Origin of the sequence: Curtobacterium sp. YC1, from assembly GCF_016267665.1 — a bacterium.
Classification (GTDB): domain Bacteria; phylum Actinomycetota; class Actinomycetes; order Actinomycetales; family Microbacteriaceae; genus Curtobacterium.
Map to the genome: position 1 here is coordinate 393229 of NZ_CP066341.1, position 228822 is coordinate 622050.

Sequence of the window (228822 nt, forward strand, 5' to 3'; positions counted from 1 at the left end):
TACGGCTCCCTCGGTGGGGTCATCGTCTTCCTGCTGTGGATCTGGATCACGAACAACGCGCTGCTCTTCGGCGCCGAGTTCGACGCCGAGCTCGAGCGCGGCCGCCAGTTGCAGGCCGGCATCAGGGCGGAGGAGGACATCCAGCTGCCCGAGCGCGACACCCGCCAGATCGAGAAGCAGGACGAGCAGCACGCCAAGGACGTCCTCGAGGGGATCAAGATCCGCGAGAGCGCCGGCCGCACGAAGGACTGACGGGGCCCTCCCGGGCGGGGGCGTTACGGTTCCGCCGTGCCGTCCTTCCTCGAGGGGCTCCCGTTCCGGTGGCTCGTCCTCGCGCTCTTCGCGATCGTGTTCTGCCGTGCACAGGCCACGTACTGGGTCGCACGGCTCGCGGTCACGGGCGCCTCGCGGTCGCGGTGGGGCGGGTGGCTGCGGTCGCCCGCCGTCCGCCGAGGCTCGGCGTTGCTCGAGCGCTGGGGACTCCCGGTCGTCACGGTGAGCTTCGTCGTGGTCGGCCTGCAGACGGTGATGAACGCCGCGGCGGGTCTGGCCCGGATCGCCTGGTGGCGGTACACGGTCGCCATGGTGCCGGGCTGCGTCGCGTGGGCGCTCCTGTACGCGACCGTCGGGCTAGCGGTGTTCTGGGCCGTGGTCGCGGCGCTGGCCGGGTCGCCGTGGGGCATCGCGGCGCTCGGGGGACTGGTGGTCACCGCCGCCGTCGCCCTGACGGTCGTCCACAGACGTCGCAACCGCTCAGGAGGCCCGGCCCGGCTTCCGTAGGCTGGCCCGCGTGACGACAGAACCGCTCCAGAACCGTCCGGTCGCCCTGGTGACCGGAGCCACCCGCGGCATCGGCCGCGCGATCGCCGCCGACCTCGGCCGCACCCACCACGTGCTCGTGGGCGGGCGCTCCGCCAGCGCCGTGGACGCCCTGGTCGCGGAGCTGCCGAGCGCGGCGCCCTTCGTCGGCGACCTCGGTGCGGGTGACCTCCCGCCGCTGCCGGAGCGGCTCGACGTGCTCGTGCACTCCGCCGGCGTCGAGCAGGGGACGACCGTCGCCGAGACCCCGCGCGCCGTGTGGGAGCAGGTCTTCGCGACGAACGTGTTCGCGGTCGCCGAGCTCACCCGGGTGGCGCTGCCGGCGCTCCGGGCCGCCCGGGGCATCGTCGTGCCGATCAACAGCGGCTCCGGCTTCCACTCCGGCCCCGGCGGTGGCGTGTACGCCGCGTCGAAGTTCGCGCTGCGGGCCTTCGCCGACGCCCTGCGTGAGGAGGAACGGGCGAACGGCGTCCGGGTGTCGAGCGTGCACCCGGGCCGCACCGACTCGGACATGCAGCGGCAGCTCGTGGCGAAGCTCGGGGAGTCCTACGACACCGACTACTACCTGGCGCCGGAGGACGTGGCCGCCGCGGTCCGCACCGTCGTCGACCTGCCGGAGCGCGGCACCGTCGAGTCGCTCGCGATCCGACCGACCCGACGGCGCTGAGGACCTCGCCGGCGCCGCGCTACCGCAGCTCGATCCGCTCGTCGAGGTCGAGCCGGTCCAGGAACGTCTCGTCGTGGCTGACCACGACGAGCGCTCCGCGGTAGGCGCGCAGGGCGTCGACGAGCTGGTCGACGCTCGTCAGGTCGAGGTCGTTCGTCGGTTCGTCGAGCACGAGCAGCTGCGGCGGCGGGTCGGCGAGCACCAGGGTCGCGAGCGCCACGCGGAACCGCTCCCCGCCGGACAGGTCGCCCGCCCGCCGGTCGACGGTGTCGCCACGCACCAGGAACCTCGCGAGTCGGTTCCGCACCTCGGCGACGGGGACGTGCGGGGCGTCCCGGCGCACGTTGTCGAGCACGGTCGCGGTGTCGTCGAGGGTGTCCTTCTGCTGCGGCAGGTACGCGATCCGGTCGACGTGCGCGACGGCGGTGGTGTCCGGCAGCGGGTGCGCACGGGCCGCGGGGTCGCCGACGAGCTGCTCGAGCAGGGTGGACTTCCCGACGCCGTTGTCCCCCGTGACCGCGATCCGCTCCGGCCCCTGCACGATCGTCCCGCGTCCGCGCAGGGTGATGGTGGCGATGCGGCGCGATGCCGGCACCTCGGGGTCGGGCAGGGCGACGTGGATCGACTCGTCGTCGCGCAGACGGAGCTCGGCCGCGCGCACGGTCGCGAGTGCCTGCTGCTCGGCAGAACCGTGCGCGACCCGGAGGCGTCCGGCGGTCTCCTGCGCTTTCTTCCGCTGTTCGTTGGCCAGGATCTTCGGCATCGACCGGCCGGCCTCGGCACCGGCCTTCGCGCGGCGGGCGATCTTCGTCTCCGCCTCGATGCGCTGCCGCTTCTCGGCACGGTGCCGCTGCTCGGCGACCCGCACCTCGCGTTCGACGGCGGCCTGCTGCACGGCCAGGTGGTCCTGGAACGCACTGAACGTGCCACCGAACACGGTCATCGAACCGGCGCGGAGCTCCACGGTCTCGTCGACGTGCTCGAGCAGCTCACGGTCGTGACTCACCACCACGAGCGTCCCGCGCCAGTCGTCGACGACGTCGAGGAGCAGCCCGCGGGCCCGTCGGTCCAGGTTGTTCGTCGGTTCGTCCAGGAACGCGATCGGCCGACCGCGCAGCCGGACCCCGGCGACGGCGACGAGCACGCCCTGCCCGCCGGACAGCGTCGACAGCGGCCGGTCGAGGTCGCTGCCGTCGAGTCCGACGCGTTCGAGCACCGCGGCGGCACGCTCCTCGAGGTCCCAGTCGTCACCGACCGCGTCGAGCTGCGCGGGGTCGGCGTCGCCGGCGAGGACGGCACGCAGCGCGGTGAGCGTGGGGCGGACGCCGAGCAGGTCCGCCACCGTGGCAGCCTGGCCCGGGGTCGACGGCGGCGACAGCCGCTGTGGCAGGTGGTCGACGGGACCCGACGTCGCGATGGTGCCCGACGTGGGGTGGAGCCGGCCGGTCGCGAGCCGGACCAGCGTGGACTTGCCGGCCCCGTTCCTCCCGACCAGGCCGGTGCGACCGCGCCCGAAGGCGGCGGACAGGTGGTCGAGCGCGACGGTGCCGTCGGGCCAGGCGAAGGTGACGTCGTGCAGGACGACGGACGGACTGGTGGGCATGGAGGTGTCTCCCCGGTGTCGGTGCTGGGCGCACGACACCGAGCCCACCCGAGCGGGCGAGGAGCGCCCGACGGGGCGCGCGATCACGGTGTCAGCGCATGGGCTGAGCGGTACCGGTGATCGACAGCAATCCGTCTGCTTCCGTCGGGGACCCCCGTGACCGCCATCCGAGCCGCCGGTCGGTCTCCCGCCCCGGGGGCCTCGCGATGACGACGAGGTGGCACCCACGGTAATCCCGCACGCACGCACCCGCAAGGGATGACAGGCTGGGGGCATGCCGGAGAACCTGTTGCCGACCCCGTCGTCGAACCCCGAGACCCTGCTGCCCGCCGAACCGGAGGTGACCGCCGCGCTCGCCGCGGACGCCCCCGTCGCCAGCGTGGTGGTGTCGCACCCGTCGTCGAGCCTGGCGTGGGCGCTGCTCGCCGACGAGGCGTGGGAGCGCGGCGCGAGCCTGGAGTCCTACGCGTACGCCCGCGTCGGGTACCACCGGGGGCTCGACGCCCTGCGCAAGGCGGGGTGGCGCGGTGCCGGTCCGGTGCCGTGGTCGCACGAGCCGAACCGCGGTGTGCTGCGCGCGCTGTTCGCCCTGCGCCGCGCGGCCGAGGCGATCGACGAGCCCGGCGAGCCGGAGCGCCTGACCGAGTTCCTGAACGCGAGCGACCCCGAGGCGCTGCGGGCCCTGGGCGCGTAGCGCGCGGGCGCCCGGGCGCAGCGCGCGCGGCGGAACCCGGCGCGCGCGCAGCGCGCCCTATCACGGTCGTCGCGCCCCGGAGAGACGGGGCGCGACGACCGCAGCGGGGCGCAGCACGCGGGGCCGGCCCGCGCCCCCGCGCCCCCGCCCCTACCCCAGCAGCACGCTCCACGAGAACGCCTGCGGCCACAGCTGGTGCTCCGGCAGCACGTCGAGCCCGCACGCGCGTGACCCGAGCCCGTGCTGCGCCGCGTCGAGGTACAGGTACAGGTGGTCCGACACCGGCAACTCGTACGGGTGCTCGGCCCGGTCGACCTGCTGCGCGGTCCACGGCGACAGGGTGAACCCGGCACGGTGCGCCCCGACGGTCGACACCGTGAACGGCCCGACCGACAGCGACCGCAGCGCAGGTCGGTGCCCGGTCTCCTGCGGCCGCGAGTACTCCACACCGAGCGACCGCACCGGCGCGGTGAACCGGCCCACCCGGGCGGCGTGCGACGAGTCGGCGTACGACTCGAGCGGCCCCGTGCCGAACCAGGTCGCCTCCGCATCGGCCAGCGACGCGGGCAGGTCGAACCGCACCCCGATCCGCGGCCAGGTCGCGTCCCACGCGCCGAACGGCACGGCGTCCGTCTGCAGCTGCAGCCCGTCGGTCGTCAGGGTCCAGCGGTGCGTGACCTCGAGGCCCCACCCGCTGTTCGCCGCCGCCACGCGCACGCGCTGCTCCAGGCCGGACGCGGTGCGGGTCACCGACACCAGCCGGTGCGTCAGGCGGTCCAGCCCCCGGTCGCGCCAGCGCGTCGCCGACGGGGGAGCGTCCGGGTCGCCGACCCCGTGCGTGAGCACCGGGTCCGCCGTCTCGTAGCCGCCCTGCGAGGCCAGTCGGTCGTTGTCGGTCGGCGCGCGCCAGAGTTCCAGGCGCGGCCCCGCGACCTCGTGGCCCTTCCAGGACACCAGGTCACCCCGCGCGCTGAAGGTCCCGTCACCGAGCTGGTCACCGTCCCAGGTCTGCCGGGAGGCCCGTGGTGCGTCCGCCGCGCGGCTCGCGACGAGCCGCTGGGTGCGTGCGACGACGTGGCCGGTGTCGGCCCACACGGTCGGGCCCGCCAGTTCCACGGTCAGGTCGAACCAGAGCTCGTCGCCGGGGGCGAGCTCCGACGTGGCCGCGTCGAGCACCTCGGCGGGCACCGGGACCGTCGCCGACTCACGTGCGGCGACGATGCCCGTGGACAGCCGCCCCGCGGACTCGACCACGCCGTTCCGCGACAGGGTCCAGCACAGCCGCAGGCCGGCGGTCGAGGCCGAGTGGTACCGGTTCTCGACCAGGATCGTGGTGTCGGACACCGCCAGGCGGATCGGTGCCACCACGGCCGCGAACTCGGCGAGCCCCGGCGTCGGGGTGTCGTCGGGCAGCACCAGGCCGTCCATCACGAAGTTGCCGTCGTGCACGACCTCGCCGAAGTCGCCGCCGTACGCGTAGTAGTCCTCGCCGGCGGGCGTCGTCGCCAGCAGGCCGTGGTCCCGCCACTCCCACACGAACCCGCCGTGCAGGCGCGGGTACCGGTCCACCAGGGCCTCGTACTCGGCGATCTGCCCGGGGCCGTTGCCCATCGCGTGCACGTACTCGCAGTGGATGAACGGCTTCGACCGCTGTCGTGCGGCCTCGGCGGGACCGCAGCCCAGCAGGGGCGTGGGCGTGCCGCCGCCGATCGACTCGGTCTCCTGCAGCGTCGGGTACATCCGGGAGTACACGTCGGTGTACTCGCCCGTGTAGTCGCCCTCGTAGTGCACGGGACGCTCCGGGTCGCGGTCGTGCACCCATTGCGACATCGCCGCCAGGTTCCGCCCGGTGCCGGACTCGTTGCCGAGCGACCACATCACGATCGACGCGTGGTTCTTGTCGCGCTCGACGGTCCGGGCCATGCGGTCGACGTAGGCCTCGGCCCACGCCGGGTCGTCGGAGGGGTTGCCGACCCAGCCGGTGAAGATGAACCCGTGCGTCTCGAGGTCGCACTCCAGGATCACCCAGAACCCGAGCTCGTCGGCCAGGTCGAGCACGCGGGGGTGCGGCGGGTAGTGCGAGGTGCGGATGGCGTTGACGTTGTTCCGCTTCATGAGCGCCATGTCGGCGCGCGCGTGTTCCTCGTCGAAGACCCGGCCGCGCACGGGGTGGGTCTCGTGCCGGTTCACGCCGTGGAACACCACGCGCTCACCGTTCACCAGGAACCGGTCGCCGACGATCGACACCGTGCGGAAGCCGAGCCGGAGCGAGACGGTCTCGCCCTCGGACGACAGGGTGGCGTCGTACAGCCGCGGCAGCTCGGCGCTCCACGGCTCGACCCCCTCGACCTCGATCGGCGCGACGTCCTCCGCCGAGGCCCAGGTCACGTCGACCCCCAGGTCGGGCACCGCGAACCGCACCGGGAACGCCGCGTCGAGCGTCGGGAACGTGATCGTGCCGGTGCCCGTCGCCGGGCGGCCCGACGCCGCGGTGCCCGCCGACGCAGCGGTGCCGAGGGTCGCGCGCCACCCGGCCCGCACGAACACATCGTCGATCGGCGCCGTCGGACGGGCGAGCAGGGTGACGTCGCGGAAGATCCCGGGCAGCCACCACTGGTCCTGGTCCTCCAGGTAGGACGCCGCCGACCACTGGTGCACCCGGACGAGCAGTTCGTTCGTCCCCGCGACGAGCAGCGAGGTGACGTCGAACTCGGTCGCCAGTCGCGACCCGGTCGACCAGCCCACGAGCTCGCCGTTCAGCCACACCCGGAAGTGCGACTCGACCCCGTCGAACCGCAGCAGCACGCGCCCCGCGGCGTCGAACGACGACGGCACCGAGAAGGTGCGGCGGTGGTCGCCGGTGGGGTTCTCCTCCGGCGGGTGCGGCGGATCGATCGGGAACGGGTACTGCAGGTTCGTGTAGCTCGGCGCACCGTGCCCGTGCAGCACCCAGTGCGACGGGACGGGGATGCTGCCCCACTCCGCCTCCGCCCCGGGGAGGGGGACGTCGGCGACCGGCGACCACCGGAAGTCCCACTCCCCGTTCAGCGACAGGGCCGGGGCGTCGGTGTGCAACCAGGCCCGCGGCGCGAGCCGCGTGTCGGAACCCGGGGTGGTGGAGGAGAGTGCGGCGATGGTCAACCCTTGACCGATCCTTCCGTGAGGCCCCCGCGCCAGAAGCGCTGCAGGACGATGATGGCGATGACGAGCGGGATGACCGAGACGAGCACCCCGCCGGTGGTGAGCTGGTAGAACTCCGGCAGCCGGTCCACCTGGGCACGCCAGTTGTTGAGTCCCAGTGTGATCGGGTACAGCTTCTGGTCTGCCAGCATGATGAGCGGCAGGAAGAAGTTGTTCCAGATGCCGACGACCTGGAACAGGAACACCGTGACAAGGGCCGGGGTCATCTGCCGCAGCACGATGGTGTGGAAGATCCGCAGCTCACCGGCACCGTCGATGCGCGCCTGTTCGAGCAGCGCGGTGTCGACGGAGGCCGAGGCGTAGACCCGGCAGAGGAACAGCCCGAACGGCGAGACGAGGCTCGGGATGAGCACGCTCCAGTACGTGTCGGTCAGCCCCAGCGTCGAGAACAGCAGGAACAGCGGCAGCGCGGTCGCGGTGCCCGGCACGAGCACGCCGCCGAGGATCGTCCCGAACACGAGCTGCCGACCGCGGAACTCGTACTTCGCCAGGGCGTACCCGCCGGCCGCGGCGAAGTAGGTGGCGAGCACCGCTCCGACCCCGGAGTACAGGACGCTGTTCGCGATCCAGCGGACGAAGATGCCGCCGTCGTACGAGAACACCTGCTGGATGTTGCTGAAGAGCGCGAACTCGCCGCCGAACCAGAAGCCGGGCGTCGAGAACAGCGCACCGGTGGTCTTCGTGGCGGCGATGACCACCCAGTACAGCGGCACGAGGAAGTACAGCGCGGCGATGACGAGGATCCCCGTCACGACGATCTGCGACCTGCCCGAGCGGTCGAGTTTGCGACGCTGGTGCGCGGTGATCGACGTGGTGTCGACGGGGACGGCGGTCTTCGCCGTGGCCGGCGCTTCGATGGCTTCGCTGGTCATGCGTCCGTCCCCTTCGTCCCGTTCTGCAGTCCGGTCCTGGCCGGGAGGCCCGGCTCGGCCGTGGTGGTGACCGTGCTGCCCGCCGCAGCGCGCGTCCGGAGCGCGTTGCGAGCCTCCAGACCGTCCCGCTTCGCGCGCTTGCGGCGCTCGCGTTCGTCCTTCGGCGGTCGGTTCGTCAACGCGAGGAACGCGAACGACAGGATGAACGCGGCCAGGGCGATGATGACGGCCTGCGCGCTCGCGACGCCGTACTCGTTGAACGCGAACGCGTTCGTGTAGGCGGCGTAGTTCGGCGTGTACTCGGTGTCGATGGCCGGGGCCACGGTCGACAGGATCTGCGGCTCCGCGAAGAGCTGCAGCGTGCCGATGATCGAGAACACGGTCGTCAGCACCAGGGCCGGGGCGATGAGCGGGATCTGGATGCGCCAGGCGACCTGGAACGCGTTGGCGCCGTCGACCTTCGCGGCCTCGTAGACCTCGCCGGGGATCGACTTCAGCTGCGCCACGATGATGAGCATGTTGTAGCCGGTGTAGGTCCAGGTGACGATGTTCGCGATCGACCACAGCACGCTGTTCGCACCGAGGAAGTCCGGCTGCAACCCGATCGACTGCAGGCCCGCGACGATCGGCGACAGCCCCGGCACGTACAGGAACGACCAGAGGATCGTCGCGATGACCCCGGGGACGCCGTAGGGCATGAAGTAGATCGCGCGGAAGAAGCCCGGCCACCGGGCGCTCGCCGACTCGAGCAGCAGCGCCAGGATCGTGCAGGCGATGATCATCACCGGGACCTGCACGATGCCGAAGAGCAGCATCCGCCCGATCGAGGCGACGAAGCCGCTGTCCTGCAGGGCGATGACGTAGTTGTCGAAGCCGGCGAACCGGCCGACCACGCCGTCCTCGCCGAACAGTCCCTCGCGGTCGACGGTCGTGAACGACTGGAACAGGGCGCTGATGATCGGGATGACGAACGTCAGCAGGAACAGTGCCAGGAACGGCGCGAGCAGGATCCACGGGGCGCGCTTCTGGGCGCTCGTGGCCTTCGTGCTCGTGCGGAAGGCGGGGGCGCCGGCGGCCGGTCGGCCGGCGGACTGCCTGGTGGTGGTCTGCTGGGTCATCGTGCCGTCCTGACGCTGAGGCCCTTGTCCTTGAAGGACTGGACGATCTCCCGCTGGGCGAGCTCCACGGCGTCGCTGAGCTTGAGGCCGGAGGTGAGCTTGCGGCGGAACTGGTTCTGCAGGCTCGTGAACGCCGACTGGGTCACGGGGGACCACGACCACTCGACGTTCTGCGCCTGCGCCGCGGGGACGAACACCTCTTCGTTGTAGTTCTGCCCGGAGAACCACTCGGACGGCTGCTGGCGGGCGGCGCCGATGTAGTCGACCGCCGGCGACCAGCCGATGCCGCAGTACTCGATCATCGCGTCGATGCCCTCCTTCGACGTGGTCATCCACGTGATGAACTCGAGCGCCTCCTTCGGGTGCTTCGCGTTCGCCAGCACGGCAGCGGTCGAACCGCCGATCGCGCTCGAACCGAACCCGTCGGCGCCCCACTTCTGCATCGGGGCGACCTTCCACTTGCCCTCGCCGCCCTGCACCGACTGGATCAGGGCGTCACCCCAGCTCGCGCTCGTGACGGCCGCGATCCTGCCGCTGGCCGCCGCGGCGTACCACCCGGGCGAGTACGCGCCGGCGCTCGTGTCGACCAACTTCTCGTCGATGACGCCGTCGAAGAAGTCGGCGACCATCATCGTCTTGTCATCGGTCATGTCGACGACCCACTGGTCGCCGTCGATCTTGAACCACCGCGCCCCCGCCTGCTGCGCGTACGCGGCGAAGGGCGACGCGTCGGCCACCGGGAACACCTCGAGGTAGTTCTGCTTGCCGGTGCCGCGGACCTTCTCGGCCAGGTCGCGCCACTCGTCCCACGTCGTCGGTGGTTCGCCGCCGGCCTGCTCCAGGATCGCCGTCTGGTAGTAGAAGCCCATCGGGCCGGTGTCCTGCGGGATGCCGTAGATGCCGTCGACGAACGACACCTGGGCCCACGCGGCCTCGTCGTACCTCGACTCGAAGTCCTTCGCGCCGTACCGGGCCAGGTCGACCAGGCCGTTCGCGAGCATGAACTCGGGGATCTGCCGGAGCTCGACCTGCCCGATGTCCGGGCCGCCGCCGGCCGCGAGCGCGGAGTACATCTTCTGGTAGCCGCCGCTGTTGCCGCCGGGGATCCAGTTCGCGGTGACCTGGATGTCCGGGTGCGTCTCGTTCCAGACGTCGCACACCTTCTGCAGGTCCTTCAACCAGGCCCAGTAGGTGAGCTGGACGGTCTCGCCCGAGGCCGCCGCGGGCACCAGGGCCGCCTTGTTGACGTTGGTCGAGCCCGGGACGGCGCAGCCGGCGAGGAGTCCCGCCGCCGCCGTGCCGAGGCCGAAGCCCAACAGGTGTCGTCTCGTGATGGGTCGTGGTCGTGGCGCCATTGCCGCACTCCGTTCGCCGTTGATCGGGGTTGCCCACACCCAACCACAGAACCGAACGACGGTGTGGTTTCGTGACCGTCTCGTTGCTGTGGGGTCGCCGGGAACCCTCCGCCTGGGTGTTCGCTGGCGACTGTGGACGGCCCCGGTCGGGCGGGTGGAGTGTGGTCGCACGTGAGAGCGCCGGGGCTCGTCGGCTCCGGCCCGTCCGAGAGGAGCTGCCATGACGTCGACCAACGCGACGAGCGAACTGCACCGGATCCTGGGGGAGCGACTGGAGGGCGGAGGCACCTGGGCCTGGGCCTACGGCGACGTCTCCGGCAACGTCGAGGACCCGCGACGGCAGGCGGCACTCCGACTGCGCGGGATCGAGGAGACCCTCCGTGCGCAGGGTGCGTCCGACGCGGTCGTCGACCTGGTCGCCGCCGAGTTCGAGCAGGAGCCGGGCGTCCCGTCGCCGGTCGCGCGCTACGTCCTGGTGCACGACGACGTCGTGGTGCTGAGCGAGGTCCTGCCCGGGCACCTGCACGGACCGGAGTCCGTGGGCGTCGGTGCCGTGCCGGACCTGGTGCCGCTCGTCGCCCACCGCCCGGTCGACCTGCCGTTCCTGGTCGTGCACGCCGGCAAGGAGGGCGGGGCGTTCCGCGCCTACCGACTGGGGCACGCCGCGGTCGCCGTCGAGCAGCAGGTCGAGGGGCGCAACGACACGTTGCACTACGCCAAGGCCGGCACCGGCTGGAAGCAGCCGCACTGGCAGCAGCACACCGAGGAGATCTGGAAGCAGAACCAGTCCGAGGTCGCGAGCGCCCTCGACGCAGCCGTCCGCGACCTGCGGCCCGGACTCGTGGTGGTGGCCGGCGACGTCACGGCCCGTGAGCTCCTGGTGAAGTCGCTGTCGAACGAGGCGAAGGCGCTCGTCTCGGTCTTCCCCGGCGACCCGCGGGCCGACACCGCGTCGAAGCAGGCGTTCGTGGAGCACGTCGAGACCGCGCTCGCCCGGGTCGTCGCGACGCATCGGCACGACCTCGAGGACCTGCTCCGCACGCACACCGGCCGCGGCGACAACCAGGTCGTGACCGGGATCGGGTCCGTGGTCGAGGCCCTGCAGCAGGCCCAGGGCGCGACGGTGGCGGTGGACGCGCAGGCGGTCGGGGACCGCACGCTGCTCGCCCTGGCGGGTGCGCCGTGGGTGGCGACCGCGCCCGAGCAGGCCGCGGGCACCCCGGTGATCGGTGCGGTGCCGGCGGTGTGCGCGCTCGTGCGGGCCGCGGTGCTGACCGACGCCGACCTCGTGCTCGTGAACGCGGCGTCCCTGCCCGGTGGCGCACCGGCCGCCGCCCTGCTCCGCTGGCCGGTCGGGCCGACCGTGCCCGCGTGACGCCCCGGACGCCGTCGCTGTGCTGACCCGGTGACGGACGGGAGGCCCGTGGCGACCCCGCCACGGGCCTCCCGTCCGTCGCTCCGCCGGCGCCGGTCAGTCGGACGAGCGGTCGACGCGGGGGACCAGGGGCAGTGCCAGCAGCGGCAGGACGGCGACGATGCCGAACGACCCCGCGAAGCCGACCGTCGTGACCAACGCACCGACACCGGGGCCGACGGCGCTCGCCGCGATGAACTGACCGGTGTTCTGCGCGCCGAGAGCCCGGCCGGACCAGTACGGCCCTGCCGCCTCGGCGACGGACGTGTAGGCCAGGCCGTTGTCGGCGACCGTGACGCTCGTCGCGATGACCAGGAACACGGCCCCGGCTGCCAGGTGCGTGACGTCGACGAGCGCGAGCAGCCCCATCACGGCGGCGGCACCGACCGCGACGACCCGCAGCGGCCCGACCCGCGACCCGACCCGGTCGCTCCAGACGCCCACGAGGATCCGGCCGACGGCCCCGACGAACTGCGAGGCGCCGACGAGCAACCCGGCCGCCGGAGTCGACCAGCCGAGGCCCACGAGCCAGACGAGGCCGTACGTCGACAGCGTGAACTGCGGCACCACGAGCAGGACCGACACGGCGTGCACCCGCCACAGGAAGCCGTCGGACCGGTAGGGGTTGGCCGGCACCGTCGCCACGGCGGCACGGGCCGGACGCGGAGGGTCCGTGATCCCGACCGCACAGCAGACGGCGAGCACCGCGCACAGGACGACCGGCAGCACCAGGGCGGCCCGGATGCTCGACGCCTCGGCGAGCTGCGGGACCGTGAGGGCGGCGAGCGTCACGCCGAGGGGCTGGGACATCTGCCGGATCCCCATCGCCAGGCCGCGCCGCTCCTTCGGGAACCAGCCGACCACGACCCGCCCGCTCGCCGCGTTGGTCGATGCACTCGTCATGCCCCCGGCCAGGAACGCGAGGCCGAGCAGGACCGGGTCGCCCGCCGCCGCCCACGCCCCGACGGCCGCGATCGTGGTGAGGGCGAGCCCACCGGCGATGACGACACGTTCGCCGATGCGGTCGGTGATCGCACCCCACGCGATGAGCGTCAGCACCATGCCGAAGGTGGGCGCGGCGGAGAGCAGGCCGGCCACGGGCAGCGGGGTCCCGTCCGCGTGCAGGGAGGGGATGAGCAGGGCTGGAGCGGTCACCACGAGCGTGCCCGCGGCCTGGGCACCGACGCCGAGGGCCAGCATCGTCCAGGCGCGCGGGCTGGTCGGAGTGGGAGGAGTGGTCGCGGTCATGCCATCGCTTCGCCCTGGAACGGATTGGTATACCAGGACGGTATACCATTCCCGCCCACTCGCCACTAGGCTTGTCCGCCGTGACCGACACGACCGACGCCGCGCCCGTGTCGCAGACGGCCCAGCTCTACGACAACCTGCGCGCAGCCATCCTGACCCTCGACATCGCGCCGGGGGAGCGCATCTCCGAGCGCGGACTCGAGGCCCGGTTCCACGCCTCACGCACCCCCGTCCGCGCCGCACTGTCGCGGCTCGAGCGCGAGGGGCTCATCCTTCACGAGGGGCGCTCGTGGACGGTCACGCCGATCGACCTCGACGAGATCGCCTCGCTCGCCGAGCTGCGCGGCATCCTCGAACCCGCCGCCGTCCGGCTCGCGGTCGAGCGCGCCGACGCCGAGCAGCTGGCCGAGGTCCGCGGGCACCTCGACGACCTCCGGCCCTCGCCGGACCAGCAGGCCGGCATCCGGATGGGGTCGACGTTCCACCTCGAGCTCGCTGCGCTCGGTGGCAACCGGTTCGTCACCGATGCGATCGCCGACGCCCTGACGCGGTTGGAGCGGACCCGCTGGATCGAGGTCCGGACCCCCGAGGCGCGCGACGCCGCATGGCAGGAGCACAGCGCGATCATCGACGCCGTCCGGGACGGTGACGCCGACCGCGCGGCGCAGCTCGTCTCGGCACACGTCGCCGGCACGAACGACCGCCTGCTCAGCTGGATCGCCCAGGAGCGTCGTCGCCTGCGCGGTGCGGGCATGACGATCGTCGGCGCGACCGAGCGCTGACGGGCCGTCCATGCCGTGGACGGGACCACTCGCGGTCGCACTCCGTCGGTGCGTGCCGGACGCGCGGGCGTGCGCCGCGCCTCCCGACCGCTCGTCGGTGCGGTGAGGGCCCGACGAGCCGCCGCTACGGCCGGTCGACCGGCTCCTGGGTCGGATCGACGTCGTCGAACGTCGTGCCCTCCGTGCGTTCGAGCAGTGCAGCACGCACCTCGGCCTCGTCGTGGCTCGCGCGGTTGGCGAGCTTGCTCCCGGAACGTGTCGACTGCGACATGTCGGTGTCCTTCCCTGCGTGTGTGGGCAACCAGAACGGTGCGGGCAGGCGGCCCGCTGGTGCGCTTCCTCACGGGACGTACTGAGGTCGCAACAGTGTCGCGCGGACGGTACGGTCCCGCAAGCACCCGCCGTTCCCCTGTGGAGAAACCGCGCTCCGGGTCGTGCCTAGGATGGTCCGGCCGCGCAGACGAGGCGCGGCTCCAGCGGACGGCGGACGGGAGGCACGGCTTGGCCGACCAGCGCACCGCACCGCCCACCGTCTACGACGTCGCGTCCGCCGCCGGTGTCTCCATCGCGACCGTCTCCCGCGTGCTCCGCACGCCGGACGCCGTCCGCGAGGGCACCCGGGACCGCGTCCAGGCGGCGATCCGGACCCTCGGCTACGTCCCCTCCGGCAACGCCCGCGGTCTCGCCGGCAAGCGGACGGGCGTCGTCGGGCTGCTGCTGCCCGGGTTCGACGTCGTGCCCGACGAGCGACCGGACCTGGTGACCGACGGCGGCGTGCGCGTGGTGGACGACCGCCGGCACGTCACCCAGCCGTTCTCGTCGAACCTGTACTTCGACGAGGTCCTGCGCGGCGCCGAGACCGAGGCCTGGCAGCGGGGCCTCGCGCTGATGGTCGCAGCCGGGCGCGGGTCGTCCCGTGACGTCATCGTCAACGACGTCGCCGGCCGGGTCGACGGTCTCGCCGTGCTGGCGCAGACCGTGCCGGACGACCTGCTCGACCACGTCGCCCGACGCATCCCGGTCGTGGTGCTCGCCGACGACCGGCGCTCGCACGGCTTCGACTCGGTGAGCGTCGACAACGCCGCCGGCATGCGCACGCTCGCGTCGCACGTGATCGGGCGCCTGGGGATCCGGTCGCTCGCGTACGTCGCCGGGCCGATCGACTCGCCGGACGACATGGAGCGGTCCGCCGGGTTCCGGGCCGCGTTGGCCGACCACGGCGTGCCGGCATCGGCGGTGCGGGTGGTGCACGGCGACTTCGGGCGGGCCCGGGCGCGGGAGCTCGCCGACCAGCTGCTCGCCGGGGACGTCCCGCGGGCCGTCGTGTGCTCGAACGACCAGTCGGCGCTCGGGGTGCTCGACGCGGCGGCGGCCCGGGGGCTGCGGGTGCCCGAGGACGTCGTCGTCACCGGGTTCGACGGCATCGACGCTGCGCGGTTCTCGTCACCGCCGCTGACCACGGTGCACCAGCCGATGGGTGCGCTCGGCCGTGCCGCCGTGCTGGCGATCGTGGACCGCCTGGAGCGCCGCGAGGGTCCGCCGCGTGCGGTGCGCCTGCCCGTCGAGGTGCTGCTGCGCGAGAGCTGCCCGCCGTCGCTGTAGCGGGCCGGGCCAGCGCGCCGCGCCCTCCCCGGCCGCTCGGGCCGCCCCGAGTCCCCGAGCGGTCCAGGACGTGCCGCCCCGGTACGGAACCACCCGTGTTGCGCGCCGCCATGTAAGCGCATACATTGAGCACGTACCGAATCGACATGGAGGTCGACCGAGCAATGACGCTTCCCCCACAGCGCACGCGCGGCACGCGCGACCCCGGGACCCGCGCTCCCGGACCGCGCACCGGCACCCGAGCCGGCACACGACGGCGTGGACGGCTCGTCGCCGCCATCGCCGGGCTCGCCGCGGTGGCCCTGGTCGCCACCGGCTGCAGCATCCAGGTCCGCTCCGAACCCGATCCCACGATCGGCAAGGACACGATGCTCATCAACGCGGACCGCGGCAACCCGCTGTTCGACCGCAACTTCAACCCGTACATCCCGAACGCCCGCACTGCGAGCAAGTGGATGTACGAGCCGCTCATCGAGATCAACCCGCTCGACGGCAAGGGCACCCCGTGGCTCGCGAGCTCGTGGGAGCTGCCCGACGCGCGGACGATCGACATGACGATCCGGAAGGGTGTCGAGTGGTCCGACGGCACGCCGTTCACCCCCGAGGACGTCCTCTTCACGTTCGACCTGCTCAAGAAGTTCCCGGCGATGGACGTCAAGGGCGCGTGGCAGCACATCGACCGCATCGAGCGGGACGGCGACCACCTGGTCTTCCACCTCAACGGCGAGGACGTCCCGAGCCTCAACATCATCGGCGCGACCTACATCCTCCCCGAGCACCACTACGGGAAGGTGAAGGACCCGGTCACCTGGCGCGACCCGGACCCGGTCGGCACCGGCCCGTTCGTGCTCGGCAACTACTCCGACCAGCAGTACTCGATGGACAAGAACCCGACGTACTGGCAGGCCGACAAGATCGCGATCAAGCACCTCGTGCTCCCCGCGACGAACACGCAGCTCGACACCGTCACGCGCGGCTACGACTGGGCGTACTCGTTCATCTCGGACGTCAAGGGCACGTGGGGGGCCGCGTCCGACACGAACCAGTGGTGGTTCCCCGCCGGCGGCGTGATCGGTCTCATCCCGAACCTGACGAAGGCGCCGTACAACGACGTCAACGTGCGCAAGGGCATCTCCTACGCGCTGGACCGCGATGGCATCGCCGAGACCGCCTCCGAGGGCAACCTCAGCGCCGCGGGCCAGACCGGCCTGATCCTGCCGAACCAGGAGCAGTACCTCGACCCATCGATCCCCGACGAGGGGATGATCACGCAGGACACCGACCGTGCCCTCGCCGAGTTCGCGAAGTCCGGCTACGAGCAGCAGGGCGGCAAGCTCGTCAAGGACGGCAAGCAGCTCGAGATCAACCTCATGACCGCGAACGGCTACTCGGACTGGCTCCGTGCCGCGCAGCAGGTGCAGCGTGACCTCGGGAAGATCGGCGTGAAGGTGCAGATCCAGGCGCCGCAGCCCGCCGGCTACCAGCAGAACATCAACAACGGCAAGTTCGACATGGCGATGGGCGGCATGGGGAACGGCGACGTCTTCCAGGCGTACAACTCCCTGTTGTCGAGCGACTTCTACCAGCCGGTCGGCAAGTCGACGGTGAACAACTTCGAGCGCTACAAGAACGCGGACACCCAGAAGCTCCTCGACGAGTACCGCGGTACGACCGACCGCGCCGAGCAGCAGCGGATCCTGGACCAGCTGCAGGCCATCGTGTACGACGACCTGCCCGTGATCGGCATGTACTACGGCGGGCTCTGGGGCCTGTTCAACACCGGCAAGTTCGTCGGCTGGCCGAGCGCCGAGGACCCGTACATGGCACCGCAGAACTACGACTCCGCACCGCTGCTCATCTTCACGAAGCTCCGGCTCCGCGACAGCGCCGCGGGCAAGGCGATCCTCGAGGAGCAGAAGACGCAGCAGAAGGAGGCAGGCAAGTGAAGTACATCCTCCAGAAACTCGTCCTCTTCGTCCTCACCCTCTGGGCCGCGGTCACGCTGAACTTCGTGCTCCCGCGCCTCATGCCGGGCAGCCCGTCCGACGCCGCGCTCGCGAAGCTCAGCCAGAACGGTCCGGTCACCGACGCCACGAAGAAGGCCATCGAGGCCCAGCTCGGCGTCCCCAGCGGCAACCTCTGGGACCAGTACGTCAGCTACCTGCACCAGGTCGTCACCCTCGACTTCGGCACGAGCTACACGTTCTACCCGCAGCCGGTCGGTGACCTGGTCGGCCGCGCACTGCCGTACACGCTCGTGCTCGTCGGCACGGTGACGGTCCTGGCGTTCGTCATCGGAACGCTGATCGGTGTCGCGGCGGCGTGGAAGCGCGGCACGTGGCTCGACTCGCTCCCGACCCTGTCCGGCAGCTTCATGTCGACGTTCCCGTACTTCTGGACGGCGCTCCTGCTGCTGTTCTTCCTCGGCTACGTCCTGCACTGGTTCCCGACCACCGGGGCGTCGTCCGCGACGAGCGTCCCGGGCTGGAACGGCACCTACATCGGCGACGTCCTGCGGCACGCGGTCCTGCCGGCCGTGACGATCCTCGTGACGAGCCTCGGAGGCTGGATCATCGGCATGCGCAACGCGATGATCAACACCCTCGGCGACGACTACGTCACCTTCGCCGAGGCCAACGGCCTCCGCGGTCGCACGGTCGCCGTCCGGTACGCCGCGCGCAACGCGATCCTGCCGAACCTGACCGGCTTCGGCCTGGCGCTCGGTGGCGTGGTCGGCGGCTCGGTGCTGGTCGAGCAGGTGTTCGGCTACCCGGGCATCGGCTACCTGCTCTTCAACGCCGTGATCGGGCAGGACTACCCGCTCATGCAGGCCCTCTTCCTGATGATCACCGTGTCGGTGCTCATCGCCAACTTCATCGTGGACGTCCTGTACGGCGTCCTGGACCCGAGGACGCGTCGATGACCAACAACATCACGAAGGCGGCGTGCTGCGCCCACATCAAGCACCCGGGGGCACGTCGATGACCAACAACATGACGAAGGCGGCGTGCTGCGCCCACACCGAGCACCCGGGGGCACACCGATGACCACGATCGCAGTACGTACCCAAGACGAAGCCCAAGCGCCCTCCAAGTGGCGCGCCGCCGCCCGCCAGTTCGGCGTCGTCTGGAGCAACACGAAGGCCCGCATCGGCCTGTGCATCCTCGGCTTCTTCGTCCTCGTGGCGATCGCCGCCCCGCTCCTCGCCCCCTACGGCGCCAGCCAGAACGGCTTCGAGCGCAACGCCGACGCCACCTGGGCGCACTGGATGGGCACCACCGCCGCCGGCGAGGACGTCCTCTCCCAGTTGATCTACGGCGCCCGGGTCTCCGTGCTCGTCGGTGCGGTCGCGGGCCTGCTCTCCACCCTCGTCGCCGTCGCGATCGGTCTGAGCTGGGGTTACATCCGCGGCTGGATCGCCGAGGTCATCGGGTTCATCGTCAACCTGTTCCTCGTCATCCCGGGTCTGCCCCTGATGATCGTCATCGCCGCCTACCTGCAGAACGGCGGCATCGCGGTGATCATCGCGGTCATCGTGGTGACCGGGTGGGCGTGGGGTGCTCGCGTGCTCCGCAGCCAGACCCAGTCGCTGCGCGGCCGGGACTTCGTCACCGCCGCCCAGTTCTCCGGGGACGGCGCGACCCGCATCGTCTTCCGCGAGATCCTGCCGAACATGACGAGCCTGATCGTCGGCAGCTTCTTCGGGGCAGCGACGAGCGCGATCCTCGCCGAGGCGGGGCTCGAGTTCCTGGGCCTCGGCGACTCGTCGATCGTCAGCTGGGGCACGATCCTGTACTGGGCGCAGAACTCGAACGCGCTCCTCACCGGCCAGTGGATCCTGCTGTTCGCCCCGGGCCTCTGCATCGCCCTGCTCGCGATGAGCCTCACCCTGATCAACTTCGGCGTCGACGCCGTGTCCAACCCGCGGCTGCGCGAGGGCGCGCGGCCCCGTAAGGAGAAGCGCGCATGAGCGGCTTGCCAGAAACGCACCCGGCAGACGGCCTGGAGGCGCCCACCGGCGCCGCCACGCGCCTCCCCTCCGACGCCACGCGCGCCACGCAGGACGTCCTGCTCGACGTCCGCGACCTGTCGGTCGTCTACGAGTCGGCCGGCCAGCAGGCCGTCCAGGCCGTCGACCACGTGTCGTTCCAGCTCGCGAAGGGCGAGTTCGTCGGCCTGGTCGGCGAGTCCGGTTCCGGCAAGTCGACGCTCGGCTACGCGCTGACCCGGCTGCAGAAGCCGCCGGCGCGCACGAACGGCGGCAGCATCGTGTTCAACGGACACGACATCCGCGACCTCGACGACGAAGCACTCCGCCAGCAGCGGCAGGGCGGCTTCGCCATGGTGCTGCAGTCCGGCATGAACGCGCTCAACCCGGTGCGCACCATCCGCAACCACTTCATCGACGTCTTCACGGCGCACGGCCACGTGCCGCGCGACCGCTGGGACGCCCGCATGCAGGAGCTCATCGGCAAGGTCAAGCTGCCGACGTCGATGCTCGCCCGCTTCCCCGGTGAGCTGTCCGGCGGCATGCGGCAGCGCGTCTCGATCGCGCTCGCCCTGTCGCTCGAGCCGCAGCTCATGGTGTTCGACGAGCCGACGACCGCGCTCGACGTGCTCGTGCAGCACGCCGTCATGGACACGATCATCGAGCTCCAGCGCTCCGAGGGCTTCACAGCGATCCTCATCAGCCACGACCTCGGCATCGTGCTCGAGGCCACCGAGCGCGTCCTCGTCATGCACGAGGGCCGCATCGTCGAGGACGGCGGCTCGAAGGACATCCTGCGCGACCCGCAGGACGAGTACACGCAGATGCTGCTCTCGCACTACGCCGACCCCCGTGCCGAGGTGGTGTCGCTGCCGGGCTTCCCGGACCGGTCGCTCCGTGACCCGTCGGCCACGCGGCAGGAGACCACCAGCTCGTTCAGCACCGTCGGCTCCCGCGAGCGCAGTGCCGCCCGGAACCCGATCGTCGTCGACCACATCGTCAAGACCTACCCGGCGCCCCGCCGCGGCGAGCAGCCGGTGCAGGCCGTGCGCGACGTGTCGTTCACCCTCGAGCCCGGGCAGTCGCTCGCCCTGGTCGGCCAGTCCGGTTCGGGCAAGTCCACCATCGCGAAGCTGCTCACCGGGGTCGAGAAGCCCACGACGGGCACGGTCCGGTTCGGTGACCTCGACGTCGCCCGGCTCGGCAAGCGCGGTCTGCGCGACCTGCGCTCCGAGGTGCAGATGGTGTTCCAGGACCCGTACTCGGCGCTCAACCCGCTGCACACGGTCGAGTACACGCTGTCCCGACCGATCGCGAACTACACCGGGCTGCGCGGCCGCGACGCCCGGCGCCGGGTGCTCGAGCTGCTCGAGACCGTCGGACTCACCCCGGTGGAGCAGTTCGCGCAGAAGCTCCCGCACCAGCTCTCCGGCGGGCAGCGGCAGCGCGTCGTCATCGCCCGGGCCCTGGCGAGCGACCCGCAGGTCATCATCGCCGACGAGCCGGTCTCGATGCTCGACGTCACGCTCCGCGCCGGTGTGCTCGCCCTGCTCGAGGACCTGCGCGAGCAGTGGGGCGTCTCGCTCCTCTACATCACGCACGACCTGCTGAGCGCGCGGCTCATCACCGACGACATCATGGTGCTGCACGACGGCGCGGTGGTGGAGCGGGGCCGGACCGCCGATGTCCTGCAGCACCCGCAGGACGACTACACGGTCGCCCTGCTGGACGCCGTGCCGAACCCGCGGCGGACACTGCTCGCATGACCACGTTGCTCGACTTCCCGTCCGTCCCGTCCTTCGGCCACCTGCCCACCCCGGACGGTGTCGACGTCGTCGGCATCGACCTAGCCGTCGGCCGACTCACCGCCTACCGCGTCGTGCCCGCGGGGGAGTCGAAGGGCACGGTCCTGATCGTCCCCGGGTACACCGGCTCGAAGGAGGACTGGCGCACCTTCATGCCCGTCCTCCGCGACGCCGGGTGGACCGCGGTGGCGATCAGCCGGCGCGGGCAGGCGGACTCGGCAGCGCCGACCTCGCCGTCGGACTACTCCCTCGACCAGGAGGCCGCCGACGTCGTCCGGGTCGCCGCCCTGCTCGACGACGGCGCCCCCGTGCACCTGATCGGCCACTCGCTCGGCGGCGTGATCGCCCGCGAGGCAGCCATCGCCTCGCCGGGGTCCTTCCGCGACGTCGTGCAGTTCTGCTCCGGCCCGTACGGCTGGCCGTACCGCAAGGTCGCCGAGCTGACGATCCTGCACGACACCGGCGGGAACCTCCGGCAGCTGTTCGACTCGACGAACCCGCTCTGGGCCTACCGCCCCGACGAGGAGCTCCCCGACGACGTCAGGATGGTCCGCGACCGCTTCGACGCCACGAGCCCGCTCAGCGTCGTCGCAGGCGGGCACATCCTCGAGGACCACACCGACTCGTCCGCCGAGCTCCGGGCCACCGGGCTCCCGGTCCTCGTCACGCACGGCGAGTGGGACGGCGCCTGGCCGATCCCGTGGCAGCGGCAGATGGCCGAGGACACCGGGGCGGCGTACGAGGTGATCCCGGCGAGCTACCACGGCCCCCAGGTCGAGAACCCCCTCGGCACGGTCGCCGTGTTCGACGCATTCCTCAGCCAGCACTGACCCGAACCCGCACGAAAGGCACCATCATCTCCACCCTGCAGTTCCCCGACGGCTTCCTCTGGGGTGCCGCCACCGCCGCCCACCAGATCGAGGGCAACAACGTCAACAGCAACTGGTGGGTGCACGAGCACGAGCCCGACACCACCATCGTCGAACCCTCGGGCGACGCGGCCGACAGCTACCACCGCTACCGCGACGACATCCGCATCGCCGCCGACCTCGGCCTGAACTCGTACCGGTTCAGCGTCGAGTGGGCCCGCATCGAGCCGGAGCGCGGGTTCGTCAGCCGTGCCGAGATCGACCACTACCGCCGCATGGTCGACGCCTGCCACGAGTTCGGCATCGAGCCGATCGTCACCCTCATGCACTTCACGGTGCCCCGCTGGTTCGAGCGCGACGGCTTCTGGCGCGCACCCGACGCCGCCGACCTGTTCGCCCGCTACACCGAGGCGGCACTGCCGATCGTGCAGGACGGCGTCCGCTACGTCTGCACGATCAACGAGCCGAACATCGCGGCGATGCTCGCCGGAGGCGAGGACGCCGCGAACCTGGTCGCCTACGGTCTGCCGAACCCCGACCTGGGTGTCGCCGACGCCCTGCTGGCCAGCCACCGGCGGTCGCGCGAGGTCCTGGGACAGGTGTCGGGCCTCCAGTCCGGGTGGACCGTCGCGACGCAGGCGTTCAAGTCCAACGGCGAGCCCGGGGCGGACGCGATGCTCCGCGAGTACGGGTACCCGCGCGACGACTGGTACCTCGAGCAGGCCGCCGGCGACGACTTCCTCGGCGTGCAGGCCTACACCCGCACGTTCATCGGGCCGGACGGCCCCCTGCCCGTCGCTGACGACGTCGAGACCACACTGACCGGTTGGGAGTTCTACCCCGAGGCCTCGGCCGACGGGCTCCGCAGCGCGTGGGAGCTCTCCGGCGGTGTCCCGCTGATGATCACCGAGAACGGCATCGCCACCGCTGACGACTCCCGTCGCATCGCCTACACGCAGGGTGCCCTCGAGGGGATCCACCGCTGCATCGAGGACGGCATCCAGGTGCTCGGCTACCAGCACTGGTCGCTCCTCGACAACTACGAGTGGGCCTCCGGGTTCCGCCCGACCTTCGGGCTCGTGGCGTGGGACCCGGAGACCTTCGAGCGCACGCCGAAGGACTCCGCCCGCTGGTACGGGCGGGTCGCGCAGGCGAACGCCCTCGAGCCGGTCGCCGTCTAGGACGGTCGACCCCGCAGACGCGCGGCGGACGGGAGGCCCTGCTCCCGTCCGTCGCGCCCCGTCACGTCCGCCTCGTGGTGCGTCTCGGGCCCGCCGCGGTCCGTCAGCGCACGGCCGTGCGGTGCGTGCGCGCTGCTCGCTGCGCCCTGCGCGGCTGAGGACGTGTCCGCAGGCTCAGCCGTCGGCGGCGAGCAGGTCGGCGACGGCGGTCTCGCGGAGCAACGCCGCTCGGTCCGCGGCCGTGGACCCCTCGTCGTCCTCGGCACCGCGCTCGACGTCGAGTCCGAGCACCGCGCGGACCGTGTCGACGTCGCCCGAGTCGACCGCCGCGATGAGCAGCGTGACGCCCCGCGACCCACGGACGCCGGTGTCCGCACCCGCGTCGGCGAGGGCACGGACGATCGCGGCGTGCCCACCCCACGCGGCACGGACGATCGGGGAGTTACCGTCGCCGTCCCGGGCCTCCAGGTCGGCACCCGCGGCGACCAGCACGTCGACCGCCCGTCGTGCGTCACGGTCGATCGCCAGCGTCAGCGGCGTGCGTCCCTCGGTGTCGGTGAGCTGGACCGACGCCCCGCGGCGCAGGAGTTCCTCGAGCATCTCGGGGCGGTCGAACCACGCGGCGGCGTGCAGCGGCGCGAAGCCCCACCGCTGGTCGACGTCGTCGACGTCGCTCGCGTCGTCGGCCAGGTGCAGACCACCCAGGTCGCCGTACGCCGCGGCCCGCACGACCTCGGTCGCGTACTCCACCCAGCCGTCCGGCACCGGACCGTGCCAGCCCCGCGCTGGACGCTCGCCAAGGCCTGCGTACACCGACTCGGCGACGCTCCGGATCGACACCCGCACGCCCCGGAACCGGATCGCGACCTCGCCGACGGGGGAGACGAGCAGGCGGAGCTCCCAGGCGTCGTGTTCGTTGACGTACTCGAGCTCGCCCCGGGCGACGTGCGCGTCACCGGCGAGCAGCGCCGCGGGGTCGATGCCCGGCGGGTCGATGACGGCGTCGCGCAGGCGGAGCGACACCCTGGCGTGGTTCCACCGGCGCCACAGGCCGTCCGGGGTGTCGAGGACCTCGTCGTTCCGGACCACGACGTCGGCGTGCACCACGACCGGGTCGGGCACACCGTGGCCGGGCAGGTCGACGGGGGTCGTCGCGTCGTCGTCGTCCGGGTCCGCGACGGCGTCCGCCGACTCCACGGTCCAGCCTTCGACCCGCGCGTCGGTCCACGTGACGGTCAGCAGCGCGGCGACGGTGGGCGGGGCGTCCTCGAGCAGTCGGCTCACGTGGTCGCGCTGGCCGTCGAAGTCCTCGAGGGAGACGTAGCCAACGGAGGGCCAGTTCACTCGACTCCATCGCACGGCACCGACACTAGTTCAGATGCGGGTGGGTGACGGGTCGGCCGCGGTGGGGCTCCGTCGCCGTCGAGCCCGTGTGCGGTCGACCGCTGTCCTCGACGAGGGGCCGAGGTGCTTCGCAGGCGACGAGCGGACACCGCGGTCCGGGAGCAACAGCCGCCTGGCAGCCCTGTTCATCGGTTGCTCGACGAAACGGTGGGCCAGCGGAGCCATCACGAGCATCGCGCCGACCGTGATCGTGACGACCACGAGCCACGGCGCCCAGGACGCGCCGACGGCGGCGAACACCGCGGGGACGGCCGGCGCCAGGAGTGGGTGGACGAGGTAGAGCGCGTAGGAGGAAGCGCCGCCGATCATCACCCAGCGAGGCACGAACCGGCCCACCCGGGCTTCCAGCCAGACCGCCGCCGTCAGGACCGTCGAGATGGCGAGCGGGACGGCAGCAGCCTCGACGTCCAACCGTCCGGCGCGTACGGATCCGAGAGTTCCCGTCAGGACCGCGACGGCACCGAGCAGGGCGATGGTCAAGACGGGGCGGCGTGCGCGCCAGCCGCGAGCGATGATCATCCCGGCGAGGAAGTAGAGCGTCACGTGGTCGGCGTAGAACCACCACGGCGACCCGGTTGCGGGCCGGAAGAGCGATGCTGACGCGGCGGCGATGAGGACCGGTGCGCAGAGCGCGAGCGGATCGACCCGCATCGCGAGCGCGAGCGTCATCAGGGCGTAGAAGGCCATCTCGAACATCAAGGTCCAGCCGACGCCCCACAGGGGGTGGATCGCGCCCGCCTCGTCGTGGCTGGGCAGGAACAGGTAGGACGCGACGACCGTCTGCGGGTCGAGCGCGGAGTTGACCACCAACGACCCTGCCAGCACCACCGCGATGATCTTGATCGTGGTCATCAGCCAGTAGAGCGGTACGACCCGCGCGATCCGTGCTCGGGCGAACCGGTGCCAGGACCCTGGGGCGCGACGGAGGTCGTCTCCGACGTGCACCATGACGAACCCGCTGATCGCGAAGAACAGCCACACGCCGTACCCGGCGATCCCGGCGAGTTGCGGAGCGCGTTCGTCGAAGCGCTCCGCGGTGTAGTAGCACGCGTGGGTGACGACGACGAGGGCGGCTGCGATGTAGCGGAGGGCCTGGACCAGGCGGAATGGACTTCGCTCGGTCTGCATGCCCCCAGTGTACATGTGAAATACAAACATGTTCTATGGCAACGTGCCGGTGAATACATAGCGTTTGATATACTGGTTGCATGACCTCTCAACCTGCTGCGCGCGAGATCGTCTACCTCGGGTGGACGGGCCACGGCAACTACGGAGACGAACTCCTCCTCGAGACCTGGCGTCTCGGCCTCGGGGTGGATGCCGTCTCTCCGATCACGCGACGAGCACGACTCGCCGATGTGCGGAGCACGTTCCGCGCGTACCGCACCGGACGTCGAACCGAACGGATGCTCCTCGTCGGAGGGGGGACCGTGCTCGGCTTCCGCAACTGGGCACGGCACGTGGCGGATGCCGCTCGTGTGTACCAGGCCGACGTGGTGGTTGCGCTCGGGGCGGGAGCGGCGGAGTCCACCGATGCCTTCGCTCTCGGGCTGCAGGCACAGGACTGGCGGCGCTGGGAGCGTCTTCGGTCGGTCCTGCTCGGGGTCCGCGGTCCGCTCAGCGCCGTTGCGTGCGAGCACGCATGGAGACATCCCCCTGTCGTCGGGGACCCCGCACTGTCGTACCCGGTCGTCGCTGGGATCGACCGTCGTCACGGTGCTCCTGGTTCGATCGGTGTGAGTGTCGGAGCCGACCCTGCCTCGCGGTTCGACCCGGCGCAGGTCGCCGCAGCTGTCCAGAGCGCTTCTGGAGCGGACGCCGAGATCGTGCTGTTCGCCCTGTCGCCGAACGACGTCGCCGCGTGCCGCGCACTGCAGGCTGAGCTCCGCAGGCCGTCGCGCATCCACCGGTTCGACGGTGATGTCCGCACGACGACCTCGGAGATCGCCCGATGCGGTCTCATGCTCTCGGAGCGACTCCACGGGGCCGTGACGGCGGTCGCCCTCGGTGTTCCGACCGTCCCACTCGCCTACGCATCCAAATGCGATGACTTCTGGCTCAGCATCACCGGGGACCGGCCCTCGGTCGCACCCGGCGCCACGGCCGAGCAGATCCTCGGTGCTGTGAGCCGCGCGCTCGACCCCGTGGAACGTTCCGCGGCCGAGGCCCAGGTCGGCGTGCTCCGGCAGCGCTTGACGCTCGGGATCCGCCGGATCGCGGACTGGCGCGAGGGCACCATCACCACCGATCAGCTGCGAGAGCCGCTCGCGGTCGGGACGGCCGAGCCCTCCGGGGCCCGCGGGGGTGCTGCCTGATGGAACCCCAGGACTACATCCGGATCCTGCGCAAGAACTGGCTCCTCATCACGGTGATGGCGCTCCTGGGCGTTCTCGGCGGTGGCGCGCTCGCGGCCGCGTCGACGCCCGCGTACACCGCTTCGACGCGTCTCTACGTCTCCGTCCGGGCGCAGGAGGGTGCCGCGAGCACGGATCTCAACCAGGGGACGAGCTTCGCGCGTCAGGCCATCTCGACGTACGTCGACGTCGTCAACAGTCCGCTCGTCCTCGAGCGCGCGGGGCGCGAGCTCGAGCCGCAGATGTCGGCCGCCGAACTCACGCCGCTCGTCAGCGCCTCGTCGCCGGCCAACACCGTGCTCCTCGAGGTCTCGGTGACGGACACGAGTGCACAACGCGCTGCCGACATCGCGAACGCGGTCGGGGAGTCCTTCGCCCGCGTCGTGGCCGAGGACCTCGAGAAGCCCAGTGGCGGACCGTCCCTCATCGTCGTGAAGACGATCGCGCCTGCATCCGTGCCGGGTGCGCCGAGCGCTCCGCGCGTGCCGCTGATGCTCGCAATCGGTCTCGCCGTCGGTCTGGCGATCGGCGTCGGTGTTGCCGTGATCCGGACCACGCTCGACACGAAGGTCAGGACTGCCGAGCAGATCGAGACGATCACACGGCGCCCCTACCTGGGAGGGATCTTCGCCGATCCCGACGCGCAGAAACGTCCCCTCGTCGTGCACGCCGATCCCCGGAGCCCCAGGTCGGAGGCCTTCCGTCGACTCAGGACGAACCTGCAGTTCGTTGGTCTCGGTGACGTCGGTCGCTCGTTCGTCGTGACCAGTTCCGGGCCGAGCGAGGGCAAGAGCTACGTCGCCGCGAACCTGGCCATCGCGCTGTCCGAGACCGGGGCGCGTGTCGCACTCGTGGACGCTGACCTGCGGCGTCCCCGTGTGGCGGACTACCTCGGGGTCGAGGGGAACGCCGGCCTCACCGACCTGCTCATCGGGCGGGCGGAGATCGCCGATGTCCTCCAGCCGTGGGGTACGAAGTCGCTCACGGTGCTCCCGTCGGGAAGCATCCCGCCGAACCCGGCCGAGATGCTCGGTTCCGACGCGATGCGCGCGATCGTCGAGCACCTCGAGCGCTCCTTCGACTACGTCATCATCGATGCGCCTCCGGTCCTCCTGGTCGCGGATGCAACCGTGCTCAGCGCGGTCGCCGGCGTGCTCTTCGTGGCGGCCGCCGGCAGGGTGCGCAAGACCGATCTCGCAGCAGCGCTCCGGGCACTCGAAGCGGTCAACGCCTCGACGCTCGGAGTGGTCGGTCAGATGCTGCCGATGCGCGGCGCCGGGGGCGGGTCCTACGGCAAGTACGCGTACTACAGCGACCACGAACCGGTCGTCGAACCAGCGGCCGAAGGGTCGAGCGGCCGGCACAACCGGATTCCGTGACGACCGCGTCGACGCGCTCCACTCTGCGAGGACGTCTGACGCCTTCTGCTCGCTCACCGCACGGTCCAGCGATCACTCGAACATCCTTGGAGATGCACATGTCCATCCTCGTCACCGGTGGTGCTGGGTACATCGGCTCCCACGTCGCGCGACTCCTCGAAGAACGAGGCGAGGCAGTCGTCGTAATCGACGACTTCTCGAGCGGTTTCCGGTCGCGGGTGAGTGGCCAGGTCGTGGAGCTGGATCTCGGGGCGGCGGATGCCACCGCTCGGCTCATCGACGTGATGCAGGAGCACGGAGTGTCCGCCGTCGTCCACCTCGCGGCCCTCAAGGACGTCGCAGAGTCGGTCGCTGAACCGGAGCGTTACTACCGCGTCAACGTCGGCGGACTCGGACACCTGCTCGAAGCGATGCGGTCGGCTGGGGTCCATCAGATCGTCTTCTCGTCGTCGGCTGCCGTGTACGGTGCTGTCCAGGACGTGGTGGTCACCGAGCGGACTCCCTGCTCCCCGATCAACCCGTACGGCCAGACGAAGCTGATCGGCGAGTGGATGCTCGGCGCTGCGGGCGACGCATGGGGGCTGCGGGCGATCTCGTTGCGCTACTTCAACGTCGCGGGCGCCGGTTGGGACGACCTCGCGGACACGGCTGCCACCAACCTCATCCCGATCGTGGTGGCCCGGACCCGTCGCGGCGAGCCCGCGGTCGTCTTCGGCGATCACCACGACACGCCTGACGGTACCTGCGTCCGCGACTACATCCACGTCGCGGACCTCGCACGAGCGCACCTCGCCGCAGTCGACACCCTCCGCTGCGACGATGGATTCGTCGGACCGGTCAACATCGGGACCGGCACGGGGGCCTCTGTCCGCGAGGTCGTGACCGAGGTGAGCGAAGCGCTCGGGGTGCCGACCAGGATCCGGATCGACGACGCTCGCGCTGGTGACCCTGCCGCTGTCGTCGCGGACCCGTCCGTCGCTGCTGAGCGACTCGGATGGCACGCTCGTCACGGGCTCGACGCGATCGTCCGGTCGGCACTCGGCGTCGTGCGAGCCTGACCAGCGGCGGACGACGCTCCTGCTCCGTCCGAGGTGGACGCTGATCGGCGTCACTCCTTCTGCGTCGTCGAGCTGTACCCCGCCGAGCAACCCCGACCGCGCGCCCCGGCTACGGGTGCCGTCGACCGTCGTCAGAGTCGCCGCGACACCGGTGCCCAGCGGAGCGCAGCATGGAGTGCCGGGAGCACGAGCCACGGTGCGGTCGCCGCGACCAGTCGTAGCGGGACCGCGACGTCCGACGGGACTGCGACGAGGATGGTCAGCGAACACGCGAGCGTGATGACACGCAGGGCCGTGAGCTCGGCATTGGACCGGCGGTAGCGCTGGAACGTCGAGAACACGGTGCTGGTCCAGAGCGCCGACGCCAGCAGGCACGCGACGACGCTGTACGGTGCGGCATCCGAGAGCACGGCGACGTGGACGGTGTCGGTGACGAGCGGTTCGACCGCCGTCGCCGTCCAGCCCCAGAGCAGTCCGGCCGTGACGGCGCTCGCCGCGATCACGACGGGGAACGTGAGCGACCGCAGCCGCACGCGGAACGTCCCGGCAACCGGGGTGGTGGCGGACCGTGGCCCACGCGACCGTTCGCCGAGCGCGCGGCTCCGCAGCGACCGGATGATGATCGGGGAGAGTCCTGTCTGGAGCATCTGGAGCGGTCCCGCGACGAGGGTGGCGCAGCTCCGGAACGCGCCGGCCGCGGCCAGTGACGTCGAGGCCCCCAGCACGATCACCACGGCGCTCATCGTCGTACCGAGCAGCACTCCGTCGATTGCGAGGAACGGGATGTCCCGGCGGTACTCGACGAGGAACGTCGCGACGCTCCAAGAACCCGTCGGACGCCCCAGCAGTGCGAGCGCAGCGGCGCCGACGCCGTACGCGACGAACATGGCCAGGGGGAGCGCGGCCGCCGCATCCACTCCGGGCAGCGTCCCGACGGCGCACAACCCGGCGAGGACCACCATGACCACGGCATCGACCGTGAGGACACGGCCGTAGCGGAGGCTCGACATCTCGACGGATCGCGTCGTGTCGTAGAGGGAGTACGCGACGAGCGCCGCGGCGAGTGAGAACCCGGACGCGGCGGTGCCGACACCGGCGCCGACGATCGCGATCGCGACGGAGGCCGGTCCGACCGCGACGACCGTGAGCAGTACTGCGGCGCGTCTTGCTGCTCGGGCTCGTTCCGGGTCGCCCGAGAGGTAGATGACCACGGGGAGGGCCCCGAAGCCACGAACGAACCCGGCCCCCACGAAGAAGACGGAGAGGAGGACCGCGAGACGGCCCCACCCCTCTGGGGAGAGGTAGGTGCTTCCGACAAGGGTGACGCCGATCTGGCCGAGGCTCAGCAATGCCTGTGCGGCGATGGGCAGCGCGAGCCGGCTGTACCGGTTCAACCGCACCCCTGGATTCAGCATGTCATGTGTTAGTATATCAGCACGAGGGGCGGTGGGTGTCCCCGAACTGAGAGGCTCGTCATGCAGACATTCCGCGACTACGAACGAACTGCCATCGCCGGCGTCCCGATCATCGCTGCGACCCGCGACGAGGCGATCGAGCAGATCATCACCGTTGCTCAGGGAGGTGGTGCCGGGGACGTCCACCTGGCGAACTCGTACGTCATCTCCCTCACGGCGCAGGACGAGGACTACCACCGCCTGATCGCCTCCGGGGCTGCCGTCTACCCGGACGGCAAGCCCCTCACCTGGGTCTCCCGAGTGCTTCCGGGTCGGAAGCTCTCGCAGGTCAGGGGTCCGTCGCTCTTCCCGGACACCATGGACCGCGGTCGGATCCGCGGCGTTCGTCACTTCCTGCTCGGCAACACCGACGAGGTGCTGCTCTCGCTCAAGGCGGAACTCGAGCGGCGGTACCCCGGCGTCTCCATCGTCGGTACACACCGCTCGTACTTCCGGCCGCTGACCGACGCTGAGCTCGCTGCTCAGGACGCCGACATCATCGCTGCCGACCCGGACATCGTCTGGGTCGGGCTCGGTACGCCGCTGCAGGACGTCGAGACGCGGCGGATCGCCGAGGACCTCGGCAAGGTCGCCATCGGCGTCGGCGTGGCGTTCGACTTCATCGCAGGCACGAAGCCGGTGGCCCCGGAGTGGATGACCCGGGTCGGACTGGAATGGGTCTTCCGGCTCGCGAGCGAACCACGCCGGCTCTGGAAGCGGTACCTCATCGGTAACGTCGTGTTCCTCCGAGCTGCCCTCCGGTCGCGTCGATGACCGGCGGACGCGTCGCCGTCGTCAGTCAGGTCCCTCCGCCCGTGCACGGCCAGACCGTGATGACGCGCCGCTTCCTTGACACGCTCGAGCGTCTCGGGCGACCGGTGCGACTCATCGACCGGCGGTTCAGCGCGACGGTCGCCGAGATCGGTGTGGCCTCGCCGCGCAAGATCGTCGCGGTCGTCGGACTGCTCGCCCGCGTCGTGTGGACGAGCATCTGGTTCCGTCCCGACACGGTGGTGGTGTTCGTGACCACCCGGAGCGGCTCGTTCCTGGTCGACTGGGCCGTCCTCGAGGTGCTCCGGCTCTTCCGGCGTCCCGTGGTCCTCTACGTGCATTCGGTGGGCTTCGAGGAGCTGCGCCGACGAGGGCGCGCGTGGGCCTGGTGTGTCGACCGGGTCCTCAGTGCGAGCGGAGGGATCGTCACCCTCGGCCCGTCCCTGCTCGCTGACCTGTCGACTCGCCCTGCGCTGTGCATCGCCAACACCCCGGGCCCCGTGCCTCCCGTGGAGGCGTCTGCCGAGCCGAGCAGTGTCCTGTTCCTGTCGAACCTCATCCCCGGCAAAGGCGCTGCGGACTTCGCGCGGATCGCGGGGGTGCTCCTCGGGCGCAGCGGGACCGAGCACTGGCAGTTCACGCTGGCCGGGTCGCCGGCGGATGCGACGGTCGTCGCTGCTGTCCAGCGCGAACTGGCGACCGCGGGCATCACGGGTCGAGTGGCGGTGGTGGGCGCGCTCGACGCGGCGGAGAAGTGGGCGGTGCTGGCAGGATCCACGTGCCTGGCCTTCACCTCCTCACTCGAGGAGGCTCAGCCGCTGACGATCGTCGAGGCCTTCGCGAGCGGTACGCCCGTGGTCGCGTACCGCGTGGGCGGCGTGCCGGACCTGGTCGAGCACGGCGTCAACGGACTCCTCGTCGATGCCGGAGACGAGGCCGCGTTCGCCGACGCCGTCGAGAGCTTGATCGAAGACCGAGCGCTCCGCGGACGCCTCTCCGTCGGCGCCACACGAACGTTCTCGGCACGTCTGTCCGAGCAGGCGTACACCGATGCCTGGCGGGACGTCCTCGACGAGTGCACGCGATGAGCGGACACTCCGTACCGGTCGCGCCGAGTCGTCGGAGGATCCGAGGACACCGCTGGCGAACGCCCGTCCTGCCCTGGCTCACCTGGGTGGCCGTGACGACGGCGATCGTCATCGACACGAGCGGTCGCATCGCGATCGGGCCGGCGAGCCTCTCGGCGCTCACGTCGCTCGCGATCACCGCTGTGATCATCGCGCTGGCTCCGCTCGTCGTCGGGGCAGGCCTCGCGGCGGTCCCGCTTCCCTTGCTCCTGTTCTGGGCGTTCGTCGTCGTCCGACTCGTCCTGTCCCCGAACCCCGACGGACTGCAGAACATGGCCGTCCTCACCATGTTCACCTTCGGTATCGCGTTCTCGGCGCGGTCGGCGACGATGGAGATCGCCGGCGCGACACTACGAGCCTTCGCTGGCGTGGGTGTCCTGATCGCTGTCGTGTTCGCCATCGGCACGCTCTCGGGTGCAGACGTCTACATGACGCGTGCTTTCGCTCTCACCGCTCTCGTCCTGCTGTCGGCCGCGGTGGCCCTGCCGCCGACCGATCTCATGTCCCGGACCGCTCCGTTCGTCATCGTCGGTGCCGTCGTCCTCAGCCTTTCGCGGACGGCCTCTGCGATCAGCATCCTCATGTTGGTGGGACTCGTCGTCCGGCTCCGCCGCGGGCACCGACTCGTGCTCGCCTGCGGCGCCGTGACCGGCGTCGCACTCATGACGGGGGTCCTCATGCTGTCGTTCGAGCCGTTGCGGAACCGCTTCCTCGTCGGTGACAACGCGGTCGAGGTCGGTGGTCTGGCGATCAACACGTCCGGCCGCTCGGCGCTCTGGGAAGCAGTCGGCGAGAGCGCGAAGCAGGCACCCTTCCTCGGACACGGTCCTGGATCGGCCGTGGTCTTCGTGACGGAGCGGTTCGGTGCGATCACGCAACCGCACAACGAGTACCTCCGAGTCCTGCACGACGAGGGGCTCGTCGGGATGGTCCTCTTCGCCCTGGGCTGCCTGCTCGTGCTCATCCGCATCGTCGAGCGCATCGCCCGGACCGACCAGCCCATCCACTGGGCGGCGCTCTTCGCGATGTCGGCCACGCTCGCCGCAGCGGCCACCGACAACGTCCTCGTCTACCCGTTCGTCCTGCTCCCCGCATCGGTGCTCATCGGCCTGTCGCTCGGTCTGCCGCGCGACCGCCACCCGAGGGTCTCGAGTGCACGCGCAGCCGAGCACCGGGCAGGAACGCGCGGACTCACCGGAGTGACGCGATGAGCTACCGTCCTGACGTCGCAGCAGTGATGAGCGCGCACAACGCCGTCGGCACGATCATCCCTGCGGTGCAGTCACTCCTCGATCAGACCGAGGTCTCCCTCGAGGTCGTGGTCTTCGACGACGGATCGACCGACGGGACCGATGTCGCGCTGCGATCCGTCGCCGATCCGAGGCTCCGGGTCATCCGTTCGCCGCAGAACCTGGGTCGATCGGTCGGACGCGACCGCGCCATCCGAGCCGCGACGGCCGACGTGGTCGCGATCGCGGACGCTGACGATGTCTCGCTGGCCGGCCGGCTCGCGGCTCACGTCCGGCAGTTGCGACGCAGCCCCGACGCCGTCGGGACCTTCGGCCGGCTCGTCGAGCGGCGCGGCTCGCGGTCGATCCTCTCGGATCGGTTCCCGAGCGCGACGGCGTCCGTCGACGCCATGTTCGCGCGGGGGCAGATGCCGGTCGCGCACCCAGCGTGCGCGTTCCGACGCGCCTGGTACTTCGGGACAGGCGGGTACGACCCGGACATCCGCTGGTGCGAGGACTACGACCTGTTCGCCCGCGGATGGTTCCCGGGCGCCTTCGTCCCTGACCCCACGCCCCTGGTGGCGTACGCGTCCCCCGGTGCCGTATGGCCTTGGCGCTACTGGTGGGAGAACGAGCGGCACCGGCGGGCCATCACCGCGCGTGTCCGTTCTGGCGCGACGTCCGACGCCAGGACGTCCTCCATCGCACCGTACCTCCGTGCTGCCAGCACCCCTCCTCGTCATGCGGCCGAGGTGCTCCGTTACGTGGCGATCTCAGCCCGCGACGCCGCCCGCGAGCGTCGACGAATCCAGCGATCCATCGAAGAAGAAAGCCGAAAGCGATGAACACCAACAAGACCGTCCTGATCACCGGCGGCGCCGGCTTCATCGGGTGTGCACTCTCCCAGGAGCTCGCGAGCTCGGCAGCCCGCTGGGTGGTCGTCGACTCGCTCCACCCGCAAGTGCATCCCGATCGAGTCCGACCGGAGGGTCTCCATGCATCAGCAGAGCTCGTGACGGGCGACATCACAGAGAGCGCGACCTGGGACGGGGTACTCGCGCATGTCCGCCCCGACATCGTGATCCACCTCGCCGCTGAGACAGGAACCGCGCAATCGCTCGACGAGGCCTCACGACACGCGGCGGTGAACGTCGTCGGAACGACGCGCATGCTCGACGCCTTCGGCCGACACGGCATCGTGCCCGATCGAATCCTCCTCAGCAGTAGTCGTGCCGTGTACGGCGAAGGGCGCTGGCTGTCGGCAGCAGGCGACGTCCGATATCCCGGCCAGCGCTCTCACGCGCAGCTCGAGCGCGCGGCGTGGGACTTCGAGGGACTGACGCCCGTCCCAGCGCGCGCTGCCGACAACGTCCCGGTCCCGACGAGCGTCTACGGATCGACCAAGTTGTCGCAGGAGCAGATCCTCGCGGCGTGGGTCGGCGCACGCGACACTGCTCTGACCATCCTGCGGCTGCAGAACGTCTACGGACCCGGTCAGTCGCTCACCAACAGCTACACCGGGATCGTCTCGTTGTTCTCGCAGCTCGCCCGTGCCGGTCAGAGCATCCCGATCTACGAGGACGGAGAGATCACGCGCGACTTCGTGTTCATCGACGACGTCGCCGCCGCCTTCGTCGCGACTCTCAGGACCGCTCGCTCGATCGGGACCGCAACGTTCGACGTCGGCTCCGGCGCCCCGTCCACGATCAACGAACTCGCCCGGGCGATCGCGCAGTACCATGCGGCCCCCGAGCCGCACATCACCGGAGCATTCCGCGACGGAGACGTCCGGTTCGCAGCATGCGATGTCGCGCCGACCTCGGCTGCGCTCAATTGGCAGCCGCGGTGGGGGCTGGACGCCGGGATCGCGCGTCTTCAGGAGTGGATCGATGCGCAGCTCGCTTCGCCGGCGGAGATGCTCGTGGCCGGTTGAGGTTCCTGCGCGGGAAGCCCCGGTCGCTCCGTTCGGAGCGGTCGGGGCTTCCCGCTGTCCGGAGCCTCGTAGGGCCGGTGCGCTGGCGCACAGCCGGAGCCCTCGCGAGCCGAGGCCGCTCCGGGCAGCATGACGGTGCCCCGGCTGCTCTGTCCGAGCGGCCGGGGCACCGAGTAGGGTCCGAGATCAGGTGAGCATGCGGCGCTACCCCGCAGTGACCTCGTTCTGCTCGCCCTTGTCGTCGACCGCGGGGGTGTTCCCCGCCTTGACCACGTTGCCGTTCGAGCCGGCGGGGATCGTCACCGAACCGATCGACTTCGCGTGCACCGAGTTGATGGCTCCTGCGATCGAAACGTGTTGAACCGCTCCGGTGACGGTCACGAGCGAGTTCGACGCGGTGATCTCGAGGTTCTCGCAATCGCCCTGGACGGTCAGCTCAGCACTGTCGTCGGTGACCTTCGCGGTGCCGTTCTTGCAGGTGACGTCCTTCTTCACCACGGGGGCTGCGGTCGACGTCGCCGACGGGCTGGAACTGGGCTTCGCATCGTCCGTCTTGGCCGCTGAGCAGCCTGCGAGCGTGGCGACGGCGAGAGCTGCTGCGGCGAGGGCGGTCGGCTTGATGAGCTGCATTGAGCAAGTCCTACCGTGAGTAGCTTGTGTTTAGAATATCACATGCAGTAAGTTAGCAAAAGGGCCCGGGCCGCTCTTGCGGCCCGGGCCCGGTGTCTCGCCTGAGGCGCTCAGCTCACGCTGAACGAGAACGGCGCGGTCGTGTCCGAACCGGGCAGCGTCTGCAGGACGGTGCCGGTGTAGCGGCCGGTCGGCAGCGTCACGGTCGACCTCAGCGACCAGGTACCGTCGTCGTTCACGGTCCCCGTCGCCAGGGTGGTGCCGCCGGAGCCCTTGATGGTCAGGGGCGCCTTCGGGGTGCCCTTCCCGGAGAAGACCGGCGTGCCGTCGGTCAGAGCCGCTCCGATGGCGGGACTCTCCAGGGTCACCGCGGTGAACACGATGCGGAACTGGAACGGAGCCGTGGTGATCCGACCGCCAGCATCCTGCCGGACGGTTCCCGAGTAGGAGCCCGCTCCGAGAGCGATCGTGGAGGTGAGGTCGAAGCCACCGTCGCTCCGCACCTTGCCGGAAGCGAGACGGGTGCCGGACGCCCCGGTGATGGTGATGTCGGCGTCCGCGGTCCCCTTGCCGGTGAAGACCGGCTTCGGGGTGCTGATCTGCGCACCCTGCGCAGGAGCGGTCAGGGAGACGGGGACCATGGGCGCGACGATGGTGAAGCGGAAGTCAGCCGTGGTGGTCTTGCCGTTGACGGTCTGCCATGCCTTGCCGGCGTAGCCGCCGCGTGCGAGGGCGACGTCGGAAGTGGCTTCCCAGTCGCCGTTGTCATCCACCTCTGCGGTCGCGAGGAGGGTGCCGTAGGTTCCCTTGACCTGTACGGTCGCGCCCGGCTGGCCCTTCCCCGTGAACACGGGCTTGGTGTCCTCGATCTCGGCACCGATCGCCGGGGTCTCCAGCGTCACCGGGGTGGTCGACTGTGCGACCGTGAAGCGGAAGTCCGCCGTGGTGGTCTTGCCGTTGACGGTCTGCCACGCCTTGCCGACGTAGTTGCCGTCCGCGAGGGTCACGTCGGACGTTGCTTCCCAGGTGCCGTCCCGCTGCACGATCGCGGTTGCGAGGACGGTCCCGAACGTGCCCTTGACCTGCACGGTCGCACCCACGGTGCCGCGGCCCGAGAAGACCGGCTTCGCCGTGTCGACGTTCGCGCCGATCGCAGGAGCAGTCAGCGTCACCGGGGTGGTCGACTGTGCGACCGTGAAGCGGAAGTCCGCCGTGGTGGTCTTGCCGTTGACGGTCTGCCACGCCTTGCCGACGTAGTTGCCGTCCGCGAGGGTCACGTCGGACGTTGCTTCCCAGGTGCCGTCCCGCTGCACGATCGCGGTTGCGAGGACGGTCCCGAACGTGCCCTTGACCTGCACGGTCGCACCCACGGTGCCGCGGCCCGAGAAGACCGGCTTCGCCGTGTCGACGTTCGCGCCGATCGCAGGAGCAGTCAGCGTCACCGGGACCATCGCCGCGACCACGAAGTTGATCGGAGCGGTGGACTTCTCGCCGACGAGGGGAGTCTGGGTCGCGGTCAGGGCGTAGCTGCCGTCAACCAGGTCGAAGCCCGCTGGGACGCTCCACGTGCCGTCCTTGACGGTGGTCGTTGCGACGACCCTGCCGGTCGAACCCTTGATCTCGATCGTTGCGCCCTCGTCGCCCGTGCCGGAGAAGACCGGCCGCTTCGTGTCGACCGTCGACCCATTGGCCGGGGTCGTCACGACGAGGTCAGCCGGGGACGGTGCCTCGGAGCGCTCAACGGTCGTCGCCGTGGTGCTCGTCGTGTTGAAGGAACCCTCGACAGCCGTGCCGACGAGGTTCGTGCGCATCGACGACGCGCCCTGTTCCGCGTCCGCCGGGGTCTCGACGTCGATGCTCCAGCGGAGCAGGGACGCGTCCGGCAGCGTCCAGGTGCTGCCGGACGGCTTGAACGTGTAGGTGTAGGTCTTGCCGTCCATCGACAGGTCACCATCGGTGAGGGTCGCGGAACGGTTCGCCCAGTCCTCGCCCGGGAGCTTGTAGGCGCCCTCGAGCGTGTTCTGTCCCTCGGCGAAGGTGGTGCCCTCGGGCGCGGTGAAGGTCACCTGCGCGTCCGGACGGGACACCTGACCCTTCGTCTCGAACTGTGCCTGCACCTTCGTGCGCTCACCACGCTCGAGCGTCACGGCGGGGCCGTCCTGGCCGATGATCGCGGCGTCGTTGATCGTCACGACGATGGGCTTGGTGTCGATGACCTCGTCGCCGATCTTCTGCTCGACCACCAGCGGGTTCTCGCCGTTCTCGAGGCCGCCGACCTCGAGGCTCCACGAGCCGTCCTCCGCGACCTCGGTGGACTCGTCGCCGATCGTGATCGTCGCGCCCGGGGTGGCGGTACCGCCGATGAGCGCGGTGCCAGCGGCGTGGTCCACGGACTCGACCTCGGCTGCCAGGTCACGCTGGGCGACCCCGAGGTTGGTGGTCGTCTTGCCCGTAGCGCGGAAGTCACCCTTCGAGCTGTCACCGGCGAACACGAAGCCCATCTGGCCGGAACCGGCAGCAGCGTCGTCGTTCGCGGTGACGTTGAGCATGTACCGGTACTGCTCCGGTGCACCGTGGTTCTCGGTCCACTTCGCGTCGAACGTGATCGTCTTGTCATTGTTCGACAGCCGGCCGTTGGTCAGCGGCATCGACGTGACGGGGCTCCACGTCGTTCCCCCCACCGGGCGCCAGCTCGTGTCGATGCGGGTCTGTCCGTCGAACGTGGTGCCCTCTGGCGCGGTCAGCGTGACGGTGCCGTCCCAGTTCGAACGCGCCTCGTTGTTCTGCACGACCATGGGGACCTGCTTCGACTCGCCGCGTGCGAGGTCGATCGGGCCCTGGTCGACGCCGACGACGGTGCCGCCCTCGACGATCGTTGCGCTTACGGTCTTGTTGTCCAGCTCGACGTTGTTGATTTTCTGGATCGCCTTGAGGTCATTGGCGCCGACTTTGAGGCCGGTGGCCGTGATCGACCACGTGCCGTCGGTGGTGCTTGCCTTGACGGACTGCGACCCGATCGACACGTCCGCGCCCTTGGTGGCGGTGCCGGACACGACTGCGGTCCTCGCGATGTTGTTCACCTTCGACACCGAGGCTGTCAATGCCGCGCGGTCTTGCGACGTCAACTCTGACAAAAGGTGCTTGACCTCGTACCCGGCGAATGGCTGCGCGATCTGCCATGTGCCGTTTTCGGTGATGATTAGCGCGGTGCCGTTGAGCGGCTCAACTGACGCCCACAGCCGGTTGTTGTGCCAGAAGAAGTCTTGCATGCCTGAGCCAGTGCAGGAACGCCAGGCGGGATTGAATGAATGAGACACGCCCGTCAAGCACAGGTCAGAGCCGTTCGGATTCAGGGCCCGGATCGGCCCAGTTGCACCGACGGTCGGGAACGAGAACTCTGTGCCAAAATCGCGCGACTCCTGCAAAGAAATATCGACACGAGTCCGCACTGCCCCGTCGACGAGAGCCGCTGCAGAGTAGAAGGTATTGCCCCAAGGGTCTTTGTCCCACTGGATGAATTTGCCGTAGAGGCGCGCCTCCTGCGTGCCGATAGCGGACGCGGCCGAGGCGGCGGTGGGACCGAAGGACAACCCCGAGATGATCGTGGCGGCGGCCAGTCCGGCCGCGCCCAAGGACTTGAAGGCCGTCGAGGCCCTCTTCTTGTGAGACATGTGCATCTTTCAGGACAAGCCGCGCGACGGCGACTGTGCGGGAGGGAAGCACGCGCGCGACGACTAGCATCGCGGCATGTGTATCCAGAATATCATGTGAAATACATAGAGCGACGCAAGGTCGCTCGCTGGGAGTTGAGTGGGATCGACGCAACTTCCGTCTTCCTGAGTTGACTCCGCGACGGTGCTGAGTAGAGTTGAGTCCATCGGACGCAAGTCCAAGGACTTACCCCTAGCAAGAGGAGCATCACCACATGGGACGTGCAGTAGGCATCGACCTCGGAACCACCAACTCGGTCGTCAGCGTGCTCGAGGGCGGTGAGCCCACCGTCATCGCGAACGCCGAGGGCATGCGCACCACGCCGTCGATCGTGGCGTTCACGAAGGACGGCGAGGTGCTCGTCGGCGAGACCGCCAAGCGCCAGGCCGTGACGAACGTCGACCGCACCATCGCGTCGGTCAAGCGTCACGTCGGCACCGACTGGACCACCGAGATCGACGGCAAGAAGTACACGCCGCAGGAGATCTCGGCCCGTACCCTCGGCAAGCTCAAGCGCGACGCCGAGCAGTACCTCGGCGAGGACGTCACCGACGCGGTCATCACCGTGCCGGCGTACTTCAACGACGCCGAGCGCCAGGCCACGAAGGACGCCGGTGAGATCGCCGGCCTCAACGTCCTGCGCATCATCAACGAGCCGACCGCGGCCGCGCTGGCCTACGGCCTCGACAAGGGCAAGGAAGACGAGCTCATCCTGGTCTTCGACCTCGGTGGCGGCACGTTCGACGTCTCCCTGCTCGAGGTGGGCAAGGACGACGACTTCTCGACGATCCAGGTCCGCGCAACCTCCGGCGACAACCGCCTCGGCGGCGACGACTGGGACCAGCGCATCGTCGACCACCTGGTCAAGAAGTTCAAGGACGAGCACGGCGTCGACCTGTCCACGGACAAGATCGCCAAGCAGCGCCTGAAGGAAGCGGCTGAGCAGGCCAAGAAGGAGCTCTCGTCGCAGATGTCGGCGAACATCCAGCTCCCGTACCTGACGCTCACCGCGGACGGCCCGCTCAACCTCGACGAGACCATCTCGCGCGCCCAGTTCGAGCAGATGACCTCGGACCTGCTCGACCGCACGAAGAAGCCCTTCAACGACGTCATCAAGGAAGCCGGTGTCTCGGTCAACGAGATCGCGCACGTGGTGCTCGTCGGTGGCTCGACCCGCATGCCCGCCGTGGCCGAGGTCGTCAAGTCGCTCACCGGCGGCAAGTCCCCGAACCAGGGCGTCAACCCGGACGAGGTCGTCGCCGTCGGTGCTGCGCTGCAGGCCGGCGTGCTGAAGGGCGAGCGCAAGGACGTCCTGCTCATCGACGTCACGCCGCTGTCGCTCGGCATCGAGACCAAGGGCGGCCTGATGACCAAGCTCATCGACCGCAACACCGCGATCCCGACCAAGCGGAGCGAGACCTTCACGACCGCCGACGACAACCAGCCGTCGGTCGCGATCCAGGTCTTCCAGGGTGAGCGTGAGTTCACCCGCGACAACAAGCCGCTCGGCACCTTCGAGCTCACCGGCATCGCGCCGGCTCCCCGTGGCGTGCCGCAGGTCGAGGTCACGTTCGACATCGACGCCAACGGCATCGTGCACGTGTCCGCGAAGGACAAGGGCACCGGCAAGGAGCAGTCGATGGTCATCTCCGGCGGCTCGTCGCTGCCCAAGGAGGACATCGAGCGCATGGTCCGCGAGGCCGAGGAGCACGCCGCCGAGGACAAGGCCCGTCGCGAGGCCAACGAGCGTCGCAACCAGGCCGAACAGCTCGTCTACTCGATCGAGAAGCTCATCAAGGAGAACGACGAGAAGCTCCCCGCGGACGTCAAGTCCGAGGTGCAGGCCGACGTCGACGCGCTCAAGTCCGCACTCGCGGGCGAGGACGACGACGCTGTGAAGACCGCGTTCGACAAGCTCAACGAGTCGCAGGGCAAGCTCGGCCAGGCCATCTACAGTCAGCAGGACGCGGGCGCCGCGGCCGGTGGCGAGCAGCCCACCGCTGACGGCCAGGCCCAGGCGGACGACGAGGACATCGTCGACGCCGAGGTCGTGGACGACGAGGACGACAAGGACAAGAAGTAACGATGACGGATCCCAAGGACAACGTGCCCGAGGAGGGCGAGCCCCAGGTCGAGGGCGACGCCACCAACGCGCAGGAGCCCGAGGACCTCATCGAGGCGGAGGGGCCCGACGTCGAAGTGCCGACGGACGGCCCCGCCGCCGGGGGCCCGGCTGCGGACGCGGCCAACGACCTCTCCCCGGAGGACGAAGCCCTGCTCGCCGACGCCGCCCGGGGCATCGCCGAGGACAAGCTGAGCACCGAGGACCGCGACCTGATCGCTGAGATGCGTGCGGACATGCTCCGTGCGCAGGCCGAGCTGGTGAACTTCCGGAAGCGCGTCGAGCGTGACCGCGAGGCCAACCGCGAGGTCGCCATCGCCGAGGTCGTCCGGGCACTGCTCCCGGCGCTCGACGACCTCACCCGTGCCGAGGCCCACGGTGACCTCGCCGAGGGGCCGATGCAGGTCATCGGCCAGAAGATCCGCGGGGGCTTCGAGAAGTTCAAGCTCGTGCAGATCGGCGAGAAGGGCGAGGCGTTCGACCCGAACGTGCACGAGGCGATCGTCCAGCTCCCCACCCCGGGTGCCACCGGACAGACCGTCGCGGACGTCGTCGAGCCGGGCTACAAGCTCGGCGAGCGCGTCCTCCGCGCGGCCAAGGTCGCGGTGGCGGTCCCGGCCTGAGCCGGGGCACCGTGGCGATGACAGAAGGAGGCAGGTGATCCATGGCCAGTCAGGATTGGTTCGACAAGGACTTCTACAAGGTCCTCGGCGTGTCCAAGGACGCCTCCGACGCCGAGCTGAAGAAGACCTACCGGAAGCTCGCACGGCAGTTCCACCCGGACTCCAACCCGGGTGACGCTGCCGCCGAGAGCCGCTTCAAGGAGATCAGCGAGGCGTACTCGGTGCTGTCCGACAAGGAGCAGCGCCAGGAGTACGACCAGGTCCGCGCCATGGGGTCGGGCGCCCGCTTCACCGCGGGTGGCCCGGGCCAGGGCGGCGGCTTCGAGGACGTCTTCGGCGGCATGTTCGGCCAGCAGGGCGGCGGACAGCGCGTCCGCTTCGGCCAGGGCGGCGCCGGTGGAGCCGGTGGGTTCGAGGACATCCTCGGCGGGATGTTCGGCGGCGGAGGTGCCTTCGGGCAGTCCTCCGGCGGGTACCGCGGCTTCGGCGGACCGACGAAGGGTCGCGACGTCACGGCGTCGACCACGCTCGACTTCGGCACCGCGATCGCCGGCGACACCGTCAAGCTGTCGCAGGGCAACGGTCGGCCGGTCAACGTCCGCATCCCCGCGGGGGTCGCAGACGGGCAGAAGATCCGGTTGCGTGGTCGAGGGGAGCCTTCTCCCGACGGCGGCGAGGCCGGTGACCTGGTGGTCCAGGTGTCGGTCCGCAAACACCCGGTGTTCGAGCGCGACGGGCTGAACCTGCGTGTGGACGTCCCGGTGACCTTCACCGAAGCGGCGCTCGGTGCGACGATCGAGGTGCCGACGCTCGGTGGCTCGCCCGTGAAGCTCAAGGTCGCTCCCGGCACGCCGTCGGGTCGCGTCCTGCGCGTCAAGGGCCGTGGCGTCACGACCAAGAACGGCACGGGTGACCTGCTCGCGACCGTCCAGGTCGCGGTGCCGTCCCACCTGTCGGACAAGCAGCGCGAGGCCGTCGAGGCGCTCGCGGCCGCTCTGCCCGACGAGAACCCTCGCGAGGACCTCCTCGCGAAGGCGCGTGACTAGCGTCACGCCAGCACAGCAGTAGACCCGTTTGGAGGAGCGGTGCGGCTCCGTCAGGAAGCCGCACCGTTCCTCCAGACTGGTTCCAGGACCCCGCGGACGACGGAAAGGAACGCGCCATGACCGACATGGACGAGAACTCGCCCGTCTTCGCGATCGCGGTGGCGGCGGAGCTCGCCGAGATGCACCCGCAGACGCTGCGCCAGTACGACCGGCTCGGCCTGGTCGTGCCGGGGCGGACCCGTGGAGGGTCCCGCCGCTACTCCATGCGCGACGTCGTGCAGCTGCGCGAGATCGCGCGGCTCGGCTCCGAGGGGGTGTCGCTGGAGGGGATCCGGCGCGTGCTCGACCTGGAGAACGAGAACAGGGCGCTGCGCGACCGGGTGCGCGAACTCGAGTCCGCGTTGGCGGACCAGCTCATCAACCGGCCGGGTGCGCGGGTGTTCGCTGCCACCGCGAGCGGTGCGGCCATCTCGCTCAAGGCGGGGTCGCGGCCGCAGCGGAACACGCAGATCGTCCTGTACCGCGGGCCGCGCTGACCGGGATCTGCGCGGGCATCGGTACGCTGACGCGGTGCCAGACTTCGCCGACCTCTTCCGCCGCCGCGACGACTCCGCCCCGGACCTCATCGCGATCGACGGCACCGACCGGTTCCTCATCGACGAGGCGCCGCACGTGCACGGCGACGCACTCCGGCAGCCCGGCGAGGTCGCGGTCGTCGACGATCGTCACGGTGTCCTGACCCTCGGACTCATCACCCAGCACGGGGCGAAGGACGTCCGGGTGGTGCAGGACTCCCTGGTGGGGCAGCGGGCACTCGAGGCGAACGCCGGCACGTTCGGCATCCGCGGGTTCCGGCACCCAGCATCGTTCGAGGACGCCTTCCGGGACGTCCGGCTCGTGGTGCTCCGCCTGTCGAAGTCGCACGACCGGCTGGACGAGATCGCCCGGGCCGTCGCGCGGTTCGCGGCGCCCGACGTCGTGCTGCTGTGCGGCGGGAACGTGAAGTACATGCACGTGTCGCAGAACGACGTGCTGCGGCGGTCGTTCGGCGAGGTCACCGCGTCACGGGGGCGCGGGAAGTCCCGCCTGCTCATCGCGCAGGACCCGCTGCGTGCGCAGGCGGACCGCGCGGCGACGACCGCGCCGTGGCCGCGGGCGGTGCACGTGGACGAGCTCGGCATGACGATCGTCGCGCACGGCGGCGTGTTCGCCGGGACCTCGCTCGACCAGGGCACGCGGGTGCTGCTCGAGGCGATGGACGACGCGGTCCCGACGGCGCGGACCGTCGTGGACCTGGGGTCCGGCAACGGCGTCGTCGCCGCTGCCGTGGCGCTCCGGCGTCCGAGCGTGCAGGTGATCGCGACCGACGTCTCGCGGATCGCGGTCGAGTCGACCCGGGCCACGGCCGACGCCAACGGCGTGGGCGACCGGGTGACGGTGGTGCGGGCCGACGCCGGCGACGAGCTCGCCTCCGGATCGGCCCAGCTGGTGCTCTGCAACCCGCCGTTCCACGCGGACACCACGGTGACCACCGACGCGGCCGAGGCGATGTTCCGGAACGCGGCCACGATCCTCCAGGCCGGCGGTGAACTGTGGTGCGTCTGGAACTCGCACCTGCGCTACCGGCCGGTGCTCGAGCGTCTGGTCGGGCCGACGCGGCAGGTGCTGCGGACGGAGAAGTTCACGGTCACGGCGTCGGTCGCCACCGGGCGGTGACCTCGAGCACGTGCGCGTCGTAGTGCACGGCGAGGGCGTGCACGGCCGCACTGGCGAGGTCGGGGTCGCCGATGTCGATCGCCTCGTCGAGCAGCGTGAGCACGTCGTCCACGGCCCACTGCCGGAGCGGTGGGGCCTCGTCGAACACGAACGCGAGCCGACTGATGGCCAGACGCATGTTGCCGGCGATCCAGGGGTTCGGAGTGTGCCGACTCAGGGTGCGGGACAGCTCGACCATGCCGACGGCGAAGGCGTAGTCGCGGGTCCGCGCGTACTGCCGCACCGTGGCGACGACCCGGTGCAGTTCGGTTCGACCGTCGGCGGAGAGCGTCGGGACGGCTGCCCGCGCGCACATCTCGGTGAGGGTGGTGGCGAGCTGCAGGGAGTCGATCCAGTGCTGCACGCCGGGGTCCGCGATCCGGACGGCGTCAGGGTCGTCCGGTGACCGGTCGACCAGCCCCATGAGCTCGAGTCGACGGAACGTCGGCGCCAGGGTGCGCGCCGACGTGCGGAGGCGTGCGGCGACGTCCGGCATCGGGTGGGTCCGTCCACGCTCGAGGGTGCCGTCGCGCACCATCGCGAGCAGGTCCCACCACAGCTCGTCCGGTTGCCACGCGGCCCAGGTCGGCACGTCGGCCGACGCCGACGTCACGGTGCGGAGGTCTGCGGGGGTGGAACCGAGGCTCGACGCGACGGCAGTCAGCTGCTCGTCCCACACCCGGGCGAGGACGTGGGCGGCGCGTTCTGCCGTCCGGGGCGACGGGTACCGCAGCGCCCGGTCGGACGCCGCGGCCCAGTCCTCGACCGCGGTGGTCCGGAACGGGACGGAGGGACTCGCGCCGAAGCGGACGCGTTCGAGGGCGCCGCGGGCCAGCCCGGTGAGCGCGGCGTTGGGGGAGCGGTCGATCCAGAACCGCAGCGACGCCCAGAACGCGGGGTCGAGATCGGGGGTGCGCAACGCGGCTGCTCGGCGCAGGGCACCGAACACGGCGTCGTGCGCAGCGGCGTCGGAGGGCGTCGGTGCCGCTGCCGACGCCGGTGTCGCTGCCGTCCGTGCGGATCGCAGCACACCCTCCATCAGACCGACGAGCAGGTGGCCGTTGTCGTTCCACGCCGGCACCGACAGCGTGCCGAAGCGGACGGTGCCGTCGGTGACGACCGTCACGAGTCCGACGTCGGTGAGTCGCTCGAGCACCGCGTGCAGCACCACCGGATCGAGCCCGAAGCGCCCGGAGAGCACGAGCTCGTCGTGGTCGACGTCCCGCTCGAGCGATCCGTCGCGGGCGGCGCCGAGGACGGTCCGGTAGGCGTCGTCGAACCTCTGCGCCCGGTCGGTCTCCGTGGACATCGCCACCCCCTCGTCGTGCAGCGTATCCGGCGCCGTCGCGACAGGCGCGACGCGACAGGAGCCGCCCGCGGTGCGGACGGCTCCTGTCGGGAAGGGGGCTGATCAGGCCGGGACGTAGTCGAACGTGTCGGGGTCCGGGCCGGTGCGGTGGCCCTTGTCGAGCGAGGTGATCGCCGTCACGTCGTCGTCGGAGAGCTCGAAGTCGAAGATCGCGAAGTTCTCCTCGACGCGGGCACGGGTGACCGACTTCGGGAACACGATGTCGCCACGCTGGATGTGCCAGCGGAGCACGACCTGCGCGGGGCTCTTGCCGACCGACGCCGCGATCCGGGTGATGGTCTCGTCGTCGAGCACGAGGCCCTGCGCGATCGGCGACCAGGCCTCGGTCGCGATGCCGAGCTCGCGGTTCACGGCGCGGAGCTCGTCCTGCACCAGGTACGGGTGCACCTCGATCTGGTTGACCGACGGCGGCACGTCGGTCTCGGCGCGCAGGCGGTGCAGGTGGTGCGCCTGGAAGTTCGAGACACCGATCGAGCGGGCGGTGCCGGCGTGGTACAGCTCCTCGAGGGCCTTCCAGGTCGGCACGAAGTCCGACACGGTGGGCAGCGGCCAGTGGATGAGGAACAGGTCGGTGTAGCCGCCGAGCAGGTCGGCCGACTTCTTGCCGTTCTCCAGCGCCGCCTCGGGGGCGTGGAAGCCGTTGTTGAGCTTCGAGGTGACGAAGATCTCGGAACGGTCGATGCCGGACTCGGCGATCGCCTCGCCGACCTCCTTCTCGTTGCCGTACATCTCAGCGGTGTCGATGTGGCGGTAGCCGACCTCGAGCGCGGCCAGGGTCGCGGCCTTCGTCTCGGAGGGGTCGATCTGGAAGACGCCGAAGCCGAGCTGCGGGATGGTCTTGCCGTCGTTCAGGGTGATGTTCGGAACGGTCATGACCCCATGCAACCAAACGGCGTGCAGCGGGCATTCCAGGAACGCCCAGGAGCCGTGGCCGGGCGTGTCAGTCGAGCGCGGCGCGGATGTACGCCTGCAGCGCCTGCCCGTACGCGACCGCGGGGTCCTCCGACGCGAAGCTCCGGTCGACCCCACCGATCGTCGCGGTGACGGTGTGCACGACGCGGTCGCCGAGCTGCACGCGGGTGAGCCCGACGAACGACCGCCCGAGCAGCTCCCGCAGCTGGTCCTCGCGCGGGAGCCAGAGCGACTCGTCGGCCGTGACCGAGTCGAGCGCCCACTCGGTCGTGCCGTTGAAGCCGAGGATCGTGCCCGTGGGGGAGTCGTGCCGCTCGACGGTCATCTCGGACACCGTGTAGACGTCGCCGTCGGCCTCGGGCTTGTCGATCACGAACCGGTCGCCGGTCTCGGGGTGCCAGCGCAGGCCGGCGTCGCGGAGTGCTCGGGCGAGTTCGACGGTGATCACGTCCCCACCCTGCCGCACGCCGCCGACCGTGTCACCACGGAGGGTGCTGATGGCATCGGCGTACTAGCATCGCTGAGCACCCTCCGCGCGAGCGCAACCCGTCCGCGCGCGCGACGCGACGACGCCCGGGCAACCGGTGCCGCGCCTCCAGGCCGACCGATCGGCCACGGGGCGGGCCGCCGGCCGGCGTCCCGACCGAGGTGGACGGACATCCCGTGCACCCAGAGAAGGACCCGCATGACCCTCGACCGTGAGGAACTCCGCGACGGCTGGACCGTGACCCTGGCCGGAGGGACCGGCGCGCCGGACGGTGTCGCGGGTCGCGCCATCCCGGCGTCCGTGCCGGGACAGGTGCACACCGACCTGGAGCGCGAGGGGCTGCTGCCCGACCCGACCTTCCACCTGAACGAGCAGGCGGCGGGGTGGGTCGGCCGCGCCGACTGGGCGTACCGACGCACGGTGGACGTCGATCCGCGCGGGCACGAGCGCGTCGACCTGGTGTGCGACGGCCTGGACACCGTGGCCGAGCTGAGCCTGGACGGGGTGGTCGTCGGCACCACCCGGAACATGCACCGGCGCTACCGGTTCGACGCACGGGTGCAGTCCGGAGCGTCCGGCCCGGGCTCGAAGGACCTGGAGATCCTGTTCGAGTCGCCGTACCGCGAGGCCGGACGGGTGGCGGCGAAGGCCGGCAGCATGCCCGGTCCGTACGACGAACCGTTCCCGTACGTGCGCAAGATGGCCGCGAACTTCGGCTGGGACTGGGGACTCACGGCCGTGACCAGCGGCCCGTGGCGTCCCGTCGCGATCGAGCGGTGGTCCACGGCGAGGCTGCGCGAGGTGCGCCCGCTGGTGGACGTCGAGGCGGGCGAGGGCGTGCTCGACACGCACATCACCGTCGAGCGCTCCGGCCCGTCACGCTTCGGCGAGAACACCGCCGACCTGGACCAGGACGGCGAGGACGACGACCTGGTGCTCGTCGTCACCGTCAGCGGCACGACGGAGGACGGCGGCGCCACCCGGCAGCGGTCGCGGGCACAGCTGACCCCCAAGGACGACGAGACGGTCGTGACGGTGCGCGTGCCGGACGCTCGACGCTGGTGGCCGCGTGGGTACGGCGACCAAGCCCAGTACGACGTGGTCGTCGAGCTGCAGACCGTCGACGGCGAGGTGCTGGACCGCGACACCTTCCGCACCGGTTTCCGCTCGACGCGCATCGACACCCAGGCAGACCGCGTCGGCCGCCCGTTCGGCATCCACGTCAACGGGACCCTGATCGACGTCCGTGGCGTGAACTGGATCCCGGACGACGTGATCGTCTCGCGCGTGGACCGGTCGCGGCTCGAGTCCCGGCTGCGGGCGGCGGCGTCGCTCGGCACGAACCTGGTGCGCGTGTGGGGCGGCGGCGTGTACGAGTCGCGCGACTTCTACGAGGTCTGCGACGAACTCGGGTTGCTCGTCTGGCAGGACTTCCCCTTCGCCTGCTCGGCCTACCCGGAGGTCGAACCGATCCGCAGCGAGGTCATCGCCGAGGCGCGCGACAACGTCGCCCGGCTCGCGCGGCACCCGTCCCTGGTGGTCTGGAACGGCAACAACGAGAACATCTGGCTGCACGACGCCGACGGCTGGGGGTCGTCCCTGGGTGACCGCGGCTGGGGCCTCGACTACTACCTCGACCTGCTGCCCACGATCGTCGACGCCGTCGATCCCTCGCGCTTCTACACCGTGGCCTCGCCGTGGTCCGGCGACGAGTCGCTCCCCGCGAACGACGTCGACCACGAGACCCACCACTCGTGGGACCCCTGGAACCGGCTGCCGGACACGGCGTACCGCGAGTCCGTGCCGCGGTTCGTGTCCGAGTTCGGCTGGCAGGCGCCGCCCGCGTGGCGGACGCTGCGCGAGGGCGTCGCCGACGACGTGCTGCGGGTCGACTCGCCCGGCGTCCTGCACCACCAGAAGGCCGCCGACGGCATGGCGAAGCTCGCCCGCGGGATCGAGCCGCGGTTCGGCACGGTCGACCCCGCCTCGTTCGACCGGTGGCACTACCTGACCCAGCTGCAGCAGGCCCGCGCCGTCGCGACGGGCGTCGAGCACTGGCGCACGCACTGGCCGCGGAACACCGGTGTCGTGATGTGGCAGCTCAACGACCTGTGGCCGGTGTCGTCGTGGTCGGCGATCGACTCGGCCGGGCGGCTGAAGCCGCTCGCGCACGAGCTGCGCCGCCTGTACGACGACGTACTGCTGACCATCCGTCCGGTGTCCGACGTCGCCGCGGACGTCACCGCAGCCGGCGCTCGGACTGGAGGCCCGGATCGCCCTGACCACGCGGCCGACGGCAGCGAGACGGCCGAGCTGGGCACGCTCGCGGACACGCTGTCGTTCGGGGTCTCGCCCGGCGCCTTCGGCGCCTCGCCGGTGGAGATCGCCGTGCGGTCGTCGCGCAGCGGTCAGGACAGCGTCGTGCGGGTGCGCCGCGTGACCACGGCGGGCGCGATCCTGGCCGAGGTGTCGCTGCCGGTCCGGTCCGAACGCGCCGGCGTGGTCGTCGTGGCGTTGCCGGAGTCGGTCGGCGTCGTCGACGACCCCACGAACGAGCTGATCGTCGCCGACATGGACTGGCACCGCGCCGTCTGGACGCCGGGGCCCGACCACTCGATGCGGTGGGCGCCGGCTCAGTACCGCACCACCTTCACGCCGTTCGACGGTGGTCTCGACCTGATCGTCGAGGCCGACTCGCTCGTGCGCGACCTGCTGGTGCAGCCGGACCGGGTGTCGCCGACGGGAGCGGTGGACCGTGGGTTCATGACGCTGCTGCCGGGCGAGCGGGTGGTGTTCCGGATCACCGGGGTCGCCGAGACGGACGTGCCGGCGTTGCGGTCGGAGCCGGTGCTGTGGAGTCTGGACCGCGTGCTCGCCCGTTGATGTCCAGAACATCACGGTGATATATTTGGTGGTGCGCCGCTCGCTGTCGTGACCCGAACGACTCCGGCGTCCGGACGACCCCTCGTCGATCCGGTCGACAGGAGGTCCCACGTTGTCGCTCGCGATCCGTCCACGAACCACGCCCACCCTCGGGGCGCAGCGCCCGGACGGACCCGCGCACGCTCGTCCTGGCCTCGCTCCCACGGTGGCGGCGCTCGACCTGGCCCTGCTGCTGGTCGCGTTCGCCGTGGCGCACGTCGTGCGCTTCCCCGGGGAACTGCCGTCGGTGCGTCCCCGGGTCGGCTGGATGGAGTTCGCCACCGCACCGGCGATCGTCCTGGTCTGGATGGTGCTGCTCGCGGCGTTCCGCACGCGTGACCCCCGCATCGTCGGCACCGGCGGGGACGAGTACCGCCGGCTCGTCACCGCGAGCCTCGTCGCGGTGGCCGGGGTGGCGGTCGTCGCCTACGTCGCGCAGATCGACCTGGCGCGCGGGTACGTCGCCATCGCGTTCCCGCTCGGCCTGGTGCTCCTGTCGCTCGGTCGCAAGGCGGTCCGCACCGCGCTGGCGCGCACCAGGGCCAGGGGTGGGCGCCTGCAGGACGTCCTGATCGTCGGGGACTCCGAGGACGTCCGGTACGTCGGCCGCCGCATCGCCGCCACGCCCAGCGCCGGCTACCGGGTCCACGCGGTGGTCACCGACTGCGAACCGATCGGCACCGTGGTGGACCTGGGGGCGGCGTCGGCGCCGGTGGTCGGCGGCATCGACGACGTGCTCGGCCGGGCGAGGGCCGAGGGGGTGTCGGCGGTCGTCGTCGCCGGCGCGGTCCGTGGCGGGCACGAGCGTCTGCGGCGGCTCGGATGGCAGCTCGAGGAGCACGGCGTCGAGCTCGTGGTCTCCTCGCCCCTGGCCGACGTCGCTGCCGGCCGCGTGCACGAGCGCCCCGTCGACGGCCTGCCGCTGATGCACGTCGAGACCCCGGACTACCGGCGCCGCACGGGCAAGCGCGCCCTGGACCTGGTCGGGGCGGCCCTCGGGCTGCTGGCACTCGCCCCGGTGCTGGCGGTCATCGCCCTGGTGATCCGGCTGGACGACGGCGGTCCCGTGTTCTTCCGACAGGTGCGGGTCGGCCGCGGGGGCGAGGAGTTCTCGATCGTCAAGTTCCGCACCATGTGCGTCGACGCCGAGGCGCGGGTGACCGCCCTGCGGGTGGCGAACGACGGGGCCGGTCCGCTCTTCAAGATGAAGGACGACCCCCGCGTCACCCGGGTCGGGGCGTTCCTGCGCCGGACCTCGCTCGACGAGCTCCCGCAACTGTGGAACGTGCTGACCGGGTCGATGAGCCTGGTCGGACCGCGTCCGGCGCTGCCGTGCGAGGTCGCCCTGTACGAGGACTTCGCCGACCGTCGCCTGTTGGTCACCCCCGGGATCACGGGCCTGTGGCAGGTGAGTGGTCGGTCCGACCTCGACTGGGCCGAGGGTGTGCGGCTCGACCTGCACTACGTCGAGAACTGGTCGTTCGTGCACGATCTGGTGATCCTCGCCCGGACGGTGCCGTCGGTCCTCCGGTCGCGCGGGGCCTACTGACGCGCTTGCCTGGGCGAACGGTGTCCGTTCCCGGGCCGACCTGGGCATCCGACGGCGGGGGAGTTACGATGGCTGCACACGGACTTCCGCCGCGTGGATCGATGACGACCCACACGAACGGCGACCAGTTCCAGATCAAGGAGTCATGATGCTCGGAAACCTCGGCGGCGTACACCTGCTGGTCATCCTCGGGATCGTCATCCTGCTGTTCGGCGCGACCAAGCTGCCGGCACTCGCCAAGGGCCTCGGCCAGTCGATCAACATCTTCAAGAAGGAGATGTCGGACGACGAGAAGAAGGCCAAGGCCGACGGCACGGCACCCACCGGTACCGTCAACAACACGGTCGCCGAGCCCGCCGCTCCCGTCGCACAGCCCGTGGTGAACCCCGGTCCCTCGGTGCAGCCGAACGCCGACTCCCGCAACTACTCCCAGAACTAGGACACCCAGCCCCGTCCTGTCGGCAGCCCCCGCGACCCCATCGGTCGCGGGGGCTTCGGCGCTCCCGGGTCGACCGAAGCCCCCGCGACCCCAGCGGTCGCGGGGGCTTCGGCGTTCCCGGGTCGACCGTCGGGCGGGGAGCGAGCGGGAGCGGCAGGATGAGCACCATGACCGCTCCTGCGCCGCACGCCGCCGCCCCGCTCCGCGACGACCGGCGGATCGTGCTCGTGGTCGCGATCCTGGCCTCGTTCGTGGTCGGGCTCGACGGGAGCGTCGTGAACGTGGCGCTCCCCGCGATCCGCGACGAGCTCGGCGGCGGGCTCGTCGTGCAGCAGTGGGTCGTCGACGCGTACCTGGTGACCCTCGGCTCGCTCATCCTGGTCGCGGGGTCGTTGTCCGACCTGTTCGGGCGCGTGCGGATCATCACGTGGGGGATGGTCGTGTTCGGGATCGCCTCGGTCGCGTGCGCGATCGCTCCGACCGGCGAGGTGCTCATCGTCGCCCGGGCACTGCAGGGCGTCGGCGGGGCACTGGTCACACCGAGTGCGCTCGCGCTCATCGTCGCGGCCTTCCGCGGGGCGGCGCAGGCCCGGGCCATCGGCACCTGGACGGCATGGTCGAGCGCCGCGATGATCCTGGGCCCGGTGGTCGGCGGGCTCGTGGTGGACGGCATCGGGTGGCGCTGGATCTTCGTGCTGACGGCCGTGCCGATCGCGGTCACGATCCCGCTGGCGCTGCGCATCACCGGAGACGTGCACCCGGCGACCCGGCCGCGTGTCGACGTGGTCGGCGCCGTGCTCGCCGTCGTCGGGGTCGGTGGTGTCGTGCTCGGGCTCATCGAGCAGGAACGGCTCGGCTGGGACGCGCCCGTGGTCGTCGGGGCACTCGTGCTCGGTGCCCTGGCGCTCGCGGCGTTCGTGCCGTGGGAGCTCCGGGTCACCAGGACGACCGGCGCTCCGCTGGTGCCGCTCGGGCTCTTCCGGGCGCGGAACTTCACGGTGGGCAACCTGGCGACCCTGTCGATCTACGGCGCGCTCGGCATGGTCTTCTTCGTGGTGACGCTGTTCCTGCAGGAGGTCTGGCGGTACCCGGCCTGGCTCGCGGGCCTCGCGACGCTGCCCCCGACGGTGATGCTCCTGGCGCTCTCGACCGCGGTGGGGTCCCTGGCCGGGAAGTGGGGGCCGCGGTGGTTCATGGCCGCCGGTCCCGCGATCGGTGCCGGTGGGGCGCTCCTCATGCTCCTCGCCGGGGAGGACCCCGCCGGGTACTGGTGGTCCGTGCTGCCCGGCCTGGTGCTCGTCGGCGCGGGCATCGCCCTGATGGTCACCCCGTTGACGAGCGCGGTGCTCGGGTCCGTGCCGCAGGCCGACGCGGGTGCCGGCTCCGCGGTGAACAACGCGATCGCCCGGATCGCCGGACTCGTCACGGTGGCGCTCGCGGGTGTGGTGCTCGGCGGCGGGGTGAGCGTCGACGGCCTGCACCGGGCGATGGTGGTGATGGCGCTGCTGCTGCTGGCCGGCGCCGTGGTCAGTGCGCTCGGGATCAGGAATGTCCCCGCGCCCACGTAAGTTGAGTGGAGTAGACTCAAGTACGAGACCACCGCAACGAAAGGACGGAACGCATGGCGAACCTCCAGGGTGCCGCTGACTCGCAGGAGCGGCAGAAGACCGCCCTCGAGCAGTTCGGTGTCGACCTCACCGCGATCGCCCGCAGCGGCAAGCTCGACCCGGTGATCGGACGCGACGCCGAGATCCGGCGCGTCTCCCAGGTGCTGACGCGCCGCACCAAGAACAACCCCGTGCTCATCGGCGAGCCCGGCGTCGGCAAGACCGCCGTCGTCGAGGGGCTCGCGCAGCGCATCGTCGCCGGCGACGTCGCCGACTCCCTGAAGGACAAGCGGCTCGTGTCGCTCGACATCTCCGCCCTCATCGCCGGCGCGAAGTACCGCGGCGAGTTCGAGGAGCGGCTCAAGTCCGTGCTCAAGGAGATCAACGACTCCGACGGCCAGGTCATCACGTTCATCGACGAGCTGCACACCCTGATGGGTGCCGGCGGCGGCGAGGGGTCCGTCGCGGCGTCGAACATGCTCAAGCCCATGCTCGCGCGTGGTGAGCTCCGGCTCATCGGCGCGACCACCCTCGACGAGTACCGCGAGTACATCGAGAAGGACGCCGCGCTCGAGCGCCGCTTCCAGCAGGTCTACGTCGGCGAACCGAGCGTCGAGGACGCCGTGGCGATCCTGCGCGGGCTCAAGGAGCGCTACGAGGCGCACCACAAGGTGACGATCAACGACTCCGCGCTCGTCGCCGCCGCGAGCCTGTCGAACCGGTACATCTCTGGGCGACAGCTGCCCGACAAGGCCATCGACCTCATCGACGAGGCCGCGAGTCGACTCCGCATGGAGATCGACTCGAGCCCCGTCGAGATCGACGAGCTGAAGCGCAACGTCGACCGCCTGCGCGTCGAGGAGTTCGCGCTGAAGCAGGAGAAGGACGACGCCTCGAAGGCCCGCCTCGAGACCCTGCGGAACGAGCTGCACACCCGCGAGGAGCGGCTGGCCGAGCTCGAGCAGCGCTGGCAGACCGAGCGCGCCAGCCTGAACCGCATCGGTGAGCTCAAGCAGCAGCTGGACGACCTGAACATGCGGTCGCAGCGTGCCCAGCGCGAGGCCGACTACGAGCTCGTGTCCCGCCTGGAGTACGGCGAGAAGCCCCGCATCGAGGCCGAGCTCGCCGCCGCCGAGCGGGCCGGGAGCACCGACCGCATGGTGAACGACAGCGTCACCGACGAGGACATCGCCGCCGTCATCGCACAGTGGACGGGCATCCCGCTCGGTCGCCTGCTGCAGGGCGAGACCGAGAAGCTCCTGCACCTGGAGAGCGAGCTCGGCCGTCGGATCATCGGGCAGCGCACCGCCGTGTCCACCGTGTCCGAGGCCGTACGGCGCACCCGTGCGGGCATCTCCGACCCGGACCGCCCGACGGGGTCGTTCCTGTTCCTCGGGCCCACCGGTGTCGGCAAGACCGAGCTCGCCAAGGCGCTCGCCGAGTTCCTGTTCGACGACGAGAAGGCCCTCGTCCGCATCGACATGAGCGAGTACGGCGAGAAGCACTCGGTGTCGCGGCTCATCGGTGCCCCGCCCGGGTACGTCGGGTACGAGTCCGGCGGGCAGCTGACCGAGGCCGTCCGTCGACGCCCGTACTCGGTGATCCTGCTCGACGAGATCGAGAAGGCCCACCCCGAGGTGTTCGACGTGCTGCTGCAGGTGCTCGACGACGGCCGACTGACCGACGGGCAGGGCCGCACGGTCGACTTCCGGAACACGATCCTGGTGCTGACGTCGAACCTCGGTTCGCAGTTCATGACGGACATGACGCTGACCGACGTGCAGCGGGAGGAGTCCGTCCGCGAGCTCGTGCAGCAGGCGTTCCGGCCGGAGTTCATCAACCGGCTCGACGACATCGTGGTGTTCCATGCCCTGACCGCCGAGGACCTCGGGCAGATCGTGTCGCTCGACGTCGACCGCCTCGCCCGTCGCCTGACCGACCGCCGGCTCGAGCTCGCGGTCACCCCGCAGGCCCGTGGCTGGCTCGCGGAGCGCGGCTACGACCCGGTGTACGGCGCACGGCCGCTGCGGCGCCTGATGCAGCGACAGATCGACGACCAGCTGGCGCGCGCCATCCTGTCCGGCGACGTCCGTGACGGCGACACCGTCCGGGTCGACGTCGCCGCGGACGGCGACGGCCTGACGGTCGAGCCGTTCGAGCTCGCCGAGATCGTCGAGGAGTAACGCAGCAGACGCTGCGGACGGACGGGAGGCCCGTCACCGGTTCCTGGGATCGGTGACGGGCCGTTCCGTCTAGCGTCCACGACATGCCTGAGATCCGCGCGATCCGCCGCCTCACCGACGCCGTCGAGCACGCGAGCGTCCTCGACAAGGCCGTCGACGTCGACCGTGCCGTCGTGAACGCCCTCGCCAAGCCGAAGGCCCTGCGGCAGCTGCTGCACGGCGTGCCGTTCGGCCACCCGATCCACCCGCTCATGGTGCAGGTCCCGCTCGGCGCCTGGATCTCGGCGGCTGTCCTGGACCTGCTCGGCGGGAAGGGCAACGCGAAGGCCGCGAAGACCCTGGTCGGCGTCGGCGTGGTGTCCGCGGGCAGTGCCTCGGTCGCCGGCTACGTCGACTGGTCCGAGCTGAACCGCGAGCAGCTGCGCACAGGATGGGTGCACCAGGCCGTGAACTGGGTGGGGCTGTCGCTGTACGGGCTGTCCTGGCTGCAGCGCAAGCGGGGAAACCACGGAGCGGGCAAGGTGCTCGGCTTCGCGGGACTCGCGGTCGTCAGCGTCGGCGGGTACCTGGGCGGACACCTGTCGTACCGGCAGCGCGCGGGCGTGAGCGACCACGGCGAGGTGCCGTTCGACGCGTGAGCCGCACGCGCAACACCGGAGAAACCCTCCGACCGTCATGGTCGGAGCATGGACCTCGTGAGCATCCACGCCCTGCCGCTCCTGACCGTCCCGCTGCCGACGGCCGCCACCTTCGTGGTCCGGGTGGACGAGCGGACCGGCGCCGTCGCCGTGCTCCCAGTTCCCTCGTAGGAACATCACCTGCAATACATCAGTGCGTGTACTCGTGGTGGATGATGAGCAAGCCCTCGCCGACCTCGTCGCGACGGGGTTGACCCGGCAGGGCATGGCGGTCGACGTCGCCCACCGCGGCGACCAGGCCGACGAGCTCCTGGCGGTGAACGACTACGACGTCGTCGTGCTCGACCGGGACCTGCCGGGCATGCACGGCGACGAGGTCGCGCGGCGGCTGGCGGCCCGGGAGAGCCTGACCCGGATCCTCATGCTCACCGCGGCGACGACGCTGACCGACCGGGTGAACGGCCTGGAACTCGGTGCCGACGACTACCTGACGAAGCCGTTCGAGTACCCGGAGCTCGTCGCGCGGGTCCGGGCGCTCGGCCGCCGGAGCGTCGCACCCGTTGCACCGGTGCTCGAACGTGCCGGCCTGCTCCTCGACACGAACCGGCGGATGGCGACGCGTGACGGTCGCCCGCTCGACCTCACCGCGAAGGAGCTCGGCGTGCTCGAGACCCTGCTGCGCGCGGACGGCCGGATCGTCTCGGCCGAGGAACTGCTCGAGAAGGTCTGGGACATGAACGTCGACCCGTTCACCGCCGCCGTCCGGGTGACGATGTCGAAGCTCCGGCGGAAGCTCGGCCACCCCGACCCGATCCGGACGGTGCCGGGGCAGGGGTACGCCCTGTGACGCGGACGCTCACCATCCGCGTCCGGACGGCCTTCGCCTTCGCCGTGGCCTCGATGGTGCTCACCACCGCCGTGCTGGTGTTCGTCAACCTGGCGTCCCAGCAGTCGTTCGCTCGGACGCTGCCCGTGCTCGGTCGGGACGGCGGGCCGGCGACCCGGATCCCGTCCGCCGTCCCGATCACCCCCGAGCGGATCGGTGCGTCGCAGACGACCCTCCGCGTCGTCACCGAGGCGAACGCGCTGCAGTGGCAGTGGTCGGCGGTGGGGGTCGTCGTCGCGGGGATGCTCGCGGGTGGTGTCGGGTGGTTCGTCAGCCGGCGGATGCTCCGCCCGATCGACCGGATCACCGCCACCGCGACCCGGATCACCGCGTCGAACCTGCACGAGCGGATCGCCCTGGTCGGGCCCGACGACGAACTCCGGCGGCTGTCCCGCACCGTGGACGACCTGCTCGACCGGCTCGAGACGGCGTTCGAGAGCCAGCGGCGGTTCGTGGCGCAGGCCTCGCACGAGCTCCGGACCCCGCTCGCGGTGCAGCGGGCCGCCGTGCAGATCGGGTTGCACGACGACGTCGGCGCCGATGACGTCCGGGCCGTCCGCGACGAACTCCTCGAGCAGAACCGGCGGACCGAGCACCTGGTCGAGTCGCTGCTCGTGCTCGCCGAGGCCGACCGCGGGCTCGACGGCACGACGCAGGTGGTCCACGTGGACGACGTGACCGCCGAGGTGGTCGCGGGGGCGGCCCGGAACGCGGCCGACGTCGGGGTCGCGCTGACCCGGGAGGCCCGCACCGGGCCTCCCGGCCTGGTCGTCGACGGCGAGCCGACGCTGCTGCGGCAGCTCCTCGGCAACCTGGTCGGCAACGCCGTCGAGTACAACGAGCCCGGCGGGTTCGTCCGGGTGACGACGTCGTCGGACGGGATCGTCGTCGAGAACTCCGGGCTCGCGGTGCCGGCGGACGAGGCACCCCGCCTGGTCGAGCCGTTCCGGCGGTGCTCGTCAGCGCGGCAGGGTGGGCGGCACAGCGGTCTCGGACTGTCGATCGTGGCGTCGGTCGTGCAGGCGCACGGGTGGTCGTTGTCCGTCGACGCGCGACCGACCGGCGGACTCGTCGTCCGCGTCGGTGTTTCGCCGGTGCAACCCCGAGGAGACGCCGGGCGAAACAGCTGATCCGGTGTCCTGGTGGCATGAACACGACAACCACCACGAAGACCCGCCGGACCCACTCCCTCCTCGCCGCCGCAGCAGTCGCCGTCGTCCTGCTGCCCGGACTGCTCGCCGGGTGCTCGAGCGCGGAGGACACCGGGTCCGCCGGCGCCACCTCGGGTCACACCGCTGGGTCGGCCGGCAAGGGCGCGACGTTCGCCGAGTGCATGCGCGGCAAGGGGTACGACATCGAGGACCCCTCGAGCGGCGGCCAGACGACGCAGTTCGGTGCGCCGGACGGCGTCGACCCGGAGCAGTACCAGGCCGACCTCAAGGAGTGCATCGGGGACGGCGGGGGTGCCGGGGACGGGAAGATGGCGAAGCCGATGGAGGGTGCGGCCGAGCAGCAGCGGCAGGCAGCGGCGTGCATCCGCGAGGGCGGGTTCTCCGACTACCCCGACGACGAGGCGGGCAGGCAGGCGTACCAGCCGGACGACCGGGCTGCCTTCGACGAGGTCGCGCGCGCGTGCGACGAGGAGGCCTTCGGGTCCGAGACGACGGGGATCGGCGAGTGAGCCGCCCCGGTCGCCGACGACTGCTCGTCGTCGGTGTCTGCCTGGTCGCCGTCGTCGGCGTCGGGCTCGGCACGTGGGCGGCCGTCGCCCCCGGGGAGCCGTCGTCGGCGTCGGCGGCCTCGGACGACGCCTCCTCGGGACCCACCGCGACCGTCACGAAGGGCGACCTGACCGACTCGAAGGTGTTCGCCGGGACCCTCGGCTACGGCGTCCCGACGGGCGTGCCCGCAGCGGCCGCCGGCACGATCACGTGGTTGCCCCGCCCCGGCGACGTCATCGAGCGGGACGAGGACCTGTACGCGCTCGACGAGCGCGGTGTGCGGTCGATGTACGGCACGGTACCGCTGTGGCGCGATCTGTCCCGCGGGGTGCACGGCACCGACGTGCGGCAGCTCAACGAGAACCTGGCGGCCCTGGGGTACGACGTGTCCGTCGACGAGGAGTTCGGGCCGCGGACCCAGGCCGCGGTGCGGCAGTGGCAGGAGGACCGGGACCACGAGGTCACCGGGGTCCTGACTGCGGCCGACGTCGCGTTCGTCGACGGGGCCGTGCGCGTCGCGTCGGTGGACGGCGAGCTCGGTCGGTCGACCGGCGCCGCGGGCGCGGAGGCAGCGGGCACCGGCGGCGGCGACGTGCTGCAGGTCACGAGCACGGAGCGCATCGTCTCGGCGACCGTGTCGCAGCGCGACGCCGAGCGGCTGGCGGTCGGCACCCGGGTGGACGTCCGGGTGAACGGCACGGGGGCCCCGATGCGCGGCGAGGTCGCCGACGTCCAGCCCGAGACCGACGAGGACGGCGGGACCAAGGTCGTCGTCTCGGTGTCCTTCGACGCCGGCGACCGCAAGTTGCCGGCCGCGGCCTCTGCCCAGGTCGACGCGGAGGGCACCACCGAACGGGGCGTGCTCTCCGCGCCGGTCTCGGCCCTCGTCGCGGGTTCCGGCGGCCACTACGCCGTCGACGTGGTCCGCCGGGACGGCACGACCGAGCGCGTGCCCGTCGAGCCGGGGTTCACCGCCGGCGGCCGCGTGGCGATCACCGGCGACGTCGCCGCGGGCGACCGGGTGGTGGTGCCCGGATGACCGGCACCACCGCGCCTGACCGCGAGGTCGTCCTGTCGCTCGCGGACGTCGTGAAGACCTACGGCGACGTCGGCGCGCTCCGCGGCGTCTCGCTCGAGGTCACGGCCGGGGAACTCGTCGCCGTCGTCGGGCCGTCCGGGTCCGGGAAGTCGACCATGCTCAACATCGTCGGGACGCTCGACCGGCCGACCTCCGGCACCGTGACGATCGCCGGTAACGACGTCGCCACGATGTCCGACGACGCCTTGTCGCGTCTGCGGGCCGACCACATCGGCTTCGTGTTCCAGCACTTCCACCTGCAGCCCGGGGCGACCGCCGCCGAGAACGTCGCCGACGGGCTGCTCTACGCGGGGGTCCCGCGCCGCGACCGGCACCGGCGCGCGGTCGAGGCGCTCGGCCGGGTCGGGCTCGGGCACCGGGCCGACCACCGCCCGCACCAGCTGTCCGGCGGTGAGAAGCAGCGGGTCGCGATCGCCCGGGCCGTCGTCGGCGAGCCCACGATCCTGTTGGCGGACGAGCCGACCGGGGCGCTCGACACCGCCTCGGGCACGGCGGTCCTCGGACTGCTGCGCGAGCTCAACGACGGCGGCACCACCGTGCTCGTCATCACGCACGACCTCGAGCTCGCGGCATCGCTGCCCCGCCGGGTCCGGATGCGGGACGGTCTCGTCTCGCAGGACGACACCGCGGGCGGGGCCGCCGCGCTCGCCGCCGTGATCCGGGGCGACCGGTGAGCGCCCGGGGCACCGTCAGCCCGACGGACCTGCTCCGACTCGGGGTGTTCGGCCTGCGGACCCGGCCGGCACGCGTCGTGCTGTCGGCCCTCGGCATCGCCATCGGCATCGCGGCGATGATCGCGGTCGTCGGGATCTCGTCGTCGAGCAAGGCGGAGGTCGACCAGGTCCTCGACGCCCTCGGCACGAACGTGCTCACCGTCACCGAGGCCCAGGGGTTCGGCGAGACGCCGCCGCTGCCGGACACCGCGCTCGAGTCGGTGCACCGGCAGGACGACGTCGAGTCCGCCGCCGCGGTCGGCACGGTGCCGGGCGCCGGGGTCTACCGCAACGGGTTCGTCCCGGCGCCGGAGACGAAGGGCATCGCCGTGCTCGCGGCCTGGGGTGACGTGCCGGCGGTGCTCGGCGGCGAGCTCGCCTCCGGGCGGTGGATCGACGACGCCCGGACCGCGGCGCCGCAGGTCGTGCTCGGGGACGCGGCCGCCGCCGCGCTCGGCATCGACCGCGTCCGTGCCGACACCCGGGTGTGGATCGGCGGACAGTGGGTGCAGGTGGTCGGGGTCCTCCGGCCGCTCGCGCTCGCCGCGGAACTCGACAACAGCGTGTTCGTGCCGCGTGCGCTCGCCGGACAGCTCGGGTTCGACGGGGCGCCGACCGCCGTCTACACGCGGGTCGACCCGGAGCGGGTGGAAGCGGCCCGTGACGTCCTCGCGGCCGCGGTCCGACCGGGTGCGCCGCAGGACGTCGGGGTCACCCGCCCGTCGGACGCGCTCGCCGCGAAGGACGCCACCGACGACTCGTTCACCGGGCTGCTCGTCGGCATCGGCGGCGTCGCGCTGCTCGTCGGCGGGATCGGTGTGGCGAACACGATGGTCATCACGGTGCTCGAACGCCGGGCCGAGGTCGGGGTCCGACGGGCGCTCGGAGCCCGGCGGCGCTCCATCCGCGACCAGTTCCTGGTCGAGTCGCTGCTGCTGTCGTTGCTGGGCGGCGCAGCCGGGGTCGTGATCGGGGTGGGGGTCACGATCGCGTTCGCCCTGGCGCAGGGGTGGCCCGTGGCCCTGCCCGTGTGGGCGGTCGCCGGCGGGCTCGGCGCCACGGTGGTGATCGGCGGGGTGTCGGGGCTCTACCCGGCGGCGCGCGCGGCGCGCATCCCGCCGACATCCGCCCTGGCGGCCGTCTGAGACGTGACGGCCTGGAGGCCCGGTGCCGGTCCGCGGGACCGGAGCCGGGCCTCCTGTCCGTCGCGTTCGAGCCGTGCTCGCGAAGCGCGGATCATGCCTGGTCATGACCACCTCGTCAAGCGTCTGCGTCGATCTGTTCGACATCCGTGACGCCCCGGAAACACGCGGATCGAAAGCGGTCACAGGGACCGATCCAACGGTTGACAACGTGCTCCCGAAGGTCTTCTATTGCGAATACGCAACGTCCTTTCATAAAGGTCGGACCAAGGGAGTCATCGTGACACGTACGCGTTTCGCCGCACTCGGTGCGCTCGCCCTCGCCGGCGCGCTCGCCCTCACCGGGTGCTCCGCCGGGAGCAACGCCGCTTCCGACGGTGGCACGAAGTCCATCGGCACCCCCGATGGCACGGGCAAGACCATCACCGTCTGGATGATGAACGGCGACCTGAGCGAGAAGGTGCTCGACGCCGCCGCCGAGCAGTTCACCGAGGACACCGGGGCGAAGGTGAAGGTGCAGACCCAGCAGTGGGACGGCATCACCACCAAGCTGACCACCGCACTGGCGCAGGACGACGCCCCCGACGTCGTCGACCTCGGCAACACGCAGGTGCCGGTCTACGCGGCGGCCGGCGGGCTGACCGACCTGACGCCGTACCGCGACGAGCTCAAGGACGGCCAGACCTGGCTGACCGGGCTCGAGGGTCCGGCCACCGTCGACGGCAAGCTCTACGGCGCCCCGCTGTTCGCCGGCAACCGCGCCGTCATCTACGACAAGCAGGTCTGGGAGGACGCCGGGGTCACCGACGTGCCGACCACGTACGAGGAGCTCACCGCCGCCCTCGACAAGGTCAAGGCAGCGAACACGGCGAGCGACTTCTCGGCCTTCTACATGCCCGGGCAGTACTGGTACGGCGGGTTGCAGTGGGTCTGGGACGCCGGCGGCGAGATCGCGACGGACGACGGCGGCGAGTGGACCGGCACGCTCGACTCGGACGAGGCCGTCGAGGGGCTGACGGCGTGGAAGGACTTCCAGAACACGTACTCCGCGAAGTCGACCCAGGACATCAACACCGACAAGCCCTCGCAGAGCGACGTCTTCGCACAGGGGAACACCTCGGCGTTCCTCGGGTCCGCCTGGGAGATCGGTTCGATCACCACGGCGAAGCCGGAGCTCGCCGACCGCATCGGCACGTTCCCGATGCCGTCGTCCACGGCGGGGAAGACGCAGCCGGTGTTCCTCGGCGGCTCTGACCTGGGGATCCCGGCCAAGGCGAAGAACCAGGAGCTCGCGCTGTACTACCTGAAGATCCTGACCTCGAAGGAGTTCCAGCAGGACCAGGTGTTCGGGGTCGACGGCTGGGAGCCGAACTCCACCGAGCTGCTCGACGCGGTCGCCGGCGACGTCGACGAGCTGCACAAGCCGTACTTCGAGGCGGCCGGCACGAGCCGACCGACCCCGGCCACGCCGGGCTGGGCCACCATCGAGGGTGACGCTTCGTTCCAGTCGATGTTCGCCGACGTCGCCACCGGCCGGAAGTCGCCGGAGCAGGCCGCCGAGGGCTTCTCGAAGCACCTCACGACCGCGCTGAACGCGCAGCCGTAGGCGATGACGTCCACTGCGGAGCCGGTGACCGACGCGGAGCAGTCCGCGCCGGTCACCGGCGGGCGGGCCCGCGGCGGTCCGGTTCAGGGGCCGTCGCGAGGTCGGGGTGTCGAGGGCGGGAACGGTCCGCGGCGCCGGTCGCCGGTCGGGTCGCGGGCGCCGCTCGTCCTGCTCGCCCCGGCGGCACTGCTCCTGCTCGCCCTCGTCGTCTACCCGCTCGTCCGGCTCGTCGTCATCTCGTTCCAGGACTACGGACTCCGGGCGATCTTCACCGGGCAGGCCGGGTTCGCGGGGTTCGCGAACTACACCGGTGTGCTCACCGACGCGAGTTTCTGGCCGGTCATCCTGCGCACCGTGCTGGTGACGGGAGCCATGGTCCTCGGGACGATCGTGATCGGCATGGGTGTCGCGCAGCTGCTCACCCGGCTCGGCGTGGTCATGCGCACGGTGGTCAGTGTCGTGCTCGTCCTGGCGTGGGCGATGCCGAACGTGGCGTCGAGCCTGGTGTGGCAGTGGCTCTTCCAGCCCTTCTACGGGGTGCTCAACTGGGTCATCACGCAGCTGCGCGTCTTCGGGGACCACACCCAGGACAACTGGGCGTCGCACCCGGGGCAGGCCTACACGATCGTCCTGACGCTCGTGATCTGGCAGGCCGTGCCCTTCGTGGCGCTCACCCTCTACGCGGCCCAGTCGCAGATCGCCCCGGAGTACTACGAGGCCGGCGCCCTCGACGGGGCCACGACGTGGACGATGTACCGCGCGATCACCCTGCCCGCGCTCGCCCCGACGCTGCTGCTCGTGTCGATCCTGTCGGTGATCTGGGACTTCAACGTCTTCAACCAGATCTGGCTGCTCACCCGCGGCGGCCCGGAGGAGGCGACGCTGACCCTCGGCATCTGGACCTTCGTGCAGTCCTTCGTGTCGAACGCCTACGGCCAGGGCGCGGCGATCGCGGTCATCTCGACGGTGATCCTCGGCGTGCTCACCAGCTACTACATCCGCCGGCTCGTCCGCAGCGGGGAGGAGGACCTGTGACGACCACGACGTCCCTCGGTGTGACGGGCGCCACCGCGTCGGAGACGCAGCCCGACGTGGCGGGGGCGACCCGCGCCTCCCGGCCGGTCCGCCAGCGCAGGCGCCGGCCGCGCGTGCTGGCGAACGCCATCGCCGTGGTGTTCTGCCTGGTGTGGGTGTTCCCGATCTACTGGATGGTGAACACCGCGTTCAAGCCGGCCGACGAGGTCACCACCCTCACCCCGATCTGGTTCCCCGTCCGGCCGACGCTCGACAACTTCACCCGGGCGCTGACACAGGACGGGTTCCTGGTGTACCTGCGGAACTCGGCGATCGTCGTGCTGGCGGCGGTGCTGCTGTCGATCGTCGTCGGGTTCCTGGCGTCGGCGGCGCTGTCACGCTTCCGGTTCCGCGGTCGTCGGGTGATCCTGGTGGCCATCCTGTTCGTGCAGATGATCCCGTCCGGGGCGTTGCTCATCCCGCTGTTCCTGTCGTTCCAGACGCTCGGGCTGCTGAACAGCTACGTCGGGCTGATCCTGGCCTACGTCGCGAGCGTGCTGCCGTTCTCGATCTGGGTGATGCGGGGGTTCTTCGTCGCGGTGCCCACCGAGATCGAGGAGGCCGCGAAGGTGGACGGGGCCGGCACGTTCCGGATCCTGCGGAGCGTGCTGTTCCCGCTGGTGATGCCCGGCGTGATCGCGACGAGCGTGTTCGCGTTCATCGCCGCGTGGAACGACTACTTGATCGCGTACGTGATGCTCAAGGACCAGGGGATGTACACGCTGCCGGTGTGGCTCGCCGGGTTCTCGACGGACAAGGGCACCGACTTCGGGGGGCTCATGGCTGCGAGCGTGTTGTTCTCGGTGCCGGTGGTCGTGTTCTTCCTCATCGTGCAGCGGCGGCTCGTCACGGGGATGACCGCGGGGGCCGTGAAGGGGTAGCACGTCGCGTCCTCGCGCCACTGACGGTGACGTCGCACTTCGGCCCGGTTCCCTGTGTGGGTTCCGGGCCGAACTGCGATCTCACCCACATTGGACGTTGCGTTTGTGTGGGGTTCGGGCCTACAGTTTCCAAAACCCACGGGAACGAAGGAGTTCGGACATGTACGCAACCGAGCGGCACGACGCCATCGCCGCGGCGCTGCAGACCGCCGGCCGCGTCTCGGTGGCCGACCTCGCCGAGCACTTCGACGTCACCACCGAGACGGTGCGCCGCGACCTGGACCTGCTCGAATCGGCCGGGGTCCTGCGCCGCGTGCACGGGGGAGCGGTCCCCGTCGGGCGCTCGAGCGTCATCGAACTGACCGTCGCCGAACGCGAGGGGCAGCACGGCTCCGCCAAGTCCGCCATCGCCCGGGCCGCCATGCGCCTGGTCCCGCCGACCTTCACGGGCTCGATCGCCCTCGACGCCGGCACGACGTGCGCGGCCGTCGCCACCGAACTCGCCCGCTGGGAGCCGTCCACCCCCGGCGCGACGATCACCGTCGTCACCAACTCGGTGCCGATCGCCGCGACCCTGCAGCACAGCGAGCACGTCGAGCTGCACCTGCTCGGCGGACGGGTCCGCGGGGTCACGAGCGCCGCGGTCGGCACGGCCACCGTCGAGCAGATCGGCGCCCTCCGGCCCGACATCGCGTTCGTCGGCACGAACGGCCTGTCCGCGGGCTTCGGCCTGAGCACCCCCGACGAGTACGAGGCCGCCGTCAAGGGTGCGTACGTCCTCGCCGCCCGTCGGGCCGTGGTGCTCGCCGACGCCGCCAAGCACGGGATCGAGGCCCTCATGCGGTTCGCGCGGCTGGACGAGATCGACACGCTCGTCACCGACGAGCAGCCGCCGGCCGACCTCGCCGGTGCGCTCACCGACGCCGACGTCGAGGTGGTCGTCGCGTGAACGAGCAGCGCAGCAGCACCCGCATCGTCACGGTGACGCCGAACCCGTCCCTCGACCGCACCATCGAGCTCGCGGGCGAGCTGCAGCGCGGCGCCGTCCAGCGCGCGACGCGGTCGACGGCGGAGCCCGGCGGCAAGGGCGTCAACGTCTCCCGCGTGGTCGTCGCGAGCGGGGGCGACACCGTGGCCGTCCTGCCCGGTGACGAGCTCGACCCGGTCCTGCTCGGCCTGGCCACGCGCGGCATCCCGACAGCTGCGCTGCCGATCGGCGCCCCGCTCCGCTCGAACGTCACCGTGACCGAGCCGACCGGCACCACCACGAAGCTCAACGAGCCCGGCCCCTCGCTCGCCGGTCGGCTCGACGACCTCGCCGCACTGGTCGCCGACACCGCGGGCGCGACCGCCACCGGTCCCGCCGCTCGATGGGTCGTCGTCGCCGGGTCGTTGCCGCCCGGGCTGCCGGACGACGCACTCGCCGTGCTGGTCCGCGCGGTCCGCGCCCGCCACGGCGAGGACGTGCGGATCGCGGTCGACTCGTCGGGGCTGCCGTTCACCGCCCTGCTGCAGTCCGGCGAGCGGATCGACCTGGTCAAGCCGAACGCCGAGGAACTCGCCGAGGTCGTCGGCGGCGACCCCGAGGAGTACGAGCGCGACCTCGACGCCGCCGTGGCCGGGGCCGAGCGGCTCCGGCAGCGGAACGTCGGCACGGTCCTGCTCACCCTGGGCAGCGCGGGCGCCGTCCTGGTGTCCGACGAGGGCGCCTTCGTCGCCGCAGCGCCGACGATCGTCGCCCGCTCGACCGTCGGCGCGGGGGACTCCTCGCTCGCCGGCTACCTGCTCGCCGAGGGCGCGGGCGCGACGCCGGAGCAGCGTCTCGCCCAGGCGGTCGCCACCGGTGCCGCAGCCGCCGCCCTGCCCGGCAGTGACGTCCCGGCACTCGACCACACCGACCCGACGGCGATCACCGTCCGGGTGCTCACGACGCACCGGACGCCCGAACCCGCCTGACCCCCTCCCCACCCCCGAACACCTGCACGACCCGCGCGATCAGCGCCATTGCGAAGGAGCAAGCACATGTCCGCAGACTCGAGTCCGCGCCTCATCAGCGCGCAGCTCGTCGGCCTCGACGAGGACCTCGGAGCCACGTCGACCGACGTCATCCGCGTGCTCGCCGCCCGCGTCGCCGCGACCGGCCGCGCCGCCGACGGAGCCGCGCTCGCCGACGACGCCATCGCGCGCGAGGCGAGCGTCGGCACCGGCGTCCCCGGTGGCATCGCGATCCCGCACGCCCGCTCGGCGTCGGTGTCCGAACCGACCCTGGCGTTCTCCCGCCTGGCCCGGAAGGTGCCGTTCGGCGCCCCGGACGGCGACGCCGACATCGTCTTCATGATCGCCGTGCCCGAGGGGGCGGACAAGGACCACCTGACGGTCCTGTCGACCCTGGCCCGCGCGCTCATCCGCGAGGACTTCACCGCCGCGCTCCGCGCCGCGACCACCCCCGACGAGATCGTCGAGCTCGTCGACCACGAGGTGAGCGGCGAGGTGTCCGCAGCCGGCGTCGGGAACGCGAGCCGTGCCTCCGGTGCGACGACCGCGACCGGCCAGCAGGCGCGACCCGCCGCCGGATCGCACGCAGCGACCGACGACGCGTCCGGTCCGGCGACCGGTGCCCGCAAGGTCATCGTCGGCGTCACCGCCTGCCCGACCGGCATCGCGCACACCTACATGGCGGCCGACGCCCTGGTGGCAGCGGCGCAGCGCGCCGGCGCCGAGATGCACGTCGAGACGCAGGGCTCCTCGCAGGTCGAACCCCTCGACCCGGAGCTCATCGCCCGCGCCGACGCCGTCGTGTTCGCGGTCGACGTCGACGTCCGTGACCGCGGACGCTTCGCCGGCAAGCCGCTCGTCTCCGGCCCCGTCAAGCGCGGTGTCGACGCGCCCGACGAGATGATCGCCGAGGCCATCCGCGCCTCGGAGGACCCGAACGCCACCCGCGTGCAGGGCGCCGCCAGCTCGACCGAGACGACCACGTCGAACGAGCACTTCGGCCAGGCGCTCAAGCGCTGGCTGCTCACCGGTGTCAGCTACATGATCCCGTTCGTCGCGGGCGGCGGGCTGCTCATCGCGCTCGGGTTCCTGCTCTCCGGGTACGAGATCGCGTCGACCCACGGCGACGACGGTGTGAGCAACGCCGCCTGGACGCTGACCCACTCGACCCTGCTGAACCTGCCGGCGGAGGGCCTCGGTTACTACCTCGGGGCCGCCGCGTTCCAGATCGGACAGGTGTCGCTCGGGTTCCTGGTCGCCGCGCTCGCCGGGTACATCGCCTACGCGATGGCCGACCGCCCCGGCATCGCGCCGGGCTTCGTCGCCGGGTCGATCGCCGTCTTCATGAACGCCGGCTTCCTCGGTGGTCTCGTCGGTGGCCTGATCGCCGGTGCCGCCGCGTACTGGATCGGCCGCATCCCGACCTGGCGCTGGCTGCGTGGCCTGATGCCGGTCGTGATCATCCCGCTCTTCGCGTCGATCATCGCCTCGGGCCTCATGCTCCTGGTGCTCGGCGGGCCGATCGCCTGGCTCATGACCCAGCTGACCGGGTTCCTCAACTCGCTGTCGGGTGCCTCCGCGATCCTGCTCGGGATCATCCTGGGCCTGATGATGGCGTTCGACCTCGGTGGTCCGGTCAACAAGGTGGCCTACGCGTTCGCCGTCGCCGGGCTCGGTGCCGGGACCGCGACGAACGTGGTGCCGTTCGAGATCATGGCCGCCGTCATGGGTGCCGGCATGGTGCCGCCGCTCGCGATGGCACTGGCCTCGACGCTGTTCTACCGCAAGGGCTTCACGAAGCCGGAGCGTGAGAACGGCAAGGCCGCGTACCTGCTGGGCTTCTCGTTCATCTCGGAGGGGGCGATCCCCTTCGCTGCCGCGGACCCGCTGCGGGTCATCCCGGCGTCGATGGTCGGTGCGGCGGTCACCGGTGCGATCTCGATGGCGGTCGGTGTGACCTCGCGTGCACCGCACGGCGGCGTGTTCGTGTTCTTCGCGATCGGCGACTTCTGGATCTGGCTCGGGGCCGTCGTGCTCGGTGCCTTCATCTCGGCCGGCGTGCTCGTCGCGCTGAAGAAGTGGGTCCGGCGTCGTCCCGCCGACGAGGACGCCGCCGCTGGTGAGGCCACCGCGGCCGGCGAGACGGTCGGTCAGCACGCACCGGTCGCCGCCTAGGACGGGCACGAGACGCCGGCGTCCCCGCGGGACGCCGGCGTCCGCCCCCCCCCCCCGCCGAGACGCCGGCGTCCGCCCGAGACGCCGCGACGTCGCCGAGACGCCTCCGGATCCGGCGGCGTCTCGCGCACCAGGCGGCGTCTCGCGGTGACGCCGGTGTGCCGCGAGCAGGACAGGACGGGACGGGACCGCGCACGGACGGGAGGCCCGGTGCCAGCTGGCACCGGGCCTCCCGTCCGTCGTGTGGTCGCGACACACCGGCGGCCGCGCGTCGAGCGGTCACATCCCGTCGCTGGCCGGGCGCCCGGACGACGGGACCTGACCAGTCGGCGCAACCGAGCGGTGTGTCGTGACCGCCCGCCAGGGGCTACTCCGCGATGTTCGCCGTGATCGCGTCGATGTACGCCGCGCGCTCCTCGCGGGAGTGCGGCCGACCCGGGACGCCCGGGCGCTGCTCCCAGGGGAAGGGGCCCGCCTCGTGCCGGTACTCGATGCCCATCGCCTCGAGCCGGGCGGTGTGCTCGGCCAGCCGGCCCCGGAACTCGGCGAGGTCGCGCGGCCCGGTGACGTCGGCCGACCACAGGGCCTCGGCCAGGGCGGCCACGCGCGGGAACAGCTGGTAGTCGAGCTTCCGGGCGGTGTCGACGTGCTCCGTCCACATGTTGCCCTGCCCGCCGATCACGTGGGCGCGCTCGTCGTCCGTCAGGCCGGACGGCACCGGGTCGAAGGCGAAGACGTCGTCGACGGTGAGCACGATGGAGACCGGGATCGGTTCGGTCGGCAGATCGCTCTGGCGGTAGTCCAGGTACACCTGGTCATCCGGGGCCGAGATGACGTCGTGGCCGCGCTTGGCCGCGGTCCGCGCGCCGGTCAGGCCGCGCCACGACAGCACCGTGGCGGACTGCGACAGTGTGCCCCCCTCGAGGATCTCGTCCCAGCCGAACGCCCGACGACCGTGCGACTCGACGTGCGCGGCGAGCTGCCCGATGATCCAGGCCTGCAGCTGTTCCTCGTCCTGCAGCCCGAGCTCGCGGATGCGCTCCTGCGTGCGGGGGTCCGTCTCCCACTGCACCTTCGGGCACTCGTCGCCGCCGATGCCGATGTACCGCGACGGGAACAGCGCCACGACCTCGTCGAGGACGTCGCGGAAGAAGTCGACCGTGGCGTCCTCGGCGTTCAGGACGTCGTCCGCGATGCCCCACTCGGTCCAGACCCCGACCGGGTGCTCCGGCGGTGTCCCGGTCGCGCCGCCGGAGCCGCCGACCCCGAGCGACGGGTACGCGGCCAGTGCCGCTCGCACGTGCCCGGGCGTCTCGATCTCCGGGACCACGGTGACGAACCGGTCGGCCGCGTAGGCGACGATCTCGCGGACGTCGTCCTGCGTGTAGTACCCGCCGTGCGGCCGCCCGTCGAACCCGGCCGGCCGCAGGACGCCGTCGTCGTCGGCGACGTGTGCCCCGACCTGCGACTCCGGACGCCACGACCCGACCTCGGTCAGGCGCGGGTACTTCCGGATCTCGATGCGCCACCCCTGGTCCTCGGTGAGGTGGAAGTGCAGGCGGTTGATCCGGTGCGCCGCGAGCTGGTCGACGACGCGCATGACCTCGTGCTTCGTGCGGAAGTGCCGCGCGACGTCGAGCATGACGCCGCGCCACGCGAAGGCGGGGGCGTCCTCGACGACGACCGCGGGGACGGTCCAGGGCCCGGTGCCCACCCGGCCACGGCGGTACACGTCCGGCGGCAGGAGCTGCAGGAGTGCCTGCACGCCGTAGAAGACCCCGGCGGCCGTGCCCCCGACGACCTCGACGCGGTCGGGCGTCACGCTCAGGCGGAAGGACTCGGCGCGTTCGCCCTCCGGGGCGGCCGGACCGGCGGGCAGCGAGGGGTCGTCGGCGACGCGGAGCACGATGACGTCCGCCCCGCTCGACGCACCGTCGTCGGCGTCCCGGACCGGCAGGCCGGTCGAGCCCCGCAGCGTCTGCTGCAGGTACAGTCGGACCGGCTCGCTCGCCGGGTCGGCGGCGATCCGGGTCGACGGGGTGATCTCGAAGGCCCCGGCACCCGGTCCGGTGCGGCGCGGTCGTGGGACGAGCATGTCGGAGCCACCATTCCTCAATGATCTTTCGTAATGTGGAGGCTATGGCCGTGGACCTGACCGTGTCAACGATCCCGGGGAGCGTCGGGACGACCCCGGGCGTGCTCCGGCAGATGAACTCCCGCGCCATCCTCGGAGCACTCCTGCACGAGGACGTCTCGCGCACCGTGACCGAGCTGAGCCGCTCGGTCGGGCTCTCCCGTCCCACCGTCGAGGCGGCGCTCGCCGACCTGGTCGACGAGGGCTGGGTGGTCGAGGCCGAGGCGATCGCCACCCCGAACAAGGCCGGTCGCCGCGCCAAGCGCTTCGCCGCCGACGCCTCGGCCGGCTCCGTGCTCGGCGTCGACCTCGGCCTGCACGGCATCGTCGGGGTCCGCGCCGACCTGCGGGGCGTGACCCTGGCCCGGGTCGAGGAGCGCTACGCCGACCTCGCCGACGCCGAGCAGGCGTGGACGAGCGTGCAGGACGTCGTCCGGCGCCTGACCGGGTCCGTCGATGGAGCACCCGTGCTCGCCGCCACCTTCGGGGTGCCGGCCGTCGTCGACCGTGACGGCGCGATCGACTACACGGTCGCCGTGCCCGAGTGGGTGGAGCGGCGGGTGCCCGGCCGGATCCAGGACCTGTTCCCGGGCACCGCCACGTTCTTCGACAACGACGCCAAGCTCGCCGCGACGGCGGAGGCGATGTGGGGGCGCTTCCGCGGTGTGCGGGACGGCCTGTACCTGGTGATGGGCCGGCAGATCGGTGCCGCGTTCGTCGTCGACGGGGTGCTGGCCCGCGGTGCCCGCGGGGCGGCCGGCGAGATGGGCGGCCTCGCCTCGACCGGCTGGCCGGGCGCGCCCGCCCGCCTGGAGGCCCGGATCACCGCCGACACGGACGTCGAGTCCGTCTTCGCTGCCGCGTCAGCAGCGGCGGCCTCCGACCAGGCGGCGTCCACCGCCGCGGTCGACACCGTCCGGGCGCTCGCCGCCGACGTCGCGCCGGGCGTCGTCCAGCTCGTGACGACCATCGACCCGGAGGTCGTCGTCGTCGGCGGCGAGGTCCTGCCGGCGGCCGAGGTGTTCTGCGCCGCGCTCGACGAGCACGTCGCCCCGCAGCTCCGGCACCCCGTCGCGGTCGTGCCGTCCACGGTCGGTCGGGACGCCGTGGCGATGGGAGCGCTCGCCCGCTCGCTCACCCACGTCCGCTCCGTGCACATGGGACTCGGCTGAGACCCAGGCGGCGTGCCGGGTCCTGACAGGACGTTCAGGGGATGATGGGCGGATGACGACTGCCGTGACCACCCGTGCCATGACCGTCGCCGCCGGCGACTCCACCGCTCCCTCGGACCTGGGCGGGCTCTCCGGCCTCGTGCTCCAGCTCATCGACGCGCTCGGGGAGTGGGGCGTCGCGCTCATGCTCTTCGTCGAGACGGTGTTCCCCCCGATCCCGTCCGAGGTGATCCTGCCGCTGGCCGGGTTCCTCGCCGGTGCCGGGCAGATGAACCTCGTGCTCGTGCTCGTCCTGGCCACGCTCGGCTCGTACCTCGGCGCCCTGGTGCTCTACTGGCTCGGCGCGAAGATCGGCTTCGAGCGCACCACGCGGTGGTTCGGCAAGCTGCCCCTGGTCGACGAGGACGACTTCCGCAAGGCGGCGCACTGGTTCCACCGCCACGGCAAGAGCGCGGTGTTCTTCGGCCGGTTCGTGCCGATCGTCCGCAGTCTCATCTCACTGCCGGCCGGTGCCGACCGGATGCACCTGGGCACCTTCTCGGTCTTCACGATCATCGCGAGCGGCATCTGGAACAGCGCGCTCGTGCTGCTCGGCGCCGCGTTCGGTTCGCAGTACGACCGCGTGGAGATGTACACGGAGTGGATCGACCGCGTGCTCTACGTGGCGATCGCGGTCGTCGTCGTGACCTTCGTCGTCCGGCGGATCCGACGGATGCGGGCCGAGCGACGGTCGGGCGGAGACGGCGACGCGGGCGGGACCCGGGGACGTCGCCGCGCCGAGCCCGCCCGCGACTGAGTCGTCAGGCCTTCGTCAGCGCCGACTCCTTGTGGGCGGCCTGCTTGCCGCTCTTCTCCGACTCGACGATCCAGTACGGGTCGTCGTCCGTCGGCTTGAAGTGCTGACCGTCGAACTCGAAGTCGCTCGTGCGCTTCTGCACGAGCTTGCCGGTCGTCTTGCCCTGCGAGGTGTTCCAGTGCACCTCGTCGCCCTTCGACATCGCCATGTTGTCCTCCTTGCGCGTTCCCGCGTCGCTGATGGAGATCGGACAGTACCCGCCCGATCCCCGGGAACCCGGGGAAGCGCAGCGGTCACGATGTCGTAACGGGCATGCGGCCGTGGAGTCGGACGCGTACCGTTTGCAGCGGGCCCACCACGCCGGCAGCAGCCGCGGAACCCGAGGGCTCGGGACAGGACGACGGAAACATGACCCTGCTGGACAGCGCGCGGGCGGACACCGTCCTCTCAGCCCGCTACCGCCTGGTCAAGCTCATCGGCACCGGCGGCATGGGTTCCGTCTACGAGGCCCGCGACGAGCACACCTACCGCGCCGTGGCCGTCAAGCTCTTCGCGACGCCCGACAAGATGACGACCGCCGACCGCGTCCGCCAGGAGCGCGAGATCCGGCTGCTCAGCATGCTGTCGCACCCCGGCCTCATCCCGCTGTACGACGCCGGGACCCACGAGTTCGAGGACGGCCCGCACCGCTTCATCGTGATGGAGCTCATCGCCGACACGACGCTCCTCCGCAGGCTGTCCGAGGGGGCGCTGCACAACTACGAGGTCGCCGACCTCGGCGCGCAGCTCGCCGACGCCCTGGCCTACGTGCACTCGCGCGGCATCGTCCACCGCGACGTCAAGCCGGCGAACATCCTGATCAGCGACGAGGGGTCGTCCGGCTTCGCCCGGACCGTCAAGCTCACCGACTTCGGGGTGGCGCACTTCGTGGACGGCTCGCGCCTGACGAACGACGGCACGGTGATCGGCACCGCCGCGTACCTGAGCCCCGAGCAGGTCGCCGGCGAGCCGATCAGCTTCGCCACCGACATCTACTCGCTCGGACTCGTGCTGCTCGAGGCGCTGACCGGCAAGCAGGAGTACTCGGGCACCCTCATCGAGGCGGCGCTCGCCCGGCTCCGCAACGACCCGGTGGTCCCCGACGAGGTCGCCCAGGAGTGGCGTGACCTGCTCCTCCGGATGACCGCCCGCGACCCGGCACGCCGCCCCACCGCGGTCGCCATCGCCAGCGCGCTGCGCGGCGGCTCGACGCAGATCACCGGCCCGGTGCCCCTGGGGCCCGAGCGTGAGCGCCACCAGCGCAACCACCGCATGCACCGTGCGGCCCACCGGCACGCCCGCCGCGGCACGTTCTCGGCTGTCCGGCGGTGGCGGCGGCGGAACGTCCTGCTCGGGTCGTTCGCGGGCTTCGGGGTCGCGGCCGCGTGCGTCGCCGCCTACGTCGCGGGCGCCCTGCACTGAGTCGTCGGCCCTGGGTGAACGGGTGCCCCGTTCGTCCGTCGTCCCTGGCAGGATGGACGGCATGACCGACCAGCGCTGGATCAAGATCTGCGGCCTGTCGACACCGGACACCGTCGACGCCGCCGTCGACGCGGGTGCCGACGCGGTCGGGTTCGTCTTCGCCGCGGGCAGCCCCCGGACGGTGACGGCGGACCTGGCGAAGGAACTCGTCGAGCGGGTACCGGACGGCATCGACGCCGTCGGGGTCTTCCGTGACCAGAAGATCGACGAGATCGTCGGCATCGCCTCCGAGGTCGGGCTCACCACCCTGCAGCTGCACGGGGGCGAGACGGCATCCGACTTCGCCCGGGCCCGCGATGCCGGGTTCTTCACGATCCGGGCCGTCGCGGCCGAGGACTACCTGCGCGAGACGGCGGAGCAGCGGGCGTCGTACGACCACGACCTCCTGCTGCTCGACGCCGCGGTGCCCGGCAGTGGTCGCCTCGTCGACCCGGCCGTCGTGCGCGACGTCGACGAGGCCTGGATCCTCGCCGGCGGGCTCACCCCGGCGAACGTCGTCGCGGCGGTGGAGGCGCTCGACCCCGACGGCGTCGACGTCTCGAGCGGCGTCGAGTCGGAACGCGGCGTCAAGGACCCGGCGAAGATCCGCGCCTTCGTCGAGGCCGTCCGCAGCCTGGGCTGAGCGCGCGCCCGCGGCACCCGACACGCGCGCCGCCCGACGCGCGCGGCTGCTGACTGGAGGCGCGGGGCGGGCCCGTCACGGGCCTCCCGTCCGTCGCGTCGCCCGTTGCGAGCACGGAAGACGCCGTCGTGTCGGTGCGGCGCCGCCCTCCGCGCGAGACGCCGCTGGAACTGGTGGCGTCTCGACGATCGAGCGGTGTCCTGACGAGACGCCGGCGTCCTCCGTGGTGGGCCAGCCGCCCCGCGAGACGCCGGCGTCCTGTGCGGTCAGCGCAGCGTCGGGACGAGCTCCGTCAGGAACGCGTCGGTGTCCTCCCAGCCCTCGACCGCGTGGCACGGCACGCCCAGGGCCTTCACCGGGTAGTCGTTGCCCTCGGGGTCGAGCCGGTCGCCGACGAAGAGCATGTCGTCGAGGGCGATGCCGGTGATCTCGGCGAGACGCTGCATGCCGTAGGCCTTGTCGATGCCCTTGCGGGTGATGTCGATGCTCGTGGACCCGCCGGAGCGCACCTCGAGGTCGGGCAGGTCGGCCTGCACGAGCCGGCGGAGGTGGTCCTTCTTCTCGCCGGTCGGGTCCCACAGCTTCTTGACGTCGACCGGGGCCGTCTGGCCGAGGGCGGAGAACGTGATCTGGGACCCGCGGTCCTCGAGGATGGCGCCCCAGGTCTCGGTCTCCCAGTACCCGGCCTCCTTCGCACGGGCCTCCACAGCGGCGAGGGCACGCGCCTTCTGCTCGTCGGTCAGGTCCTCGGCGTACTGCAGCGCCCAGTCGCCGTCGGACCACCGGTAGTACCGGGTGCCGCAGGTCGGCAGCAGGTGCAGGTCGTCCAGACGCAGGCCGTCACGCTGGCGCAGCGGGGTGACGAGCTGCTGCTCGAACTGGGTGAAGTTGCCGCCGGAGATGACCGCGACCGGCACGACCTCGAGCAGGGACGCGAAGGTCTCGAGCATGCGGGGATCGAGGGAGGACTTCGACGGGGCGAGCGTGTCGTCCAGGTCGAAGGCGACGAGGCGGGGCGTGGTCATGCCCCCGATCCTGCCAGAGCCGACCGGTCCCGCGCCGTGTGGCGCGGTCGGCCGGTGCGCCCCTGCGCGAAGTCTGCGGAGTCGCGCGCGGCGCTCACTCCTTGACGAGCACGACCTCGTCGAGGGGGATGCGGGTGCGCGGGGCGACCTCGCGCTCGGCGGCCTTCTCGTCGAGCTGCGACGGGTGTGCAACGGTGCCGACGGCCGTGACCGTGTAGGGGAGGAAGCGCTCGGGCAGGTCGAAGGCGGCGCGGAGCCCCTCGGTGTCGATGCCCGCCATCTGGTGCACGTGCAGTCCCTCGGCGTGCGCCTGCACGGTGAGCGCGGCGAGCGACTGCCCGAGGTCGTAGTGGGCGAAGGAGCGCTCCTCGCCGTCCTCGGAGACGGTCTCGAGCACGCCGACGACCAGGGCGCTCGCACGGAAGGCCCAGGCGGCGTTGAAGCCGAGCAGGTTCTCGTTGATCTTCCGGAACGTCTCGGTGCCGCGGCGGCCGGCGATGAACCGGCGCGGCTGGAGGTTCATGGCCGACGGTGCCCAGCGGGCGGCCTCGAGCACGGCGTCGAGCTGCGCGTCCGAGATCGTCGCGGTGTCGTCGTAGGAGCGCGGGCTCCACCGTTCCTCGAGCAGCGGCACGAGCGGCTGGCTGGAGTCGGTGGACCGGGTCAGGGTGTCGGCGTTCGTCGAGGTCATGGTGGGCTCAACGGTATTCCATGCGTACGCATTTCCGACCTGAGCGACGTCACATGGTGCACGACGGGATGCGAGGATGGACGCGATGGGTGGCGTGCTGATCGGCTTCGCGATCATCGGCGCGATCATCGCCGGTGGGTACGTCGTCGGGCGCACCGGTCTGCTCGGTCCGCACGCGCAGTTCGTGATGAGCCGGCTCGCGTTCTTCGTGCTGATGCCGTGCCTGTTGTTCCACACCATCGCGACGGCGGACATCGCGTCGCTGCTGTCGTCGATGCTCTGGGTCTCGCTGCTGAGCGCCGCCGTGGTCGCCCTCGCTGCTGCCGCCGTGTTCCGTCTGGTGCTGCGCCGCCCCGTCGCCACGACGACCGTCGGCGCGCTGGCCTCGAGCTACGTGAACGCGAACAACATCGGGCTGCCGGTCGCCGTCTACGTGCTCGGGCAGGCGACGGCGGTCGTGCCGGTGATCCTGCTGCAGCTCGTCGTGATGGCCCCGATCGCGTTGACGATCCTCGACGCGGCGACCGCTGGTGCCGGCGGGTGGGGACGCCGGATCGCCGGGCCGTTCCGGAACCCGATCATCATCGCCTCGCTCGTCGGGCTCGTGTGCTCGGCCACGGGCACCACCCTGCCGGATCCGGTGCTCGAGCCGTTCTCGCTGGTGGGAGCGGCCGCGGTGCCGGTCGTGCTGCTGTCGTTCGGGATGAGCCTGCACGGTGCGACCCCGCTGCGGGACCCCGCGATCCGCACCGACGTCATCGTGGCGTCGTCGATCAAGCTCGTGGTGATGCCGGCGGTGGCGTTCGTGTTCGCCCGGTTCGTGTTCGGCCTGAGCGACCAGGACGTCTTCGTGCTCACCACCCTCGGCGCCCTGCCCGCGGCGCAGAACGTCTTCAACTACGCACAGCGGTACGGGGCCGCGGTGCCGGTGGCGCGGGACGTCGTGCTCGTCACGACGCTCGGCTCGGTGCCCGTGCTCGTCGCGATCGCCGCCCTGCTGCACCCGTAGCGATCGTCGGGACGCCGGCGTGTGGGCTCCCGGGTGACGCCGTCGTGTCGTCGGGACGCCGGCGTGTGTGCTCCCGGACGACGCCGTCGTGTTGTCGAGACGCCTCGATGTCGTCGAGACGCCGCCAGGTTCGGCGGCGTCTCGCGCACATGCGGGCGTCGTGCGCACACGCCGGCGTCTCCCGCGTGGCGGGGTGGACGCGCGCCGCGACCGACGGGAGGCCCGTGGCGGGGCCGCACCGGGCCTCCCGTCCGTCCCGTGGTGGCGACCACCGCTGATGGTGCGCAGGAAGGGTCGGGTCGCGTCCGCCGACTCGACCACATCTGCTCACGGAGCGCGGACGGTGCGCGCGTACCCTGGCGGGCATGCGGGGCGGACCGCTCCGTGACCGATGACCACGACGAGGAGACCGGCGATGGACACGATGGCGATGATGAAGAACATGTCGATGACGGACATGCCCATGGAGATGGACATGGACATGATGCAGGACACCATGATGGCGATGAACGCCGCGTCGATGGCGGCGACGATGTGCTCCGCGGCCGACATGCGGATGGGCGGCGAGATGGCCACCTGCGCCGCGATGTGCTCCAACACGGCAATGCTCGCCGACACCGGCATGCGGATGATGATGCGTCCGATGGGGATGGACACCGCCGCGATGCAGGCGATGCTCACGGCCGTCGTCGCGATGGGTACCGCGTGTGCCGCCGAGTGCCGCCAGCACCAGGACATGGACGAGTCGTGCCGCTACTGCGCCATGGCCTGCGACGAGATGGTGTCGAAGTGCCAGGCGATGCTCGACGCGATGGCGGCCTGAACCGCTCCGCCCGCGCTACGCGACGCGTGCGGTGGTCTGCCGACCGCCGGCGCTGAGGATCTCTGCGACCTGGTGGTGGGCGACCGGCTCGCCGACCGACAGGACGCCGTCGGCGTCCGCCACCCGCAGCTGCGTGGTGCTCCCGTCGAGGAACACCACCACGGCGTCGGCGGCGCGGGTCTCGACGACGATGCCGTCGCGCCACGCACCGGGGGCCGCGGTCGCCATGAGGCGCTGGATGGGAAGGATCGTCGTGCGGGACATGGCTTCACCTGCTCTCGGAGGGGGTCGGTGCAGGAAACCTACGTCGGCGGGACGGACGGCTCAACGACGGCGGACGCCGGGCGTAACAGAGCCGGACGGTGCACCCTCGGCCAGGGCTCCTGGCCCGGACCCGACTCCGATCAGAAGATCATCGGGCGGTCGTCGTCGAGCGACGTGTCCAGGTCGAGGTCGACCACCACGGGCACGTGGTCGCTCGGGGCGTCGCCCTTCCGCTCGTTCCGGTGGATCGACGCGTCGGTGACGACGTCGGCGAAGGCCTGCGACCCCATCACGAAGTCGATGCGCATGCCCTCGTTGCGCGGGAACCGCAGCTGCTTGTAGTCCCAGTAGGTGTAGCCGTCCGGCACGATCGGGCGGACGACGTCCTGCAGGCCCCGTGCCTCGAACTCGCGGAACGCGGCACGCTCGGGCTCGCTGACGTGCGTCGACCCCTCGAAGACCCGCACGTCCCAGACGTCCTGGTCGAGCGGCGCGACGTTCCAGTCGCCCATCAGCGCGAGCGGGGTCTCCGGCGACGCCTCGATCCACTCCGTGGTGCGGTCGGCCAGCTCGGCGAGCCAGTCGAGCTTGTAGGCGTAGTGCGGGTCGCCGACCTCGCGGCCGTTCGGCACGTACAGGCTCCAGAGGCGCACGCCGTCGACGGTGACGCCGATCGCCCGGGCCTCGACCGGCAGGTCCGGCCCCTCGTGGCCCTTGAGGAACCCGGGCTGGCCGGGGAAGTCGCGGGTGACGTCCTCCATCGGCAGGCGGCTGGCGAACGCGACGCCGTTCCACTGGTTCAGGCCGTGCGCCTCGACGTGGTACCCGGCGGCCTCGAACGCCGCGACGGGGAACTGCTCGGGCTTGCACTTGATCTCCTGCATGCCGAGGACGTCGACGTCCTCGCGCACCAGCCAGTCGACGATCCGTCCCACTCGGGTGCGGACGGAGTTCACGTTCCAGGTCGCCACGCGCATGGAACAAGAACCTACCGGTGCCGGCTGACCACGGGGCGGGGCGGGTGCGTCGCCTGGGCGGCGTCCGGCACGATGGTGTTCGCTGGAGGCCAGCAATCGAGCGCATCGGAGGCAGCAATGGCAACGACGAGCAACCGCGTCGACGGGACCACCACCGGGGGCGGCACCCCAGCCGTGGGCACGCCCGCGGGCACCACCACGACGCAGGTCACCGCCAAGGGCAGGACCATCATCGACGACACCGTCGTCGCGAAGGTCGCGGGCATCGCCGCCCGTGACGTCCCCGGCGTCTTCGCGCTCGGCGGCAACGCCTCGCGCGCGTTCGGCGCCATCCGCGACGCCATCGGGTCGAGCGCGCTCGGACAGGGCGTCCGCGTCGAGGTCGGCGAGACGCAGGTCGCCGTCGACCTGACGATCGTCGTGGACTACCCGACGCCCATGATGGAGGTCGCCTCGGCCGTGCGCGCCGCCGTCACGAACGCCGTCACCGAACTCGTCGGCCTCGAGGTCACGGAGGTCAACATCGCCATCAACGACGTCAACATCCCGGCGCTCAACGGCGTCGCGGACGAGCCCGACACCCGGGACGGTCGGGTCCGGTGAACGCCACCGTCGTCGGGATGGGCGTCGGCGCCCTGCTCGCGATCGTCGCCGTGACGCTCGGGTTCTGGGCGTTCGTGGTCGTCGCGGTCTGCATGGCCGTCGGCGGTCTGGTCGCCCGCATCGTGACGGGTGACGTCGACCTCCGCCGCCTGCTCGACGTGCTGCGCGGGCGCCGGAGCTCGTCGTGAGCGAGGCCGCCGTCGCCCCGACCGGCGACAGCGGCGTGCGGGTCCCCGGTTCCGTTCCTGGTGCTGGTCCCGGTTCTGGCTCTGGTTCGTCCTCCGCTCCCGGCGGCGCCCGGGTTCCCGGATCCGACCGCATCGGCGCCCACGCCCTGGTCCGGACCGCGCAGGCGGTCGCGGCCGAGGCGCTCCGCGTGGCCGCCCGGGAGGTCCGTGCCCGGGTCGTCGACGACGGCCGCGGCGCACTGGCGGTCGAGATCACCGCCCCGCTCGCCCTGCCGGCGCTGGGCACGCACGCGCTCCCCGCCGAGCCCGTCGTCGCCACGGCGCACCGGGCTCGCGGCACGATCGCCGAGCGCTTCCGGGCCGTCACCGGCCGACAGGTCGCCCGCGTGACCGTGACCTTCGCCTCGTCGGTCGTGGACACCCCACGGAGGGTCCGGTGACCGCCGCCACAGCCGTCGATCCCGCCGGTGGCAACGCCGATCCGATCGCCCCCGCCGGCCCCTCGCCCGACGACCACCACGCCACCCACCGCCGCCTGCTGCGCCGCGAGACCCACGTCTCCCGTTCGGGCGCCGTCGTCGTCGCGATGCTCATCGCCCTGGTGCTCGCCGCCGCCGCGGTCTTCGCCGGCGCACTCGTCCTGCTCGACCAGAACGTGCTCGGCGTCGACCCCCGTGCGGTGGTCGACGCCGCGCTCGCCGCTCCGGACGGCCTCGACACCACCATCGTGATCGGCATCGGTGCCGTCGTGGCCCTGATCGGCCTCGTCCTCCTGCTGCAGGGGATCCTGCCCCAGCGGCGTCCGCGGCACGTGATGTCGTCCGACCGGCTCGCAGTGGTCGTCGACGACGAGGTCCTGGCCTCCGCTGCGGCCCGCGCCGCCCGATCCGCGACCCGTCTGGGCGCCGACGCCGCCGTGGGCACCGTCGGCCGTCGCACGGTCGACGTCGTGCTCCGTCCAGCAGCCGGGGTGGACGTCCCCGCGGTCGCCGCAACCGAGGCCGTCGAGCGGGAGTTCGTCGCGATCGACGCGCAGCCGCGACTCGCTGCACGGGTCCGGGTGCAGCCGACCGGGCGGGTGGACGGATGAACGCCACGAACCGTGGGCTCGGCCGGACGGCGCTCGTCGTGCTCGGGCTCGTCCTGCTCGTCGCCGGGGTCGCCGCGATCCTGGTGCAGACCGCGCAGGGGCTGCCCCTCGTCGCCTCGTGGTGGCGCACGGTCGGCGATGTCCTCGCCGGACTCGGCACCGGGGCGTCGCGTGGGGACTCGGTGTTCGCCTGGACCTGCGTGCTCGGCGGTGGCGTCGTGCTCGGCGTGCTCGCGCTCGTCGTGCTGACGACGCTCGGCGGTGGCCGCGAGGGCACCGTCGTGGACAGCGACGGTTCGGCCGACGGCGTCGCCGGTTCGGTGCGCATCGAGTCCACGGCCGTGCAGCACGCGCTCTCCTCGGCCATCGGCGAGATGCCCCAGGTCGGCTCGCTCGCCGTCGACGTCTACCGGGTCCGTGGTGGTCGGGCGATCCGGGTGCGGGTCCGTCCGCGCCGGGGTGCCGCGCCGCGCGAGATCACCGAACGGGTCGAGGCCGTCGTCGCCGACCTCGACGCCCTGCTCGGCGAACGCCTGCCGGTGCTGCTCGAGATCGCTCGTGGCGGGTCGGGGTCCTCCCGCCCGGACCGCGTGCACTGAGCGCCGTCGTGGTGCGCTCGATCGGCGGCCTGCCCCGGCCGGGCGAGACCGTCCCGGTGCCGCGCGTGGTCACCGAGATGGCCCGGGGCCGCGAGGTCGCCCTCGTCTGGCACAACGAGATCGGCGGGACGACGTTCCGCATCGGACCGGACGCGCACGCCGAGGAGTTCGTGAAGGTCCTGCCGCACGCATACGGTTCGTGGATCAGCGGCGAGGCCGCGCGGCTGACGTGGGCGTCCCGGTACGCCCGGGTGCCGGAGGTGCTCGACCACGGCACCGACGAGGACGGCATCTGGCTGCACACCCGTGCCGTGCCCGGGTGGAGCGCCGTCGACCCGCGCTGGCACGACGAACCCCGGACCGCGGTGGTCGCGGTGGGGGAGGGCCTGCGCGCGCTGCACGACACCCTGCCCGTCGACGACTGCCCGTTCACGTGGGCGACCGCGGACCGACTTGATCGCGCACGCGGGGTTGCCGCCGACGCCGACGCCGACGCCGAGCTCGGCCCGGAGCCGCCGGCCGACCGGATCGTCGTCTGCCACGGTGACCCGTGCACCCCGAACACGCTCATCGGTGCGGACCGGCGGTGGAGCGGGCACGTCGACCTGGACGCGATGGGAGTCGCGGACCGCTGGGCCGACATCGCGGTGGCGACGATGGCGCTCGGGTGGAACTACGGACCCGGGTGGGAGCCGCTGTTCCACCGGGCGTACGGGCTGCCGGACGACCCGGAGCGCACCGCGTGGTACCGGGCGCTTTGGAACGCGGACGTGGACGACGTGGGACCTGCGGCGCGCTGAACCGGAGCCGTCGTGGTGCTCGATCGGTTCAGATCTTCGGGTTGTTGACGACTGGGTCGTCCCACTGGGGGAAGTTCGGGTAGACGCCGGGGAGGGACCGATCAGGGAACTTGACGGTCGAGCGTCCGTAGATGGCCGTCGAGAGCGCGTTGGCGTCGTTGGTCCAGAAGGGTTCGCTGTAGACGGTGATGGTGTTGCCGCCGTTCTCCTGGGCGGTGTACTGAATCTGCCAGCCGTCGCCGGTGGTGGCCCAGACTTCTTCGTCGCCGGTGATGGTGCGGTGTTCGATGTCCCAGCCCTGTTCGGTGAAGTAGTCGATCATCGGTTGCAGGTCGCGTTGCTGGTCGGTGGGGCCGGGTGGGGATCAGAGTCGTGTGGTGCTCATGTCCTAGCTGTTCTTGGTGTCGGAGCCGGGCAAGGGTGCGACGCCGTCTCCGCCGATCCCGGGCAGGTCGTCGCCGCTGCCCCACTCCCATTCGCCGTCGTGGACATGGAGTTGCGCGTCCCGCAGGAGCCGCTGCATGCGTTCGTAGTGGTCGCGGTAGGCGTCGAACTCTTGGTGCAGGGACAACCCGGCGATGTCGTCGCGGGTCAGGCCGGCTGCGTCGGTGGACGCTCGGGTTCCTCCGGCGACGCAGCCGCTGAGAAGTCCCAACGCGAGGATCGCCGTCAGGAGGGACCGGAGCATCGGTTCAGATCTTCGGCGGGTTGATGATGGGATCGTCCCACTCGGGGAAGTCCGGGTAGACGCCGGGGAGGGACCGATCGGGGAAGTCGGCGCGGGAGCGACCTGCTACGGCTCGCCGGAGCTTGTGCGCGTCGTTTGTCCAGAAGGGTTCGCTGTAGACGGTGAGGGGGTTGTCGCCGTTCTCTTGGGCGGTGTACTGGATCTGCCAGCCGTCACCGGTGGTGGCCCAGACCTCGTAGTCGCCGGTGATGGTGCGGCGTTCGATGGTCCAGCCCTGCTCGGTGAAGTAGTCGATCATCGGTTTGAGTGCCTGCTGTTGGTCGGTGCCGCTGGGTGGGGACCAGAGCCGGGTGGCGCTCATGTCGTAGCTGTTCTTCGTGTCTGAGCCGGGCAGGGGTGCGACGCCGTCTCCGCCGATGCCGGGGACGTCGTCGCCGCCGCCCCATTCCCATTCGCCCTCGTGGACGTGGAGTTGCGCGTTCCGTAGGAGTTGCTGCATGTGTTCGTAGTGGTCGCGGTAGGCGTCGAACTCTTGGTGCAGGGACATCTCGGCGACGTCGTGCTGAGTGAGGCCGGCTGCGTCGGTGGGCATCTGGTTTCCTCCTGCCGTGCACCCCGACAGCAGCCCGAGGGCCAGGGCTGCAGTCGTGATGGCACGGAGCATCGGTCGCATGGTCTTCATCATGGCTTCCCCGTCGCGATGATCTTCGCGATGGTCTGTTGTGCGGTGGCATCTCGGGACAGGTAGCCGACGCCGCTGTCCGGGAACATGTCGTGCCCGGTGACGGCGCTGCCGCCAGGGGAATCGTCAGCGCCGAACGTGTCGACGTCCGGAAGGTCGCGTGGATCGGTGCGTCCGATCCGGCCGAGGATCGCTGTGTGGTCAGCGGACCCCTCGGTCGCGTACACATGGTCCACGTTGAGGTGCTCGGGAGTCGTGGTGTCGGTGAACCCGACGGACCCGTATGTGACGAGCGAGTCGACCCGGTGCCGAGTCTGCGCGAGCGCTTCGGCCGCGGTGGTGGACCCGTATGAGTGCCCGAGGACGGTCAGTGACCGCGGCGCGCTGCCCCGGCTGTCGTGGATGCCGTCGAGGAACGAGGCGAGGTTCGCCCCGCCCGCGGCGGCGCGCGCCTGGCTGGGGACTTCGACTGCGCCCGGTGCGCGGTACCCGACCCAGGACACGACCGCGAACGATTCGGACCGGCGCTGTTTCCACGCCGTTGCCAGCAGGCCGTCTGCAGCACGGCCTGCCGCTGCACGGTCCGGAGCTACTCGACCAGGGACTCGAGCGCCTTCGCCAGCCGGATCCGGTCTTGTGACTCGGTGAGCCGTGCGGCCTCGAACAACCGCGAGTACGCGCCGTCGAAGTCGAGCAGCGCAGCGTCGGCGATGCTCTGACGCGGTGCACCGCTGGCTCGAAGGGTCATCGCCACCTCCACACCGCAGTCGATCAACCGCGACGCCGCGGCGTCGTCGAACTCGATCCCCATCGTCCCCCCGATACCCGACCGGCCCCCTCCTGGAACCGTAGCAGCGAAAGTGCGAACGGTGAAGTTTCACGCCGATGTGTGGAGAAGTTGCCGCTGCGATGCGCGGCGTTCCCACCGGGGTCGATCGCCTAGAAGGCGACCCCGCGGGCGCCCATGAACGGCACCGGGTCGGTGGTGGCACCGTTGATGTGCACCTCGATGTGGCTGTGGCAGCCGGTCGACTGCCCCGTCGAGCCGACGAGCGCGATGAGCTGCCCGGCCGAGACCTGCTGCCCCTGGCTGACCCGGAAGCCGCCGTCGACGATGTGGCCGTAGGCGGTCTGCACGCCGCCGCCGTGGTTGATGCGGACGTAGTTGCCGTACCCGCCGTACCAGCCGACGTAGTCGACCGTGCCGGCGGACGCGGCGACGATCGGCGTGGAGCAGCCACTGGCCAGGTCGACACCGTCGTGCTTGATGACGGTGCCGTAGATCGGGTGGACGCGGTACCCGTACGGGCTGATGACGTAGCCGCTGGCCGGGCGCACCCAACCGGTCCCGGACCCGGCGCCGACGGAGCCGCCGCCGCCCGAGCCGCCGCTGCCCGTCGACCCGCCACCGGACGGCGCACCACCACCGCCACCACCACCGGAGTTCGCGGCTGCCGCGGCTGCCGCCGCCGCGGCGGCGCGCTGTGCCGCTTCGCGTGCGGCCTTCGCCTCGGCGGCCTTGCGCGCGCGCTCCCCCTTGGCGAACTCGGCCTCGGTCCGGACACGGCCGGAGGTCAGGGTCGCGAGCTGGGCGTCGAGTCGGGCCTTGTTCGACTGCTGCTCGTCGTAGGCGGCCTGCACGGCGTCGGACGCCGCCTGGGCTTCCTGCATGCGCTCCTGCGCCTTGTCGGCCAGCTCGTCGAGGCGTTCGGCGGCACGGTCGGCCTGCGCCTCGAGCGACCGCGCGACCCCGGCGTCGATGCTCGCGGCGGCCTGCACGCGCTCGGCCTGCTCGGACAGCTTGCTGAGTGCGCCGAGGTTGTAGAGGAGGTCACGGGCGTCCTCGCCCTGGGTGATCACCGAGGTGGTGACGTCGGCGCCACCGGAGCGGGACATCTGCGCAGCGAACTGCCCGGCCTGCGCGGCGCTCTGGTCGGCGACCTTCGCGTGCTCGACGGCATCGGCTCGGAGCTTCTGTTCCTTCTCCGCTGCGTCCTGCGCGTCCTTCTGGGCATCGAAGAACACCTGCCCGAGCTCCTTGGCCTTCGCCTGGGCCGCCTCGACCTTGGCGTCGAGCTCGCTGATGATCCCCTTGATCTCGCTGATCTGTCCCTGCTTCGCGGACTCCTTGCCGCGGGCGGACTTCACCTCGTCCCACGTCGGGTACGTCACGGCCTGCGCGGTGGGGGCGTCGAGGACCACCGTGCCGACGAGACCTGCGAGCGCCAGGCCGGTGACGGCGAGGCGCAGGCGCGCGGAGACACGGGGGGCGCGGTGGCGACTGGGACGAGACATCGACCACGAGCCTATACATCCGTACAGCGGTGATCGGACGCCGACGCGCCGCTGTGGACAACTTCAGAAGCCGCGCTCCCGGCGGATCACGTCGGCGCTGCCGACGACGTCGCGCCGCAGCACGTCGGCGCCCGCGGTGCCGGCGTAGTCGTAGACGTCGAATCCCGTGCAGTGGGTGATGGTCGCGGGGGCGCCGAGCGAGTCCTCGACCGCGGTGGTCCAGAGGTCCCGCGACCCCACGACCACGAAGGTCGGCTCGGCGTCGCGGTAGGCGCCGAGGTCGACGAGCCATGGGTACGTCTCGAACGTGTCGCGGACCTGCAGGAGCTCGACGCCCGGCGAGGCGTAGGCGGCGAGCGGGCGCACCGTCCAGAACTGTCCGACGCCGGTCACGTCGCGGCCGTCGGCCCACCGGTCCAGGCACGACGCCGGCGTGTACCGCGCAGCCGCGACCGCCCCGGTCGTCGCCGGGGTCACCGCGACGCCGGCGACGAGCACGACGGCCATCGCGACGACGACGGTGGCGCGCACGCCGCGGTACCGACGGTGCACCCGCGTGCGCCGGACGGCCGTGCGGGTGAGCTCCGCCACCGCGACCAGGGCGAGCAGTGGCGCGGTGACGACCGGCTGCAGGTAGCGCGGTGTCTCCGAGCCCGCCACGACGACCCCGACCGACACCGCCACCACCGTCACCACGGGCAGCACCGTCGCGACGAGCACCGTCCGCGCCGTCCGGACCCGCCAGGCCCAGACGGTGCCGCCGATGGCGACGAGCACCCCGGCGAAGAGCAGCAGCAGCCCGGCGTCGCCCTGCGCCGACCCGGCTCGGTCGTCGGTCAGTGCGGCGAAGAAGCCGAGGGTCTGGCCGGCCCGGGAGGGTCGCACGTAGCTCGCGGGGTCGATCGAGACGAACGGGCGCAGCGGGATCCGCAGCAGGTACCCGACGACCGACGCGACCGTGACGGTCACGGCGAGCAGGCCGGCCGGCCGCCACGGCACCCGACGCGCCAGTGCCAGCAGGACGAGCGTGACCACGACGGGCGCCGCCGACCACGGCACGAACAGCGGGTTGGACGCCGTCGAGCAGACGGCCACCAGGCCGAGCGTCACGAGCAGGGGCACCGACGCTCGGCCGAGCCGGACCGCCCGGAGCACGAGCACCGCGCTGCCGAGCATCGCCAGCACCGTGCCGTAGTAGTAGGTCGTCGTGAGCAGCAGCGACGCCAGTTCGAGCGAGGTCGCCGTCGCCGTCGACTCGGTCAGCACCAGCAGCGTGACGACGCCGAGCGCCCCGGCGGACACCGCGATCCGCGCCGGACGCCCCGCCGACGGCATCAGCTCGTTCGCCGCCGCCCGCACGAGCGCGTACAGGGCGAGGAGCACGAGCACGCCGTTCAGCGCGAGCGCCTGCTGCGGCGTGCCCGTCACCAGGGAGCACAGCAGGTAGACGGGCAGCTCGGGGAAGAAGAACAGCGCCGGGGACATCGCCCACTCGAACGGCTGCCCGGCCTGCAGCGAGCGCTCGACGAGCGGCAGCAGCACCGAGTCGCCGTCGTACCAGAGCAGGGCGACCCGATCCGTAGCGATGACGTGACGCAACCCGATGACGGCCAGGGCCAGCGCGACCAGGGCGCCCAGGGCCTCCCGTCCGACCGTGACGGCCACGTCGGCGGGCCGACGGCCGCCGGACGGAGCCGCGCCGACGGCAGCGCGGCGCGGTGCTCGGGACATGTCCCGGAGCGTACCGAGGGCGCCTCGGTGTCGGCATCCACACCCCACGGGCTGGGGGAGCGCACGGCGAGGCGGAACGACTACCCTTGTGGGCTGTGACCGACGCGCGCGAACAGTTGATCCAGTACATCTCCGCCGAAGCGGTGTTCCACGGCGACTTCACCCTGACCAGCGGGAAGAAGGCGACGTACTACATCGACCTGCGCAAGGTCAGCCTGGACCACCGGGTCGCCCCGCTCATCGGGCAGGTCATGACCGAGCTCGTGCAGCAGGTGCCGGACGTCTCCGCGGTCGGCGGGCTCACCATGGGCGCCGACCCCATCGCCAGCGCGGTCCTGCACCAGGCCGCAGCGCAGGGGCTGTCCTACGACGCGTTCGTCGTCCGCAAGGAGCCCAAGGACCACGGTCGCGGCAAGCAGGTCGAGGGCCCGGACCTGCAGGGCAAGCGCGTCGTCGTGCTCGAGGACACCTCCACCACCGGTGGTTCGCCGCTCAAGGCGGCCGAGGCGCTCGAGCGTGAGGGCGCCATCGTCGCAGCCGTCGCGGTCGTCGTCGACCGCGACACCGGTGCGAAGGAGACCATCGAAGCGGCCGGGTACCCGTACTTCGCGGCCATCGGGTTGGCTGATCTGGGGCTGACCGCGTGAGCGGGGAGCGTCCGGAGGACGCACACGAACCCGACGGCACCGCCGGCCCGGCAGACGGGGACGACGGCCTGGAGGCTCGGCGTGCGTCCGGCGCGGACGCTCCGTTCCACGGTCTCCGCAGTGCCGCCGACATCTTCGGGGCACCCCGGGGCGCCGACGACTGGCCGTCCCGACGGGAGCGCCGCGAGGCCGAGCGCACCGCGAAGGAGACCGGTGCACCGCTGCCCGAGCCGTTCGTGGCCGAGGGCGAGGACGGTGCTCCTGCGGCTCCTGCGGCTCCTGCTGTTCCCGCTCCGGCGCTCGACGACGGGGCGACCCAGGCGATCTCGATGCCCGACGAGCTCCGCGCGCCCTCGGTGAACCCCGACGCCGTTGCCGAGCACGAGCGCTCCACCCTGCACGACCGGATCCCCGCGCCGTCCGACGTGCCGCCCGCCTCCACCGCGCCGCACCCCTCGTCGATCGTGCTGCCCACTGCGCAGACCCACCGTGACGAGCGTGCCGCCGCGTCGAGGGCCATCGAGGACGAGCGTCGTCGTGTCGACCCGTTCGGCGAGGGCCGTGCCGACGTCGACTGGCTCGGCCGCGCCACCGGCTCCCACCCCGAGCCCGTCGTCCCCGTGGTGCCGCAGCCCGTCGGCGTCGAGAACGTGCTGCCGCCGACCGAGGAGCCCCCGACCTTCACCGAGCTGCTCCGCCTGTCGGACACCGGGTCGACGGCCGCGCAGCCCGGCGGCGTAGACCGGCCGTTCGACTGGGCGATCCGCGATGACGAGGCCGGCGAGGTCCCCGCGACGCTCACCACGGACTCCTTCGACACCACGGCGCTGTCCGCCGGGTCGTGGTCGCTCGCCGACGAGTCCGACGACGAGGACGAGGTCGTCGCCGGCGAGGTGGACACCCCCGTCGGTGGTGTCCCGCAGGCCCCGCGCACGTACCCGGTGCCGCCCGCCGTGCCGGCCCCGGTGCCGCCAGCCGCTGCTGCTGCGCCGCCGGTCCCGCCGGCCGTTTCCGACGCGCCGGTCCCGCCGGCGGTCGGTGGGGGCGACACGGATGCGACCGACGCGCCGACCACGGCACTGCCGGTGGCCGGGACGCCGTGGTGGTTGCAGGACGAGGCCGAGTCCGACGCCGGGTCCGAGGCCGCCGCGACCGAGCCGCCGTCCGCGGTCCCGCCGCTCGTCGAACCCGCCGCCGACCAGACCCGCACGACGCACCTGCCGTCCGCGGTGGGACAGGACCTGGACGCCGTGCTCGGGCTCCGCGGCGACGACACCGGCGCCCAGCCAGCGTCCCTGCCCGCCGCCGCACCGGACGACCTGGACCAGTCCGAGTGGGACGGCCGCGAGACGAGCGACACGAGCGCCATCAAGGACCTGTTCGGCACCGAGGCCGTCGGGCAGCTCGCCGACACCGGGTACGACCCGGCCGACACCGGGACGCAGATGATGCCCGCCGCCACGGCCTCGACCACCGCTGGTCCGGCAGCGTCGCCCGCGCGTGCCGCCGCGGACACGGGCACGGGTGCCTCCGGCCCGTCCGAGCGACCAGCGGGCGAGCGGGACAACTTCATCAACGAGGGCTTCGGCCGCCTGCGGAACGAGGGCAAGCGCGGCAAGCAGCTGTTGATCTACGGGTCGATCGCCCTGATCCTCGTGCTCATCGTGCTGGTGTTCCTGCTGTCGAAGTGGATCCTCGGCAACAACCTGGCCGATCAGGTCGTGCCGACGAAGTCCCCGGTGGCCGCTGCCTCGTCGGCGCCCGCGACACCGTCCGCCGCGCCCTCGGCTCCGCAGTCGGACGCAGCCGAGGCCCCCGCGGCCACGCTCCAGTTCGCGACGACGCCGGCGCAGCCGGGTGAACACGTGTGGACGGACCTGGCCGGCGGCGAGTGCCTGTCGCCGTTCACGAACGCCTGGTCGCAGACCTTCACGGTCGTCGACTGCGCGACCCCGCACATCGGGCAGTTGACCGCGCGCCTGTCGGTGGAGGGCGATGCCTACCCGGGCGCCGAGGCCCTGGCGACCCAGGCCGCGGACCGGTGCCAGTCGGACGCGGCGCTGAACGCGTCGGCAGCGGCGCCGCTGGGCGACGTGCAGGTGCAGGGGTCGTACGCGCCGGACCAGGCGACGTGGGACCAGGGCAACCGGTTCATCTCGTGCTTCGTGACGCGGTCGTCGGGGCAGCCGTTGACGGGATCGCTGGCGCCGGGAGCGTAGGCGGCGGGTCGGCGGGCTGGCTGGCCTGCGGCGACGGACTCGGAACGACGATGCCGACGTCGTACGACAACGACATCGTCGCACCGCGAGCGTCAGCGGGTGCCGGGGCAGACGGTCGCCACCGGGACCGACTCGGAACGACGGTGCCGACGTCGTACGACAACGACATCGTCGCGTCGCGTGTGCTCGGACGGCGGGAGCACCCTCGCCGGCAGCCAGCGACGCCCGACCTTGACACGGCCCCGGCCCGAGGGGCTTCGATGGAGGGATGACCGTGCTCACCGAAGCCCTCGCCGACCCGCGATCCTCCGTGCGCCTGCAGGCCGTGATGGTCGCGGGCACCACGCCGGACCCGGAGGACCTCGACGTCCTCGTGGCACAGTGCGCGACCGAACCGGACTTCTTCGTCCGCGACATGCTCACCTGGGCGCTGACCCGGCACCCCGCCGACGCCGTCGTCGCCCGCGTCCTGCCGGAGCTCGACCGCCCCGAGCCCCAAGCGCGCAGCCAGGCGCTGCACACGCTGTCCAAGATCGGCGATCCCGACGCGTGGCCGGCGGTCCAGCCGCTGCTCGGCGACCGCGACGACGAGGTGCTCCGTGCCGCATGGCGGACGGCCGTCGCCCTGGTGCCCGACGAGGAGCGGGCGTCGCTCGCGCGGACCCTCGCCGTGCAGCTCGGTGTCGGCGACCGGGATCGCCGACTCAGCCTGTCGCGTGCCCTGGCGGGACTCGGCGAGGGCACCGTCGCACCGGTCCTCGCCGCGGCCGCCGACCGGGGGACCGACGCCGTCCGGGAGCACGTGCGCGAGACCGAGCGCCTGCTCCACGACCCGGGTGCCGCGTCGGAGTTCGCGCTCGAACGAGCCCGGCGCGAGGTCGCCCTCGGCCGCACCCGCTCCGTCAAGGGCTGAGCCGACGGGCGGTGACCACCCGACGGAGGTGAGCGGGGAGTCGCGACCGCTGGGGGCACCGGACAGGACGCGCGTGGCGGGCGTGATCCGGGCCTCCCGTCCGACGCCCCGTGCGTTGCGCGCCGACTGGTCGCGGACCGTCGACGGCGTGGCTCCCGGGCGACCGTTCGTGACCCGTCGGCGGAAGTGAGCGGGGTGTCCCGACCGGTCGGACCAAACCGACCAAATCGACCAGACCGACCAGACCGACCAGACCGACCGACCGGACCGACGCGCCCGCGAGGGTCAGTCGCCGTCGGGCGCCAGCCAGATGGCCGAGGCGGCCGCCGCCGGCAGGTCGACGAGCGACTCCGAGCCGTCGGTGGAGCGCCGCGACACCGCGATGACGCCGGCGTAGTCGCGCACCCGCTCGACGCGCAGGTGCGTGCCGAGACCCACCCCGAGCTCGTCGAAGTACCGCAGCAGCGACGGGTCGTCGTCGGACACCCGGTCGACGGTGCCGCACGACCCCGGCTCGACCGCGCCGAGCAGGGTGCCGGGCGAGGCGGGCACGCTGCCGTCCGCCGCGGGGATCGGGTCGCCGTGCGGGTCGTGCGTCGGGTGCCCGAGGTCGGCGTCCACCCGGTCGAGGAACTGCTCCGAGACCGCGTGCTCGAGCGCCTCGGCCTCGGTGTGGACCTCGTCCCACGAGTAGCCGAGCCGTTCGACCAGGAACGTCTCGATCAGCCGGTGGCGTCGGACCATCGCGACGGCGACCTGCTGCCCGAGCGGCGTGAGCACGACGCCGTAGTACGGGGTGTGCTCGATCAGGCCGTCCCGGTCGAGCTTCCGGAGGTTGCCCGACACCGTCGAGGCCGACACCCCGAGCGCCGCGGCGATGTCCCGCGTCGCCAGGCCCTGCCCGCCACGCTCGCCGGCCTTCCAGACGAGCTTGACGTAGTCCTCCGCCATGGTCGACAGGGAGGGCAGGCGCATACCGTCAATCGTACGTGCCGCCTGGTACAACCGTGAGGTGACCACGACCGACCCCGCCACCGCCCGACCCCGTCGTCGTCGCTGGCCGGTCCCGGCGTCACTGCTGCTCGGGCTCACCCCGATCGTGGTCTTCGCGGCGATCAGCGCGTGGCGCTCCCGCCCGAGCGACGACTACGCGACCCTCGGCCACACCGTCGACAGCGTCGTGCACGCGCTCGTCGTCCCGGAGGGCATCGCCCTCGTCGCGCTCGCCCTGTTCGTCAGCGCCCTCGGCTGGTGGCGCATCACCATGGTCGACCGGACCCGCACCCGGCTGCGCTGGACCGTGATCGCGCCGGTCCTCGTGCTGGTGGTGTGCGTGGTCCGCCTGCCGCTCGTCGACTGGACCGCGCTGCCCCCGCACTACTTCCTGCTGCTCGCCGTGGGCGTGCTGTTCGTCGGGGTGTTCGAGGAGCTGATGGCCCGGGGCACCCTGCTCGTCGGCCTGCGGCGCCGGCTGCCGGAGGTCGGGGTGTGGGCGCTGTCCTGCGTGCTGTTCGGGCTGCTGCACCTGCTCAACGCGCTCGCCGGGGCCGGCATCGCCCCGACGCTGATCCAGGTCGTGTTCGCGGCCTCGTTCGGGTCGACCCTGTACGTGGCGCGGCGGCTGACCGGCTCGCTCGTGGCGCCGATGCTGCTGCACGCGTTCTGGAACTTCGGGTCGATCGGGTTCTCGGCGACCGTCGATCCGTCCGACCGTGAGCGGCTGCTGCTGCTCGGCCTGGTCGGGCTGTTCTCGTTCGCCGTCCTGGCCTTCGGCGTCGTGGCGGGCGGGATGGTCGCGTGGGCCGACGACGGGCCGCGGCGGTTGCGGCGACGGTGGCGGACGGTGCCGCCGATGGCGGCCTCCGGCCTGGAGGCCCGTGGTGCGTTCCCGACGGCGGCCGCAGGATCTGCCGTGGGCACGGACGTAGCCCGAACTGCGCGCTGAGCGCGCGAGCGCCGGGCGCTCGGTGCTAGAGCTCGACCTCGAACGGCTCGGTGCGCACCAGCTCGTGGACGCCGGCGATGACCTCGCTCGGACGGAACGGGTACCGGTCGATCTCGGCCTGGTCGCTGATGCCCGTCATGACGAGGACGGTGTGCAGCCCCGCCTCGATGCCGGCCTGCACGTCGGTGTCCATCCGGTCGCCGATCATGCCGGTGTTCTCGGAGTGCGCACCGATGCGGTTCATCGCCGAGCGGAACATCATCGGGTTCGGCTTGCCGACGACGTAGGGCTGCTTGCCGGTCGCCTTCTCGATCATCGCCGCGATCGCACCCGTGGCCGGCAGGACGCCCTCGGCGCTCGGGCCGGTGGCGTCGGGGTTCGTCACGATGAAGCGGGCGCCGTCGCGGATCAGGCGGACGGCCTTGGTGATCGCCTCGAACGAGTAGTTCCGGGTCTCGCCCACGACGACGTAGTCGGGCGCGGTCTCGGTCATGATGAAGCCGGCCTCGTGCAGGGCGGTGGTCATGCCCGCCTCGCCGATCACGAAGGCCGAACCGCCGGGCATCTGCGATCGGCAGAAGTCGGCGGTCGCCAGGGCGCTCGTCCAGATCCGGTCCTCGGGCACGTGCAGGCCGGAGCTGCGGAGCCGGGCGCTCAGGTCACGCGGCGTGAAGATCGAGTTGTTCGTCAGGACGAGGAACTCGGTGCCGTCGTCGAGCCACTGCTGGATGAGCTCCGGTGCCCCCGGGAGCGCCTGGTTCTCGTGGACGAGCACGCCGTCCATGTCGGTCAGCCAGCACTCGACGTCGTCTCGGGTCGCCATGGGCTCACCCTACTGGGCGGCACGTGCGGCCCGCCTCGGGACCGGCTCGGAAAGGGCCGGGAGGCTCGGAGCGGCTCTTGCGCGCCGCTGCCGGACCCGGGATGGTCGAGACACCGAATCGCAGTCGGCTTCTGCTCTACGCTTTTCGGGACACGTACCGAATCAAGGAGGCCCCCTCGTGCTCGTCGAACCCGGATCCCCGTCCGCCACGCCCCGACCCACCCCGGTGTCGGCCGAGGTGGAGGTGGCGCCGCGACGACGCAGAGGGCGGCCGAACGTGCTCTCGCGGGAGCAGGTGGTGGACGCCGCGACGACGATCGCGAACGAGGACGGGCTCGACCGACTGTCCTTCCGCGCCCTCGGGGTGCGGCTCGGCGTCGCGCCGATGACGGTGCACCGCACGATCGGCGGCCTCGACGACCTGCACGCCGAACTCGTGCGCCGCACCGTCGACGAGTTCACCGCGACGTTCGTCTGGCCGGACGAGTGGCACGCGGTCGTGCGGACCTTCGCCACGACCTTCCGTGACCTCATGCGCACCCACCCGCTCGTGCTCGAGTCGCACAGCCAGCGGGCGCCCCTGGCCTCGACCGAGTCCGACGCGGTCGTGGCGAAGGTCGTCGGGGCACTCGAGGACGCCGGACTGCCCCCGGCCGAGGCGATGTACACGTTCTTCGTCGTGTACGACTTCGTGGTCGGGCACGCCGGGGTGCAGGTGGGCCGCGGCGACTCCGAGGCCGGGCGTCCCGAGCGGCACCGGCTCGTCGGCGAGATCCTCGGGGAACACTCGTACGACGACCGGTTCGCGCTCGGGCTCGACATCCTGATCGCGGGCATCGAGTCCCGTATCGCGTCCGGCGCCCGGTCCTGACGGCGGAGCGGCGCCCGGCGGCCCGTACGCTGGGTCGGTGACCGAGCACGACGAGCAGCAGCCACCGCAGCAGGAGTCGTCGCCGTCGCCCTCGCCCGCCCCGTCGCCGTCGCACGAGTTGACGACCAACGGGGTCGGGCCGCACCCGGAACCGTGGCCCGACGATCCGCGGCTCGACCCCGAGCTGCTGGCGGCCGGGGACTCCCGGAACGTGATCGACCGGTACCGCTACTGGTCGATGGACGCCATCGTCGCCGACCTCGACACCCGCCGGCACGCGTTCGACGTCGCCATCGAGAACTGGCAGCACGACCTGAACATCGGGTCGATCGTCCGGAGCGCGAACGCGTTCCTCGCCGGCACCGTGCACATCATCGGGCGGCGGCGGTGGAACAAGCGGGGCGCGATGGTCACCGACCGGTACCAGCACGTCCGCTCCCACCCCGACGTCGAGTCGTTCCTCGCCGCGATGGCCGAGGACGGGCGCCCGGTGATCGCGATCGACAACACCCCGGGGGCCGAGCGCATCGAGACCGCGACGATCCCCGAGCGCTGCGTGTTCCTGTTCGGGCAGGAGGGCCCCGGCCTGACCGACGAGGCCGTCGCGGGTGCGGACGGACACCTGGAGATCACGCAGTTCGGGTCGACGCGGAGCATCAACGCGTCGGCGGCGGCGGCGATCGTCATGCACTCCTGGGTCGTGCAGCACGCGGAGTTGCCTGGCACGACTCCGTGAGCAGGAATGGTCGGGTACGGGCCCTGGACCCGACCATCCCTGCTCACGAAACGGGCGGGGCGGAGGTGGGACGGGCCTCCCGGCCGGTGCGTCAGCGCGCGGCGGTCGTGCGCCGGGCGACCAGGCGGGGTTCCACGAGGAGTTCCGTCGCGGCGGTGCCGGGGTCCGCGATGCGGGCGAGCAGGCGCTCGCCGGCGCCGCGGCCGATCTCGACGCTGCGGTCGTCGATGCTCGTCAGGCCGACGTAGCGCATCGCGGCGACGGGGGTGTCGTCGTAGCCGATGACCGAGACGTCCTCGGGGACGCGGAGTCCCCGCGCGGCGAGTTCGGACATGGCGCCGAGTGCCATGACGTCGTTCGCGGCGAAGACGGCGGTGACGTCGGGGTGTTCGTCGAGCAGGGCGGCCAGTGCCTGCGAGCCGGCCGCCTCGGTCGGCTCGCCGGGCAGCACGGTGTCGACGACCGTGGCTCGGCCGCTCGTCGCCTGGAGGAAGCCGGTGCGTCGTTCGGCCGATGCCGCCGAGGCCGCGCCGACGAAGCCGAGGCGGGTGTGCCCGAGGCCGAGCAGGTGCTCCGCGGCGATCGCGCCCCCGGCACGGTCGTCGTTGGCCACGGTGTCGGCGCGGGGGATCGACACCCGGCCGCCGGCGATGACGAGCGGCATCGAGGCGGGGACAGCGAGGTCCGTCGTCGGTTCGCCCGCGATGACGATGCCCTCGACACGCATCGACAGGAAGCCCTCGACCGGTGACGCGTCGAGCCCCGTGTTGAGGAACCGGTCGGCCACCACGAGCCGGTGCCCCTGGTCCTGCAGGCTCTCGCGCAGGCCGGTGAGCAGGTCGACGAACCACTGGTTGCGGAAGTCGTCGAGCACCACGCCGACCGTGCGGCTGCGGGTGCCGGCGAGCGAGACGGCCGCGGTGGAGGGGCGGTAGTCGAGCTCCTGGATCGCCTGCAGCACGGCGGCCCGGCGCTGGTCGCTCACCCGGGGGGAGCGCTGCAGCACGAGGGACACGAGGGACTTGGAGACCCCGGCGCGCGCGGCGACGTCGTAGATGGTGGCGGGCTTGCCGTCTCCCATGGTGCGCTCCGACCCTCCGTTGGTTCGTGCGTCGATCGTAGCGTGGGGGCGGTCGTGGCGGGCTCGTCCCGCTCCGCGGCGGGCTCGTCCCGTTCGCGGCGGGCGCCGAGTGAGCAGAAGACGACGGGTGGCCGGTACTCACCCGTCGTCTTCTGCTCACTCGAGGCGGCGCCTCTCTCCTCCACACCGGAGGCGCGGCGCGACTCGTGCACGGATCACGCGTTCTCCGGGCGGTGCGGGGAGCGGGGACCCGAAGGTGTCGGGTATGCGTGCACAGCCACTCCCACCCTCGATGCGTGGTCGGCCGTTCGACGTCGGCCGCGCCGACCGCGCGGGCGTTCCCCGTCACCGACTCCAGCGCGGCGACCTGGTGTGTCCGACGCGGTCCATCCGCTGGCCCCGGCACGATCCGCCCGACGCGGTCCAGCGCATCCGGGCACTCCGACCGATCCTGCTGCGCGGCCAGTTCATCAGCCACGTGTCGGCAGCGGTGTTGTGGGAGTTACCGGTCCCGGCTGCCGCTGCCGCGCCCGTCCACATCAGCAGCATCCTGCCGCAGGCGCAGCCCCGACGTGCCGGTGTGGTCGGGCACCGGGTCCAGCCCGAGCGCGCCGTCGTCCGGCAACGCTGGGGTGTGCCGGCGAGCAGCCCGGCGACCGCGTGGATCGAGTGCGGCGCGTTGTTCACCGTCGACGAACTCGTCGTCCTCGGCGATGCGATCGTGTCCGCGCGGCGGTGTTCGACCCGGCTGGAGGACCTCGCCACGGCGCTCGTCTGGGCCGGCAGCCGACGGGGCATCCGGAACCTGCGTGCAGCGATCGAGCTGGTGCGGGTCGGAGCCGGTTCTCCGCAGGAGACCCGGGCGCGTCTGGCGATCGTCCGAGCGGGACTGCCGGAGCCCGAGCTGCAGGTCGACATCGTGGACGAGGCGGGACGGTTCGTCGGTCGTGTGGACATGGCGTACCCGGAGCAGCGCATCGTGATCGAGTACGAGGGCGACCACCACCGGACCGATGCCGAGCAGTGGGGGCGAGACCTCCGCCGTTACCGCGAGATGGAGCGCCTCGGCTGGGCGGTCGTGCGGTGGACGACGTCCGACCTGAGCGGGCATGCGCGGGGAGCGCTCGAACACCTCGCGGCGCTCCTCGCTCGTCGTGCGCGTCATGTCGAGTGAGCAGAAGACTCCGGGTCGCTGTGGGCAACCCGGAGTCTTCTGCTCACTCGGCGCTCGGGGGGGCGCGCACGAAGCGCCCCCGCCCGCCGCGCTACCCGATCAGGCTCGGGCGCAGGTCGCGCAGCGTGCGGGACCGGGTCTGCCGGGCCGTCACCACGTACGACACGAGCAACGCCCCGAGCAGCCAGCAGAGCAGCACGCCGGCGTCCGACCACGCGGCGCCGAGGTTGCCGCCGTACATCGTCTGCCGGATCGCGTCGACCGAGTACGTCATCGGCAGCGCGAAGTGCAGCGCCGCCAACGGCCCGGGCAGGGTCTGCCACGGGAACGTCCCGCCGGCGGTGACGAGCTGCACGAGCATGAGCACCAGGCCGAGGAACTGCCCCACCGAGCCGAGCAGCACGTTCAGCGCCATGATGATCGCCGCGAAGGTCATCGAGGCCAGCACCATGATGCCGATCGTCCCGGCGGTGTGCACGACGTCCAGGTCGAGGGCGAACCGCACGATGGCGAACAGCGCCACCATCTGCACCAGGCCGAGCAGCGCCGGGGTCAGCCAGCCACCCAACACGACGGACAGGGGCTTCCGCACCGCCGTGATGGCACGCTTCGAGATCGGCTTGAGGATGAGGAACAGCGCGTACATGCCGATCCAGGCGGCGAGCGAGATGAAGAACGGTGCGAGACCCGCCCCGTAGTTCGACGCGGCGGCGACGTTGTCGTCCCCGACGGTGACCGGGTCGGAGATGACGGACGCCTGGTCCTCGCGCTGCGACGCGTCCGATGCGGGGATCTTCGTGCGGCCCTGGTCGAGCGACTTCGCGAGCTTCGACGACCCGGTCTTCAGCTCGTCCAACCCGGACGCGAGCGACGAAGCGCCCTGGTCGGCGGACTCCGCGCCGGTCGCGAGCTGGGATGCACCCGACGACAGGGCCGGAGCAGCCGAAGCCAGCGTCGACGTGCCGTCTGCCACCTTCGCGGCTCCCGTTGCGAGCGTCGACGCACCCGTCGCCGCCGAGGAGATGCCGGACGCGAGCGTCGGCGCCGCGGAGGCGAGCGACGACGTGCCGGCGGCCACCTGTGCGGAGCCGTCACGGAGCTTGTCCACCGACGACTTGGTCGACTCGTAGGTGCTCTTCGCCGAGGCGCCGGCGGTGTTGACCCGGGTGACCGCGTCGGTGACGGTCGACTGCAGGGCAGCCTGCTGTTCCTCGGTGAGCTCGACGCCCTCGGGCAGGTTGTCGGTGATGCCCGAGATGAGGGTCTGTGCATCGAGGGGCTGGAGCGACTCGACGTCGGCGCTGTACGAATTGACCGTGTCGGCGAGTCTCTCGTTGCCGGCGGCGACCTGCTGCGCCCCCGCGTTCAACTGCTGCGTCTGCGACGGCAGTGCCGCCGTCTGCTCCTGAGCGCTGGCCAGCCCGGACGCCAGGGTCGAGGCCCCGGACGCCACCTGCTGCGCACCGCTGTCCAGCTGCTGGGTCTGCGACGGCAGGTCGGCCGTGCCGGACGCGAGTTCCGCCGCACCGGACGACAGCTTGCTGGTGCCGTCGGCGAGCTCGTGCGCACCCCTGTCCGCCTTCGCGGTTCCGGATGCGAGCTGGTCGGCCCCGTCGACGGCGTCGCCGAGGCTGTCGCGCACGTCGGCGAGCCCGACGAGCAGGGTCTTCGCCGCCTGCTTGCCGACGCGCTCGGTCACGGCGGCGCGCATGGTCTTGCCCGCCTGCTCGGCGATGGTCGACGCCAGGTACGAGTTCGTGTCGGCGGTGGTCAGGACGAGCTCCGCCTGCGCGGGGTCGTCGGACCGCGCGGACGCCAGGCGCTCGGAGAAGTCGTGCGGGATCGTGACGACGAAGTCGTAGGTGCCGTTCCGCACGCCGGAACGCGCGTCGGCCGCGTCGGTCGTCGTCCAGTCGAAGTCGCCGCCGTCGACGGCCTCCTTCGTGACGTCCTCGCCGTAGTCGACGTGGTCGCCGTCGAGGGTCGCCCCGGCGTCGAGGTCCACGATCGCGGCGGGGATCTGGTCGAGCTTGGCGTAGGGGTCGCGGTTCGCCCACAGGTAGGCGCCGCCGTAGAGCAGCGGCACGATCATCAGCGCGATGAACGCCAGGCGTGCGAGCGGGGTCGCGGTGAGCCGCGCGAGTTCTGCGCGGACGAGCGAGGTGGTGGTCACGTGGTTGCCTCCGTCGGGACGGTTGCGGGATCTGCGGTGCCGGACGGAGCGGACGGGAGGCCCGGCTCGGTTCCGGCAGGTCGGGCCACGTCCTCGGGGTCCTCGGTCTGGGTGGGGTCGATCGGATCGACGCGGTCGAGCGGCTCGACGGTGTCGAGCAGACGCTCGACGGTCGCCGCGGCGGCCTTGGAGGTCACGAGCACGACGGTCACGCCCCGTCGGGCGACGTCGCGGAGCACCTGGAACCACTCCTCGACGGCGCCGCCGTGGCGTTCGGGCGAGGTGACGACCAGGCCGGTGACACCGTCGCGCAGCAGGGCGAGCTCGACGAGCAGCCGGATGCGCACGGCCGTCGGGACCCGCTGCACGGGGGTTGCGGCGTACTGCCGCAGCCCGAGTTCGTCGAGCACGGTGGTGACGTGCTCACGGGTCGGCCGGCGTCCGGCGAAGGCGAGTTCCTCGCGCACGATCTGCTCGAGACGCAGCACCGGGAACGGTTCGGCGACCCCGGGGGTGTCCACCAGGGCGACGGAGCGGCGGACGGCGGCCGGGTCCTCGTGGCCGTCGAGCAGCAGGCGGCCGGTGTCGGGTCGCATGCGCCCACCGGCGACGAGGGACGCGAGCACGGGGGACTGCTCCGTCTCGACGGCCACGACGCCGGGGCGTCCGGGCGCGGCGACGGCGGAGACGACGGGCAGTGCGGCGCCGGGCTCCTCGCCGATGCCGACGTGGTCGAGTTCGAGCGTCATGCGTGGTCCTCCTGAGCGGCATCGGGAGCGGGGACGCGGGCCGGGCTCGCGGGTTCGGACAGCAGGGCGGTGCGCCAGTCGATCCCGGCGACCCCCAGGGCGGACACCACGACCATGCGTCGGCCGTCCTCGTCGGTCGTGCCGGAGCGGGTGGCCTCGTCGAGCACGGTGATGCAGGCGCCCTCGACCAGTCGCCCGAGCGTGGCGGGGTCGACGTCGTCGCGCATCGTCCCGTCGGCGATGCCGAGGGCGCAGGCCTCGCGCACCTGGGCACGCAGGGGAGCGAACACGGCGGCGACCGGCTCGACGAAGGGGCTGCGGACGGCGACCCGGGCCATCGAGCGGACGTGCGAGACCTCGGTCCAGAGCGTCACCGCGATGGCGGCCAGCCGGGCCGCGGGCGGGAGCTCCTGCAGGTCCGAGGTGGTGGGCATGGCGGCGGCGATGCGGGCGGCGCCGGTGGTCACGAGTTCGCGCACCAGGTCGTCGCGCGACGGGAAGTGTCCGTACACCGCACGGCGCGACAGCCCGGCGGCGGCGGCGATCGTCTCGATGGAGGCGTCCGGGTCGCGCTGCAGGCAGGTGCGTGCGGCGTCGAGGAGCGCTGCACGGTTCTCGGCGGCATCGCGGCGGGGTGAGCGCACGGGCTGGTCAGCGGTTGTCACGCCCTCATCGTAATAAAGTGCACACACCTGTGCAAGTTAGCAGTGACGACCCCCGGACGGGGGTGTCCCCCGAAGTGCGGACTGTGCGACCTGAGAGCGAACGCATAGCTTCACAGGAATCTCATGCGAACCACGGACTGAGCCAGGAGTGCCCTCTTTGAACCGTGCAACACCGAACCAGAACCCGAACCCGAACCCGAACCCCTCCTCCCACCGCGTCGCACGCGTCCTGACCGCCGGCATCGCCGCCGCGGCCCTGGCGTGCGGCGGTCTCGCCGTCGGGGGTGCGGCTTCCGCTGCTCCGGCCGGACAGTCCGTGGCGGACCTCAAGCTCGCCGCACCGCTGCGGGACGCCAAGCCGACGAAGACGGTCGCGGCGTTCATCCGCACGACCGGCCAGGGCGCCCTCGAGGTCGACGCCGAAGCGAAGGGCGGCGACCTGTCCGGTTCCCGCGCGCCGTCGTCGGCCGCCAAGAACCGCGTCAAGGCGATCCAGTCGACGGTCGAGGCCGTCCGCTCGGCCGTCGAGCGTGCCGACGCCGACGCGACGGAGCTGTACGCGACGGAGTACACCGTCCCCGGTGTCGCGGTCGTCGCCGACGTCGACGCGTTCCAGCAGCTTGCGAAGCGCTCCGACGTGGCGAGCATCATCCCGCTCACCCCGAAGAAGATCGTCGAGCCGACGGTCCTGCCGGACGCGGGCGTCGCTCCCTCGGGCGTGGACCCGAGCCTCGTGCAGCCCGGTGCTGACGGTGTCTCGCCGAAGAACGCCGCGAGCGACGTCTACACCCGTGCGCTCGACGCGTGGCAGCAGACCGGGCACACCGGCGAGGGCGTCAACGTCGCGGTCCTCGACACCGGGCTCGACTACACCCAGGCCGACTTCGGCGGCCCCGGCACCACGGCCGCCTACCAGCAGGCCCTGGCGGACGCGAGCGGTGGCGCTCCGGACGCCAGCCTGTACGACGCGTCGAAGTTCCTCGGCGGGTACGACTTCGCCGGCGCCACCTACAACGCGGACCCGACGGACCCCGACGCCTACGACCCGGTGCCCGCGCCCGACGCGAACCCGATCGACGGCAGGGGCGGCGACCACGGCACCCACGTGGCCGGCTCGATCGCCGGGTACGGCCTGACCGCCGACAAGCAGCGGTTCGACGGTGACTACACCGAGCTCACCAACCAGCAGGTGCAGGACATGTGGATCGGCCCGGGCACCGCGCCCGAGGCCGGCCTGTACGCCCTCAAGGTGTTCGGCGACAACGGCGGCTCGACCGACGTCACCGGTGCCGCGCTCGACTGGGTGGGCCAGGCGCTCACCGAGGGCAAGGACATCAACGTCCTGAACCTGTCGCTCGGCTCCGACTACGGCGCGCCGGACGACCCCGACAACGCGAAGATCGACGCCCTGACCGCGCGCGGGGTGCTCCCCGTGATCGCCTCGGGCAACGCCGACGACTTCACCGACATCGGTGGCTCCCCGGGCAACGCCGAGGGTGCCCTCACCGTCGCCGCGAGCGCCACCGGGCAGTCGCTGTACGACGGCGTCGAGGTCACCGCACCGAGCGACGTCGCGAAGACCTACCGCGCGCAGTACTCGCAGAACTTCCAGGGCGAGCTGCCGGTCGAGGGCGACGTCGTCGTCCCGACCACGAACATCGACGGCTGCGCGGCGTTCAGCGCCGACGAGGCAGCCCGGATCGCCGGCAAGGTGGTCTGGCTGAAGTGGACGGACGGCGCACTCGAGTGCGGTTCCGGCGTGCGCTTCGGCAACGTCGAGGCCGCGGGCGGCGTCGGCGTGCTCCTGGCGGGCACGATCAACACGTTCGACTCCGGCATCGGTGGCAACGCGACCATCCCGGGTGCCGAGCTGACGCGCGATGCCGTGACGAGCCTCCAGGCCGCCGCGACGGCGGGCACGCTGCACGTGCGCTTCGCCGAGGAGCTGCAGGGCTTCGAGCTCGCCACCGACCCGGAGGCCGTGAACACGCTCGCGCCGTTCACCAGCCGGGGCGTGCACGGGTCGTTCAACGACATCGTCAAGCCGGACATCGCCGGCCCCGGGGTCAACGTGATCTCGGCGGCCAACGGCACCGGTGACGGCCGCATGTCGATGAGCGGCACCTCGATGGCCACGCCGGACGTCGCGGGCATCGCGGCGCTGACGTTCCAGTCGCACCCCGAGTGGACCGCACCGCAGGTCAAGGCGGCGCTCATGAACACCGCGACGCACGACGTGGAGGACGGCAACCGTTCGGCGACCCTGCTCCGCCAGGGCACCGGCCGTGTCGACGCCCTGCAGGCCGTGAACGCCGGCACCACCGTGCGGAGCGTCGAGAACGACCTGCTCGTCACCGCCTCGTTCGGCGTCGTCGAGGTCGCCGGCGCGACCAGCGACACCCGCACCCTGCAGATCGCCAACACCGACGGCGTCGCGCACACCTACGACGTGGCGTACCTGCCGCAGGTGACGCAGCCCGGTGTGACGCTCACGCTCGACAAGGAGCGCGTCACCGTCCCGGCGAACCGCACCGCGACGGTGAAGGTGACGTTCTCCGTCGCCGACCCGACGCAGCTGCGCCGCGTGATCGACCCGACGCAGGATGCCGTGCAGCAGGGCTACCAGCGCGAGTTCGTGACCGCGGCCTCGGGGGTCGTGGCCCTCACGCCGACCGACACGACGGCCGTGCCGCTGCGCGTCGGGACCTACGTGGCCCCGAAGCCGGTCAGCGCCGTCCGTGCGCGGACGACCGTGCCCTTCACGGGCCCCGGCAAGTCGGCGGAGCTCACCCTGAAGGGCCGCACGTTCGACCAGGGCGGCCTGACCAGCGGGTACCGCTCCACCGTCGCCCCGTTCGTGCTCGGTGGCACGGACCCGGCGGAGGAGTTCCCGGAGGGTGCGGCGACGCGCTCGCTGCGGGCCGCTGACGTCCGCTCGTTCGGTGCCGCGTACGACAAGGCCTCCGACACGCTCGCCTTCGGCGTGCAGACCGACGGTCCCGACGCCAACCCGGGCGCCGTGACCAACGTCGAGGTCCTCATCGACACCGACCGTGACGGCGAGCCGGACTACCTGGTCTACGACGCCAAGTCGGCGACGGTGGACGCGACGTTCGCCACGACCGTCGACCTGGCCACCGGCAAGACGGTCGACGCGCAGCCGCTCAACGGCGGAGCGCCCGGTCAGGACGTGAACACCTTCGACAGCTCCGTCAAGGTGCTGACCGTCGGTGGCTCGCTCATCGGCGCCTCGTCGAAGTTCGACTACTCGGTGCTCACCGAGTCGGCCTACGCCCCGGGCGCGGCGACCAGCGGTTCCTCGGTGGTGGACGAGACCCGGACGGCTTCGTTCGACCCGTCGAAGCCGGCGCTGACGTTCTCGCAGCGGGGTGCGACCGGCACGCTGTTCGCCGACGCGGGCTCGCTCACGGTCACCCGAGCCTCGGGTGTCACCAAGGCGACTGTGCTGGTGCTGCACCTCGGCAACGCCGCGGGCAAGCAGGCCGACACGTCGACGATCACGGTGATCCCCCCGACGCTCGCACTGGCGAAGGGCAGCGCGGTGTCGGTGAGCGGGACCCCGAAGGTCGGATCGACCCTGGCGGCGAAGCACGGCACCTGGAGCACGACGGCCGCGTCGTACAAGTACCAGTGGTTGCGCGACGGCAAGGTCGTCGAGCAGGCCACCGGCACGAAGTACAAGCTCGGTTCGTCCGATCTCGGACACCGGATGAGCGTCGTGGTCACCGCGCACGCCTCCGGCTACGCGGACGGCACGGCGAAGTCGAAGGCGACCGCGAAGGTCACGCGCCGCTAGGGCGTGGTCGCGCGCCGTTCGCGCGCACATGGTGAGCAGAAGATGTCGGGTCCCGAGTTCGGACCCGACATCTTCTGCTCACGAAGCGAACCGGGCGCCCGGCGTACCGGGCACTCCGGGCGGTGCGCCTACAGGACAGGTAGTTAGACAAACTAGTGAAGTGCTGCCAGTGTTGCAGGCATGCAGAACACGCTGAAGCAGCTCCGGTCCAACCCGGTCGAGTGGCGCCGTCGTGGACTCACCCCGCCCGACGTCATCCAGGCGATGATCGAGCAGCGGCTGGCGGAGCCCGGGCACTCGCAGCCCGTGGGCGATCCGTCCTACCAGGACTTCTTCCGGAGCTGATCCCGGGGCCGGTCGCGTCGCGCTCGACGCGACGGTCGACGCAACAGGAGGCGCGGTGCCAGCTGGTACCGCGCCTCCTGTCGCGTTGGTGGTGACGTCGCGGACGTCAGCTGCCGATCTTGTCGTCGGCGGCGTGCTCCGCCTTGTCGATCTGGTCGCCGTGGCCGCCGCCGGTCGCCTGGTCGGCTGCGTCGCCGGCCTTGCCGAGACCGGCGTCCGTCGCCTGCTCGCCCTTGTCGCTGTTCGCGAAGTCCTTCGCCTTGTCGCCGAGGTCGCTCATGTCGTGCTCCTTCCGATGGTGGGATCTGACGCGTCCGACCGTGCTCCGGCAGCCCCGGACGGGCACCCAGGTGTGCCGGATGCGGACAGGGGCGGAACGCGGCTCCGTGCGTCACACCGGGTGGCGCGGAGGTGTCCAGCCGATAGACTCGGGTGGACCACCGGCCCGGACGGCCGTGTGCGGTCCTCCGCCAACGTGAGGAGAACCAGATGCCCGCAGCAGTCATCATCGGCGCCCAGTGGGGCGACGAGGGCAAGGGGAAGGCCACCGACCTCCTCGGCTCCCGCATCGACTACGTCGTCAAGTTCAACGGCGGCAACAACGCCGGGCACACGGTCGTCGTCGGCGGCGAGAAGTACGCGCTGCACCTGCTGCCCTCCGGCATCCTGACGCCCGGGGTCACCCCGATCATCGGCAACGGCGTGGTCGTCGACCTCGAGGTCCTGTTCCAGGAACTCGACGCCCTGCGCGCCCGCGGCGTCGACGTGTCGAAGCTGCTCGTGTCGGCGAACGCGCACGTCATCACGCACTACCACCGCACCATCGACAAGGTGACCGAGCGGTTCCTCGGCAAGCGTCAGATCGGCACGACCGGCCGCGGCATCGGGCCGACCTACGCCGACAAGATCAACCGCGTCGGCATCCGGATCCAGGACATCTTCGACGAGAACATCCTGCGCCAGAAGGTCGAGGCGGCCCTCGACCAGAAGAACCACCTGCTGGTCAAGGTGTTCAACCGCCGCGCGATCGACGCGGAGGAAGTGGTCGAGTCGCTGCTGTCCTTCGCCGAGCGCCTGCGGCCGATGGTCGCCGACACCGGACTCGAGATCCACCGGGCGCTCGAGCGCGGCGAGACCGTCCTGTTCGAGGCCGGTCAGGCCACCATGCTCGACGTCGACCACGGCACGTACCCGTTCGTCACGTCGTCCTCCGCCACGGCCGGCGGTGCTGCGACGGGTTCCGGCATCGGCCCCGGGCGGCTCGAGCGCATCATCGGCATCGTCAAGGCGTACACGACCCGCGTCGGCGCCGGTCCGTTCCCGACCGAGCTGTTCGACGAGTCGGGCGAGTTCCTGCGCGCCAACGGCTTCGAGTTCGGCACCACCACGGGACGCCCGCGCCGCTGCGGCTGGTACGACGCCCCGATCGCCCGCTACACCGCCCGCGTCAACGGCGTGACCGACTTCGTGCTCACCAAGCTCGACGTCCTGACCGGGCTCGAGACGATCCCGGTGTGCGTCGCGTACGAGGTCGACGGCGTCCGCGTCGACGAGGTCCCGGTCAACCAGTCGGACTTCCACCACGCGAAGCCCGTCTACCAGGAGTTCCCGGGCTGGACCGAGGACATCACCGGCGCCCGCTCGTTCGAGGACCTGCCGAAGAACGCGCAGGACTACGTGCTCGCGGTCGAGGCGATGTCCGGTGCCCGGATCTCGGCCATCGGTGTCGGTCCGGGCCGTGACGCCATCGTCGTGCGGCACGACCTGCTCGGCGACGCCGCCGCGTGACCGTGCGGGTCCTGTTCGTCTGCAGCGGCAACATCTGCCGGTCGCCGCTCGGCGCGCAGGTCCTGACGGCGCGACTCGGCCCGGACGCACCCGCGTTCGTGGTCGAGTCGGCCGGCACCATCGCCCAGGACGGCGCCCCGATGGACGACGCCGCCGCGGCGCAGTCCGTGCGGCTGGGCGGCGACCCGTCCGGACACCGGTCGCGGTACCTGACGCCCGAGATCGTCGCGTCGGCCGACCTCGTCCTGACGGCGGAGCGGTCACACCGTGCGGCCGCGGTGGGGCTGGCGCCCCGGGCGTCGAAGCGTGCGTTCACGATCAAGCAGTTCGCGCGGGTGATCGACGGGCTCGAGCCGGGGGACCTGGCCGACGTCGGGTCGCCGCAGGAACTCGTGGAACGGGTCGCCCGACTCCGCGGTGTGGTGCCGCCGCCCGCCGACCCGGCCGCCGACGACGTCGACGACCCCTACCGCCGCTCGGAGTCCACGCACGTGCGGGTCGCCGACGAGATCGACTCGGCGCTGGTCACCATCGCCGACGCGTTGCGCGCCGTGTCCTGAGCGCCGACCGGCCGTTCACTCCGGCAGGCGGTAGTTCCCGACCGTGATCGCGTGGGCGCCCTGCCCGGCCAGGACCCGCACGACCGCGTCGGCCCGCGCCCGGTTCGGCACGGAGTCCTTCGCCGCCCAGGCCGCGAGCGCCGACTGCAGCTCGTGGTCGTTCGTCACGATGCTCGTGGCCACGGTGCCGCTGCGGTCCTCGGCCTGCACGAAGGCGGTGGCCGACGGCGACGAGTAGAACACGCAGGTGTCGAACCACGTGCGGGCGACACCCGTCCGCTCGTCGACGAAGCGTGCGAGCCGACGGGCCTGCTGGCGGACCTGCTGGGCGGGGGAGGCGCTCTTGGCCTGCACCCGCACGCGCCACCAGTTCTCGGCCTCCTCGTCGGCGTTCAGCACGGTGCGGCTCTGCACCTGGACGGCGAACGGCGGCACGAGGGACGACTCGTCGACCAGGTTGCGGAACGCCGGGTGGACCTCGCTCGGCCGACGCCCGTCGAACACGATGCCGCCCCACCGCTTGCTCTCGATCACCAGGCCCCGCCCGGACTCGGAGACGAGCACGTGGTCGGCCTGTGCCACGAACGTCCGCCGTGATCCCTGCTCGGTCTCGCCGACGGGCACGAAGACGACGTTCGTCATGAGCACGCCGCTCACCCCCGCGGCACGGCAGGCCCGGAGGATCGCCTGTTCCGACGCCTCCTCCCACTTCATGCCCCGGCGCAGGAGCGCACGGCTCTCCTCGGCTTCGGAGACGGCGTCGCGACGGCGGGACTCCGCGGCCTCGACCTGTGCCGCACGGTCCGCCTCGATGCGGGCGGTCTCGTCGCGGTGCGCCGCCTCGCGCTGCGCGAGTTCGTCCCGGCGCGCCCGGTCGGCGGCGTCGATCTCGGAGCGGGCGGCGGTGCGGTGTCGCCGCAGCAGGACCACCAGGACGACCACCACGACGGCGAGCCCCCCGGCGACCAACCACGGCACGAGCTCGTCGGTCATGGGTCCACCTCACCACGTGGACCGCCCCGCAGGGCCGTCCCGCGTCGGCGCGTCCGCGCACCCCGTCCCGGTGGGCTGGTCGTGTGCCGCGACCGGACGACGGACGGGAGGCACGGCGCGCGCCCGCACCGTGCCTCCCGTCCGTGTGTGGCTACTGGTCCGTCGGCGTGACGCGGGGCAGCGTGGCCAGCCGCCGGCGGACGAGGACCGCGGTCCCCGCGGCGAGCAGCAGGAGCGCCGTCACGCCGAGCAGGCCCAGGCCGTGCGCACCGGTGAAAGCGAGGTCGCCCTGCGGAGCGGTGCCGTCACCGGCGCCCGGTCCGTCCGCGCCCGGCAGCGCGGTGCCCGGCGCGGGGGACTGCGAGCCGCCGTCACCCGTCCCGTCGCCGCCACCGGTGCCGCCGCCGGGAGCGGGCGACGCGGGGTCGGTCGGGGCCGGGTCGGTCGGCGTCGGGTCGGTCGGGTCGGCGTCGTCCGGCAGGGCGACCGCGAATGCGACCGGGTCCCCGCTGCGGGTGCCGATCGACTGCACCGCCCGAGCCTCGCCGGTCGCCGCGGCGCGGACGAGGGCCGCTGCCCGGACGACGTCGCCGTCCTCGCCGGTGACGTCCACCGACCAGGTGCCGTCCTCGGCGACCTCGGTGCTGCCGTCGACCGCGCCGGAGAGCGTGACCGTGGCGCCCGGGTGGCCGGACCCGGTGATCGTGGTCGGAGCGACCTCGGTGCCGGGTGCGTCGACGGTCAGCGCGTCGAGGTCGGCGCGCGCGGTCATCCACGACTCGGCACCGATCGGGTGGTCGACCACGCGGGTCTCGCCGATGCAGCCGTTCCAGCCGTTCGTGGCGGCGTCGTCGACCCAGTCGCTGCCGAACAGCCACGGCATGCCGTCCTGCACGGTCTGGCCGCCGGTGTCCGTGGCGTTGCGGAGCACCGGGGCGCCGTCGACGTACATCGTCGTGGTGCGGGCGTCCACGTCGTTCACGAGCGCGACGTGCAGCCACCGGCCCGGGATGATCTCGCCGGACCAGGCCGTGCGGTCACCCTTCGCCGGGTCCGCCGTGACCTCGGTCCACTGGAACTCCTTGAGGTTCGAGATGCCGAGCGCGGCGGGCGACGCCGTCCAGTCCCAGCGGGTCTGCGGCACGCCGATCTGCGAGCGGTTGCCACTGCGCACGATCGCCTTCGACCACGAGTTCGCGCCGTCGGTCCAGGACGGGTCGACCTCGAGGAACGTCTCGATCGTGTAGCCGTCGGGGAACGTCGCACGGTCGACGGTCGTGTCACCGGGCGAGGTCAGCGCGCTGAAGCGCTTCGCGGCCTTGTCGGCGTTCGCGAAGCACAGGCCGGCGCCGTCCGACGACAGCGGGTGGGCCTCCGGCACGATCGTGACGTCGCCGTCCTGCGCGGTCGGGGAACCGGACTCGGCGTGGGTCATGCGGGTGAGGTCGGCGTCACCGACGACGTCGGCGACGGTGCTGCCGGGAGCCAGGGTGCCGGGCTCCTGCTCACCGGGACGCCACCAGGCCAGGGTGCCGTCGACCACGGTGTGGTCGGCACGTCCGCCGGGCAGCTCGGTCGTGACGGGCGGTGCGCCCTGGAACCCGTCGAGCAGCATGGCGCGGGCGCGGTCGATCAGCGGCGGCTCGTCGGGGGTGCCGGCGCGGAAGTCCGGCGCGAAGCCGGCGAACCGGGTGCGGAAGTCGACGGGCACCGTGTAGCGCTGGTTCGCGCCGTCGAGCAGCGGCTGGTCGTACGAGGTCAGTGTCTCGGTCGGCTTCCAGGTCACCCACGGCGACGCGGTCTGCATGGCGAGCGTGCCGTTGGTCAGGTCGAACTCCATCAGGCCGAGGTAGCCGTCGCCGCCCTCGTAGTCCATCTGGTGGTCGATGAGCACCTGCGTGACGGCGTGCCCGGCGTCGTTCGTGCGGCTCTTCCACGTGGACCCGTGGAAGTGGCCGTTGAGGGTCAGGAACACCTGGTCGTTCGGCGCGATGACGTTCTTCCACAGGCGCTCGCCGTAGGCGGTGTCCACCGCGGTGAGGCCGTCGGTGGCGATGTTGATGACCTCGTGCGAGGTGAGGATCGTCGGCAGGGTGGGGTGCTCGGCGATCACGCGGTTCGCCCAGGCCAGGGTCTCGTCCGAGGCACGCCACGGCAGCGCGAGCGACAGGAAGCGCTGCCCCTCGGCCTCGAACACGTGGAACTGGCTCAGCCCGGTGCGGTCCGTGCCGGACTCGACGGTCGGCTGCCCGGCCGCGCGGGACGCCGGGAAGGTCTGCAGGTACGGCTCGGCGGCCAGGTCGTACGAGGTGTCGAACACGGTGTCGGCGGAGTTCCGCACGTCGTGGTTGCCGGTCGTCACGCTGTACGGCAGCCCGGCGTCGTCGAGCACGGACATCGCCCGGTCGGCTGCCTGCCACTCGCCGGCCTGGCCGACCTGGTCGACGACGTCGCCGACGTGCGTCACGAACGGGATGCGCAGGTCGTCGGCGTTGTCGGCGAGCCACTGCGTCTGCACGTGGAACGGGTCGTCGCCGTAGCGCGGCACGAACTGCGACGCCGAGTAGCGCGAGTAGAACTGCGTGTCCGGCAGCACCGCGAGGGTGAAGCGGGACGCGAGGTCCTCGGCGGCGGCAGCCGGAGCGGGGGCGGGGGTCAGGAGGGGGACGCCGACGGCTGCGGCGAGGGCGAGGGCCGTCGCGCCGAGGGCGGCGGATCTGCGGCGGGGAGGGTGTGCGGTCACGCGACGATGCTGGCGGGGCCGTCTGTCCCGCCGGTTTCCTGTCCGTGACCACAGCATGAGCGGCAGACGACGCAGCCCCGTGCCACGATGAGACCGTGCCCGTCGTCGAGTCCCGCTGCGTCGTCCCGGTCGAGCCCGAGGTCGCGTTCGCCGTCTCGCAGACGCAGGGCGCGATCAGGAAACGCTGGGACCCGTTCATCCGTCGCCAGCACCTGATGGACGGGGCGACCGTGCCGGCGAAGGGCGTCCGGACGTACACGGTGCAGCGCTTCGGCCTCGCGATGGAGAGCGAGTACGTCTCGTACCACCCGCCGTCGAACGTGGGCATGAAGATGACGAAGGGCTCGTGGTTCTTCGAGCGCATGGGCGGTGGCTGGCGGTTCACCGCGGCGGAGGGGCGGCCGGGGCACACCCTGGCGGTCTGGCGCTACAACTTCACCTGCCGGCCGGCGTGGCTCGCGCCGATCGCCGAGCAGATCGGCGTGCTGGTGCTGCAGCGGGACATCGACCGCCGCATCGCCGGGTTCGCCCGCGGCTGCGAGGACCCGGTCGTGCTCGACCACGTGGCCGCCCAGCGGGCCTGACCCCGGCGTCGTCGGAGCGCACCGCGGCGCTTGCATCCTTCGATGGAACTCCCGCAGGTGCGTCCCGAAGCCGGTCGTCCCGCGCCGGCGCAGTTCCTAGCGTCGTAGCCATGACGAACACCACCGAAGTCCGGCCCACCGCCGGCACCGCAGCCCGTGACCGAGGGGGTGTCCGCGGCGTCATCGCCCGGCACCCGCTCGCGTCCTTCTTCACCATGGCGCTCGGCCTCAGCTGGCTCGCGTGGGTGCCCTACATCCTGTCCCCGCACGGCATGGGCGTGTGGGACATCCACTTCCCCGAGGTCCTGGGCACCGCACAGTTCACGGGCGTGCTGCCCGGGGCACTGCTCGGCCCGTTGGGCAGCGCGTTCATCGTCACCGCGGTCGCCGACGGACGGCCCGGGCTCCGACGCTGGGTCGGCCGGCTGTTCCGCTGGCGGGTCGCCTGGTACTGGTACGCACTGGCGCTCGTCGTGGTGCCGGCCCTGATCGTCGTGTCCGCGCTGCCCTTCGCCGGCGGCGACGTGCGGGCCCCCTCGGCCCTGGCCTTCGCCATGCTCGTGCCCGGACTCGTCATCCAGCTGTTCTCGACCGGCCTGAGCGAGGAGCCCGGCTGGCGCGACTTTGCCCTGCCCCGCCTGCAGCACCGCTTCGGCGGCCTCGGCGCGGCCGCGATCCTCGGTCCGATCTGGGCGCTCTGGCACATGCCGCTGTACTTCAGCGACTGGGGTGGCTGGCCGAACGCGCACTGGAGCGAGCCCGTCGTGTTCGCCCTGTTCACCATCACCTTCAACGTCGTGATGATCCAGGTCTTCAACAAGACCCGTGAGAGCCTGCCGCTCGCCCTGCTGCTGCACGTCGGCGTGAACAACACGATCTCGACGCTGTTCCCCGAGATGTACCCGAGCATGACCGCCGGCACGCTGATGATCGGTCTGACGATCATGTCGACGATCGCCGCCGCGGTGCTCCTCGTCGCGACCCGTGGCCGCCTGGGCTACGACCCGGCCCGACGCGCCCTGCACCTCGACGCCCCGGTCCCCGGTGACGCCCGTCTCGTAGGATCCAACGATGGCACCCGCTGAGCAGGACACGCTGCGCACCCCGAGCGCGCAGCGTCCGCAGCAGCCCGCGCAGCGCGACCGACGCGTCGACGTGTTCGTCGCCCTCGGCACGGCGGTCGTCGCCCTCGGCCTGCTGCTCGGGCTGCCGCCCCTGGACGCGGCCGAACCCGACGGCACGTCGATCATCACGACGTACCCGGCGGTCGCCAGCTGGCCGTGGACCGTGCTGGCCCTCGGGCTGCTGGCCCAGTCGGCCGCCCTGCTCGCCGCCCGGCGGGCACCCCGCACCGTGCTCGTCGTGGTCGCGGCCCTGCCGGTGGTGGTGGCCGCGACCGCCCCGCAGGTGGTCGAGCTCTTCGGCCTGACCGCCCTGCCGGTGGTCGTCGCCGTCGTGCTCGCGACGCTCCGCGTCCCGCTCGCCCGGCTCTGGCCCGCGCTGCTGGCGGCAGCCGCCGGCGTCACCGCCGGTGATGCGATCCAGTTCGCGGTCGTCGGCGGGGCGCTCCGCGGGGACGTCGCCGAGGGCCTCGCCGGTTCGCTCGGCCACGGCGTGCTGCAGGCGATCGGCGCCGTCGGCCTGCCGCTCCTGGTCACCCTGCTCGTCCAGTCCCGTCGCGAGGTCCGCTCCGCCCGCACCGCCGAGGCCAGCGCCGTCGACCGTGAGCAGGACGCCCTGGTCGACGCCGCGGTGTCCCGCGAGCGTGCCGCGATGGCCCGCGAGCTGCACGACATCGCCGCCCACCACCTGTCCGGCATCGCACTCATGGCCGCGGTGATCGACCGGCAGATCGACGCCGACCCGGAGCGTGCCCACGAGGGCGCCCGGCAGGTCCGCGAGCAGAGCACCGCCGTGCTCGAGGACCTCCGCCGCCTGGTCGGCCTGCTCCGCGACGACGCCCCCGCCGAACGCGCCGTCGAGACCGTCGCCGGGATCGTCGACCTGACCGAGCGCGCGCGGTTCCGCAGCGACGTGCGGCTCGAGGTCCTCGCCGGCGACCGCGTGCTGGCCGACGGTGTCGGCCCGCTCGCGCAGCTCGCCGCCTACCGCACCGTCCAGGAGGCCCTGGCCAACGCCGCCCTGCACGCTCCGTCCGCACCGTGCACCGTCACCATCGACGACCGCGACGCGACCCACCTGGTGATCCGGGTGGAGAACGCACCGGCCGCCGTCCCGGCCGCCGGGACCTCACCGTCGGGCGGCAACGGCCTGCGGGGGATGCGCGAGCGGGCGGACCTGGTCGGGGCGCGCCTCCAGACCGGTCCCACCGCCGCCGGCGGGTGGCTGGTGGAGCTGGCGCTCGGCCGGGAGGCACCTGCCGCACCCGCGCAGGCCGACGACGGCACCGGGGTGGTCGCGTGATCCGCGTGCTGGTCGCGGACGACCAGCCCCTGGTCCGCGCCGGGGTGTCCGCGCTCCTCGGCGCGGAGCCGGACATCGAGGTGGTCGGCGTGGCCGCCGACGGCGGTGAGGCGCTCGCGCTGGCGCGCGCGACGCGGCCCGACGTCGCCTGCCTGGACATCCGGATGCCGGTGATGAACGGCATCGAGCTCGCGCGGATCTTCTGCGCCCCGGACGCCGACCCGGCGATCCCGGCGCTCATGCTGACGACGTTCGACCTGGACGACTACGTGTTCGGGGCGCTCGAGGCCGGCGCCTCGGGCTTCCTGCTCAAGGACGCCGAGCCGGACACCATCGTCGACGCCGTGCGACAGGTCGCCGCCGGCAACGGCACGCTCGACCAGGCACTGACCCGGCGGGTGCTGCGCGAGTTCGTCTCGCGGCGGAGCCTGCAGCCCGTCTCCGGCGACCGGGCCGACGGCGTGCTCACCGCCCGCGAGCGCGAGGTGCTCCTGCTGCTCGCGCAGGGGATGTCGAACGAGGAGATCGCCGCCGCCCTGGTGCTCGAGGTGTCGACGGTCAAGTCGCACCTGGCGCGGATGCTGCCGAAGCTCGGGGTGCGGTCGCGACTGCAGGCCGTGGTGTGGGCGTACCAGAACCGCATCGTGACGGTGCCGGAGCAGCCGTAGCGGCTCCGGTGTCAGCCAGCGGGCTGCGGTGTGCGCTCGCGGGCTGCGGCGTCAGCCGGCGGGTCGCGGCTCGGCGGCGCCGGGGGCGACGAGCTCCCAGAGGTCGTCGTCCTCGGTGGGGGAGAGGTAGAGCCGGAAGGTGCCCTCGGCGGCGAGGGGGTCGCCCTCGGGGTACTCGACCGGTTCGCCACTCGTCTCGCACTGGCCCGAGGTGCTGATGAGCTGGATGGTGTCGCCCGGGGTGACCGCATCGCCCTTCGTGACGTCGGTGACCGTCGCCTCGTACACCTCGTAGATGCCCTGGGGCTCGACTGTGCGGTCGGTCTTGGTGACGTCGGCGTCGACGACCAGGTCGGCGGCGTCGCGGCGTTCGGCGGGGGTCTCCAGCTCGATCCGTGCGGCGCACGCGACGGACGTCAGCCCCCTGCCCCCGTCGACGGGCTGCACGCGGCTCTCGCTGTCACAGCCCGTCAGGGTGCCGCCGAGCACGACGACGAGTGCCACGACCGGTGCGATCCGTCCCCACTGCATGGGGCGAGTATGACTCACGGTGCGCGCGGGTGCTAGCCCGCGGCGCCCTTGGCGCCCTCCGCGGCGATGTGGATCGCCTGCTGCATCCGGACCGAGACCTTCTTGGACATCCCGACCGTCGGGTGGACGCCGTCGACCGTGCGCGAGGACGGCCACCCGCCGTCGAGCCGCCGGTCGGCCGCCCACGGGTCGACGAACATCCAGCCACGCGTGAGGGCGTGGTTCTGCAGGTCGCGGTTGAGGATCTCCCCCTGCTTGCGCCGGTCGATCTTCTTCTTGCTGTACTTCGTGATGTTGGACGGCGCGATCGCTGCGAGCACGACGTGGTCGGCCCCGACGTTCTTCGCGATCTTGTCGATGTTCAGCAGGATCGACTTCGTGCTGTAGCCGTACCGCAGGTCGTTGGTGCCCGCCATCACGACCAGCACGTCTGCTTCCTTCGGCGACGATCGGGCCAGGATGCGCGCGGACGTGGCGCCTCCGATCGCGACCCCTCCGGCGCTGACGAGGGTCGGGTCGTTCATCTGCCGCATCCAGGAGGCCGGCATACCGGTCAGCGAGTCGCCGGCGTAGGTGTACGTCAAGGCGGTCGGCGTCGGCGTCGGCGTCGGTGTCGGCGTGGGTGCGGTGGTGGGGCTCGGGGTCGGCGCGACCGTGGGGTCGGTCGTGGGCGTCGGCGCGGGGGCGTCGGGCGAGGACGTCGGAACCGCTGTGGGCTCGCCCGCCGAGGGCCCGCTCGGCGAAGGCACCGGCACGGTCGTCCCGGTCCCCTCCACTGCGGTCGCGGTGTTCGGGAGGGCGGCGAGCAGCGTGGTGGCGAGGACCACGACGGAGGCTGCGGCGGCGATGACGGGCAGGCGGGAGGAGCGCTGGTGCTGAGGCAACGTGAGCTTTCGTTTCGGGTACGATCTCGGCCAACACTAGCCACTCCCTGACGCGTCACCGTCCCCCCAGACCTGGGGATGGCGCGGGGTTCCGAAACCCAGAGTGAGCGCGATCGCGGCGCCGGTTGTCCAGGCAGCGCGCCGTCCCGTTCGGGGGGCTGCGGAGCGAACGGCCAGCCTGGTGGAGTAGATGCATGCACATCGAGACGGCGCCGGGCGCACCTGCCGACGACCCCTCCCTGCGCGGACAGGTCATCCACGGGATGATCACCGCGCTGCGGACCCGCCCCCTGCACGAGGTCACGCCCGCCGTGGTCGCAGCCGAGGCCGGCGTGTCCACCGACGTCGTCGAGCACACGTTCCCGAGCTGGGACGGGCTGCTGCTCGCCACCATCGACCGGTGGAACGAGGACCGGACGCTCCCGCTCATGCCGCTGGCCGAGCAGTACGGGACCATCGGGTTCCTGCGCGCGATCGTCTCGGCCAACGTCGCCGACCCGTCGCTCATGCGCTTCCTGACGGCGACGCTCAACATCGCCGCGTCGCCCGAGCACCCGCTCGCACCGATGCTGCACGCCCGGTGGCGTCGGTTCCACGCATTCGTGCAGCACGCCCTGGAGCGTGACGTCATGCTCGGGCGCGAGCCCCGCACGATGGAGCCCGCGCGTGGTTCGGAGCAGCTGCTCGCGACCTACGAGGGGCTGCAGCTGCAGTCGATGGTGCGACCCGAGATGGACCTGCTCGAGGCGTTCGACCGAGCGGTGACGCGGTTGCGCGAAGGTTGGTCACGCGCCTACGTGCCGCCCGTCTGGGAGCTCGACCTGGCCGTCTGACCCCGAGGCCACCCCGGCCCGCCGACCTGTCGCATCACCCACCTGCTGGGTCACGGGCCCGTCGGGGTGCCAGCACGTCGCCAGGCCGGCAGGCCGCTCGCCGGCTTGTCGGCCCCCACAGACCGAGGACGCTAGGGCCGTCCGAGGGCAGGCGCTCACCGCCTGCACGCGTCGCCGCACGATTCGGGTTCGAGCGGCGGCGCGTACCACTCTTCCGGTACGCCCGGTCGTCGTCGTCGTCGTCGTCGTTGCCGCCGTCAGTCGGCGTGGGTTGCGAGCTGTCGCTCCGCGTCCACCTCGACCGGCTGCCGACGGACCGCGACGACCGTCACGTCGTCGTCGTGCGGGACCTCGTCGGCGCGGGCCGACAGCGCGAGCACGACGGCGTGCGGGTCCCGCCCCGCGCGGGCGATCTCGGCGACCGCCCGGACCGTGTCGTCGAGGTCGTCGTACAGGTCGAGCACGCCGTCACTGAACGACACGAGCAGGTCACCCGGTTCGAGGGTGCCCTCGGTCGTCGCCCACTCCTCGCGGATGCCCAGGCCCAACGGCATGTCGCCGGAGCGGAGCCGCTCGACGTCGCCGTCGGCTCGCAGGACCAGGCTCAGCCCGTGCCCGGCGTCCGCCCAGCGGAAGGAGCCGTCGTCGGAGATCCGTGCGTGGAAGAGCGTCGTGAAGGCGAGGTCCGGTCCGACGCCCTCGGCGGTCAGGCCGTCGGAGGCACGCTTCAGGGCCTCGCCCGGGTCGTCGACCGTCCGGGCGCTCCGCAGGGTCGAGCGGACCGCCGCGGCGATCAGGCCGGCGCCGACGCCCTTGCCCATCACGTCGCCGAGGCTCACCGCGACACCGTCCGGCGTGGCGTACCAGTCGAAGAAGTCCCCGCCGACGCTCCGGGCGGGCAGGCAGGCGCCGGCGACGACGACGTCCTGGGTGATGCGGCCGGTCGTCGTCGGGAGCAGGGAGCGCTGCACCGCTGCTGCCCGGTCGATCTCGGCGCGGACCTTGCCCTCACGGTCCTGCGCGACGCGGACGCTCCGCCGGGCCCGTCGCGCGAGTTCGTGCACCACGACCGCGACCGTCCCGAACACCGCGACCGTGATCGTGAGCCGGGCGAGCTCGCTCACCTCGGGAGCGTCGTCCGGCGTCAGCGCGTACGGAGCGAGGATCACGGCGGCCACGCCCAGGAGCGAGAAGACCACGTTGCGGCGTCCTTCGAGCGACGACCACCACACCACGGGGAGCACCACGAGCGAGGTGAAGACCGAGGCGCCTGAGCCGGTACCCGTGCGCAGCAGCGCGATCGTCACGAAGTCCAGGCACAGCAGCAGCGGGACCAGTGCACCGGCGCGGGGCAGGACGAGCGGGACCGCACTCGACACGGTGACGACGGCGGTCCCGACGAGGCTGGCAAGGAAGAGCTCCGCCGAGGTGATCTCGAGTGTCGGCACGACCACCGTGAGCACAGCCGACAGCACCAGCAGGCCGCTGATCGGAGCCTGACGGACGAGAGGGGATTCGACGATGCTGGTTGGGCGAGTCATGCTCAGTGCAGGCTAGTGGTCCGAGCCTGCGGAAGTCCGTCGCGGCCTCGATCTGGGGGAGACCCGCCCGTTCACCGCGGCCAGGTCGCGACGACCGCGACGGCGTTGAACAGCACGTGCGCCAGGACCGCGCCGCCGATGCGGTCGGTCATCGCGACGAGCGTGCCGGTGAGGACACCGAGCAGGAACGTCGTCACGAACACCTGGAACCCGCCGAGCGTCGTGCCGCCGGCGCCGAGCAGCAGGTGCAGCAGCGCGAACAGGAAGGCCGTGACGAGCACGGCGAGGAACCGCGTGCGCGGCGTCAGTTCGGCGGCGAGTCGGCGCTGGAACAGCCCGCGGAACACGACTTCCTCGAGCACCGGGCTCACGACGACGATGCCGATCGCCGAGACGACCAGCAGCCCGACGTCCGGCGGCCCGAGCGTCGGTGCGGGGACCAGCCCGGTCGACCCCGTGAACGCGATCGACAGGACGACGTCCACCGCACGGCAGACGATGACGATGCCGATCGCGAAGACCACGATGCCCAGGTCGAGACGCAGCCGCGAGACCATGCCCGCACGCGAGGTCCGACGGAGCACGACGGCGGCTGCGATGCCGAGCGGCAGCCACACGGCGACGTCTGCTGCGAGCACCTGCACGACCGGTGACGGGATCCCGCCGGCCCGGGTGACCTGTCCGACGATCCGGGTCAGGACCACGGCGACCCCGAGCGCGACGAGGATGACGATGAGGTCCCGCTGCCGCCGCGCACTGGGCGCAGTGGTGGTCGAGTCCGGCTCGGAGCGCATGGGGCCACCGTAGAGGAGACCGTGCGCCGGATGGCGACTTCCCCCGAGGAGTGTCCGTTCCTGTGGCACTATTTGTATGCCGTGCGCTGGGAGTACCCCGGGGCGCCTGTGTCGGGATCACGGGGACGGTTGGGATCGGGGAAGGCAAAGGCGTGGACCTCCGCGACTACATCACGGTGCTCCGCAAGGGATGGGTACTGATCGTCGTACTCGCCCTGGTGGGAGTGGCCGCAGCCGCAGGGTTCTCCCTGCTCAAGAAGCCGGTCTACTCGGCATCGGCGCAGGTCTTCGTCTCGACGGAGACGTCCGGCAGCGCGAGCGACCTGGCCCAGGGCAACACGTTCACGCAGCAGCGTGTGCTGACCTACTCGAACCTGGTGTCGACGCCGATCGTGCTGCTGCCGGTCATCTCGTCGCTCGGGCTCGACATGAACGCCGACCAGCTCGCGACCATGGTGTCGGCGACGGCGCCGACGAGCACCACCCTCATCTCCATCTCGGTGGAGGGCACCGACCCCGTGCAGGCCGCGAACATCGCGAACGCCACCTCGCAGAGCCTGACGAACGTCGTGCAGGACATCGAGGCCACCGACGCGAGCGGCAAGAGCACGGTCAAGCTCACCCGCGTGAAGCAGGCCGACGTGCCGAGCAGCCCCGTCAGTCCGAACGTGCCCGTCAACGTCGCGCTCGGACTGCTCGTCGGGCTCGCCCTGGGCATCGGGATCGCCGTGCTCCGCGAGACCCTGGACAACCGGGTGCGCACCGAGCTCGACGTCGAGAAGATCAGCGACAAGCCGGTCGTCGGCGGGATCGCCTTCGACGCCAAGGCCGCCGAACGCCCGCTCATCGTGCAGGTCGACCCGCGCAGCCCCCGCGCGGAGTCCTTCCGCACGCTCCGCACCAACGTGCAGTTCCTGGACATCGGCAGCGGTGCCCGCACCTTCGTCATGACGTCGTCGATGCAGTCCGAGGGCAAGAGCACCACCGTCGCCAACCTGGCGATCGCCCTGGACAGCGCCGGGTTCCGCGTCATCCTGATCGACGCCGACCTGCGCCGCCCCCGCGTCGCCGAGTACATGGACGTCGAGAGCAACGCCGGTCTGACCGACGTCCTGATCGGCCGCGCCGACCTGGAGGACGTCGCCCACCCGTGGGGCCGGGGCAAGCTCGTCGTCCTGCCCGCCGGTCCGATCCCACCGAACCCGTCGGAGCTGCTCGGGTCGCGCGCCATGCAGGACCTGATCGAGCGGCTCGAGCAGCAGTTCGACTACGTGCTGTTCGACGCCCCGCCCCTGCTGCCGGTCACCGACGCCGCGATCCTGGCCAAGAAGGCCTCCGGTGCGATCATCGCGGTCGCCTCCGGGCAGACCCTCAAGGGCCAGCTCGCCGCCGCCATCGCATCGCTCGAGAACGTCGGCGCGCCGATCTCCGGGTTCGTCATCACCAAGATGCCGCTCAAGGGACCGGGCGCCTACGGCTACGGCCGCTACGGCTACGGGTACGGCTACGGTCAGGACGAGGACACTGCCTCGGTGCCGGTCCACTCGCCGAAGCGGGCGAGCAAGAAGCTCGGCGTGCTCCGCCGCGCCGGACGCTGAGCGGAGCCGCACACGATGAAGACCCGCCGGGGGACCCGGAGCCTCGGACGCGCACTGCCACGGACCACCCTCGTCCTGGTGGCCGTCGTCGTGGTGGTGCTGGTCGTCATCGATGTCGTGCTCGTCTCGCTGGCACTCGGCCGCACCGCGCCCGAGGAGAACGGGCCCGCTGGTCCCATCCCCACCTTCACCCGGACACCCGACGCGACCGACTCGCCCCGACCGAGTGCGTCTGCTGACGCAGACGCCGCCGCCACTGCGCAGCAGGGCCGGCGCCTGTTGGCGGCCGTCGACGGACAGGAGGCGTGGCGTGCGTCCGGTGGGTCCTGCGGCGGCCCGCGGCCGGTGCTGGAACACTCCGTCGACGGCGGGGCGACGTGGGTTCCGGTGGAACTCGGGACGGACGTCGGATCGCTCATGGCGATCCGGGCCTCCAGTGCGGAACTCTCGGTCCTGGCAGGCGTCGGCGACGACTGCACCACGACGCCGCGCACCAGCACCGACGCCGGTGTGACCTGGGAAGCCGGGGCACCCGGCTCCGCCGGTGCCGGCATCAGTGCCGACGGTGTCGTGCTCGCGAGTGGGACGGTACAGGCACCGTGTGCCGACCCGATCGACGCGTTCCAGGGTGAGCAGACCTCGGTGGTCATCTGCGACGGCCAGCTCGAGTGGCGAACCGGCGAGGCAGCGTGGGTCGACGTCCCCATGGGCGGCGTGCGCTCGATCGGCGTCGACGGCGGCGAGTACACGCTCGCCCGCGTCGGTGCAGCGGCGTGCGACGGCGTGCAGATCGAGACCATGACCGCGTCGGACGTGACGCCCTCGTCGTCCACCACGCCGATCGGCTGCGCTGACGGCGCGGACACCGACGACACCGTGACCATCGACCGGGCCGGGCAGGACGTGTGGCTGTGGGACGGCGAGACCGTCCGGGTGTCGTCGGACGGTGGGGCGACGTGGTGACGGTCACCGAGCGGATGGCCCAGGCCGGCGACAGCTGGGAGAGCTCGTACTCCCGGCGCCTGGTCGTGACCGACACACTCGCACTCATCTGGGTGACGTTCGGCGTCCAGATCGCCTGGTTCGGTCTCGACAGCCGGCGCGTCGACGGGAGCATCCCCGATCTTGCGATCGGCTACACCGCGGTGTCGGTCTTCATCATCGTTGCGTGGCTCGTCGTGCTCGCGCTCTACGACACTCGGGATCCTCGGTACATCGGTGCCGGCTCCGGCGAGTACCGACGGATCGTCGACTCATCGATCCGCCTGTTCGCGTTCGTCGCGATCCTCGCGTACGGCTTCAAGATCGATCTCGCTCGGGGCTACATCTTCATCGCGTTCCCGCTCGGTGTGCTGCTGCTCTTGCTGACGCGTTGGATGTGGCGTCAGTGGCTCGGCGCCCAACGACGGAACGGGCGCTTCTCTGCGCTCGTGCTGCTCGTGGGTTCGGATGAGAGTGTCGAGTACATCAGCCGTGAGCTCGGGAAGCATCCGGAAGAGGGCTACCTGGTCGTCGGGGCGTGTGTGCCCAACGCCCCGATCGGGTCGACTCTTCGCGGCAGCGACATCCCGGTAGTGGGACGTATCCCCGACGCGCTCTCCGCACTCGCCACGACGGGCGCGGACACGGTCGCCGTGACGAGTTCCGACGAGCTCGGCGCCCGTGCTGTGCGTGAACTGAGCTGGGGGCTCGAGAGCGGCCGTCAGCACCTCGTCGTCGCTCCGAGCCTCACCGACATCAACGGCCCGCGCATCCACATGCGTCCTGTCGCCGGCCTCCCGCTCATGCACGTCGAGATGCCGCGGTACGAAGGTGCCACGCACTTCGCGAAACGAGCGTTCGACATCGTGGGATCGAGCTTGATGATCCTGGTCCTGTCCCCTCTGCTCGTCGCGATCGCCGTCGCCGTGCGCCTCAGCAGCGCGGGTCCCGTCCTCTACCGACAGCAGCGGATCGGACTCAACGGGAAGCCCTTCCACATGCTGAAGTTCCGTTCGATGCGGGTGGGAGCCGATGCCGAGCTCGCTGCGTTGCTCTCGGAGCAGGGTCGCGGTGGTGAGCCGCTCTTCAAGGTCGAGAACGACCCACGTGTCACTCCCGTGGGTCGGTTCCTCCGCAAGCACTCGCTCGACGAGTTCCCACAGCTGTTGAACGTCCTGATGGGCAGCATGAGTCTGGTGGGCCCACGTCCTCAGCGAGAAGGCGAAGTGGCGCTCTACGACAACGCAGCACGTCGGCGCCTGCTCCTCAAACCCGGCATGAGCGGGCTGTGGCAGGTCAGCGGACGTTCGAGTCTGTCGTGGGAGGACGCGATCCGCCTCGATTTGTTCTACGTGGAGAACTGGTCGGTGACGGGCGACGTCGTGATCTTGTGGAAGACCGTTCGAGCTGTGCTCGCGCCGGGCAAGGAAGCGTCATGAACTCGCTGCGGCAGGGGAACCCGAACACCGTGCTGGTCGTCGAGCAGAACCCCACGGGGCATCGCTTGTTCTACGTCCGCGTGCTCGCGGATGCGGCTCTCGCGACAGGGGCTCGTGTCGTCGTCCTCCTCGGGCCGGATCCGGCTCCCGAGCCGGAGCAGGTTCACCTGGCATCCGTCATCGACAGTATCGAGGTGCTGCGGCGGCCGCTGATGAGCCTCGACGACGTCGCGCGGATCTCGCATGAGGTCGAAGCGGATCGCGTCGTCATCCCCGACGCGGATCGCTTCGCTCTGCGGCTCGCAGTTCGACGCCATTGGGCAGGCTCGGGGCGGCTGAGCCTGCTCATCATGCGCGAATCAGCGCAGCCCACGAGGTACCCGCTCGTGGACCGGCTGAAGACCCTGCTGAGGAGCACCGCGTTCAGCCGGGTGGCTCGTTTGCAGAACGTCGATCTTCGCGTGCTGAAGTCTGCTGGTTGGGCCGGAACTGCGCGGTTCCCGGTCGCGGTCGACCCCGTGGTCATCGCGTCGTCAGATCAGTCGGTCGCACACTTCCGCACGGAGTACGGGATGGACGGCGAGCGGTACTGGTTCGCAGTACTCGGAGCGATCTCTGCACGGAAGAACCTCGATCTCATCGTCGAAGCGCTCCGCAACGTGTCACTGCCATGGGGGCTCCTGGTCGCTGGCCAGCTGGACGAGGACATCACCGAGGAGCTTCGAGTCCGGCTCGGCTCGATGGTCTCCGAAGGTTCCGCCATCGTCCTGGATCGGCTCCTGACTGACGATGAACTCGACACCGCCGTCCGAGCTGCCGACTGCCTCGTCCTGGCGCACTCGAACGAAGGACCCAGTGGGCTCCTGGGGAAGGCCGCGGCATCCGGCACCCGGGTGGTGGCAGCAGGCGCTCAGAGCCTCAGACGTGACGTGACTGCGTTGGGAGGGCTCGGAGAATGGACACACCTCGACGAAGCCGCCTTGGCCGCAGTCCTGCACCGCGCGACTCAGCAGCCACGACCCCGGGCGGTGCTGCCGGCGACGACGTCGGCATTCACCGACGCGCTCCTGTGAACGGCAGTCCGAGCATGGGCGAGCGGCCGATGGCGCACCAGGCGGTACTGCTCGCCGGGGCGACCGGGCTGTCCCAGGTGCTCGTCGCAGTCCTCTACCTCTTCGCAGCGCGCGGTGTGGGACCGGAGGCCTTCGGGTCCGTGGTGTCGGCGATCGCACTGGGGACCGCAGCAGCCGGGTTCATCGACTTCGGCACGAACAACCACTGGACCCGGGAACTCGCGCGCCAGGCCATCGGACGTGATGCCTTCGCCGCCCGCCTGCTCTCGAAGATCGCGATCACCGTCGCTCTCGGGGTGATCTGGACGGTCGTGCTGGGGGTCGCAGCGCCAGCCTCTCATCTCTGGCTCGCAGGCCCCGTCGCCGCAGCGCTCGTCGCCAACCAGGCCTACCAGGTGCCTCTCCGGAGTGCAGCACGCGGGGACCTGGTCGCGCTCGTCATCCTTTCCGACCGAGCCTCCGCCGCGGTGTTCTTCTTCGCGCTGCTGGCAGTCCAGGTGCCGTCGACCGTCGCGCTCTGGGTCGCACTCGCGGCGGGGTCGGTGCTCGCTGCCGCGATCGCCAGAGGGCTCGGACCAGATCGTCTCGGCCGTGTCCGTCTGCGACTGGTGAACCCCTGGGTCGGGGCCCGGTACTTCGGGATCACCGTGGTCGCGACGAGTGCGCAGTCACTGGACCTCGCACTGCTGTCGGGCGTCAGTGGGAGCGCGGCCTCGGGCGTCTACGGTGCGGTCAGCCGGTGGACCCAGCCCATGAGCTTGTTGGCTGCCGCCTTCTCATCAGCGCTCGCACCGTACGCGGCGAGGAGCCCGGACCTCAGGGCCGCCTGGAGCGAACTTCGTCGGGCCCTCTGGATGCCGGTTGCCGCGATCGGACTCGCAGTCGCGGTCTTCTTCGCGGCGCCGCTCGTCGTCGACGTGCTTCTCGGCGACGACTACGCAGGCTCCGCAGGGGTGCTCCGGCTGCTCGCGCTGGTCGTGATCCCGTCGATCATCTGCCAGCCGCTCGTCGTGATCCTGCAGGCGTTCGGACGTGATCGGTACGTTGCACTCATCATGGTGATCGCCGCGATCGCGCAACTCGTCCTGGTTCTGGTGCTGGGTCACGCGAGTGGTGCCCTCGGAGCGGCTCAGGCCGCGCTGGTCTCCCAGCTGCTCATCCTCGTCGCCCTGATCCTGGGAGTCCTGCACTTCAGGAACAGTTCCTCGAAGGCGGGACGGCCATGACGGGGACCGTGCTCCTCACCGCAACGGTGCGTCCGAACACGACGATGTACCTCGTGCAGCACGATCCCGAGGCGAGACTCGATCAGTACCGACACGCGATCTCGACCTGGGCCACGCAGCTCGAAGGCACGTCGTTCGATCTCACCGTGGTGGAGACGAGCGGAGCGACCGCGACGGAGCTCTTGTCAGCGGTCGATCCCCGACTGCGCCATCGCATCCGAACGGTCCAGTTCGACCCGTCAGGATCGGACGCGAGCCGCGGCAAGGGCCGTCTCGAGGCTGATGCGATCGCATGTGGGATTGCCGTCGTCGAGCAGGATTCAGGCCCTGACCAGAGCATCTACAAGTCCACCGGTCGACTCGTCCTCCGGAACGCCCGACGACTCGTCCACCCGATCCCGCTCGACACCGTCCGGGTCCGGATGACCCTTGACCGGTCATTCGCCGACACGCGGTTCGTCGGTGCCCGCGCGCACGCGTGGCGGACGATCCTCCTTGCCGACGCCGCAGCCGTCGACGAGGAGGCCGGGATCTACTTCGAGCACGTCCTCGCCGGGGCGGTGGCGCGTTCAGCGGCGCTGCAACAGATCCGGATCGAGCGTTTTCCCGAACGGCCGCACTTCGTCGGGCAATCAGGCTCGACGGGCCGCCGGTACCGTCGCGGCTTCACGTCCGCCGTGCCCGCGCTTTCGCTTCTCACGGAGCGGGGACTCGCTCGTCTTGCTTCGAGGAAGCAGACCTGAGACCGCTGGCTTCTGCTCAGCGAGCGACGCACCGACGAGCAGGACGGCGAGCCCGACCGTGATCGCGAAGCCCTTGTCCTCCAGGGAGGCGCCGAACGGCAGGAGCGCGATGAGGATCGCCACGCACCCTCGGACTGCGGTGTTCGCGAGCGTCCAGTCGAACATGGGCGCACGCCGCAACAACGGAACGAAGATCAGGACGAGGCACGTGAGCAGGATGATGCACCCGATGATGCCGAACTTCGCCAGGTAGACGAGCGGACTGTCGACCGAGAAGTCGGTACCGGCCACACCCGTGGTCGGATTGACGAAGGTCTGGCCTTCGCCCCTGCCCATCAAGAGGTTCTGCTGCCACAACGTGAGGCAGTACTCGTACGCACGAGAACGGATGGCTCCCGACTGGTCAGAATCGACGCCGTTCTGGATCGTCTGCCAGATGCTCGCGAAGCGCTGAGCCAGGAAGTTCTCGTTCTGGAAGAACTGGGCAGTCAGGGGAACGGCCGCCGCGATCGCCGCGAGGCCGACCACGGCGGCCGTGACGATCCGACGGACAGGTGCGCGTCGCTTGCTCCGCGCGCCCACGATGCCGATCAGGACTGCGGCGAAGACCACTCCGGTTCGAGTACCGGTCACCAGGACCGCGAACACGAAGGCGACGCCTGCCGCGAACCACGCCCAGTTGATCCGGGAGCCCGCCAACGCCATCGCGAAGCTCAGTGAAACGGCCAACGTCAGCGCGGTCAGGGAGGACAGGAGAGCGGCGTCGCCGTCCACGGGCTGCGTCGACACCAGACCACGCGCGGCGATCCATCGTGCGGCGAAGCTGTACGCGGCGAGTGCACCCACCATGACCACCAGGATGCGAGACGTACGAACGCTCGTGGTCCCGATCGCGTCGATGGCGATGATCACTGCGCAGCCGATCAAGATGTACGTCGCACCGTCTCGGAGCCAGTTGGACAGGGATGCCCCTTGGACCGCGACGGAGTACGGAAGGACGATCAGCGCCTGCCACAGGATGATCCCGATTCCGCCCACGTAGGCCGGGAAGAGCGGCCGCAACGCTGCCGATTCCGACAGCCCTCTCACCTTCGTCAAACTGACCAACACCGATACGCCGACCACCGCGAAGTAGAACAGCTTCGGTGCGCTCAGACCGCTCGACGTCTGGAACACGAGGAATGCGCCGAACACGAAGAAGGCGGCGCGTGCCCAGGAGTAGCGGATGACCAGGACGAGCGCGAGCGCGGCGGGGATGACCAATGCCACGCGCGGATCAGAGGACACCCCGATCGCCAACATGCAGGTGACCACTGCTGCGAGGATGACCAGCGCGCCTGTGCGTGTCCCCGATCGCATGTCCGAACTCTAGCCGGTTCGGTACCCCCGACGACCTAATCTTGACGCCATGAGGCGACTCGTTCTTCTGCTGTTCGGGGATTTCCGTATTTCTTGGAGCCGTACACTTCTCCAGCTGGTCCGCGGGCATCGGGTACTCATCGGGCGGCGCTTCCGTCTGCACGGGACGCCGGAACTGATCGGTGGGCGAGCTCGTCTGACACTCGGAACGCGCCCGTACGGTTTCGCGACCGGTCGAGATGACGGCATCCTCCGAGTGCGTGGCAGGCTCCTGATCCACGGCAGGATCGCGGTCGGAGTCGGGTCGAGGATCGAGGTGGCCCCGGGAGCGGTGATGAGCGTCGGTGAGGACAGCTACTTCTCTCCGAACGTTCGCATCATCGTGAGTTCCGGGTTCACGGTCGGGCGGGGATGCGCGATCGGGTGGGATGTCCAGATCTTGGACGACGACCAGCACGTCTTCCGGAGCGGAGATCGACGACGATCTCGGTCCGCTCCGATCGTCCTCGGGGATCACGTGTGGGTGGGGAGTAGGGCGATGATCTTCAAGGGTGTCGAGATCGCCGACGGGTGCGTCGTCGCGAGCGGCGCAGTCGTGACGAGGAGCGTCGACGAACCGAACAGTCTCATCGCGGGCAATCCTGCGTCCGTCGTCCGGCGGGGGATCGCCTGGGAGTGATCGGGACCCGACCTCAGCGCTGTTCGAGTGCGCCGAGGAACACTGAGGCGAACGCGGCCGGCGTGTGCTCCAGGATCTCCGGGGCGCTGATGTGTCCACGCCAATCCGACTTCGACGCGACGAGCGCCTGTGCAAGGGAGTCCACGTCAGAAGCGCAGGTGTAGACACCCCGCATGTGCTTCGTCGAGGCTGCGACGCCGCTGCTCGCGGTGACCACCGCGTGGAGTCCGGCGGCCAGCCCCTCGTTGACGACGAGCCCCCAGACCTCCTCGGAAGACGGAAGGACCAGGGTGTGGCTCGCGATCACCTCGTCGATGGCCGCGTCGTTTTCCGTGGTCCCCGTGAACGTGACGTGCCCACTGAGGCCCAAGGTTCGAGCACGCTCTTCCAAGGTGCGTCGCTCGGGACCATCACCGACGAAGACCAGGACGTCCTCCGGCCCGCGGACCTCCGCGAACGCTCGCAACAGGAGAGCGGGTTGTTTCCGGCTGATCAGCTGTCCGACGAAGATGAATCGGTGTCCGCGAGATTGTTGGTCGCTGGCGCGGACCGAACGCGCTCGATCTGCGATGTGCTGCACATCGACGGCGTTGAAACCGCGATGGATGCGTTCCGCCGCGACACCGAAACTCTTCAGGGCGTCCTCTGCATCGGCGCCTGGGACGACGACCGCGTCGAGAGACCGCATGAACAGGCTGCGCGCGCGAGCGATGACTCCTGAGCGGTGGCGGTTCGTGTTGAGAGTGGACTCGTAGAAGCCGACGGTCCGGACCCGACGGAGCTTCGCGACGAGCAGGAGTTGCCAGTACGCGGGGGACTCCCATCCTCCGAGCAGGACGGCGCTCGGCTTCCGGGCGAACGCGAATCGAGGGTCGAGGAGCGTGTACAAGCTCGTCTCGCCCCGGCGCAACTTGAACGTGCGAAGTGTCCGGTGCCGCAGCCGGCGGAGGCCACGCTCAGACCAATCGGCTGGGCGACGCCCTTCGCGGACACGCTGCCGGTCGCTCTCGAGGAGGAACACCGTCAGGTCGGCTCGGCTCGCGATGTGTTCCCAGACCGGAACCCGGTACGGAGCTGCGATGTTCGTGAACCAGTGCAGGACCGGCAACCGTCCCCGGCTGCGCTCAGGGACGTCAGGCTTCGGCATCGTAGACGTCCTGCAGGCCTTCGACCACCTTCGACAGCGAGAACCGCTCCTGCGCGATCTGCCTTGCTCGCGCACCGGTCTCGGCTGTCGTCTGAGGCGAGTTCAACGCTTCCGCGAGTCGGAGCCGCAATTCGTCGACGGTTCTGAAGGTCCACCCCGCCCGTGCCGCCGAGATGAGCGGGGCGAGCGCGGAAGTGTGGTGCACGACAGGCGGCGTTCCGACGGACATCGCCTCCAGGATCGTCATGCCGAAGGGCTCGTCGGCGGCCGGCTGCACGAACACCTCAGCCGATCTCATGTGCTCGCTGACCTGGTCCGGGGCGACCGGTCCGACGATCGTGACACGCTTGCCGCCGGGGAACGTGGAGAGTGTGCGGCGGACGTTGGAGAGGTCCCCTTCGTCGGGCCCAGCGATCCGGAAGGTGCCGTCCGGGTAGCGACTCGCCAGCTCTGCGGCCGCGGCAGCGAACACGGTCGCCCCCTTCCGCGGATGGAGCCGACCGAGGAACAGCGCGCCTCGTCGAGGTCGCGGCTCGGCGTCCTCGTGCAGGGGGATCCCGTTCTCGAACAGGACCGACGGCGTCGTTCCTGCCGACAGCCGAGCGATCTCGCGGCCCTCCTCCGGAGTGAGGACCAGGGCTTTCCGAGCGGACGACACCACGCGTTCGGTCATCAACGCATCGACGATGTGTGCCGACCGCTTCGAGGACGCGTCGATCATCCCGTGGGTGTGGACGACGTAGGGGAGCGATCGTCGGCGCAGTGCCATGGCGATCGGCAACGTCACGAGGTCACGCGCGAGGTGGACGTGGAAGATCTCCCTCCCGGTGAGCCCGCGAAGGAGCATCCGTCGGAGGCCCGGCGCGACCGTGGTTGCGAAACCCATCGCCGGGACGAGGCGCTGGGAACGTGCGAGTTGGAGCGGTACGCCGTGCCACTCCGTCGGCAGCGTCCCGAACCCCTCTGCTCCCGCGAACACCGACGAGTCGATCCCACGTCGGCGTTGCTCAGCTGCGATGTCGAGCGCGACCTTCGTGGGCCCCCCGAAGCGGCCGTCGGGAGAGACGAGCGTGACCACGTGTCGAACGACGCGCTCATCCATGCCGCGTGCCCGTCACGACGGCCGGGTTCCCGACCGCGATCGAGTTCTCGGGGATCACACCACGGACCACGGAGAGCGGCTGGACGAGTGCTGACCGTCCGATGTGGGCGCCGCCGAGGACCACGCAGCGAGCCGTGACCCAGGCACCGTCCTCGATGACGATCGGGCGGGTGATCAGCCCCATGTCCCTCCGGTGCGCGTGACTCCCTGTGGTGACGAACGTGTCCTGCGAGACGACGACGTCATGGCCGATCGTCACGTGGTCCTGGTTGTGGATCCAGACACCCTCGCCGATCCAGCTGTCATCGCCGACTCGGAGCTTCCACGGGAAGCGCACCCGGGTGCGGGGGCGGAAGATCACTCCGTCGCCGATGTCCGCTCCGAAGCGGCGGAGCACGGCGACGCGGAGCCGCGAGCTGATCTGGACGGGATTCGTGACGAAGAGCAGCTCCGCGAGGCCCCAGAGGTACACGATCGGTGCTGGCCGCCCCCAGGACGTGCGCTCTCCGGGTGCCGCTCGCAAGCTGATGATCCGGGGCCGCTCCGACGGCTCTTTGTCGAGGTTCACAGTTCAACGTCCCGTACTCGATCGAGGATGACCCCGGCTGTTACTGTCCTCGGGTGTCTTCCCGAGTCTCTGTCGTGATCTTCGCACAGAACTACGCACCGGAACCGAGCGGCAACGCACCGTACGTCACATCACTCGCTGAGGGGCTGCAAGCGAGTGGGGAGTTCGACCTCACGGTCGTCACCGCGCATCCGTACTACCCGGATTGGCAGATACGAGCAGGCTACGGCCAATGGAAGCGTGACGAGACACTCCAGGGTGTCCGCCTCCGCCGGAGACTGCACTACGTCCCTCGCCGCCCCACTGCGCTCCGTCGCCTCGTGTCCGAACTCTCCTTCGGCGTCCGTTCCGCTTTCTCCTCCTTGGGGCGGCCCGATGTGGTCGTCCTCGTGTCTCCGAGCATGTTCGCGAGTGCGGTCACGATGCTCCGATTGAAGCTGCTGAACCCCGGCACACCGGTCCTCGTCTGGGTGCAGGACCTGTACAGCCTCGGGGTCCGCGAAACGGGAGGCCGGGCGGAGGTCGCGAAGGTCGTCACAGCGGTCGAGTCGTGGTTGTTCCGGACGGCTGGCACCGTGACCGTCATCCACGAGCGCTTCCGTCACACGGTCACGTCGTTGCTCGGAGTCGAGGCAGACCGTGTGCGGATCATCCGGAACTGGACCCACATCAGCCCGGTCGAAGGAAGTCGTCGGGCCGCGGCACGGTCGAAGCTGAGCTGGGGCGGTGACGAGATCATCGCGTTGCACACAGGCAACATGGGCGTCAAGCAGGGGCTCGAGAACGTGGTGCGCGCGGCTGAGCTCGCAGAACGCCGCGGTGACCGGGTCCGGTTCGTGTTCATCGGCGGAGGCAATCAGCGCGATCGTCTCGTGGACATGGCCGCAGGTCTGACCCAGATCGAGTTCATCGGCTCTCTGCCGGATGACGAGTACGCGCTCGCTCTGACCGCAGCAGACGTTCTGCTGGTCAACGAGCTCCCCGGCGTGTCGGGCATGGCGGTGCCGAGCAAGCTGACGTCGTACTTCGCAGCGGGAAGGCCCGTGGTCGCTGCGACGGACGCAGGGGGTGTGACGGACGAGGAGGTCACGGCTTCCCGGGCCGGTGTCCGTGTCGGAGCGGGGGATGCGCGAGCACTCTTGGACGCCGTCATCGAGGTCGGTGCCGATGCCGAGCGCTCATCGCAGATGGGTCTCGAAGGGGTTCGTTACTACGAACGACTCCTCTCTCCTGAAGCGGCCATCGACGCGTTCAAGCAGGCTCTCCGCGACGTGCGTCGAAGCGGCAGGTCGAAGCGCAGACGGCGAGCCCTCCGTCGAAGCTGACGCCTCCTGGCCGAGCTCCGGAACGATCATCGGGTGCCGATCCTCCGTGCGGGGCAACCCGCCCAGATCTCGCCAGCGGGAACGCTCTTCGTGACGACGGCGTTGGCACCGACGATCGCACCCTCCCCGATGGTGAGGGAACCGCGGGCGCAGATGATCTTCGCTCCGGCGCAGATGATGGCATCGTCGTGGATGACGAAGCCGCCGAGCGCAGAGGCGACCTCTGGTACCCAGACGTCGCCGCGTCCGATGGTCACCCCGTGGTAGATGGTGACGTTGTTCCCGATGACTGTGCGTGGATGCAGGACGACGCCGAAACCACGGTGCATGACCTGCAGCCCAGACCCGATCTCGACGTGCGCCGGAATCTCCATCCCATAGATGGACAGGATCTCCCGTGCAGCGCGCGAGAAGGGCCCGCGACGAGCTCTGATCACGCGGTCCAGAAGCGACATCATCTTCTCCTTCGGCGCGGAAGATCGATGGAGAGACCGTAGCTGAAGGGCGCGGGCGAGCGGGGCTTCATCTCGACGGGGCCGGTCCGGAACGTCGCAGGAGTTGTTCGACGGATCGTTGCATCCGGTCCACCATCTCCTCGAGTCTGTACTCATCCGCTCGGGATTCCGCGGCGCGCGCCAGACGAACGGCTTCTTCCGGCCTGGTCACCAGCTCGTGGAGTGCGGCGGCCAGCGCTTCTGGTGAATCGTCCGCGACGAGCGAGTCGATGCCCGGACGGAGGTACTCGAACTCCGGAGCGTGGAACGCCCACTCGGCTGTGACGATGGGCAGTCCGAGGGCGAAGCTCTCCGGGGCGATCAGTCCGACTCTGCCCGGATTGAAGACTCCGATGCACACTCGCGCCAAGAGAGCCTTCTCGCGAGTGCCGGCATAGCCGATCAGGTGCACCTGCTTACGCCTGATCGCCGCCTCCAGCAGGTGCTCGAGGTGCCCGCGACCCGCGACCACGAACCGGGCCGGTGATCTCCTCTCCCACAAGACGTCGAGCGTCGAGGCGAAGAGATCTACTCGTTTGCTCGCATCGAGGCCGCCGATGACCGCGAAGTACGGGCCGTCCCGCACCCCGATCTCTGCACGCGCTTCCTCCTCGGACCGCTCCCGTGCCGCAAGAACAGCCCGGCGAAGCGCGCCAGTGTCGGATGTGTTGCCGAGGACGGACACTTTGGCTGGATCTGCGCCGAACGAGAGGGCGATGTCGCCTCCGCTGGGCGTGTAGGCGAGGACTGCATCCGCTCGCCGGACCTGCCAGCGCCGCAAGACCCTCGAGGTGAACGAGTCTCGATTGACGTAGGAACCCACGTGCCCCCAGACAGCAGTCGGAGTGGATCCGAGCAATGCCCGGTACGAGTAGATCGCTCCGGCCGCGAGTTCGACGACGACCACGTCCGCTGCCGCCCATGCAGAAGGCCCGGGCGCTGTTCGTACCGTCTTCGGACCGATCTTCACCGATCTGGTCTCGAAGATGCGATGCCGGACGTCGGCAAGCTCGACGCCGTCGCGGCGCTCGCGTTGCTCGCCGTCCGGCTCTCCAGAGAGGACCACCAGTTCGTGGCCGTTCGAACGGAGCCGGCGACCGAGTTCGGAGAAGAGTGCAGATCGATAGACCGGTACGTACGGCTGCACGATCACGATCTGGGCCACATCGCCACGCTTCTCATCGGTCAGATCCCTCGAATCGTCCCGAGGGAGTGGGTTGGATCGTAGCGCCCACGATCGCGGACGTGGGTGACTTCGGTCGACTGTCCAGCACACGCATCGAAGCACGGGAACAACCTGCGCTCGCAGACGCGCCCATGTCGTTCCACCGTGCGTACGTCCGTATGCTCAGGGGCTGAAGGGGCCGCCGGAGAAGCGACGAGCTCCACAGCGAGAACTGGGGAAACGTTTGACGAAGCGGGCGCTCATCACGGGCATCACCGGACAGGACGGGTCGTACCTGGCCGAGCTGCTGCTCCGGAAGGGGTACGAGGTGCACGGGGTCATCCGTCGTGCGTCCACGTTCAACACCTCGCGGATCGACCACCTGTACGTGGACCCGCACAACCCTGACGCCAAGCTGTTCCTGCACTACGGGGACCTGGGCGACGGCGCGCGGCTCGTCAGCCTCCTCAGCGAGCTGAAGCCCGACGAGGTCTACAACCTCGCGGCGCAGTCGCATGTGCGGGTGTCGTTCGACGAGCCCGAACACACCGGCGACGTGACGGGTGTGGGCACGATGCGCATGCTCGAGGCGGTCCGGGTGTCGGGCATCCACACGCGCTTCTACCAGGCGTCCTCGTCCGAGATGTTCGGAGCGACGCCGCCGCCGCAGAACGAGGAGACACCGTTCTGGCCGCGTTCTCCCTACGGCGCCGCGAAGGTCTACAGCTACTGGGTGACGCGGAACTACCGCGAGGCCTACGGGATGTTCGCGGTCAACGGCATCCTCTTCAACCACGAGTCGCCGCGGCGCGGAGAGACGTTCGTCACCCGGAAGATCACCCGGGCAGTGGCCCGGATCAAGGCCGGCCTCGAGGACCACGTGTACCTCGGCAACCTCGACTCCGTCCGCGACTGGGGGTACGCCGCTGAGTACGTCGAGGGCATGTGGCGGATGCTGCAGGCCGACGAGCCGGACGACTTCGTGCTGGCGACCGGCGGGAACTTCACGGTCAAGGACTTCCTGACGACGGCGTTCTCGCACGCCGGGCTGAACTGGGAAGACCACGTCCGGTTCGACGAGCGCTACCTGCGCCCGAGCGAGGTGGATGCCCTCGTCGGTGACGCGTCGAAGGCCAAGGAGAAGCTCGGATGGGAGGCGACGGTGGACACCGCCGCGCTCGCGCGCATCATGGTCGACGCCGACATCGCGGCCCTGGAGCACGAGGGTCGCCCGTGGATCGACACCGTCCGACTCGAGAGCTGGGGTTCCTGATGACCACGACCGACTACACCCCCGGTCCGATCGACCGAGACGACCGCGTCTACGTCGCCGGACACCGCGGCCTGGTCGGGTCGGCAGTGTGGCGCAGACTGCAGTCCGAGGGCTTCGACGACCTGATCGGGCGGACCTCGTCCGAGCTGGACCTGAAGGACCGCGGCGCCGTGTTCGCCTTCTTCGCGGACCAGCAGCCGAAGCACGTCGTCCTCGCCGCTGCCAAGGTCGGCGGGATCATGGCGAACAACACCTACCCGCACGACTTCCTGAGCGAGAACCTGCAGATCCAGGTCAACGTGATGGATGCCGCCGTGGAGCACGGTGTCGAGCGGCTCGTGTTCCTCGGCTCGTCCTGCATCTACCCGAAGATGGCCGAGCAGCCGATCCACGAGGACGCGCTGCTCACGGGACACCTCGAACCGACGAACGACGCGTACGCCATCGCGAAGATCGCCGGCATCCTGCAGGTGCAGGCCGTCCGCCGACAGTACGGCCGCCCGTGGATCTCGGCCATGCCGACCAACCTCTACGGTCCGGGCGACAACTTCTCGCCGACCGGCTCCCACGTCCTGCCGGCCCTCATCCGTCGCTACGACGAAGCCGCTCGCAGCGGCGCCTCGACGGTCGAGAACTGGGGGACCGGTTCGCCCCGTCGCGAGTTCCTGCACGTCGACGACATGGCCGCTGCGGTGTTCCACCTGATGGAGCACTACGACGGTCCTGACCAGGTCAACGTCGGCACCGGCTCGGACGTCACGATCAAGGAGATCGCCGAGACGATCGGCAAGATCGTCGGGTTCCAGGGCGAGACGGTCTGGGACACCAGCAAGCCGGACGGGACCCCGCAGAAGTTGCTCGACGTCTCCAAGCTGGCGGACGCCGGCTGGACCGCGCAGATCGGCCTCGAAGACGGCCTCCGCAGCACGATCGACTGGTACCACGAGCACGTCGATACCGTTCGTCGGTGACGGGCTGGGAACGCGCGGAACCGTAGGATCGCCTCATGTCCGACGCGCCCGAGTCGCGACGCACTGCAGCACGCCGGGGGTCCAGGGCCCGGATCGTCCTGTGGGTCGTCCTCGCCCTTGTCCTGCTGCTGATCCTCGCCGTCGCCTGGGTCGGTGTCCGCGGCGTGCTCGCGAAGGGGCACCTGGAGCGGGCCGTCGGGGACGTCGACACGCTCCGGTCCCAGCTGACCGGCGGTGACACAGCCGGCGCTCAGGAGACGGCGCGCGACCTCGAGGACGAAGCAGCGTCGGCGCGGTCCCTGACCGGGGATCCCGTCTGGGGTGCGGCGCAGTCCGTGCCGTTCTTCGGGACCAACCTGCGGGCGGTGCGGGACGTGTCGGTGATCGTCGACGACGTGGCCAGCGACGCGGTCAGTCCGGTCGCCGCCGTCATCGGAGGGCTCGGGTCGGACTCGTTCGCACCGAAGAACGGCAAGATCGACCTCCAGCCGATCGAGGACGCGCAGCCGGCGGTCGCCGAAGCCACGAAGACACTCCAGCAGGCACGTACCGACGCGGCACGGATCGACACCAGCGGAACGCTGTCGCCGGTCACCACCGCGGTGGGGCAGCTGCGGAACGCCCTGTCGTCGGCGTCCGAGCAGGCCGTCGCGGCGAACCGCATCGTGCAGCTGGCGCCGGCGATGCTCGGCCACGACGGGGACCGGGACTACCTGCTGCTGTTCCAGAACAACGCCGAGTTGCGGGCCGGTGGGGGCATCCCCGGCGCAGTGGCGCTCCTGCAGGTGAAGGACGGCGCGATCAGCTTGGGGAGCCAAGCGTCTGGGTCGTCCTTCGGACCGTACGACGAGCCCGTGCTGCCCCTGACCGACGACACGCGTGGGCTCTACGGCGACATCACGGGCAGGTACATGCAGGACGTCACCCTGACACCGCGCTTCGACGTGTCGGCGAAGCTCGCGCGGGAGATGTGGAAGCAGCGGTTCGGGCAGCAGGTCGACGGCGTGCTCGCCATCGACCCCGTGACCCTGAGCTACCTGCTCCGGGCGACCGGCCCCGTCGAACTGCCGACCGGTGACACATTGACCGCCGACACCGCCGTCAAGCTGCTCTTGAGCGACGTCTACGCGACGTACCCCGATCCGGTGGCGCAGGACGCGTTCTTCGCATCGGCCGCGAGTGCTGTCTTCACCAAGGTCTCGTCGGGTGGGTTCGACGCGAAGGCCTTCGTGTCGGCGCTGACCCAGAGCGCGGACGAAGGCCGCCTGCGGCTCTGGAGCGCCGACAAGGCCGAGCAGCGCCGCATCAGCGGGACACCGGTCGCCGGCGAGCTGCCGACGGCAACCGCCGACTCGAGCCAGTTCGCCGTCTACCTGAACGACGGCACCGGAGCGAAGATGGACTACTACCTCGACAAGAGTGTCTCTGTCGGAAGCTCGGTGTGCCGGAAGGACGGACGACCGACGTCGGTCGTCCAGATCACCATCAAGAACACGGCACCGGCCGACGCCGCGACGAGCTTGCCGCGGTACGTCACCGGGGGCGGGGACTTCGGCGTCGAACCGGGCAGGATCAAGACCCTGCTCGCCGCCTACGCCCCCGAGGGTGCGATCTTCCTCGGTGCCACGAAGGACGGCAAGGCGACGGCCGTGCAGACGGCGTCGGACGGCGGGCACCCCGTGGCTCAGCTGCAGACCCTGCTCGCGCCCGGTGAGCGCCTGACCTACCGCGTCGCTTTCCTCGGCGAGGCGAAGTACGCGAAGGCGGCGGTCCAGGCGAGCTCGACTCCTGGCGTCCGGCAGACCGAAGCGGAGCCTTTGACGTTCGAGTGCGAGCAACCACTCGCGACGGGCTGATCCCCCCAGCGTCCAGATTGCGAAGGTGCCGTACGCCCCAGTCCGAGGGGGCGGCCGGAGGACCTGTCCGCGTGCAAAGCGTGTTGATCAGACGCACAGTGCCCTTTGAGTGCACTGGCGAACGGCTCTGATCGGGGATTTCCGTCCCTCGCGGTGCTGCCGGTGCGGCCCCGCCACTCCTGCGGACGGATGAACACCCGCCGACGGATGACTGAAATGTACGCGGCCCGGTACCGAGCTGGAAATCTCCGGTAGATTGAGACAACTTCGCCATCACAACCGCCATCTCCATGGCTGCGGTCGACCACGGGCGGATCAGCGGGCTCTGGGTTTCAGGGTCTGGACCAGCAGATCTCTAGGGGAATCATTCATGAAGAAGCTCATCGCAGCGGTGGTGCTGGCTGGCGCCGCACTGCTCGCCACGCCGGCCGTCGCCAACGCCGCCGGCTACACGCCTGACTCCGACGTCTCCGTCTCCGGTACCGCCGTCGCCGGTGGCACCGCTTCGGTGAACTTCACGGCGGGCGCGTTCCAGGACAACGAGACCGTCAACGTCCAGGTCACCGGTGCCGGTGCGGTCACGCTCGGCGCGCTGCCGATCACGACCGTCTCGAAGACCTACACGGCCGATTCGGACGGTTCGCTCGACGTCAACGTCACGTTCCCCCAGGGCGCCTCGGGCACCTACAGCCTGACCGCCACCGGCGCCACCTCGGGCGTCGTCGGCTCCGCGGCGTTCACCGTCGCTCCGGTCGATGCAGCTGGGGTCCCGGTCGCCGGTGCTGGCGACGGCACCGACGGCACGCTGGCCTTCACGGGTTCGACCGTCTCCGCCCTGGCCCTCTGGGTCGCCGGCGGCGCTGTCGTCCTCGGTGGTGGCCTCCTGCTGGTCCGCGGCTCGGTCCGCCGCCAGCGCGAGTCCGTCTGAGTCTCGACGAACTGAACGAAGCCCCCGGAGCTCCTGCTCCGGGGGCTTCGTCGTGTCCGGGGCCGTGCCCGGCGGTGGAGCAGCTCCGTGACGCGCCCTCAGGGACGTCGACGTCGAGCCGCCCGCCTGAGCAGCAGCACGCCCGCAACGGATCCCAGGAGCGCCCCCACGCCGTTCGCGACGACGTCGTCGACGGTGGCGACGCGTGCCGGCAAGAGCAGTGCCTGGCCGGTCTCGATGCACCCGCTGACGACCACGCCCGTCGCGGTGGCGATCCACCACCAGCGTGCGCCGGCGAGCAGCACCACGAGCAGGCCGAGCGGCACGAAGAAGACCACGTTCGCCAGTGACTCGACGGCGGGGTAGTCGATGCGGTCCGGCAGTCCGTGGCGATGGGCGGCTGCCAGCACACGGGTGAGCCACGGGCCGCCCGCTGCGTCGACGGGGGAGCCCCAGAACCCGACGAGCACCAGGGCGACGCCGTAGGCGGCGGCGCACCACGTCGCGAGCCGACGGCTGCGCGCGGTGGCCGGGGCGGGATCGTCGACGCCGGGCTTGTCGGAGGTCACGCTCCGACGCTAGCGAGCCGCGCCTCCAGGCCGTGGACCCGGCCGTCTCGTCCCCCATCTGTACCCGATCCGGAAAACGAGTACCCCGATCGCACTCCTGTACCCCGGAATGACGTCACACCACCCCGGAAATCCGGGCCTCGAGCCTGAGCGGCATTGACGGAACCCGTGAATCCACGGGCCTCGGTGGCGATCACCTCGGCACTTCTCGTAGCGTTCTGGTGTCAGCAGATGTACCCCGGATCGTGAAGGAGAGCGACATGACCACCACCGTGAACACCGCGACGCAGGCCGAGGTCACCCTCGACACCGACACGGTCGACACCATCGCGATCCTCGAGGCCGTCGCGGCCCCGTCGTCCCGCCCCAAGCGCGCCAAGGTCACCTGGGTGCAGGAGGACCAGGGCGAGTGGATCGCTGGCTACGGCGGGTACTTCGGCGGCAGCGTCGACAAGCGCGGCGACCGCTACGTCGCCTCGGACACCTTCGGCCTGGTCGTCGGCGACTTCGCCTCCCTCGAAGAGGCGCAGACGAAGCTCGAGGACCAGCTGCACGTGATGCTCCCGTCGGTCATCCGACCGGTCGAGTGACCACGGCGACCACCAGCACCGCAGCACCACCACGGACACCCGCACCACCGCCGCCGACCGCGGCGACAGCACAACCCGTACCGCAGCACGAAGGAGCACGACCATGAGCACGACCGTCGCCCACCGCCAGCAGGCCGAGGTGACCCTGGACACCCAGACGATCGAGGTCATCGCCGAGATCGAGGCCCAGGTCGTCGCTCCCGAGCAGCCGACGCGCGTCGAGACCACCTGGGCCGAGGCCGACTCCGGCCTGTGGGTCGCGAACCACGGCGGCTACTACGGCGGCACCGTCGACCGGCAGGGCGACCACTTCTTCGTCGCCGACACCTTCGGCGAGTACGTCGGGGACTTCCGCTCGCTCGACGAGGCGAAGGCGCGACTGACCGACCGGCTACACGTGCTGCTGCCGGACGTGATCCGCCCGACCGTCTGATCTGACACCCGCACCACCGAGACCCCCGCCGCACGTCGGCGGGGGTCTCGTCGTTCCCGGGGACGAAGCGCATCGACACCGCAGACACCGCGGACACCGCGGACAGGAACCCCCGGACGCCTCGCGCCGTGCCGGACCGGCGCCGCGACCGGCGTACCCCCAGAACGAGTGGTCCCCCCTACTGGGGACCAGAACTGTCCCCTACGGAGCACCGGGAACTGCCAGGATCGAGACGGCGCCACGACCGCGCTCCCGTCACCGGGAGGTCGAGCGCCCGCATCGTCTCGACCCGAAAGTGATCATGCAGCGTACGACCCGGGGCACCGCCCTGCCCTCCCGCCGTCCCCTCTTGCGCGCCGTCGCCGTCCTCGGTGCCGCGCTCCTGGTGGGCACCGGCCTCACCGCCACCTCTGCCGTGCTCGCCGCCGAGCCCGCCTCGGCCGTCAGCGCCACGAAGGACGGCGCGCTGGTGTGCACGCCGCAGGACACCCTGTACGCGATCGACGGCACCGGCCAGGTCGTCGCCGTCGACATCAGCACCGGCGCGTCGCGGGGTACCACCGCGTCGGTCGTCAACCTCGGCACCGGGGCGAACAACGGTCTCGGCATCTCGCGTGAGGGCGTGTCGATGTTCGCGGCGTCGAACAACCAGTCGGCGACGCTGCGCCAGTACGACCCGAAGACCGGGACCGCGTCGGACCCGATCGCGACCGACATGAACCGCTCGATCATCCGCGGTGCCGTCAACCCGGTCACGGGCATCTACTACTACGGCTCGAACCGGGGGTGGCTCGGTGCCTACGACCCGAAGAGCGGCAAGTACCTGGGCCAGGTCGGCCAGATCACCGGCCTGAAGAGCGGGAACGGCGACTTCGCGTTCAGCTCGCGCGGGCTGTTCTTCGTCGTCGCGGCCGACACCGTGTACCGCGTCGAGACCGGCACCGACACCGTGCCGACGACCTCGGGCGCGAAGGAGATGGCCGCGACGGCGATCGCGACGCTGCCGACCGGCACGAACAGCCCCGGCATCGCGTTCTCGTCGGACGGCTACCTGTACGTGTCGAACACGCCGCAGGACTCGATGGTCACGACCATCTACCAGCTCGACCCGACCTCGGGCGAGGAGGTCCGCAACTTCCGGATCGTCGGCGACTTCGCGGCGTCCGACCTGGCCAGCTGCAACTACGCCGACACCGTCACCGGACAGGCGAGCGTGGACCAGCGCTGGAACAGCGACGACCAGTTCGCCCTCGCGATCAGCGGCGGCGGCATCGACACCACCAAGCCGGGCAGCGCGGGCACCACGAGCGGCACCGCCACCGGCGTGCAGCCGCAGAAGGCCGGCGCGATCCTGTCGACGCCGAACAAGCGGTACACGGTCACGCAGACCCCGGCGGGCACGACCGACCCGGCGAACTACGCCACCTCGTGGAAGGCGGTCGACCTGACCACCGGCTCCACCGTCGCCAGCGGCACCGGGCCGACGGGGACCTTCACGTTCCCCGCAGCCACCACCGCCGACGGCACCGACGTCATGGTGACCTTCACGAACACGCTCAAGGCCACCCACGTGAGCACCACGAGCGACACCGGCAGCACGCCGTCCGGCACCACGCTGACGGTGCCCGCGCGGGGCGTCCTGGCGAACGACACCGGCACCGGCCTGTCCGTCGTCTCGAACACCACCCCCGCGCACGGCACCGCCACGGTCCGGGCCGACGGGTCGTACACGTACACCCCGGCCGACCGGTTCTCCGGCACGGACACGTTCCAGTACACGGCGAAGGACTCGTCCGGCCGCACGTCGACCAGCACCGTCTCGGTCACGGTGGCGCCGAAGGGTGACGACGACACGGTCACCGTGCGCGCCGGCGGAGTCGCGAAGGCCGGTACGGCCACGGGCCTGCTCGCCAACGACCACGGCTCCGACCTGACGGTCACCGGTCACTCCGACCCGTCGCACGGCACCGTCGAGGTCGCCGCGGACGGTTCGTACACGTACACGCCGGCCGCCGGCTACTCCGGTCCGGACTCGTTCACGTACACCGCGAAGGACGGAACGGGCGCCACGGTCACCGGCACCGTCCGGGTCACCGTCCTGCCGACGGCCACCGCCGACACGGTCACGGCCGCGGCCGGGACCACCACCACCGGCACCGCACCGGGCCTGCTCGGCAACGACCTCGGCACCGGCGTGACGGTCACCGCGACCGGGACCCCCGGCCACGGTTCCGTCACCGTGCGGCCGGACGGCTCGTACTCGTACACCCCGGCCGCCGGTTTCTCCGGTCCGGACTCGTTCACCTACACCGTGACCGACCGCTCCGGCGGCACCGACACCGTGACCGTGACCGTGCAGGTCGCGCCGACGGCGGTGGACGACCGCATCACCGTCGCCGCCGACTCGACCCACACGGCCGACACCCGTGCCACCGGCGTGCTCGGCAACGACCTGGGCACCGGCCTGACCGTCGCCGCGAACACCGCTCCGGCTCACGGCACCCTGACGCTCGACCGGGCGACCGGCGCGGTCGTCTACACGCCGGTCGCCGGCTACTCCGGCCCCGACGCCTTCACCTACACCGCGGTCGACGCCTCCGGTTCGCCCGCCACCGCGACCGTCGCCGTCCGGGTGAACCCGACCATCGGCGCGGACGCCGCCACCACGGACGCGGGCACCCCGGTGTCCGTCGACGTGCAGCGCAACGACCGCGGCTCCGACCTCCGCACCGCGATCGCCGCCGGCCCGACGCACGGCACCGCCGTCGTCGCCGCCGACGGCACGGTCGAGTACACCCCGGCCGCCGGGTTCTCCGGGACGGACTCGTTCACGTACACCGTCACCGACGCAGACGGTGTCACCACCGGTCCGGCGACGGTCACCGTGACCGTGCGACCCGTCGCGACCGCCGACACCGTGTCGACGACGGCCGGCGCCCCGCTGGCGATCGACGCCGGCACCCTCACCGCCAACGACCGCGGCTCGTCGCTGACCGTGACCGACGTCGCCGGCGGCGCGGACGGCACCGCCGTGCTCGACCCGGCCACCGGACGCATCGTGTACACGCCGCGCGACGGGTTCTCCGGCACCGACACCGTCACGTACACCGTGACCGACGGCTCCGGCCGCTCGACCACCGGCACGATCACGGTCGTCGTCGGCCCGCGGGCCACGGCCGACACCGTCACCGCGACCGCCGGCGCGACCCGCACGGTGGGCGCCGACGCGGGTGTGCTCGCGAACGACCGCGGCACCGGCCTGACCGCGACGATCGACCAGCGCCCGGCGCACGGCACGGTCGAGCTCGCCGAGGACGGCTCGTACACCTACACTCCGCGTGACGGCTTCTCCGGCACGGACACCTTCACGTACTCGGCGACGGACGAGCGCGGCCGCACCGCGACCGGCACCGTGACCGTGACGGTCCGACCGGCCACCGAGCCGGACACCCTCACCGTCCCCGCCGGCGGCCGCGGCACCGTCACCTCGGGCGACCTGACCGGCAACGACCACGGCACCGGCCTGACCGTCGAGGCGGTCTCGGGCGGCCAGCACGGCACCGCGACCCGCAACGACGACGGCACGGTCAGCTACACGCCGCGCGACGGCTTCTCGGGCCGGGACACCGTCACCTACACCGTGACCGACCCGTCGGGGAACACCGCGACCGGCACCCTGACGGTGACCGTCACGCCCGTGACCGCCGGTGGCTCGACCACGGCCGAGGCCGACACGACCACGACCGTGCCCGCCGACGGCGGCCTGCTCGAGGGCGCGAAGGGCACGGACCTGGTGGTCACCGACCACACCCGGCCCGAGCACGGTGACGTGACGGTCGACGAGGACGGCTCGTACACGTACACCCCGAAGCCCGGCTACTCCGGCCCCGACGAGTTCGACTACACCGTCACCGACGGCTCCGGCGCGCCCACCACGGGCACCGTGACGATCGTCGTCAGCCCGAAGGCCGCCGCGGACACCGCCACGACGAGCGCCGCGACCCCGGTCGACGTCGCCGTCACGGGGAACGACTCGGGCACCGCGCTCCGCGTCACCGCGGTGTCGGAGCCCGCACACGGCAAGGCGACGGTCACCGGCGGCTCGACCGCGACCGTCACCTACACGCCGGCCGACGGGTTCTCCGGCACGGACACGTTCACCTACACGGTGACCGACCCGACCGGCGGCACCGCGACGGCCACCGTCACCGTGACCGTGACGCCCACCGCCGTCGCCGACGCGCTGAAGACCGCGGCGAACACCGCCCTGCCGATCGCCGGCACGACCCTGACCGGCAACGACCGCGGGGCCGCGCTCACCGTCACGGGCCACGGTGACGCCGCGCACGGCACCGTGACCGTGGGCACCGAGCCCGGCTCGCTCGTCTACACGCCGGCGAAGGGCTGGTCCGGCGCCGACACCTTCGAGTACACCGTCACCGACGGCGCGGGGCGCACGTCCAGCGCGACGGTCACGGTCGTCGTCGGGGTGGCCGCGATCGACCACTGGCACACCATTTCGACGAACCGCAGCATGCGCATGGCCGCCGACAAGGGCGTGCTGGTCGGCGACTCCGGCCGCGGGCTCTGGGCCGCGATGGAGTCGGAGCCGTTCAACGGCACGCTGGACCTGGAGAAGGACGGCTCGTACGTCTACACGCCCGATGCGGACTGGTCGGGACGCGACTGGTTCACCTACTCGGCCAACGACGCCGACGGCACCGCCGCGTTCGCGCGCGTCATCATCGACGTCGCGCCGGTCGCCACGGACGACCGGGCCACGACCACGGCCGGCAAGACGGTCCGGGTCGCCGGCCACGGCGTGCTCGGCAACGACCACGGTGACGCCCTGACGGTCGTCGCAGTGGGCCAGGCCCGCTACGGCACGGCGACCATCGCCGCCGACGGCACGTTCGTCTACACCCCGGCGAAGGGCTTCTCGGGCACCGACACCGTGCCCTACCGCGCCCAGGACTCGGCCGGTCAGCTCGTCGACGCGACCGTCACCGTCCGGGTCGGCATCGCGGCGGCGGACGACACCGGGCGCACGATCGCCGGCACCCCCGTCACCCGCGACGCCCGGCACGGCCTGCTCGCGGACGACCAGGGCACCGGCCTCACCGCCACGGTGGCCCGGAAGCCCGCCCACGGCACCGTGACGATCCAGCGGGACGGCGCCTACGTCTACACGCCGGCGACCGGGTTCGTCGGGAAGGACACCTTCACCTACACGGTGACGGACGCGTCCGGCCAGACGACCACCGCGACCGCCACCATGACGGTCGTCGCCGCAGCGGTCGCCACCGACGACTCGGCGACCGGCATCGTGGGCCACCGCGTGACCGTCGCGCCGCTCGACAACGACTCGGCCACCGGCGGCTCCGCGTTCGACCGCGACACGCTCCACCTGCTCGACCCGGCATCCGGCAAGCCGGTCGACCGCCTGGTCGTTGACGAGCAGGGCACCTGGACCACCCGTGACGGCGAGGTCGTCTTCGTCCCGCAGGACGGCTTCACCGGAACGGCCTTCGTCGGGTACGTGGTCACCGACGGCGCCGGGCAGACGGTCCAGGCGACCATCACGATCACCTACCCCACGGGGATCGCCGCGGTGATCCACGAGACCGAGCTCGCCTTCACGGGGGCCACCGGCCTGGTCGGCCTGGGCCTGGCGGCGATCGCACTGCTGCTGGCCGGCGCGCTGCTGGTCACCCGGCGCCGCGCCACGGTCCTCCTCGCCGGCGCCCCCGGGATCCGACGCGGCACGCGTCCGTAGCACGGCACCGGACAGGAGGCCCGGATCACGTCAGCAGACCCGCTGACGTGATCCGGGCCTCCTGTCGTGCGCGGGGCGCCGCCCGCTACGCGACCGGCGCGATGAGCTGCGGACCGTCGTTCCGCACGCTGTTGACCGTCCGGGCGACCTCGTACTGCTCGAGGCCGGCCGCGACCGCGAGGGACTCGTGGTCGAGCAGGGCGAGCAGGTCGTCGGTGCGCAGGTCGCCGCCGAGCCAGTCGTCGTAGCCGTCCGGCGTCAGGAACGCCGGCATGCGGTCGTGCACCTCGCCCGGGGCGACGTGGGCGTCACGGGTGATGATCGCGAGCGAGAGCCGCCACCGGTCCGGGTCACCCTCGGGCTTCGTCGGGTCGGGCCAGGCACTGACGACCCCGGCCATCGCCAGGGCGCCGCCGGGCTCGTGCACGAAGTGGGGTTCCTTGCCGTCCTCGCGCACGACCCACTCGTAGTAGCCCTGCGCCGGCACGATGCAGCGGTTCGTGGCGAAGGCCCGCCGGAACATGCCGCTGGTGGCGACCGTCTCGATGCGGGCGTTGATCGGCTTGGGGCGCTGCTTCTGGAAGTCCTTCGCCCAGCTCGGCACGAAGCCCCAGCTGATCTGCGGCAGCTCGCGCGCACCGCCGCGCTGACGGACGGCGTACACGGGGTCGGTCGGTGCGACGTTCCAGCTCGGGGCGAGGCCGGCACGGACCTCGCCGGTGTCCTCGTCGACGTGCTCGGTCCGGGCGGCGAGCTCGCCCATCAGCTCGGGCAACAGATCGGCCGTGGTGTCGGAGACGACGAACCTTCCACACATGCGCCCAGTGTGCCCGTCGCCGCCGACAGCGGTGCGGGTGGCGGGCCTCACGGAGTGGTGTGCGTGGGCGTCTCGGCCAGCGGGTCGAGCGCCTCGGCTGCCCGACGCGCGCGTTCGGACCGCCCGAGCCGCACGACGAGGTCCGGGAACTGCAGGCCGTAGACCACCGGCCACAGCGCCCAGACGACGGGCAGGCCGCCGAGCACGACGCCCCCGACGAGCGCGGCGGCCCCGGCAGCGGCCAGCGGGACCGTCCTGGCGAGCACACCGATCAGGCCGCGGCTGAGCAGCACGGTGTCGGTCCGGACGGTCTCGCGGTCCTCGGGGCGGATCGGGACCGCTCGGCGCCGCAGGTACGGCTGGACCGAAGGCCGCGCCGCCCACTGCCACGACGCCCGGACCTGCCGGCCGTTGATCGTCGTCGAGGGCTGCGGCGCCCGCCACGTCGGGATGCACGCGAAGGTCAGGAGCCCGACGCCCGTCGCCAGCAGCACCATCGCGACCACGCTGCGGGCCGCAGGTGCCCCCGTCCAGCCGACCCGGGCCTCCAGGACGGCCATGCCGACCAGGGCGACGACCGCCGCGAGACCGGACCACGCGCCGGCACGGCGGACGCGTGCCGGATCGAGCACGTCCGTCACGTGCCGGCGGAAGACCTGCAGGCCCAGGGAGAACACGCGTCACTCCTCGGGCAGTGCGAGCTTGCTGCCGCCCGGGGAGCCGGGGCGGCCACGCGGCGGCAGGGGGGTGGGGACCGGCGGCAGTGCCTCGGCCTCGACGCGGAGCTGTTCCTGCCGCCCGAGTCGACGGATGCTGCCGATCCCGGAGGCGGAGCCCAAGAAGCCCATGAAGAGCCAGAACAGCGGGAACCGCCACACGTCGCCGTCGCTGACGATCTGGGCGACGGTGACGACGACCAGGGCGACCAGCACAGCCACGCCTCCGGCCAGCAGGAGGAGGCCGCTGACGGCGGTGCGGACGAGCAGGTCGCGGTTCTCGGGCAGGCGGTCGAGGACGGCGTCGCGGTGTTCCGGGGCGAGCGGGGGCGGGTTGCTCCGGGAGTACCGGACGATCGCCTCCTGCGTGCGCCACCCGATGCCGGGGAGCGGCGGGACCGCCCACCCCTTCGGCCCGGTCGGGACGCACCCGGCGGCGGTGCACCCGATGCCGACGGCGACGAGCAGCGCCACGACGACCGAGCCGACGGGAGCGAGCGGGATGCCGTCGAGCACGGGTGTCGTCACCCCGAGCACCACCAGGCCGACGAACGCGACGACGGCCGCGACGACGCCGACGAGCGCGATGCGGCGGCGGCGCTCGCGGCTGACGAGTCCGGGCAGACGCTCGCGGAACACCTGCCACCCGATCTTGAACACCCATCATGTCTACCCGATGGGCCCGAGCGCCGCGCGGGCGGGGCGTGGGTGCGCGGGCGTCGTGTGGGCGTCGAGTGAGCAGAAGACGTCGGGTGCGGGTACGCGACCCGACGTCTTCTGCTCACTCGGTGGGGGCGGGTCGTGGCGGGCGCGCGGGCGGGGCGAGCGCACGGCACGCGCCACGCCCGAGCTCGCGGTGACCCGGGCCACGCTCGGCCCGCCGTGGTGCTGCTGCTCAGGGATCGTCCAGGCGAGGGCGATCACCTCGGACCATGAGTCTCGACATCGTCTACACCGCCGCCGCCCACGCCACCGGGGGCGGCCGCGACGGGCACGTCCGCAGCGAGGACGACCGGCTCGACCTGGACACCCGCCCGCCCCGGGAGATGGGCGGCAGCGGCGAGGGCACCAACCCCGAGCAGCTCTTCGCCGCCGGGTACGCCGCGTGCTTCCTCGGCGCCCTGCACGCCGCTGGCCGGGAGCTCGAGGTCGACACCACCGGCGCCGAGGTCTCGGCGGAGGTCAGCATCGGCAGCGCCGGCGAGGGCACCTTCGGCCTGGCCGTCGAACTCGACGTCTACGCACCCGCCGCCGAGCGGGAGCAGCGCCAGCGCCTGACCGAGCGCGCCCACGAGATCTGCCCGTACTCGAACGCCACCCGTGGCAACATCACGGTCTCGATCTCGATCGTCGACTAGCGTTCCGGCGTGGTCACCGACGAGACGCGCTGCCCCTGCCTGAGCGGGAACCCCTACGGCGAGTGCTGCGGCCCGCTGCACGCGGGGGCCGTCGCGCCGACGGCCGAGCGGCTCATGCGCTCCCGCTTCACCGCCTTCGCGCTCGGCCTGCCGGAGTACCTGCTGCTCACCTGGCACCCGCGCACCCGCCCGGCGGAGCTCGAGCTGGACCCGTCCCAGCGCTGGACCCGGTTGGACGTGCTGGCGACCAGCTCGGGAGGCCCGTTCGACTCCCGAGGCACCGTCACGTTCCGCGCGTGGTGGCGTTCCGACGACGACCGCGGCACGCTCGAGGAGACGAGCGACTTCGTCCGCGAGCAGGGGCGGTGGTTCTACGTGGACGGCGTGGTCGGCTGATCGTCGTCGTCGGTGACTCCGCGGCTACCGCCCGATCACTCCGGGCAGGCCGACCGCGGTGCGCATCGCCCGGCGGACCCCGGCCTCGTCGGGCAGCAACTCATCCTCGTCGCCCGTCAGGAAGAACCGGATCTGGCCGATCGCCTGCTCGGTGAGCATGTCGAGGCCGTTCAGCACGCGTCCTCCGGCGTCCGACCAGCGCCCGGCCGCGGCGGTCGGCCACGGTTCGTAGGCGACGTCGAAGAGCACCGCGTCGGGCCCCGACGGACGCAGGTCGAGCGGGTCGGCGGCGCCACCGGGCAGCGTCGAGACGACGAACCCGTGGTGCGTGCCGGGGAGTTCGGTCAGGGGGTGGACCTGGAGCGTCACACCGAGCCGGACGGCCAGGTCGACGAGCGCGCGCGTCTTCGCGGCGTCGCGCACGAACACCCGGACGAGCGACGCCCCGAGCCGGACGGCCGCGGTCAGGGCGCTCGCCGCGGTGGCCCCGCCGCCCAGGATCGTCGCCTCGCCCGGCAGGTGCCCGAGCGCCTCGACCGGGCGCACCAGCCCCTGCACGTCGGTGTTGGCGCCGGCTCGGACGATCGTGGACCCCTCGTGGCGGAACGCGACCGTGTTCGCGACCCCGAGCTCGTCGACGAGCGGGGTGGTGCGGTCGAGCAGCGGCAGCACCTCGCGCTTGAGCGGCATCGTCAGGCTCAGCCCACGCCACTCCGGACCCAGCCCCGCGACGAACGCGGCGAGCCCGCCGGACGCGACCTCGTGCCTCCCGTACGTGAAGGGCAGGTCGAGCGCGTCGTAGGCCGCAGCGTGGAGCGTGGGCGAGAGCGAGTGCGCGATGGGGGAGCCGAGCACCGCGAGGTGCGTGCGGCCGGGATCAGATGGCGCCACGGTGCCCCAGCCTATCCAGGCGTGTTCCTGCGCACCCCGTTAGGTTAGGCTACCCTTCGTGAACTCTCCCCTCCGTCTCCGCCGCGTGCTCGCCGCAGCCGGCGCCGTCGCCGCTGCGTCCCTCGTCCTCGCCGGGTGCGCCTCTGGCTCCGGCTCCGACTCCTCCACCGGATCGTCCTCGGGTTCGTCCGACGCGGCGTTCCCCGTCTCCATCACGACCGGCCTCGGCACCACGACGATCGAGTCCGAGCCGAAGCGCGTCGTCGCACTCGGCTGGGGCGACGCGGAGACCGCGCTCGAGCTCGGCGTGCAGCCCGTCGGCGCGAGCGACTGGCTCGCCTTCGGTGGCGACGGCGTCGGCCCGTGGTTGAAGGGGGCGTACGACGAGTCGCCGAAGATCATCCAGACGCTCGAGCCGAGCTACGAGGACATCCTCAAGCTCGACCCCGACGTGATCCTCGACGTGAAGTCGTCGGGTGACAAGGAGCGGTACGACAAGCTCTCGGCCATCGCGCCGACCGTGGCGATCCCGAAGGGCGGCGAGAACTACCTCGCCTCGACCGAGCAGCAGACCACGATGATCGCGAAGGCGCTCGGCAAGGAGTCCGAGGGCAAGGAGCTGCTCTCCGGCCTCGACGACGCCTACGCAAAGGCGCGCGAGGCGCACCCGGACTTCGCGGGCAAGACCGCCGTCGTCGGTGCGTACAGCTCCGAGGGCTTCGGGGCCTACGCCTCCACCGACAGCCGCTCGACGTTCATGCGCAACCTGGGCTTCGAGATCCCGGAGGCCATCGACGAGCAGGCCGGCAAGGAGTTCTCGGTGCGCCTGTCCGACGAGAACCTCGACCTGCTCGACGCCGACCTGACGCTGATCCTGCCGATCTACGTCGACGCGTCCGAGGCGTCGTCGAACAAGCTGTTCCAGAAGGTGCCGTCGGTCGAGGCCGGGCACGCGATCGTGTTCGACGACCAGGACGTCTCGTCGGCGTTCTCGATGGGGACGACGGCGGCGATCGAGTGGGCACTGGACAAGCTGCCGGCGCAGTTCGAGGAGAAGCTCGGCTAGGGCTGGGCTCGCTGGTCGGTACTGCTGGTCAGCGCTGCTGGTCAGTCCCGCGGGAGCGACAGGGTGCCGCCGATGTTCGGTGGCACCCTGTCGCTTTCGTACTTCGGGCTCGCGACCGCGTTCGCTGCTGTGCGCTCGCGGTCCGTGGTGAGTCGCTAGACGCCGACGGTCGAGCCGAGCAGCGCGAAGAGCAGCGCGATGAGGGGGAGCGTGCCCTGCTTGAACGCGGAGTTGACGTACTTGCGGCCCGACCCGAGCAGGATCACGGCGGCGCCGAGCATGCTCGCGGTCGAGAAGACCACGAGGGTCCAGCCGCTCACGGTGTTGCCGGCCAGGACGAGCACGACACCGAGGATCGCGCCGATCGCCAGGAACAGGTTGTAGAACCCCTGGTTGAACGCGAGCGACCGGGTGGCGGCGGCGTCGGTCTCCGAGGCGATGCCGAAGACCTTGCGCGCCCGGGGACTGGTCCAGATGATGGACTCGAGGAAGAAGATGTACACGTGGATCAGGCCCGCGAGAACCGCGAAGACGCCCGAGATCACCAGCAGGACCGACATGCTCCCATTGTCGCAGGACTCCTCGGGGATCGGCTCCGCGTCCGCCAGTAGGCTCGGTGCATGAACGACGACGTCACCCCGCCCGACTCCGACGCGACGGCCGTCGCCGAGCTCCGGAGCATCCGGCAGAGCATCGACAACATCGACGCCGCCGTCATCCACATGCTCGCCGAGCGGTTCAAGTACACCCAGCGCGTCGGACACCTGAAGGCCGCGTCGGGCATGCCGGCGGCCGACCCGGACCGTGAGCGCATCCAGGTCGCACGACTCCGGTCGCTCGCCGCCGACTCGCACCTCGACCCCGCCTTCGCCGAGAAGTTCCTCAACTTCATCGTCGCCGAGGTCATCCACCACCACGAGCGCATCGCCGGGCGCGACGAATGAGCGCCGGACTCCCGACGCTGCTCATCGGCTCGTACACGGCGACGGGCGGTGGGAACGGCACCGGCATCTCACTGGTCGACGGCGGGCCGGCCGGAGCGCTCCCGACGCCCCGGACCGTCGCCGTGCTCGACGACCCCTCGTTCCTCGCCGTGTCGGGTGACCGGGTCTACGCCGTCTCCGAGAAGAACGACGGCGGCGTGTCCGCCTTCCGGCTGCAGGGTGGCGCGCTCGAGCACCTGTGGGACGCCACCGCCTGCGGCGACGCCCCGTGCCACGTCCGGGTCGACCCGTCCGGCGCGCTCGTCGTCACGAACTACGTCTCCGGCACGGTCGCCGCGATCCCGCTCGCCGTCGCCGAGTCGCACGCGGCCTCGGTGACCGCCAGCGACGGCGTGGTGCTGCACGGGGAGGCCGACCAGCGCTCCGTCCCGGCCGATGCCGTCGCGGTCGCCGTGCTCCCCGACGCCACCGGTCCCGACGAGGACCGCCAGGAGGGCCCGCACGCCCACCAGTCCGTCGCGACACCGGACGGCACGGTGCTGGTCGCCGACCTCGGAGGCGACGCCCTGCACGAGTTCCGCATCGTCGTGGACACCGAGGGGCGTGCGGGTGACACCGTGCTCGAACCGCTCCGCGTGCACCACGTCGAACCGGGGACCGGGCCGCGGCACATGGCCTGGTACGACGGCGACCTGTTCGTCGCCGGCGAGCTGGACGGCCGGGTGCACCGGCTGCGGCGCGACGACTCCGGCTCGTTCCGGACCGTCGCCACCGCTGCGACCTTCGACGGCGAGGTGGGGGAGTCCCTGCTCAGCCACATCGAGGTCGACGATGCCGGCCGCGTGTACGTCGCGGTGCGGGGGCGGGACCTGCTCGTGGTGCTCGACGCCAGCGACGGTGGGCTGTCGATGTCGGCGTCCGTGCCCTGCGGCGGGACCTGGCCGCGGCACTTCGCCCGGGTGCCCGGGTTCGTCCTGGTGGCGAACCAGATGTCCGACGCCGTCGCGGTGCTGCCCCTGGACGCCGACGGGCTGCCCGGCGAAGCGGTCGCACAGGTCCGGGTGGGCACGCCGACCTGCGTCGTCCCGCTCTGAGGCCGGGGCGTCCGAGCGCCGTCGTCCTCGGGGGCGCATGACGCCGGCGTGTTCGGTGGACGCCCCGACGACGTCGAGACGCCCCCGAACTCGGCGGCGTCTCGGTCGTTCGGCGGCGTCGAGCCGAGACGCCGGCGTGTTCGGGCCTCCGGACGCGCTGACTTGCTGGCGTCGCACCGGGGCCCCGGACGCGCCGAGACGCCGGCGTGTCCGGGCCCCCGAACGCGTCGGCTAGAACTCGATCAGGTTCTCGAACGGACGCCCCTCGGCCAGCGCGGCCACCTGCTTGCGCATGAGCTCGACCGACCGCGGCACGCTCAGGTCGGTGTTGCCGCCGACGTGCGGGGTGAGCACGGTGTTGGGCGTCGTCCACAGTGCGTGGCCGGCGGGCAGCGGCTCGGGGTCCGTGACGTCGAGCGCCGCGAAGAGCCGCTCGGACTGCAGCTCGGCGACCAGGGCGTCGGTGTCGACGACCTTGCCCCGTGCCACGTTGACCACCAGGGCGCCGTCCGGCAGTGCCGCGAGCAGCTCGGCGTCGACCAAGCCCTCGGTCTCGTCGGTGAGCGGTGCGATGAGCACGAGCACGTCGGTCGTCCGGGCCAGCTCGGGCAGTTCGCCGAACGCGTGCACGTGCCGGCCGTCCTGCTCGCGAGCGGTGCGGGCGACCACGGTGACCTCGGTGCGGAACGCCTCGAAGCGCGTCGCGATCGCAGACCCGATCGCCCCGTACCCGACGACCGTCACACGCCGGTCCGCCAACGACCGGGTCTCGCGGGCGTCCCAGACGCCGTTCGCACGGTCGGTCTGGAACGCCGCGATCTCGCGGAGCGACGTCAGCGCGAGGCCGACGGCGAGCTCGGCCGTCTCGTCGTCGTGGATGCCCCGGCCGTTCGCGAGCGCGGCATGGCCGGGCACGTGCGGGATCGCGTGCTCGTACCCGGCGCTCGGCAGCTGCAGCAGCTGGAGCCCCGGCAGGTCGTGCACGTACTGCCACCGGTGCCGTCCGGCGAAGTAGAACGGCAGGAACGTGATCGCGACCTCGTCCGGGCGGGGATGGGGCGCTTCGACGTCCCAGACGTCCAGCTCGACGCCGTCCGGGACGGGACCGAACCGGTCGACGAGCTCGGCGAAGGGCAGCGTGACGATCGGCATGCGCGAGCGGCGTCTAGGCGTCGGTGCGCGGCGAGAACGCACCGTCGGAGTCGAGCGGCCCACGGCCGACGTACCCCTCGGTGACGTCCTCGACGATCACGTCGCCGAAGCGGGCCGGCAGCGTCGCGGCGTGGGTGCCGCGCAGCTCGTCGATCGTCGCCTCGAACGCGCCCTGGACCTCGAGCGTGCCCGACGTCGCGTCGGTGACGCCGATGCGCAGGACCGGGAAGCCCCGGCCGTCGCACATGCCCTGGAACCGCACGTCGTCCTCGCGGCGGACGGTCACGATGACGCGGCCGGTCGACTCGGAGAACAGCGCCGTCGCGGTGTCGATGCCGTCGCGGGTCTCGACCTCGTCGAGGACCACACGGGCACCGATGCCGAAGCGCAGGACCGACTCGGCGAGCGACTGGCCGAGGCCGCCGTCCGCCAGGTCGTGCGCGCTGGTCAGGAGCTGCTCGCCCGACGCCGCGTACAGCAGCTCGGCCAGGGCCTTCTCGCGCTCGAGGTCGACCGCCGGCGGGCGCCCGCCCAGGTGCCCGTGCACGGTGCCGGCCCACGCCGAACCGTCGAGCTCGAGCGAGGTCGTGCCGAGCAGGTAGATGTTGTGGCCGTCGTCCTGCCACCCCGACGGCACGCGCTTGGCGACGTCGTCGATGATGCCGAGCACACCGACCACGGGCGTCGGGTGGATCGGGGTCGTGCCGGTCTGGTTGTAGAACGACACGTTGCCGCCGGTGACCGGGATGCCGAGCTCCATGCAGCCGTCCGCCAGGCCTTCGACGGCCTCGGAGAACTGCCACATGACCTCGGGGTTCTCGGGGGAGCCGAAGTTCAGGCAGTCGGTGACGGCCGCGGGCACGGCACCGGTGACGGCGACGTTGCGGTACGCCTCGGCGAGGGCCAGGCGGGCGCCCTGCTTCGGGTCGAGCTGGCAGTAGCGACCGTTCGCGTCGGTGGCGATGGCGACACCGAGGCCCGTCTCCTCGTCGACGCGGATCATGCCGCCGTCGTCGGGGAAGGACAGCGCGGTGTTGCCGAGCACGTACGTGTCGTACTGGTTCGTGACCCAGTTCTTCGACGCCAGGTTCGGCGAGCCGAGCAGGCTGAGGAACTGCGCCTTGAGCGCGGGGCCGTCGGAGGGACGGTCGAGCGAGGCGGCGGTGTCGGCCTGCAGCGCGTCGATCCAGGTCGGGTAGGCGACCGGGCGGTCGTAGACCGGGCCGTCGACGGCGACGGTGCGCGGGTCGACGTTCACGATCTCCTGGCCCTGCCAGTCGATGACGAGGCGACCGGTGCCGGTGACCTCGCCGAGCACGCTGGTCTCGACCTCCCACTTGCCGACGACGCTCAGGAACTCGTCGAGCTTGTCGGGGCGGACGACCGCCATCATGCGCTCCTGGCTCTCCGACATCAGGATCTCTTCGGCGGTGAGCGTGGGATCGCGGAGCAGGACGTCGTCGAGCGAGATGTGCATGCCGCCGTCACCGTTGGAGGCGAGCTCCGAGGTGGCGCAGGAGATGCCCGCGGCGCCGAGGTCCTGGATGCCCTCGACGAGTTCCTTCTGGAACAGCTCGAGGCAGCACTCGATCAGGACCTTCTCGGCGAACGGGTCGCCGACCTGCACGGCCGGACGCTTGGTCGGGCCGCCCTCGGTGAAGGTGTCGGAGGCCAGGATCGACGCGCCGCCGATGCCGTCGCCACCCGTGCGGGCACCGAACAGCACGACCTTGTTGCCCGCGCCCGAGGCGTTCGCCAGGTGCAGGTCCTCGTGGCGCAGGACGCCGACCGCGAGGGCGTTGACCAGCGGGTTGCCCTGGTACACCGGGTCGAAGTAGGTCTCGCCGCCGATGTTCGGCAGGCCGAGGCAGTTGCCGTAGAACGAGATGCCGCCGACGACGCCGTGCACGACGCGCTGGGTGTCCTCGTGGTCGATCGCGCCGAAGCGGAGCTGGTCCATCACGGCGACCGGGCGGGCGCCCATCGAGATGATGTCGCGGACGATGCCGCCGACCCCGGTGGCCGCGCCCTGGTACGGCTCGACGTAGGACGGGTGGTTGTGCGACTCGACCTTGAAGGTCACCGCCCAGCCGTTGCCGACGTCGACGACACCGGCGTTCTCGCCCATGCCGACCATCAGGTTCTTCGTCATCTCCGGCGTGACCTTCTTGCCGAACTGACGGAGGTAGTTCTTGGAGGACTTGTACGAGCAGTGCTCGCTCCACATGACCGAGTACATCGCCAGCTCGCCCGAGGTGGGGCGGCGGCCCAGGATCTCCTTGATGCGGGCGTACTCGTCCGGCTTCAGGCCCAGCGCGTCGTACGGCTGCTCCTTGTCGGGGGTGGCCGCCGCGTCCTGCACGGTGTCGGGCTTCGGGCGAACGGAGGTCGTCACGGTGTCGTTGTTCCCTGTCACTTGACGAGCGCGTGCTCGATCACGGAGGTGAAGAAGGTCAGGCCGTCCGTACCGGAGGCCATGGCGGCGGGGGTGTCCGGGCCGAAGCCGGCCTCCGTCGCGTGCTCGGGGTGCGGCATGAGGCCGACGACGTTGCCGCGCTCGTTCGAGACGCCCGCGATGTCGTCGATGGAGCCGTTCGGGTTCACGCCGACGTAGCGGAACACCACCTGGCCGTTGTCCTCGATGCGCTTGATCTCGTCGGCGTCCGCGACGAAGCGACCGTCGGCGTTCTTGAGCGGGATCGTGATCTCCTGCTCCGCCGTGAACCCGCTGGTCCAGGCGGTCGAGGTGGTCTCGACGCGGAGCTTCTGGTCGCGGCGGATGAACTGCTGGTGCGCGTTGCGGGTGTGCGCGCCGGGCACCAGGCGGGCCTCGGCCAGCATCTGGAAGCCGTTGCAGATGCCGAGCACGGGCATACCCTTGCCGGCGGCGTCGATGACCTCGGCCATGATCGGGGCCTTCGCCGCGATGGCGCCGGCACGCAGGTAGTCGCCGTACGAGAACCCGCCGGGCAGCACGATGGCGTCGACGCCCTGCAGGTCGTGGTCGCCGTGCCAGAGCGCGACGGGTTCGGCACCGGCGAGGCGGACCGCGCGCTGGGCGTCGCGGTCGTCGAGCGAGCCGGGGAACGTGATGACGCCGATCCGCATGGCGCTCACTCGGCCACGCTCACCGAGACGACGTCCTCGATCACGGCGTTGGAGAAGACGTCGGCGGCGATCTCGCGCACCTCGGCCAGCTTGGCGTCGTCGACGGGGCCGTCGACGGTCACCTCGAAGCGCTTGCCGATGCGGACGTTGGTCAGGTCGGCCTTGCCCAGGCGGGCGAGGGCGTTGCCCACTGCCTTCCCCTGGGGGTCGAGGATCTCGGCCTTGGGCATGACCTCGACGACGATCGTTGGCACGTGTTCTCTCCAGCGCTTCAGGGGTGGGGGGACGCGACCAGTCTACGGGGCGCGCGCGACACGCCGGGACGGATCCGGGCCTCCTGTGGGGAACGTCCTGTGCGTTTGCTCACCTGTGTTCCACTCCGTATATTCGACGTCGAATAGTCCAGTCGGAAGACTGCCGCACCGATCTGTCAGGAGGCCCGGATGGCGTCGCTCACGCCGCTCGCGTTCGCCGCACTCGACCTGCTGAACGAGGCGCCGATACACCCCTACGAGATGTTCCAGACGATGCTCCACCGCCAGGAGGAGCGGAACGTCAAGGTTCGGCCGGGCACGCTCTACCACCAGGTCGGCCGCCTCGCCGAGCTCGGCCTCGCCGAGGTCGTCGGCACCGACCGCGACGGCAACCGGCCCGAACGCACCACCTACACGATCACCGACGCGGGGCGGACGGCCCTGGCGGACGGGCTGCGCCGCATGGTGGCCGAGCCCGCCGACGAGTACCCCGAGTTCCACCTGGCGCTCTCGGTGCTCGAGAACCTGCCGCGGGCCGAGGCGGTCGATGCCGTCCGGGCCCGGATCGTCGCGCTCGAGCGGGAGCGCGACGAGTACGACGAAGCGCTCCGGCGAGTGCACGCGAAGCAGCTGACCGAGCGGTACTGGCTCGACGTGTCGTACGTGCGTGCCATGCTCACCGCGCAGATCGAGTGGCTCCGCACCACGGTCGACCGCATCGACGGCGGCGACCTCCCCTGGGACGGCCCGGCCGTCCCCACCGAACTCCCCACCAACAGCAAGGACACCACTCGATGACCACCGTCACGCCACCGCGGACGACCGAGAAGAAGCCGTGGCCCGCCCTCTGGGCGCTCGTCGTCGGGTTCTTCATGATCCTCGTCGACTCGACCATCGTGTCGGTCGCCACCCCCACCATCGCCCAGGAGCTCGACGCGGACATCAACGCCGTGATCTGGGTGACGAGCGCCTACCTGCTCGCCTACGCCGTGCCGCTGCTCATCACCGGCCGGCTCGGTGACCGCTTCGGCCCGAAGGTCATGTACCAGATCGGCCTCGTCGTCTTCACGCTCGCCAGCCTGTGGTGCGGCCTGGCCGGGTCGATCGAGGTGCTCATCGTCGCCCGCGTCGTGCAGGGCCTGGGCGCCGCGATGATGAGCCCGCAGACGATGTCCGTCATCACGCGCATCTTCCCGCCGCAGAACCGCGGCGCGGCGATGGGCCTCTGGGGCGCCGTCGCCGGCATCGCGTCGCTCGTCGGCCCGATCCTGGGCGGCCTGCTCGTCGACGGCTTCGGCTGGGAGTGGATCTTCTTCGTGAACGTCCCCGTCGGTGTCGTCGCCTTCGTGCTCGCGCAGCGCTTCGTGCCGTCGTTCGACCGCCACGGGCACCGCTTCGACTACCTGGGGATCGTGCTGAGCGCGGTCGGCCTGTTCCTGCTCGTCTTCGGCATCCAGGAGGGCGAGACCTACGACTGGGGCACCATCGCGGGTCCGATCTCGGTCTGGGCGCTCATCATCGTCGGCCTCGTCGTGCTCGCCGGGTTCGTCGTCTGGCAGGGCGTGCAGCAGGGCGAGCCGCTGCTGCCGCTCGGCCTGTTCCGCGACCGCAACTTCACCCTGGCCAACGTCGCCATCACGGCCGTCGGTGTGGCGATCGCATCGTTCGCCCTGCCGATCATGCTGTGGGCACAGGACGTCCTGCGCTTCTCGCCCACCCAGGCCGCGCTGCTCCTCGTGCCGCAGGCCGTGCTGTCGGCGGCCCTGGCCCCGATCGTCGGCAAGAACCTGAACCGCTGGAACCCGCGCTGGGTCGCCGCGTTCGGCCTCGCCTGCTTCTCGGCCGGCCTGTTCTGGTTCGGCGCCCTGCTGTCGAACGGCGCCGAGTGGGGCTGGGTGCTCCTGCCGAGCGCGCTCCTCGGGCTCGCCAACGCCTGCATGTGGGGGCCGCTGTCGGTCTCGGCGACGCGCAACCTGCCGCCGAAGCTGGCCGGAGCCGGCTCGGGTGTCTACAACACCACGCGCCAGATCGGTGCCGTCCTGGGTTCCGCGGGCATCGCCGCCCTCATGGAGGCGCGGATCACCGCGAACTTCCCGGCATCGTCCGGCGGGCCCTCCGCCGGTGGCGCCGAGCAGCAGGTCGGCGCGCTGCCGCAGTTCCTGCAGGAGCCGTTCGCGACGGCGATGGGGCAGTCGCTCTACCTGCCGGCCATCGTGTTGGTCGTCGCCATCGTCGCGGCGCTGTTCCTGGCGAAGCCGAAGCAGACCGTCGCCTGGCAGCAGACCGGTGCGGTGACGTCCGAGTCGGACGCCACGCCCGACGCCGAGCCCGCGGGGGCCCCGTCGAAGTAGGGCGCGTGCGCACTTCGTGAGCAGGAATGGTCGGGTCGCCTTCGGGCACCCGACCATTCCTGCTCACGAAGTGGGAGCAGGGGCACGAGCGGGCACCGTGCGGGACAGGAGCCACACCCCGACCGGGACGGCGACGGCACCGACGACCGCGACCGGGAACGACAGGTGCAGCTGCATGACGAGGAACGCCGGGCCGATCGTGCAGACCGCCGCGACGGCGACGAGCGGCCAGGCCGGCCGGTCCGCTCCGGGCAGCAGTCGGGGCAGGGGTCGGTCGAACCAGCGGAGCGCACGGGCGACCCCGAGCGCGACGGCGAGCACCACGACCAGTGCGACGACGCGCGACGCCCACCAGGGGCCGGACCCCGGCGTCGGGAACGGCACCCCGACGAGCAACGCGATGCCGTTCAGCGCGATGAACAGCGGCAGGTGCCACAGGTAGATGGTCATGCCGTCGCGGCCGAGCACGAACACCGCACCGAGCGCCGCCCGGGTCTGCATCAGCCGCGTGAGCGGAGCGTGCACGAGCTGGACCAGGCAGGCCTGCGCGATCGCGAGGAACGCCAGCGGCAGCATCGGCGGGTTGAGGTCCTGCAGCATGTCCGGCGCCCACAGCCCGACCGAGGTCATCGGCACGAGCGCGGCGTACGCGGCGACGGCGATCCCCAGCAGCAGGGCCTTCGAGCGGCGGCCGAACCAGCCGTCGGCCCACAGGAACCCGAGCTGCTGCGCGAAGAGCCACACCGGGCCGAGGTTGAGCAGCCCGACCTCGGCGACACCGGTGGCCAGGCGGACGGCGTCGACCGCCCCGGCGAGCACGAGCAGCACGGCGAGGGTGGCCCAGGGCGCCCGCTGGTGCAGCCGCATCATGACCGGGACGCAGCACTGGGTGATGCCGTACGCCGCCAGGAACCACAGCGGGGAGCCGATGCCGAACGCGACCTCGGCGAGCAGCTCCGGCGGGGTGCCGACGGCCGTCGCGACGCCGAGCCCCAGCGCCAGGAACACGAACAGCGGCACGGCGGGACGGAACAGCCGGACCAGGCGGGTGGCGACGTAGTCGCGGGCCGGGTCCGGCGCGCCCCGGGCGACCGTGCTGCGCCAGCCGACCGCGCTCGCGAACCCGCCGACCACGAAGAACAGCGGCATCACCTGGCCGACCCACGTGGCGGCGACGTACCAGGGCAGTTCCTGCAGCGGGCTCGTCACCCGCACCCCCTGGTCGTCCGCGGCGACGCCGACCATCGTGACGTGCACGATGACGACGAGGACGACACAGGCCGTCCGGATGAGGTCGACGACCAGGTCCCGCTGCGCGATGATCCCCCGGACGTCCGATGCGCTGTTCGCCTGCTCGGGCAGGCCCTGGTGCGTGGACATGTCCGGACGCTAGCGTGCGCCGGCGTCGGATCAGCGCCGTCCCAGCCGATCGCGACCGGATCGTGACGACGAGGGCGACGCCGTCGGGTCGCCGCGACGGAGCGGGCACGGCGCTCGTGTACAGTTGCGGTGTTGTCTTGATCCCTGCAAAAGAGAGGCGCAGCATGGACGCCGATGCCGATCTGCTCCGCTCGTCGGGCCTGCGGGTCACGACCCCGCGACTCGCGGTGCTCCGAGCGGCCGACGCGATGCCGCACGCCACCGCCGACGACATCCTGACCGCCGTCTCGGCCGAGCTCCCCACCACGAGCCACCAGGCGGTCTACGGCGTGCTGAACGCCCTGACCGGCGTCGGGCTCGTGCGGCGCATCGAACCCGCGGGGAGCCCCGCACGGTACGAGCGCCGGACCGGCGACAACCACCACCACATCGTCTGCACGCTGTGCGGCGCGATCGAGGACGTCGACTGCGCGGTGGGCCACGCGCCCTGCCTGACGCCGTCCGAGACCCACGGCTTCGCGGTGACGACCGCCGAGGTCACCTACTGGGGCATCTGCGACCGCTGCGCCGCGGCGGAGCGTGACGCCCCCGGCGACGACGCCGGCCCCTCCGAACTTCCCTGACCGATCCGACGTCCCACCACAGGAGGAACCGTGTCCGACCAGAACACGCCGACCGCCACCCCGACCACCACGACCAACAGCGGCGCGCCCGTCTCGAGCGACCAGCACTCCATGGGTGTCGGCGCCGACGGCCCCCTCGCGCTGCACGACCACTACCTGGTCGAGAAGCTCGCCCAGTTCAACCGTGAGCGCGTCCCGGAGCGGGTCGTGCACGCCAAGGGCGGCGGCGCCTTCGGTACCTTCACCGTCACGCAGGACGTCAGCCGGTACACCCGTGCCGCGTTCCTGCAGCCCGGCCAGCAGACCGAGATGCTCGCCCGCTTCTCGAGCGTCGCCGGTGAGCAGGGTTCGCCCGACACCTGGCGCGACCCCCGCGGCTTCGCGCTGAAGTTCTACACGAGCGAGGGCAACTACGACCTCGTCGGCAACAACACTCCCGTCTTCTTCATCCGCGACGGCATCAAGTTCCCCGACTTCATCCGCTCACAGAAGCGCCTGCCGGGCTCGCACCTGCGCAACCACGACATGCAGTGGGACTTCTGGACCCTGTCGCCCGAGTCGGCGCACCAGGTCACCTGGCTCATGGGCGACCGCGGCCTCCCGTCGAGCTGGCGCCACATGGACGGCTTCAGCTCGCACACCTACCAGTGGATCAACGCCGAGGGCGAGCGCTTCTGGGTGAAGTACCACTTCCTCACCGAGCAGGGGCACGCGACCCTGACGCAGGAGGACGCCGACCGCATCGCCGGCGAGGACGCGGACTTCCACATCCGCGACCTGTACGAGGCCATCGAGCGCCAGGACCACCCGCGCTGGACCCTCAAGGTGCAGGTCATGCCCTACGAGGACGCCGCGAGCTACCGCTTCAACCCGTTCGACCTGACGAAGGTCTGGCCGCACGCCGACTACCCGCTCATCGAGGTCGGCACGATGGAGCTCAACCGCAACCCGGAGAACTACTTCGCGCAGATCGAGCAGGCGACCTTCGCCCCGTCGAACTTCGTGCCCGGCATCGCGGCGAGCCCGGACAAGATGCTGCTCGCGCGCATCTTCAGCTACGCGGACGCCCACCGCTACCGCGTCGGCACGAACCACGCGCAGCTGCCGGTGAACGCCCCGAAGAACGAGGTGCACTCGTACTCGAAGGACGGCGCCATGCGCTTCGACTTCCAGAAGGCCGAGGTGCCGGTGTACGCGCCGAACACCCTCGGTGGTGCGCACGCCGACCCGACCGCGACGGACGAGACGCCGGGCTGGGAGTCCGACGGCGCCCTGCAGCGCGCCGCCGCCACGCTGCACGCCGAGGACGACGACTTCGGCCAGGCCGGCACGCTCTACCGCGAGGTCCTGGACGACGCCGCCCGCGAGCGCCTGGTCGGCAACATCGCCGGCCACGTCTCGAAGGTGACCCGCGACGACCTGCGCGAGCGCGTCTTCGCCTACTGGACCAACGTCGACCCGGACCTCGGCGCGCGCGTGCGCGCCGCGGTCGTGCCGAGCGCGCCGGGGTCGAACGAGGACCCGGAGACGGTCGCCGTCGAGGCCTGATCCGCCTGCCACCTGACGGACGGGAGGCCCGGTACCAGCTGGTACCGGGCCTCCCGTCCGTCCGTCGGTCGCGTCCTAGACCTGCTGGCCGTTGAGCATGATCGGTCCGGTCGGCCAGTCCTCGAGCTGTGCTGCCACCGGCAGCACCATCCAGCCGCCCTGCTCGGTCTCGGTCACGCCGACGCCGTCGGCGGTGAAGGCCGAGAAGGTGCCGACGGCGTCCGCGACCTCGTGCCATCCCATGTGCGCGTAGAACGGGACGCGGTCCTCGCCGGCGCCGAGGAAGCCGTACGGCACGCGGAGGCCCTCGAGGACCGCGCTGGTCCGCACCAGCAGCTCGCGACCGACGCCCGTGCCCTGCAGCTTCGGCGCCACCGCGACGATGCCGGTGTCGCCGACCAGGACGTCCTGGCCGCCGACCGTGATGAACATGCGGCGGATGCCGAGGTGGGCGAGGACCGTGCCGTCGGCGCCCCAGCCGATCACCCGGCGCTCGGGCTGCATGCCGGCGTAGTCCCGCCCGCCCACGTACCAGTGCGACCAGTCGGGGAACGCCTGCCCGAGCAGTGCCGCGATCGCTTCGTGGTCGGTGAGCGACAGGGTGCTCTCCTCGACCACCTCCCACCGGATGTCGTCAGTCACGGGTCCATCCTGCCGGTCCGGCGGCCGGTGTGGGGAGGTTTCGCGCTGCGCGACACCTCGCGGGTCCGGGCGTGCGTGAGGTGTCGCGCAGCGCGAAGTGCCGCGAGGCGTCAGCCACGACCGGGCGCGGTCACCTCGATGCGGTTCGCCCAGGGGTCGTCGAACGCGACGGTCCGCCCGTCGTCGGCGAGCTCCACGCCGCCGTGCCGCATGCGCTCGGTCAGGGCTCCGAGGTCGTCGGCGCCGGGGACCTCGATGCGCACGAGCCCCAGGCCGAGTGCGAGCTGTCGCCGCCCGGCGCCGCGGGAGTTCCAGGTGTTCATCGCCATGTGGTGGTGGTACCCGCCGGCACTGACGAACAGTGCCTCGCCGAAGCCGGCGGTGGTCTCGAACCCGAGCGTGTCCACGTAGAACGAGCGTGCGGTGGCGACGTCGCCGACGGACAGGTGCACGTGGCCGACCTTGCCCGGGCGTGCCGCTGCGGTGTCCAGGGCGTCCTGCGTCAGGTGGGACCGCAGGAAGGCGTTCGGGTCGACGTACTTCGTGTCCATGTCGACCATGCCGTGCGTCCACGACCACTCGGTGCGGTCACGGTCCCAGTACAGCTCGACGCCGTTGCCCTCGGGGTCCGTGAAGTAGAACGCGTTGCTGACCAGGTGGTCGGCGCTGCCGGTGAAGCCCGCCGGGTACTGCGTGGCGACCGAGTACAGCGCGGCGGCCAGGTCGGCACGGGAGTCGAACAGGATCGCCGTGTGGAACAGACCGGCCTCGCGGGGCCCGGCGTGCCGCATCGCGGGGGCGTGCTCGAGGACCACGATCGGTGTGCTGCCCCGACCGAGCACGGCGACGCCGCCGTCGTGGGAGAGCAGCGACAGTCGCACGCCGTCGCGGTAGTACCGGATCATGGCGTCGAGGTCGGCGACGCGGAGCGTGACGGCGCCCATCCCGGTGTCGGCGGCGAGCAGTTCGTGCGGTGGCATGCACCCAGTGTGCGCCGGAATGGTTGACGCGTCAACCAATTCGATGACGCTTCAACCGATTCCCTGGATCAGGCGCGGTTCGAGATCCCGCCGTCCGACGTCAGCAGCTGCCCGTTCACCCAGGCGCCCTGCTCCGAGCACAGGAACCCGACCAGCGCGGCGGTGTCCGAGGGGCGTCCGAGCCGACCGAGCGGCGTGCCCTCGACCGCCCACCCCTTGACCTCGTCGGACATCCACCCGGTGTCGTTCGGCCCCGGGTTCACCACGTTCGCGCTGACGCCGAGGGCGCCGAGCTCCTTCGCCGCCCCGAACACGATCCGGTCGAGCGCGCCCTTCGACGCTCCGTACGGCAGGTTGTACGCGATGTGGTCGCTCGTCAGCGCCACGATCCGACGCCGGTCGCGCGGAGCAGCGTCGCCCGCGCGCTCGAGTGCCGCAGCGTAGGTCTGCACGAGCAGGAACGGCGCCCGCGCGTTGACCGCGAAGTGGCGGTCCCACGACTCCACCGTGGTGCTCCGGAAGTCGGAGTCGACGGACTCGCAGTGCGACATGACCAGGGCCGTGACCGGCGCGCCCGCCTCCGTCTCGGCGCGGCCGACGAGCGCGGCCGCCTGCTCCGGGTCCTCCAGGTCGACCGGGAGGCGCGTCACCCGTGCGCCCGCGGCCTCGCACTCCTGCACCACGGCATCGACACCGTCGGGGTCGGCCCCGCCGCTCACGCGCTCGTCGTACGGGCCCCACCACGAGATGGCGAGGTCCCAGCCGTCGGTCGCCAGGCGGGTGGCGAGGGCCGCGCCGATACCGGCTCGGCGACCCACCCCGGTCACCAGGGCGAGGGGTCGTGCGGACGTCATGCGTGCCTCCAGTCCGACGCGCCGTCGCGCCGATCGGTCCCCAGTCTGCCGGACGCGACCGCCCGGACGGGCGCGTCGGACGGTTCCTGCCGCCGCCGGCCCGCCGGTCGGGCCAAGATGGACGGATGCGAGCAACACGTCGGCCGCACCGCCCCGAGCGAGGGCCCCGTGCCGGTCGCCCGGATCCGCGCCACCTCCCGCTGTCGCACGTGCGCGACCGCATGTCGTCGTACATCTACGGCAACATCACGGTGCTCGCCGCCGCCATCGCCGTGGACCCCGAGGCGATCGAGCACGGGGCGGCGGTGTGGGCGGTGCTCGCGACCGCGGTGCTGACCTACCTGGCGCACGTGCTCGCGCACCTGGTGGCGCACGGCCTGGGCGACGACGGCACCGAGTCCGACACCGACCGCCGTGAGTCCGCCGTCGTGATCGCACGGAACGCCAACCCGATCGCGACGTCGGGCCTGATCCCGGCCGTGCTCTACGCCGCGTCGTGGGCCGGACTGCTGCCGGCGGGGTGGGCGCAGACCGCAGCGCTCGTCATCCTGGTCGTGCGCATCGCCCTGGTGGGTGTGTTCGTGCAGCGGTTCAGCGGGCAGCGGCCCACGTTCGTCGGGCTGTGGGGTGGGATCGTGCTCGCCGTCGTGGCGCTCGTGATCGGTGCCGTGAAGGTGGTGTTGACGCATTGAGCGAGCCCGGAGCCGCCGACCGCCCCGGCACCGCCGACGACGCTGCCACCAGGACGACACGCGGCACGGGACGGTTCCTCCGCGACCTCGTGGTCATCGTGGTGGTGGCGCTCCTGGCGTCCTTCCTGGTGAAGGCCTACCTGGTGCGGTCCTTCTTCATCCCCTCGGCGTCGATGCAGGACACGCTGTTGGTCGGCGACCGGGTGCTCGTCAACGAGCTCGTGCCCGGCCTCGTGCCGCTGCGGCGCGGCGACGTCGTCGTGTTCCAGGACCCGGGCGGCTGGCTCGGGATGGGCCAGGGCGACGACCTCATCAAGCGGGTGATCGGACTGCCGGGCGACACCGTCTCGTGCTGCGACGCCGACGGGCGGCTGTCCGTCAACGGCCACGCGGTCGACGAGCCGTACGTCGTGCGTCAGCCCGGATCGGACCGCGTCGCCGCGGACGACTTCGAGGTCACCGTGCCGGCGGGCCGGATCTGGGTGATGGGCGACAACCGACCGAACTCGGCCGACTCCCGCGTCCACGGCACCGTGCCCGTCGACGACGTGGTCGGGCGGGCGTTCCTGACGACCTGGCCGGTCTCGCGCTGGACGGTCCTGTCGCGGTACGGCGACGAGTGGGACCGGGTGCCCGCGCCGTGAACCGTGCCCGTCGCGCTGCTGCGCGGCGGTCAGCAACCCGTCGTCGTCAGGGCGACCGACGCCACACCATCGGCGGTGACGGTCGTCGACTGCGGGCACAGGTCGCCGGCGCGGACGGTGACCTCGCCGAGCGGGACCCCCGCGAAGTCGGCCGTGCCGCCCGGGAACACCCGCTGGTGCTCGGAGCGCTTGCCCGTCGACGCGAACACCTCGACCTCGTACGGGTGCTCCGCGGCGTTCGCCGACACCGTGACGGAGAGCTGTCCCGTCGAGTCGTGCGCACCACACCCGGTCAGGGCGACGGCCACGGCGACGCCGAGGACGGTTGCGGGGACGGAGCGGAACACGCCTCCCAGGCTACGCCGACACGCGGGGAGCACCGCGCCCTCCGGACTGGGGACAGGTCCTGTCCGGTCTGCGCGTTACCGTGGTCGCATGCAGCCGGAGACCGCGACGTCCGTGCCCGCACCAGCAGGAGCCGATGCGGTCCGCCGCGCTGCCCTGATCGCCGCGCTCGACATCGTCGAGGGCGGGGTCGAGGAGCGCTTCGAGCGGATCACCCGGATCGCCCGCGAGGCCTTCGGGGTGTCCGGCTCCTTCCTGAACCTGGCGGGCGAGTCCACGCTGACGATCGCCTCGCAGCAGAGCGAGCAGCGGTTCGGGCCGGTCATCCCGCTGCAGGACACCTTCTGCGGGCGCACCCTCGGTGAGCGCGGACCGGTGGTCGTCCCCGACGCGAGCGCCGACGACCGGTACTCGGACATGCCGATGGTCGTCGGCGACCCGAACGTCCGCTTCTACGCCGGCGTCGGGCTCCGCGCCGGCGACGACGACCTGAAGATCGGCACGCTCTGCCTGATCGACCCGCAGCCCCGCACGCTCGAGCCGGACGACCTCGCACTGCTGCAGGAACTCGGGGTGTGGGCCGAGCGGGAGCTCGCGGCCGGCGCCGACGAGGACCGGTTGCGCACCGTGCTGACGGGCCTGGAGCCCCCGGCGGTCGACTTGCCCGGCTACCGGATCGCCGGGCTGTCGATCCCGCACGGCGTCGTGGCCGGTGACTTCCACGACTGGCACCGCTCCGGCCCGGACGCGCTGCACCTGTCGGTGTCGGACGTGATGGGCAAGGGCATGTCGGCCGGGCTGCTCGCGGCGAACCTCCGCGGCGCCCTGCTCGCCCGCGGCGACCTGGACCCGGGGGTCGCGGTCGCCGAGCTCGAGGCGCAGGTGGCCCCGGAGTTCGGTCGCGCCGAGTCGTTCGCGACGATGTTCCACGGCCGCTTGACGCCGTCGACTGGCCGCCTCGACTTCACCGACGCCGGCCACGGACTGGTCCTGCAGCTCCGCGAGGACGACGAGCGGATCATGCGGTCGTCGGACCTGCCGATCGGACTGCACCCGGCGGGCCTGCCGCGGGCGGCGGGGTCGCTCGTCCTGCGGCCGGGTGACGTCCTGCTCGTGGTCACCGACGGCGCGCTGGAGCTCTGGGACTCGACGCTCGCGTCGCTGTCCGAACTCGGCGCGCTCTACCGGCAGTCGCCGGACGTCGAGACCTTCCTGCAGCGGGTGCGGCAGCGCGCGGCCGAGCACGACCCCGGCGACGACCTGACGGTGGTCGTGGTGGCGCGCGACGCGTAGCGCGGCCGCGCGGGTAGCCGCAGCGAGGCGCTCGACGTGGCGTCAGGCGCTCGACGTGGCGTCAGGCGCTCGACGTCGCGTCAGGCGCTCGACGTCGCGTCAGGCGCCGAGGCGCTCGATGAGCTCCGCGTACCGGGCAGCCGTGCGGCTGACGATCTCGTCCGGCAGCACCGGCGGCGTGCCCTGGCGGTCCCAGTGCGCGCTGAGCCAGTCGCGGACGATCTGCTTGTCGAACGAGTCGGTGCGGTCGGCGGACCGGGCGTCCCAGTAGCGGCTCGAGTCGCTCGTCAGGACCTCGTCCGCGATCCGGATCCGGCCGGTGGCGTCCTGCCCGAACTCGAACTTCGTGTCCGCGATCACGACGTCCCGCTCCAGGGCGATGGCCGCCGCCTCGGTGTAGACGTGCAGCGAGCGCTCACGCAGCGTCGCGGCGGTCTCGGCGCCGACCAGGTCGACCGTCTGCTCGTACGAGATGTTCTCGTCGTGCTGGCCCTGCGGCGCCTTGTACGCCGGCGTGTAGATCGGTTCCGGCAGGCGGTCGCCGTTCGACAGCCCGGCGGGCAGGGCGACACCGCAGACGCTGCCCGTCTGCTGGTACTCCGCCCAGCCGCTGCCGACCAGGTAGCCGCGCACCACGCACTCCACGGGGAACATGTCGAGCGGCATCACGTGCATGGCCCGCGCCTCGACCTCGGGCGGGACCGGGGTGCCGCCGGACGACGGGCCGATCAGGTGGTTCGGCACGTCGCTGAGCTGCGTGAACCAGAACCGCGACAGCCGCGTGAGCAGCTCGCCCTTGCCGGGGATGGGCGGTTCCAGCGCGAAGTCGTACGCGCTGACCCGGTCGGACGCCACGAGCAGCAGCTCGGACGCGCTCGCGATGTCGGGGGTGCCCTCCGGCACGTACAGTTCGCGGACCTTGCCCGACGAGACGTGCCGCCAGCCGGCGATCTGCCCGGCGGCGCTCACCGGGCGACCTTCGCGGCGATGTCGGTGCGGTACTGCGCGCCCTCGAGGGCGATGTCGCCGAGCCCCGCGTACGCCCGCTCGCGGGCCTCGGCGAACGAGGTCCCGGTCGCGACGATGCTGAGGACGCGGCCACCGGTGGCGACGAGTCCACCGTCGAGCACGCCGGTGGCAGCGTGCGCGACCGAGACACCGTCGCGGGCGTTGGCGGCGTCGATGCCGGTGATGACCCGGCCGGTCCTCGGGTTCTCCGGGTAGCCCTCGCTCGCGAGCACGACCGTCACCGCGGCCTCGTCGCGGAACACGGGCGCCGGGGCGCCGGCGAGCTGCCCGGTCGCAGCGGCCAGCAGCAGCTGGCTGAGCGGCGTCGCCAGGCGGGGGAGGACGACCTGCGTCTCCGGGTCGCCGAAGCGGGCGTTGAACTCGATCACGCGGACGCCCTGCTCGGTCACGATGAGCCCGCAGTAGAGCAGGCCGACGAACGGCGTGCCCTCGTGCTCCAGACGACGGACGGTCGGCAGCGCGACGAGGTCGGTGACCTCGTCGACGAACGCCTGCTCCGACGGCCAGCGGTCGGCCAGCCACGGCAGCGGCGAGTACGCACCCATGCCGCCGGTGTTCGGCCCGACGTCACCGTCGGCGAGGCGCTTGTAGTCCTGTGCGGGGCTGAGCGGCCGGACGTCGTGGCCGTCGCTCAGGAAGAACAGCGAGACCTCTTCGCCGTCCAGGAACTCCTCGACCACCACGGGGCCGTGCTGCAACCAGTACGTGGCGTGGTCGACGGCGGCCTGGCGGTCCTCGGTCACCAGCACGCCCTTGCCCGCGGCGAGTCCGTCGGCCTTCACCACGTAGGGTGCGCCGAGCTCGTCGATGGCGGCGACGGCTTCGTCCACCGTGCTCGCGGAGACCGGACGGCCGGTCGGCACGCCGGCCTCGGCCATGATCCGCTTGGCGAACGCCTTCGAGCCCTCGAGCTGTGCGGCAGCCCTGCCCGGCCCGAAGACCGGGATGCCCCGGGTGCGGACGGGGTCGGCGACGCCGGCGATGAGCGGGGCCTCGGGCCCGACGACGACGAGTTCGACGCCGTTCTCGATCGCGTACTCGGCGACCAGGGCGCCGTTCGTCGGGTCGAGGGAGACGGTCTCGACGTCGGCGGCGATGCCGGCGTTGCCGGGCGCCGCCGTGATGACGTGCGCGGCCTGCCCGTCGCCCGTCCCTTCAGCGAGGAGGGCCGTGATGATCGCGTGCTCGCGGGCACCGGAACCGAGGACGAGGATTCGCACCCGATCACCCTACCCAGCCCGACACGCCGCCCGCGATCCACGGGGCTAGCCTGTGCAGATGCCACCCAGGAGGATCGAGGACGCCGACGGACGCGCAGCACTGGCCGCCGTGCAGCGGGGGGAGACGTCGCGCCCGGTCGTGGCGACCGCCGTGCGGTGGACGCTGCAGTGCCTGGCGGACGACGTCCCCGGTAACAGCGTCGAGGTGAGGGTCCCGCCGTTCGCCGCCGTGCAGGCCGTCCCCGGACCGCGCCACACGCGCGGGACGCCGCCGAACGTGGTCGAGACGGACGCGACGACCTGGCTCGCGCTCGCGACGGCGTCGCTCACCTGGGACGACGCCGTGGCGCAGGCGCGGGTCAGCGCGTCCGGATCGCGCGCCGACCTGACGGCGTTCCTGCCGGTGCGATTGCCGGTCGCCGGTGCGAATTAGGTAGTCCCTACCGATGCGAGCGCATCGACCGGGTCCCTACGCTGGAAGTCGCCGGGATTCGGACCCGACCCGAACGGGTCCGAACCCGGCGACAGGGACCAAACTACGCGATGTTGCGCACCACCTGTCAACCATCGCGGCGAGTCGTGGTGCAACTCACAACCTTCCCGCGTCGCTGGTGCGCGCCCGCGTGCTCAGATCAGGCCGCTGAGCTCCGACCGGGCGTGCAGGTCCCACTTCGTGAACACGCGGGACAGGTGGGCGTCGATCGTGCGGGTCGACAGCCCGAGGACCTCCGCGATCCGCCGGTTGCTCAGCCCCTGCGCAGCGAGCTCGGCGACCTCGTACTCGCGCTTCGTCAGCGCGGGCTTCACCTGGCCGGCCGCCACCGACATGCCGTGCGAGGCGAGCACGCGCTGCGCGGCGAGCACCCGGGTCTGGTCGCCGGCGAGCTGTGCGTCGGCGTACTCCCCGATCGCGGTCGCGAGCGGCCCGTCGACGCGGGCGGCGGCGTCCCGCAGACGGTCGAGTGCCGCCGCGGTGTCCCGTCCGTTCTGCATGGCCACCGAGTAGTGCAGCGCCTGGCCGTACATCACGTGGGTCCACGAGCCGTTCGCCGTGCTCCGCGCGATGATCTCGTCGGCGTGCTGCAGCCCGGCGGGGTTGCCGAGCAGGGACTCGGTCCACGCGATCGTCACGGCGACCTGCTCGCCGGTGATGCGCATCGCGCGCTCGGGGGTCGTCCGGGCCCGGTCGAGCGCGGCGGCGGCCTCCTCGGCGTTGCCGGCGAACGCGTGCGCCATCGCCAGACGCGCCCACGGGTACGCCGCGAACCCGCCGTGGTCGGCCACGTCGTACCGCTCGCACGCGGCCGAGAACGCGGCGATCGCGTCGTCCCACCGTCGCTGCCCGATCGCCAGGTTGCCCTGGCCGATGAGCTCGAGCGTGAAGTCGTACTTCAGGTACGGGCTCGACCGGCCCGCGGGGACCTCGATGACCAGGTCGTCCAGGTCGCCGCGCCACACCTGCACCTGGTGCAGCACCGAGGTGTTCTCGCCGACGCTCCAGGGGGCGTCCTCGACGTGGGCGATGGCCGTGGCGACCGCGCGGCGGGCGAGTGCCGCGGCCGCTTCGAGCCGTCCCGCGGTCGCGAGTGCCATCACCGCGCACGGAGCCACCACCAGGAAGGACACCGGTACCGTCGGGGCGTGCTCGATCCCGGTGCGCTCGACCTCCGCCCGGACCTCGGCGAAGTCCCCGCCCCAGCCGAGGTGCGCCATGCGGAGCAACCGCAGTCGCTCGACCGCCTCGTCGGACACCAGCCGGGACGCGGCCTCGGTCAGCGCGACGGCGGCTGCGACGTCGTCGTCGTGGAACTGCCGGATGTTCGCCAGGGTCTCGCACGCCTCGATCACGGCGTCGTCCGACACGGCGCCGCGGTGCTGCTTGGCCACGGCCCAGGCGGCCTCGGCGTCCGCACGCCCCGCCTCGCGGCCGTCGGAGTACGAGTGGGCGAGGGAGCGCAGGCAGTGCGCCGTCACCTGCTCGGTCGGCGTCAGGGTGGTCCGGAGCGCGGCAGAGGCCAGCGCGATGCCGCTCTCGTACTCCTGCAGCCGCACCGCGACCTGCGCGGCGTCGACGAGCTGGTCGACGGAGGGCAGCACGCCGCACTCGAGCGACCACAGCACGGCACGGAGCCGCGCGGCGGGCGGAGCGCCCTCGGGCCGGTCGGCGCGGAAGGCGTTGGCGCGGGCGAACAGCGCGGTGCGCCGGGCCACCGGCACGAGCGTGCGGATGACCTCGCCGACGAGCGGGTGCGACGGCCGCACCACCGCGGCGCCGTCCTCGAGGGCGTCGATGCGGACGAGGCCGAGCGCGACGACCCGGTCGACGTCGCCACCGGACACCAGGCCGAGCAGGCGCCCGAGCGGGATCGGGTCGGCGAGGGCGACGATGTCGACGACGTCGCGCAGGTCCTCGGGCAGGGCACCGAGCTCCGTGCGGTACATGTCCGACAGGCTGTCGGACGCCGTGACCCGACCACGCCAGTACCACCCGGTCGCGGTGTGGTCGAGGGCTCCGGACGTGCGCGCGGCACGGACGACCTCGCGCAGGTACAGGGGGTTGCCGGCGGTGGCGCGGTGCACGCGCTCCGCCGAGGCGATCTCGAGCGGCGAGCCGAGCGCCTCCGTCACGAGCGAGGTGGTCTCGTGCAGCGTGAGCGGCTGCAGGTCGATGCGCTCCAGCAGGTCGTCCTGCCACAGCGCGCGGAGCGGTTCCTTCAGGGCCGTGAAGTCGCGGCAGGTCAGCACCAGCCGGGCACCCTGCCGCCGCACGAGCCAGGCGACGTACCGCGCCGACACGGCGTCGAGGTGGTCGGCGTCGTCGACGCGGAGCAGCACGTCGCGGTCGGCGAGGTCCGCGATCGCGGCCAGGCGTTCCTCGGCGGTGGAGTCGTCGGACAGCTCGGAGATCGAGGCCGGCAGCTCACCGAAGCGCTCGGCGATGACCTCGAACGGCATCGACCGGCTCGCGGCGACCGCGGTGATCGGCACGACGACCGTGCGTCCGGTGCCGTCGCGTGCCGCGACGCGGTCGGTGACCCGTGCCGCGACGGTGCTCTTGCCGAGGCCGGGGGCACCGACGATCGCGACGCTCCAGCGGTGCTCGGCGACGACCGCGACCGCGCGGTCCTCCTCGGCGCGCTGCGCGACGGGCCAGGCGGTCCGGGCGGGCGAGTCCGACAGGCGGCCACGGCGCGAGGTGGTCCGATCACGCATGCGGCACACTCCTTCCCTCGGCCGTCCGATCAGTGACGACCATCCTCCCCCGGAACCGTGCGCTCCGCACAGGCGCGGCACGTCCCACAGTGGGGGACAATGGTCGGGTGAGCAACACCGATCGACCCGACGAGCAGCCGGCAGCCGTCCCTGCCCGCACCCCGGTCCCGGCGCCCAACGCGGTGGCGTCGCCCGACGAGGTCACCATCCGCCGTGCCCCGAAGTTCGGGGTCTTCATCGTCGGTGGCGCGGTGCTCGGCTTCCTCGCGACCCTGGTCGTGGTCTCGCTCACCATGAACCTGCCCGGCCAGGACGACGACACCAGCTTCGGCGGCCTCGTCGGCTACTTCAGCCTGTGGGGCGTCACGATCGGTGCGTTCGTCGGCGCGGTCGTCGCGGTCGTGTTCGACCGCGTCTACGCCCGCCGCGCCGCCCGCCTGACGGCGGAGCGCGTCGAGGTGGAGCTGCCCCCCGAGACGGTCGTCGGCGAGCTCGACGACCACGGCGACCAGCGGCCGTAGCCGCGGCCCACGAACGGACGGGAGGCACGGTGCCAGCTGGCACCGTGCCTCCCGTCCGTCACGTGGTCGCGTACCGGACGCGACCTAGCTGAGCTGGTTCGCCTCGACCCAGGACAGGTACTCCGGGCTGACGGTGCCCGTCACGTACTCGCCCGTGAAGCAGCTCATCTCGAGCTCGGTCACGTCGGAGCCCTCGATGATGGCGTCCCGCATGTCGCCGATCTCCTGGTAGATCAGGTGGTCGCTGCCGAGCACGCGGTTGATCTCCGGGATCTTCCGGTCGTGCGCGATGAGCTCGGCGCGCGTGGGCATGTTGATGCCGTACACGTGCGGGAACCGGACAGGGGGAGCGGCGCTGGTGAACGTGACCTCGTTCGCACCGGCCGCCCGGGCCATCTCCACGATCTCCTTGCTCGTCGTGCCGCGCACGATCGAGTCGTCGACGATCAGGATGTTCTTGCCCTTGAACTCCGACGACATCGCGTTGAGCTTCTGGCGCACCGACCGCTTGCGCTCCGCCTGGCCCGGCATGATGAACGTGCGGCCGACGTAGCGGTTCTTGTAGAAGCCCTCGCGGTACTCGATGCCGAGCTTCTGCGCGACCTGCATGGCGGCCGGACGGCTGGAGTCCGGGATCGGCATGACCACGTCGATGTCGCCGGTCGGGGCGTACTGCTCGATGGTGTCCGCCAGGCGGTTGCCGAGACGGAGTCGGGCGTCGTAGACCGAGATGCCGTTCATGACCGAGTCGGGGCGGGCCAGGTAGACGTACTCGAACGAGCACGGCACCAGACGCGGGTTCTTCGCGCACTGCCGGGCGTGCATCTGGCCGTTCATCTCGATGAACACGGCCTCGCCGGGGGCGATGTCGCGCACGATCTCGTAGCCGCCGGACTCGAGCACGAGCGACTCGCTCGCGACGACCCACTCGGGCTGGCCGGCCTCGTCGAACTTGTGGCCGAGGATGAGCGGGCGGATGCCGTACGGGTCACGGAAGGCGAGCAGCCCGTGCCCGGCGATCGTCGCGATCGTGGCGTAGGAGCCCTCGACGCGCTCGTGTACGCGCTCGACGGCGTCGAAGACCTGCCCGGGGTCGAGGTTCGCGCCGCGCACCTGGCCCTGCAGCTCGTGCGCCAGCACGTTCACCAGCAGCTCGGTGTCGCTCGTCGTGTTGAGGTGCCGACGGTCGATGTCGAACAGTTCACGCGTGAGTTCCCGCGTGTTGGTGAGGTTGCCGTTGTGCACGAGGACGATGCCGTACGGCGCGTTCACGTAGAACGGCTGGGCCTCTTCTTCGTTCGTCGCGGCGCCCCTGGTGGCGTAGCGGACGTGGCCGAGCCCCATGGTGCCGAGGAGGGCACGCATGTCGCGGGTGCGGAACGCCTCGCGCACGTGCCCGCGGGTCTTGTGCATGTGGTGCACGTGGCCCTCGACCGTGGCGATGCCCGTCGAGTCCTGCCCGCGGTGCTGCAGGAGGAGCAGTGCGTCGTAGATGGATTGGTTGGCTGGGCCCTGCGCAACGAGGCCGACGATGCCGCACATTCGCGGGTGTGCTCCAGATCAGTAGAATCGGGGGGTACCGCCCAAGTCTGCCATGCCACCGCGAAGGACTCAGCATGCCCAACCCGTACGCCGAAGCCGGAGTGGACACCGCCGCCGGTGACCTGGCCGTCGAGCTCATGAAGTCCGCGGTCGCGGCGACCCACAACTCCTCGGTCCTCGGCGGCGTGGGCGGGTTCGCGGGGCTGTACGACGTGTCGTTCCTCAAGGACTTCGACCACCCGCTGCTCGCGACCTCGACCGACGGCGTCGGCACCAAGGTCGCCATCGCGCAGGCGATCGACAAGCACGACACCATCGGGCAGGACCTGGTCGGCATGGTCGTCGACGACATCGTCGTGGTCGGTGCCAAGCCGCTGTTCATGACCGACTACATCGCCTGCGGTCGCGTCGTGCCGAACCGCATCGCCGACATCGTCGCTGGCATCGCCCGCGGCTGCGCGGCGACGGGCACCGCCCTGGTGGGTGGCGAGACCGCGGAGCACCCCGGGCTGCTCGGCCCGGACGACTACGACGTTGCCGGTGCCGCGACGGGTGTCGTCGAGGCCGGCTCGCAGCTCGGCGCTCACCTGGTGCAGGACGGCGACGTCGTGCTGGCGATCGAGTCGTCGGGGCTGCACTCGAACGGGTACTCGCTGGTGCGCCACGTCCTGGCGTCGCGGGGGGTCGGGTTCACCGACGTCCTGCCCGAACTCTCCGGTCCGGTGTTCGGCGGCTCGGTCACCGTCGGCGAGGCACTGCTCGAACCGACCCGCCTGTACACCTCGCCGCTGCTGGAGCTGCTCGAGCAGCACCCGGGCGCCGTGCACTCGCTGTCGCACGTGACCGGCGGCGGCATCGCGGCGAACCTGGCGCGCGTGCTGCCGGTCGGCTCGTGGGTCGAGGTCGACCGCTCCACCTGGCAGCCGCTCCCCGTCTTCCGGGTGCTCGCCGACATGGCCGGCACCCCGATCGAGGACACCGAGGGCACCTGGAACCTGGGCATCGGCATGTTCGCGGTCGTCTCCGCCGCTGCGGCCGCCGACGTCATCGCATCGCTCGCGGCGTCGGGGATGCCGACCTGGCCCGTCGGGACGATCTCGACGTCCGCGCACGACCTGACCGGGTTCGAGCAGGGTGCGAAGGGCGTCGATGGCGGTGCCGTCCGGCTCGTCGGGAGCTACGCGGGCTGACGCCGCGCGCGGGTGCGTCGCGCCCGGCCGTGGTGCCTGCCCGCCGGGCCTGGTCGGTGAGGTCGCACTTCGTCCCGGAAGTCGTTCGCGGGTGCGGGCCGGAGTGCGATCTCAGCGCAGGTCCCGCCTCCCGCGGGTGCGGGGCGGGCCGACGGGCGCCGGGTCAACGCCGGGTGCCGGGTCGACGCCAGGCGGTGAAGTCGCACGTCGTCCCGGAAGCCGTTCGCGGATGCCGGCCGGAGTGCGATCTCAGCACGTGGCGACGGCACCGTCCGGGCACGCTGAAACGCCGCGCTGCCCGAGGGCTGCGCGGCGTGACTGCGAGGGAGATCAGGCGGACTTGTTCTGGTCCGCCTGGGACTCGAAGTCGTCGTCCTCTTCTGCCGGCTCCGCACCGTACTGGTCTGCCCAGCGGTCGACGTAGTCCTCGTCGGAATGTTGTCCGGCGGAGAGCTCCTGCTCGAGCGCACCGTAGTTCGTCTGCGGGCTGAAGTACTTCAGCTCACGGGCGACCTTGGTGTGCTTCGCCTTCTGACGGCCGCGCCCCATGCGTGACCCCCTCGTTCGGCTCTGGTCCGGTCCTGGCGAATGACGGAAGATCACTCGGGGAACCAGACGGTTCGTGGTTTGAAATCTGCCGATCACTCTACCATGTACCTCGATCTGGACGTCGCGCGACGGCTGGCCCGCACAGCAGAATCGAAGTGATGACGGAACCCCTCGAGCCCCCGGTCGACCAGCACGCACGTGTGGTCGTGATCGGCGCGGGGCAGGCTGGCCTCTCGGTGGGATACCACCTGCGGCGCCTCGGACTGGTACCCGGCAGCGATCTGGTCATCCTCGACCGCGCGCCGAGCACCGGGGGAGCGTGGCAGTTCCGCTGGGAGGCACTGCGGCTGGGGGCGGCTCACCGGGTGCACGACCTGCCCGGCATGCGGGCGATGGGCCTGACGTTCGACGACGCCGACCGGTCGCGCCCCGCTCGGGACGTGGTCGGCGAGTACTACCGGCGGTTCGAGCAGCACCACGACCTGCGCGTCCGGCGCCCGGTCGCGGTGACGTCGGTGGCGCGGCTGGAAGACGGACCGGCGGATGGGGGACCGGCGGGCATCGCTCCAGCGGACGCAGGCCTGTGCGTCACGACCCGCGGAGCCGACGGGGCCGTCCGCAGGATCCGAGCCGACGTCGTCGTGAACGCCTCCGGCACGTGGGGGACCCCGTTCGTCCCGTGGTACCCCGGCCGTGACATGTTCCGAGGGCGGCAGGTCGACACCACCGAGTACCGCAGCGCCACCGAGTTCGCGCGGCAGGACGTCGTGGTCGTCGGCGGTGGCACGAGCGCCATCGGGTTCCTGCTCGAGCTCGACGGCGTCGCCCGGTCGACACGGTGGTTCACCCGCCGCCCGATGGTCTGGGCCGGGACCGCGTCGCTCGACGTCGAGTCCGCGGTGGCCGCCGTCGACGAACAGGACCGGGCCGCCCGTGCCGGCGAGGTCCTGCCGAGCATCGTCAGCGGCACCGGGGCCCCGGTGTCGCGACGGATCCGCGCCGGGATCGACCGCGGCGTCCTGCACGACGAGCCGATGTTCACGCGGATGGGCGCGGACGGCGTGGTGACCGCTGACGGCGGCCACGTGCACGCCGACGCGGTCATCTGGGCGACGGGCTTCCGGGCCGACCTGCGGCACCTCGCGCCGCTGCACCTGCGGACCGCGGCCGGCGGCGTCGTGGTCGAGGACGGGCGGTCGGCGGACGAACCCCGTCTGTTCCTGGCCGGCTACGGGCCGCAGGCGTCGACGATCGGCGCGAACCGGGCCGGTCGACGCATCGCCCGCCAGGTCATGGACGCACTCGCCGGCTGACCGCGGGCCGACGTCGGTGACGGCGCAGGCGCCAGCGCCGACGCCGACACTGACGTCAGGCGGGCAGGGGCTCCTCGACCCCGCGACGCCGCCGCGAGGACCGCAGGACGAGGGCGTCCACCGAGAACCGCCCCGGCCCGGTCAGCGCCACCGCGAGGGACGCGACCGCCAGCACGAGCACGTACTCGAAGCCGCCCTCCTGCGCGAAGAACCCGGCGGTGGCGTGCGCGAGGAGCCCGGCGACCACCATGTCGACCGCGAGCAGCACCCCGACGACGCGGGTCGCGACCCCGAGGACGAGCAGCACGCCGCCCACGAGTTCGAGCCCGGCGACGAGCGGCGCGGCGACCTCGGCGAGCGGGACGCCCATGCCCGAGAAGCCCTGGGCGACGGTCGGGATGCCCTGGGCGAACTTCTGCGCGCCGTGGGCGATGAAGACGGCTCCGAGGACGATGCGGAGCGCGGTCAGGCCGAGGGAGGTCGATGTCGTTCGCATGGCCCCGACGGTAGCTGTTGACGTGTCATCGATGCCCCTCGACCGGGGGACTGCCCGCGCTTCGGCAGGACTTGCCCAGACGGCGTCCAGGCAGCGGTCCGCCGAAGCGCGGACCCGTTCTCAGGAATCCGTGCCGCGGCCCGTCTCCTGCTGCAGGCGGTCGATCTGCTCCGAGGCCTGCGCCTTGCTGAGGTCGGCGGGGAGCTCCTCGCCGGCCTCGCGGGCCAGGGTGTCCAGGTAGCTGCGCTGCGGGCCGGTCATCGGCTCGTCACCGGTGACCCACTGCTCGGGGTCCTTGCTGGCGGTGGTGGACGGGTCGGGTCGGGGGCCACCGAGGGTCTCGCCCTGGATCGGTGCGTCCTGGGGCTGCTGCTCGTCGCGCTCTGCGTCACTCATGTCGGCGACCGTACGCCGCACGTCCGTCATGCCTCGCAGCGGGGGCGTCCCCCGGACACCGCCGCACCGCACGACGGATGCGCCGTGCTCGCGCCGGTCAGACGGGCGTGGCCGTGTAGCGCACCAGGTCCGGGCCGACCGCGCTCGTGGCGATCGGCACCGTCCGGTCGTCTCGCCGGATCCAGATCGTCGCCGCACGCTCGTCGATCCGCTCCACGGCGTGCAGCGAGCCGTCGAGCAGCACCGACGCCGAGACCACGACCCGACCACTCGCCGGACGCGGCGGCAGGCCGACCAGGTCGTCGTCGAAGGCGGGGTGCTCGCCGGGCTGCAGGAACGGCGAGACGGGCGCGGTGACGACCTCGAGCCCCTCGTCGACCTCGGTCACCGCGACCAGGCGCACGGCCTGGTCGGTCGGCAGCGGGACGTCCACGACGGGGGCGTCGGCGGGGCCGGCCAACGCGCGGAGGGCGGGCCGACCGTCGGGGGCGAGCCGGGCCTCCAGGCCGTCGACCCGGACGCGACCGCGCCCACGCGAGTCGGCGTACAGCCCCGGCTCGATGCCGGACTGCCGTGCCTCGAGCCGCGAGAGGACGACGCGGTCCGGGCGGTACCAGTCGCGGAGCGCGGCGGGGTCCACCCAGCCGACGCTCGGCACGCCACGGGAGAGCGCGGCGGACTCGTCGGCGGCGCGTTCGTCGAGCGCCCCGAGCGGGTGCTCGCCGCGCACAGCGACGAGTCCCTCGTGCGGGCTGCCGGCCGGCGGCTCGTGGTCGAGCACCTCGACGCGCTTCGAGACCTTGCCGCCGTGCCCGTCGAACGTGGCGAACGTCCGCAGGTCACTGATGGTCATGGGGTCACATGCTACGACTCGTCGGAGCCCCGTCGCGGTGGCGAGGGGACCAGGGCGTGGATCTCGCCCGTGCAGAGCGCGGGGTCGACACCCTCGGCCGGGCCGGCCGGACGGGTCGCGCGGCGCGGCTGGATGCTGTTGCGCTCGACCGACCGCAGCAGGCGATCCGCGCCCGGAGCCGCGGCGTCGGTCGACGGGCCGGGCTGTGCCGGACGGCGCAGCGGGGGCCGCACGGGCTCTCCCCGGCGCTCCTGGCCGGGCAGCGGACGGGACCGACGGCCGTACAGCAGCTCGGACGAGTCGAGCAGCCACGGCACGAGCGCGACGGTGACCCCGTGCACGAGCAGCAGCTTCTTGCGGATGCGGCGGCCGCGGTGGTTGTGGAGCAGGCTCTCCCACCAGTGCCCGACGATGAAGATCGGGGTGTAGACGGTGACGACCTCGGAACCGTGCTCGTGCCGGTGTGCCTTGATGTACTTGATGAGCGGCATCGAGATGTCGCGGTACGGGCTCGGCACGATGGTCAGCGGCACGTGGATGTCGTACTCCGCCCACTGGTCGCGCAGCCGCTGGGCGTCGGCGTCGTCGATCGCCACGTGCACCGCCTCGATGCTCGCGTGCTCGGCGGCGACCGCGTAGTCGAGCGCCTTGAGCACGGGCTTCTGCAGCTTGTTCACCAGGACGATGGCGTGGTCGCCGGTGGCGCCGAACCGCGTCTCGACGTCGGCCTCGATCTCGTGCGAGACGTCGCGGTAGTAGCGGTTCACGCCGAGCATGAGCACGTACAGCACGGGCATGATCAGGAACACGAGCCAGGCGCCGTGCGTGAACTTCGTGATCGTGACGATGACGAGCACCACCAGGGTGAACGTCGCACCGATGGCGTTGATGGTGCGGGAGCGCACGACCTGCCCGCGGTGGACGGGAGCGTCCGCCGTGCCGTCGCGGTCGGCCCGCAGCAGCCGCGTCCAGTGCACGACCATGCCCGTCTGGCCGAGCGTGAACGACACGAAGACGCCGATGATGTACAGCTGGATGAGGCTCGTGACGTTCGCCCGGTAGACCACGAGCAGCGCCGCGGCGACGAGCGCGAGGACGATGACGCCGTTCGAGTAGATGAGCCGGTCGCCGCGGGTCGACAGCGCCTTCGGGGCGTACGAGTCGCGGGCCAGGATCGAGCCGAGCAGCGGGAAGCCGTTGAAGGCGGTGTTCGCGGCGAGGAGCAGGACCGCGGCCGTCGTCGCCTGGATCACGAAGAACAGCACCGAGTTGTTGCCGAAGGTCGCCGCCGCGATCTGGGCGATGAGCGAGCGCTGCGGCGTGGTCGCGCAGTCCGCGAAGCCCTGCAGGTCGCAGGCGCGCTCGGCGTAGTGCACCTGCGACACGAGCGCGAGCGTGATGAGCCCGATGAACAGGACGATCGCGATGCCGCCCATCGCGACCAGGGTGGCCTGTGCGTTCTTGATCTTCGGACGGCGGAACGCCTGCACGCCGTTCGCGATGGCCTCGACGCCGGTCAGGGCCGAGCAGCCCGAGGCGAAGGCGCGCAGGAGCAGCAGGATGAAGGCCGCCTGCGTGGTGTGCTCCACGTTCTCGACGGTGTAGGCGGCGGACTCGGCGATCGGGGCGTCGCCGGCGGCCACCCGGACGAGCCCGACGACGACCATGACGAAGACCGACGCCACGAAAAGGTAGGTCGGGATCGCGAAGGCCTTGCTCGACTCCCGCACGCCGCGCAGGTTGGTGGCGGCGAGCAGCACGACGAACAGCAGGGCGAGCTCGACCCGGAAGTGGTCGAGCATCGGCAGCGCCGAGATGATGTTGTCCACGCCCGAGGCGACCGACACGGCGACCGTCATCACGTAGTCGACGAGCAGTGCGCTCGCGACGACCAGCCCGGCCTTCTCGCCGAGGTTCCGGTGCGCCACCTCGTAGTCGCCACCGCCCGACGGGTACGCCTTGATGAGCTGGCGGTACGAGGCGACGACCACCACGAGCAGCAGCACGACGAGCGCCGCGACCCATGGGGCGAACGTCAGGAACGCCATGCCACCGAGCAGCAGGATCATCAGGAGTTCCTGCGGCGCGTACGCGACGGAGGACAGCGGGTCACTCGCGAAGATCGGCAGCGCCAGGTGCTTCGGGAGGAGCTGTCCTTCGAGCTTCTCGGAGGGGAGTGGATCCCCGATCAGTCGTGCTTTCAACGACCGGACCTCGTTCGTCACGAGCGGCAAACCTACTCAGTTCCGGGCGCGAGTCAACACGGTAGGGCAGCCGGGTATTCCCCGACGGTCACGGGCGCCGCACCGACGGCGTGGCGCACCCCGGACGCTTGACGCGGCGTCAACCAGTACTGTCGCGAGGGTGAGTGCTTCGACAGACACGGGTGACTCAGCTGCGAAAGCGCCGCACGGCATCGCCGACGTGGCGCGTTCCGCCGGGCTGTCCAGCCGGACCCTGCGGCACTACGACGCGATCGGCCTGCTGCCGGCCACGGCGGTGGGCGACGGCGGACTCCGCCGCTACGACGACCGCGCGCTCGTCCGGCTGCAGCGGATCCTGTTGCTGCGGGGGTCGGGGCTCGGCCTCACCGAGATCGCGCGACGGCTCGGCACCGACCTCGGTGCCGACGGCGACACCGACGACGACGCAGCGGCGCTCGCCGACCACCTCGTGTGGCTCGAGCGGGAGCGCGACCGGCTCGCCCGCCAGCTCGCCGCGGTGCGGACCACCGTGGCGCGGCTCGAGCGCGGCGACCGCCTGACGGCGGCCGAGGCGTTCGACGGCTTCGCGCCGACGCGGTCGCCGGCAGCCGACGCGGGGTGACACGCGACAGGCGGTGCGGACGCGGCCGGGAGGCTCGGGTCGGCACCGCCTGTCGGGCGCGGGTCGTCAGAGCGACCGGCGCAGGGCCTCCAGTCCGTCCCGCAGCCGCGTCACGGTGTCGGCGGCGAGCGTGCCGCGCGTCGCGCGGCGACGCAGGTCCGCACGGACCTGCTGCCGGAAGGACGACAGTGCCATCTCGAACTCCCGCAGGGCGCGGGCGCTGTCGGACGGCACCGACTCGGGTTCCGGACGGGCGCCGGTGCGGGGACCCTCGGCGGAGGCGGCCAGGTCGGCGCGCAGGGAGCGCATCGCCTCGCCGACCGAGGCCCGGACGCCGTCGGCCAGGGACTTCACCGAGTCCGCCACACCGTTCTCGACGGTCGTGATCTCGTCGGCGCGGGCTGCGAGCTCGGCGCGGCCGGCGTCGGTGATCGCGTAGACGGTCTTGCGGCCGTCGGCGGTCTTCGTGACCAGGCCGTCCTCCTCGAGCTTGGCGAGTCGGGGGTAGACGGTGCCGGCGCTCGGCACGTACGTGCCACCGAACCGGTCGCCGAGCGCCTGGATGAGCTCGTAGCCGTGCATCGGGTGGTCGGCGAGCAGCACGAGCAGGTACAGCCGCAGGTGGCCGTGTGCGAAGACGGGGCTCATTCGGGCACCTCGCCGTCGTTCGTCGGGGCGGTGGGGGAGACGTCGGCGGGCGGCGCGTGCAGCACCGCGATGTCGCCGGACACCGAGTTGACGCGCAGGTCGAGCCACTGGCCGGAGAGTTCCCCGCCCTGCTTGACGTACGAGCCGCGCACCCCGCGGATCTCGGCGTCGTCGAACTGCAGTCTGCCGGTCGCGGTGTTGACGCTGCACTTGTAGGCGACACCGTCCTCGAGCCGGACGTCCACGGAGCCGGACACCGTGTTCACCCGGGCCGACTCGGGCACGCCGTACAGGTCGAGCACGACGTCGGCGGAGACGCCGTCGGCCTGCAGCCGGGGGATCTCGCCGGTCGCCACGACGGCACCGGAGACCGTGTGCACGGTGAGGGCGCCGTCGAGGTCGCGGATGGTCGTGGCGCCCGAGACGGCGTTCACCGTGACGTCACCCGCGACGCCGTCGACGACCAGGTCGCCCGACACCGTGTTGAGCGTGGCACCGCGGTCCGTTCCGGACAGCAGCGCCCCGGCGGACACGACGCCGAGGGTGATACCGGCGTCGCGGGGGACGAGGATGCTGACGTCGGCGTGGGCCTTGTCGCGGAAGGACTTCAGGAACCCGATGGGGTCGTCCCACCGGACCTGGGGGTGGTCGACGGTGAGGGTGTCGCCGTCGACCTCGACCAGCAGCTGCTTGCCGGACACGCTGTGGACTTCGATCCGGGCCGTCGGCTCGTCGTGCGCGACGACGTCCACCTGCCCGCCGACCAGGCCGACGCGCACGGTGCGCACGATGCCGGTGTCGATGACCTTGGGCTCGTCGACGAGCCACTTCTCCTGCGCCATGGTGCCTCCTGACTCGCGATGTATCGCGTCTGTGGGAGGTCACGCTATATCGCGTTCCGCGCCGCCGCAAGGGGTCGCGCGGGATCGTGAGCAGGAATGGTCGGGTCGGCGCCGTGGACCCGACCGTTCCTGCTCACGGAGCGGGCGTGTCGGGGGTGGGGCGGGCCTCCAGGGCCGGTGCGGCGACGCTCGGTGCGGGCGCTGCTGCCGTGCGCTCGGGGCTCCACGGGAACCGGCGGAACCACGGCATGAGCGGCTGCGCCATCGGGCCGATCGCGAACGCGGCGATCACCGTGCCCGCGCCGACGTCGCCTCCGAGGGCCCAGCCGACGGCGACCACCGTGACCTCGACCAGCGTGCGGGCGAGCCAGATCGGCCACCCGAGCCGCTGGTGCAGCCCGACCATCAGACCGTCCCGCGCGCCGGTGCCGAAGCCGGCCCCGATGTAGAACGCCGTCGCGACCGCGAGCAGCACCAGGCCGGCGACGAACAGCGCGATCCGGGCGGGCAGCCCGGACGGCTCCGGCACGAGCCAGAGCACCAGGTCCGCGCTCGGCCCGATCGCGAGCGCGTTCAGCAGCGTCCCGATCCCCGGCTTCTGGCGGAGCGGGATCCAGAGCAGCAGGATGACGCCACTCGACACCACCGTGATGACGCCGAACGACCACGGCAGGACGTTCTCCAGCCCCTGGGTGAGCACGGTCCACGAGCTGACGCCGACCACCGCGCGCACCTGCAGGGCGGTCGCGGCGCCGTAGAGGAAGAGCCCGACGAACAGCTGGACGAAGCGGAGGGTGAGGGCGGTGTGGCGTGCCATCCTGCGATGGTGCCGCCAGATTGGCCTGCTGGTCGAGAGCCAATCCCGCTACCGTGGACCCGTGACCCCCGTCCTGCTGAGTGCCCGATCCGCCGCCTCGCTCCTCACCGACTGGCGCGACGGCACCGACGCCCCCGCCTACGAGGCGTTGTCCGACGCCATCCGCGTCCTCGTGATCGACGGCCGCGTGGCCCAGGGGGCGCGGCTCCCCGCGGAGCGCGGTCTCGCCGCAGCGCTCGGTGTGTCCCGCACCACCGTCGCGAACGCCTACGCGCGGCTGCGGTCCGACGGGTTCCTGGTGTCCGTCCGCGGGTCGGGCAGCGTCGTCCACCTGCCGCGTGACCTGGTCGGCCGACCCGACCCGGAGCGACTCGGCGGGGTCGTCGAGGGCGACCTGCTCGACCTGCGCAAGGCCGCCCTGCACGCCGCTCCCGGCATCGACGAGGCCGTCGAGCGCGCGGTCCGGCACGTCCCGGCGGCGCTCGCCGGGATCGGTTACGACACGGTCGGTGACCCCGGGCTCCGCGCCGCGATCGCCGACCGCTACACCGCACGCGGGCTGCCGACGGACCCCGGCCAGGTCGTCGTGACGATCGGCGCCCAGCACGCCATCGCTCTGCTCGCGCGGGTGCTCGTCCGCCGCGGCGACGCCGTGCTCGTCGAGTCCCCGACCTACCCGCACGCGCACGAGGCCTTCCGCGAGGTCGGCGGCCGCCTGGTCGGCGTCCCCGTCGACGCGCGGACCGGGTGGGACGCCGCCGCGCTCGAGACGACGCTGCGTCGCACCGCGCCCTCCGTCGCGTACGTCATGCCCGAGCTCCACAACCCGACCGGTGCGACGATGTCCGCCTCGACCCGCCGGCTCCTGCTGTCGGTCGCGGCCTCGGTCGGCACGACCGTCATCGCCGACGAGACGATGGGGGAGCTCCGGATCGACGGCTCGCCGTCGTCGCCCCTGGCGGCCGCGGACCCGTCGGGAGCATCGGTCGTGATGATCGGATCCGCTGCGAAGGTCTTCTGGGGCGGCCTGCGGATCGGCTGGATCCGCGCCGCACCGGCGCTGCTGCAGCGGCTGCTGCTCGCCCGCCCGACGGGCGACCTCGGCACCCCCGTGCTCGACCAGCTCGTCGTGCGCGAGCTGGTCCCGCGCACGGCTGCCGTCCTGGAGGCGCGGCGTGCGTCCCTGCGCGAGGGCCGCGACGCAGTGGTGGGCGCGCTCCGGGCGCGGTTCCCCGAGTGGGACGTCCCGTCGCCGGCCGGCGGCTTGACGACGTGGGTGGGCCTCGGCCGACCGGTGTCGAGCGCGCTCGTGCTCGCCGCGCGTGCAGAGGGCGTGGTGCTCGCGTCCGGCGGGGTGTTCGGCCCGGACGGCGGGTTCGAACGGTTCCTGCGGGTCCCCTTCACGATGGCCCCGGCGGACCGTGGTCGCCTGGTCGACGTGCTCGGCCGCTCGTGGGACCGGGTCGGCGGCGAGGCGGCCGGGGTCAGCGGGTCGCTGGCCGCGGTGGTCTAGGGCCGAGGTCATCCTCCGGGAGGAGCCGCCGTCGCGCTTCTCGCCCCGCAGGCTGACGTGCGCGGGCACCGGCTGCGCGAGGCTGGTCGCGTGAACGCCACCATCTCCGCTCCGGTCCGGTCCAGCACCACGAGCGTCGAACCCTGCCCGGCCGTCCCCGCCGTGGTGCGCGTCACGATCGCGCTGAGCGGGGCACTGCTGGCCGGCGTCCTGACGTCGTTCGGTCAGGTGGTGCCCGCGCTCGCCTCCGTGTCGAACTCGGCCGGCCCGTGGTTCCTGGTCGCCGTGCTGCTCTGCGCGGTCGCCGGCGTCCGCACCGGCCGGATCGCCCTGCCGCTCGCGATGGTGCTCGGCGTCGTGCTCCTCGAGCTCATGCACGTGGGCTACTGGGCCACCACGGTGCTGCGCGGCTTCCCGGACTCGCTGTCGCTCACGAACCCGTGGGTGCTGCTCGGAGTGCCGGCCGGCCTGCTCGCGGGTGCGGTCGCCGTGGCCGTGCGGTCGCGCGACGTCCGCTGGTCGGCTGCCGCGTTCGGCGTCACCGCCGCGGTGCTCGTCGGCGAGGGGGTGCGCGGACTGCTGCAGGTCGCCGCGACGACGGGGCAGACGACCTGGATCGTCGAGGTCGTGGCGGGGGTGCTGCTGCTCGGCGTCGGGATCGTCACCGCACGGTCCTCGGTCGGGCGCGTGGTCGCGCTCGGCACCGCGGTCGTCGGTGCCGTCGGGGTGCTCGGCGCGTACCTGCTGCTCGGCTGAGCGCCGGGCGTCCGGCGGTGTCCGTCGGCACGTCCGCGGGCGCGCCCGTCGGAGTCCGCTGTCGGACGCCGGACGCCGGACGGCGTTCGGTGGCTGACGCCGGTCGTTCGTCAGTCGGGCCTGCGAGGATCGACCCGTGCACCTCCTCTCGGTCTTCAGCCTCCGCAACCGTGCCCTCATCGCGCTCGTCACGATCGTCGTCGCGGTCTTCGGTGGCATCTCGCTGACGAGCCTCAAGCAGGAGCTGATCCCGAGCGTCGAGTTCCCGCAGGTCGCGATCGTCAGCGCCTACCCCGGCGCGACCCCCGAGGTCGTGTCGAACGACGTCTCGACCGCGATCGAGCAGGCGATCCAGGTCGTCCCCGACCTCGAGTCCACCAGTGCGACATCGTCCACCGGGCAGAGCGTGGTGTCGGCGTCGTTCCAGTACGGATCGAACCTGGCGAGCGCCGAGGACAAGATCCAGACCGCGGTGAACGCGCTGTCGCTGCCCGACTCCGTGCAGACACAGATCGTCACCGGGTCCTTCGACGACCTGCCGGTGCTGCAGGTCGCGGTCTCGGCCTCCGGCAACCAGGAGCAGCTCGTCGACCGGCTGCAGGCGTCCGCGATCCCCGACCTCGAGAAGCTCGACGGTGTGCGGCAGGCGGACGTGTTCGGCAACCCGGGGCGTCGTGTCGTCATCACGCCCGACCCGGACGAACTCGCCGCCCGCGGGCTGAGCCAGACGGCCATCTCGGACGCCCTCGACGCCAACGGGACGCTGATCCCCGGCGGCACGCTCACCCAGGACGGCTCGACGCTCTCGGTGCAGACCGGTGAGCGGATCGCGTCGCTGCGGGACATCCGCGACCTGCCGCTCACGAGCTCGTCGGAGTCGTCCGGCGACGGCGGCTCCACGACCGGGACGACTGGCTCGGACGGCGCGGCGAGCGGCGACGGGACGGCGGCCGTCCCGGGTGGCGGCACGGGCGGGGCCGCCGGTGCCCCTGGTGCGACGGGTGCGACGGACGGCGTCGCGACCGGCACCACGGGTGCGACGGACGGCGCCGCGACCGCGGCCACGCCCACGGACACGACGCTCGGCGACGTCGCGAAGGTCGCGATCACGGAGTCGCCGCGCACCTCCATCAGCCGCGTCGACGGCGAGCAGGCCCTGACGATCTCGATCACGAAGACGCAGGAGGCGAACACCGTCGACGTCTCCACCGTCGTGCGCGACGCCCTGCCCGGCATCGAGGACAAGATCGAAGGCGACCCGCGGTTCACGGTCGTCTTCGACCAGGCGCCCTACATCCAGCAGTCGATCGACTCCCTGGCCGAGGAGGGGCTGCTCGGCCTGGCCTTCGCGGTGATCGTGATCCTGGTCTTCCTGCTCTCGTGGCGGTCCACGCTGGTCACCGCGATCTCGATCCCGACGTCGGTGCTCCTGGCGGCGATCGGCATGCGCGCCGCCGGCTACACGCTCAACATCATCACGCTGGCGGCCCTGACCATCGCGATCGGCCGCGTGGTCGACGACTCGATCGTCGTCATCGAGAACATCAAGCGCCACATGCTCCCGGGCGTGGACCGCGGTCGTGCGGTGCTCGACGGCGTGCGCGAGGTGGCCGGTGCCGTCACCGCCTCGACGCTGACGACCGTCGCGGTGTTCCTGCCGGTCGCATTCGTGGCGGAACTCGTGGGCGAGCTCTTCCGGCCGTTCGCGGTCACGGTCACCCTGGCGCTCGTCGCCTCGCTGCTCGTGTCCCTGACCATCGTCCCGGTGCTCGCCTACTGGTGGCTCCGCGCACCGAAGGCCGCCCCGGGCGCGGCCACCGCGGTGCCGGGCGCAGACCCCGCGGTGCCGGGCGCAGACCCCGCAGTGCCGGGCTCGGCCACCGCAGCGCCGGCGGACGGCGTGGCGGACGGTACGGCCCCCGATCGTCCGGCGGGAGCCCTCTCGTCGGCGGCCGACCTGCACGACGCCGACCGACCCGACCGTCTGCGCCGCGTCTACCTGCCGGTGCTCGGATGGGTCGTGCGGAAGCCGGTCGTCGTCATCCTGCTCGCCGTCATCGTGCTCGGCGGCACCGGAGCCGCGGTGCCGTTCGTCACGACGAACTACCTGGGTGACTCGGGGCAGAACACGTTCACCGTCACCCAGGACCTGCGGGCGGGGTCGAGCCTCGCCGTGCAGTCCGACTCCGCACGCGAGGTGGAGCGGGCACTCCAGGACATCGACGGCGTCGAGACCGTCCAGACCACGATCGGCACGAGCGGCCAGTCGCTCCAGGCCGCGTTCGGCGGCGGCGGGACGGCCTCGGTGCAGTACGCCGTCACGACCGACGCCGAGGCCGACCAGACCACCATCCAGTCCGCGGCGCGGGAGTCGCTGACGGACATCGACGGCGTGGGCGAGATCACCATCGCGTCGTCCGGCGGCGGGTTCGGCGGCAGCAGCGACATCGAGGTCGACGTCACCGCGCCCACGCAGGCACAGCTCGAGACCGCGTCGCGCACCGTCCTGCAGGCCATGCGCTCGGTCGACGGCACCACCGGCGCGACGAGCAACCTGTCCGCGGCGGAGCCGTTCCTGGCGGTCCGGGTCGACCGGCAGGAGGCCGCCGCGCTCGGACTCACCGAGACCCAGGTCGGCGGCCTCGTCGCCGCAGCGGTGTCACCGCGGGACACCGGCAGCATCGAGATCGACGACGCGACGCTCGACGTCTACATCGCCGACCCCGAGCCGCCGACCACGATCGCCGCGCTCCGCGACCTCGAGGTGCCGACGAGCACCGGCACCGTCCCGCTGACCGACGTCGCCACCGTCGAGCGGTCCGAGGGCCCGACCACCGTCACGACGACGAACGCCGCGCGCACCGCGACCATCACGGTGTCGCCAGATCCGACGAACCTCGGCGCCGCCGTGCAGTCGGTCACCACGGCCGTCGACGAGCTCGACCTGCCGCGTGGCGCGTCCGCGTCGATCGGTGGGGTCGCGGCCAGCCAGTCGTCGGCGTTCTCGCAGCTCGGTCTCGCGGTCCTGGTCGCCGTGCTCATCGTCTACGTGATCATGGTGGCGACGTTCCGGAGCCTGCTCCAGCCGCTGCTGCTGCTCGTGTCGGTGCCGTTCGCGGCGACGGGCGCGGTGCTGCTGCAGATCGCCACGGGCGTCCCGATCGGCGTCGCCTCGCTGATCGGCCTGCTCATGCTCGTCGGCATCGTCGTGACGAACGCGATCGTGCTCATCGACCTCGTCAACCAGTACCGCAGACGCGGGTTGCGGGTGCGCGAGGCCCTGGTCGAGGGCGCCACCCGTCGTCTCCGACCGATCCTGATGACCGCGTCGGCGACGATCTTCGCGCTGCTGCCGATGGCGATCGGCCTGACCGGCAAGTCGGGGTTCATCTCGCAGCCGCTCGCGCTCGTCGTGATCGGCGGCCTGGTGTCGTCGACGCTGCTGACGCTCGTGGTGCTGCCGGCGCTGTACCTGGTGGTCGAGCGGGCCCGGGAGCGCAACGCGGACCGGATCGCCGCGGGCAAGACCCGCAAGCAGGCGCGGGCCGAACGACGCCAGGAACGGCTGGAGCGACGCCAGGAGCGACAGCGCCGACGTGCGGCGCGGTCCGGCGGCGCTGCCTAGCGGCGGTACTCGGCGTCGACGTCCCCGACGGCGCTGCCCGAGGGGGCGGCGACGGAACGGAACCACGACGCCAGCACGACGGTGACCGTCACGAGGAACACCGCGGCGGCGCCCTGCGACACGACCACCAGGTGACCGGTGTCCGCGGCGTACCCACCAGCGGCGACCGCGACCACGAACGACGTCCCGAGGAGCAGCTCCGCCGCCGTCCGCACCGCGGGACGGTCCCACCCGGTCGGGGCGGGACGGTCGGGGTGGGCTGCGGCGTCGATCACCTCGGCAGTCTGGCGGCGGCCGTGCCGCGGCGGCAGACCCGACTCCGGGTGCCACCCGCCCGGGGCACGCGCGGCCGGCGCGGGACAGCCCGATCGAGCGTGCGCCGGCGTCAGCCCAACTGGGTGCGCAGGAACGTGACCACGCGACGGCTCATCGCCTCGTCGAGCTGCGCGATCGAGTGCGCCGTCCCCTCGACCGCGACGAAGGTCACCGGCACGTCGTGGGACCGGAGGGTGGCGGCGAACTCCTGCGACTCCCACAGCGGGATGAACTCGTCCGTCGAGTGCCCGATGAAGAACGGCGCGGTGTCCGACGTGACGTGGAACTCCGGCGACGCCCGGACCGCCGCCGGGCACCGGGCGTACGACCGGCAGCCGAGGTAGAGCAGCTGCTTCCGCTGGAACGACGCCGACACCCCGTCGGGCTCGGTCGAACGGGTCGTCAGGTTGGTCGGTCCGCTCAGGTCGACGACGGCCCGGATCCGGTCGCCCGCGGCGTACGCGGCCGAGTCGTGGTCGGTCACGGCGAGCATCGCCGCCAGGTTGCCGCCGGCGCTCCCGCCGAACACCCCGACGCGCTGGGCGTCCACGTCGTACGTCGCCAGCGTCGCCGGCCGGTACACGTAGTCGAGCGCCCGGCGGACGTCGTCGAGGCCGGCCGGGAACGGGTCCGTCGGCGCGAGCCGGTAGTCGACGTTGAAGGTCACGAAGCCCTCGGACGCCAGGTACTGGCACACCGACCGGTACGCGGCCGTCGCCTTGTCGCCGTGCGACCAGCTGCCGCCGTGGATCATCAGCACCGCCGGCCGGCCGGACGACGGCTCGACCGCCGCGGCGTCCTCGCCGTCGTCGCCGTCCGCGTCGGGTCCGGCCGTCGCCGAGGCGGACGGTGTGGCGGTGGGGGTGGCCGACGTCTCGGGGGCGCTGTCCGCCGGCAGGCAGACGTCGAGCCGCTGCAGGGGATCGGCGCCGTACGGCACGTCGGCGACCACGTCGATGCCGTGGTACCGCAGCGACAGGGGGTAGATGACGCTGTCCGCGGTGACGGTCGCGTTCTCGTCACCCACCGGGTCCGTGCTGCAGGACGTGACCGCGCCGAGCGCCACGACCGCGGCGACGAGCGCGAGCACAGGACGGCGGCCGGACTTCATCGGTTCCACGCTAGCCGCCCCGGCGTGGTGCCACGTCACCCGAGCGGAGGACCCGGGTCGAGATCGCGCCCCGCCGGACCGCTCCGGTGCCTCGCGGCAGTGCGAGGATGGGCACGGCATCCGCCACCCGCACCGCAGGAGGACCCGTGAGCAGTCGCAAGGCATGGAACGCCGACCCCGAACCGCTGCTCCGCGTCGGACCGGGGTTCCGCCTCGACCAGGTCGACCCCGGCGCCACGCCGGGGTTCCCCGGTCGCAAGATCGACGGGCTCGAGGCGCTCGCCGCGGGCGCCTCGCGCCTCGCCGCCCTGCAGGAGCGGCTGTACGCGGCGTCGACCGCGGGGGACGAGCGCCGGGTGCTGCTCGTCCTGCAGGCGATGGACACGGCCGGCAAGGGCGGCATCGTCTCGCACGTCGTCGGCGCGGTCGACCCGAACGGCGTGCACTATGCGGGGTTCGGGGTGCCCACCGCCGAGGAGCTCGAGCACGACTTCCTCTGGCGCGTCGAACGGCAGCTCCCCGCGGCGGGACAGCTCGGCGTGTTCGACCGGTCCCACTACGAGGACGTGCTCGCAGGACGGGTCCGTGCCCTCGCCGACCCGGAGGAGATCGAGCGTCGCTACGGGGCGATCACCGCGTTCGAGGACCGGCTCGCCGCCTCGGGCACGACCATCGTCAAGGTGATGCTGCACATCTCGAAGGACGAGCAGCGCGAGCGCCTGGGCGAGCGGCTCGACCGCCCCGACAAGCACTGGAAGTTCAACCCGGGCGACATCGACGACCGCCTGCTCTGGGACCGGTACCAGGAGGCGTACCAGATCGCCCTCGACCGCACCTCGACCCTGCAGGCGCCCTGGTACGTCGTGCCCGCCGACCGCAAGTGGTACGCCCGCCTGGCGGTGCAGCAGCTCCTGCTCCGCGCGCTCGAGGACATGCACCTGTCGTGGCCGCAGGCCGACTTCGACGTGGCCGAGCAGCGACAGCGGCTCGCCGCGTCCTGAGCAGCCGGCCTGGAGGCCCGTCCCGCGCCCGCCCCGCCGGCTGCGGCCGCCGCGGGGCTGGCATCAGGGCCGGTGGTCGCGTAGACTCCATCGGTCGGCCTTCGACGCCGTGACACTGTGATCACGGAATTCTGCTGGGTGTGTGTTGCTCGAGGGCTGGAATCACGTCGACTCGCGACGGGATGAACCCCCTCTCCGCAAGCAGCCCCCGCCGATGTCGCTGTCGGGCGCTGCGGTACGTTGCGCACCCGAGAAAGTAGCCATGGCCCCGTACAACAAGGGCGGCGCGGACAACCGCGCCTCCGACCGTGTCCGTCACCCGAACGGCACCCCTGCCGCCCGGTCCAGCAAGCACCGCGGGTTCCGCGCTGCCGACCCGTCGCAGCCGCGCCAGAAGCAGCGCTGGGACGCCGAGGAGCGTCGCGGCCGCTCGGCCCAGGGCGAGCGTCCGGCCCGTCCGAACTGGGAGCCCCGCGACAGCGGCCAGCGGCGCCCCGAGCGCGACGACCGTGGTGGTCGCGGCTTCAACCGCGACGACCGCGCGCCGCGTCGGTTCGACCGTGACGACCGCGCGCCGCGCAGCTCCAACCGTGACGACCGCGCGCCCCGTCGTGACAACGACGACCGTCCGCGTCGGTTCGACCGCGACGACCGTGCCCCGCGTCGGTTCGACCGTGATGACCGGGCGCCTCGTCGTGACAACGACGACCGTCCGCGTCGGTTCGACCGTGACGACCGCGCGCCGCGCAGCTTCAACCGTGATGACCGTGCGCCTCGCCGTGACAACGACGACCGTCCGCGTCGCTCGTTCGACCGCGACGACCGTGCCCCGCGTCGGTTCGACCGAGACGACCGTGCCCCGCGTCGGTTCGACCGTGATGACCGTGCCCCGCGTCGTGACAACGACGACCGTCCGCGTCGGTTCGACCGTGACGACCGTGCGCCGCGGCGCTCGTTCGACCGCGATGACCGCGCTCCGCGTCGCTTCGACCGTGACGACCGTGCCCCGCGTCGCTCGTTCGACCGCGACGACCGCGCCCCGCGCCGCGACCCCGAGCGCGAGGCCCGCTCCGAGCGCACGGCCTTCGTGCCCGCCGACGACGTCAAGCTCGAGAAGCTCCAGGCCGAGGCCACGATCGCGGCCGACGTCGAGGGCGTGACCTTCGGCGACCTCGGCATCGGCGGCAACATCTCCCGTGCGCTGCAGGAGCTCGGCGCGTCGAGCCCGTTCCCGATCCAGGCGGCGACGATCCCCGACGTGCTCGCAGGCAAGGACGTCCTCGGCCGTGGCCGTACCGGCTCCGGCAAGACCATCGCCTTCGGTGCGCCCCTGGTCGAGAAGCTCATGGAGCACGGCGGCGGCACCAAGCGCAAGATGGGCCGCGCCCCGCGTGCGCTCATCCTCGCGCCGACCCGCGAGCTCGCCCTGCAGATCGACCGCACCGTGCAGCCGATCGCCCGCTCGGTCGGGCTGTTCACCACGCAGATCTACGGCGGCGTGCCCTACGGCCGTCAGGAGGGTGCGCTCGAGCGCGGCGTCGACATCATCGTCGGCACCCCCGGTCGGGTGCAGGACCTCATGAACAAGGGGAAGCTCGACCTCAGCGAGGTCATCATCTCCGTGCTCGACGAGGCCGACCACATGTGCGACCTCGGGTTCCTCGAGCCGGTGCAGGAGATCCTCTCCGCCACGGCCGAGGTCACGCCGCAGGGCAACCGCGCGCAGAAGCTCCTGTTCAGCGCGACGCTCGACACCCAGGTCGCGGCGCTCGTCGAGGAGTTCCTGCACGAGCCGAGCGTGCACGAGGTCGCGGGGGAGGACCAGGCGTCCTCGACCATCGACCACCGTGTGCTCGTGGTCGAGCAGCGCGAGAAGGACCGTGTCCTCGAGGAGCTGGTCGCCGGCGACGGCAAGACCATCGTCTTCGCCCGGACCCGTGCCTACGCCGAGCGCCTGGCCGACCAGTTCGAGGACGCCGGCATCCGCGCGACCTCGCTGCACGGTGACCTGAACCAGTCGCGCCGCACGCGCAACCTGCAGCTGCTCACCAGCGGCCGGGTGAACGTGCTCGTCGCCACCGACGTCGCCGCCCGCGGCATCCACGTCGACGACGTCTCGCTCGTCGTGCAGGCAGACGCACCGGACGACTACAAGGCGTACATGCACCGCTCCGGGCGCACCGGTCGTGCCGGCAAGGAGGGCACGGTCGTGACGATCGTCCCGCGCGGCCGCATCCGCAAGATCGAGGGCATCCTCGAGCGCGCGGAGATCGAGGCGGACCTGGTGCAGGCCGCACCCGGTGACGGCATCGTGTCGGAGCTCGCCGCGCGGTAGTCGCGACCACACGACGGACGGGAGGCCTGGTACCAGCTGGTACCGGGCCTCCCGTCCGTCACGCGGTGAGCAGGAACGGTCGGGTCGATCGACACGACCCGACCATCCCTGCTCACGAAGCGAGAGCGCGAGCGCGTCAGCGGTTGAAGAACAGCAGCCCGCGCACGAAGCCGGCCTGGCCGGCGTGCTGCGTGCAGTCGTCGAGGATGCTGACGAGCCGCGCGCCCGCCGTCACGGGCGGGTCCCACGCGTCGTCGACGACGGGGTCGAGGTCCTCCGTGCCGAGCGTGCCGAGGTACGCGACCGTGCGCTCGTGCACCGCGCGCAGGTACCCGGTGAGCAGCTCGGCCGACGCGCGCACCCGGCCGACGTCCTCGCGGGACATGCCGTACCCGAGCGCCTCGGCCGGGAACGGCAGGCCGAACCGGTCGTACCAGCCGTCGGCGGTCCACACCTGCTCGGACCCGGCGAGGTCCGCGATCTGGGCGTCCTGCCCGCGGGCGATGTGCCACGCGAGCCAGGCCAGCGTGTTCGCCCCGGTGGCCGGTCGTGCCGCGAGCTGGTCCTCGGACAGGCCATCGACGGCCCGCTCGACCGTCTCGGGGATGCGGGAGAACGCTTCGGTGAGGAGTTCTGAGGGGGTCATGGCGCTCACGCTACGCGCGGGCCACGACACCCGTCGTCACCCGGTGACGCTGCTGTGGTGCCGGTCCAGGGCGTCGCCGAACCCCTCGAACGCGGCTGCGACGACGGCTCGGTCCGCCGGCGCGACGACCTGCCGGAAGGCGTCCGCGTAGACCTGGCCGATCTCCCGCGCGACCGCGCTGCCCGACGACGTGAGGTGCAGGAGCACGCTCCGCCGGTCGTCGGGGTTCGGGCGGCGTTCGAGGTGACCGTGCCGCTCGAGTCGGTCGATCAGCGACGTCATCGCGCCCGTGGTGAGCTCGAGGTACTCGCCGGCCTGCTTCGGGGTCGCCCCGACACCACCGGTGGAGTGGAGGAAGAACACGAACCGGGTGTCGGTGGCGTGCAACCCGCGGGTGGCGCTCTCGTGCTGCAGGACCCGGGCGTGCTGCATCTGCAGCACCCGGAACGCGGTGAGCAGTCGGGGCAGATCGCCCTCGGGGTCCGGGACGTCGGGTGACACCGGTGCCGGGGGCGTGCCGGTGTCCAGCCGAGCGGGCGGGACGGCGGGCCCGTGCTCGGGCAGGACGACCTGGTCGGTGTCCGTCATGGGTGCTCATCTCGCTGTGGGGGTGGGAACTTCAGTCAACAAGTATCTTAATGATTGAGATACCCCCCAACACGGGGGGTGTCCTCGATCTTGTGGGTCACTCGACGGCGAAGTAGCTTGATCGTCGTACCACCTCGGCACGTAGCGCGACCAACCATCGCGGGCCCGGCCGGACCACCGATCAGATCTCTTCCTCACGGAGTACACCCATGTCTCGTGTCACCCCTCGTGCTGCCCGTCTCGCTGCCTGGATCGCCATCCCCGCCGCGCTCGTCGCCTCCGGAGCCGTCGTCTCGACGGCCTCGTACTCGGCCTTCTCCGCCACCACCGTCAACCCCACGAGCAACTGGACCGCCGGCAGCGTCGCCCTGTCCGACGACGACAACAACACCGCGCTGTTCACCGCGACCGGCCTGAAGCCCGGCTCGACCGGCTCGAACTGCATCACCGTGACGTCGACCGGCTCGCTGCCCTCGACCGTCAAGCTCTACGGCACCAACGCGTCGACCACGAAGGACCTCGCCGCCAACGTCACCCTCACCGTCGAGCAGGGCACCGGCGGCGGCTTCGGCACCTGCGCCGGCTTCACCCCCGCGGCCAGCAGCGGCACGCTCTACAGCGGCACCGTCGCCGGCTTCGGCTCGGCCTCCACCGACTTCGCCTCCGGCGTCGGCACGTGGGCCCCGACCGGTTCCGCCTCCGAGTCGCGCGTCTACCGCGTGACCTACACCGTCCCGAGCACCGCCCCGAACACGGTGCAGGGCGGCACCGCATCCCTCGGCCTCACCTGGGAGGCCCAGAACAGCTGATCCAGGCACGGGACGACCCGTCCCGTCCGATCCCGATCCGCAACGCGCCCCTGGTCGAAGGCAGTCATGAGCAGCATCGCAGTGCACGGTGGTCCCACACCGCACGCCGCGGTCCGTGACGCCGTCGACTGGGGGCGCGTCGTCGTCGCCACCCTCGCACGGGGCGTCGTGGCGACGCTGCTCGGCCTCGCACTGTGGGCGGCGGCGCCCGCAGTGATCGGCTGGCAGCCCACCACCGTGATGACCGGGTCGATGGAGCCGCGGATCACCCCCGGCGACGTGGTCGTCTCACGTCCGGTCGGGTCGGGCGAGATCACCACGGGCAAGATCCTGCTCGCCGACGACCCGGACCAGCCGGGGCACCTGCGCATGCACCGGTACGTCGACGACGGCCCCGGCGGCACCCTGATGACCAAGGGCGACGCCAACCCGCAGCAGGACTCCACCCCGCTCGAGCGCTCGGCGGTGCACGGGATCGGCTTCCTGCGCATCCCGTTCGTCGGGACGCCGGTGGTCTGGATCCGCCAGGGGCAGTGGGCGCCGCTCGTCGCGCTCGCCCTCGGCCTGACGGCCGTCCTCGCGCTCTGCACGATCGACGGGTCGCTCCGGCGGCTCGTGGACACCGAGACCGACGGCACCGACGACGACGCCGGTGCCGGTCCGGCCGGTGGTGCGGACGACGGCCTGGAGGCGCCGCCCACCCCCGCCACGGAGCGCACCTCGTCCGTCCCCACGGCCCTCACCCGGCGCGGGCTCCGTCGGCGTGCGCGTCGCGTCCGCCGACTGCGCCGTGTCGGCGGGGGCGCCGCGGTGCTCGTCCTCGCCGCGGCGGCCGGCGTCCTGCTGCCCGGGCAGGCCGACGCGGCACCGTGGTCACGCACCACGGTCGCACGGCCCTCGACCCTCACCGCCGGCACCGCGACGGGCGTCCCCACCCTGACGTGCACGCAGGCCGGCACGAACACGGTCACGATCGCCTGGACCTACGACAACGTGACCGTCCCGGCGTCGTTCGACCTGATGAACGGCACGACGCAGGTGGCGACGACGACGACCCCCGGGGCCCGCTCGATGGTCTACGGCGGCGCCGGGCTCCTGAACCTCGGGACGACGTACACGCTGAACCTCCGCACGAACCTCGGCAACACCTGGACCGCCACGAGCACGCAGGCGGTCAAGATCCGGGTCACCTCGGTGCTGGGCCTGGCCTCGGCGAGCTGTGTGACCGCCTGAGTCCTCCACAGACGGCCGCGGGGTGTCCGGGGATGTCCGCGGCCGCCGTTACCGTTGCCGCATGCGCATCCTGCACACCGGCGACTGGCACCTCGGCCGCACGCTGCTCGGTGCGGACCTCCTCGAGCACCAGGCGGCGTTCCTGGACTGGCTCGTCGACCTCGTGCGCGACCGCGGCGTCGACCTGGTCGTCGTCGCGGGCGACGTGTACGACCGGGCGATCCCGCCGGTCGACGCCGTCCGGATGCTGTCCCGCGTGCTCGAACGGCTCGCCGAGACCACCACGGTCGTGCTCACGCCCGGCAACCACGACTCGGCGGCTCGGCTCGGCTTCGGTGCCGGGGTGATGGGCCACCGGGTGCGCATCCTGACGGAACCGCTGCACGTCGGCGAACCGGTGCTCGTCGACGACCCCGACGGTCCGGTCGCGGTGTACGGCATCCCGTACCTGCACCCGGACCTCACCCGGCACGCCCTCGCGGCCGTGCCGGACGAACCCCTCGCGCGTTCCCACCACGCGGTGGTCCAGGCGGCGACCGACCGCATCCGAGCTGACCTCGACGGGCGACCCGGCACCAGGAGCATCGTCGTCGCACACGCCTTCGTCGGCGGTGCCGACCCGAGCGACAGCGAGCAGGACATCCGCGTCGGCGGGGTCGACCGTGTGGCGGAGTCCGTCTTCGCCGGCTTCGACTACGTCGCGCTCGGGCACCTGCACGGGCCGCAGCGCGTCGGCACCGACGACCGCGTGCGCTACGCCGGGTCGCCGCTCGCGTTCTCGTTCGGGGAACGCCACCAGCGCAAGTCCGTGACCCTCGTCGACCTCGACGCCGCCGGCACGGTCGCCGTCGAACTCGTGCCCGCCCCGGTGCCGCGCCGCCTCGTCGACGTCCGCGGCAGCATCGACGACGTCGAGTCGGGGGCGTTCCGCGCCGATGCCGACGCGTGGGTGCGGGTCGCGGTGACCGACACCGTGCACCCCGAGCGCATGTACGCCCGCGTGAAGGACCACTTCCCGCACGCCCTCGCGATCACGCACGAACCCGCCGACCGACCCGCGACGACCGCGGCGCGTGCCGTGACGGCGACGTCCGACCCGGTCGAGGTCGCGGCCGACTTCGTCGCCTTCGCCACCGGTGGCGCACCTGACGACGACGAACGGTCCGTCCTGACCGAGGCGTACGAGGCCGCTGCGCTCGCCCTGCAGCGCGACGGGGACCGCTGATGTACCTGCACCGACTCGAGCTCCGCGCGATCGGGCCCTACCCCGAGCTCGTCACCATCGACTTCGCCGCGCTCGCCGCGTCCGGGGTGTTCCTGCTCGAGGGGCCGACCGGGTCCGGCAAGTCGACCATCATCGACGCCGTCGTGTTCGCGCTGTACGGCGGCCTGGCGGGGGCCGACGCCAGCTCCGACCGCCTGCACAGCCAGCACGCCGACCCGGCCGTCGAGCCGTTCGTCGACCTCGTGTTCGAGACCGGTGCGGGCACGTACCGGGTCCGACGCACCCCGCAGTACGACCGGCCCAAGCAGCGGGGGACCGGCACGGTGAAGCAGCAGGCGTCCGCGCAGCTGTTCCGCCTGGCGTCGCCGACCGACGCCGTCGGCGAGCCGCTGTCGTCCCGCATCCCCGAGGTCGGTGTCGAGATCGCCCGGATCGTGGGCCTCGACCGCGCGCAGTTCCTGCAGACCGTGGTGCTGCCCCAGGGCGAGTTCGCCCGGTTCCTGCGCTCACCGGGCGAGGACCGCCGCAAGCTCCTGCAGTCGCTGTTCGGCACCCAGGTCTACGACCGCACCGCCGACGAACTCGCCGCACGACGCCGGGCGGTGCAGGCCGAGGTGGACGGTGCGGACGACCGCGTGCGGGACGCCCTGGCCCGCTTCGCGCAGGCCGCAGGGCTCCCGGACGCCGACGAGCTCGTCGTCCCGCCCACGGTGGCGTCGGTCCGTGCCGCTGCCGACGCCGCCGGGGTCGACCGCGCGGCCGCCGCGGCCGTCGCCACCGCCGCCGCCGAGCACGAGCGGTCGGTGACCACCCGGGCCGCCGCACGCGAACGACGGGCGGTGCTGCTGCAGCGACGGGCCGCCCTCGACGCGGACGCACCGGCGATCGAGGCCGCGCGGACCGCGGTCGCGACGGCCGAGCGCGCCGCCCGCGTCGCCGTGGTGGCCGACGGCCTCGACGCCGCCGCCGCCCGCGTCGACACCACCTCGTCGGCCGCTGCCGACCTCCGTCGCGGGCACGGCCTGGTCGGCGTCGACGCGGCCGAGGTGCTCCGGCGTCGGGACACCCTGGCCGACGACCTGTCCGCCGTGCGGCACCTGGTCGCGGTCGAGGACGGCGCCGCCGCCCGCCGCGCCGCTGTCGCCGAGGCCACGGCGACCGCCGAGCGACTGACCGCCGACCTCGGCCTGCTCGATGCCGCCCTGGAGGCCCGACCGACCGAGCGGGCCCGCATCGTCGAGGACGCCCGCGCCGCATCGGTCACGGCGGCCGATGCCGACGCCGCGGCGCACGAGGTCCGTCGCGTGCAGTCGCTCCGCGCCGATCTCGTCGCCCGCGACCGATCGGCGGAGCGCGTCGTCGTCGCGGAGCGTGCCGTGGCCGGTGCCCGGCACGTGGCGACCCGGGCACTCGAGACCGAACGGTCGCTGCGCGAGCGTCGCATCGCCGGGCTGGCCGGGGAACTCGGCGCCGCCCTCGGGCCGGGCGACCCGTGCCCGGTGTGCGGTGCGACGTCCCACCCGTCGGTGGCGACCCCCCAGGACGACCACCCCTCCATCGACGCGGTCGAGGCCGCCGCCGACGCCAGCCGACGGGCCGACCAGGACCTCGCCGACGCCGCCACGAACCTGGCGGTCGAGCGTGCCGAGCACGAGCGGCTGGTGGGCGTCATCGGCGACCTCGACGCCCCTGCCCTCGAGGCCATGGCCGCCGCAGCCGACGACCGGGTCCGTGCCGCGCACGACGCCGCCGCACTCGTCCTGCGGCTCGAACGGCAGCGGTCCGAGCACGACGCCGCCACCCGGGCCCTCGAGCGTGACCGGAACGACCTCGACGCTCGGCGCACCGTGCTCGCCTCGTCGGCGGTGTCCGACGCCGAGCGGCTCGACGCCGACCTCCGGACGGTGCACGACGCCGTGGACCGGCTCGCCGCGCAGCTCGACGACCGCCCGACCTCGCTCCGCGCCGCGGTCGGGGCCCTCGACGAGCGGCTGACCGTCCTCCGTGCCGTCGCCGAGGCGGACGACCGGGCGACGGCGGCAGCGCGTGCCCGTGACGAGCGGCGCGCCGAGGTCGACCGCGTCCTCGACGAGCAGGGTTTCACCGACGTCGCGTCGGCCCGAGCCGGCGTGCTCGAGGCGGACGTGGTCGCCGGGCTCCGTGCACGGATCAGCACGGCCGAGGCCGAGCGGGCCGTCGTCCAGGCGGGGCTCGACGACCCGGCGGTGGTCGCGGCGGCCGACGACGACGCGGAGCAGCTCGACCTGCCGGCGGCGCAGGCCGATCGGGTCCGCACGGCCGCCGCACTCGACGAGGCCACCCGACTCGCGGTGACCGCAGCGCACCGCGCCGAGGCCGTGGAGCAGTGCGCGGCCGAGGTCGACCGCACCGTCCGTGCCCGGCAGGAGACCTCGGCACGCAGCCGCGCGATCGTCCGCCTCGCCGACGTCGCGAACGGCGTGGGATCGGTCAACCCCACGGGCATCACCCTCGGCACCTACGTGCTCATGCGCCGCTTCGAGGACGTCGTCGCCGCGGCGAACGACCGGTTGCGCGGCATGCTCGCCGGTCGCTTCACGCTCGAGACCTCCGACGAGCGCGAGTCCGGCTCGCGGGCGCGGCGGACGGGTCTGGCGCTCGCCGTGCACGACCACACGACCGACACCGTCCGAGACCCCCGCAGCCTGTCCGGCGGCGAGACCTTCACCGTGTCGCTGTGCCTGGCGCTCGGCCTGGCCGACGTCGTGCAGGCCGAGGCGGGCGGCGTCTCGCTCGGCACGCTCTTCGTCGACGAGGGCTTCGGCACCCTCGACCCGGAGACGCTGGACGACGTGATCGGGCAGTTGTCCCGTCTGACCGCCGGTGGCCGACAGGTCGGCATCGTCAGCCACGTCGAGGAGCTCAAGCAGCGGATCCCCGAGCGGATCGCCGTGCGGCGGACCGCGTCGGGCGGCTCGCGCGTCACGACGACGGTCTGAGCGCGGACGTCGTCGCGCCCGGCCGACCGGAGACCGGGCCTACGAGGTCGGCGTCGACTCCACCGTGCCGTCGGGCGGCGGCAGGATGTCGGCCGCGATCCACGGGAAGACCCACTGGAACAGCACGAAGACGACGGCGGCCAGGAGCACGAGCAGCTCGAGCACCTTGAGCGCGGTGGGACCGGGCAGCAGACGCCAGACCAGGGGGAAGATCACTTGGCGGTCTCCGAGAGTTCCTTGGGGGTGCCCTCGGACGCGGGCATCCAGTAGTCGAGCTTCGCGTGCGTCACGAAGCGTTCCGCGGCGGACCACATCGGGTGGCAGGCGGTGAGGGTCAGCCAGCGGTCCTTCGCGGTGGGTTCGACGCCGGGCTCGTTCGGCACCGGCGCGATCGTCTCGATCTTGTCGGGCGTGACGATCTGGCTGTCGGTGACCCGGTAGACGTACCAGACGTCGAACTTCGTCGTCGCGTCCGTGATCCGGACCACGACCGGGTCGCCCTCCTGCAGCTCCGCGATCTGGTTGAGCGGCTTGCCGTAGGTCACCCGGTGCCCAGCGACGGCGAAGTTGCCGGGGGCGCCGGGCATCGCGGTGTCCCGGTAGTGGCCGAGCCCGATCGTGTTGAGCACCTGCTCGCGGTCGGTGCCCTCGCCGATGGGGCGGTCGTAGTCGGCACCGAAGCGGGGGATCTGCATCGAGCCGAACACGGTCGACGTGCCCGGCGGCTCGTCGAGCACGGGAGCGGTGCCGCGGTGCTCGGTGCCGTCGGTGTCGGGCGGGGTGATCCGGTCGAGCCCGTCCACCAGCTTCGTCTGCTCGTTGACCGCGACCACGTCGGTCCACCACGCGGTCCACACGACGTACAGCCCGGTGCCGGCGCCGGCGATGATGAGCAGCTCGGCCAGGAGCGACACCAGGGCGCCGCCCACGGTCTGCCGTCGACGGGGAGCGCGACGCGATCGCGATCCGGCGGCGTCGGCACGTGCGCTGCGGCGCGTCGGGACGCTGTCGTGTGCGGTCACGGGGCTCCTGATCGTCTGGCTGGTCGGACAGGTCTATCAGACCACGTCGACGGGACGGTGACGACGTTCTCCCCACCCCCGTTAGCGTGGTGCGCATGGAGTTCTGGACCCGACCCTTCCGCAGCGAGGACACCGACGCCGTCGTCGCCCTCTGGGAACGGTGCGGCCTGGTCCGCCCGTGGAACGACCCGCGGCGCGACATCGCCCGCAAGCAGACGGTGCAACCCGACCTGTTCCTGGTCGCCGGGGCGGTCGGGACGGACGACGTCGTCGGCGCGGGCATGGCCGGGTACGACGGGCACCGCGGCTGGGTGAACTACCTGGCGGTGCAGCCGGAGCTGCAGGGGTCCGGGCTGGGCCGTCTGATGATGGTGGAGTTCGAACGGCGGCTGACCGCCCTCGGCTGCCCGAAGCTGAACCTGCAGGTGCGGGCCGGCAACGAGCGGGTGATCGGGTTCTACGAGTCGCTCGGCTACACCGACGACGACACGGTGTCGCTCGGCAAGCGGCTCATCCCCGACGCCTGACGCCCGCAGCCACGGCTCTCGATCACACGAGCGCCAGGGTCACCGACGCGACGAAGGCCAGCACGATGCCGGTCCACTGCTGCCCGGTCAACCGCTCCCGCAGCACGATCCCGGCCAGCACCACGGTGCCGATCGGGTACAGCGCGTTCAGGACGCTCACGACGGGCAGGGTCGCGGGGTCGTCGCCGCTGTGCAGGGCCGCCTGGATGCACACGTTCGCCATCGCGTCGAGGACGCCGCATGCGGCCACCGTGACCAGCAGCCGCAGGCTCCGTGCGCGACCCGACCGACGCCCGGGAGCCGCGGCAACCCCGTCGGGGCGGGCCGACGTCGGGCCGGACACCGGGCCTCCCGTCCGGAGCACGACGACGAGGGCCGCCGCACCCAGCAGCACCGCCTGCAGCACCCGCGCGACCACCAGCGGGGCGATGCCCGAGTCGGCCGGCGTCATGTCGTACGCGAGCACGATCCCGCCGAAGCCGCACCCCGCGACGGCAGCGGCGACGACCCCGCGTGCGGTGAGCCGCGCGCCCGAGGCGTCCCGCACGACCGCGACCAGCACCACGGCGACGACCGCCACGACCAGCGCGCCCGTCGCCAGCGGGGACAGCACCGTGCCGCGGAGCAGCGCGACGACGACCGGCACCACGGCGGCGAAGACGGCGGTGACGGGGGAGAGCACGCTCATCGGGCCGATCGCGAGCGCCGCGTAGAGCAGGAGCACGCCGATCCCGCCGGAGACCCCGGCGACCGCGCCCCACAGCGTGCCGGTCCACGAGGGCACACCGCCGAGCACCGCGAGCCCGACCAGCAGCGGCACGATCCCGACGGCAGCCGCCACCGCGGCGACGGTGACCGGTCGGACCCGGCGCGACGCGAGCCCGCCGAGGAAGTCCGCGAACCCGTAGACGACCGCGCCGGACAGGCCGAACAGGACGGTGAGCACGGCTCCCATCCTGCCCGGCCCGGTAACCTGCGTCGCGTGAGTGTTCCCTACCAGCGCCTGCCCCGGATCGATGCGCGCTGGAGGTGGTGGCGGCCGCTCGTCGCCGTCGCGTTCCTGGCGGGGTGGTACCTCGTGTCGCAGATCGTCATCGCGATCGCGTACTTCGTGCCGATCCTCCGCGCACAGGGCGCCGAGGGGCTCGTCGAGCTGCAGAACGACCTGGCACGCGGAGCGCTCGACCCGACGGACCCCGTCCTGCTGTCGATGTCGCTGGTGTCGCTCGTGGTCCTGCTGCCGGGCATCCTGCTCGCCGTCAAGATCGCGCGCGTCGGACCGGCGGGCATCCTGTCGTCGACGCGCTTCCGGGTGCGCTGGGCCTGGACGGCGTGGTGCCTGCTGCCGACGCTCGTCATCGCCGCGTTCATGTTCTGGGTGCAGGGGAGCGGCATGCTCACCGTCGACGGGGGCCTGGCGTGGAACCACGACGTGATCGGCCAGTCGACCGTCTCCCTCGGCACGCTGACCCTGACGATCGTCCTCGTGGTGCTGCTCGTCCCGTTCCAGGGCGCGGCCGAGGAGTACATCTTCCGTGGCTTCCTGATGCAGACGATCGCGTCGTGGATCCCGCGTCGCGCCGGCACCATCATCGCCGTGGCGATCTCGACGGTCGTGTTCGCGGTGCTGCACATCCCGAACGGCTACAACGTCTGGGGCATCCTCGACGTCGGCTCGTTCGGCCTGATCGCCGCGATCATCGTCCTCCGGACCGGTGGGCTCGAGGCCACGGTCCTGCAGCACGCGTTCAACAACATCATGATCTTCGTGCTGCAGGCGCCCGGCTGGTCGCGGATCGACCTGACCTCGTCCGACGCGAACGGCACGTGGCAGGGCTGGCTGGTCACGCTCGGCACGTCGCTCGCGTTCTGGGCCATGGTCGAGTTCCTGGCGTGGTGGCGGGGGCTGGACCGCCGGTTCGCCGGGCACGAGGCACCTCGGTTCCGCGGTGTGGCCCCGGCCTGGGCGGGCGGCGTCCGCTGGACCCGGCCGGGAGGCACGGGCTGGGCGACCACGCCGGCCCGCGCCGACGACGTGGCCGGCTCCGACCACCGTGCCGAGCCCGGCACGGACGGCGCCGAGCCCGGCACGGACGGCACCGACCCCGGCGAGGCGCGCTAGCCCCGGCTGTGGACGGTTCGGTGGGTGTCGCCGGTCGCCCGTAGGCTCGTGGCATGAGCACCACGCCCGCGCCCGCCGCCGTGTCTGCTCGCGCTGCCGTGTCCGCACCCCGTGCTGCCGCGCTCGACGTGCTGCACCGGGTGTGGGGGTACGACGACTTCCGGGGCGAGCAGGCGTCCATCATCGACCAGGTGGTCGGCGGTGGTGACGCCCTCGTGCTCATGCCCACCGGCGGCGGCAAGTCACTGTGCTACCAGGTGCCCGCCCTCGTGCGCGACGGCGTCGGGGTGGTCGTGTCACCGCTCATCGCCCTCATGCAGGACCAGGTCGACGCCCTCGCGGCGAACGGCGTGCGCGCCGCCTTCCTCAACTCCACGCAGGGCCCGGACGAGCGCGCCCGGGTCGAGCGCGCGATCGTGCAGGGCGAGGTCGACATGCTCTACCTCGCGCCGGAGCGCCTGCGCCTCGAGAGCACCCGGGCGCTGCTGGACCGCGCGCGGGTCGCACTGTTCGCCATCGACGAGGCACACTGCGTCGCCCAGTGGGGCCACGACTTCCGGCCGGACTACCTCGAGCTGAGCATCCTGCACGAGCGCTGGCCCACCGTGCCGCGCATCGCCCTGACCGCCACCGCGACGCCGCAGACCCACCGCGAGATCTCCGCGCGGCTCGGCCTGGACGACGCCGCGCACTTCGTCGCCGACTTCGACCGGCCGAACATCCAGTACCGCATCGAGCCGAAGACCGGCGCGCTGCAGCAGCTGCTCACCTTCATCCGCACCGAGCACAGCGGTGACGCCGGCATCGTCTACTGCCTGTCCCGCAACTCGGTCGAGCGCACCGCGACCGCGCTGGCCGAGCAGGGGATCGACGCCCTGCCCTACCACGCGGGTCTCGACGCCCGGGTGCGTGCCCGCAACCAGTCGAGGTTCCTGCGCGAGGACGGCGTGGTGATGGTCGCGACGATCGCGTTCGGCATGGGCATCGACAAGCCCGACGTGCGGTTCGTGGCCCACCTGGACCTGCCGAAGTCGGTCGAGGGCTACTACCAGGAGACCGGTCGCGCCGGTCGTGACGGGCTGCCCTCCACGGCCTGGTTGGCGTACGGGCTCAACGACGTCGTGCAGCAGCGCCGGATGATCGACCAGTCCGAGGGCGATGCCGCACACCGTCGGCAGCTCAGCGCCCACCTCGACGCCATGCTCAGCCTGTGCGAGACGATCGAGTGCCGACGGGTCCGCCTGCTCGCGTACTTCGGGCAGGAGAGCACCGCGTGCGGCAACTGCGACACCTGCATCGCGCCGCCGGAGTCGTGGGACGGCACCGTGCCCGCGCAGAAGTTCCTGTCCACCGTCGTCCGGCTCGACCGTGAGCGCGGCCAGCGGTACGGCGTCTCGCACCTCGTCGACATCCTGATCGGCAAGCGCTCGCCCCGCGTGCAGGAGCTGCAGCACGACACGCTGGCGACCTTCGGCATCGGCACCGAGCTGTCCGAGGGGGAGTGGCGCGCGGTCGCCCGGCAGGTCCTCGCCCAGGGCTACGCGGCGGTCTCGGGCGACGGCTTCGGCACGGTCGTCCTCAGTCCCACCAGCGCCGACGTCCTCAAGGGCACCGTGCAGGTGCGCATGCGGCGGGACCCGGTCAAGGCACCGCGGGCCGGACGCAGCAGCCGACGCACCGTGGTCACCGACATGCCGCAGGAAGCCGTCGGCCTGTTCGAGTCCCTGCGCGCCTGGCGTGCGGCCGAGGCCCGCGAGCAGGGCGTCCCCGCGTACGTGGTGTTCAACGACGCGACACTGCGGGGCATCGCCGCCGTCCGACCAGCAGACGTCGACCAGCTCGGCGAGATCTCCGGGGTCGGTGCCGCGAAGCTCGAGCGCTACGGTCGCGCGGTGCTCGACGTGGTCGCGCAGGCCGACTGATCGCGGTCCTGGTCTGCATGCCGTCAGCGGCATGCAGTCGTCCGGCGCCTGATTACACTCGGAAGCTCGCCACCACGAGGAGGTCCGGTGTCCGGTTCGACGAAGTTCACCACCGCGCTGAGCCGCGCCGTGGTGACCCCGCTCGCCCGGTTGCTGTGGCGTCCGAAGATCGTCGGGCGGCGGAACGTGCCGAAGCGCGGCCCGGTGATCCTGGCGAGCAACCACCGCTCGTTCATCGACTCGCCGGCGATCACGCTGATGGCCCCGCGCAAGGTGTCGTTCCTGGCGAAGCAGGAGTACTTCACGGGGACGGGGTTCCGCGGCGCGGTGTCCCGGGCGTTCTTCGGGGGCATCGGTGCCATCGGCGTCGAACGCGGTGCCGGGTCCGCCGCCCAGCAGGCCCTCGACCTCGGACTCGCCCGACTGCAGGCCGGCGAGGCGTTCGCCATCTACCCCGAGGGCACGCGGTCCCTCGACGGACGGATCTACAAGGGCCGCACGGGTGTCGCCTGGCTCGCGCTGACGAGCGGCGCTCCCGTCGTGCCCGTCGCCCTGACCGGCACCGAGGACGTGCAGCCCGTGGGCTCGCGCTTCCCGAAGCTCGCCCGGGTGACCATCGAGTTCGGCACGCCGCTCGACCTGTCCGGGTTCGGCGAGGCGTCGTCCGGCCGAGCGCGTCGACACGCGACCGACGCGGTCATGGCGGCGATCCAGGAGCTCAGCGGGCAGGAGCCGGCCAACGCCTACAACAACCCGCCCGCGGCCACGATCGTCGAGCGCGTCCGTCGGGTGCTCCAGCCGGACGACCCGACCGCGGCGGCAGTCGACCCGGACTGAGGAGCCGACACGCACTATTGCACATCTGGAATATCGGTGGTTGAATGAGGGCGTGCCGCACGGCACCCCTCCCGCGCGGGACGCCCGAGAACGTCCCGCACCCCGAACCCAGATCGGACGGTCAGCAGCATGTCCTCCACCCCGCTCTTCGACTCCATCGCCCAGCGCCGCGAGCGGGGCGACACCACCGTCACGCCGGCACGCGCCGTCGGCACCCCCGCCCCCACCTCGCCGATGACGGCACCCGTCCGCCCCGGTGACTCCGCCCTCGTCCCCGCCGCACTCGTCGCGGCCATCGACGACATCCCGGTGCGTGTCGCCGCGGCCAGCGCGGCCGGGCTCGCCGTCCGACCCGAGCACCGCGAGCTGGTCGAGACCGTCGCCGACGCCATCACCCGCGCGGTCGTCGACGCCGTCGTCGAGGAGCTCGACCGCATCGCCCGCGACGGCGTCGTCCGCGCCTGACCGGGCGGTCCCGCGCACGATGCACTCCATCGCAGACGCTCCGACGTTGCGCCCCCGCGGCGCCGAGCGGCGGTCCGCGAACCGATCAGCAGCGTCCTCGCAGCGCCGTGCACGACACGGAGCGCGACGCGACGCTCACCGAGCCGCCGGGGTGGCGGTGTCCCCTCCCGTCACCCCGGCTCCCACCACCCCGGCTCCCACCACCCCGGCTCCCGCCACTCCGGATCCGTCCGTCGCAGTGGCACCGGCCGCCGGGCGCCACCCCCGCGAGCACGTCTCGTTCTTCCGCGGGCCGGCGCTCCGGACCCTGCCGACCGCGGCCGCCACGGTGGTCACCTGCCTGGTCGTGTCCGTGGCGTCACCGCAGTCCGCCCTCGCCGCCCCGTCCGTGTCGGCGTCGCAGCCGACCGGGTCGCAGTCCTTCGTGGCCGAGGGCACGGGTCGCACCGCGGTCCACCGTGACGGGTTCACGGTCGGCGCCGCTGCCCGAGCGGTCGGAGCGCCACTCCCCGGGTCGGCCGCGATCGCCGCACGCCCCACCGTCGGTCCGGTGCCCGACGCCGGCGGGTTCGGACCGCGTCGCGTGGCCGGGTGCGCCGCGTGCTCGACGGACCACCGGGGCATCGACTTCGCCGCGTCCGCCGGTACGCCCGTCGTCGCGTCGTTGCCCGGTCGGGTCGTCTCGGCCGGACCGCTCGGCGGGTACGGCAACCAGGTGCTCGTGCAGCATGCCGACGGTGTCCAGACCCGGTACGGACACCTGTCCGTCATCGCCGTCCGGCCCGGCCAGGTCGTCGCGGCCGGGCAGGGCATCGGGGCGGTCGGTGACACCGGCGTCTCGACCGGGTCCCACCTGCACTTCGAGGTCGTCGTCGCCGGCGTGCCCGTCGATCCCGCCGCGTGGCTGCGGGTGCGCGGACTCCTCTGAACACCCGCGCCTGAGCCGACGCAGCAGCCCCGGCGCCCCGACGGCCCCGGTACCCGCGGCAGCCCGCCGCCCGCAGCAGCCCCGGACCGGGGCCGGGCGTCGACCGCGCCGTCCGGCGTAGCGTCGAGGGCGCCACGGCACGGTGTCGCGGCGGGACGGAGCAGACGTGCGGGTCACGGTGTTGGGGACGGGTGCGATGGGTGCCGGAGTGGCGGGGTCACTGCTGCGCGAGGGGCACGAGGTCACCGTCTGGAACCGGAGCGCCGACCGGGCCGCGCCGCTCGCCGACCGCGGCGCGACCGTCGCCACCAGTCCGGCCGACGCCGTCGAGCGCGCCGAGGTGGTCCTGCTCACCCTGTTCGACACCGACGCGGTGGTCGACGTGCTCGAGCGGGCCGCCGGTGCGGCGCCGAGCGACAGCGTGTGGGTGCAGGCCTCCACGATCGGGGTCGACGGCACCGCCACCGTCGTCCAGCTCGCCGAGCAGCACGGCATCACGCTGGTCGAGGCGATGATGCTCGGTACGAAGGCCCCCGCCGAGCAGGGGAAGCTGACGATGCTCGCGGCCGGACCGGGCGAGCTGCTGGACCGCGTCACGCCGGTGCTCGACGCCGTCGGCGCGAAGACCGTGCGCGCGGGCGACCACGTCGGTGACGGCACGGCCCTGAAGCTCGCGGCGAACGCCTGGATCGCCTCGATCACCGCCGCCACCGGCCAGTCCCTCGCCATCGCGGCGGCGCTCGGCCTGGATCCCGACCTCTTCCTGCAGGCCATCGAGGGGAGCGCGAGTGACTCCGCCTACGCCCACACGAAGGGCGCGGCGATGATCGCGCGCACGTTCCCCGCGCAGTTCGCGCTCGACGGGTTGCGCAAGGACATCGGGCTCATCACCGACGCCGCTCGGACTGCCGGCGTCTCGACGACCCTGCTCGAGGCACTCGACCGGGTCTACGCCGACGCCAGCGCCGCGGGCCACGGTGCCGACGACATCGCGGCGGTGGGCACCGCCTTCTGACGGGTGGTCGGCCCTCAGTCGCGGCGGAACAGCCGACGCAGGCGCTTCGTGAGTCGCCCCACGGTCTCGTCGTTCATCGTGTTCGCGAGCTCGAAGGCCTCGCGAGCGGGGTCGGCACCACCCTGGATGCGACGGAGCGCGGCGTCGGCACGGGCCCGGGAGTCGAGTTCGGCGAAGGGCATGTCGTCCTCGGGGTGGTGTGTGCCGCGAGGGTCCATGGGGGCCAGGCTACGCGCCGGGTGACTCGTCCGGGTGCACGTCGACGTCGTCCACGACCCGGACCATCTCGTCGAGGAACTCCACGACCACCGCCATGTCGTCGGCCGGCAGGTGTTCGGTGACCTCGAGCGCTCGGGTGTCGAGTTCCTCGATGACGCGCAGTGCGTGCCGCATCGACCTGCCGGTGGCGGTCAGGATGACGCCGCGGCGGTCGGAGGGGTCGGGGTGTCGCTCGACGTGACCGCTGCGGACGAGCCGGTCGACGAGCGCGGACGTCGACGCCGCGGTGATCTCGAGTCGCTCGGCCAGGTCCTTCGCGTTGACGGTGCGGTCCTCGTGTCCGGCCTCGATCAGGACGCGCAGTGCGAGGAGTGCGTTCTCGCCGATGCCGAGCGCCTCGCGAGCGCGACGCTGTGCGGCACTCTCGGCCGCTCGGTAGCGCCGGAGGGCGTTGAGGACGTCCATGGCGGAGACCGCCGGGTCCTCGTACCAGTACCCCGCGGTGCTGGTCATCACCTCGGACGTCATGGGCTCAATGCTAGACGCTCTAGTTAGATTGTCTAGCGAGTGCGGAGTCAGGACACCGCAACACCCGTGACGCCGTTCCGTAACACCGCGGCAACGCCGGCTCGTTAGGTTCACGGCATGCAGGAGCAGCCGTGCTGAGTCGCCTGGCGGGGAACGTCTTCCACGTGGGGAGCGCGGTCGAGCGCACCGACGTCGTCGCCCGGCTGCTGGACGTCTACGTCGCCCGCCGCGAACCCGGCACCGTCGACGACGACCGGCTGGTCGCCGCGGAGCTCCGCAGCGTGGTCGGGACGGCCGGACCGGCGCGCGACGCCGACCGCACCGCGACGATCGACGCCCTGGCACTCGACCGGCACGAGCCGGCCTCGATCGCCGCGGCGGTGGCCGTCGCCCGGGACCACGCCCGCCGGGCCCGCGAGGTCGTGTCGAGCGAGCTCTGGGACTGCCTCGACGTCACCCGGTCGCGGATGCCGCGCAAGATCGCGCCGGACCGCGCGCACGAGTTCCTCGGGTGGGCGCGGGAGCGCAGTGCCCTGGCCATCGGCGTGGTCGAGGGGGACGCCAGTCGCGACGAGGTGTGGGAGTTCTTCGCGCTCGGCCGTGCACTGACCCGCTGCGCCTCGACGGCCCGGCTCCTGGCGTCGCGGTTGCTCGAACCCGACGTGGTGACGTCGTGGAGCGCGGCGCTCCGGGCCTGTGGCGCGGGCGAGGCGTTCCTGCGCGGTCGCGACCATGCACCGGTCCCGGCGGACGCCGCGGCGTTCCTGCTCCTCGACGAGCACAGCCCGCGGTCGCTGCGGTACACCGTGCACCGCGCCGCCGAGTGCCTGGCGGACGTCGCTCCGGCCTGCGTCGCGGACGAGGTCGGCGACTTCGCCGAGGTGCGCGCCGCGCTCGACGCGCTTCCCCGTGAGGAGGCGCTCGGTGCGGTCGGCGCGGTCGGCGACCGCGTCGCGGCCGCCGCCGACCGCGTCGCGTCGGCGCTCGACGAGCGCGTCTTCTCCACCGCCGCCCCCGTGCTCTGACGCGACCGGTCCGCCCTGGGCGGTGGCGGGGACGGACGGGAGGCCCGTGGCGGCGTGGTGTCGCGCCTCCCGTTCGGTGGGTGGGTCGGCGACCGTCAGACGCCGCTGGACCGGTCGGCCAGCGCTTCGTCGCGGTGCAGCTCGCGGTGGAGCGCGGCGCGACCGCCGACCACCGGCACCGCGTGCGTGATCGCGAGGTGCAGGGGTGCGTCGGCGTCGTACCGCAGCCGCAGCCGTTCGTGCCGGACCAGCCACACGAGCGCGATGGCGAGCGCGACGAAGCCCGAGGCGGCGCCGACGACGATCGCCCAGCGGGGGCCGGAGGCGTCGGCGACCGCTCCGACGAGCGGGGCGCCGATCGGGGTGCCGCCGGCGAAGATCGCCATGTAGAGCGCCATCACCCGGCCGCGCATCGCGGGCGCGGTCGTGGTCTGCACCAGGGCGTTCGCGGTGGTCATGAAGGTGAGCGAGGCCAGGCCGACGAGCACGAGGACGACCGCGAAGGTCCAGTAGGTCGGGGCGAGCGCGGCGGCCGTGCAGGCGAGCCCGAACGCGCCGGCGGCGGCCACCAGGGTGCGCATCCGGGGGCGTTCCCGCCGGGCGGAGAGCAGGGCCCCGAGCACCGAACCGATCGCCATCACGGAGTTCAGCAGGCCGAACTCGCCGGCGCCCTGGTGGAACTCGACCCGCGCCATCGTCGAGGTGAAGATCGGGAAGTTCACGCCGAACGTGCCGACGACGAAGACCATGCAGAGCACCACGATGATGTCCGGGCGGGTCCGGACGTACCGGAAGCCCGCGATGACCTGCCCCCTGCCGCGGCCGGCCCGGACCCGTTCGGCGAGCCTCGCGGGGTCGACGGAGCGGAGCGCGAGCAGGACGGCCAGGAACGACCCGGCGTTGATGACGAACACCCACCCGGAGCCGATCGCCGCGATGAGCACCCCGGCGACGGCGGGTCCGATGAGCCGCGCCGCGTTGAACGACGCGGAGTTGAGGGCCACCGCGTTCGCGACGTCGTCGCCCTGCACCACGTCGGAGACGAACGCCTGGCGGACCGGAGCGTCGAAGGCGGCGACCACCCCGAGTGCGAGGGCGAAGCCGTAGAGCGACAGGAGCGTCGCGGTGTGGGTGAGCACCATGACGCCCAGGCCGAGACCGAGCAGTCCCATGAGACCCTGCGTGACCATGAGCGTCCGGCGGCGGTCGAACCGGTCGGCGACCAGGCCGGTGAGCGGCAGGAGCAGCAGCTGCGGCCCGAACTGCAGCGCCATGGTGACGCCGACCGCGACGGCGTCGTCGTCGGAGAGCTGCGTCAGGACGATCCAGTCCTGGGCGGTGCGCTGCATCCAGGTGCCGACGTTGGACACCAGGGCGCCGGCGAACCAGATGCGGTAGTTGCGGCCGGCGAGGGAGCGGAACATGGCGGTCACTGCTGGGCGAGCCTCCTCAGGATCCCGGTCGCGTCGGCGAGCGTGGTCCGTTCGTCCGCGGTCAGGGAGTCGAGTCGCGGGGTGAGCCAGTCGTCCCGGCGGCGTCGGGTCTCCTCGACGAAGGCCGCTCCGGCCGGGGTGGCGCCGATGAGCACCTTGCGGCGGTCGTCGCCGTGCTCGCACTTCGAGACGAACCCGCGCTCGAGCAGGACCGCGACCGTCTTCGTCATCGACGGCGGGGTGACGCCGTCCTGCCGGCTCAGGTCGGCCAGGGTCATGGCGCCGTCGCGGTGCAGCCGGGCGAGGGCGGAGAACTGGGCGTCGGTGACGCTCGAGTCGGCCGTCTGCGTACGGAGCGTCCGGGACAACCGGTTCACCGCGATCCGGAGGTCGGTGGCGTCGGGCATCGGTCGTCAGCCTACCTCATTAGTTCAGCGAACGAACTGGTTTGCCGGTGTACGCTCGAACTGGGCAACAGGTGTTGTCCAGAGAGCAGGAGGAACATGTCCGAGTTCGAGGGCAAGGTCGCCGTCGTCACCGGTGGCGGCAGCGGCATCGGCGAGTCCGTCGCGAAGGAGCTCGCCGCCGCGGGCGCGAGCGTCGTCGTCACCGACATCAAGTTGAACGCCGCGGAGCGCGTGGCGTCCGAGATCACCGCGGCCGGCGGGACCGCCAGCGCGTTCGAGGCGAACTCCGCGGTGGCCGCCGACAACGAGCGCATGGTGCGGTTCGCGGTCGACACGTACGGCGCGCTGCACCTCGCCGTGAACAACGCCGGCATCGGTGCCGCCCCGCAGCCGATCGGCGAGTACGACGTCGCCGCGTGGGACCGCGTCCGAGCGGTGGACCTGGACGGCGTCTTCTACGGGCTGCGGTACGAGATCCCCGCGATCCTGGCTGCCGGCGGCGGCGCGATCGTCAACATGTCGTCGGTGCTCGGCTCGGTCGGCATCGCGAACAACGCCGCCTACGTGGCCGCGAAGCACGCGCTGGTCGGGCTGACCAAGGTCGCCGCGCTCGAGTACACCGCCCAGGGGGTCCGCACGAACGCCGTGGGCCCCGGGTTCATCGACACGCCGCTCGTCCGCGCCTCACTGAGTGCCGACGAGCTCGCCGGGCTCGAGGCGCAGCACGCCGCGGGGCGCCTGGGCACCGACGCCGAGGTCGCCGCGCTCGTGCTGTTCCTGCTGGGTGACCGCGCGTCGTTCATCAGCGGCAGCTACCACCTGGTCGACGGCGGCTACAGCGCGCACTGACGCGGGTCCGATCCGCACGGGTCCCGGACTGGAGGCCCGCCCAGCGTGCGCCGGCTGGCGCACGTGGGGCGGGCCTCCCGTCCGTCAGTGGTCCCGCCGGACCGGTCCCACCGGACCGGTCTCGCCGTTCCGGTCTCAGTGGAACTGGGGGATCGTCAGCCAGATGCCGGCGAGCACGGCGGCGACGCACACCGCGAAGCACAGGACGGCGCCCGCCAGGGCCACCGGCGGGGTGTGCCCGGAGCGCGGACCCTCGTCGGAGTACTGCGTGCGCTCGCCACCCGCGTCGACCGGTTGCCCGGTGCCGAGCAGCCGCAGGCCGAGCGTGTAGACGAGCACGATGCCCACGGCGGCCACGAAGCCGACGCCGGCGACCGTGGCGATGCTGGTGAAGTCGATGTCCATGGTCGTTCCCCTCGGTCCGTCGTGCCGGTCAGTTGCTCGTGCCGGTCGGCTGCGGTTCTGCCCGCTCGGTCGGTTCGTCGGTCATGTCCCGTTGCGAGATCGGCTTGCGCTTCGCGAGGGCCCAGAAGCCGAGCCCACCGGCCAGGGCGAGCACCGCGACGAGCACCAGACCGATCGTCGAGGTCGATGCGAGCCAGGTCGCGAGCGCCCCGACCACCGCGGCCGCCGGCAGCGTGACGACCCACGCGACGACGATCCGGCCGACGACCGACCAGTGCACGTCGGCGAGCTTCTTGCCGAGCCCGGAGCCGACGACGGCGCCGCTCGTGACGTGCGTGGTCGAGAGCGCGAAGCCCAGGTGCGACGAGATGAGGATGGTCGCGGCGGAGCTCGTCTCGGCCGCGAAGCCCTGCGGCGACTGCACGTCGGAGATCTTCTTACCGACGGTCTGCATGATCCGCCAGCCGCCGGTGTAGGTGCCGAGGCCGATCGCGAGCCCGCAGGCCAGGACCACCCAGAGCGCCGGCCCGGTGCCGGCCGCCTGGTAGTCCGCGGCGATGAGGGTCAGCGTGATGACACCCATCGTCTTCTGCGCGTCGTTCGTGCCGTGGGCGAGCGACACCAGCGAGGCCGAGATCGTCTGCCCGTGCCGGAAGCCCGTCGCTGCCCCGTGCGTCGTGGCGTTCTTCGTGAGCACGTACGCCAGGTACGTCGCCACCAGGGCGATCACCCCGGCGATGACGGGCGAGAGCAGCGCCGGCAGCACGACCTTCGACACCACCGTCGCCCAGCTGATCGAGTTCAGGCCGGCACCGATGATCGCGGCACCGATGAGCCCGCCGAACAGGGCGTGGGTGGAGGACGAGGGCAGCCCGAAGTACCAGGTCGCCAGGTTCCACAGCACCGCACCGACGAGTCCCGCGAAGATCATCGTCGGGGAGATGCTGACGCCGTCCTCGCCCTCGCGGATGATGCCCTGCGAGACGGTCTTGGCGACCTCTGTGGACAGGAAGGCGCCGACCACGTTGAGCACGGCGGAGATGAGCACGGCGGTCCGGGGCTTGAGCGCTCCCGTGGCGACCGACGTGGCCATGGCGTTCGCGGTGTCGTGGAAGCCGTTCGTGAAGTCGAACACGAGGGCCACGACGATCACCAGCGTGACGATGACGATGACGTCCATGCGCAGGACGGTAGGCCTCGCTCCGACCCGCCTGCGTGAACGCCGGATGAACAGGTGCGGGATGGGGTCCGTCTGCGAAGATGCCGGTGTGCCGACCTTCTCCGCCGCACGGGGCGACGCCTCGTTCACCGACGCGCACGGCGTCGAGATCGTCTACTCGACCTGGCGCGCAGCGCGGCCGAAGGGCGTCGTACAGATCGCGCACGGCGTCGGCGAGCACGGGCTCCGGTACGAGCCGCTGGCGCAGGACCTGGTGCGTGCCGGGTACACCGTGCACGCGAACGACCACCGCGGGCACGGGCGCACCGGCCTGGCGCAGTGGGACGGCGACCACGCGAAGCTCGGGCGGCTGGGACCCGGGGGACTCCGGGCGGCGATCGCGGCGGTCGAGCAGATGAGCGCGGTCGCCCGCGCCGACGAGCCGGAGCTGCCGCTCGTGCTGCTCGGGCACTCGTGGGGGTCCCTGATGGCGCAGCGGATCGTGAACACCTCGTCGGACCGCTACGACGGGGTGGTCCTGTCCGCCTCGGCGTACCGACTGCCCGGCTGGATGAACAGCGGCGACCTGAACGCCCGGCACGCGGGCTCGGGGCCGACGAAGTACGAGTGGCTCAGCCGCGACCGGAAGGTCATCGACGCCGTCGGGCTCGACCCGCTCGCGGTGGAGGCCGACGTCATCGGGCTGTTCGGGCTCGCCGACACCCTCCGGCTGCTCGGGGTCCCGCGCCGGGGCATCCCGCACGACCTGCCGATGCTGTTGCAGGTCGGGTCCGACGACACGCTCGGCGGCCCCCGGTCGGTCGAGCGCCTGGCACAGGCGTACCGGCGGCGCGGCCGGCTCTCCGACGTCACCGTGCACGTGTACGAGGGCGCGCGGCACGAGGTCTACAACGAGACGAACCGCGACGAGGTCATCGCCGACCTGGTCGCCTGGCTGGACCGGTCGATCGCCCGCTGACGCCCGTGCGGAACCCGTTCGGTGGACCGGAATAGGGTTGCGGCATGCACGGTGAGTACAAGGTCCCCGGGGGCAAGCTGGTCGTCGTCGACCTCGAGGTCGTCGACGGCGCGATCCAGCAGTTCCGCCTGGCTGGTGACTTCTTCCTCGAGCCGGACGACGCGCTGCCGCTCATCGACGCGGCCGTGAACGGTCTCCCCGCCACCACGGACGCCGCGGGGATCGCCGCGGCGGTCCGTTCAGCACTGCCGGAGGACGCCGTCCTGCTCGGCTTCACGCCCGACTCGGTGGGCGTCGCGGTGCGCCGGGCGTTGTCCCGTGCGTCGAGCTGGCGTGACCACGCGTGGCAGGTCGTCCACGAGGGGCCGATCAGCCCGAACGAGCACCTCGCGCTCGACCAGGTGCTCACCGAGGAGGTCGGCGCCGGCCGTCGTGGCCCGACCCTGCGCATCTGGGAGTGGGACGAGTCCGCCGTGGTCATCGGGTCGTTCCAGTCGCTCCGCAACGAGGTCGACCCGGAGGGCGCCGCGAAGTACGGCGTGCAGGTCGTCCGGCGCATCTCGGGCGGCGGCGCGATGTTCATGGAGGCGGGCGCGATCATCTCGTACTCGCTGTACGTCCCGGCCGACCTGGTGCAGGGCATGACCTTCGCGGACTCGTACGCGTACCTGGACGAGTGGGTGATCGAGGCCCTGAAGACCCTCGGCATCGACGCGTACTACCAGCCGCTCAACGACATCACCTCGGCCAAGGGCAAGATCGGCGGTGCCGCCCAGAAGCGGCTCGGTACCGGGGCCGTGCTGCACCACGCCACCATGAGCTACGACATGGACGGCGAGAAGATGGTGCAGGTGCTGCGCATCGGGCGCGAGAAGATGAGCGACAAGGGCACGACGTCGGCCGCCAAGCGCGTCGACCCGCTGCGCTCGCAGACCGGGCTGTCGCGTGCCGAGATCATCGAGCGGCTCGTCGACACCTTCACCACGCGCTACGGCGCGACGCCCGGTGCGATCACCGCCGACGAACGGGCGCGGGCGCAGGAGCTCGTGCGGACGAAGTTCTCGACGACGGAGTGGCTGCAGCGCGTGCCGTGATCTCCGTCAGCGCTCGTCGTCGTCAGACCGCAGCGTGAGGTCGACCTGGCCGCGGCCGGACCTCGGAGCGAGGGTCGGTCCCGCGAGCGGAGCGGAGGCGACCCACGGGCCGGTGCCGGCGAAGTCCTCGACCTCGTCGTCGTACTCGTCGTACTCGTCGTACTCGTCGGGGTCGTCGTCGTCGTGGTCCGCTCCGCCTCGGACGCCGAGCAGCTTCCTGGTGAGTGCCGACCGTTCCGTCAGCAGCGAGTCGAGCGCGGCCCCCAGGTCGCCGTCCTCCGGCTCTGCTCCGCGCAGGGCGGCGCCGAGGACACTCCGACGCATGAGCTCCTTCGCGAACGAGCCGGTCGTCCCCTCGGCACGCTCAGCGGCATCGGCCAGGGCTGCGTCCGAGAAGGGCAGCGCGCCGGCGTAGCGACGGAACAGCCGTCGGCGCTCGGGCAGCTCCGGCAACGGGATCTCCACGGCGAGGTCGACCCGTCCGGGGCGGTCGGCCAGGGCGCGTTCGAGCACCGACACCCGGTTGGTGGTCATGACGAAGGCGACGTCGGCGTCACCGTCGAGGCCGTCGAGTGCGTCGAGCACCTCGAACAACAGCGGTTGCGGCGATGCATGCCGTTCCATCGCGACGAGGTCGATGTCCTCGAGCACGACGATCGACGGTTGGAAGGTCCGCGCGATCTCCGCCGCCGCACCGATCGCCGCGATGCTCGAACCGGTGAGCAGGACAGCCGTCACGCCCTCGGTCCGGGTGAGCAGGTGCCGGATCGTCAGCGTCTTGCCGGTGCCGGGCGGTCCGTAGAGCAGCACACCACGCTTGAGGTGCTGCCCGGCAGCGAGGAGTGCTTCGCGCTGGTCACCGATCCCGACGACGTGGTCGACCACCTCGTCCAGGACCCCGTCGGCCAGCACGACGTCGTCAGCGGCGACCTCGGGACGCCGGAGGAACGTCGCCCCCGCGTCGGCGCCGTACTCGGAGGGCACGAACGACAGGACCTGCCCCCGCAGGACACTGCGTTCGATCATGAGCGCACGGAGTCGCCGCAGGAACGCCGCGGCGGCGTCCTGGTCGGCTGCGATGACCTCGAGAGTCGCACTTGCCCGGCCGTACTCCGGATTGGCGGCACGCTGGACGACCGCGACGGGTGACCCGTCGAAGGTGAGCAGGCGGAGTCCGAGGGACACCACCCGGCGCGTGGTGTCCGGGCCGGTGGCACGGTCGCTGTAGCTGACCGGCCCCGGCGCCCACTGCATGTGCTGGTTCGCGAGGAACTCGCTGACGGAGCTGTGGAACCGGGAATCGTCCCCAGCGATGCCGATCAGCGCGTCTGGCTGCCCACTGGTGAGCGACTCGAGCGCGATGTCCGCGTCGACCAGGCGGTGGTCGGGCAGCTCCTCGGTGACCACCGGGATCGACTGCGGATCGACACCGAGGTGGTCCCGCACCCGTTCGCCGATCGGCGTCAGGGCTGCACGCTGCTCAGCCCCCGCGAGTTCGTTCGCGTGGTCGATGTAGCGGGCGAACGCCCGCATGAGGTCCCGGTCTGCGTCGTCGAGCACGGCGCCATCCTGGCACGTCGAGGTGTCTGGCCGACGCGGCGACCGGAGCCGAGGGGGACGCACCGGCCGCCGCCGGACGAGTCTCGTCGTCGATCCCATGAACCAGACGTGTGGATCACGAGAATCCCCCGCGCGGCTGATGTCGGCGGCGGAGCACCCACGTAGCGTCACTGGCGTGAACTGGTTGATCTTCCTGGGGGCGGTGGCCGCGGTGGCCGTCGTGGTGTGGATCGCCGATCGCGCGGGGTGGATCGACCTGTCGAACAAGTCCACGCGCAGCGGCGGGTCCGGAGGCGTCGTCGGGATGCTGGACGAGGTGTTCGCACCGACCCGGCAGGAGACGCAGGCGGAGTACGAACGGCAGTCGCGCCTCCCGAAGGAGGCACCGACGCCGACGGACGACGACCACGACCTGCTGAGCGGCAGCGTGCTCATCAAGGTGCCGGCGGTGCGGAGCGCCGGGCGGCACGAAGCCCGCGTCGGGACGCACCACCGCTCGTACTGACGGGCGCGGCGACGCGCGCCGCGTCGGCGGTCAGCGGGTGGTGAGCTCCTGGTAGTCGGGGTGGCGCTCGATCCAGGCGTGGACGTAGCTGCAGTCAGCGACGACGCGCTTCGACGACCCCGAGCGGACGTCGTCGAGGGCGTGCTGCACGAGGATCGAGGCGTGGCCGCCGCCGCGGTGTGCAGGATCGACCTCGGTGTGGGTGAAGTGGATCGTGTCGCCGTCGACCTCGTACGCGGCGAGACCGATCACCTCGCCGTCCTCGACCAGGGAGTACTGCTGCGCGTCGGTGTCGTTGCGGACCTCGGGGGATGCCATGCCGCCGAACCTACGCCGCGGGGTCGTCGTCGCCTGGGTCGACGCTG

Annotated in this window: 215 protein-coding genes and 2 pseudogenes (1 of these 217 only partly in view); 127 read left to right on the forward strand and 90 right to left on the reverse strand. The window is 71.8% G+C overall.

Annotated elements, in window-relative coordinates:
• The 3 genes in view from I8920_RS02030 to I8920_RS02040 are tightly spaced (at most 36 nt apart) and all read left to right on the forward strand, a layout consistent with a single transcriptional unit that may run on beyond the window.
• On the forward strand, positions 1-252 hold the end of the coding sequence (locus tag I8920_RS02030) for a YihY/virulence factor BrkB family protein (protein ID WP_198657537.1). It extends 786 nt beyond the left edge of the window; 252 of the gene's 1038 nt are visible here — the last part of the coding sequence; its start codon lies beyond the left edge, outside the window; the stop codon is at positions 250-252.
• Positions 253-288: 36 nt separating this feature from the next.
• Positions 289-780: a DedA family protein gene (locus I8920_RS02035; RefSeq protein WP_198657538.1), complete on the forward strand. Its 492-nt coding sequence runs from the start codon at positions 289-291 to the stop codon at positions 778-780.
• Between the two features lie 10 nt (positions 781-790).
• Complete coding sequence (locus I8920_RS02040; RefSeq protein WP_198657539.1) at positions 791-1486, forward strand: SDR family oxidoreductase; 696 nt, start codon at positions 791-793, stop codon at positions 1484-1486.
• Between the two features lie 19 nt (positions 1487-1505).
• Here I8920_RS02040 and I8920_RS02045 read toward each other — a convergent pair whose 3' ends face one another.
• On the reverse strand, positions 1506-3089 hold the full coding sequence (locus I8920_RS02045; protein ID WP_198657540.1) for an ABC-F family ATP-binding cassette domain-containing protein: 1584 nt from the start codon (positions 3087-3089) through the stop codon (positions 1506-1508).
• Between the two features lie 274 nt (positions 3090-3363).
• Here I8920_RS02045 and I8920_RS02050 point away from each other — a divergent pair, with 274 nt between their 5' ends.
• A complete protein-coding gene (locus tag I8920_RS02050; protein WP_198657541.1) occupies positions 3364-3783 on the forward strand; it encodes a DUF3151 domain-containing protein in 420 nt (139 codons plus the stop codon).
• Positions 3784-3933: 150 nt separating this feature from the next.
• On the opposite strand, the gene I8920_RS02055 is transcribed toward I8920_RS02050, so the two are convergent.
• The 4 genes and pseudogenes from I8920_RS02055 to I8920_RS02070 form a co-directional block, all read right to left on the reverse strand.
• Positions 3934-6924 (reverse strand): glycoside hydrolase family 2 TIM barrel-domain containing protein, encoded by a 2991-nt coding sequence (locus tag I8920_RS02055; protein ID WP_198657542.1) that lies wholly within the window; start codon positions 6922-6924, stop codon positions 3934-3936.
• Complete coding sequence (locus tag I8920_RS02060; protein ID WP_225557574.1) at positions 6921-7856, reverse strand: carbohydrate ABC transporter permease; 936 nt, start codon at positions 7854-7856, stop codon at positions 6921-6923. The genes I8920_RS02055 and I8920_RS02060 overlap by 4 nt, the downstream gene beginning before the upstream one ends.
• Positions 7857-8023: 167 nt before the next feature.
• Positions 8024-8974, reverse strand: a pseudogene (locus tag I8920_RS02065) (carbohydrate ABC transporter permease); the annotation flags it as partial.
• Entirely contained in the window at positions 8971-10329 is a 1359-nt protein-coding gene (locus tag I8920_RS02070) for an extracellular solute-binding protein (protein ID WP_198657544.1), read from the reverse strand. The pseudogene I8920_RS02065 and the gene I8920_RS02070, both read right to left, overlap by 4 nt.
• A gap of 220 nt (positions 10330-10549) precedes the next feature.
• On the opposite strand from I8920_RS02070, the gene I8920_RS02075 reads away from it, so the two are divergent.
• On the forward strand, positions 10550-11704 hold the full coding sequence (locus I8920_RS02075; protein ID WP_198657545.1) for a baeRF2 domain-containing protein: 1155 nt from the start codon (positions 10550-10552) through the stop codon (positions 11702-11704).
• A gap of 96 nt (positions 11705-11800) precedes the next feature.
• Here I8920_RS02075 and I8920_RS02080 read toward each other — a convergent pair whose 3' ends face one another.
• The gene (locus I8920_RS02080) at positions 11801-12991 is read right to left on the reverse strand and encodes an MFS transporter (protein WP_198657546.1); all 1191 of its coding nucleotides are present in this window, start codon (positions 12989-12991) and stop codon (positions 11801-11803) included.
• An 80-nt stretch (positions 12992-13071) separates the two neighbouring features.
• Between I8920_RS02080 and I8920_RS02085 the strand changes: the two genes are divergently transcribed.
• On the forward strand, positions 13072-13773 hold the full coding sequence (locus I8920_RS02085; protein WP_232832790.1) for a GntR family transcriptional regulator: 702 nt from the start codon (positions 13072-13074) through the stop codon (positions 13771-13773).
• Between the two features lie 124 nt (positions 13774-13897).
• Here the strand turns inward: I8920_RS02085 and I8920_RS02090 are convergent, their stop codons facing one another.
• A complete protein-coding gene (locus tag I8920_RS02090) occupies positions 13898-14044 on the reverse strand; it encodes a hypothetical protein (RefSeq protein WP_198657548.1) in 147 nt (48 codons plus the stop codon).
• Between the two features lie 230 nt (positions 14045-14274).
• Here I8920_RS02090 and I8920_RS02095 point away from each other — a divergent pair, with 230 nt between their 5' ends.
• The 7 genes from I8920_RS02095 (at position 14275) to I8920_RS02125 (ending at position 23218) form a co-directional block, all read left to right on the forward strand.
• Positions 14275-15375: a LacI family DNA-binding transcriptional regulator gene (locus tag I8920_RS02095; protein WP_198657549.1), complete on the forward strand. Its 1101-nt coding sequence runs from the start codon at positions 14275-14277 to the stop codon at positions 15373-15375.
• 125 nt (positions 15376-15500) lie between these two features.
• A complete protein-coding gene (locus tag I8920_RS02100) occupies positions 15501-17321 on the forward strand; it encodes an ABC transporter substrate-binding protein (RefSeq protein ID WP_232832791.1) in 1821 nt (606 codons plus the stop codon).
• Entirely contained in the window at positions 17318-18298 is a 981-nt protein-coding gene (locus tag I8920_RS02105) for an ABC transporter permease (protein ID WP_066651916.1), read from the forward strand. Before I8920_RS02100 ends, I8920_RS02105 begins: the two co-directional genes overlap by 4 nt.
• A 120-nt stretch (positions 18299-18418) precedes the next feature.
• On the forward strand, positions 18419-19345 hold the full coding sequence (locus I8920_RS02110) for an ABC transporter permease (RefSeq protein ID WP_198657550.1): 927 nt from the start codon (positions 18419-18421) through the stop codon (positions 19343-19345).
• The gene (locus tag I8920_RS02115) at positions 19342-21129 is read left to right on the forward strand and encodes an ABC transporter ATP-binding protein (RefSeq protein ID WP_232832792.1); all 1788 of its coding nucleotides are present in this window, start codon (positions 19342-19344) and stop codon (positions 21127-21129) included. The genes I8920_RS02110 and I8920_RS02115 overlap by 4 nt, the downstream gene beginning before the upstream one ends.
• Positions 21126-21998, forward strand: coding sequence for an alpha/beta fold hydrolase (locus I8920_RS02120; protein WP_198657551.1), 873 nt, complete (start codon positions 21126-21128; stop codon positions 21996-21998). Before I8920_RS02115 ends, I8920_RS02120 begins: the two co-directional genes overlap by 4 nt.
• A 23-nt stretch (positions 21999-22021) precedes the next feature.
• Positions 22022-23218, forward strand: a complete 1197-nt coding sequence (locus tag I8920_RS02125) for a glycoside hydrolase family 1 protein (RefSeq protein ID WP_442873587.1) — start codon at positions 22022-22024, stop codon at positions 23216-23218.
• Between the two features lie 174 nt (positions 23219-23392).
• Here the strand turns inward: I8920_RS02125 and I8920_RS02130 are convergent, their stop codons facing one another.
• Entirely contained in the window at positions 23393-24577 is a 1185-nt protein-coding gene (locus I8920_RS02130) for an ankyrin repeat domain-containing protein (protein WP_198657552.1), read from the reverse strand.
• Positions 24578-24592: 15 nt separating this feature from the next.
• Positions 24593-25750: an acyltransferase family protein gene (locus tag I8920_RS02135; protein WP_198657553.1), complete on the reverse strand. Its 1158-nt coding sequence runs from the start codon at positions 25748-25750 to the stop codon at positions 24593-24595.
• A gap of 80 nt (positions 25751-25830) precedes the next feature.
• Here I8920_RS02135 and I8920_RS02140 point away from each other — a divergent pair, with 80 nt between their 5' ends.
• The 3 genes from I8920_RS02140 to galE all read left to right on the forward strand — a co-directional run bounded on the left by I8920_RS02140 (position 25831) and on the right by galE (position 29413).
• Positions 25831-26937 (forward strand): polysaccharide pyruvyl transferase family protein, encoded by a 1107-nt coding sequence (locus tag I8920_RS02140; protein ID WP_198657554.1) that lies wholly within the window; start codon positions 25831-25833, stop codon positions 26935-26937.
• Positions 26937-28355: a polysaccharide biosynthesis tyrosine autokinase gene (locus I8920_RS02145; protein ID WP_232832793.1), complete on the forward strand. Its 1419-nt coding sequence runs from the start codon at positions 26937-26939 to the stop codon at positions 28353-28355. Before I8920_RS02140 ends, I8920_RS02145 begins: the two co-directional genes overlap by 1 nt.
• A 98-nt stretch (positions 28356-28453) precedes the next feature.
• Positions 28454-29413 carry a UDP-glucose 4-epimerase GalE gene (gene galE, locus I8920_RS02150; protein WP_198657555.1) on the forward strand — a complete coding sequence of 320 codons (960 nt, stop codon included), beginning with the start codon at positions 28454-28456 and terminating at the stop codon, positions 29411-29413.
• A gap of 131 nt (positions 29414-29544) precedes the next feature.
• On the opposite strand, the gene I8920_RS02155 is transcribed toward galE, so the two are convergent.
• Complete coding sequence (locus tag I8920_RS02155) at positions 29545-30828, reverse strand: hypothetical protein (RefSeq protein ID WP_198657556.1); 1284 nt, start codon at positions 30826-30828, stop codon at positions 29545-29547.
• Between the two features lie 60 nt (positions 30829-30888).
• Between I8920_RS02155 and I8920_RS02160 the strand changes: the two genes are divergently transcribed.
• The 5 genes from I8920_RS02160 to I8920_RS02180 all read left to right on the forward strand — a co-directional run bounded on the left by I8920_RS02160 (position 30889) and on the right by I8920_RS02180 (position 35927).
• A complete protein-coding gene (locus I8920_RS02160; RefSeq protein ID WP_198657557.1) occupies positions 30889-31641 on the forward strand; it encodes a WecB/TagA/CpsF family glycosyltransferase in 753 nt (250 codons plus the stop codon).
• Positions 31638-32726: a glycosyltransferase family 4 protein gene (locus I8920_RS02165; protein ID WP_198657558.1), complete on the forward strand. Its 1089-nt coding sequence runs from the start codon at positions 31638-31640 to the stop codon at positions 32724-32726. Before I8920_RS02160 ends, I8920_RS02165 begins: the two co-directional genes overlap by 4 nt.
• An 86-nt stretch (positions 32727-32812) precedes the next feature.
• On the forward strand, positions 32813-33976 hold the full coding sequence (locus tag I8920_RS02170) for an O-antigen ligase family protein (protein WP_198657559.1): 1164 nt from the start codon (positions 32813-32815) through the stop codon (positions 33974-33976).
• The gene (locus I8920_RS02175) at positions 33973-34839 is read left to right on the forward strand and encodes a glycosyltransferase family 2 protein (RefSeq protein ID WP_198657560.1); all 867 of its coding nucleotides are present in this window, start codon (positions 33973-33975) and stop codon (positions 34837-34839) included. Before I8920_RS02170 ends, I8920_RS02175 begins: the two co-directional genes overlap by 4 nt.
• The gene (locus I8920_RS02180; protein ID WP_198657561.1) at positions 34836-35927 is read left to right on the forward strand and encodes an NAD-dependent epimerase/dehydratase family protein; all 1092 of its coding nucleotides are present in this window, start codon (positions 34836-34838) and stop codon (positions 35925-35927) included. Before I8920_RS02175 ends, I8920_RS02180 begins: the two co-directional genes overlap by 4 nt.
• Before the next feature lie 204 nt (positions 35928-36131).
• On the opposite strand, the gene I8920_RS02185 is transcribed toward I8920_RS02180, so the two are convergent.
• Both I8920_RS02185 and I8920_RS02190 read right to left on the reverse strand, forming a co-directional pair.
• Positions 36132-36557: a DUF3060 domain-containing protein gene (locus I8920_RS02185; RefSeq protein WP_198657562.1), complete on the reverse strand. Its 426-nt coding sequence runs from the start codon at positions 36555-36557 to the stop codon at positions 36132-36134.
• 110 nt (positions 36558-36667) lie between these two features.
• Complete coding sequence (locus tag I8920_RS02190) at positions 36668-39826, reverse strand: Ig-like domain-containing protein (protein WP_198657563.1); 3159 nt, start codon at positions 39824-39826, stop codon at positions 36668-36670.
• A gap of 274 nt (positions 39827-40100) precedes the next feature.
• Between I8920_RS02190 and I8920_RS16270 the strand changes: the two genes are divergently transcribed.
• The 6 genes from I8920_RS16270 to I8920_RS02215 all read left to right on the forward strand — a co-directional run bounded on the left by I8920_RS16270 (position 40101) and on the right by I8920_RS02215 (position 45775).
• The gene (locus tag I8920_RS16270) at positions 40101-40223 is read left to right on the forward strand and encodes a hypothetical protein (protein ID WP_269802234.1); all 123 of its coding nucleotides are present in this window, start codon (positions 40101-40103) and stop codon (positions 40221-40223) included.
• Positions 40224-40482: 259 nt separating this feature from the next.
• Complete coding sequence (dnaK, locus tag I8920_RS02195) at positions 40483-42351, forward strand: molecular chaperone DnaK (RefSeq protein WP_198657564.1); 1869 nt, start codon at positions 40483-40485, stop codon at positions 42349-42351.
• Between the two features lie 2 nt (positions 42352-42353).
• A complete protein-coding gene (locus tag I8920_RS02200; RefSeq protein ID WP_198657565.1) occupies positions 42354-43013 on the forward strand; it encodes a nucleotide exchange factor GrpE in 660 nt (219 codons plus the stop codon).
• 41 nt (positions 43014-43054) lie between these two features.
• Positions 43055-44059 (forward strand): DnaJ C-terminal domain-containing protein, encoded by a 1005-nt coding sequence (locus I8920_RS02205; RefSeq protein ID WP_198657566.1) that lies wholly within the window; start codon positions 43055-43057, stop codon positions 44057-44059.
• A gap of 125 nt (positions 44060-44184) precedes the next feature.
• Positions 44185-44595, forward strand: coding sequence for a heat shock protein transcriptional repressor HspR (locus I8920_RS02210; RefSeq protein WP_111039442.1), 411 nt, complete (start codon positions 44185-44187; stop codon positions 44593-44595).
• A gap of 34 nt (positions 44596-44629) precedes the next feature.
• Positions 44630-45775 carry a class I SAM-dependent methyltransferase gene (locus I8920_RS02215; protein ID WP_198657567.1) on the forward strand — a complete coding sequence of 382 codons (1146 nt, stop codon included), beginning with the start codon at positions 44630-44632 and terminating at the stop codon, positions 45773-45775.
• On the opposite strand, the gene I8920_RS02220 is transcribed toward I8920_RS02215, so the two are convergent.
• From I8920_RS02220 to I8920_RS02230, 3 genes are all read right to left on the reverse strand, one after another.
• Entirely contained in the window at positions 45747-47123 is a 1377-nt protein-coding gene (locus I8920_RS02220) for a hypothetical protein (RefSeq protein ID WP_198657568.1), read from the reverse strand. The two genes, I8920_RS02215 and I8920_RS02220, sit on opposite strands and share 29 nt — an antisense overlap.
• 102 nt (positions 47124-47225) lie before the next feature.
• The gene (locus I8920_RS02225) at positions 47226-48056 is read right to left on the reverse strand and encodes an aldo/keto reductase (protein WP_198657569.1); all 831 of its coding nucleotides are present in this window, start codon (positions 48054-48056) and stop codon (positions 47226-47228) included.
• Between the two features lie 67 nt (positions 48057-48123).
• Complete coding sequence (locus tag I8920_RS02230) at positions 48124-48543, reverse strand: pilus assembly protein CpaE (protein ID WP_198657570.1); 420 nt, start codon at positions 48541-48543, stop codon at positions 48124-48126.
• Between the two features lie 237 nt (positions 48544-48780).
• On the opposite strand from I8920_RS02230, the gene I8920_RS02235 reads away from it, so the two are divergent.
• The 19 genes from I8920_RS02235 (at position 48781) to I8920_RS02320 (ending at position 71212) form a co-directional block, all read left to right on the forward strand.
• The gene (locus tag I8920_RS02235) at positions 48781-51465 is read left to right on the forward strand and encodes a glycoside hydrolase family 2 protein (protein ID WP_198657571.1); all 2685 of its coding nucleotides are present in this window, start codon (positions 48781-48783) and stop codon (positions 51463-51465) included.
• Positions 51466-51670: 205 nt separating this feature from the next.
• Positions 51671-53053, forward strand: a complete 1383-nt coding sequence (locus tag I8920_RS02240) for a sugar transferase (protein WP_198657572.1) — start codon at positions 51671-51673, stop codon at positions 53051-53053.
• 145 nt (positions 53054-53198) lie between these two features.
• Positions 53199-53492: a Sec-independent protein translocase subunit TatA gene (locus I8920_RS02245; RefSeq protein ID WP_232832794.1), complete on the forward strand. Its 294-nt coding sequence runs from the start codon at positions 53199-53201 to the stop codon at positions 53490-53492.
• Between the two features lie 167 nt (positions 53493-53659).
• Positions 53660-55060, forward strand: a complete 1401-nt coding sequence (locus tag I8920_RS02250; protein WP_198657573.1) for an MFS transporter — start codon at positions 53660-53662, stop codon at positions 55058-55060.
• A 53-nt stretch (positions 55061-55113) separates the two neighbouring features.
• The gene (locus I8920_RS02255; RefSeq protein ID WP_198657574.1) at positions 55114-57282 is read left to right on the forward strand and encodes an ATP-dependent Clp protease ATP-binding subunit; all 2169 of its coding nucleotides are present in this window, start codon (positions 55114-55116) and stop codon (positions 57280-57282) included.
• Between the two features lie 83 nt (positions 57283-57365).
• Positions 57366-57920: a DUF2231 domain-containing protein gene (locus I8920_RS02260; RefSeq protein WP_198657575.1), complete on the forward strand. Its 555-nt coding sequence runs from the start codon at positions 57366-57368 to the stop codon at positions 57918-57920.
• 48 nt (positions 57921-57968) lie between these two features.
• A complete protein-coding gene (locus I8920_RS16275; RefSeq protein WP_263867076.1) occupies positions 57969-58091 on the forward strand; it encodes a hypothetical protein in 123 nt (40 codons plus the stop codon).
• 22 nt (positions 58092-58113) lie between these two features.
• Positions 58114-58767 (forward strand): response regulator transcription factor, encoded by a 654-nt coding sequence (locus I8920_RS02265; RefSeq protein ID WP_198657576.1) that lies wholly within the window; start codon positions 58114-58116, stop codon positions 58765-58767.
• Positions 58764-59936 (forward strand): sensor histidine kinase, encoded by a 1173-nt coding sequence (locus I8920_RS02270; protein WP_198657577.1) that lies wholly within the window; start codon positions 58764-58766, stop codon positions 59934-59936. The genes I8920_RS02265 and I8920_RS02270 overlap by 4 nt, the downstream gene beginning before the upstream one ends.
• Positions 59937-59953: 17 nt before the next feature.
• Positions 59954-60487, forward strand: coding sequence for a hypothetical protein (locus tag I8920_RS02275; protein ID WP_198657578.1), 534 nt, complete (start codon positions 59954-59956; stop codon positions 60485-60487).
• The gene (locus I8920_RS02280; RefSeq protein WP_198657579.1) at positions 60484-61566 is read left to right on the forward strand and encodes a peptidoglycan-binding protein; all 1083 of its coding nucleotides are present in this window, start codon (positions 60484-60486) and stop codon (positions 61564-61566) included. Before I8920_RS02275 ends, I8920_RS02280 begins: the two co-directional genes overlap by 4 nt.
• Positions 61563-62300 carry an ABC transporter ATP-binding protein gene (locus I8920_RS02285; RefSeq protein ID WP_198657580.1) on the forward strand — a complete coding sequence of 246 codons (738 nt, stop codon included), beginning with the start codon at positions 61563-61565 and terminating at the stop codon, positions 62298-62300. The genes I8920_RS02280 and I8920_RS02285 overlap by 4 nt, the downstream gene beginning before the upstream one ends.
• Entirely contained in the window at positions 62297-63484 is a 1188-nt protein-coding gene (locus tag I8920_RS02290; RefSeq protein ID WP_198657581.1) for an ABC transporter permease, read from the forward strand. The genes I8920_RS02285 and I8920_RS02290 overlap by 4 nt, the downstream gene beginning before the upstream one ends.
• Positions 63485-63761: 277 nt before the next feature.
• Positions 63762-65087: a sugar ABC transporter substrate-binding protein gene (locus I8920_RS02295; protein ID WP_198657582.1), complete on the forward strand. Its 1326-nt coding sequence runs from the start codon at positions 63762-63764 to the stop codon at positions 65085-65087.
• Positions 65088-65090: 3 nt separating this feature from the next.
• On the forward strand, positions 65091-66122 hold the full coding sequence (locus tag I8920_RS02300; protein ID WP_198657583.1) for a carbohydrate ABC transporter permease: 1032 nt from the start codon (positions 65091-65093) through the stop codon (positions 66120-66122).
• On the forward strand, positions 66119-67042 hold the full coding sequence (locus I8920_RS02305) for a carbohydrate ABC transporter permease (RefSeq protein ID WP_225557539.1): 924 nt from the start codon (positions 66119-66121) through the stop codon (positions 67040-67042). The genes I8920_RS02300 and I8920_RS02305 overlap by 4 nt, the downstream gene beginning before the upstream one ends.
• A gap of 160 nt (positions 67043-67202) precedes the next feature.
• Positions 67203-67991 (forward strand): DeoR/GlpR family DNA-binding transcription regulator, encoded by a 789-nt coding sequence (locus tag I8920_RS02310; protein ID WP_198657584.1) that lies wholly within the window; start codon positions 67203-67205, stop codon positions 67989-67991.
• Positions 67988-68998 carry a 1-phosphofructokinase family hexose kinase gene (locus tag I8920_RS02315; RefSeq protein ID WP_225557537.1) on the forward strand — a complete coding sequence of 337 codons (1011 nt, stop codon included), beginning with the start codon at positions 67988-67990 and terminating at the stop codon, positions 68996-68998. The genes I8920_RS02310 and I8920_RS02315 overlap by 4 nt, the downstream gene beginning before the upstream one ends.
• 66 nt (positions 68999-69064) lie before the next feature.
• Positions 69065-71212 carry a PTS fructose transporter subunit IIABC gene (locus tag I8920_RS02320; protein WP_198657585.1) on the forward strand — a complete coding sequence of 716 codons (2148 nt, stop codon included), beginning with the start codon at positions 69065-69067 and terminating at the stop codon, positions 71210-71212.
• A gap of 367 nt (positions 71213-71579) precedes the next feature.
• On the opposite strand, the gene I8920_RS02325 is transcribed toward I8920_RS02320, so the two are convergent.
• Positions 71580-73307: a beta-N-acetylhexosaminidase gene (locus I8920_RS02325; RefSeq protein ID WP_198657586.1), complete on the reverse strand. Its 1728-nt coding sequence runs from the start codon at positions 73305-73307 to the stop codon at positions 71580-71582.
• Positions 73308-73357: 50 nt separating this feature from the next.
• Between I8920_RS02325 and I8920_RS02330 the strand changes: the two genes are divergently transcribed.
• Both I8920_RS02330 and I8920_RS02335 read left to right on the forward strand, forming a co-directional pair.
• A complete protein-coding gene (locus tag I8920_RS02330; protein ID WP_198657587.1) occupies positions 73358-74518 on the forward strand; it encodes an ROK family transcriptional regulator in 1161 nt (386 codons plus the stop codon).
• Positions 74519-74570: 52 nt separating this feature from the next.
• Positions 74571-75314 carry a DedA family protein gene (locus I8920_RS02335; protein WP_225557534.1) on the forward strand — a complete coding sequence of 248 codons (744 nt, stop codon included), beginning with the start codon at positions 74571-74573 and terminating at the stop codon, positions 75312-75314.
• A 4-nt stretch (positions 75315-75318) separates the two neighbouring features.
• On the opposite strand, the gene I8920_RS02340 is transcribed toward I8920_RS02335, so the two are convergent.
• The gene (locus I8920_RS02340) at positions 75319-75522 is read right to left on the reverse strand and encodes a DUF2945 domain-containing protein (RefSeq protein ID WP_198657588.1); all 204 of its coding nucleotides are present in this window, start codon (positions 75520-75522) and stop codon (positions 75319-75321) included.
• Positions 75523-75722: 200 nt separating this feature from the next.
• Between I8920_RS02340 and I8920_RS02345 the strand changes: the two genes are divergently transcribed.
• Both I8920_RS02345 and I8920_RS02350 read left to right on the forward strand, forming a co-directional pair.
• A complete protein-coding gene (locus tag I8920_RS02345; RefSeq protein ID WP_198657589.1) occupies positions 75723-76775 on the forward strand; it encodes a serine/threonine-protein kinase in 1053 nt (350 codons plus the stop codon).
• 61 nt (positions 76776-76836) lie between these two features.
• Entirely contained in the window at positions 76837-77457 is a 621-nt protein-coding gene (locus tag I8920_RS02350) for a phosphoribosylanthranilate isomerase (RefSeq protein ID WP_198657590.1), read from the forward strand.
• Positions 77458-77723: 266 nt separating this feature from the next.
• Here the strand turns inward: I8920_RS02350 and I8920_RS02355 are convergent, their stop codons facing one another.
• Positions 77724-78482 (reverse strand): HAD-IIB family hydrolase, encoded by a 759-nt coding sequence (locus tag I8920_RS02355; protein WP_198657591.1) that lies wholly within the window; start codon positions 78480-78482, stop codon positions 77724-77726.
• 94 nt (positions 78483-78576) lie between these two features.
• Positions 78577-79173, reverse strand: a complete 597-nt coding sequence (locus I8920_RS02360) for a nitroreductase family protein (RefSeq protein ID WP_198657592.1) — start codon at positions 79171-79173, stop codon at positions 78577-78579.
• An 85-nt stretch (positions 79174-79258) separates the two neighbouring features.
• Between I8920_RS02360 and I8920_RS02365 the strand changes: the two genes are divergently transcribed.
• Positions 79259-80182 (forward strand): AEC family transporter, encoded by a 924-nt coding sequence (locus tag I8920_RS02365; RefSeq protein ID WP_198657593.1) that lies wholly within the window; start codon positions 79259-79261, stop codon positions 80180-80182.
• Between the two features lie 327 nt (positions 80183-80509).
• Here the strand turns inward: I8920_RS02365 and I8920_RS02370 are convergent, their stop codons facing one another.
• Entirely contained in the window at positions 80510-80659 is a 150-nt protein-coding gene (locus tag I8920_RS02370) for a hypothetical protein (protein WP_198658803.1), read from the reverse strand.
• Between I8920_RS02370 and I8920_RS02375 the strand changes: the two genes are divergently transcribed.
• Positions 80658-81005 (forward strand): aldehyde dehydrogenase, encoded by a 348-nt coding sequence (locus I8920_RS02375; protein ID WP_232832795.1) that lies wholly within the window; start codon positions 80658-80660, stop codon positions 81003-81005. The genes I8920_RS02370 and I8920_RS02375 overlap by 2 nt on opposite strands.
• A gap of 15 nt (positions 81006-81020) precedes the next feature.
• Here the strand turns inward: I8920_RS02375 and I8920_RS02380 are convergent, their stop codons facing one another.
• Both I8920_RS02380 and I8920_RS02385 read right to left on the reverse strand, forming a co-directional pair.
• Positions 81021-81269, reverse strand: coding sequence for a nuclease (locus I8920_RS02380; protein ID WP_198657595.1), 249 nt, complete (start codon positions 81267-81269; stop codon positions 81021-81023).
• Positions 81270-81409: 140 nt separating this feature from the next.
• Positions 81410-82246 carry an exodeoxyribonuclease III gene (locus I8920_RS02385; protein ID WP_198657596.1) on the reverse strand — a complete coding sequence of 279 codons (837 nt, stop codon included), beginning with the start codon at positions 82244-82246 and terminating at the stop codon, positions 81410-81412.
• A gap of 117 nt (positions 82247-82363) precedes the next feature.
• On the opposite strand from I8920_RS02385, the gene I8920_RS02390 reads away from it, so the two are divergent.
• From I8920_RS02390 to I8920_RS02415, 6 genes are read left to right on the forward strand one after another with little or no spacing between them, the layout of a single operon-like run.
• On the forward strand, positions 82364-82849 hold the full coding sequence (locus I8920_RS02390; protein ID WP_198657597.1) for an Asp23/Gls24 family envelope stress response protein: 486 nt from the start codon (positions 82364-82366) through the stop codon (positions 82847-82849).
• On the forward strand, positions 82846-83037 hold the full coding sequence (locus tag I8920_RS02395; RefSeq protein ID WP_198657598.1) for a DUF2273 domain-containing protein: 192 nt from the start codon (positions 82846-82848) through the stop codon (positions 83035-83037). The genes I8920_RS02390 and I8920_RS02395 overlap by 4 nt, the downstream gene beginning before the upstream one ends.
• Positions 83034-83477: a hypothetical protein gene (locus I8920_RS02400; protein ID WP_198657599.1), complete on the forward strand. Its 444-nt coding sequence runs from the start codon at positions 83034-83036 to the stop codon at positions 83475-83477. The genes I8920_RS02395 and I8920_RS02400 overlap by 4 nt, the downstream gene beginning before the upstream one ends.
• The gene (locus tag I8920_RS02405) at positions 83474-84127 is read left to right on the forward strand and encodes a hypothetical protein (protein ID WP_198657600.1); all 654 of its coding nucleotides are present in this window, start codon (positions 83474-83476) and stop codon (positions 84125-84127) included. The genes I8920_RS02400 and I8920_RS02405 overlap by 4 nt, the downstream gene beginning before the upstream one ends.
• A complete protein-coding gene (locus tag I8920_RS02410; RefSeq protein WP_198657601.1) occupies positions 84124-84726 on the forward strand; it encodes a hypothetical protein in 603 nt (200 codons plus the stop codon). The genes I8920_RS02405 and I8920_RS02410 overlap by 4 nt, the downstream gene beginning before the upstream one ends.
• Before the next feature lie 8 nt (positions 84727-84734).
• Positions 84735-85526 carry an aminoglycoside 3'-phosphotransferase gene (locus I8920_RS02415; RefSeq protein WP_198657602.1) on the forward strand — a complete coding sequence of 264 codons (792 nt, stop codon included), beginning with the start codon at positions 84735-84737 and terminating at the stop codon, positions 85524-85526.
• 28 nt (positions 85527-85554) lie between these two features.
• Here I8920_RS02415 and I8920_RS02420 read toward each other — a convergent pair whose 3' ends face one another.
• The 7 genes and pseudogenes from I8920_RS02420 to I8920_RS02445 all read right to left on the reverse strand — a co-directional run bounded on the left by I8920_RS02420 (position 85555) and on the right by I8920_RS02445 (position 90922).
• Positions 85555-85848, reverse strand: a complete 294-nt coding sequence (locus tag I8920_RS02420; RefSeq protein ID WP_198657603.1) for a hypothetical protein — start codon at positions 85846-85848, stop codon at positions 85555-85557.
• 66 nt (positions 85849-85914) lie between these two features.
• Entirely contained in the window at positions 85915-86214 is a 300-nt protein-coding gene (locus tag I8920_RS02425) for a hypothetical protein (protein WP_198657604.1), read from the reverse strand.
• 4 nt (positions 86215-86218) lie between these two features.
• The gene (locus I8920_RS02430) at positions 86219-86878 is read right to left on the reverse strand and encodes a hypothetical protein (protein WP_198657605.1); all 660 of its coding nucleotides are present in this window, start codon (positions 86876-86878) and stop codon (positions 86219-86221) included.
• A 17-nt stretch (positions 86879-86895) separates the two neighbouring features.
• Positions 86896-87459: pseudogene (locus I8920_RS16145) on the reverse strand (alpha/beta fold hydrolase); the annotation flags it as partial.
• A 26-nt stretch (positions 87460-87485) separates the two neighbouring features.
• Entirely contained in the window at positions 87486-87707 is a 222-nt protein-coding gene (locus I8920_RS16150; RefSeq protein WP_232832912.1) for a hypothetical protein, read from the reverse strand.
• A 128-nt stretch (positions 87708-87835) separates the two neighbouring features.
• Positions 87836-89191: a M23 family metallopeptidase gene (locus tag I8920_RS02440; RefSeq protein ID WP_198657607.1), complete on the reverse strand. Its 1356-nt coding sequence runs from the start codon at positions 89189-89191 to the stop codon at positions 87836-87838.
• Between the two features lie 63 nt (positions 89192-89254).
• Positions 89255-90922 (reverse strand): hypothetical protein, encoded by a 1668-nt coding sequence (locus tag I8920_RS02445; RefSeq protein WP_198657608.1) that lies wholly within the window; start codon positions 90920-90922, stop codon positions 89255-89257.
• Positions 90923-91017: 95 nt separating this feature from the next.
• Here I8920_RS02445 and pyrE point away from each other — a divergent pair, with 95 nt between their 5' ends.
• The 3 genes from pyrE (at position 91018) to I8920_RS02460 (ending at position 94701) form a co-directional block, all read left to right on the forward strand.
• On the forward strand, positions 91018-91569 hold the full coding sequence (gene pyrE, locus I8920_RS02450) for an orotate phosphoribosyltransferase (RefSeq protein WP_198657609.1): 552 nt from the start codon (positions 91018-91020) through the stop codon (positions 91567-91569).
• On the forward strand, positions 91566-93788 hold the full coding sequence (locus I8920_RS02455; protein ID WP_198657610.1) for a septum formation family protein: 2223 nt from the start codon (positions 91566-91568) through the stop codon (positions 93786-93788). Before pyrE ends, I8920_RS02455 begins: the two co-directional genes overlap by 4 nt.
• A 268-nt stretch (positions 93789-94056) precedes the next feature.
• The gene (locus I8920_RS02460; protein ID WP_198657611.1) at positions 94057-94701 is read left to right on the forward strand and encodes a HEAT repeat domain-containing protein; all 645 of its coding nucleotides are present in this window, start codon (positions 94057-94059) and stop codon (positions 94699-94701) included.
• Positions 94702-94986: 285 nt separating this feature from the next.
• On the opposite strand, the gene I8920_RS02465 is transcribed toward I8920_RS02460, so the two are convergent.
• Complete coding sequence (locus I8920_RS02465; protein WP_198657612.1) at positions 94987-95676, reverse strand: metal-dependent transcriptional regulator; 690 nt, start codon at positions 95674-95676, stop codon at positions 94987-94989.
• Between the two features lie 37 nt (positions 95677-95713).
• Here I8920_RS02465 and I8920_RS02470 point away from each other — a divergent pair, with 37 nt between their 5' ends.
• Positions 95714-96646, forward strand: coding sequence for a CPBP family intramembrane glutamic endopeptidase (locus I8920_RS02470; protein ID WP_198657613.1), 933 nt, complete (start codon positions 95714-95716; stop codon positions 96644-96646).
• A gap of 25 nt (positions 96647-96671) precedes the next feature.
• On the opposite strand, the gene I8920_RS02475 is transcribed toward I8920_RS02470, so the two are convergent.
• Complete coding sequence (locus I8920_RS02475) at positions 96672-97469, reverse strand: HAD-IIA family hydrolase (protein WP_198657614.1); 798 nt, start codon at positions 97467-97469, stop codon at positions 96672-96674.
• Positions 97470-97746: 277 nt separating this feature from the next.
• Between I8920_RS02475 and I8920_RS02480 the strand changes: the two genes are divergently transcribed.
• A complete protein-coding gene (locus I8920_RS02480) occupies positions 97747-98340 on the forward strand; it encodes a TetR/AcrR family transcriptional regulator (protein ID WP_198657615.1) in 594 nt (197 codons plus the stop codon).
• A gap of 37 nt (positions 98341-98377) precedes the next feature.
• Positions 98378-99076, forward strand: a complete 699-nt coding sequence (locus I8920_RS02485) for a TrmH family RNA methyltransferase (RefSeq protein WP_442873571.1) — start codon at positions 98378-98380, stop codon at positions 99074-99076.
• 91 nt (positions 99077-99167) lie between these two features.
• Here the strand turns inward: I8920_RS02485 and I8920_RS02490 are convergent, their stop codons facing one another.
• The gene (locus I8920_RS02490) at positions 99168-100157 is read right to left on the reverse strand and encodes a LacI family DNA-binding transcriptional regulator (RefSeq protein WP_198657616.1); all 990 of its coding nucleotides are present in this window, start codon (positions 100155-100157) and stop codon (positions 99168-99170) included.
• Between the two features lie 265 nt (positions 100158-100422).
• Between I8920_RS02490 and I8920_RS02495 the strand changes: the two genes are divergently transcribed.
• Positions 100423-101331, forward strand: coding sequence for a DUF559 domain-containing protein (locus I8920_RS02495; RefSeq protein WP_198657617.1), 909 nt, complete (start codon positions 100423-100425; stop codon positions 101329-101331).
• Positions 101332-101422: 91 nt separating this feature from the next.
• Here the strand turns inward: I8920_RS02495 and I8920_RS02500 are convergent, their stop codons facing one another.
• From I8920_RS02500 to I8920_RS02510, 3 genes are read right to left on the reverse strand one after another with little or no spacing between them, the layout of a single operon-like run.
• On the reverse strand, positions 101423-103504 hold the full coding sequence (locus I8920_RS02500) for a YhgE/Pip domain-containing protein (protein ID WP_198657618.1): 2082 nt from the start codon (positions 103502-103504) through the stop codon (positions 101423-101425).
• Positions 103501-104253 carry a hypothetical protein gene (locus I8920_RS02505; protein ID WP_198657619.1) on the reverse strand — a complete coding sequence of 251 codons (753 nt, stop codon included), beginning with the start codon at positions 104251-104253 and terminating at the stop codon, positions 103501-103503. Before I8920_RS02505 ends, I8920_RS02500 begins: the two co-directional genes overlap by 4 nt.
• Positions 104250-104918 (reverse strand): TetR/AcrR family transcriptional regulator, encoded by a 669-nt coding sequence (locus I8920_RS02510; RefSeq protein WP_198657620.1) that lies wholly within the window; start codon positions 104916-104918, stop codon positions 104250-104252. Before I8920_RS02510 ends, I8920_RS02505 begins: the two co-directional genes overlap by 4 nt.
• A gap of 157 nt (positions 104919-105075) precedes the next feature.
• On the opposite strand from I8920_RS02510, the gene I8920_RS02515 reads away from it, so the two are divergent.
• Positions 105076-108735 (forward strand): S8 family peptidase, encoded by a 3660-nt coding sequence (locus I8920_RS02515; protein ID WP_198657621.1) that lies wholly within the window; start codon positions 105076-105078, stop codon positions 108733-108735.
• 180 nt (positions 108736-108915) lie between these two features.
• Positions 108916-109080 (forward strand): hypothetical protein, encoded by a 165-nt coding sequence (locus I8920_RS02520; RefSeq protein ID WP_198657622.1) that lies wholly within the window; start codon positions 108916-108918, stop codon positions 109078-109080.
• A gap of 106 nt (positions 109081-109186) precedes the next feature.
• On the opposite strand, the gene I8920_RS02525 is transcribed toward I8920_RS02520, so the two are convergent.
• Entirely contained in the window at positions 109187-109360 is a 174-nt protein-coding gene (locus tag I8920_RS02525; protein ID WP_198657623.1) for an antitoxin, read from the reverse strand.
• Between the two features lie 209 nt (positions 109361-109569).
• On the opposite strand from I8920_RS02525, the gene I8920_RS02530 reads away from it, so the two are divergent.
• Both I8920_RS02530 and I8920_RS02535 read left to right on the forward strand, forming a co-directional pair.
• The gene (locus I8920_RS02530) at positions 109570-110868 is read left to right on the forward strand and encodes an adenylosuccinate synthase (RefSeq protein ID WP_198657624.1); all 1299 of its coding nucleotides are present in this window, start codon (positions 109570-109572) and stop codon (positions 110866-110868) included.
• Positions 110865-111428, forward strand: coding sequence for an arsenate reductase/protein-tyrosine-phosphatase family protein (locus I8920_RS02535; RefSeq protein WP_198657625.1), 564 nt, complete (start codon positions 110865-110867; stop codon positions 111426-111428). Before I8920_RS02530 ends, I8920_RS02535 begins: the two co-directional genes overlap by 4 nt.
• Positions 111429-111443: 15 nt before the next feature.
• Here the strand turns inward: I8920_RS02535 and I8920_RS02540 are convergent, their stop codons facing one another.
• Both I8920_RS02540 and I8920_RS02545 read right to left on the reverse strand, forming a co-directional pair.
• Positions 111444-112421, reverse strand: a complete 978-nt coding sequence (locus tag I8920_RS02540) for a hypothetical protein (RefSeq protein WP_198657626.1) — start codon at positions 112419-112421, stop codon at positions 111444-111446.
• 151 nt (positions 112422-112572) lie between these two features.
• Positions 112573-115164, reverse strand: a complete 2592-nt coding sequence (locus tag I8920_RS02545; RefSeq protein ID WP_198657627.1) for a LamG-like jellyroll fold domain-containing protein — start codon at positions 115162-115164, stop codon at positions 112573-112575.
• Positions 115165-115259: 95 nt separating this feature from the next.
• Between I8920_RS02545 and I8920_RS02550 the strand changes: the two genes are divergently transcribed.
• The 4 genes from I8920_RS02550 (at position 115260) to I8920_RS02565 (ending at position 118840) form a co-directional block, all read left to right on the forward strand.
• Positions 115260-115748, forward strand: a complete 489-nt coding sequence (locus I8920_RS02550; protein ID WP_198657628.1) for an SRPBCC family protein — start codon at positions 115260-115262, stop codon at positions 115746-115748.
• A 110-nt stretch (positions 115749-115858) separates the two neighbouring features.
• Complete coding sequence (locus I8920_RS02555; protein ID WP_198657629.1) at positions 115859-116833, forward strand: CPBP family intramembrane glutamic endopeptidase; 975 nt, start codon at positions 115859-115861, stop codon at positions 116831-116833.
• Positions 116820-118172: a sensor histidine kinase gene (locus I8920_RS02560; RefSeq protein ID WP_198657630.1), complete on the forward strand. Its 1353-nt coding sequence runs from the start codon at positions 116820-116822 to the stop codon at positions 118170-118172. The genes I8920_RS02555 and I8920_RS02560 overlap by 14 nt, the downstream gene beginning before the upstream one ends.
• Positions 118169-118840: a response regulator gene (locus I8920_RS02565; RefSeq protein WP_198657631.1), complete on the forward strand. Its 672-nt coding sequence runs from the start codon at positions 118169-118171 to the stop codon at positions 118838-118840. The genes I8920_RS02560 and I8920_RS02565 overlap by 4 nt, the downstream gene beginning before the upstream one ends.
• Positions 118841-118891: 51 nt before the next feature.
• On the opposite strand, the gene I8920_RS02570 is transcribed toward I8920_RS02565, so the two are convergent.
• Both I8920_RS02570 and I8920_RS02575 read right to left on the reverse strand, forming a co-directional pair.
• Complete coding sequence (locus tag I8920_RS02570; protein WP_198657632.1) at positions 118892-119371, reverse strand: hypothetical protein; 480 nt, start codon at positions 119369-119371, stop codon at positions 118892-118894.
• 32 nt (positions 119372-119403) lie between these two features.
• Positions 119404-120255 carry an SGNH/GDSL hydrolase family protein gene (locus I8920_RS02575; RefSeq protein ID WP_198657633.1) on the reverse strand — a complete coding sequence of 284 codons (852 nt, stop codon included), beginning with the start codon at positions 120253-120255 and terminating at the stop codon, positions 119404-119406.
• A 194-nt stretch (positions 120256-120449) separates the two neighbouring features.
• On the opposite strand from I8920_RS02575, the gene I8920_RS02580 reads away from it, so the two are divergent.
• On the forward strand, positions 120450-121088 hold the full coding sequence (locus I8920_RS02580) for a TetR/AcrR family transcriptional regulator (protein WP_198657634.1): 639 nt from the start codon (positions 120450-120452) through the stop codon (positions 121086-121088).
• 257 nt (positions 121089-121345) lie between these two features.
• Here the strand turns inward: I8920_RS02580 and I8920_RS02585 are convergent, their stop codons facing one another.
• Both I8920_RS02585 and I8920_RS02590 read right to left on the reverse strand, forming a co-directional pair.
• On the reverse strand, positions 121346-122629 hold the full coding sequence (locus tag I8920_RS02585; protein WP_198657635.1) for a PP2C family protein-serine/threonine phosphatase: 1284 nt from the start codon (positions 122627-122629) through the stop codon (positions 121346-121348).
• A 71-nt stretch (positions 122630-122700) separates the two neighbouring features.
• The gene (locus tag I8920_RS02590) at positions 122701-123423 is read right to left on the reverse strand and encodes a CPBP family intramembrane glutamic endopeptidase (RefSeq protein WP_198657636.1); all 723 of its coding nucleotides are present in this window, start codon (positions 123421-123423) and stop codon (positions 122701-122703) included.
• A gap of 152 nt (positions 123424-123575) precedes the next feature.
• Here I8920_RS02590 and I8920_RS02595 point away from each other — a divergent pair, with 152 nt between their 5' ends.
• Genes I8920_RS02595 through I8920_RS02620 form a run of 6 tightly spaced genes read left to right on the forward strand, consistent with a single transcriptional unit; the run spans position 123576 to position 130483 of the window.
• Complete coding sequence (locus tag I8920_RS02595) at positions 123576-125021, forward strand: polysaccharide biosynthesis tyrosine autokinase (protein WP_198657637.1); 1446 nt, start codon at positions 123576-123578, stop codon at positions 125019-125021.
• A 15-nt stretch (positions 125022-125036) separates the two neighbouring features.
• Positions 125037-125984, forward strand: a complete 948-nt coding sequence (locus I8920_RS02600) for a hypothetical protein (protein WP_198657638.1) — start codon at positions 125037-125039, stop codon at positions 125982-125984.
• Complete coding sequence (locus I8920_RS02605; protein WP_225559281.1) at positions 125978-127441, forward strand: sugar transferase; 1464 nt, start codon at positions 125978-125980, stop codon at positions 127439-127441. Before I8920_RS02600 ends, I8920_RS02605 begins: the two co-directional genes overlap by 7 nt.
• Positions 127438-128514, forward strand: a complete 1077-nt coding sequence (locus tag I8920_RS02610; RefSeq protein WP_198657639.1) for a glycosyltransferase — start codon at positions 127438-127440, stop codon at positions 128512-128514. The genes I8920_RS02605 and I8920_RS02610 overlap by 4 nt, the downstream gene beginning before the upstream one ends.
• Entirely contained in the window at positions 128511-129740 is a 1230-nt protein-coding gene (locus I8920_RS02615) for a lipopolysaccharide biosynthesis protein (protein WP_198657640.1), read from the forward strand. The genes I8920_RS02610 and I8920_RS02615 overlap by 4 nt, the downstream gene beginning before the upstream one ends.
• 53 nt (positions 129741-129793) lie before the next feature.
• Complete coding sequence (locus I8920_RS02620; protein ID WP_198657641.1) at positions 129794-130483, forward strand: hypothetical protein; 690 nt, start codon at positions 129794-129796, stop codon at positions 130481-130483.
• Here the strand turns inward: I8920_RS02620 and I8920_RS02625 are convergent.
• The gene (locus I8920_RS02625) at positions 130373-131752 is read right to left on the reverse strand and encodes an O-antigen ligase family protein (RefSeq protein ID WP_198657642.1); all 1380 of its coding nucleotides are present in this window, start codon (positions 131750-131752) and stop codon (positions 130373-130375) included. The genes I8920_RS02620 and I8920_RS02625 overlap by 111 nt on opposite strands.
• Before the next feature lie 346 nt (positions 131753-132098).
• Between I8920_RS02625 and I8920_RS02630 the strand changes: the two genes are divergently transcribed.
• Complete coding sequence (locus tag I8920_RS02630) at positions 132099-132521, forward strand: acyltransferase (protein ID WP_198657643.1); 423 nt, start codon at positions 132099-132101, stop codon at positions 132519-132521.
• Positions 132522-132534: 13 nt separating this feature from the next.
• Here I8920_RS02630 and I8920_RS02635 read toward each other — a convergent pair whose 3' ends face one another.
• The 3 genes from I8920_RS02635 to I8920_RS02645 all read right to left on the reverse strand — a co-directional run bounded on the left by I8920_RS02635 (position 132535) and on the right by I8920_RS02645 (position 135242).
• Positions 132535-133410 (reverse strand): glycosyltransferase family 4 protein, encoded by an 876-nt coding sequence (locus I8920_RS02635; RefSeq protein ID WP_198657644.1) that lies wholly within the window; start codon positions 133408-133410, stop codon positions 132535-132537.
• 244 nt (positions 133411-133654) lie between these two features.
• On the reverse strand, positions 133655-134770 hold the full coding sequence (locus I8920_RS16320; protein ID WP_198657645.1) for a glycosyltransferase: 1116 nt from the start codon (positions 134768-134770) through the stop codon (positions 133655-133657).
• Positions 134763-135242 carry an acetyltransferase gene (locus tag I8920_RS02645; RefSeq protein WP_225559276.1) on the reverse strand — a complete coding sequence of 160 codons (480 nt, stop codon included), beginning with the start codon at positions 135240-135242 and terminating at the stop codon, positions 134763-134765. The genes I8920_RS16320 and I8920_RS02645 overlap by 8 nt, the downstream gene beginning before the upstream one ends.
• Positions 135243-135412: 170 nt before the next feature.
• Here I8920_RS02645 and I8920_RS02650 point away from each other — a divergent pair, with 170 nt between their 5' ends.
• Positions 135413-136663, forward strand: a complete 1251-nt coding sequence (locus I8920_RS02650) for a glycosyltransferase family 4 protein (protein WP_232832797.1) — start codon at positions 135413-135415, stop codon at positions 136661-136663.
• Between the two features lie 26 nt (positions 136664-136689).
• Here the strand turns inward: I8920_RS02650 and I8920_RS02655 are convergent, their stop codons facing one another.
• Entirely contained in the window at positions 136690-137037 is a 348-nt protein-coding gene (locus I8920_RS02655) for a serine O-acetyltransferase (protein ID WP_198657648.1), read from the reverse strand.
• 148 nt (positions 137038-137185) lie between these two features.
• Complete coding sequence (locus I8920_RS02660) at positions 137186-138322, reverse strand: glycosyltransferase family 4 protein (RefSeq protein ID WP_198657649.1); 1137 nt, start codon at positions 138320-138322, stop codon at positions 137186-137188.
• A gap of 244 nt (positions 138323-138566) precedes the next feature.
• Between I8920_RS02660 and gmd the strand changes: the two genes are divergently transcribed.
• The 4 genes from gmd to I8920_RS02680 all read left to right on the forward strand — a co-directional run bounded on the left by gmd (position 138567) and on the right by I8920_RS02680 (position 143350).
• A complete protein-coding gene (gene gmd, locus I8920_RS02665; protein WP_198657650.1) occupies positions 138567-139595 on the forward strand; it encodes a GDP-mannose 4,6-dehydratase in 1029 nt (342 codons plus the stop codon).
• Positions 139595-140566: a GDP-L-fucose synthase family protein gene (locus I8920_RS02670; RefSeq protein ID WP_198657651.1), complete on the forward strand. Its 972-nt coding sequence runs from the start codon at positions 139595-139597 to the stop codon at positions 140564-140566. The genes gmd and I8920_RS02670 overlap by 1 nt, the downstream gene beginning before the upstream one ends.
• Before the next feature lie 35 nt (positions 140567-140601).
• The gene (locus I8920_RS02675; protein WP_198657652.1) at positions 140602-142422 is read left to right on the forward strand and encodes a DUF4012 domain-containing protein; all 1821 of its coding nucleotides are present in this window, start codon (positions 140602-140604) and stop codon (positions 142420-142422) included.
• 370 nt (positions 142423-142792) lie between these two features.
• Entirely contained in the window at positions 142793-143350 is a 558-nt protein-coding gene (locus I8920_RS02680) for a hypothetical protein (protein WP_198657653.1), read from the forward strand.
• Positions 143351-143448: 98 nt separating this feature from the next.
• Here the strand turns inward: I8920_RS02680 and I8920_RS02685 are convergent, their stop codons facing one another.
• The gene (locus I8920_RS02685) at positions 143449-143919 is read right to left on the reverse strand and encodes a VanZ family protein (protein WP_198657654.1); all 471 of its coding nucleotides are present in this window, start codon (positions 143917-143919) and stop codon (positions 143449-143451) included.
• Between the two features lie 260 nt (positions 143920-144179).
• Here I8920_RS02685 and I8920_RS02690 point away from each other — a divergent pair, with 260 nt between their 5' ends.
• From I8920_RS02690 to I8920_RS02700, 3 genes are all read left to right on the forward strand, one after another.
• A complete protein-coding gene (locus tag I8920_RS02690) occupies positions 144180-144509 on the forward strand; it encodes a hypothetical protein (RefSeq protein WP_198657655.1) in 330 nt (109 codons plus the stop codon).
• Positions 144510-144612: 103 nt separating this feature from the next.
• The gene (locus I8920_RS02695; RefSeq protein WP_198657656.1) at positions 144613-144942 is read left to right on the forward strand and encodes a hypothetical protein; all 330 of its coding nucleotides are present in this window, start codon (positions 144613-144615) and stop codon (positions 144940-144942) included.
• Positions 144943-145243: 301 nt separating this feature from the next.
• Positions 145244-150718, forward strand: a complete 5475-nt coding sequence (locus I8920_RS02700) for an Ig-like domain-containing protein (protein WP_198657657.1) — start codon at positions 145244-145246, stop codon at positions 150716-150718.
• Positions 150719-150803: 85 nt separating this feature from the next.
• Here I8920_RS02700 and I8920_RS02705 read toward each other — a convergent pair whose 3' ends face one another.
• From I8920_RS02705 to I8920_RS02715, 3 genes are read right to left on the reverse strand one after another with little or no spacing between them, the layout of a single operon-like run.
• Positions 150804-151535 (reverse strand): SOS response-associated peptidase, encoded by a 732-nt coding sequence (locus I8920_RS02705; RefSeq protein ID WP_198657658.1) that lies wholly within the window; start codon positions 151533-151535, stop codon positions 150804-150806.
• Between the two features lie 47 nt (positions 151536-151582).
• The gene (locus I8920_RS02710; protein ID WP_198657659.1) at positions 151583-152212 is read right to left on the reverse strand and encodes a hypothetical protein; all 630 of its coding nucleotides are present in this window, start codon (positions 152210-152212) and stop codon (positions 151583-151585) included.
• Between the two features lie 3 nt (positions 152213-152215).
• On the reverse strand, positions 152216-152911 hold the full coding sequence (locus I8920_RS02715) for a hypothetical protein (RefSeq protein WP_198657660.1): 696 nt from the start codon (positions 152909-152911) through the stop codon (positions 152216-152218).
• A 272-nt stretch (positions 152912-153183) separates the two neighbouring features.
• Here I8920_RS02715 and I8920_RS02720 point away from each other — a divergent pair, with 272 nt between their 5' ends.
• A complete protein-coding gene (locus I8920_RS02720; RefSeq protein ID WP_198657661.1) occupies positions 153184-153609 on the forward strand; it encodes an organic hydroperoxide resistance protein in 426 nt (141 codons plus the stop codon).
• 9 nt (positions 153610-153618) lie between these two features.
• On the forward strand, positions 153619-154005 hold the full coding sequence (locus I8920_RS02725; RefSeq protein WP_198657662.1) for a YchJ family protein: 387 nt from the start codon (positions 153619-153621) through the stop codon (positions 154003-154005).
• Between the two features lie 24 nt (positions 154006-154029).
• Here the strand turns inward: I8920_RS02725 and I8920_RS02730 are convergent, their stop codons facing one another.
• Positions 154030-154896 (reverse strand): shikimate dehydrogenase family protein, encoded by an 867-nt coding sequence (locus I8920_RS02730; protein WP_198657663.1) that lies wholly within the window; start codon positions 154894-154896, stop codon positions 154030-154032.
• A gap of 58 nt (positions 154897-154954) precedes the next feature.
• On the opposite strand from I8920_RS02730, the gene I8920_RS02735 reads away from it, so the two are divergent.
• Positions 154955-155962, forward strand: a complete 1008-nt coding sequence (locus tag I8920_RS02735) for an iron-siderophore ABC transporter substrate-binding protein (RefSeq protein WP_232832798.1) — start codon at positions 154955-154957, stop codon at positions 155960-155962.
• Between the two features lie 155 nt (positions 155963-156117).
• Here I8920_RS02735 and I8920_RS02740 read toward each other — a convergent pair whose 3' ends face one another.
• Positions 156118-156522: a DUF1304 domain-containing protein gene (locus I8920_RS02740; protein ID WP_198657664.1), complete on the reverse strand. Its 405-nt coding sequence runs from the start codon at positions 156520-156522 to the stop codon at positions 156118-156120.
• Between the two features lie 60 nt (positions 156523-156582).
• On the opposite strand from I8920_RS02740, the gene I8920_RS02745 reads away from it, so the two are divergent.
• Both I8920_RS02745 and I8920_RS02750 read left to right on the forward strand, forming a co-directional pair.
• Entirely contained in the window at positions 156583-156906 is a 324-nt protein-coding gene (locus I8920_RS02745; protein ID WP_198657665.1) for a chorismate mutase, read from the forward strand.
• Positions 156903-158000 carry a lactonase family protein gene (locus I8920_RS02750; RefSeq protein ID WP_198657666.1) on the forward strand — a complete coding sequence of 366 codons (1098 nt, stop codon included), beginning with the start codon at positions 156903-156905 and terminating at the stop codon, positions 157998-158000. The genes I8920_RS02745 and I8920_RS02750 overlap by 4 nt, the downstream gene beginning before the upstream one ends.
• A gap of 231 nt (positions 158001-158231) precedes the next feature.
• On the opposite strand, the gene I8920_RS02755 is transcribed toward I8920_RS02750, so the two are convergent.
• From I8920_RS02755 to purS, 4 genes are read right to left on the reverse strand one after another with little or no spacing between them, the layout of a single operon-like run.
• Positions 158232-159152: a 2-hydroxyacid dehydrogenase gene (locus I8920_RS02755; RefSeq protein ID WP_198657667.1), complete on the reverse strand. Its 921-nt coding sequence runs from the start codon at positions 159150-159152 to the stop codon at positions 158232-158234.
• Between the two features lie 13 nt (positions 159153-159165).
• Complete coding sequence (gene purL / locus I8920_RS02760) at positions 159166-161547, reverse strand: phosphoribosylformylglycinamidine synthase subunit PurL (RefSeq protein WP_232832799.1); 2382 nt, start codon at positions 161545-161547, stop codon at positions 159166-159168.
• 17 nt (positions 161548-161564) lie between these two features.
• Positions 161565-162260 carry a phosphoribosylformylglycinamidine synthase subunit PurQ gene (gene purQ / locus I8920_RS02765; protein WP_198658589.1) on the reverse strand — a complete coding sequence of 232 codons (696 nt, stop codon included), beginning with the start codon at positions 162258-162260 and terminating at the stop codon, positions 161565-161567.
• Positions 162261-162265: 5 nt separating this feature from the next.
• Positions 162266-162514, reverse strand: a complete 249-nt coding sequence (gene purS / locus I8920_RS02770) for a phosphoribosylformylglycinamidine synthase subunit PurS (protein ID WP_198657669.1) — start codon at positions 162512-162514, stop codon at positions 162266-162268.
• Between the two features lie 189 nt (positions 162515-162703).
• Between purS and I8920_RS02775 the strand changes: the two genes are divergently transcribed.
• Complete coding sequence (locus I8920_RS02775) at positions 162704-163312, forward strand: PadR family transcriptional regulator (protein WP_198657670.1); 609 nt, start codon at positions 162704-162706, stop codon at positions 163310-163312.
• The gene (locus tag I8920_RS02780) at positions 163309-164865 is read left to right on the forward strand and encodes a DHA2 family efflux MFS transporter permease subunit (protein ID WP_198657671.1); all 1557 of its coding nucleotides are present in this window, start codon (positions 163309-163311) and stop codon (positions 164863-164865) included. The genes I8920_RS02775 and I8920_RS02780 overlap by 4 nt, the downstream gene beginning before the upstream one ends.
• Before the next feature lie 63 nt (positions 164866-164928).
• Here the strand turns inward: I8920_RS02780 and I8920_RS02785 are convergent, their stop codons facing one another.
• Complete coding sequence (locus tag I8920_RS02785; protein WP_198657672.1) at positions 164929-166245, reverse strand: acyltransferase family protein; 1317 nt, start codon at positions 166243-166245, stop codon at positions 164929-164931.
• 164 nt (positions 166246-166409) lie between these two features.
• On the opposite strand from I8920_RS02785, the gene I8920_RS02790 reads away from it, so the two are divergent.
• Together I8920_RS02790 and I8920_RS02795 are read left to right on the forward strand one after the other, a co-directional pair.
• Positions 166410-166868: a Fur family transcriptional regulator gene (locus tag I8920_RS02790; RefSeq protein WP_198657673.1), complete on the forward strand. Its 459-nt coding sequence runs from the start codon at positions 166410-166412 to the stop codon at positions 166866-166868.
• A gap of 30 nt (positions 166869-166898) precedes the next feature.
• Complete coding sequence (locus I8920_RS02795; RefSeq protein WP_198657674.1) at positions 166899-168416, forward strand: catalase; 1518 nt, start codon at positions 166899-166901, stop codon at positions 168414-168416.
• Between the two features lie 75 nt (positions 168417-168491).
• Here I8920_RS02795 and I8920_RS02800 read toward each other — a convergent pair whose 3' ends face one another.
• The 3 genes from I8920_RS02800 to I8920_RS02810 form a co-directional block, all read right to left on the reverse strand.
• The gene (locus I8920_RS02800) at positions 168492-169058 is read right to left on the reverse strand and encodes a GNAT family N-acetyltransferase (RefSeq protein WP_198657675.1); all 567 of its coding nucleotides are present in this window, start codon (positions 169056-169058) and stop codon (positions 168492-168494) included.
• Positions 169059-169168: 110 nt separating this feature from the next.
• The gene (locus I8920_RS02805; protein WP_232832800.1) at positions 169169-170038 is read right to left on the reverse strand and encodes a VOC family protein; all 870 of its coding nucleotides are present in this window, start codon (positions 170036-170038) and stop codon (positions 169169-169171) included.
• Between the two features lie 68 nt (positions 170039-170106).
• A complete protein-coding gene (locus I8920_RS02810; RefSeq protein WP_198657676.1) occupies positions 170107-170892 on the reverse strand; it encodes an SDR family oxidoreductase in 786 nt (261 codons plus the stop codon).
• A 209-nt stretch (positions 170893-171101) separates the two neighbouring features.
• On the opposite strand from I8920_RS02810, the gene I8920_RS02815 reads away from it, so the two are divergent.
• Positions 171102-171584: a hypothetical protein gene (locus I8920_RS02815; RefSeq protein WP_198657677.1), complete on the forward strand. Its 483-nt coding sequence runs from the start codon at positions 171102-171104 to the stop codon at positions 171582-171584.
• Complete coding sequence (lepB, locus tag I8920_RS02820; RefSeq protein WP_198657678.1) at positions 171581-172228, forward strand: signal peptidase I; 648 nt, start codon at positions 171581-171583, stop codon at positions 172226-172228. The genes I8920_RS02815 and lepB overlap by 4 nt, the downstream gene beginning before the upstream one ends.
• 29 nt (positions 172229-172257) lie before the next feature.
• Here the strand turns inward: lepB and I8920_RS02825 are convergent, their stop codons facing one another.
• Positions 172258-172575, reverse strand: a complete 318-nt coding sequence (locus I8920_RS02825; RefSeq protein WP_198657679.1) for a hypothetical protein — start codon at positions 172573-172575, stop codon at positions 172258-172260.
• Positions 172576-172663: 88 nt separating this feature from the next.
• Here I8920_RS02825 and I8920_RS02830 point away from each other — a divergent pair, with 88 nt between their 5' ends.
• On the forward strand, positions 172664-173866 hold the full coding sequence (locus tag I8920_RS02830; protein ID WP_198657680.1) for a PP2C family protein-serine/threonine phosphatase: 1203 nt from the start codon (positions 172664-172666) through the stop codon (positions 173864-173866).
• 99 nt (positions 173867-173965) lie between these two features.
• Here the strand turns inward: I8920_RS02830 and I8920_RS02835 are convergent, their stop codons facing one another.
• Entirely contained in the window at positions 173966-174835 is an 870-nt protein-coding gene (locus I8920_RS02835; RefSeq protein WP_198657681.1) for a phosphoribosylaminoimidazolesuccinocarboxamide synthase, read from the reverse strand.
• Positions 174832-176115, reverse strand: coding sequence for a phosphoribosylamine--glycine ligase (purD, locus tag I8920_RS02840; protein WP_198657682.1), 1284 nt, complete (start codon positions 176113-176115; stop codon positions 174832-174834). The genes I8920_RS02835 and purD overlap by 4 nt, the downstream gene beginning before the upstream one ends.
• Before the next feature lie 58 nt (positions 176116-176173).
• On the opposite strand from purD, the gene I8920_RS02845 reads away from it, so the two are divergent.
• On the forward strand, positions 176174-176548 hold the full coding sequence (locus tag I8920_RS02845) for a sterol carrier family protein (RefSeq protein WP_198657683.1): 375 nt from the start codon (positions 176174-176176) through the stop codon (positions 176546-176548).
• Positions 176549-176742: 194 nt separating this feature from the next.
• Here I8920_RS02845 and I8920_RS02850 read toward each other — a convergent pair whose 3' ends face one another.
• Complete coding sequence (locus I8920_RS02850; RefSeq protein ID WP_198657684.1) at positions 176743-179328, reverse strand: LuxR C-terminal-related transcriptional regulator; 2586 nt, start codon at positions 179326-179328, stop codon at positions 176743-176745.
• 107 nt (positions 179329-179435) lie between these two features.
• Here I8920_RS02850 and I8920_RS02855 point away from each other — a divergent pair, with 107 nt between their 5' ends.
• Entirely contained in the window at positions 179436-179849 is a 414-nt protein-coding gene (locus I8920_RS02855) for a hypothetical protein (RefSeq protein ID WP_198657685.1), read from the forward strand.
• 84 nt (positions 179850-179933) lie between these two features.
• On the opposite strand, the gene purF is transcribed toward I8920_RS02855, so the two are convergent.
• On the reverse strand, positions 179934-181391 hold the full coding sequence (purF, locus tag I8920_RS02860) for an amidophosphoribosyltransferase (protein WP_198657686.1): 1458 nt from the start codon (positions 181389-181391) through the stop codon (positions 179934-179936).
• Positions 181392-181465: 74 nt separating this feature from the next.
• Here purF and purM point away from each other — a divergent pair, with 74 nt between their 5' ends.
• Positions 181466-182581 (forward strand): phosphoribosylformylglycinamidine cyclo-ligase, encoded by a 1116-nt coding sequence (gene purM / locus I8920_RS02865; RefSeq protein WP_198657687.1) that lies wholly within the window; start codon positions 181466-181468, stop codon positions 182579-182581.
• A gap of 330 nt (positions 182582-182911) precedes the next feature.
• Here purM and I8920_RS02870 read toward each other — a convergent pair whose 3' ends face one another.
• Positions 182912-183130 (reverse strand): DUF3073 domain-containing protein, encoded by a 219-nt coding sequence (locus I8920_RS02870; protein WP_198657688.1) that lies wholly within the window; start codon positions 183128-183130, stop codon positions 182912-182914.
• Between the two features lie 158 nt (positions 183131-183288).
• Here I8920_RS02870 and I8920_RS02875 point away from each other — a divergent pair, with 158 nt between their 5' ends.
• Positions 183289-184443: an FAD-dependent oxidoreductase gene (locus I8920_RS02875; RefSeq protein WP_198657689.1), complete on the forward strand. Its 1155-nt coding sequence runs from the start codon at positions 183289-183291 to the stop codon at positions 184441-184443.
• Positions 184444-184498: 55 nt separating this feature from the next.
• Here the strand turns inward: I8920_RS02875 and I8920_RS02880 are convergent, their stop codons facing one another.
• From I8920_RS02880 to I8920_RS02895, 4 genes are all read right to left on the reverse strand, one after another.
• Positions 184499-184939: a DoxX family protein gene (locus I8920_RS02880; RefSeq protein ID WP_198657690.1), complete on the reverse strand. Its 441-nt coding sequence runs from the start codon at positions 184937-184939 to the stop codon at positions 184499-184501.
• A 120-nt stretch (positions 184940-185059) separates the two neighbouring features.
• Entirely contained in the window at positions 185060-185335 is a 276-nt protein-coding gene (locus I8920_RS02885; protein ID WP_198657691.1) for a DUF3072 domain-containing protein, read from the reverse strand.
• A gap of 97 nt (positions 185336-185432) precedes the next feature.
• Positions 185433-186188 carry a hypothetical protein gene (locus tag I8920_RS02890; RefSeq protein ID WP_198657692.1) on the reverse strand — a complete coding sequence of 252 codons (756 nt, stop codon included), beginning with the start codon at positions 186186-186188 and terminating at the stop codon, positions 185433-185435.
• Between the two features lie 11 nt (positions 186189-186199).
• The gene (locus tag I8920_RS02895; protein ID WP_198657693.1) at positions 186200-188422 is read right to left on the reverse strand and encodes an APC family permease; all 2223 of its coding nucleotides are present in this window, start codon (positions 188420-188422) and stop codon (positions 186200-186202) included.
• 130 nt (positions 188423-188552) lie between these two features.
• Between I8920_RS02895 and I8920_RS02900 the strand changes: the two genes are divergently transcribed.
• A complete protein-coding gene (locus tag I8920_RS02900) occupies positions 188553-189014 on the forward strand; it encodes a MerR family transcriptional regulator (RefSeq protein ID WP_232832801.1) in 462 nt (153 codons plus the stop codon).
• Positions 189015-189080: 66 nt separating this feature from the next.
• Here I8920_RS02900 and I8920_RS02905 read toward each other — a convergent pair whose 3' ends face one another.
• From I8920_RS02905 to yczE, 3 genes are all read right to left on the reverse strand, one after another.
• A complete protein-coding gene (locus I8920_RS02905) occupies positions 189081-189662 on the reverse strand; it encodes a PadR family transcriptional regulator (RefSeq protein ID WP_198657694.1) in 582 nt (193 codons plus the stop codon).
• On the reverse strand, positions 189659-190504 hold the full coding sequence (locus tag I8920_RS02910; RefSeq protein ID WP_198657695.1) for a DUF4097 family beta strand repeat-containing protein: 846 nt from the start codon (positions 190502-190504) through the stop codon (positions 189659-189661). Before I8920_RS02910 ends, I8920_RS02905 begins: the two co-directional genes overlap by 4 nt.
• A 133-nt stretch (positions 190505-190637) precedes the next feature.
• Positions 190638-191321 carry a membrane protein YczE gene (gene yczE, locus I8920_RS02915; protein WP_198657696.1) on the reverse strand — a complete coding sequence of 228 codons (684 nt, stop codon included), beginning with the start codon at positions 191319-191321 and terminating at the stop codon, positions 190638-190640.
• A gap of 61 nt (positions 191322-191382) precedes the next feature.
• Here yczE and yczR point away from each other — a divergent pair, with 61 nt between their 5' ends.
• The 3 genes from yczR to I8920_RS02930 all read left to right on the forward strand — a co-directional run bounded on the left by yczR (position 191383) and on the right by I8920_RS02930 (position 197215).
• On the forward strand, positions 191383-192834 hold the full coding sequence (gene yczR, locus I8920_RS02920) for a MocR-like transcription factor YczR (protein ID WP_232832802.1): 1452 nt from the start codon (positions 191383-191385) through the stop codon (positions 192832-192834).
• 90 nt (positions 192835-192924) lie between these two features.
• A complete protein-coding gene (locus I8920_RS02925; protein ID WP_198657697.1) occupies positions 192925-193590 on the forward strand; it encodes a DUF6518 family protein in 666 nt (221 codons plus the stop codon).
• A 136-nt stretch (positions 193591-193726) separates the two neighbouring features.
• Positions 193727-197215: an efflux RND transporter permease subunit gene (locus I8920_RS02930; RefSeq protein ID WP_198657698.1), complete on the forward strand. Its 3489-nt coding sequence runs from the start codon at positions 193727-193729 to the stop codon at positions 197213-197215.
• On the opposite strand, the gene I8920_RS02935 is transcribed toward I8920_RS02930, so the two are convergent.
• Both I8920_RS02935 and I8920_RS02940 read right to left on the reverse strand, forming a co-directional pair.
• Positions 197212-197490: a hypothetical protein gene (locus I8920_RS02935; RefSeq protein WP_198657699.1), complete on the reverse strand. Its 279-nt coding sequence runs from the start codon at positions 197488-197490 to the stop codon at positions 197212-197214. The genes I8920_RS02930 and I8920_RS02935 overlap by 4 nt on opposite strands.
• A 110-nt stretch (positions 197491-197600) precedes the next feature.
• Positions 197601-198641, reverse strand: coding sequence for an alpha/beta hydrolase (locus tag I8920_RS02940; RefSeq protein WP_198657700.1), 1041 nt, complete (start codon positions 198639-198641; stop codon positions 197601-197603).
• Between the two features lie 146 nt (positions 198642-198787).
• Between I8920_RS02940 and I8920_RS02945 the strand changes: the two genes are divergently transcribed.
• Both I8920_RS02945 and I8920_RS02950 read left to right on the forward strand, forming a co-directional pair.
• Positions 198788-199642, forward strand: coding sequence for a polyphosphate kinase 2 family protein (locus I8920_RS02945; protein WP_198657701.1), 855 nt, complete (start codon positions 198788-198790; stop codon positions 199640-199642).
• 262 nt (positions 199643-199904) lie between these two features.
• Positions 199905-201977, forward strand: a complete 2073-nt coding sequence (locus tag I8920_RS02950) for a DEAD/DEAH box helicase (RefSeq protein WP_198657702.1) — start codon at positions 199905-199907, stop codon at positions 201975-201977.
• 136 nt (positions 201978-202113) lie between these two features.
• On the opposite strand, the gene I8920_RS02955 is transcribed toward I8920_RS02950, so the two are convergent.
• Together I8920_RS02955 and I8920_RS02960 are read right to left on the reverse strand one after the other, a co-directional pair.
• Positions 202114-202623 carry a mycothiol transferase gene (locus tag I8920_RS02955; protein WP_198657703.1) on the reverse strand — a complete coding sequence of 170 codons (510 nt, stop codon included), beginning with the start codon at positions 202621-202623 and terminating at the stop codon, positions 202114-202116.
• 36 nt (positions 202624-202659) lie between these two features.
• Complete coding sequence (locus I8920_RS02960; protein ID WP_198657704.1) at positions 202660-203211, reverse strand: MarR family winged helix-turn-helix transcriptional regulator; 552 nt, start codon at positions 203209-203211, stop codon at positions 202660-202662.
• Between the two features lie 209 nt (positions 203212-203420).
• Between I8920_RS02960 and I8920_RS02965 the strand changes: the two genes are divergently transcribed.
• From I8920_RS02965 to I8920_RS02980, 4 genes are all read left to right on the forward strand, one after another.
• Complete coding sequence (locus I8920_RS02965; protein ID WP_198657705.1) at positions 203421-204020, forward strand: hypothetical protein; 600 nt, start codon at positions 203421-203423, stop codon at positions 204018-204020.
• Between the two features lie 66 nt (positions 204021-204086).
• Positions 204087-205253 carry a S24/S26 family peptidase gene (locus tag I8920_RS02970; RefSeq protein ID WP_198657706.1) on the forward strand — a complete coding sequence of 389 codons (1167 nt, stop codon included), beginning with the start codon at positions 204087-204089 and terminating at the stop codon, positions 205251-205253.
• Positions 205254-205314: 61 nt separating this feature from the next.
• Positions 205315-206478, forward strand: coding sequence for a metallophosphoesterase family protein (locus tag I8920_RS02975; RefSeq protein ID WP_198657707.1), 1164 nt, complete (start codon positions 205315-205317; stop codon positions 206476-206478).
• Complete coding sequence (locus tag I8920_RS02980; protein ID WP_198657708.1) at positions 206478-209456, forward strand: AAA family ATPase; 2979 nt, start codon at positions 206478-206480, stop codon at positions 209454-209456. The genes I8920_RS02975 and I8920_RS02980 overlap by 1 nt, the downstream gene beginning before the upstream one ends.
• Before the next feature lie 39 nt (positions 209457-209495).
• Here the strand turns inward: I8920_RS02980 and I8920_RS02985 are convergent, their stop codons facing one another.
• Together I8920_RS02985 and I8920_RS02990 are read right to left on the reverse strand one after the other, a co-directional pair.
• Positions 209496-209672: a hypothetical protein gene (locus tag I8920_RS02985; RefSeq protein WP_198658804.1), complete on the reverse strand. Its 177-nt coding sequence runs from the start codon at positions 209670-209672 to the stop codon at positions 209496-209498.
• On the reverse strand, positions 209669-210478 hold the full coding sequence (locus I8920_RS02990) for a class E sortase (protein ID WP_232832803.1): 810 nt from the start codon (positions 210476-210478) through the stop codon (positions 209669-209671). Before I8920_RS02990 ends, I8920_RS02985 begins: the two co-directional genes overlap by 4 nt.
• A gap of 95 nt (positions 210479-210573) precedes the next feature.
• Between I8920_RS02990 and I8920_RS02995 the strand changes: the two genes are divergently transcribed.
• Positions 210574-211005, forward strand: a complete 432-nt coding sequence (locus tag I8920_RS02995; protein ID WP_198657709.1) for a GNAT family acetyltransferase — start codon at positions 210574-210576, stop codon at positions 211003-211005.
• Positions 211006-211027: 22 nt separating this feature from the next.
• Here I8920_RS02995 and I8920_RS03000 read toward each other — a convergent pair whose 3' ends face one another.
• On the reverse strand, positions 211028-211951 hold the full coding sequence (locus I8920_RS03000) for an EamA family transporter (protein ID WP_198657710.1): 924 nt from the start codon (positions 211949-211951) through the stop codon (positions 211028-211030).
• Between the two features lie 36 nt (positions 211952-211987).
• Here I8920_RS03000 and I8920_RS03005 point away from each other — a divergent pair, with 36 nt between their 5' ends.
• The 6 genes from I8920_RS03005 (at position 211988) to I8920_RS03030 (ending at position 218294) form a co-directional block, all read left to right on the forward strand.
• Complete coding sequence (locus I8920_RS03005) at positions 211988-213127, forward strand: CPBP family intramembrane glutamic endopeptidase (protein ID WP_198657711.1); 1140 nt, start codon at positions 211988-211990, stop codon at positions 213125-213127.
• A 53-nt stretch (positions 213128-213180) separates the two neighbouring features.
• Entirely contained in the window at positions 213181-215049 is a 1869-nt protein-coding gene (gene recQ, locus I8920_RS03010; RefSeq protein WP_198657712.1) for a DNA helicase RecQ, read from the forward strand.
• Between the two features lie 87 nt (positions 215050-215136).
• Positions 215137-215886, forward strand: coding sequence for a lysophospholipid acyltransferase family protein (locus tag I8920_RS03015; RefSeq protein ID WP_198657713.1), 750 nt, complete (start codon positions 215137-215139; stop codon positions 215884-215886).
• Between the two features lie 129 nt (positions 215887-216015).
• Complete coding sequence (locus tag I8920_RS03020; RefSeq protein ID WP_198657714.1) at positions 216016-216351, forward strand: hypothetical protein; 336 nt, start codon at positions 216016-216018, stop codon at positions 216349-216351.
• A gap of 157 nt (positions 216352-216508) precedes the next feature.
• The gene (locus I8920_RS03025; RefSeq protein ID WP_198657715.1) at positions 216509-217279 is read left to right on the forward strand and encodes a M23 family metallopeptidase; all 771 of its coding nucleotides are present in this window, start codon (positions 216509-216511) and stop codon (positions 217277-217279) included.
• Positions 217280-217445: 166 nt separating this feature from the next.
• Complete coding sequence (locus tag I8920_RS03030; protein ID WP_232832804.1) at positions 217446-218294, forward strand: NAD(P)-dependent oxidoreductase; 849 nt, start codon at positions 217446-217448, stop codon at positions 218292-218294.
• Between the two features lie 14 nt (positions 218295-218308).
• Here the strand turns inward: I8920_RS03030 and I8920_RS03035 are convergent, their stop codons facing one another.
• Together I8920_RS03035 and I8920_RS03040 are read right to left on the reverse strand one after the other, a co-directional pair.
• The gene (locus I8920_RS03035; RefSeq protein WP_198657717.1) at positions 218309-218512 is read right to left on the reverse strand and encodes a hypothetical protein; all 204 of its coding nucleotides are present in this window, start codon (positions 218510-218512) and stop codon (positions 218309-218311) included.
• A 10-nt stretch (positions 218513-218522) separates the two neighbouring features.
• On the reverse strand, positions 218523-219041 hold the full coding sequence (locus tag I8920_RS03040; protein ID WP_198657718.1) for a MarR family winged helix-turn-helix transcriptional regulator: 519 nt from the start codon (positions 219039-219041) through the stop codon (positions 218523-218525).
• A gap of 131 nt (positions 219042-219172) precedes the next feature.
• On the opposite strand from I8920_RS03040, the gene I8920_RS03045 reads away from it, so the two are divergent.
• Positions 219173-220066: an alpha-E domain-containing protein gene (locus tag I8920_RS03045; RefSeq protein WP_198657719.1), complete on the forward strand. Its 894-nt coding sequence runs from the start codon at positions 219173-219175 to the stop codon at positions 220064-220066.
• A 95-nt stretch (positions 220067-220161) separates the two neighbouring features.
• Here I8920_RS03045 and I8920_RS03050 read toward each other — a convergent pair whose 3' ends face one another.
• The gene (locus I8920_RS03050) at positions 220162-221499 is read right to left on the reverse strand and encodes an MFS transporter (protein WP_198657720.1); all 1338 of its coding nucleotides are present in this window, start codon (positions 221497-221499) and stop codon (positions 220162-220164) included.
• Positions 221496-221906 (reverse strand): MarR family winged helix-turn-helix transcriptional regulator, encoded by a 411-nt coding sequence (locus I8920_RS03055; protein WP_198657721.1) that lies wholly within the window; start codon positions 221904-221906, stop codon positions 221496-221498. Before I8920_RS03055 ends, I8920_RS03050 begins: the two co-directional genes overlap by 4 nt.
• Positions 221907-222002: 96 nt before the next feature.
• Between I8920_RS03055 and I8920_RS03060 the strand changes: the two genes are divergently transcribed.
• Positions 222003-222755, forward strand: a complete 753-nt coding sequence (locus tag I8920_RS03060) for an SDR family NAD(P)-dependent oxidoreductase (protein WP_198657722.1) — start codon at positions 222003-222005, stop codon at positions 222753-222755.
• A 135-nt stretch (positions 222756-222890) separates the two neighbouring features.
• Here I8920_RS03060 and I8920_RS03065 read toward each other — a convergent pair whose 3' ends face one another.
• Together I8920_RS03065 and I8920_RS03070 are read right to left on the reverse strand one after the other, a co-directional pair.
• Positions 222891-223160: a hypothetical protein gene (locus tag I8920_RS03065; RefSeq protein WP_198657723.1), complete on the reverse strand. Its 270-nt coding sequence runs from the start codon at positions 223158-223160 to the stop codon at positions 222891-222893.
• Between the two features lie 28 nt (positions 223161-223188).
• Positions 223189-224340 carry an inorganic phosphate transporter gene (locus tag I8920_RS03070; RefSeq protein ID WP_198657724.1) on the reverse strand — a complete coding sequence of 384 codons (1152 nt, stop codon included), beginning with the start codon at positions 224338-224340 and terminating at the stop codon, positions 223189-223191.
• 88 nt (positions 224341-224428) lie between these two features.
• On the opposite strand from I8920_RS03070, the gene I8920_RS03075 reads away from it, so the two are divergent.
• Positions 224429-225298, forward strand: a complete 870-nt coding sequence (locus tag I8920_RS03075) for an alpha/beta hydrolase (protein WP_198657725.1) — start codon at positions 224429-224431, stop codon at positions 225296-225298.
• 44 nt (positions 225299-225342) lie between these two features.
• Positions 225343-226392 (forward strand): lipoate--protein ligase family protein, encoded by a 1050-nt coding sequence (locus I8920_RS03080; RefSeq protein ID WP_198657726.1) that lies wholly within the window; start codon positions 225343-225345, stop codon positions 226390-226392.
• 6 nt (positions 226393-226398) lie between these two features.
• Here the strand turns inward: I8920_RS03080 and I8920_RS03085 are convergent, their stop codons facing one another.
• The gene (locus I8920_RS03085; RefSeq protein WP_198657727.1) at positions 226399-227952 is read right to left on the reverse strand and encodes an AAA family ATPase; all 1554 of its coding nucleotides are present in this window, start codon (positions 227950-227952) and stop codon (positions 226399-226401) included.
• 175 nt (positions 227953-228127) lie between these two features.
• On the opposite strand from I8920_RS03085, the gene I8920_RS03090 reads away from it, so the two are divergent.
• Entirely contained in the window at positions 228128-228457 is a 330-nt protein-coding gene (locus I8920_RS03090; protein ID WP_198657728.1) for a hypothetical protein, read from the forward strand.
• 30 nt (positions 228458-228487) lie between these two features.
• Here I8920_RS03090 and I8920_RS03095 read toward each other — a convergent pair whose 3' ends face one another.
• Positions 228488-228775, reverse strand: a complete 288-nt coding sequence (locus I8920_RS03095; protein WP_198657729.1) for a GNAT family N-acetyltransferase — start codon at positions 228773-228775, stop codon at positions 228488-228490.
• Between the last annotated feature and the right edge of the window lie 47 nt (positions 228776-228822).

Coding starts and splice junctions, on each gene's coding strand:
- I8920_RS02790 (WP_198657673.1), top strand. CDS start 166,410: ATGGACGCCGATGCCGATCTGCTCCGCTCGTCGGGCCTGCGGGTCACG.
- I8920_RS02870 (WP_198657688.1), bottom strand. CDS start 183,130: ATGGGGCGCGGCCGTCAGAAGGCGAAGCACACCAAGGTCGCCCGTGAG.
- I8920_RS02220 (WP_198657568.1), bottom strand. CDS start 47,123: ATGTCCACGGAGACCGACCGGGCGCAGAGGTTCGACGACGCCTACCGG.
- I8920_RS02165 (WP_198657558.1), top strand. CDS start 31,638: ATGACCGGCGGACGCGTCGCCGTCGTCAGTCAGGTCCCTCCGCCCGTG.
- I8920_RS02080 (WP_198657546.1), bottom strand. CDS start 12,991: ATGACCGCGACCACTCCTCCCACTCCGACCAGCCCGCGCGCCTGGACG.
- I8920_RS02140 (WP_198657554.1), top strand. CDS start 25,831: ATGACCTCTCAACCTGCTGCGCGCGAGATCGTCTACCTCGGGTGGACG.
- I8920_RS02045 (WP_198657540.1), bottom strand. CDS start 3,089: ATGCCCACCAGTCCGTCCGTCGTCCTGCACGACGTCACCTTCGCCTGG.
- I8920_RS02845 (WP_198657683.1), top strand. CDS start 176,174: ATGCCACCCAGGAGGATCGAGGACGCCGACGGACGCGCAGCACTGGCC.
- I8920_RS02390 (WP_198657597.1), top strand. CDS start 82,364: ATGGCAACGACGAGCAACCGCGTCGACGGGACCACCACCGGGGGCGGC.
- I8920_RS02465 (WP_198657612.1), bottom strand. CDS start 95,676: ATGCGCCTGCCCTCCCTGTCGACCATGGCGGAGGACTACGTCAAGCTC.
- I8920_RS02980 (WP_198657708.1), top strand. CDS start 206,478: ATGTACCTGCACCGACTCGAGCTCCGCGCGATCGGGCCCTACCCCGAG.
- I8920_RS02250 (WP_198657573.1), top strand. CDS start 53,660: ATGACCGCTCCTGCGCCGCACGCCGCCGCCCCGCTCCGCGACGACCGG.
- I8920_RS02540 (WP_198657626.1), bottom strand. CDS start 112,421: ATGACCGACGAGCTCGTGCCGTGGTTGGTCGCCGGGGGGCTCGCCGTC.
- I8920_RS02210 (WP_111039442.1), top strand. CDS start 44,185: ATGGACGAGAACTCGCCCGTCTTCGCGATCGCGGTGGCGGCGGAGCTC.
- I8920_RS02180 (WP_198657561.1), top strand. CDS start 34,836: ATGAACACCAACAAGACCGTCCTGATCACCGGCGGCGCCGGCTTCATC.
- I8920_RS02205 (WP_198657566.1), top strand. CDS start 43,055: ATGGCCAGTCAGGATTGGTTCGACAAGGACTTCTACAAGGTCCTCGGC.
- I8920_RS02700 (WP_198657657.1), top strand. CDS start 145,244: ATGCAGCGTACGACCCGGGGCACCGCCCTGCCCTCCCGCCGTCCCCTC.
- I8920_RS02675 (WP_198657652.1), top strand. CDS start 140,602: ATGTCCGACGCGCCCGAGTCGCGACGCACTGCAGCACGCCGGGGGTCC.
- I8920_RS02805 (WP_232832800.1), bottom strand. CDS start 170,038: ATGCCACCGCACGAACTGCTCGCCGCCGACACCGGGATGGGCGCCGTC.
- I8920_RS02200 (WP_198657565.1), top strand. CDS start 42,354: ATGACGGATCCCAAGGACAACGTGCCCGAGGAGGGCGAGCCCCAGGTC.
- I8920_RS03055 (WP_198657721.1), bottom strand. CDS start 221,906: ATGCCCGACGCCACCGACCTCCGGATCGCGGTGAACCGGTTGTCCCGG.
- I8920_RS02345 (WP_198657589.1), top strand. CDS start 75,723: ATGACCCTGCTGGACAGCGCGCGGGCGGACACCGTCCTCTCAGCCCGC.
- I8920_RS02245 (WP_232832794.1), top strand. CDS start 53,199: ATGATGCTCGGAAACCTCGGCGGCGTACACCTGCTGGTCATCCTCGGG.
- I8920_RS02340 (WP_198657588.1), bottom strand. CDS start 75,522: ATGGCGATGTCGAAGGGCGACGAGGTGCACTGGAACACCTCGCAGGGC.
- I8920_RS02590 (WP_198657636.1), bottom strand. CDS start 123,423: ATGCGCTCCGAGCCGGACTCGACCACCACTGCGCCCAGTGCGCGGCGG.
- I8920_RS02570 (WP_198657632.1), bottom strand. CDS start 119,371: ATGCAGTGGGGACGGATCGCACCGGTCGTGGCACTCGTCGTCGTGCTC.
- I8920_RS02275 (WP_198657578.1), top strand. CDS start 59,954: ATGAACACGACAACCACCACGAAGACCCGCCGGACCCACTCCCTCCTC.
- I8920_RS02810 (WP_198657676.1), bottom strand. CDS start 170,892: ATGACGTCCGCACGACCCCTCGCCCTGGTGACCGGGGTGGGTCGCCGA.
- I8920_RS03065 (WP_198657723.1), bottom strand. CDS start 223,160: ATGGACATCGACTTCACCAGCATCGCCACGGTCGCCGGCGTCGGCTTC.
- I8920_RS02110 (WP_198657550.1), top strand. CDS start 18,419: ATGACCACGATCGCAGTACGTACCCAAGACGAAGCCCAAGCGCCCTCC.
- I8920_RS03070 (WP_198657724.1), bottom strand. CDS start 224,340: ATGGACGTCATCGTCATCGTCACGCTGGTGATCGTCGTGGCCCTCGTG.
- purQ (WP_198658589.1), bottom strand. CDS start 162,260: ATGCGGATCGGCGTCATCACGTTCCCCGGCTCGCTCGACGACCGCGAC.
- I8920_RS02160 (WP_198657557.1), top strand. CDS start 30,889: ATGCAGACATTCCGCGACTACGAACGAACTGCCATCGCCGGCGTCCCG.
- I8920_RS02430 (WP_198657605.1), bottom strand. CDS start 86,878: ATGCTCCGTGCCATCACGACTGCAGCCCTGGCCCTCGGGCTGCTGTCG.
- I8920_RS02070 (WP_198657544.1), bottom strand. CDS start 10,329: ATGGCGCCACGACCACGACCCATCACGAGACGACACCTGTTGGGCTTC.
- I8920_RS02440 (WP_198657607.1), bottom strand. CDS start 89,191: ATGTCTCGTCCCAGTCGCCACCGCGCCCCCCGTGTCTCCGCGCGCCTG.
- I8920_RS02335 (WP_225557534.1), top strand. CDS start 74,571: ATGACGACTGCCGTGACCACCCGTGCCATGACCGTCGCCGCCGGCGAC.
- I8920_RS02740 (WP_198657664.1), bottom strand. CDS start 156,522: ATGTCGGTCCTGCTGGTGATCTCGGGCGTCTTCGCGGTTCTCGCGGGC.
- I8920_RS16150 (WP_232832912.1), bottom strand. CDS start 87,707: ATGGGGATCGAGTTCGACGACGCCGCGGCGTCGCGGTTGATCGACTGC.
- I8920_RS16320 (WP_198657645.1), bottom strand. CDS start 134,770: ATGGATGAGCGCGTCGTTCGACACGTGGTCACGCTCGTCTCTCCCGAC.
- I8920_RS02385 (WP_198657596.1), bottom strand. CDS start 82,246: ATGCGCGTGGCGACCTGGAACGTGAACTCCGTCCGCACCCGAGTGGGA.
- I8920_RS02960 (WP_198657704.1), bottom strand. CDS start 203,211: ATGACGGACACCGACCAGGTCGTCCTGCCCGAGCACGGGCCCGCCGTC.
- I8920_RS02555 (WP_198657629.1), top strand. CDS start 115,859: ATGACGAACACCACCGAAGTCCGGCCCACCGCCGGCACCGCAGCCCGT.
- I8920_RS02135 (WP_198657553.1), bottom strand. CDS start 25,750: ATGCAGACCGAGCGAAGTCCATTCCGCCTGGTCCAGGCCCTCCGCTAC.
- I8920_RS02145 (WP_232832793.1), top strand. CDS start 26,937: ATGGAACCCCAGGACTACATCCGGATCCTGCGCAAGAACTGGCTCCTC.
- I8920_RS02355 (WP_198657591.1), bottom strand. CDS start 78,482: ATGACCACGCCCCGCCTCGTCGCCTTCGACCTGGACGACACGCTCGCC.
- I8920_RS02970 (WP_198657706.1), top strand. CDS start 204,087: ATGAGCAGCATCGCAGTGCACGGTGGTCCCACACCGCACGCCGCGGTC.
- I8920_RS03040 (WP_198657718.1), bottom strand. CDS start 219,041: ATGACGTCCGAGGTGATGACCAGCACCGCGGGGTACTGGTACGAGGAC.
- I8920_RS02060 (WP_225557574.1), bottom strand. CDS start 7,856: ATGACCAGCGAAGCCATCGAAGCGCCGGCCACGGCGAAGACCGCCGTC.
- I8920_RS02880 (WP_198657690.1), bottom strand. CDS start 184,939: ATGCGAACGACATCGACCTCCCTCGGCCTGACCGCGCTCCGCATCGTC.
- galE (WP_198657555.1), top strand. CDS start 28,454: ATGTCCATCCTCGTCACCGGTGGTGCTGGGTACATCGGCTCCCACGTC.
- I8920_RS02690 (WP_198657655.1), top strand. CDS start 144,180: ATGACCACCACCGTGAACACCGCGACGCAGGCCGAGGTCACCCTCGAC.
- I8920_RS02955 (WP_198657703.1), bottom strand. CDS start 202,623: ATGACCCCCTCAGAACTCCTCACCGAAGCGTTCTCCCGCATCCCCGAG.
- I8920_RS02910 (WP_198657695.1), bottom strand. CDS start 190,504: ATGGCGCAGGAGAAGTGGCTCGTCGACGAGCCCAAGGTCATCGACACC.
- I8920_RS02525 (WP_198657623.1), bottom strand. CDS start 109,360: ATGAGCGACCTCGGCGACAAGGCGAAGGACTTCGCGAACAGCGACAAG.
- I8920_RS03095 (WP_198657729.1), bottom strand. CDS start 228,775: ATGGCATCCCCCGAGGTCCGCAACGACACCGACGCGCAGCAGTACTCC.
- I8920_RS02885 (WP_198657691.1), bottom strand. CDS start 185,335: ATGAGTGACGCAGAGCGCGACGAGCAGCAGCCCCAGGACGCACCGATC.
- I8920_RS02745 (WP_198657665.1), top strand. CDS start 156,583: ATGAACGACGACGTCACCCCGCCCGACTCCGACGCGACGGCCGTCGCC.
- I8920_RS02680 (WP_198657653.1), top strand. CDS start 142,793: ATGAAGAAGCTCATCGCAGCGGTGGTGCTGGCTGGCGCCGCACTGCTC.
- I8920_RS02965 (WP_198657705.1), top strand. CDS start 203,421: ATGTCTCGTGTCACCCCTCGTGCTGCCCGTCTCGCTGCCTGGATCGCC.
- I8920_RS02300 (WP_198657583.1), top strand. CDS start 65,091: ATGACGTCCACTGCGGAGCCGGTGACCGACGCGGAGCAGTCCGCGCCG.
- I8920_RS02380 (WP_198657595.1), bottom strand. CDS start 81,269: ATGTCCCGCACGACGATCCTTCCCATCCAGCGCCTCATGGCGACCGCG.
- I8920_RS02585 (WP_198657635.1), bottom strand. CDS start 122,629: ATGACTCGCCCAACCAGCATCGTCGAATCCCCTCTCGTCCGTCAGGCT.
- I8920_RS02370 (WP_198658803.1), bottom strand. CDS start 80,659: ATGTCCATCTCCATGGGCATGTCCGTCATCGACATGTTCTTCATCATC.
- I8920_RS02375 (WP_232832795.1), top strand. CDS start 80,658: ATGGACATGATGCAGGACACCATGATGGCGATGAACGCCGCGTCGATG.
- I8920_RS02350 (WP_198657590.1), top strand. CDS start 76,837: ATGACCGACCAGCGCTGGATCAAGATCTGCGGCCTGTCGACACCGGAC.
- I8920_RS02115 (WP_232832792.1), top strand. CDS start 19,342: ATGAGCGGCTTGCCAGAAACGCACCCGGCAGACGGCCTGGAGGCGCCC.
- I8920_RS02365 (WP_198657593.1), top strand. CDS start 79,259: ATGGGTGGCGTGCTGATCGGCTTCGCGATCATCGGCGCGATCATCGCC.
- I8920_RS02090 (WP_198657548.1), bottom strand. CDS start 14,044: ATGTCGCAGTCGACACGTTCCGGGAGCAAGCTCGCCAACCGCGCGAGC.
- I8920_RS02175 (WP_198657560.1), top strand. CDS start 33,973: ATGAGCTACCGTCCTGACGTCGCAGCAGTGATGAGCGCGCACAACGCC.
- I8920_RS02410 (WP_198657601.1), top strand. CDS start 84,124: ATGAACGCCACGAACCGTGGGCTCGGCCGGACGGCGCTCGTCGTGCTC.
- I8920_RS02670 (WP_198657651.1), top strand. CDS start 139,595: ATGACCACGACCGACTACACCCCCGGTCCGATCGACCGAGACGACCGC.
- I8920_RS02075 (WP_198657545.1), top strand. CDS start 10,550: ATGACGTCGACCAACGCGACGAGCGAACTGCACCGGATCCTGGGGGAG.
- I8920_RS02775 (WP_198657670.1), top strand. CDS start 162,704: ATGGCGTCGCTCACGCCGCTCGCGTTCGCCGCACTCGACCTGCTGAAC.
- I8920_RS03080 (WP_198657726.1), top strand. CDS start 225,343: ATGCACGGTGAGTACAAGGTCCCCGGGGGCAAGCTGGTCGTCGTCGAC.
- I8920_RS02310 (WP_198657584.1), top strand. CDS start 67,203: ATGTACGCAACCGAGCGGCACGACGCCATCGCCGCGGCGCTGCAGACC.
- I8920_RS02185 (WP_198657562.1), bottom strand. CDS start 36,557: ATGCAGCTCATCAAGCCGACCGCCCTCGCCGCAGCAGCTCTCGCCGTC.
- I8920_RS02155 (WP_198657556.1), bottom strand. CDS start 30,828: ATGCTGAATCCAGGGGTGCGGTTGAACCGGTACAGCCGGCTCGCGCTG.
- I8920_RS03035 (WP_198657717.1), bottom strand. CDS start 218,512: ATGGACCCTCGCGGCACACACCACCCCGAGGACGACATGCCCTTCGCC.
- recQ (WP_198657712.1), top strand. CDS start 213,181: ATGAGCACCACGCCCGCGCCCGCCGCCGTGTCTGCTCGCGCTGCCGTG.
- purM (WP_198657687.1), top strand. CDS start 181,466: ATGCCCAACCCGTACGCCGAAGCCGGAGTGGACACCGCCGCCGGTGAC.
- I8920_RS02460 (WP_198657611.1), top strand. CDS start 94,057: ATGACCGTGCTCACCGAAGCCCTCGCCGACCCGCGATCCTCCGTGCGC.
- I8920_RS02190 (WP_198657563.1), bottom strand. CDS start 39,826: ATGCAAGACTTCTTCTGGCACAACAACCGGCTGTGGGCGTCAGTTGAG.
- I8920_RS02655 (WP_198657648.1), bottom strand. CDS start 137,037: ATGGAGATTCCGGCGCACGTCGAGATCGGGTCTGGGCTGCAGGTCATG.
- I8920_RS02235 (WP_198657571.1), top strand. CDS start 48,781: ATGACCCTCGACCGTGAGGAACTCCGCGACGGCTGGACCGTGACCCTG.
- I8920_RS02720 (WP_198657661.1), top strand. CDS start 153,184: ATGAGTCTCGACATCGTCTACACCGCCGCCGCCCACGCCACCGGGGGC.
- I8920_RS02120 (WP_198657551.1), top strand. CDS start 21,126: ATGACCACGTTGCTCGACTTCCCGTCCGTCCCGTCCTTCGGCCACCTG.
- I8920_RS02505 (WP_198657619.1), bottom strand. CDS start 104,253: ATGACGCTCGAACTCGACCACGTCGGCATCGGCGAGGAGCCCGGCGCC.
- I8920_RS02285 (WP_198657580.1), top strand. CDS start 61,563: ATGACCGGCACCACCGCGCCTGACCGCGAGGTCGTCCTGTCGCTCGCG.
- I8920_RS02560 (WP_198657630.1), top strand. CDS start 116,820: ATGGCACCCGCTGAGCAGGACACGCTGCGCACCCCGAGCGCGCAGCGT.
- I8920_RS02610 (WP_198657639.1), top strand. CDS start 127,438: ATGAACTCGCTGCGGCAGGGGAACCCGAACACCGTGCTGGTCGTCGAG.
- I8920_RS02260 (WP_198657575.1), top strand. CDS start 57,366: ATGCCTGAGATCCGCGCGATCCGCCGCCTCACCGACGCCGTCGAGCAC.
- yczE (WP_198657696.1), bottom strand. CDS start 191,321: ATGGCACGCCACACCGCCCTCACCCTCCGCTTCGTCCAGCTGTTCGTC.
- I8920_RS02475 (WP_198657614.1), bottom strand. CDS start 97,469: ATGGCGACCCGAGACGACGTCGAGTGCTGGCTGACCGACATGGACGGC.
- I8920_RS02425 (WP_198657604.1), bottom strand. CDS start 86,214: ATGCTCCGGTCCCTCCTGACGGCGATCCTCGCGTTGGGACTTCTCAGC.
- I8920_RS02225 (WP_198657569.1), bottom strand. CDS start 48,056: ATGACCGTTCCGAACATCACCCTGAACGACGGCAAGACCATCCCGCAG.
- I8920_RS02850 (WP_198657684.1), bottom strand. CDS start 179,328: ATGCGTGATCGGACCACCTCGCGCCGTGGCCGCCTGTCGGACTCGCCC.
- I8920_RS02975 (WP_198657707.1), top strand. CDS start 205,315: ATGCGCATCCTGCACACCGGCGACTGGCACCTCGGCCGCACGCTGCTC.
- I8920_RS02495 (WP_198657617.1), top strand. CDS start 100,423: ATGCGTGCACAGCCACTCCCACCCTCGATGCGTGGTCGGCCGTTCGAC.
- I8920_RS02995 (WP_198657709.1), top strand. CDS start 210,574: ATGGAGTTCTGGACCCGACCCTTCCGCAGCGAGGACACCGACGCCGTC.
- I8920_RS02950 (WP_198657702.1), top strand. CDS start 199,905: ATGGCCCCGTACAACAAGGGCGGCGCGGACAACCGCGCCTCCGACCGT.
- I8920_RS02530 (WP_198657624.1), top strand. CDS start 109,570: ATGCCCGCAGCAGTCATCATCGGCGCCCAGTGGGGCGACGAGGGCAAG.
- I8920_RS02320 (WP_198657585.1), top strand. CDS start 69,065: ATGTCCGCAGACTCGAGTCCGCGCCTCATCAGCGCGCAGCTCGTCGGC.
- I8920_RS02940 (WP_198657700.1), bottom strand. CDS start 198,641: ATGAAGTCCGGCCGCCGTCCTGTGCTCGCGCTCGTCGCCGCGGTCGTG.
- I8920_RS02875 (WP_198657689.1), top strand. CDS start 183,289: ATGACGGAACCCCTCGAGCCCCCGGTCGACCAGCACGCACGTGTGGTC.
- I8920_RS02420 (WP_198657603.1), bottom strand. CDS start 85,848: ATGATCGACTACTTCACCGAACAGGGCTGGGACATCGAACACCGCACC.
- I8920_RS03060 (WP_198657722.1), top strand. CDS start 222,003: ATGTCCGAGTTCGAGGGCAAGGTCGCCGTCGTCACCGGTGGCGGCAGC.
- I8920_RS02780 (WP_198657671.1), top strand. CDS start 163,309: ATGACCACCGTCACGCCACCGCGGACGACCGAGAAGAAGCCGTGGCCC.
- I8920_RS03020 (WP_198657714.1), top strand. CDS start 216,016: ATGTCCTCCACCCCGCTCTTCGACTCCATCGCCCAGCGCCGCGAGCGG.
- I8920_RS02050 (WP_198657541.1), top strand. CDS start 3,364: ATGCCGGAGAACCTGTTGCCGACCCCGTCGTCGAACCCCGAGACCCTG.
- I8920_RS02445 (WP_198657608.1), bottom strand. CDS start 90,922: ATGTCCCGAGCACCGCGCCGCGCTGCCGTCGGCGCGGCTCCGTCCGGC.
- I8920_RS02600 (WP_198657638.1), top strand. CDS start 125,037: ATGAAGACCCGCCGGGGGACCCGGAGCCTCGGACGCGCACTGCCACGG.
- I8920_RS02785 (WP_198657672.1), bottom strand. CDS start 166,245: ATGTCCACGCACCAGGGCCTGCCCGAGCAGGCGAACAGCGCATCGGAC.
- I8920_RS02890 (WP_198657692.1), bottom strand. CDS start 186,188: ATGACCATCAGTGACCTGCGGACGTTCGCCACGTTCGACGGGCACGGC.
- I8920_RS02325 (WP_198657586.1), bottom strand. CDS start 73,307: ATGCTCGTCCCACGACCGCGCCGCACCGGACCGGGTGCCGGGGCCTTC.
- I8920_RS02520 (WP_198657622.1), top strand. CDS start 108,916: ATGCAGAACACGCTGAAGCAGCTCCGGTCCAACCCGGTCGAGTGGCGC.
- I8920_RS02830 (WP_198657680.1), top strand. CDS start 172,664: ATGCAGCCGGAGACCGCGACGTCCGTGCCCGCACCAGCAGGAGCCGAT.
- I8920_RS02255 (WP_198657574.1), top strand. CDS start 55,114: ATGGCGAACCTCCAGGGTGCCGCTGACTCGCAGGAGCGGCAGAAGACC.
- I8920_RS02905 (WP_198657694.1), bottom strand. CDS start 189,662: ATGAGCCCCGTCTTCGCACACGGCCACCTGCGGCTGTACCTGCTCGTG.
- dnaK (WP_198657564.1), top strand. CDS start 40,483: ATGGGACGTGCAGTAGGCATCGACCTCGGAACCACCAACTCGGTCGTC.
- I8920_RS02360 (WP_198657592.1), bottom strand. CDS start 79,173: ATGACCTCGACGAACGCCGACACCCTGACCCGGTCCACCGACTCCAGC.
- purF (WP_198657686.1), bottom strand. CDS start 181,391: ATGTGCGGCATCGTCGGCCTCGTTGCGCAGGGCCCAGCCAACCAATCC.
- I8920_RS02695 (WP_198657656.1), top strand. CDS start 144,613: ATGAGCACGACCGTCGCCCACCGCCAGCAGGCCGAGGTGACCCTGGAC.
- I8920_RS02750 (WP_198657666.1), top strand. CDS start 156,903: ATGAGCGCCGGACTCCCGACGCTGCTCATCGGCTCGTACACGGCGACG.
- I8920_RS02755 (WP_198657667.1), bottom strand. CDS start 159,152: ATGCCGATCGTCACGCTGCCCTTCGCCGAGCTCGTCGACCGGTTCGGT.
- I8920_RS02580 (WP_198657634.1), top strand. CDS start 120,450: ATGCACATCGAGACGGCGCCGGGCGCACCTGCCGACGACCCCTCCCTG.
- I8920_RS02705 (WP_198657658.1), bottom strand. CDS start 151,535: ATGTGTGGAAGGTTCGTCGTCTCCGACACCACGGCCGATCTGTTGCCC.
- I8920_RS02490 (WP_198657616.1), bottom strand. CDS start 100,157: ATGGGAGACGGCAAGCCCGCCACCATCTACGACGTCGCCGCGCGCGCC.
- I8920_RS16275 (WP_263867076.1), top strand. CDS start 57,969: ATGGACCTCGTGAGCATCCACGCCCTGCCGCTCCTGACCGTCCCGCTG.